The organism is Acinetobacter sp. GW821-FHT09D10, assembly GCF_059416285.1.
The window spans coordinates 1,210,520-1,430,060 of the sequence record NZ_JBWKOW010000001.1 but is presented as its reverse complement, the minus strand read 5'-3'; the positions used below and the strand labels follow the sequence as shown (position 1 = coordinate 1,430,060).

Genomic DNA, 219,541 nt, shown 5'->3' with positions numbered 1-219,541 from the left:
ACCCAGGTCTACGTTTTGCGATCCGTGAAGGTGGTCGTACTGTAGGTGCTGGTGTTGTTGCGAAAGTAACTGCATAATCACTTTCAGTGAAAAAAAGCGCTCTTTTTAGAGCGCTTTTTTTATATTTAATTGTCTAACAATCACTATAAAAGCTGGCCTTAACTGATATTTCAATGTCCTTATTTACACTTAATCCTTTTTATTAAATTTGTATGATAAGAATCAAGAAAACGAACAATAAAGTTTGAGTAACTTGGGTTACTTATTAAGGAGCTTTGGGTATGAATGCTAAAGTGAATATTACTAATCGTGCAGGGGCGAGCTTTCCTGTACGTCGTATGAACTTTGACTTTAATGATGTACCAGAATATTGGATGAATGGTTCTGCTGGATTAACACACTTTATGACAGCACTGTCAGCCTTGTTTCCGGCTGGTGAAAAGTTCTTTATTGATAGTGTACGAGCAGTACGTTATCACCCCTCTATCAAAGATGATGAAGCGCTTCAGAAAGAGATTAGTGCTTTCATTGGGCAAGAAGCAATGCATACCCAAGAGCATGTGAATTTTAATGCCTCCGCTCAAAAGTTTGGTCACGACGTTGAGGTGTTAGAGAAGTTTACTGATACAGCGATTCAAACAGCAATTCAAGCTTTTGTAAAAATTGTCAAACCTTTCGGTATGACCAAAGATATGGTTGACCTGACTGCTACAACAGCACTTGAACATTTTACCGCTACGATTGCTTCACAGCTATTAGTCAATAAGCATATTCAAGAGTTGATGACAGATGAAACCATGTCAACGATGTGGTATTGGCATGCTATCGAAGAAAATGAGCATAAAGCCGTAGCTTTTGATGTGTACGAAGGTGTATTTGGTAAAGGTGTAAAAGCTTATGCATTACGTACGAGTTCTCTAGTATTTGCGATGACTTTGATTTTCTTGATTCAGTCTTCTTTTGTACTTCGTCTATTAAAGCAAGATAAAAAATTGAATCTAGGTGAACTATCAGTAATTTATAAATACGCATATAGCCCATCGAAAGGTATTATTACCGGCATGGCTAAAGAAATGCTAGCTTATTTTAAGCCTGGTTTTCATCCAAATGATTTGGATACAGTAGGTCTATTGAAAACATGGAAAGCAAAATTAGGTTTGTAATCTAAATCTATGTTGATTTGAAAGGGCTCATTAGTAGCCCTTTTTCTTTTTAAGTACTAACAATAACGATTAGCAGATCTATGCACCTTTATGGGGTGCTTAATGACCTCATCTGATATTTCTCTGTCCTCATCTGCACTTAATTGGCACATTGAAAGACGTATGATTATAAATATTAAGAAAATAAATAAAGTTATATGTGAATTAGCTATTCACTTAAAAGGAGTCTGAGATGAATGCTAAAGTAAATATTTCCAATCGTGCTGGTGCTAGTTTCCCTGTTCGTCGTATGGACTTTGAATTTGCTCAGGTCCCTCGTTATTGGGCAAATTATGATGCAGGATTAACCCATTTTATGACAGCATTATCGGCCCTTTTTCCCGAAGGTGAACAGTTCTTTGTAAATAGCACGCGTGCTGTGCGAAATGACCCAAAACTTGCCGATCCGGATCTTCAAAAAGAAATTAGCGCCTTTATTGGTCAAGAAGCAATGCATTCAAAAGAACATCTTGCTTTTAATGCTTCAGCGCAAGCTTACGGATATGATGTTCGTCATATGGAAAAGCAGACAGGTACTGTCATTAAGATGGGTACAGCTGTTATGACCAAATTAATGAAACCTTTTGGTTATACCAAAGAAATGATTGATCTGACCGGAACGTGTGCTTTAGAGCATTTCACATCTACCATTGCAGCTGAACTTTTACAAAATCCCGAAATTCAAGCGATGTTCCAAGATGACACGATGTATCATTTGTGGATGTGGCATGCCGTAGAAGAAAATGAGCATAAAGCTGTCGCATTTGATGTGTATACAAGTATGTATGGACAAGGACCAAAAGCTTATTTTATGCGTTCAACGGCTTTAATCATTGCAATGGCATTAATTTTTGCAACGCAGACACATTTTACTGCCAAGTTATTAAAAACTGATGGAAAATTAACATTGAAAGATACTAAATACATGCTTAAGTTCATGTATGGACGTAAAGGTTTTATGACCCGCCAGATTCCAGAGTTACTTGATTTCTTAAGACCAAAATTTCATCCAAATGATTCTGACACTACAGCATTGCTGGCAACTTGGCGTGAAAAGTTAGGTCTCTAAAAAGAACGATAAAAAAGGACAATTTAATTGTCCTTTTTTTTGCTCGTTTTTTCTTGTGAAGTTTTTATAATACGCATTCCTTTAAAACTCTGATTGTGTTGGAACTCATGATTCGTACTATGCAAAACACTGATATTGATATTGTTGTACAAATCGAAAAATCAGTGCAAACACATCCATGGTCAAGACAGCAATTTGTAGAATCTTTGAATTCCTACCAATGTACAGTCATTGAGTCACAAAATAGAGTAGTTGGGTTTTGTATTTTACAGCCAGTGCTAGATGAAGCGAATCTATTACTCATGGCAGTTGATTCTAAAATGCAAGGACAAGGTCTCGGGTATGAGTTATTAAATGCATCAATTGATCAGTTAAAAAATCAGCCAGTACAAATATTTTTAGAAGTTCGTGAAAGTAATAAAGCAGCTATTGCTCTGTATGAGAAAACAGGTTTTCACCAAATAGATCTACGTCGTAATTACTATCCTACCCAAGAAGGTGGGCGTGAAAATGCTGTAATTATGGTAAAAACCTGTACCGATGATTTTGCATCGTTATTTTAGAACTCCTGTCTAGTTGCTGACCTAACAAAAAGACAGGATTAAAATCATTTAATAATTAAATTATTCCATTCAGAAGGTAGCGTTGTCATTAGAGATGTACCTAACTGTTGAATTTCTTCTGGTGATAAGGATCTGTTTAAACGGCGCCATTGTCCATCTAGTAAAAGTTCTAGAGGAGTATATTGCGATTTATAATTCATTTTGGCTGAGTGGGGCACCCAATAGCCTAAATAAAGATATTCTAAACCAAGCGATTTAACATATTCGATTTGGTTAAGAATAGAGTACACACCAAGTGATCTACGATGCTCATCTGGGTCAAAGAAAGTATAAACCGCAGACAGTCCATCATCCATTAAATCGCAGGTAGACACACTGATTAAACGGTTATCTTTCCAAAGCTCAAGAAAAAAGCTATCTGTACAACTATGTACTAAAAACTTTTCAAACTGATCTAAGCTAGGAGGAAACATATCTCCATCAGCATGGCGTTCATTAATATAGCGTTCATATAAATCATAATGAATCTGAGCAGCTTGCTGAGTTGGCAAAACAGTCATGGTCAGATCTTGATTTCTTTTCCACGCTTTTTTCTGCATGCTGTTCATTTGGAAATCGGCAACTGGAACACGGCAAGATAAGCATTGTCTGCATAAATGGCATTCAGGGCGATAAACGAAGTCACCACTACGGCGAAATCCTAAACGAGAAAGTTCTGAAAGAGTGACCACATCAATCCGATGAATAGGGTCTAAAAACACCATGCGCGCCGATTTATTTTCTAGGTAGCTGCAATCATGAGGTGGAGTAATATAATACTGCAGATCATTTAAAAGGGACTTCGGGTGATATGATTTCATGATTGGTCCCTCCTGTTATCATTCCATTAATTTTGCATCTAATGCTATTGTTTTACTTGAAAATACACGTTCTTGATACTTTTTCCAATTGATAGAGGGGTGAATAATTACATCTTGTAACGATTTTAAGTAGTCTTGACGAGAAAGTGTACAAGCTCCCAAGCTAATTAAGTGACTATTTACAAGTTGACAGTCTACCCAAGGTAGGTGATTTTCTTGTCCAATCAGCATTAATGTATAAAAAGCCATTTTTGAAACATCAGTTTCATTACTAAACATTGACTCACCGAAGCATCCTTTGCCAATCGTAATGCCGTACAAACCTCCAACAAGTTTATCTTGTTCCCAAACCTCCACACTATATCCATAGCCAGCTTTAAACATCTCACAGTAGCCCTGAATAATATCTTCGCTAATCCATGTTTCATCTGCATAAGTTCTTGGTAGAGAACATGAGCGAATAACTTCTTCAAAGGCATGATTAACCGTAATCGCATAGTCATATTTTTTCATATTTCTAAGTAGTGACTTGCTTGGCTTATAATTTTGAGGATAGATGACACAACGAGGTTCGGGACTCCACCAACAAATTGGCTCATCTTCATTGAACCACGGAAATAATCCATGGGTGTACGCTTCATAGAGAGTAGAAGGGGAGAGATCAGCACCAATACAAATTAAACCATGACCATCCGGATCAGATTCAATGGGGTCAGGGAAAATGAATTGAGAAAGTGGAAGTTTCTGCATAGAAGATAAAATGAAATAGAATGATTCAAAATTAACGTAACTGAGCTTCATTGACAATTTTTATTGTTCATCTTTAGCATGAATAAACGAATAGAAAAGGTTTGCTTAATGCTAAAACTTATTGCAGAAGATTTTATTGATATTAAAAAAATTGATTTTGTTTTGCCACTTTATCAAGAACTCGTTGAAAAAACGAGATGTGAAGAAGGATGTATTGCCTACGATTTATATCATGATATAAAAAATTTAGGACATTTTGTTTTTATTGAAGAATGGGTAGATCGAGCTGCATTAGATCGACATGTCCAGTCTGAACACTTTCAACGGTTAGTTCCTCAGATTGACCAATATCAGACGAGGTCGGGACGTTTTACGCATTTGGAGCATTTTGAAAATATGATGAAATAAAACACTATTAAAAAAGACATTCAATAGAGCATTGAATGTCTTTTGTGTTAATTGAATTAACCGAGATTATCTAGATATTTTTCAGCATCAAGTGCCGCCATACAACCTGACCCAGCAGAAGTAATGGCTTGACGATAAATACTGTCAGCTACGTCACCAGCAGCAAAAACACCAGCTACAGAAGTTGCTGTTGCATTACCTGAAGTGCCGCTTTGCACTTGAATATAGCCATCACGTAAGTTTAATTGACCATCAAACATTGCAGTGTTCGGTTTATGACCGATTGCAACGAATAGACCGTGAACCTCTACGTCTTGCTTAGATTCATCTTGAGTTGATTTAAGGCGAACACTTGTTACGCCAGTATTGTCACCCAATACTTCTTCAACTTCATGATTCCAGATGATGCTGATTTTGCCTTCTTTTTCTTTGGCAAATAAATGATCTTGCAAAATCTTTTCAGAGCGTAAACTATCACGGCGGTGTACTAGCGTTACATGTGCAGCAATATTTGATAAATAAAGCGCCTCTTCAACTGCAGTGTTACCACCACCTACAACCATCACTTTTTGATTTTTGTAGAAGAAACCATCACATGTTGCACAGGCACTTACGCCTTGGCCCATAAATTTCTGTTCAGACTCTAGACCAAGGTACTGAGCCGTAGCACCAGTTGCAATAATCAAAGCGTCACATGTGTACTCTTCCATATCACCTTTAAGAACAAAAGGACGTACATTTAAGTCCACTTCGTTAATATGGTCATAGACGAGTTCTGTACCAAAGCGTTCAGCATGTGCTTGCATACGATCCATTAATGCAGGACCTGTTAAACCTTCAGGATCGCCCGGCCAGTTGTCAACTTCGGTTGTTGTTGTAAGTTGGCCACCTAGTTGTAAACCTGCAATTAAAGTAGGTTTAAGGTTGGCACGTGCCGCATAGACAGCTGCACTATAACCAGCAGGACCAGAACCGAGAATAATTAACCGAGAATGACGAGCACTCATTGAGGGTATCCTTATTAATTTCGAGAATTTTGAAAATTATACGTGAATTTGTCGATCAATAGCGTGAAATCAATGTGGATAATATTGATCAGGTCAATCGAATTAAGTTATATAACAATATAGAAGTGGCTCATGTTAACAACAACTGTAAAGAATCATGCACCTTTTTTGTAAGAACAGGTGCATAATATAAAGTTCATTCGTTGAAGATCTAAGAGTAGTTCTTCACATCTCTAAACCAATAATTAAATGGGTTACAGGACAGTATATGACTGCGGTGTCGAGTGTTTATGCACAGCGCTTATTGATGACATTATTCTTGGTTTCTTTTGGCATTTATATGTTTCTGGCAACAGTAACATATACACCATTTGACCCGGGCTGGATGCATATTTCCAGTGATACTCAGCAAGTATCCAATGCAAGTGGTATTGCTGGTGCATGGATTGCAGATTTGCTGTTTGGTTTTTTAGGATGGGCAAGTTTGCTTATTCCAATTTTCCTTTTCATTGAAGCAATTCAGGTGTGGTGGCCGCGTAGTTTTTTAAACCGCCCATTTCGTTATGCTGCACAATTCTTTTTAATTCTGGTTGTGTCTAGCCTACTTTATTTACACTGGAATGTGCCTGCTGATACTTTAGATAATGCAGCTGGGGGAATTATTGGTTACGAGTTAGGTCAGAGCTTATCTCAATTGCTAACAATTTACGGTGCGACCTTATTTTTACTGGTTTTCGGAGTGGTCTTGTTTACTCTTGCATTTGGGGTGCAATGGAGTAAAACATGGATTACGCTTAAAGCTACACCAAGTTATTTACAAGATTTATTTTATAAAAACGTATCACCGAACGAATCGGATTATGATTTAACAACTCAGCCTGCTAATAAAGCAGCCGCGGTTAAAGTTGCAGAAAATGCAGAGACAAATGCTTCAAATGAGAAAGTAGCATCAGTCCAATCTGAAAGTACTCAACCACAATCTGCGGCAACACGACATGATGCGGTTGCTGAGCGTCTATTTGCCGATGTGTTAGCAAAAGAGCAGAGCCGACCTGAACCTGTAGTTGATACACCCGTTGTAAATACTCAAAACTTTGAGAATACGCTTGAGCAAGCCCATAAGCTTGAAAAAGACAGCCAACGTTTAGTTGCTACTGGTGAGGTATGGCGGGCTTTACAACGTGATGATGCGAGCCATAAGCAAGAAATTGATGCACTTTTGAGAGCAGCTGATGATTCAACAGAACAAGCTCCTGCTCATGAGCAATTCCAGCAAACAATTTCTCAAGTTCATCAAACTCAACCTACACCTAAACAAGACTTACATGGTCTTGATTGGAATGATGATGAGATTTTTGATGAATTACTTGCTGCGGTTCCAAACAGCAAAACTGCAACAGATGTGCATACACCATTTGTTCAAGAGCAACATGTAGATGCAGAACCTACTTCGCAATCGGTGAATATTGCGAAAGAAACTTCTTCACCTTTATCGAATGTAAATCAGTCACCTAAAAATTTAGCAAACGAACAAGTTTTTGAAGACTTTGATGATTTATTAATAGATGAAGATATTGCGCCAGTAGAACCTGTAAGAGCAAGCAGTTATGCTCAGTCTTCAGCATTTGTAAAAGCTCCTATTCAAACGACTATTCAGGCCGATAAACTTTCAAAAGAAGAGTTTATTGAGGCATGGCAAGAAACTGCTGGGAAACCTCAGGAAAATCCTGATATTGATGAAGATGATTTCGATTTAGATGCGCCATTAACAGATGCAGCTGGTCGACCAATGTCTCGTGCAATGCAGGTTGCCAAGAAGCGTTTGGATTTACCAACTTTGCCAGGTCTTGATCTACTTGATAAAGTTGATCCTAATAAGAAAGTTAACTTCACTGAAGAGCAGCTTTCGCGCTTATCTGAATTACTTGAAATTAAGTTACAAGAATTTAATGTTAAGGCTCAAGTGGTTGAGGCTCAGCCAGGGCCAGTCGTAACCCGTTTTGAGTTAGATTTGGCACCGGGTGTTAAAGCATCTAAGGTAACGAATATCTCACGTGACTTAGCGCGTTCAATGTCGATGGCTTCTGTGCGTGTGGTAGAGGTTATTCCGGGTAAACCATATATTGGTATTGAAGTGCCAAACAGTGCCCGTGAAATGGTACGTTTGATTGAGCTATTGGAAACGCCAACCTATCGAGACCCAAGTGCATTAATCAGTATGGCAATGGGTAAAGATATTTCAGGTAATCCTGTATTAACTGATTTAGCGAAAGCACCGCACATGTTAGTTGCTGGTACAACAGGTTCGGGTAAATCGGTTGCGGTAAACTCGATGATTTTATCGATGTTGCTTAAATATACACCTGATCAGTTGCGCTTGATTTTAATCGATCCAAAACAGCTAGAACTTGCAAACTATAATGATATTCCACATTTATTAACTCCAGTCGTTACTGACATGAAAGATGCAGTAAGCGCGTTGAACTGGTGTGTGAATGAGATGGAGCGTCGCTATAAGCTAATGTCATTTCTTAAAATTCGTAAATTAAGTGACTACAACCGTAAAGTTGAAGAAGCAATTGCGAATGGGGAAGATCTAATTGATCCAACTTGGAAACCAAGTGACTCGGCAACTCAAGAACGTGCGCCTCGTTTAACACCGTTACCATCTATTGTGATTGTGGCAGATGAGTTCGCCGACATGATTATGCAGGTCGGTAAAAAAGCAGAAGAAATGATTACGCGTTTAGCGCAAAAATCTCGTGCTGCTGGTATTCACCTATTGCTTGCAACTCAACGTCCGTCTGTTGATGTGATCACGGGTTTGATTAAAGCCAATATTCCAACGCGTGTAGCATTACGTGTAAACAGTAAAATCGACTCGCGTACAATCTTGGATGCAGGTGGTGCCGAAGATCTGTTAGGCCATGGTGATATGCTGTTCTTGGGGCCTGGTAAAATCGAACCTGAGCGTGTGCATGGTGCATTCATTAGTGATGATGAAGTAAACCGCATTTGTGATGCTTGGCGTGAACGTGGTGAACCGGATTATGTCGACGAAATCTTGACTCCATTTGATGAAGAACAAACTTCACGTGGTTTTGAAGAGGGTGAGGGTGGTTCTGACCGTGATGCACTTTATGACCAATGTGTGTCATTTGTTTTAGAAACACGTAAAGCTTCTACTTCATCGCTACAGCGTAAGTTTAGCCTTGGTTATAACCGTGCTGCTCGTATCATTGACCAAATGGAAGAGAACGGCATTGTGAGCGCAATGGGCCCTAATGGTAAGCGAGATATATTGGTTTAATATGAAATAGCTAAAAAGCCTCTTCGGAGGCTTTTTTATGATTTAAATAAAAATAAACATTTCCATAAAATGACTTAAAGATTTTAACGTGTAGTAAAAAATGCTAATGTATTTTTCCTAAATAAATAACAATGAATTAAATCTGGAGGAAAACATGTTACTCGCTCTGATTACTTTAGCTTTTATCCATTTTTGTGCACTTATTACTCCAGGGCCTGATTTTTTCCTTGTATCTCAAACAGCGATTAGTCGATCACGTAAGGACGCTATGTTAGTGGTTGCTGGCATAACAGCAGGTGTTATGTTTTGGGCTTGTTTGGCACTGATGGGATTAAATCTTATTTTTGAGAAAATGGCTTGGTTAAAGCAAGGTTTACTCATTGCTGGTGGCTTATATCTATGTTGGCTGGGCTATCAGATGTTACGTTCAGCATTTTCAAAAAATCAGCAAGAAGATGTTGTTGCTGTCGAGCTACCCAAAGCACCTTACTTATTTTTTATTAAAGGTCTTATAACGAATCTATCAAATCCTAAAGCTGTTATTTATTTTGGTAGTGTTTTCTCTTTATTTTTAGCCAACCCTCAACTTGATCAGGTTCATTGGTTACTGTTTATTATTGTCACGGTTGAAACGATTTTATGGTTCTGCTTTGTGACTTTTATTTTTTCGTTACCAAGTTTTAGATCAGCTTATCGTAATTTTTCAAAATGGATTGATGGTATTTCAGGTGGCATTTTTACTGTGTTTGGTATTTTCCTGATTGGCAATCGATAAATTTAGGTAAGAAAAAAGCCTCTTTAAGAGGCTTTTTAAATTACTAAATTTTAATATTTTAAAATATTAATAAGTTAAATTTTAGATCACTTAGGTAGGATTCATATAATAAAACTGATAAGAATCAGCAGCCACATGATAGAACCTATAATAATTAAAATGATTTGAGGTGTATTGAATTTTTCTTGCTCAATCGTTGTTTCTATTTGTTTTTGTGCATAGTTCAACGCTTTAAAGGCTGGAATTAAAAATATAATGCTGCAGAGAGAGATAAGCCAGTAAGGATCAGGTAGGCGAACCAGTAAAGATGTAATGAGATATCCTAGATACATCCAACCTGAAGAGAAGTCATGAGGATATTCTTGTTCTTTTGAATAGGTTTTTATTCGATTAAATAGTGAATATAAAAAGAATATAGAAAAAATTGCACGAGCAGCGGGCATAATATTTAACTTATCTTTGATTAGAAAAAATCGCCATGTTTTAAACATCCACCAAATTTGGTATAGACCAAAGGAAATTAAGGATAGAAAGATAAATTTATTAGCGCTAATAATTTTTAAATTTTCTATATGATTTGATTGGATGGATTGTGTTTGTTTTAAATTAATATGTTCTGGGTTCATAAATTTATATTTAGAATAAAACGGTGTTGATGACTTTAAGATTATTTGTAATAAATGTAAATAATTTAGGTAATTGAATAAACCACATAATCTATCTCTTAAATTTTACTAAGATAGATTATGCAGCCTTATTCAAATAGAAAAGCTAGGCAAACTTTGCTAGAACTTCTAAAAAGGGTGCCGATTGACGTGGAAATTTGGCAATCACATCATGGATGCGTTGGCCTTCAGGGTCTTTGGCATTAATATCGCGTCCGTCCGCAATAAATTGAGTCAAAAGACGTTCATAGTCTGTTGGACGCATATGTTTGAATGCATGGTAGAGCACATGAAAATCTGCGTTCACACCCGCTGGCGGAAGTTGGTTGAGGTAGGCAAAAACACGCTCATCGGACCATTCTTCATTGAAAGTTGCTGGCTGTGATAATGCCATGACAATCTCCTCAGTTTTAAAAAAGGCAAAATAACTTGCGTTATTTTGCCTTGATTCTGTTTTATTGAATAGTCAGAAATAGAATTATCGTTCTTCAGGTAAATTGATATTCATTTCTAACATTTCGATATTTGCTTCAGAGCGAACCTGCATTTGGATATGCTGTTCACCTACACCACTTACATAACGACTGACCACTTGCATGATTTCTTTCTTCATCTGATCAATCTTGTCTTGGCTTAAACGGCGGCCTAAACCTTGTTCAGAAGCAACAATAACTTTCAAACGATCTTTTGCAGTTTGAGCACTTGATGGCTTTTCGTCACTGCTAAATAATTTACTCCAGAATCCTGCCATAACTACGCTCCAAATAGTCGTGCTAACCAGCCTTTAGGTTGAGCTGTGATGTGTCGATAAGGACGGTCTTCGCCAAGAAAGCGTGCAACCAAATCATCATAACCCTGACCAGCTTTAGTTTCTGAATATAGAATTACTGGTTTACCCTCGTTTGATGCTTGTAATACACTTGGACATTCTGGAATAACACCTAATGTCGGTACGCGTAGAATATCTTTAGAAATATCATCAATTGTTAGCATTTCCTGACGGTCAGCACGTTCAGGGTTAAAACGAGTAATACATAAATGTTTACGTATACGTCCTTCGTTCTGTTCAACTTTTTTGGTTTTGCTATCTAACATACCAATAATGCGGTCAGAGTCACGTACTGAAGAGATTTCAGGGTTTGTTACAATGATTGCTTCATCTGCATGATACATGGCTAAAATCGCACCACGCTCAATACCCGCAGGTGAGTCACAAATAACGTAATCAAATTCTTGAGATAGCTCATCAATAACACGAGCAACACCTTCGTCGCTCAACGCATCTTTATCACGTGTTTGTGAAGCCGGTAAAATATAAAGGTTTTCGATATCTTTATCACGAATAAGGGCTTGCTGCAGACGTGCTTCGTTGTTAATAACATTGACAAAATCATAAACAACACGACGCTCACAACCCATAATCAAATCAAGGTTACGTAAGCCTACATCAAAATCAATCACAACAGTTTTATGACCACGAAGGGCTAAACCTGTTGCAAAAGATGCGCTCGTTGTAGTTTTACCTACACCACCTTTGCCTGATGTTACGACAACAATTTTGGCCACCGAATCCACTCCTATTATGGTCATACACCCTTAAAAGGGCTGTTTTTTGGTGATTTACTTAATAAACTAAAGTTCAATCGCTTCAAATTCAAGCTCTTGCTTTTCATTTAAATATATATGTACTGGCTTTTTTACCACATGTTTAGGGATATCATCTGCGACACAATACGTTCCGGCAATGGAAACGAGCTCAGCCTCTAAAGATTGGCAAAAAATGCGTGCAGCTGCGTGCCCGCCCGCACCAGCAATGACTCTACCACGAACTGTGCCATAAATATGTATATTTCCTGATGCAATAACTTCAGAACCACTATTCATGCCAGCTTTCAAAATAATATCGCCGTTATCTTGTACGAGGGATTGGCCTGTACGCAAAATTTCATCATGATAAGAGGTAATATGGGCAACTGCTATCTTGTTTAGTGGTTTTTTTGTTTCTGCTGAAGACGAGGCAGGAGCGGTAGTCGGTTTTTCTACAATCGCCACTTGTTCGGTTGTGGCTTTAATACGCTGTAATGGTTGATCTGCCGGCAAAACAGGGAATTGAATAGCGCGAGCTTCATCTCCTAAAATACCATCGATTACCGCCATAGGTTGCAAACCTAAGCTCACCAGAAGTTGAATTAATGCAATTAATTCTTGCTCAACTGTACTGTCAATAATTACTAAAGTTCCATGATAGGAACCTTCATTTAATATATTTGATAATTGCTGGCGGATCACATCATGATCATTGGTATCGAAGGTTATCCTGCTAAAGTTAACCATTCTGCCGGTAATCCGTATATCAGCCATAAGTCTTCCTTCAAGGCGTTAAACGAGCTGTAATAGCGTTAAGTTTATTGTAAATAGGGCAAATGCTAGAACAATTTGTACCAATTCTCTAGCAAGATTCATAAAAAATTAAGTAAATGCTTATTCTTTGATTCGATCATACTCCGCAAGCGTTTGTTGCCATTGTTTGACCTTGACTTGTTTTCGTACAGACTCGAGTGTCTCGAACACGACAGATTCAACCAATTGCTCAAGCTGACGATTATTAATATTTATTTCACTCACTTTTTCAGAAATTAATTGATAAGTCGGATTTGGGTGCGCCGATGAACCCTCAATTAAAGGTTCAATTAAACCTGCACTAATATTTTCACCTAATCTTTGCCCGATACTTTGAATTTGTTGTTCAATGCGACCGCCAACTAAAGGAATTAAGCGTAATAACTGGGTTAGCTCAGGTGTATCGATAATAGCTTGATCTACAATTTTCCCAACGCCTTTTGTAATTGCTGGCTTTTGTTCTTTTAAAGCAGTTGCTAAAGACTCTTGTAATAATGCTGTTAGGGTGACAGTAAATTGCTCACGATGATGATTTACCAAGTCGTGAATAATTTGTTTATGGCTAGAACTGGTTTCAAGTTCATATCTAATACCATCAATTACGGTAATAACAACACGATCGGACAGCTCTTCCATCACTACGCGATAGTAAAACAAACCTGTCTTTCTCCAGCTTGGTGGAACAACCGGATAACCCAATTCATGTAAGCGATAAGCAATAATCCCAGCTCGAAACAAACGTAAAAAACGAAGCTGAGGAATAATGGCTAAAATTTCATACCAGTGAATAAAAGGGAAAAAGAACCAACGTTTATGATGATTATAAATAATCGCAATGCCCCAGCGGACAAGTAACTCAACAATTAAAAAACCAATAAACCAAGCTTCTGATGTGATTACCCACGGGTGTAGGGAATTACGGTAAAAGCTCAGTACTTGGGGTAAATGAATGTGTTCGAAGAACCACGCCCCAATACTGCTCATTAAAAAGAAATTTGCAGCCAAACAAAACAGGTTAAAAATGATAATGAACACCATAAAGATGTCATAGATTAAAAACAGCCTAAATGAAAGACTATTTGGATCTACATGGTGATATTTCGTTTTTTTCCCAGAACTGTTTTGCATAATAACGGGTGCTTTCTTAAATTTTCGTAGAAGTATATTGAGATTTCATTTGCTCAATAAGTTGATCTTTTTCGGTCCAAATTTCATGTACCCATTGTTGGAAACGTTCACGGTAAACCGTGTCGTCTTCATAGTTTCCACCAAGAACCCAATCTGGAATTTCAATTTTACGCAAATTTACCGCAATTTTTGAAACATCACCTAGCCAGAAATCACTATATCCAGGTACGCCATTTGGGTAGACAATCGTCATATCAACCAAGGCATCAATTTTGTCACCCAAGATATTTAATGCAAGTGCTAAACCACCCGCTTTGGGTTTAAGCAAATGCTTGTGTGGTGATTTTTGCTGGTCATGTTTTTCTTGAGTAAAACGAGTACCTTCTAAATAATTCAATAATGTAAAGGGCTGACTCAAAAGCTGCTCGCAGGCTTTACGTGCTTCCATCATGTCACGGTCTTTGAGCTCAGGATTCTTTGCAACCTGTTCTTTGGTGTGACGCTTCATCATCGGGAAGCCTAAAATTTTAAATGCTTGCCCAACAAAAGGAATAAAGATGAGTTCCCATTTGGTAAAAAAGCGGGTGAGTGGCATGCGGGTTAAACCAAAATATTGGTTTACCGTTGTATCTACCCAACTTTGGTGATTACAAGTCATGAGATAGCGACCTTGCATATTTAGGTCAAGTCCCTCATCAATCGTAATGTCCCATTTTAGATTTGGTAAGACATGATCAATCAACCAATTATTAACACCTAACCAGCTATTTGTAATTTGGATATTGGTTTCATCTATTTTCGATGATTTTTTTAATAGCTTGGTCAGACCTAATGCCAAAACAGGTGGACCATGAAAAAACGTACTTCCTGTAATGACTGTACCTACAGTGAGTCCACGTGTAATTTTTTTTAGCGCAGATTGCTTATTGGGTGCAGTTGACATATGAATGACCCCGAATGTCTAAAATCCATAGAAAAGTTGTTTAACTATAACTATCGTAATATGAAATACAACGACATCTTAGACAACAATGAAGAAATTGTGATGAGCTAGCATCTGAAAGTGCATCAAAATATTACAAAAAAGTAACTAAAGTGTTTATTATTAACAAAATATCAATGTTTTATACTTCGTTTTTGTTTCATTATTCATCCAGACAACAAAACACACAAAGTGAGGAGGCATGCAATGCGTGCATTAGTTATTTCAACAGTGGTAGGGGCAGCAGTAGTACTATCTGGTTGTCAAACAACTGGTAATAATCTTGGTGGCGTTGAATACGATAAAGCCGCATTAGGTACTTTAATTGGAGCAGCAGCTGGCTACGGTATTTCTAAGTCAAATGCAAACTCAAGCCGTCAAAATAACCGTGCTGCAGCAATCGGTGCAGTTCTTGGTGCCGCTGGTGGTGTATACCTTGACCAGAAAGAGAAAAAATTACGTCAACAAATGGCAGGTACTGGCGTAGACGTTGGCCGTAATCCAGATGGTTCTGTTCAATTGATTATGCCTGGTAGCATTACTTTTGATACAAACAAATCAAACATCAAGCCAAACTTCTATTCAACTTTAGACAAAGTAGCTCAAACATTGGCTGAAGATAACAAGAGCGCGATTTTAGTCACTGGTTATACTGATAACACTGGTAATGACTCTATCAACATTCCGTTATCTCAATCACGTGCACAATCAGTTAAAAACTATTTAGCTGGTAAAGGCCTTTCATCTAGCCGTATCGATGCACAAGGTTATGGTTCTTCTAACCCGATCGCAGATAACTCAACTGCATCTGGCCGTGAACAAAACCGCCGTGTAGAAATCAGCATTTATGCAAAACAATAAGATTTAATTTATTGTGTTAAAAACCACCCTCGGGTGGTTTTTTTATGGACTCTGAATAATAAATAACCACGACAAACTGCGGCGCATAAATTGCATTATTAGACATCATTTATACATATCCGTAGATTTACTATTGGGATTCTAAAACAGAGATGACTATAATCATGCTCGAAAAATTAAGAGGTAATACGCGATGTCATCTGCCAGTCAATTGAACAACAAGCAAGAAGAAGCCATGAAATATACTCAGGGCCCTTTATTGGTGCTTGCTGGTGCTGGTTCAGGTAAAACATCGGTAATTACTCGTAAAATTGCCTATTTGGTGCAGCATTGCCGTATTCCAGCGCATCGTATAACCGCGATGACCTTCACGAACAAAGCTGCACGTGAAATGAAAGAGCGTGTGACCAAGCTTTTGTCACGTGAAGAATCAAAAGGTCTATCTGTCTCCACCTTCCATACTTTTGGTTTAAACCTTTTACGTTTAGAACTTAAAAATTTACCTTTAAAAGCTAATTTTTCGATTTTAGATGCAGATGACTGTAAGCGTATTTTGATGGATCTGATGCACCGCGACAATTTGTCAGGTGCGGAGAGTAAAGAATTAATTGCCAAGGCAATGAAGAAAATTTCAGATTGGAAAAATGATCTGATCGTGCCAGAGCAAGCACATTCAACTTGTGAAACACCTGAAGATGTACAGTTTGCGCATCTTTACCAACTGTATGAACGTAATTTACGTGCTTACAACGCTGTTGATTTTGATGACTTGATTGTTATGCCAACACGCTTATTGCAAGAAAATGCAGAAGTACGTGATAAATGGCAAAACCGTGTTCGCTATTTATTGGTCGATGAATATCAAGATACCAACACAGCCCAGTATATTTTGGTCAAACTCTTAGTTGGGGTGATGGGGCAGTTCACCGCGGTAGGTGATGATGACCAGTCGATCTACGCGTGGCGTGGGGCTAAGCCTGAAAATATGGCTTTGCTTAAACAAGATTTCCCAAATTTACATATTATTAAGCTTGAACAAAATTACCGTTCGACCAGCCGTATTTTAAAAGCTGCCAACTGTGTGATTCAAAATAATCCGCATATTTTTGATAAGAAATTGTGGAGTGATAAGGGGCATGGGGAAGTCATCAGAATTATTACTTGTCGTAATGATGATGATGAAGCAGAGCGCGTGGTAAAAGACTTACTGACTCATAAGTTGATGAACGGCAAAAACTGGAAAGATTATGCGGTTTTGTATCGTGGTAACTTTCAGGCGCGTGTATTAGAAACCCAGCTTCGCCAAATGCAAATTCCGTATAAACTCTCTGGCGGTACTTCATTCTTCGCGCGTGCAGAAATTAAAGATGTAATGAGTTACTTGCGTCTTATTATTAACCCTGAAGATGATAGTGCGTTCTTACGTATTATTAATACACCTAAACGCGCCATTGGGCCGGTTACTCTTGAGAAGTTAGGTTTATTCTCACAAGAAAATAATTTGTCTTTACTTGGTGCTTCTGCTGACCAGCGTTTAAGCATGGTGCTTCCTAAAAAAGCCGAAACTCAACTTCATGAGTTTGCCGACTTTATTGCGACGTTTACTCGTGAATTGCTTGAAGATGATGAGCCTGTGCCTAAAGTTCGTCAAATGATGAATGAAGCTGGCTATATGGATTACGTTCGTGAACAGTCTGCAACACCTGCACAAGAGAAAAGTAAGCTCGATAATATAGAGAACTTATTTAACAGTATTCAAAACCTGATTAATCGCGCAGAAGATGTTGATGAAAAGAACATTGAAAGTGTAATCCGAAAACTGGTTCTACTTGATCTGTTAGAACAGCAGCAGGAAGAAGAAGATACAGATAAAGTCAACTTACTTACTTTGCATGCGGCAAAAGGTTTGGAATTCCCATATGTTTATATTATGGGACTTGAAGAAGAACTTTTACCCCATAAAAACTCAATTGCAGCAGAAACTATTGAGGAAGAACGCCGTCTGATGTACGTGGGAATTACCCGTGCACGCCAAGGTTTAACCTTGACTCTGGCGGAGCAGCGTAAAAATGGCGGGCAGATGAGACAGATGACCCCAAGCCGTTTCCTTGATGAACTCCCTCAAGATGAGTTGGAGTGGTTAGGGCGTAAAAAGAAAATTGCGGCTAATGTTGATCCTAAAGAACAGGCTCAACAATATCTGGCAAATTTAAAAGCTTTATTAAAGCGTTAATTTTTTAATTTTTAGGAAATCCCATGAAAGTTCAAGTGAAATTGCTCGATCCGCGTTTAGGTAAAGAATGGCCTTTACCTTCATATGCAACAGCAGGTTCAGCGGGTTTAGATTTACGTGCCTGCGTCGATGAAGCAATTGATATTGAACCAGGACAAACTGTTTTAGTGAAAACAGGTATGGCAATTTATATTCATGATGTAAATTTTGCTGGTTTAATTTTACCGCGTTCAGGCTTAGGCCATAAACACGGTATCGTGCTTGGCAATTTAGTTGGTTTGATTGATTCGGATTATCAAGGTGAATTGATGGTTTCAGTTTGGAACCGTGGTCAAACCACATTCCGTCTAGAACCAGGTGAGCGCCTAGCACAATACGTTTTAGTTCCAGTTGTTCAAGCTGAATTTGAACAAGTGGAAGAATTTGAAGAAACTTTACGTGGCGCTGGTGGCTTTGGTCACACAGGTAAACAATAAGTTTTTTGAAAATATTAACGAAAATCAAACGCCTGTTGAACAGGCGTTTCTTTTTACATCTTGAATGTTACACTGGATTATATTACAACACGCTTTACTCATATTCTTTTAACTTTTTTAGCAAACAAACCCTTCAAAAATTTTGAATAATCTATGTTTTTGCGATAGATCGAATTGATCTTTAAATAGAAGATACGCTATGAATGTAAGACACTCATTTCCAAAAAGTATTTTTCGTGCTTACGATATTAGAGGCAAACTTTCTTACTTGACTACGGACGTTGTTCGTTCGATTGCCTACGGATTGGCACAACAATACAAACAAGCAAAACAAACTCAATTAGTGATTGGCTATGATGCCCGTCTCACAAGTCCAGCCTATGCACACTTAATTGAAGAAATTTTAATAGAACAAGGTTTAAACGTCACCAATATTGGCTGTTGCTCCACCCCAATGATGTATTACATTGCGCGAGATTTTGGTGGCAATGGCATTATGGTGACAGCAAGCCACAACCCAAAATCGGATAATGGTATTAAGTGGATTTTAAAAGGTGAGCCGCCGTCTCCAGAAATGATTCAGCAGGTTGGCGCTGAAGCCCAAACTTATGTACCAGCTCATTCAATTTCTGTACTTGAGTTAACTCCACCTCAATTTAAAGCTGAGTTTTGCCAAAAATACCAGCAAGCCATTTTTAAAGATATTCAGTTAAAACGTCCTTTAAAAGTTGTTTTAGATGGTTTACATGGTTCTGCTGGACACTGCTCGAAATTGATATTGGAAAAAATGGGATGTGAGGTGATTGCCTTGCGAACCAATCCAAATGGAGAGTTTCCAGACCATGCACCAGATCCTTCACATGCCGCACATTTGAGTGAGTTACGAAAGGCAATTATTGAGCAAAAAGCAGATATCGGCATTGCCCTTGATGGTGATGGTGACCGTGTCGTTTTAGTAGATGAAAAAGCACAAATTCTTACCGCAGACCGATTATTATCACTTTTTGCGCAAATGTGCCTAGAACAGCACCCAGAGCAAGAAATTGTTTTTGATGTGAAATGTTCACGCATGGTTCAAGAAACGGTCGAACAACTTGGCGGAAAAGCAAAAATGATCCGCACGGGTAGTAGTTTCTTAAGAGCTTATTTATCTCAGTCGAATGGACGCGCCATTTTTGGTGGAGAATATGCAGGCCACTACGTTTTTAATGATGGACGTGGTTTTGGCTACGACGATGGTTTATATGCTGCATTACGTGTAATGGAATATTTTACACAATCTGATGCTACAACAATTTCCGAATTGTTTGCTCCTTATCCAGAAAGATGTTGTACAGAAGATACCTATATTGGTACTTATCAGTCCGATCCAAAGTATGTATTACAAGATATTGAAATTTTAAGTCATCGTTTAGGTGCTCGTATCAGTAAAATCGATGGCGTACGTCTTGATTTTGATGATGGTTTTGGCATTATTCGAGCATCAAATACTGGTGAATATTTTACAGTAAGATTTGACGCAGATAATCCTTTACGATTAAAGGAAATCCAGCAAAAATTTGTAGATATGTTGCAAGAGCACTATCCGCAAATTGCACAAGAACTTTCAGAGGCCTAAGTAAGGAGAGGCGTAATGCCCCAACATCAGCATATCGGTGTCGACAAAGCAAAAATCTTGATTGAAGCTTTGCCGTATATTCAACGTTTTACTGGTAAAACGCTGGTGGTGAAATACGGTGGCAACGCGATGACTGATCCGGAGCTAGAAAGTTCATTTGCCCGAGACATCGTTTTACTTAAAACGGTAGGATTAAATCCGATTGTTGTTCACGGTGGTGGGCCACAAGTAGACTCATTTTTAAAGCAGTTAGGCCGCGAGTCTGACCGTATTGACGGTATGCGTGTAACTGATGCTGCAACCATGGAAGTGGTTGAAATGGTATTAGGCGGTAGCGTAAATAAATCAATTGTTAATCTGATTAATAAACATGGCGGCCGTGCTATTGGTTTAACAGGTAAAGATGGTAATTTACTTCGTGCTCGTAAATTGCTTATGGAAAAGCAAGAAGAAGACGGTTCTATCAAACATATTGATTTAGGTATGGTTGGTGAAGTTACTGGTGTTAAAACAGATGTATTGGAAATGTTCACCCAAAGTGACTTTATTCCAGTTATTGCACCACTAGGTGTAGATGAAGAAGGCAATACTTATAATATTAATGCTGATTTGGTTGCAGGTAAGGTTGCAGAAGCATTAGGTGCTGAAAAATTAATCTTGCTCACAAACATTAGTGGCGTGCTGGATGAAAACAAAAATCTGTTAACTGGTCTTACTACGCAAGAAGTTGATCGTCTCATTGAAACAGGCGTGATCTATGGCGGTATGATTCCTAAAGTAGGTTGTGCGCTTGATGCTGTTAAAGGCGGTGTTGTGAGTGCGCATATTGTTGATGGTCGTGTACCACATGCAACACTACTTGAGATATTTACTGATCATGGAGTTGGAACACTGATTTCTAATCGAGCAAAAACTGCTTAATAAAACTGTTCTTCTCAATAAAAAGATCACCCTAGGTGGTCTTTTTTTATACCATTTTAAATTGGTCATTTTTTTGTCATGAGCTTTGACTAGTGTAAGGGGTGTCACTAGGAGCATTCATTATGCTGGAAAAATTTAATCAATATCGCCAAACCTGGACTTTACCTTTAAATCGTCAAAAAGCTATAAATCAGACACAATTTCGTTTTGAATGGGTTGATAATTTAAAAGAATTACAAGATGTACAGCGGTTTCGTGCACAACAATTTAGCCAACAATTTGGAATTCATTTTGAAGATAACTTAGATCAAGACATTTATGATTTTGGTTGTGAGCATGCAGTCTTACGTGAAAAGTGGACTGGTGAAATTGTAGCGTATACCCGCCTAAAATTATTTCAAGGTCATGAGATAGCACAAAGCTACAGCGCACATGAGTTTGATATTGTTCCTCAGTTATCGCACCTGCCTAATGTGTTAGAAATAGGGCGTACCTGTGTCCATCCTCGCTTTCGTAATGGTAAAGCTTTATCGATGCTGTGGTTGAACCTTGCACCGAAAGTGTTATGGTCAATGCGCGCTAAATATTTGATGGGCTGTGTCAGTATTCATTTGCAAGATAATTTGGCTAGAGCGTACTACACGCATCGCCAGATTCAGCAATTATCTGAAAGCAAAACAATTGATATTCGTTCGAAAAAAATCTATGAGCCTGAATATCCTGAGTTCAGTTTTCCACAAGATGAGCGTATGCCAAAATTGTTCCAAATGTATTTGAGCATGCAGTCAAAACTATCGAAACAGGCATTTTTTGATGAAGAATTTAACTGTCTAGATTATTTTGTATTTCTGGAAGTGAATAAAGTGGCGACTTCATTTGTCATGAATAAAATGGGGCAGCGTTAACCATATGTCCTATTTTCTAATAGCCAGCACATATTGAGATTTGCAAGCAATTTTACTCTCATGCACAATAGAGCAGATGGGGTAATTAGAAGTAGTTTAAAAGCGATATGTGCCAGCTATTAGGAATGAATTGTGCAACACCAACGGATATTACGTTTTCTTTCCGTGGTTTTTCACAACGTGCGGGAATTACCTCAGATCATAGTGATGGGTTTGGCATAGCATTTTTCGAAGACAAAGCTTGCCGACTATTTGTGGATAACCAGTCGGCAGTTGAATCTCCAATTGCTGATCTTATCCGTAATTATCCTATTAAATCGCGTAACGTGATCGCGCATATCCGTAAAGCAACTCAAGGTAAAATCACTTTAGAGAACTCTCATCCCTTTATTAGAGAGTTGTGGGGGCGTCATTGGATTTTTGCCCATAATGGTGATTTACATGATTTTAACCCACCACTAAGTGGACGTTTTACCCCTGTGGGTAATACAGACAGTGAACGTGCATTTTGTTATTTGCTTGATCAACTGGTTGAAGCTTTCGGTTATGAAGAACCGAGTCTTGATGAGATATTTGAAGTATTAGAAAAAATTTCTCCACAAATTGCTGAATACGGCACATTTAATTATTGTTTGTCGAATGGGAAGGCATTATTTAGTTACGCGATAACTAAATTACATTGGTTGGTTCGAGAATATCCATTTAATCAGGCTCATTTAATTGACTTAGATGTTGAGGTTGATTTTAGTCAGGTCACTACACCTGAAGATCGTGTGGCAGTTATAACGACAGAACCTTTAACACATAATGAAAACTGGACTGCTTATCAACCAGGTGAAATGATTTTATTTCAACATGGTAAGCCGATTAAAAAAGCAATTACTCATGTGGAAAGATTAAAACGTGAGCAGGAAAATCCAGAACTTAAGCGTATTACTCGTGCAGATCAGTATTAATATAAAGTATATTTAAAATGTATGAATAGAAATATTTATATATATTAAACATTTAACAATAAAGTATTTTGTTTGAAAAATACTTTATTGTTTTGGTTGGTTAATTTATTAAAAAACAAATAAAAACAATAACTTGATTTAAATATAATTTTTATATGATAAAGCCGACAAAATAGCTTTGTTTTTATTTATATCCTTTAAATATATCATGAGGTTTATGCAACAGTCATTGAACATCATTGGGGAGATGTATGAAAATGAAATGGGCTTCAGAATATAATACGGGTATCGAGGTTATTGATGAGCAACATAAACGAATACTTGATTATATTAATGAGATTGATGAAGTAAGAGATGATGAAGATAGACGTCGTATTAAAGATGTTTTAGACAATATTATTGACTATACACAGTCTCATTTTACTTTTGAAGAAAGTTTACAAGAAGAGGCAGATTATAAATATCGAGTTCCACATAAACGTGTTCATGACTTATTTATTAAAAAAATAGAATTATATCGTGAACGTTTTGAAATGGGACATACCATTGAAAAAGAGCTGCAAGAAATTTTAGCAAAATGGTTAATTAACCATATTCAACATGATGATGCTGATTATGTTGGAGCAGTAAAAGAAAATATGATGGGAATTATTAGAGAAAAAGAAAAGAAGAAAGGGAAAAACTGGTTTGCTCGGTTTTTCGCATAATTTAAATAACAAAACTTATAGTTTTAGTTAGCGCAGCAAACTATCGTTTCGGTAGTTTGCTTTTTTTATTGAGCAAACTTTGATTTTCAGGCATGAGACGGGCAAAATATCTATAGTCTTTTTCAAGGAATGCATAATGCAGGACATACCTATGTCACGATGGTTATCGCCCCTGATGGCGTTTTGCTTATCTTTCATCATTATGGCGACATTGGCGCCCGCTATGGGAATCCAGATTGATCGTCAAATCGATTTCTGGTTATTGTGGTTAGGCACAATGCTGTTATTGGCTCTGCCAGTTTGTTATTTGGAAATTGCCTTAGCAAAACGGTCGAAGACTACTGCTTTAAATGCTTTATCAAGTTTAACTCGTGAAGCAGATAGTTCACCAAAATGGCGTTTGGCTGGTTGGCTTGCAGTTATTTTTATTCCATTTTTAGCAGGGAATGTACTGAGTACTGCTGGCAACTTACTGGCAGCACAGCTCAATAATAGTGTTTCTGGGCAAATTGTTTTTGCTGGTCTTGCTGTTGTGGCTTTAATTTTATCTTTTATTCCGCGTCAGATTTTAATTGTGCTAATGACAGTCGGTGTAATCGCTTCTCTTGTTTTAGCTAATACAATGGGAACGACTTTACAGCCTTGGCATTGGACAAATGTTGAGTTTAAAGAATGGGGTAATGCGACAGTACTTGCACTTGTTGCGAGTGGTTTAGGCTTAGGACTTTACTGGCAAAATAGTTTGTCTGTCATTCACTCTCAAGAAGGTGCCACAAAAACTGCACTTCCAATCTGGTTAGCTCAGCTAATTGCCGTCGTCGCGTTTGGTTTCTTTTCTCTTCAAGCACAGCTTCCTGTTTTTACCTGGATTTTTACTGCGGTAATGACAACAGCTCTGTTTATTCAACTTGCTAAAGAACAGCTTGCTCAACGTCAACTGATGTACGTTTTACAATGGGTTGTCATTATTTTGGCAATTGCGGTTTGGGCTGTGCCTGAACTTCATGGCATCTTTACGCTGATTTTAATGCTTTGGGGATTACTGATTTGTTTAATCTATGCCATTTTTGCTGGTTGGATTATGAAAATTAGCCATTTGCGTAAATCGATGAATTTTAGCAATGAGTTGTTCTATAACTTGTGGCGTATTGCAGTGCGTATTGTATTACCGCTTTCAATTGTCATTGCCATGATTGCGGTAGTTGGACAAATGATCTGATGGAAAAAGCTCAGCAAGTGTGGGTTGCTTTTGCAGCCCCAGAGCAACAGTTTTTAGTTGCTATTCCATTTGAAGCTGGTATGACTGCATTACAAGCGGTTGAGGCAAGTGGTTTGCAGACACAGGTAAGTTTGCCTGAGTCATTACAACTTGGCATCTTTGGTGCAAAAGTTGAGGCACATGCGATTTTGCAAGCAGGTGATCGGGTAGAGGTCTATAGACCTTTAACTATTAACCCTAAAGATATACGCCGTAACCGCGCCGAGAAAAATCCTGTGGGACGATATATTAAAAGTAATCGCTTAAAGTAATAAGTCCCATAAATAAAACCCCTCGAAGTATTTCACTTGAGGGGTTTATTTTTATTAGAAAAAACGATTATAGTGGTGGGGCAGTTAAAATCGCTTCTTTAGAAGCAGGTAAACCTGGTTGCGATTCTGGAATAGTTTCTAAACCTTCAATTTTAGTTACTGTGCCAGTGCCATCAAAGTAAATTTTTAAATGCTGACCATGTGCTGCGGGGATTTTTGCCTTTTTAGCATATGTTCCCGGGATATAGTTGTAAATGTAGTCCCAACGTTGAGGATTGAGGGGATCAGTCACAGTTGGACTACCAAGCAAAAAACGCACTTGCTGGAAATTCATGCCGACTTGTACTTGAGAGGCCTGAGCTTTGGTCAAAGGAGTCCCTTGAGGAATATCAACCTTATATACACCAAAGATTGAACAACCAGCAAGGAGTGAAGTGACTAATAACGTCAGCACGAGTTTTTGCATTTTGCTACACTATCCCAATAAATTATGATGCATTTGATCAAAGGATAGATCATACTTCATCTAAATTCTATTGCCTATTCCAACTTGAGATTTGTTGAGAGACCTTTTTTCATGCCTATTTCCAATCAAGATTTGCGCAAAGCTGGACTTAAAGTTACCCTTCCACGAATTAAGATTTTGGAATTATTAGAAAATTCAAAGCAACATCATCTTAGTGCTGAAGATATTTACAAGACTTTGTTAGAACAAGGGGAAGATGTCGGTCTTGCGACAGTTTACCGTGTGTTAACACAATTTGAAGCTGCGGGTATCATTCAGCGCCATCATTTCGAAAATAATCATTCTGTTTTCGAAATTATGCAAGAAGATCATCATGATCATTTGGTTTGCTATAATTGCAACAAAGTTATTGAATTTACTAATGATGTTATCGAGAAGGAACAGCATGCTGTAGCAGAACAACATGGGTTTACCTTAACAGGTCACTCATTAAACCTCTACGGTTACTGTAACGAACCTGAGTGTCAGGAAGTGTTGCGCAAGAAATAATCGTTTTCACATAAAGAAAACAAATAAAAAAGGAAGGTTACGTTTAACCTTCCTTTTTTTATGAAGAAATTACTGTCGGTCGAAGGTTAAATGCTGATTTGTGCCTGCAATTTGATCAGGTCCTTCTTCGGCAAGCTTAATGGTCAAACGCAAATCGTTCGGTGAGTCGGCATGTTTTAATGCATCTTTATAGGTAATTTGGCCTGCTTTATAGAGATCAAATAATGCTTGGTCAAAGGTTTGCATACCGAGTTCACGCGAACGTTTCATTAAATCTTTAATTTCATGAATTTCGCCTTTACGAATGTAGTCTGAAATTAATGGCGAGTTAATCAAAATCTCAATGGCTGCACGACGTGAATTGCCATCTGGTGTTGGAATAAGTTGCTGCGCAATCATGGCTTTTAAGTTAAGCGATAAGTCCATGTAAAGCTGACTGTGGCGATCACTTTCAAAGAAGTGAATAATACGATCGAGCGCTTGGTTGGCGTTGTTAGCGTGCATTGTGGCCAATACAAGGTGACCTGTTTCAGCGAAGCCAATTGCGTAGTCCATGACTTCACGAGAGCGAATCTCACCAATCAAGATCACATCTGGTGCTTGTCGCAAAGTATTCTTTAAGGCAATTTCAAATGAGTCTGTATCAATGCCGACTTCACGTTGGGTAATGATGCAGCCTGCATGTTCATGAATAAACTCGATTGGGTCTTCAATGGTAATGATATGACCTTTAGTATTGTGATTGCGATAGCTGATCATTGAAGCCAGTGAAGTCGATTTACCAGTACCTGTTGCACCAACAAAAATAATGATGCCGCGTTTGGTCATTGATAAATCTTTAAGAACGGGCGGTAACTGCAAGTCATCAATGGAAGGAATTTTAGTTTCAATTCGACGTAGTACCATGCCTGGCATGTCACGCTGCTGAAAAGCGCTCACACGAAAGCGGGCTGTTTTATCACGGTTCATAATGGCAAAGTTACATTCACGAGTGTCCGCAAATTCTTTGCGCTGCTTTTCGCTCATGATGGAATGTAATAGTTGACCAATAACATCCCCTGAAAGACTATTTTTTGAAATTGGAACAATTTGCCCGTTAATTTTCATAGATGGTGCAACACCATCTGTAATAAAAAGATCGGATGATTTTTTTTCAACCATGAGGTTGAGTAGGTCATTAAAATCCATATTTATTCTCTAATTATTTTTATAGGAATGATTCAGGCTGTTTTGCAGCAGTACGTGCAGTTTGTGGGCTAATCACACCACGAGAAACTAGACCTTTTAAGCTTTGGTCGAGTGTCGTCATGCCATGATTTGCACCAGTCTGAATTGATGAATACATTTGTGCCACTTTATTTTCACGAATTAAGTTACGAATGGCAGGAATACCAATCATAATTTCATGTGCTGCGACACGTCCGCCACCATTCTTTTTAAGGAGGGTTTGCGAAATAACAGCCTGTAAAGATTCTGACAACATGGCACGAACCATGTCTTTTTCTTCGGCAGGGAATACGTCAATCACACGGTCAATGGTTTTTGCAGCAGAAGTCGTATGGAGCGTACCAAACACCAAGTGACCAGTTTCAGCCGCGGTAAGTGCTAAACGAATGGTTTCAAGGTCACGCATCTCACCGACCAAAATAATATCGGGGTCTTCACGCAGTGCCGAACGTAGTGCTTCATTAAAGCCATGCGTATCACGATGCACTTCACGCTGGTTAATCAAACATTTTTTTGACTGATGTACAAATTCGATTGGGTCTTCAACTGTTAAAATATGGTCATAACGGTTTTCGTTAATGTAGTCCATCATCGCTGCAAGCGTGGTTGATTTCCCTGAACCTGTTGGACCTGTAACTAACACAATGCCACGTGGGTAATCACAAATATCTTTAAAGATTTGACCTAAGCCTAAATCTTCCATGGTGAGTACTTTTGATGGAATGGTACGAAACACTGCGCCCGCACCGCGGTTTTGGTTAAATGCATTGACACGAAAACGCGCAACATTGGGAACTTCAAAAGAAAAGTCTGTTTCGAGCTTTTCTTCATAGTCACGGCGCTGTTTATCATTCATGATGTCGTAGACCAGACGGTGAACATCTTTGTGGTCTAAAGCTGGTAAGTTAATGCGACGGACTTCACCATCCACGCGAATCATTGGTGGCATGCCAGCAGATAAGTGTAAATCGGACGCGCCATTTTTCACAGAGAAAGCGAGTAGCTCTGTAATATCCATAATTTCCCCAAGTAAATCAAAATATGTCATTATTTTGTAGAATAATATACGGCTTTCACCGAGGCTTACCAACACCTCGCTTTAGGTGAAAAGCAAAAAAGTTTTTTGAAAATGAGAACCTTGTCAATGAATTACCTGCAAGATGCGCGACAGCACGTATTACAGCAAATCCGACGTGCCTGTGAACATGCTCAGCGTGCGCCTGAAACTGTGCAACTTTTAGCCGTATCAAAAACACATCCAAGTGAAAGTTTGCGTGAAATGTATGCAGCAGGGCAAAGAGCATTTGGCGAAAACTATTTACAGGAAGCTTTGGAAAAAATTGAAGCTTTACAAGGTTTAGAAATTGAATGGCACTTTATTGGTCATGTTCAGCGAAACAAGACTAAAAATTTGGCTGAAAAGTTTGATTGGGTACACGGTGTAGATCGTTTAATTATTGCTGAACGATTATCTAATCAAAGGCTTCAAGATCAATCTGACTTAAATATTTGTTTGCAAGTGAATATTGACGGGCAAGATAGTAAAGATGGTTGTGCACCAGATGAGGTTGCCGAGTTAGTTGCTCAAATTAGTCAATTACCCAAAATCAGACTACGCGGTTTGATGGTGATTCCAGCGCCGGACAATACTGCCGCTTTTAAAGATGCTAAGCATTTGTTTGACGAGGTGAGAGAAAAACATGCTCACCCTGAAGACTGGGATACTTTAAGCATGGGAATGTCGAGTGATTTAGAGGCTGCAATAGCCGCAGGTTCAACCATGGTCCGTGTGGGAACTGCTTTATTTGGTGCTAGAGACTATTCGCAAAAGGGTTGATGTACGCTATTTCGTACGTTCATTGCGTCCTTTTGCGGCTATGGCGGGAAGTGGTTTTCACTTATTATGAATTCATCAGGAGACAGGATGTTTCTAAGAATAACAATAAACAGTGATGAATGGATGCATACAGGTACGACAGGAGTTATACCAACGCAGATTCTAAAAAAGCCCCGACAGGATGTCGGGGCTTTTTAGTTTTAACCAATGATCTCGATGGTACTTGCGCCAGCACCAAGAGGTTTCACTTGAATTTGTACAGGAATACGCTCATGCATTTCTTGAATGTGCGAGATGAGAACAACCTGACGACCCTGATTTTGTAATTGATCTAAAGCATTCATTACCATATGCAAAGAAGATGCATCTAAGGTTCCAAAACCTTCATCAATAAACAGAGATTCAATTTTCATTGAACCTGAAGCCATATTGGCAATGGCTAAAGACAAGGCGAGGGCTGTTAAGAAGGATTCACCGCCGGATAAAGACGAAACCGAACGCATTTCTCCATCCATATCGTGGTCGATAATGGCCAGACTTAAAGATTGGTCAAGTCGTTTTAATGTATAGCGTTGAGAAAGCATAGCCAGTTGCTGGTTGGCATATTCCACTAAAATATCCAGATGATATTGCTGGGCATAGTCACGGAACTCTTTGCCTTTGGCATCGCCAATCAGACCTGAAATTTTGCTCCAGCGATGTTCTTCTTGCTGAATGTTTTGAATTTGCTGAGCGTATTGTTGCTGTTTCGCAAGGTTTTGCTGGTGCAGCTCTAACTTCAGTTTGAGCTGATCACGAACTTCCAGTTGGGCTTTAAGCTCTGCAATATTGTCTTGAATCAGGTTCAGGAGCTTTTCAAATTCAATATCTGGTTGAGTTTGTAAGTGATCAGTCAATTGCTCTTGCATAGTCTTAAGGGCAGATGAAGCTTCACTGAGTAGACGTTCTGCCTGATTAAGGCGGTTACGGATATCTTGCTCTTGTGCTGAATTAATCTGTATGAGCGCCGTAAAGTCCTGCGCCTGAAAATCAGAATGCCCGTTTAACCAGTTTTGAATTTGCGCATTAATCTGTTGTTGATGTTGCTCGGTGTGTTGATGTTGATGCTTGAGCTGATCTAGCGCCTGTTTTTGTTGCTCGAAGTGCTGTCTGGTCTGTTCAAAACGTTGTTTAGACGCATGATAAGCCGTTTGTTGATGCTGACGTTTGGCATCATGCTCCATTAACCAATCATGAGGCTTAATGTCAGAAAGGCCTGTCATTTGTTGAATAAGTAATACCGCTTTTTCATTATTTTGTTGACCCTTGAGTGTAATTTCTTTGAGATTTTGGTCGATCTCATTAATTTGTTTGGTCATTTGCTCAAGGTTAGCTGTCAGCATTTTAAGTTCTTGTTGCTGCTGTTCAAAACGCTGAGAAAGCTGTTCTTGTTGTTCAAGTTGCTTAGCACGTGCGTCGAGAATTGACCAAGTCTGCTTAGCTGTTTGGCTACTCGACTGCTGCCATGCGTGCTGCTCGGATTCAGATAGGCACTGAACAATATGCTGAACTTGCTGTTGCCATTGCTGTGCCGTATTGAGCAAGCTTTCACTACGCTGAACATGTTGAAGCAACTGGTTTTGCTGCTTAATCGCTTGGGTTAAATGCAAGTTTTCTGAGTCAAATGAACTTATTGCAGTTTGAGTTGCTTGTCTAAGCTCGCTAAGAGTTTGTAAGGTTTGTTCTGGAGGTTGAGCAAGATCAATTTGCAATTGGTTGAGACTTAATTGCTGAACAAGATCTTGCTGTAAGCTCGTCTGTTTTGCTTTAACTTGAGATAAATATTTTTGAACTTGTTCGAGCTCGGCACGACACAGGGTAAGTGTCTGCTGTTCGCTTTGCCACGCGTTAAATTTAGTTTGCTCTAGCGCTACTGCCTGTTGTTCTTGCTGTTGCTGCAAGTCGAATAAGGCCTTGGAAACTGTGCTGTCATCGATGCGGTACGGGTGATGCGTGCTGCCACAGACTAAACAAGCTTCGCCTTCTTTAAGATTGGCTCTTAACTGCTCAATATTCTCTGTATGCAATAAACGTTGCTGTTGCAAGATGTGCTGTAACTTTTCACGCTCTGTTTTTGCTGTTTGGTAGTCTTGCTCAGCTAACTGGCAAACGGTTTTAAGCTGCTGTTCTTGAGCGGAGGTTTGAGTATGTTTTTCGGTGAATTGCTGAAGCTCAGCATATAGCTCATGATAAATTTTAACTTTTTGTTGAATGAGGTCTAGCTGAGTAATTTGAGCAAGCTTTTGTTCTTTATCTTTACGCTGTTGCTCAAGTTTTACCTCAATCTGTTCAACCGTACCCACCGAAGTCGTCAGTTGTTCAAGTTCACTTTTAGCTTCCGATAGCTTTTGACGAGCAAGAGCAGGGTTTCCAAGCTGTTGTTCAATCGCTTCGTAGTTTTGAATAAATTGCCCGAGTTGATGTAAATGGGCTGAAAGGCCTTTATCTAATACAGCATATTGCCCAGTCTGAGTAAGCTGTTGTTGCAGATGTACCTGATTTTGTTGAAGCTGCTCAATCTGTTGTTGAACCGTGTTTTGCTGTTGTTGCAACGGGTTGAGTTTCTGCTCTAGAACATTTCTTTTTTCTTTACACTTTTTATATTCATCTGCAATAAATGTTCGCTCTTGAATGGACTGTCGAACCTGATTTAAAGCAGGTTGATGCTGTTGCTCAAAATCGAGCGTTTGTTTGAGCTCTTGCTCTGCTGATTGATATTGTTTTTGTCCACTTTCAAAAATTTGAACCAAATCATTAAACTTAATTTGAGCTTGCTGAATTTGCGGCTCAAGTTGTTGTAGAGTTTGTAAATTTTGAGTCTGCTGAAAGACCTGTGGGCGTATTTCAGAGAAAACTTCGAGTCGTTTTAATTGCTCACGTTCACCCGCAAGTTGCTGATGCTGGTTTTGCTGGTTTTGAAACTGTTGCTGTTTAGCTTGAACCTCAAGCTCAAGTTTGGCTTTGCGTTCAAACCATTGTTGTTGTTTATCCAACACATTTTTTTGTTGTTCTAATTTTTGATAGTTCTCTTGAGCTTGTTGATATTGTTCGGTAAATACTGTGATTTCTTCATCAGATAAAATCTCAATATGACCTAAAAACTCTTCAAGCTGTTTACGCTGTTTGGCAATATCTGCTGTTTTACGAAAAGCCAGTTCACCAATTTTGGCGAAAATACTCGAGTTTGTCAGGTACTCAAGTAGTTCACCGCGTTCACTATCTCTTGCTTTTAAAAACGCAGTGACTTCTGACTGGGCAAGTAAAACAGCACGGGTAAATTGTTCAAATGAAAGCTGGGTAATTTGTTTAACTTTTTCATCAACTGCTTTGGCTTTGTCGGCAAGCACCACACCATCGGTCAGGCATTTTAAGTGACGTTGCACGCTTTGTAATTTACCATTCGGATTTTCACGCGCACGTTTAATTTCCCAGCGTGCTAAATAGCGTTTTTGATCTTGTGCAATAAAGCAAAGTTCAGCAAAACCATGTCCCGTACCGCGGCGTAATACAGTTAAAGGCGAATTGGTGAGTAACTCTGAACCATCAACATCTTTTAATTTACCATCGCTGTCTTTAAGGCGAGGAACGCGATTAAAAAGGGCAAGGCACATGGCATCTAAAATGGTTGACTTACCTGCGCCTGTTTTCCCCACAATGGCAATTAAGCCTGCGTGAGCTAGAGGCGCACTTTCAAAATCAATAAAGTGCTCGTCAGAAAGAGATGCCAGATTTTTTATACGAATAGATAAAATTTTCATGACATGTCCTTAAGGGGTTGCATCATTTTCAAGATTTTTTTGTGCTTCTTGTACCAGACTTAGAAAATCTTTTAAGACTGCATCATCGGCACTGTAACCTTGTTTTTCCCAGATATTCTGAAACAGCTTTTCTGGGGTAGGTGGTTCAAGTGCAATTTGCTGAGCGGTATCGGTGTCCGAAGCATCTTGGCTCACATATTGACGTGAAATACGCACTAAACGGTAGCGGTCAGGCGGTAGAGCCGCTTCAAACTGCTGACGTAAATTAGGTTGTGGCGGCGTTAAACTATAATATTCAATATCGACATATTCACGGTGGTCAATATTCTCAATCACGCCGTTTGGCAATGCTTTGAGTTGTTGCAAGACCTCATTTAATTCACCACGAATACGATGTAATTGGATACAACGCGGAATTTCAACAGCCTCAAATTGCAAACGGCTGTCTGTCTCTTGAGTTGGATCAATTTTGACTTCAACCACTTGGTGCTTATAGTTAATTTCACTAAAAGAAAGTGGAATGGGCGAGCCGCTATAACGAATGTGCGGCTGACCTACTTTTTGTGGTTTATGTAAGTGCCCTAAAGCGACATAGTCGACAGCATCTTCAAATAAAGTCGTTGAAAGTGCTTCTTCATTACCAATAATAATTGGGCGTTCAGAGTCGGATGTTTCTCCACCTTGCATATGAGCATGCGACATCAAAATAAGAGCTTGGTCTGGTGTTTTACGACGCTTCGCTTCTGCAATCAGTTGTTCATGCAAATAGGCAATCGCATTTTTGCTATTGGTGGTATGTTCATTAAAGCCCGTAATTTCTGCCGAACGTAAAAAAGGTAGGGCAAGGCACCACGCCACAATTTCTTGATTTTGATTATAAATAGGCAAAAGCAGACGATCGAGATCTAGGGTTTTATCTTCGTTCCAACGAACCACGCCCACGGTTTTTGCATTGTATTTTTCTAAAAGTGGTTCGACCTGTTCAATACGGTAGCCTGAGTCATGGTTACCTGCAATCATGAGCGTTTGCATGTGCGGTGCAATCCGGTGTGCATCTGCTAAAAATTGGTAGAGTTGTTTTTGTGCTTGTGAACCCGGATTAATCACATCAAAAATATCGCCGGCAATAAGCAGAGCATGCGGTTGTTTTTCTTGAATTTGAGTAAGCAACCAACTTAAAAATTGTTGGTGTTCGTAGTGACGTGAATGATTATAAAAAAACTGCCCCAAATGCCAGTCAGAAGTATGTAGAAAATGTACGGACATAGAAACAGACATCAAGCCAAAATAAACACAGATACGTTAGCATAAATTGGCAGGAGATTTTATAAAGACATTTTAAAGTGCTCGATATTTAAGCCTACGCTGAAATCTGAATTAATTTTGTCACTTTAAACTTTGCTTTGTTACTATCAGTTCAAACAATGAACTTTGAGAACAAAATGACCATTCATAAATACGAAGTAAAAATACAGTGGGAAGGCAATACAGGTACAGGCACTTCATCTTATCGTTCATATAAGCGCGACTTTAGTATTCAACATCCACAAAAAGCCACTATTCAAGGTTCATCAGACCCTGCCTATTTAGGCGATGTGACCAGATGGAACCCAGAAGATTTATTGGTTGCATCAGCTTCAGCTTGCCATAAGCTGTGGTATTTACACCTATGCGCAGTCAATCATATTCATGTGCTGAGCTATGTCGATCATGCACTTGGATTTATGGAGGATGCGGATCCAGTTAAACGTGGTCACTTTACCCAAATTATTTTAAAGCCAGAGATTGTTTTAGAAAAAGGTGCCGATCAAGAACTTGCTGCTAAATTACATGAAGAAGCGCATCATGAATGCATGATTGCCAACTCAGTTAATTTCCCAATTACATGTGAAGCCACTTTTAGTTTTGCCGAAGAATAAATATGAAATAGCCACCGATAAAAAGGCGGTGGCTATATATTAAAAAATAAATAGAGTCGTTAAATAAGATCTTTAAGCTGCATTTTCATCAACTTGAAAAATACCAAAAACGTTGTGGTCTAAATCGACAAAGTAACCATGCCAAGCACGACCGGGAATGGCGAATTTATCCATCGCGACAATACCTCCTTGCGCTAAAATTTTTGCAGCCACTTCATCGAAATTTTCGACCTGAACCGAGCAGGTAAATGCATTGGTGCCATATTCCATTGGTGGCGTTTGGGCTGGGCGTTTTAATAGTCCACCCATGATTGAGGGTGTTTCTATACGGTAATATTCAATTGGTAAGCTTTCATCGAGTTTAAATTGCCAGCCAAACACAGCTTGATAAAACTGCGCGTCTCGGGCAGGATTTGAAGACTGGATTTCAAAATAGGCAATGTTGTTCATATTATTAAAAACATATTTTCATGGTGTAAAAAGTATACGCATAGCCTTTATGACCATGAAACAACTATTGTGTATGTAGAGCGTAAAATAAATGAAAGTGCCAGAAAATAAAAACCGACGATTCGAGTGATGAGAGAATCGTCGGTCAAAAACTTCATCAAGGGTTTCGGCTGCTAACAAAACCTAATCTGAAGGAAGAAAAGAGTCGTAATGAAAGGTCACCGATACAATTCTGCGGATGCCGTGCAAAGGAAGTATTCGGTTGCTGCGACCTTATTACCCTATATAACGTCAAGAGATTCAGATTGGTTGACAGAAAAATGAAAAAAAATTGAAAAAAATTTATAATTATTTTTTGAACCCATAAATTAGGCAAAAAGATGACCAAATTACGCTCTTACTTTCTCTGGTTTTTTGCTTTATGCATAGGACTCACCTTAATTGTAGGTGTGGTTGCAGCACTATTACCAGCGAGTGTAGGTGGTATTTTAACAGCCGTTCCATATTTAGGCGCAATGATTTTTGTCCTGTTTAAATTTTTAAAGAAAGAACGCCGTGCACCGACTCTACAAGAAAAAAAGAAATTTACTTTAGGCTTTACCCTGATTTTTTGGGGCTATAACTTGTGTGGTGTTTTATTCGGCTTATTTTTATTTGCCAGGAAAGACCCAGAGATTTTGCAGAACTTTATGCTTTACCTGAAACAGCCTCAGTTTTTAAGCATTATGCTCATTATGCTTTTAATGTTAGCGATCCCGCTTTATTTAATTACCTATTGGTTTTATGGGAAACAGGCACAGCGAATGGCAAGCAAAATGTTTAATGTGCAATAGATCACTACAAAAACGAATACGATTAGACATGAATTATTCTTATAGAATCTAATAAAGCTTGTGTCCTCGGTTTTGGAGGAAATATGAATAAGAATGTATTAATTACGGGTGCTAGTGGTTTTATCGGAACGCATTTAATTAAGTTCCTGCTGCAAAAAAATTATAACGTGATTGCTGTTACGCGGCAGGTTGGGAAGAAATCTGACCATCCTGCCTTACAGTGGGTGCAAAAGCTTGAAGATATTTCGACACGTCAAATTGATTATGTCGTGAATTTGGCGGGTGCAAATATTGGCGAAAAACGCTGGACCGAATCACGCAAAAAACAACTCATTGAAAGCCGAGTGAACACGACACGAAAGTTATATGCATGGCTAAAGCAATCTGAAATTTTTCCAGAAGTGATTGTCTCTGGCTCAGCGATTGGTTATTACGGTATAGATGATCAAGAAAAATGGGCAGAATTGTGCACCGAACAAAGTTCACCACAGCCTATTTTTATGTCTGAGCTTTGCCAAGAATGGGAGCGCGCAGCTTTAGCAGATACTCAGCAAAATACCAAAATTATTCGCTTAGGTGTGGTGTTTGGGCAGGGCGGTGGCATTTTGCCTAAAATGTTGCTTCCTATTCGACTCAATTTAGTCGGTCAAATTGGTCAAGGTCGTCAGCCAGTAGTTTGGGTACACATTGAAGATGTGTTAAACGCAATCGAGTTTATATTTAAGCATCCTCAATCAGCTCAGATTCATAATGTAGTAGCGCCAGAAAATGTGACCCAGAAGGTATTTGTTGAACAAGCTGCTGCGGTACTCAATAAGAAACCACTGTTGTCAGCACCCAGTACGGTTTTCCGCTGTTTGTTAGGGGAGCAATCGCAATTGGTCTTAAATGGTCAATACGTTAAACCCGCTGCCCTGCAAGCAGAAGGATTTAAGTTTGCTTATCCTCAGTTAAAAATGGCTTTAGAGAATGTACTCGCGTCAGGCTAAGATTTTATTTTGCAGGCGCTCTGGTGAATATGCTTTGGCATCAACTAATGTCGGTTGACCCAGCATAAGCTGACGGAGCAATTGAGCAGAGCCGGCGCCCATACATAAACCATTTCTAAAGTGACCAAAGTTTGCCCAGAGGTTGTCCATTTCAGGCATTTTGCCAATGTAGGGAACACCATTTGGTGAACTTGGTCTGAGGCCTGCCCAGCGCTGTACAATCGGAAAATCGGCCAGTTCAGGCACCATATCCAAACATGCTTCTAAAATATTGTGTTGGGTTGTTTCGTCAGTGGAAGTGTCGAAACCACGATGTGCCATGCTTGACCCACACACGATATGACCGTCCATACGTGGAATCAGATACATCACTCGATTCATGCACATGGTTGGTAGCCAGTGAGCAGGGGTTTTAAATAGCAGCATTTGACCTTGAACAGGTTCAACCGGAATTTCGAGTTGTAATTGTGAGTTCCAGTAATGGCTCCAAGCACCCGAAGTTATTACAAAATGATCTGCTGTATGTTTGCGACCATCTTCGGTTTGGAGCGCTTGTATAACATCATCCTGTTGAATCAGTTTTTTAACAGCAGAGTGTTCAAAAAACTCAACATTTGGATGCTGTTTTAAATAGCTAATCAGCGACTGTAAAACGCGTGGATTGCGAATATTAGACAGTTCAGGGAAATAAATGGCTTGTTGAAACTGATCGGAAATATGCGGGTTGACTTGCTCTAGGGCATCTCGCTGTAAATATTCACAGCGTTGCATGGGTTCTTGATGTTGATTTGCGTAGGAAAGTCCGACGTCAAAATCTTCTTCATCAAAAATCAGCATGCCTGTGTCATGAATTTCAAAATCAATCCCTGTAACAGGGGAGAGTTTTTGGTTCCATGCTTGATAAGACGCTTTACCAAACTGAGCAAGTTGGTTCACTGCATGCACATAACGCCACGGATACATCGGAGAAAGAATCCCTCCGCCAGCCCAAGAGGCTGCTTGTCCCGCTTGTTGTTGATCGAAAATGCTGACGGTACAGCCTTGTTCAACCAACTCTAGCGCAGACATTAATCCACTAATGCCCGCGCCAATGATTGCAATATGCATGCAGTGTTATCCTTTCTCTGCGAACTTAGTTCATTTCCTTGAGTTTTTCGGCAGCAGTTTCTGCAAAGTAAGTCCAGATCCCGTCTGCACCAGCACGGCGGCAGCACATGAGTGACTCTAAAATCACCGAGTCTGATAACCAGCCATTTTGAATTGCGCCCGCTAACATCGCGTATTCGCCACTCACTTGATAAATGAAGGTTGGAACACCAAAGGTATCTTTCACTTCACGTACCACATCCAGATATGGCATGCCTGGTTTTACAATGACCATGTCGGCGCCCTCTTGAATATCAAGTGCGATTTCATGTAAAGCTTCGGCACGGTTGGCAAAGTCCATCTGGTAGTTATATTTATTACCACCTTTTAGGTTGGATGCAGAGCCAACAGCATCACGGAACGGGCCATAAAAGCTAGATGCATATTTCGCAGAGTAGGCCATGATGTTGGTATAGATGTGACCATTGGCTTCTAAAGCCTGACGAATCGCGCCAATACGGCCATCCATCATGTCACTTGGTGCAACCACATCAGCACCCGCTTCGGCATGACTTAAAGCTTGTTTAATCAAGCATTCTACAGTCTCGTCATTCAGCACATAGCCAGTGTCATCAATAATACCGTCTTGACCATGAGTGGTGTATGGGTCGAGTGCACCATCGGTAATTAACACCATTTCTGGTAATTCTTTTTTAAGCAAACGGCAGGTGGTTTGGACTAAACCATCTTCATGCCATGCAGCTTCTGCAGTCAGGCTTTTATCTTCTTGAGGTGTTACAGGAAAAAGAGCCAGTTTTGATACGCCCAATTCCAGAAGTCTTTCAGCTTTTTTCAGTAATAAATCTGCCGACAAACGCTGAATGTTTGGCATACTTGGAATATCTTGGGTCTGATTTTGTCCCGGTAATACAAATACTGGATAAATCAAGTGATTGGTAGTGAGCTGTGTTTCGCTGACCATCGCACGCAACTGGTCATTTTTACGAATACGGCGCATGCGAGTGGCTGGAAATGCAGGACGATTGAACGTATAAGTCATAACAATCTCGATGTTCGGTATTACACTAGGATAGGTTGGCGGATATTCCATTACTGTCAACCGACTGCTGTATTGTAGCCCCATAATGCTGGATTTGTACAAAATTATGGGTGTTTATCATGCTTTTAAATTTAGGCAACGTATGAGTGATGAAAAGAAAAATTGGACTGGGAGCATTCATTTAGGTGCAAAAACTGACCTGAATGTAGTTCTTAAGCAATTATGTAAGGCGTTTAATAGCTCTCCTTTTTTTAAGCATAGTGGAATGATTATGCGTGTGGTGGACGGGCAGATTGAAGGCTATATCGAGATGCAACCCGACCTGATTGGCAATCTGGCATTTCAGATTTTGCATGGTGGAGTTGCTGCAACCTTGCTCGATAGCATTGGCGGTATTGTGGCAATGGAACACCTATATCGCCGTTCAACGCCGGAAACTTTAACCGAGACCATTAAGCAAGTGTCGCGTTTAGCAACGGTCGACATGCGTGTAGATTATTTAGCGCCGGGGCGTGGTAAATACTTTATTGCCCGTGCTGAAGTTCTGCGTTTAGGCCGTAAGGGCTGCACCATGCGTATGACCATGGTCAATGATGAAGGTAAAGCAATTGCTGCGGGTATTGCTTCATACGCCTATTAAGTTACCGATTTAAGTCGTTAAAAAGCGCCAAGTGCGCTTTTTTTAGTATTTGAAAAGCAGAAATTTTCACAAAAACTTTGAGATAAACATTAATTTAATTAGAACGAACGCATTAGTTATCATTTTTTATTCTCATATCATGAGGTTTTAGCGTTAAAATTAGCTCCTTTGACAATGCGGTATGTCTTGTTTATAGAAAAATAAAAACTCTATAACAAGGTGTAGTGCGAGATTGATGGCAAAGCCAACCCATCTTTAGGAACATACCATGACTGATGCACAAAGCAATGTACAAGAAACAGTGCCAACAACATCTGCCTCGGATGATAACAATCAAAACAAGCGCAAAAAATTTCTTGGTTTTTTTGCGCTGATTTTATTGATCGCCGCTATTTTATATGCAATCTGGGCATTATTTTTAAATCATTCCGTGAGTACGGATAATGCTTATGTCGGTGCAGAAACTGCTCAAATCACCTCAATGGTAAGCGGGCAGGTCGCTCAGGTTGTGGTAAAAGACACCCAAACAGTACATCGTGGTGACGTGCTGGTTCGTATTGATGACCGTGATGCCAAAATTGCATTAGCGCAAGCTGAAGCAGAACTCGCCAAAGCAAAACGCCAATACAAACAAACTGCAGCAAACAGTAGTTCTTTAAACTCTCAAGTTGTGGTTCGTGCCGACGAAATTACCAGTGCCAAAGCACAAGTTGCTCAAGCACAGGCTGACTACGACAGAGCTGCTTTAGAGCTGAATCGCCGTGCGCAACTTGCCGCGTCTGGTGCAGTGTCTAAAGAAGAACTCACTAAAGCACAAAGTGCTGTAGAAACGGCCAAAGCAGGGCTAGAGCTTGCTAAAGCAGGTTTAGCGCAAGCATCTTCAAGCCGTAAAGCTGCTGAAAGTACTTTAGCTGCGAACGAGGCTTTAATTCAGGGTGTAAATGAAGTTTCAACACCTGATGTACAAGTTGCACAAGCACATGTTGAACAAGCTCAGCTTGATTTGGAACGTACCGTAATCCGTGCGCCAGTTGATGGCGTGGTGACGCGTCGTAATATTCAAGTGGGCCAACGCGTTGCGCCGGGCACCAGCATGATGATGATTGTGCCGCTCAACGATTTATATGTAGATGCAAACTTTAAAGAAAGTCAGTTGAAAAAAGTCCGTCCGGGTCAAATCGTCACACTTACATCAGATTTATATGGTGACGACGTTGAATATCACGGCAAAGTGATGGGCTTCTCTGGTGGTACAGGCTCTGCCTTTGCCTTAATTCCGGCTCAAAACGCAACAGGTAACTGGATTAAAGTGGTTCAACGCTTACCAGTTCGTATTGCACTTGATCCGAAAGAACTTGCTGAACACCCACTGCGTGTTGGCTTGTCGATGGAAGCAAAAGTCGACCTATCTGCGAAGTAAACGCTTATGAAAACGCAAACACCTTTTGCCGAGCTGAGCGGTGGCCGTTTATTACTGGCAGCGTTTGTTATTGCCTTGTCGAACTTTATGGTCGTACTCGATACGACCATTGCCAACGTATCTGTACCGCACATTACCGGTAACCTTGCTGTTTCCAGTACACAAGGGACATGGGTCGTTACCTCGTATGCAGTTGCAGAAGCGATTTGTGTACCTTTAACGGGTTGGCTTGCGGGCCGCTTTGGAACCGTCCGAGTCTTTATTTTTGGCCTGATTGGTTTTACCATTTTTTCTTTCTTGTGCGGCCTAGCAAACTCGTTAGGCATGCTGGTGTTTTTCCGTATTGGACAAGGTCTATGCGGTGGCCCACTTATGCCACTCAGCCAAACCTTGCTGATGCGTATTTTCCCTAAAGAAAAACATGCACAGGCCATGGGCCTATGGGCGATGACTACCGTCGTTGGGCCAATTTTAGGACCAATTTTAGGTGGTTTGATTAGTGACAACCTATCTTGGCACTGGATTTTCTTTATTAACATACCGGTCGGCATTATTTGTGTTTTAGCGGCAATCCGTTTGCTCAAACCAGCCGAAACAGAAACCATTTCTTTAAGAATCGATACGGTCGGTTTAGGTCTGTTAATTTTGTGGATTGGTGCGCTACAGCTCATGCTCGACTTAGGGCATGAACGCGACTGGTTTAACAGTACGAGCATTGTGGTACTCGCTTTAACCGCCGTCATTGGCTTTGTGGTGTTCCTCATATGGGAGCTGACCGACAAGCACCCCGTCGTGGATGTGAAAGTCTTTAGGCATAGGGGCTTTGCTATTTCAGTGTTAGCTCTGTCACTCGGTTTTGGAGCGTTCTTTGGCAGTATTGTACTGATACCGCAGTGGCTGCAAATGAACCTTTCCTACACCGCCACATGGGCCGGCTATTTAACTGCAACCATGGGCTTTGGTAGTTTGACCATGTCACCGATTGTGGCAAAGCTTTCGACCAAACATGACCCACGAGCACTAGCCAGTTTCGGTTTGATTTTGCTGGGTGCTGTGACCTTAATGCGGGCATTCTGGACCACAGACGCCGACTTTATGGCATTGGCTTGGCCTCAAATCCTGCAAGGTTTTGCCGTACCGTTCTTCTTTATTCCACTGTCGAACATTGCACTGGGTTCAGTACTCCAGCAAGAAATTGCATCTGCGGCGGGCCTCATGAACTTTTTAAGAACCATGGCAGGGGCAATTGGTGCTTCAATTGCAGTCACCGTGTGGGATGACCACGCCAAAGTTGCACGTAGTGAAATGGTGTCAAACCTAAATACTGCCGAAGTTCAAAATAACCTTTTGCAAAATGGTTTTTCGGCTGACTCGACCTTAGGAATCATTTCAAACCTCGTCGATAAAGAAGCCATTACCATGTCGGCAAACCATGTGTTTTTACTATTTGCGATGGTATTTGTCTTTGCGGGGTTGGTCATTTGGCTGTGTCCAAAACCCAAAGGAGATGTCAGCGGAATGCCTTCTCACTAAACACAAAAAAGCATCTCTCCGGAGGTGCTTTTTTTAGGTCCACTAAAAAATAAACTGCATCTGCAAATGGCAGATTTTGCCTGTATTTAGCGAAATAAAGCATGCCAGAATCGGGAAAATCAGTTATAAAAGAGTGTGATACCAAGCAAGGAGGCATAAGACAGGGCACAGGATAAATCGCCCTTAAACATTCAATATTATAAAACCTTATTTTTATCAAAGATTAAAAAAACTTAATACCTGAAAACAAAGAAGCTTGCATGGCAATTGCATGGATAGGCAGGCGTATATATTGGAGTTATCACGTGAATAAAAGATATTCATTTTTGTTCAGTAGTTTATTAGCAATCGGTTTATTACAAGGATGTGGAGATGACTCCTCGTCAGATCAGCCCAAGGATGATTCAAATACAACCCCACCCAATTTAATAGTTGATAATGACCCGACCAGTTGTAGCAAACTGGCACAAGACGGTTCAAGTGTGGTGGTCGGGTCAAATCAAAATGGTGACCCAGCAGCACCGGAGGGTGCATCGGGTTATAGACTTGGTAACACGGTTAAATACGCAGATAAATATATGGTGGTGGCAAACACACCACTTGCGGTAAAAGCGGGCTGTGATGTTTTAAGAGCAGGCGGTAGCGCAGTCGATGCAGCCGTTGCGGTACAAGCGGTGTTGGGTTTAGTAGAACCTCAATCGAGCACGATTGCGGGTAGTGGTTTTATGATGTATTACGATGCCAAAACCAAAAAAGTTACGGCTTATGATGGTCGTGAAACCGCACCAGCCGCAGCCAACCCATTTTATTTAATTCGCCAAAATATGGATGACCCAAATTCACCTGCGCCTGTACCAAGTGCCCGCCGTAGTGGTCGTTCAATTGGTGTGCCGGGTGTTATGCGTTTGCTTGAACAAGCACAACAGGAACATGGCAAACTCAAGTGGAACCAGCTTTTTGGTGAAGCCATTGGTTTGGCTGACAACGGTTTCCGCATTCCGGGCCGTTTGGCAGATGCAATTGCAAGTAATGCAAACAATTTAGCGCTTGATGCAAATGCAATGGCGACCTATTTCTACCCAGATGGTTCACCACGTAAAGTCGGTGAAACTATGACCAACAAAGCCTATGCAAAAACCCTAGAAGCGCTTGCTTCACAAGGTGCAAATGCGCTGCACACGGGCCCGATTGCCCAAGCGATTGTGGCAAAAGCAGGCCAGACGTTAGGGGATGACCCAGCCCGAACTACAATTACTCCAAGCTTAATGACCTTGCAGGATTTATCGAACTATCAGGTTAAAAAACGCGACCCAATTTGTACAACGTACCGTGATCGTTACTATGTTTGTACCATGCCGCCTCCATCTTCGGGAGGGATTGCAGTTGCGCAAACCCTAGGTATTTTAGAAAACTTTGATATGTCGCTCTATCCACCTAAAAAACCTGAAAATGAAGGTGGTGTGCCCGATGTCATGGGCGTGCATTTAGTGTCTGAGGCAGAGCGTTTGGCTTATGCTGACCGTGATAAATATGTGGCAGATACTGACTTTGTCGCTTTACCAGCGCAGGGTATTGCAAGCTTTATTGATAAAAATTACTTAAAACAACGTGCAGCACTGATTAACCCGAACCTGAGTATGGGCGTTGCACCAGCGGGTAATTTCAACCCAGCTTCGGGTGTCGACACCACTGTTGAACACGGAACAACTCAGTTCACGATTGTAGATGCCTATGGCAATGTGGTTTCAATGACATCGACTGTTGAATCGAGCATGGGTTCATTCCACATGGTGGATGGTTTCTTGCTGTCGAACCAGTTAACTGATTTTAGCGCGAACCCGCTTGATAGCACTGGAGCACTGGTTGCTAACCGTGTGGAAGGTGGCAAACGCCCACGGAGTACCATGGCGCCAACTTTAGTCTTTAAAGGCACTACGCCAGATGAGTTTTATATGGCAACAGGTTCACCAGGTGGCGGTACGATCATTCAATATGTGGTTAAAACTTTGGTGGGTGCATTGGACTGGAACTTAAACGCTCAGCAAGCCACCTCGCTTGTAAACTTTGGAGCGACCAATAGTAAAAACACCAATGTAGATAGCTCGAATGTGCAGCTTTCTTTGCTTGATTTGATTGAAGGTTTAAAAGCAAAAGGGCACGGCATTTCTAACACTGCGCAAACCAGCGGTATTTCAACGATTATGAAAGTAAATATTAATAATCAAAGCAAATACGCTGGTGGGGTAGACCCACGCCGTGAAGGTATTGTGTTAGGCAATGGAGCTTTATAGTCCAAACTTAAAAAAAAGCTGTCATTTGTGGCAGCTTTTTTATGTGGCCCTTGAAAAAAACAAAAGGCTCTCCATTATGTAAATATGTTCATCAGTAGCGGACTGTTGATAAAATGCACAGTATTTTATTTTAGTTATGCTATGATGCTCATACATTCATGGGGATGTTATTGGCTTCGACGCTGGTGATGAAACTCATAGATGCATGCCGAGAGCGCATTTTCTCTCGTAAATCAAATTTGCATATTTTAGTCGCAAACGACGAAACTTACGCTCTAGCTGCCTAAGGGCAGTTTGTCCGCTTCCTAGAATACTTGTGGTTTAGGAACCCGACCGTAGCGCACGCACACAAGTCCGTATAGAGTCAAGCCTCGGGGCTTTATACCAAACTTAGAGGATCGCAACTTGTACCCTGTTCGTCGGGTCACAAGGTGTTAAAACAATAGACGATATCTAAGCATGTAGTATTCTCGAGCGTAATGCTGGCGGACGCGGGTTCAACTCCCGCCATCTCCACCAAAATTCGAAAAGGCCCCAAATTTAATTATTTGGGGCCTTTTTATTGACCAATTAAAATTAACGGTTTTACATAAGGTTTTAGTAAAAATGACAAATACAAACTTTTCTCAGGTTGCTGCTTTTATTTGGTCTGTTGCTGACCTATTACGAGGGGATTTTAAGCAGTCACAATATGGGAGAGTAATTTTACCTTTTACATTACTACGCCGTTTAGAATGTGTGTTTGAGTCTAGTAAAGCCAGTGTCTTAGAGGCAAATGAGAAAGTAAGGGTGATACCTTTACCAGAAGAAGCAAAAGAAAAAATGTTATTAAAGGCAACACAGGGCCTATCTTTTTTTAATACTTCAGAGCTCGACTTGAGTAGCCTAGGGCAAAAGAATATTCGAGCAAATCTTAGTAATTACATCCAGCACTTTTCAAAAGATGCGCGTGAAATCTTTGAACATTTTAAGTTTGATGAATTTACGGGTTTACTGGATGATGCAAACTTACTTTATAAAGTCGTTCAGAAATTTGCTTCAACCGATTTAAGTCCAGAAAATATTTCTAACCATGATATGGGCTTGGTATTTGAAGAGCTTATTCGACGTTTTGCTGAAAGTTCGAATGAAACCGCAGGGGAGCACTTTACTCCACGAGATATTGTACGACTCACCACTGGCCTCATTTTTAGCCAAGATGATGATGCCCTCAATAAAGAAGGAGTGATTCGGACCATTTATGACCCAACTGCTGGGACAGGTGGTTTCTTATCTTCGGGTACGGAATATGTTTATGAGCATAATCCTGAAGCGGTGATGCGTGTTTTTGGTCAGGAACTTAATCCAGAGTCCTATGCTATTTGTAAAGCAGATATGCTAATTAAAGGACAAGATGTCCGTAATATTAAGCTAGGAAATACATTATCTAATGATCAGCTCACTTATGAAAAGTTTGACTATATGTTGTCAAATCCGCCATTTGGTGTGGACTGGAAAAAGATCGAAGATGAGATTAAAGATGAGCATCAGCAAAAGGGCTTTAATGGCCGTTTTGGTGCTGGTTTACCCCGTGTGTCTGATGGTTCACTATTATTCCTAATGCATTTGATTAGCAAGATGCGCGATGTAGATAGCACTGGTCAAGGCAGTCGAATTGGTATCATCTTAAATGGTTCACCTTTGTTTACAGGTAGTGCAGGCAGTGGTGAAAGTGAAATCCGTCGTTATATTTTAGAAGCAGATTTGCTCGAAGCGATTATCGCTTTACCAACCGACATGTTCTATAACACAGGCATTGCAACTTATGTTTGGGTACTGAGTAATAAGAAAGAGACTGAACGTAAAGGCAAAGTGCATTTAATCAATGCCACGAACCTCAGTTCGAAAATGCGTAAGTCGCTTGGCTCGAAGCGTAATTACCTAACTGATGCAGAAATTAAGACTATTACCCAAAACTATGGCGCGTTTGAAGCGGTAGATACGCTGACTTTAGATGGTGAAAGTGAACAGCAAAAGCCATTTTCGAGCAAAATTTTTAACAGCTACGAATTTGGTTACCGTCGTGTCACCATTGAACGCCCATTACGTTTATCTGCTCAACTGTCTGATGAACGGATTGCAAGTTTACGTTTTGCACCAAAGCCATTTAATGCCGTGATGCAAAAAATTTATGACAGCTATGGCAAAGAGTGGACTGAAGTAGGTTATGGTCAGTTGAGTGATGATCAACATGTTGAAATCCGTGCATTGATCAAAGCTGAATTTAGCGAATTGAAAGAAAAAGATATTAAAACTGTACTTGAGCCAAAACTCTGGTTAGAGCAACGTGCGCTTATGCGTAAAGCGGTAGCTTTACAAGCCAAGATGGGTACTGCGCAGCATGACGATTTTAACGCCTTTGATGAGCTACTCAAACACGCTTTAAAAGACACCAGCATTAAACTTGAAGCCAAAGAGAAAAAGCAGTTCTTGGATGCGGTCACTTGGAAAAATCCTGAAGCCGAACCTGTGATGAATAAAGTCATAAAAGCGAAAGAAAATCCGCTGTATGGTCAGTTTAGTTACAAGGGCAAGGTAGTTGAGTTTGTGCAAGATGGCGATTTGCGTGATGCGGAAAATATCGCACTTGATCCAAGCCAAAGCACCACAGATTTAATCGAGTCTTACTTTAAGCGCGAAGTACAACCGCATGTGTCTGATGCATGGATCAATGCTGATAAACGTGATGCACAAGATGGCGAAATTGGCGTAGTCGGTTATGAGATTCCGTTTAACCGTCATTTTTATGTGTATGAGCCACCGCGTGAGTTAGCCGAAATTGACGCGGACTTAGATGCGGTGAGCCGTGAAATTATGGCACTGCTTCAAGAGGTGCATTCATAATGGCGAAGTATCAGAAATATGCTGAATATAAAGATTCAGGTGTCGAGTGGTTGGGGGAAATACCAAGTCATTGGAACGCTACCAAATATAAGTTCTTAGCAAAAGTTTATAATGGAGACAGTTTGTCAGTAGAAAAAAAGGAAGAGTTTTCATCAAATGATTTAAATGATAGAGCCTATATTTCTTCTAAGGATATTAATATTCGCACTTTAAAAGTTACTTATGAAAATGGATTAAGAATTCCTAAAAAAATGCCTTATAAGGTAGCTCCACAAGACTCTACATTGATTTGTATTGAAGGCGGAAGCGCGGGGCGTAAAATTGCTTATATAAATCAAGAAGTTTGTTTTGTAAATAAGTTGGCTTGTTTACATTCTTCCTTATTAAATAATAAATATATTTATTATTGTCTACAGTCATTACCTTTTAAGAGCCAGTTCAGTATTTCAATTTCAGGTTTGATTGGTGGAGTATCAATTAATCAGCTGGAAAATTTTTTTCTTGTGCTTCCTAGATATAAGGAATTACAGAAAGTTGTTAATTTCTTGGATTATGAAACCGCAAAAATTGACACTCTTATTGCCAAACAAGAAAGGTTAATTGAACTACTTAAAGAAAAACGTCAAGCGGTAATTAGTCATACGGTGACCAAAGGTTTAAACCCCAATGTAGTGATGAAGGATTCTGGTGTGGAATGGTTAGGGGAAGTACCTGAACATTGGAAAGGTCCTCAGATTGGATATCATGCAGAAGTAACAAAACTAACAGGTTTTGAGTATACTAATCTTTGGATGCCTCAAGAAGACGGTGAAATAATTGCTCTACGAGGATTTAATATTCAAGAACGTTATTTAGATTTAAATAAAACTGAAAGAATAAGTGCGAATCTTTCTAGTAAATTATTCAGATCAAAACTATTTAAAGGTGATCTAGTCTTACCTTGCACGGGTACACTAGGAAATGCAGCTTTAATAGGGAAAGATAATACTTTTCACATTAACCAAAATATTGCGAAAGTAACATTTGATAAAAAGTTTTTTTCCCCTGAATTTTGCTTATATTGGGTGACAAGCCAACCTTTTAGACAAATGATTGATTTTAATAATACTTCAGGGATGCAACCAGTTCTTTTAATTGGGGATATTCGTAAGTTACCCATTCCATTATGTTCTATTGATGAGCAACTGAAGATTGTTACTTATTTGAATAATCAAACTCGAAAAATGTGTGAATTAATTAAAAAAGCTGAATCGGCAATTCAACTCATGCGAGAACGCCGTACCGCCCTGATTTCAGCAGCCGTGACAGGCAAAATAGATGTACGCAACTGGGAAAATCCCAATAAAAATAATGAAGCGGATATGGAGTTAAGTGCATGAGATCAGATGCAACTTTAGAAACCATCTTTCAGCAAGACATCATTGCACAAATGCAAAGACATGGTTGGCAGGTGGGTTCACCACAGGGCTACAACCGTGAAAAAGCACTTTATGAGCAAGATGTTTTAGACTTTGTACAAACTACCCAAGCAAAAGAATGGCAGAAATTTAAAAACATCTTTCCCAATGATACCGAACGCCATTTTTTAGATACTGTAGTGGCGCAGCTTAAAAAAGCAGATATTAATGCGACTGATATCGAATCTCGCAGTTATGGCACATTGGGTGTGTTACGTCATGGACTGAAAACCCGTGGTACACGCTTTTCATTTTGCCAGTTTAAGCCTGAACATGGTCTAAACCCTGAACTCAATGAAATTTATAAACAGAATATTTGTCGTGTTGTACCTGAACTGGTCTATAGCCCATATGCCAACAAAGCCGAACTCGAAGCGACAGGTAAACAAGCGAAAAAATGGCGTATCGATTTAGTCTTGTTTATTAATGGTTTTCCAGTCGCAACGTTAGAACTTAAGTCAGAATTTAAACAGGCCGTGCAAAATGCCATGGCACAGTACAAAAAAACACGCCTGCCAAAAGACCCTGAAACCAATAAACCAGAACCGTTACTGACCTTTAAACGGGGCGCATTGGTACATTTTGCGGTGAGCCAGTATGAAGTCTATATGGCAACTCATCTTAATGGTGACAATACATATTTTCTGCCATTTAACAAAGGTACTAAAGAGCAAGGGGCTGGCAATGATGTACCTGACGATACAAATGAATATGCAACAGGCTATTTGTGGAATGAAGTGTTAACCCCAGATAGCTTACTGAATATTATTGGTAACTTTATTCATTTACAGATTGATGAAAAAGAGGATTGGGAAGGGAGAAAATATAAAAAAGAAAGCCTGATTTTTCCACGTTATCACCAGTGGAAAGTCGTGACGAAATTAATCGAAGACTCACTGGCAGAAGGAACGGGACAAAAATATCTGATTCAACATAGTGCAGGTTCAGGTAAATCTAATTCAATCGCATGGACCACACATCAACTATCTAGCTTATACGATGCTAACAATAAAAAGATGTTCGATTCAGTGATTGTAGTGACTGACCGAACAATTCTTGATGCTCAGCTACAAGATACGATTTATCAGTTTGAACATGCTGACGGTGTGGTCGGACGAATCAACAATAAAGAGGGTGATGGTTCCAAATCTGAGAAATTGGCAAAAGCATTGGAAATGGCGCAGTCAATTATTATTGTGACCATTCAAACTTTCCCATTTGTACTACGTGCTATTGAAAATAGTACCAGCTTAAAAGAGCGTAAATATGCTGTAATTGCCGATGAAGCACATTCTTCGCAAAGTGGTTCAACTGCACGCCAGCTAAAAGAAACTTTGATGCTTGAGGAGCGTGATGAGGATGATCAACTCTCTTCAGAAGATATGCTCGATGCGGTAATGGCATCACGTAAAGGTAGCCAGAATTTAAGTTTCTATGCCTTTACTGCAACACCAAAAGATAAAACGCTCCAGCTATTTGGACGTTTGCCAAATCCTGAACTACCACCATCCAAAACCAATAAGCCCGAAGCCTACCATGTTTATTCAATGCGCCAAGCGATTGAAGAAGGCTTTATTTTGGATGTCTTAAAAAATTATACCAACTATAAAGTGATTTATAAGCTCAAACAGAAGATTGAGGAAAAAGACGATCAGGTCGATGCCAAAAAAGCCAAGATTAAGCTCAATCAATGGGTACGACTACATGACCATAATATCTCGCAAAAAGTACGTGTGATTATTGAGCATTTTAAAAAGAATGTAATGGGCTTATTGGGTGGGCAAGCTAAAGCCATGGTCGTTACCAGTTCACGGAAAGAAGCGGTACGCTATAAGCAGGCTTTTGATAAATATGTAGCAGAACAGAAATATACCAATATCCAAGCGATGGTAGCATTTTCAGGTGAGGTTGAGTTTTCGGAAAATGATGCAGATAGTAGTCATTTAATTGGGAAAAAATTTACTGAGAGTAATATAAACCTAAACTTGAAAGGACGTGAAATGCGTAAGGCATTTGATAGTGATGACTTTCAAGTAATGATTGTGGCAAATAAGTTCCAAACAGGTTTTGATCAACCAAAACTTTGTGCGATGTACGTCGATAAAAAATTAGGTGGTGTGGAATGCGTACAAACTTTATCACGCTTAAATCGTATCTATCCTGGTAAGGCAGAGTCCGGCACATTTGTACTGGATTTCTTTAACGATCCGCAGGATATTTTGGATGCGTTCCAACCCTACTACCAAACAGCTGAACTAGCAGATGTCTCAAACCCTGATATTGTGTATGACTTAGCTAAAAAGCTTAAAGCAGCACGTATTTTCCTCATGACTGAAGTTGAGCAATTTGTTGATGCTTTCTATAGCAAAAATAAATCAAATGCTGCACTCGCCAATATCTGTAAACCTGCAATGCAACGTTGGCAGCAAAGTTATACGAAAGCAATCAATGATTATGATGTGACAAAAAATCGTTTGGAAATTACTAAGCGAACAGGCGAACCCGTTTTAATTGCTAATGCTGAAAATGAATTTGCCGAAGCGAAAAAAGCGCGTGATGCACTCGAAATCTTTAAAAAGGATTTAGGTAGTTTTACGCGCTTTTATGAGTTTATGTCACAGATTGTAGAATATAACGATAAGGAACTCGAAAAAATCAGTTTATTTGCTCGTAACTTACGACCGTTATTGCGTGAGCAAGCGGCTGATGAAGATGTGATTGATTTAAGTAATGTTGCTATGAGTCATTATCGACTCTCTAAGATTCGGCAGCAGGATATCCAACTTAAAGCCAATAGTACTGAACATAAATTAGAACCAGCTAATGATTTGGGTACGGCAAAGCCAAAAAATAAAAATGAAGAATTTTTATCAGTCATCTTGCAGCGTGTAAATGAAGTATTTATTACCGATAAGCTGACAGAGCAGGACATGATTAATTATGTATATACGGTAGCAGACAAGATGTCTGAAAACACTAAAATGATGAAGCAAATTCAAAATAATACTCGTGAACAAGCAATGTTGGGTGAGTTTGATAGTGCTTTAGATGATGCTGTTTTAGATAGTAATACTGCACATAATGAACAAACTATGCAGTTGATGAGCGATCCATCTAAAATGCGCCAGTTTGCGAATATTATTTATGATGTATTAGCGAGTAAATCTGAGCTTTAGAAGTTAATTTTTAATTTAGGCGGTTTTAGTATAGGGGAATAAATAAGCATGAGTGGGTATTTCCGAGAAGAACATTTTGAGTTATTGCGAAAGTTACAAAACCAATTAAGAAATAAAAATGATAATGCTCAAGATATAGCATATGGAACGCTAAAAGAAGCTAATAGTTTAACTAAGGTTTGGGCTGAGGAAATTATAAAAAAACAATTCCTATTAGGAGTGTTAGATTTCCGAAATAGTCCACTTGATCAAAGCAGAAAATTTAAACCTTATACATGGGCGAAAATTTATCCTGAAAAAGATTCTCCAAAAGAATTAGCTTTTACCGTTGGTATAGATGGTAATTTAGGGTTTATTCTGAAAATAGATACTGTTAATGCTAATAATAAGTTACGTAATAGATATGAAGAAATAAGAGGTGAGTTTAATAATTCACCAATAGTTTCAATGTTATCAGTAGAAGAAGGGCTTGGAAAATCTTTAGATGATTTGGTAGCATGGAGTGTGGAAGAAATTCAAAAATTTGGACTAACTTATGATGATCTGTGTAGTGAAATTGCTTTAAAAGATGGTTTAAAAAGTAATGATTTTACAGCACAAAAAGTGCTTGATTATTTGAAATCTAGATATCCAAATAATGAACAGAAAACCCAAAAGATTTTCTTATGTATAAATGAATTAGGCAAAGAGCTAGCTTTAGAAACAGGGAATCTGTCTACAAATACCATCCGCTTGTTTTTGAAAGATAAACCTCCTGAACAAGTTATTGCATTGGAACAATGTAAATTTAGAGGTATTGGCGATAGTCCTAATCATAATTTAAATACTAATACCAAATCATTAAGAGTAAATGATAGCTTTTTTCAAATTAGTCCTAGTTCATTACATCAATTACAGAAAATTTGTGATTGGTTTGATGAGTTTTCTCATATAGATCATATCCGCAGTAAATCGAATAAAATGGGATTAGGTAAAGAAATGCCAAATAAGTTAATAGCGCAAACTTTAAACCGTATTTTATTTGGCACTGCGGGTACTGGTAAAACCTTTAATACAATCAATCATGCACTTTCAATTATTGAAGGTAAGTCACTAGAAGAATTGAAAGATGAAAAGCGTGAGAAATTAAAAGAAAAATTTGATGAATATAAAGATCAAGGTCGAATTAAATTTGTGACATTCCATCAAAGCTTTAGTTATGAAGACTTTGTTGAAGGCATTCGAGCAGAAACTGATGATCAAGGGAATTTAACTTACAATGTGAAATCAGGTGTATTTAAAGATATCTGTGAAAAAGCAACAGGGGTTTCTCAGCAAGCAGAATCTATAGATGAAATAGTAGAAAAATTCCTTGATGAAATTACCGAAACTCCATTAGAACTTTATACTCAACAAAATAAAAAGTTTAAAGTTAGTTATGTTGGTAGTGGTGTGACTCTACAATGCCAACCATTAGCTTCAGAAACGAATGCGACCTATTATGCAAATATAAGTAAAATTAAAAGTTTACTTTCAGGTGAGCAAATTGAGAATGCTTATAATCGAAGCTATATAAAAGCAGTCGCTGAGTTTTTAAAACCTAAAGTAAAACCAGTCCAAATCAATAAAAATGATCAGAATCACGTTTTGATTATTGATGAAATTAACCGTGGTAATATTTCTCGAATTTTTGGTGAACTTATTACTTTGATTGAGGATTCAAAACGTGCTGGAGCTAGTGAAGAGTTATCAGTTGTTTTGCCATACTCGAAGAGAGAATTTACAGTACCAAATAACCTCTACATTATCGGTACGATGAATTCTTCTGACCGCTCATTAACAGGTTTAGATATCGCATTACGTCGTCGTTTTACTTTTATTGAAATGCCGCCAAAGCCAGAAGAAATTAAAGATGAAAATGGTGTCTTGATAGAGATTCATGGTCAAGATCAAAACGGTGATGATGCTTCTGTAATAGTTGCAGAATTACTGAAAGTGATGAATCAACGAATTGAGGTGCTTTTAGATCGTGATCATTGCATTGGTCATGCCAACTTTATGAGTTTGTGTGAACAGCCAACTCTTGAAAATTTAGCTCAAATTTTTAAACAAAAAATCATTCCACAACTCCAAGAGTACTTTTTTGATGATTGGGCAAAGATTAATTTAGTTTTAAATGGTAATGGAATGCTTAAGCCGAAGCGTGTAGAAACATCAGCAATATTCCCAAATGTGGATTCTGAGGAATTAGGGTACTTTGAAGATAAGAAAATTTGGAAATTGGTGCCGACTTCATTTAACTCTATTGAAAGTTTCAAAAAGATTATTCAGTACTAATAGGGGCGAAAATGTCTGATCTGATAACTGTCAGAGAATATGCATACATTAGCGTTGCACATACTGGATGTCCCGAATCAACGATAGACCATGCTTATATTTCTGAATCTGCTTTTGATCATTTATGTGAACTTTCGGCTTCATTTTCTAAACATGGTGCAAAAGTATTTGAATTAGCTGGACGTAGAAAGCTCAGACTAGATCAATATGTTGGAGTTATTGAAACCAAGTGTGGTACGCGTATTGAAATATTGCCTAAGCATGTTGATATCAATCTTAATGAATCCAATGAAACTGCGATTGAAAAAGAACGTGAGCTCTTAAAAAAGATGCTCAAAGTATCTTTACATTTACCATATCGTGATGCTGGGGAGGCTAGCCTAAGTCGTTTTAAACAACCTATACATGAGTGGATCATAGATCAGTTTCTTTGTAATTTTGAAAAACTAATTCAACGCGGTTTACGCTTTGATTATCATCGTGTGCAAGAAGAGCAAAAGTACTTGAGAGGGCAATTACAGCATGTGAAACATATGCGACAATCCCCACCAAGAAAGCATATTTTCCCGATTGAGCATGACATCTATGAAGTTGATCGCCCTGAGAATAGGTTGATTAAAACAGCATTAGATGTCGTTTGTAAAAAAACACGAAGTGCTAAAAATTGGAAACTTGCTCAAGAGCTTCGCTTAATGACTGGGGAAATTCCAAAGAGTCAAAATATAGTTCAAGATTTCAAGCAGTGGCAGTCAGGGCGTTTACTCGCACTATATGCAGATATAAAACCATGGACTGAGTTGATTTTAAGTGAATATATGCCTGTATCTACTCAAGGTGGTTGGCGTGGGATGAGCTTACTATTTCCTATGGAAAAACTTTTTGAGCATTATGTTGCTTATCATTTATGTCTAGAATTAAACGATTGGGAAGTAAGAACACAGGTATCAAGTCAGCATATTTGTCTTTATGAGAATAGGCCAATTTTTAGATTAAGACCTGATATCCAAATTCAACATAAGAAAACTAGAAAAAAAATTATTTTAGATACTAAATGGAAATTATTAGATCAAAATGATCAAACTCGCCGTTTTGGATTGAAAGATAGTGATGTACAACAGATGTTTGCCTATAGCTATTATTATTTAGATCATGCAAGTGAAGTGATTTTAGTTTACCCAATGCAAGAACGGAAATTCTCAGAGGAACTATCCTTCAGTTTTAATCTAAAAGATACACCAGCATCATTGAGAGTTATCCCTTTTGATTTGGATAAGGGCTATCAATGGAATAAATTATTTTCTATTTTAACCTAAGCTTAGTTTATCAAATAGGAGGAGAAGTTTTAGATACTTATGAATATTTAGTTTTTCTTAATAATCGACTTGCTTTATGCTGTGGTATGAACTTTGTGAAATATATTTTATAAATGATATAAGTCTTAAATATGAAAAAAATTATCCATCTATAAAAAGAAGTAAAGAAACTTATTGTTATATTAAAATAATAAATGGATGGTAATATATTAATTTTAATCAATACTATCTAAATTGGAGGGAGTATGTCTGTAAAGGTTGATAACATTGCTACTAAGGTTTTAAAAGTTAATCTTGAGGATAATGAAGTTTCATTTGCGATCAAAGCTGATATTACTAATTTTAAAGATAGTGAATATTCCGATGAAGATGTCACTGTTGAAATACAAGGCGTTGATGCTGATGGATTCGAAATAATTTCAATTTATTTGTCTGGAAAGGTTTCATTTAACACTACTAAAACGCTTACCGATCGTGAAGACTATCAAGATAAAGATGAATTTGATCAAGTTGTTAGATGGCAGTATACAAATTAATTTGAAGTTAAAAATAACGTTGGCATGGACTGTGTTAACGTTATACTCTTTTAAGTAATAATTTATTCTCAAAAAAGCTCTTATTATTTAATCAATATAAATTTAATTTCTAAAATATTAAAAACATTTTTATTCTTTGGCTATAATATCTTCAAATCAAAATTCAGAAAGACCAATGATGAACTGTGAAAGTGAATTGAACAATATTGCTAAAAACAAACTGGTTCAGTTGTTAGATTATGTATCTCATCAAGCTAAAGATACACAAAAGATCCAGTATGAAATTAATGGCAATAGATTTTATTCTCATGAATTAAAACAGTTACGTGGTTTGAAAGTACTAAATGACGGCGATTGGTGGCTCCAAATTGAACGATTGCAGCTTTCGGCTATGCCTATTCCCTCTGAATTGTTAACTTCCCACCTTTTAGTTGATATCGAAGCAGAGCCAACTCTTAATTTTTATAATATAAACAAAATACTATTACTTAAAAAAGTTCATCAATTCCCATTGCCATATCACCTTGTGGCACATGATTTAGTTGGTAAAATTGAAATAATTTATAAGCTATTCAAGGAATTTGAAGACTATAAAAATACTTGGAAACAATGGAAACAAGACAATGATGAAATTAAAAAATCTATTCTTGTTTATGACAAATTATTCTCATGGAATACCGCGATTAACTTAGGTGGTACAGCCGATAGTGAAGAAATTGTTGCAGGCTTTGGTTTAGTTGATTGGGTACTTCCAACTACTCATAAATCTTACTCATATCCATTAATTACTATTCCATTAGAAATGGAAATAGAAAAAAACGGATTGATACGTGTAGGCGCTAAAGATACACAAGCTAATATAGAAATGGATGCCATCTTGTTAGAAGATGATTTGCCTACCTCAGGAAAGGTGAAATTAGCTTTAAAAGAAAATTTAAATAATGGGCGCTCATTGCAACTATTTGCAAGTGAGACTTACTCTGATCTAGTTGAAGCTTTTACTACAAATATATACTCAAAAGGAATAGTTGTTGAGCCGGAAAATAGAGCCATACCTTCTAAGAATTTAGCAGTTAACTTAACATCCGTATTGTTTAGTCGTCCTAAAAGGAATTCTATTTTAAGTGATGATATTGAATTATTAAAAACTAAACTCAGTGATCCTTCAGTAGCAATTCCTGAACAACCTTTATCATTAGTAACAGAGTTAAATAATGATACGATTGAAAAAGAGATTTACAGTTTTAGGGGACGTTCTGGCGTAGAAGGATTTGGATCAAAAGTTGAAGAACTTTATTTCCCTCTTCCTTACAATAAAGAGCAAATCACTATTGTTCAAAATTTGCTAACAAGTAGTGGTGTTGTAGTACAAGGTCCTCCAGGCACAGGTAAAACACATAGCATTGCTAATATTATTTGTCACTATTTGGCTAATGGTAAAAAGGTACTAGTAACGGCACAACAATCCCATGTTCTAAAAACAGTACATGAAAAAATTCCTGATGAGTTAAAACCTTTAGTGGTTAGTCGAATAGGTTCAAGTAAAGAAAGTAAAAATCAGCTTGAATCTTCTATCGATTTAATTGTGCAAAAAATTACCCAAATGAATGTTTCAGAAGTACGGAAAACAATTGAAGCTCTAAAACAACAAATAGATCAAAATCATCATGAAATGGCTCTGATTGATAGAGAAATATATAACTTTGCTGAGAAGCATTATCAGAATATTGAAGTAGATGGTAATAAAAAATTACCTATGGATATCGTACAGAAGGTATTAGAGAGTAGAAGATCCTACTCATGGTTTACAGATCAATTAACTCTGGAGGAAAAAGATAGATTTCCTTTTTCTCAAATTGAACTGATTCAATTGAGAGATTCAAGAAAGAAAATAGGTAAAGACTTAATATATATAAATTATGGTCCTCTACCTGCTCCTGAAAAGTTGTTAGATTCGACCAGTTTAAAAAAACTAAATGAATCTTTAAAAGAGAAAGATACGATTGAAGAGTTTTTAAAACAAAACGACCAACATCGTTTTAAGGATAATATTTCTGAAACAGAAATTAATGCTTTGAAAGATTGGTTAAGAATTTATTTGGAAGATCTCAACCTCATTTTGGATCATGCAGAAGCATGGCTATTGAGTTATTTTAAGAAAATAAATTTTGAAGATAAGGGTATGGAGTTAGATATCTATACAAACCTTATCAAAGAAGTTCAACCTTTATTGGAATACCGAAAAACTCTATTAATAGACCCTATAGAGTTAAAGTTCGAAATACAGCCAAACTCTAAAGAATACGAAGCTGTTCAACGCGCTGTTGAGACAGGAAAGCCATTTAGTTGGTATCATTTTGGAACTTCTGAATTACAAAACTTGTTTAAGTCAGTTAAAGTTTCTGGAAAATATCCTGATACATCAGAGGAATGGAAAAAAGTTAAGGATTATGTTGATAGAAAGCAGACCCTTAATATTTTTATGAGCAAATGGAATAGTATTGCAGCTCAATTAGACATTCCTTTAATTGAATTAAATAATCGGGGTATAGATGAAATATTAAAAGAATTTACGCATCTTATTAATAGAACTCAAAAATGCTTAGATCTGAAACACAAGTACTTAGATATATTTAATACTAACTATCTAAAAGTTTTTAATAGGGCTAAAACTTTTGATTTTTATGGATTATCTAAAAATATTGATAACTTGATACAGTTGTTGGATCAGAAACTAATAATATTTAATTTAGAGATTTATCAAGTACAGTTGTCTGATCAAATTCTCTATCTAACAGAGTTCGATAATAAAATATCGATTCATTTAAAAAGTCTTATATCACAGATTGATACAGGTTCATTAAGTGAAAATGAACTCAAAAATTATGCAGATCTATTAAAGCAATTGGTACATTTAAAAGATCTAGGTGAAGATTTTGATCGGCTTAAATCTGCGAGTATTAAACTTAGTCAAACAAATGCTGTGATCCTTAGTAAAGATATTCTAGAAGTTCCTTATGTTGAAGAAATAGAGGACCCTGTATTACGTAATACATTGATTGAGGCTTGGGAGTGGAAGCGTCTTGAGAATTATGTAATTGCAATTAGCAATACAAGTCGAATTGAAAATTTTTACACACGTCGTCGTATTTACGAGAAGAATCTATCTCAAAATTATGCACAATTGTCAGCAAATAGAACATGGTTAGCGCTAAAGGAAAATGCTTCAGATAAGATATTAGTTGCATTACAGCGTTATAAAATTGCTGTTCAGCACTATGGCAAAGGAACTGGTAAGAATGCTCCACGATACAGAAAAGATGCACAAGTGGCTTTGAAAGAGGCAACAGCAGCTATCCCTTGTTGGGTTATGTCACATCTTCAGGTATCAGAGTCTATGCCCGCTGAATTGGGACTTTTCGATTTAGTTATTGTAGATGAGGCATCACAGTCATCAATTGACGTATTACCCGTTTTAATGCGCGCTAAAAAGTTATTAGTTGTAGGAGATAATAAGCAAGTTTCTCCAAGCAATGTAGGTCTTGCAAGTGCTCAAATTGATGTACTGCGTAATCGTTATCTACATGGCCAGCCACATGCTGCATATTTAACACCAGATATGTCATTGTACGATATGGCTTCTTCGATTTATGAGTCAAGTGTAATGCTACTTGAGCATTTTCGTTGTCACCCTGCAATCATTAGCTATAGTAATAAAAACTTTTATGATAACCGTATTAAGCCAATGCGATTATCAAAGAAGTCTGAGCAATTGAGCCCAGCTCTTGTTGCAATTTATACGCCACAAGGATGTAGAGAGACTAAGAATAGTAAACATATTAATCGGATAGAAGCGAAAGCAATTATTGAAGAGATGAAGCTGATTCTGAAAGATGAAAGATATGTTAACCGATCAATTGGTGTCATTTCTTTATTAGGACCAGCACAAGCTGAATTTATTCAATTAGAAGCCTTGAATGAGTTTGGTGCAGGTGTTCTTACGCAAGTACAGTTTGCATGTGGAGATGCATCAGCATTTCAAGGTGCAGAAAGAGATATTATTTTCTTATCTATGGTAGCCGATCCTGAGAATTGTCATGCTTTAAGTCGATCTGATCATGAACAGAGATTTAATGTTGCTGCGAGCCGTGCACGTGAACGTATGTATCTTGTACATTCTGTAAGTCGTGATCATATATCTCCAAAAGATTTAAGATTAAATTTACTTAACCATTTTTATGATGTGCAAGAAGATCAAAAAGTATCACTTGAAGAAAAATTAGAGTTATGTGAATCGGAGTTTGAAAAATCTGTATTTAATGTATTGCATGAAATGGGATACACCGTTACTCCTCAAGTTAAAGTTGGTAGCTATCGAATCGATTTGGTCGTTGAATCTGATGGTGATCAGCGTTTAGCTGTTGAATGTGATGGGGATAGCTATCATGGACCAGAACAATGGCATGATGATATGACTCGTCAACGGGCATTAGAACGAGCAGGTTGGACGTTCTGGAGATGTTTTGCATCGAGTTGGTCAATTGAGTGTGAGAACATGGTTACTTCATTAAAGGAAAAGCTCGATTCAATGGGTATAAAACCTACACATGGAATGAGTAGTTTGATTCAGGATGTTGAGTATAAAGTTTGGCTAGATTCAGAATTAGAATGTACCACTATGATTGATACTCAGGAAAATGAGTTAGTAGTGGAATAAGTTTTTCAAAGTATTATTCAATAAAAGTGGTTCATCAAAGTAACCACTTTCTTTTTATTTATTTTTCTTTACCCAAAGCATTATATAACAGGGATAAGTGTACTAAAGAGAGAATATTATTAAACAATATGTGAAAACATACTCTGAAATTTGGGGAAATTTCAAACGATGATTACTCCGCTGGGGAGCGGTTTAAGAAAAAAGTAATCATCGATTCTTAAATAATTTATAAGTTTTGGTTAGATCAAATGAACAACTTAATAACGAGATTTTTAAGTAATTTGGGGCAGTGGCATGAAACAGCACTCACAACGACTAAAGCCATTATTGCTATAGGTGTATTATGCTTAGTCGCATATTTAGTGACGATTAGCTATATACCTTCGGAAATTAGCTTTGGTGATACGCTCATTTTTCTACTGATTTTTGTAGCATGTTCTATTATTTATGCGGGGCTAAGCACGATTTTGTTTTTCTTTGGTATTTCCTTAGTTCCAGTGACATATATCATCTTTAGTGTGGTTGATAAGTATTTACCATCCCATATCAGAATTGGACAAAAACTGCCATTTCCAAAGATTAGCATTACCACATTGGCTGCATCCCTTTATCTGTTATATGTTATTCATAGTTTGTTTTTATTGCATTGGAAAATCAATCTTTACATAGGTATTACCGTATTTTTTATTGCCTTTACTTATTATCCTTTTTATATCAACCGACAGAAGATTAAAGAATTCCGTATAAAGTTTGAGAATTTACAAGATATTATTGATGATCCTGATGCAAGTGACCATCTTAAAACATTTGCAATAAAGAAATTCAAGAGATTAGAAACGCATATTAATGATAGCTTACAAGTCGCCATTGTTTTGATTTTGATACCACTTACCCCCATGTTTTTTATTGAAGAGGTTGGTAACACGTTTCTAAACTATGCCATGCAAAAAACTGGTGTAAGAGTAGAAAAAGCGACTTTATACATCAAAGAACCTTATGCAAATTTAATTGAATTGCCAAAAACGATTCCTAAAGAACTGAGTCCGTATAAAACCTTTATTTTTAAAGATGTTAAAGTGTTATTTCAAGGCATTGGTAAAAGCACTTTAGTTTCTTATAAGGTAAAGGATATGGAAAAGCAGTTAGTAATTCCTAATGAATATATTACTGTAGAGCGAAGCAAGAAAATTGAAGAGTAATTAAATTATAAAAAATAAGAAATAGTTAGAGTTATGAAAGCAAGGATGTAAACAATTGCTATTGTTGTTCTAGCCATAGCGTTTGCATCACTACTTTTTTCCGTAAGTGGGGGAAAAAGTGGTAATGCTGCATTTTTTAAAATAAAGAATATTAAGGCGTACCCTGCAAGAAGTGAAAATACATATTCGAATCCCAACTTCCCCTTAAAGTAAGCAATTAAAGCCATTATTAACATGAATAGGGCTAAGCTCATTAAAAGATATCTCTTAGAGGGGGAGTCTTTTATAAAGAAATCTTCTATTGACATAGGAATGGCTCGCTTTGAAATATTAAATTTTAGATGAGTAATTTTTTTAGAATCAAATGATTAATTTTTTGAGCATTCTTTCTATGTAAAAATAATAGACTAAATTTTTTGATTAACATAGATACTTCAAGACAATTGGTACGAACTAATTCTTAGAAAAGGACGTAATGCAATCATTCCCCCCCAAGGCCCCCGTGCCACAACAGAACTTTAATTTTTTGCGCTGATTTAAAGTCATCCACCATTGCGACACAGAGATAAGGGAGCTAAGCCAAACGCTTAGCCCATGTCTTCTTTATCGCACCGCCGCATCACACTAAAAAAAGTAGGGGCAAAGTCCTGTGGGAGAGCAGGACTTTGCAAACTGACATGTTCTAGACGTTGCATGAGCTTAGGCGAATATACTTGTTCAAGCCGTTGGTAAATACAGTCGCAACTGGCTTGGGTGTGCCCACCAGACAGGCAAATTTCTTCAAAATCCTGCTGAGTGTGAATGTCGCAACCAGAAACACCGTAATCGCCTATTAAAAGGCTTAAAGCCAAAATAGGTTTATAAAGTTTCATATTATTCTCGTGATAATTTTCACTAAGTTATTAATAAAAAATAAGCCGCTTATATTTAAGGTATTAAAATCATTTTAAAAGGGAATAGTTAACCCATCTGTAATACAGAAAAATAAAATGATTAAAATTTTAAAATAAAATTATTTATAAATTTAAAATGTTTTAGGTGAGAGAAAGCCTAAATTTTAAATAAATAAAATTACGAGAGAGGATAGGGGATGAATATAAAAAATGTCATGGCCAACTCCTTAAAGTTTATGGAGTCCTACCACCAACAATCACTGCGAATTAATTTATGGTGGTAGAACGAAAGGGGGTTAGCAGACTGGGATCCAAGGAACCAGCACGCGCAAGCGCGTCCCCCTCCCGTCCTACCGCAAAGAAAAGGGACGCAAGGGTCTAACGACTTATAGTTGAACTATAACCCGCCATGGATCTACGGTCTGCTAAAACCGACTGGCAATGTAGGCCAGCGAGACCATAATAATCATAAGTTTTTAACAGGTCAATTCAATTTAAATAAAATATTATAAAAATTTTAAATATAAATTTATATTTTAATTAAACTCAAGAGTTAATCTATTTAAAGCCATAAATTAATAAATATAATAAAGCTAAACTAAACGTTTAGCTTGAACTTAAAATGTATAACGGTAATTAATAAATACACGATGCTGGTCCCAATCTTTACGAGTCATGCCATTTATTTTTTCACCTAAGTTTGCATTTTCAAACTTTGACTCATAATGCAAAAATGAATAACGCACATCTAAGTTTTTCACCCACGGCAAGGCATAACTCACTGTAAAGTCAAAGTAACGCTCTTTACCCCCAATATCACTGCTAATGTTACTTTGGTGAGCACCAAAGCCATAAATATACTTCGCCTCGGTTTTTAAACCTTTCACGTAGTCTTTCCAGTTATATTTCAGCCGAAGGGCAACGGCGGTTTCATCGTTATTGGTAAAATCAGGGCCAATGGTCGCAGAGGTCGGAAACGGGTTGGTGCCGTGATCTTGCGTTAAAACCGAGTTGCGGGCGGAATGCACGGCAAAGTTATCTTCAATCCAAAACCCATCAAACTTTGAAACGGCAATGCCACCTTCGAGATTATTCTTGGCTACATTTACATCGACAAAATAACCATTGCCACGGTTGTTAATGTCTTGGCCTTTTACACAGTCCAACTCGGTTTCGGCACCACACTTAAACAGCTTGCCATCATCACGCGAGAAAAAAGCACCTGTGTTAAAAGTCCACACTAAGCCATGAAAGGGCAATTTATATTGAGCAATCGCCCCGTACTTTTTTAAATAATCTTTGCTATTTAAATATTCGGCATTCACGCTCCAGTTTTTGTACTGATATTTGGCTCCAAGCAAACCCACATAATCAATTCGCTCGTCATTCTCAGTCACCAGTTTTTCAAAACTGTCCATGCTGCGCGGTTTCCAGCGATCATAGTAAGCAATGTAAGTCTGTAGTTGGTCATTTAGTTGAAACTGACCACTCGCACCCGAAAAGGTGTCGGGCACCGCGCGGTTATTGGTGCTTTTAAGTAAAAGAGAATCTTGCAATTGGCGACCTAATTTAATTTCGCCTTTGTCGCCGAGTTTTGCCTTGACGTAGAGCTGTCCTAAAGTTGCAAAATTTTGATCGAGCTTGCCATTATTTTCGACTTCTAAAAGCTGGGCACTAGGCTTGCCAGAGTCAAATAACTTGGTGACTGCATAGAGTGAGCCATCCACCCCAAGCCAGTCCCACAGGTACGGTGACTGATAATTTAACTCAAGCCCTAAGGCACTTTGTTCATATTCACTCGACGAAGGCGAAGGGTTGGCAAGCGTGGGGTGGGCAGTGCCTTCATCGTTCCAGTAACGGGTGTTAAGTTTTAATTCTAACTTGCCAAATTCTTGAGGAAGCTCTGCATAAGCGTTGCTCACGCTGCCTAAACCAATACAGCCCCATAGCAAATATTTATTCATTTTAAATTCCTTTTTTAAGCATGAATAAGCCCTTTGACTAACGCTGAGGTTAGGCAAGCTTTTTATGAAATGGATGAATTAAGGAGAGAGTTTTTCGAGCACTTGGCCTTTGGTTTCAATGGCAAAGAAGAAGGTCACTAGGCCACCAATGAGCGCCACAACTGCCAGCACACTAAACACATATTGAATGCCGTAGCCACCAACTACCAGACCAACCATAACAGGGCCAATTGCAGAGCCGGCACGGAGCCAAGCGGTACTAAAACCAATGCCCATCGCACGTAGGCGAGTTGGGTAAAGTTCGGCAGCGTAAAGGTATAAAGAGAATGAAATGGTCTGCAAAATGGCATAGCTCAGTGTTGCTAAAATCACAACTTCCATCGCCGATTTTGCGCCTAAAATCGATAGGCTCATGAGTGGAATGATGGCCAAGAAAAACGCTGCACTGTACCAAGGACGGCGGCCGACTTTATCAATCATTAACGCACAGATAATAGAGGCAATCACACCCACACCCGAGGTAATCCAGCCATAACCTAAACTGGTTTGAAGCGATAGACCAAAATGTTGTTTGTAGAGAGATGGCAGCCAAGTCACCATGGCATTATTAATCATATAGACGCAGAACCACATGCCCCACAGGGTAAAGGTACGTTTGCGGTAAATGCCTTGGAACAGCTCACGCCAGTCGGTTTTTGCCATACCTTGCGGGTTAATGTCTTTAACCACAGGTTCAGGCAAAGTTTTACCGCTTTTAATCGCACCGTCTTCAAAGCTTTTGACAACTTTATCGGCTTCTTTAAAGCGGCCTTTTGAAGCAAGCCAGCGTGGTGACTCAGGCAAGAAAAACCGTAAAGGAATCACCAGTAACGATGGAACTAGACCCACAATAAACATGACTTTCCAGCCGTAAATTGGCATCAGGAAAAATGCTGCCATGCCTGCAAACATAAGGCCGAGTGGGAATAAAACTTCATAGAGCAAGAAAAACTTACCGCGCTTTTCCGCACCAATAAACTCGTTAATATAGGCACTCGCAACAGGCACTTCGCCCCCTGTTCCTATGCCTTGTAAGAAACGGAAAATTAACAGTGACATTCCGCTCCACGCAAACAGACAAGAAATGTCCATTGCCACAAACAGTAAAATGGTAAAAGACAAGACTTTTAAACGACCGACTTTTTCGGCAAGAGAACCAAAAAAGATGGCACCGACCAGTTGACCGACATAGCCCGCGGCAATGATCGCACCGACATAGGCTGGAGTAAGATGCCATTCGGTAATGAGTTGGGGTAAAGCAAAGGCAATCGCAAGAACAGTATAGGCGTCAAAAAAGGTCGCTATACCAATGGTAATTCGCATAAATTGCAAACGTCCGGTCACAGGAAGCCGTTCGAGTCTTGCAATAATTTCCGCATTTTTTTGATGATGACTAATTGGTTCTACATCCGCTAGATTTGTCATCTCTATCTCCTTATCACTACATTCCTCGTAGTTTTGTTGTTCTATTTCGCACTACCTGTTCACTACAGTTTGCATGCTTTTTATTATTATTTTTAAGTGACATGCCCGATGTTTGGCCTCAGGCAGCGTACAGTAAAAAAAGGCTAGCGTACATGCTAGCCCGAATAGAATTTAAGCAACGGCTTGGGTTAAATCGACCTTGCCAATTCCGGCTTGACGCATCGCATCATGAATTTCTTGCTCAGCACCTTCTGCTAGTGGAAGCAATGGCGAACGCACAGTGGCATGGTCCAAAATTCCGCGAGCAACCAATGCATGTTTAAGTGCTACCGTGCCTTCCATGTGTGAACCACGGTGATAGACATTACGAGTCACTGGTAAAAGTTGGTCGTGAAGTGCACGAGCTTTGGCGTAATCTTTGGCTTTACCTGCCTTAATCATTTCAATTAAAAGCTCAGGGGCAATGTTGCCATAACCAACCAAAGCACCGTCTACATCAAACATGGTGTGAAGCAAATATTCATCGTGGCACGTCAAAATTTGTAAGTCTGGACGTTCACGGCGAATAATCGGAATTTCGACATCCCAGCGACGCATGTTACGCACACCATTTTTCATGGCAAACACGCCTGGTTGTGCAGAAATATCGAGTAGAGTTTCTAGGTCGTAAGTGGCTTTCGTTGCATCTGGATATTGGAATAAAATAGATGGCAAACCACTTTCTTCATAAATCGCTTTATAGCGGTCTTGTGGTGCGCCTTTTTGATAGCCAAAACGCAACCAGCCATGTGAAGGGTAAATTAAACCTGCCGAAGCACCTGCGCTGACTGCACGTTTTGCTTCTTCTGCTGCAACTGAAGTACCTTCGAGCGTAATCCCTGCAATTACCGGAATTTTGTCATCTACCGATTTAACAAAGCTTTCGATGACCTGCATTTGTTCTTTTTGTGACAAGAATGTTCCTTCACCTGCATGTCCAAGAACAACCAAGCCTTTCACACCATCAATACTGCCTAACCATGAACCTAAACGTTGAATTGCATCATGGTCTACTTGTCCGTCACGGGTAAAAGGAGTCACAGGTGCAGGGGTTAATCCACGTAAATCTAAACTCATAATCGTACTTCCTATACAGTGTAATTAAATATTCTCTGGTTCTTAATCTGATTTAAATCGTGTTGTAGAGAACATGATTGGAGTATAGAAATAGGCGAGCTATGTAGGAATTACCAATTCTTGAATTTCAGTTATACTGAAAATGTATAGCTCAAAAGTGCTAGTTTACGATTTAGGAAGAATCGATGAATTATGATTTATGGAAAATATTTTTAGACGCGGTGGAACTCGGTAGCTTAAGCAAAGTTGCGATGCTGCATAACACCAATCAACCACAAATTAGTCGGCAAATGAACGAGCTTGAAGCGCAATGTGGTGGTCGTTTGTTTAACCGAACTGGACGCGGTGTAGAGCTTACCGATTTAGGCCAGCATTTACTTCCTAAAATTCGTTCATGGCTGAACGTGACCGGCCAACTTAATAATGAAATTTTGCACTCGACTGATACACCGATTGGTACGGTTCGTATTGCCAGTTTGCCGTCTACTGCACATCCGTTGTTATCGACTTTGTACAAAGTCCTTCAACAAAAATATCCCTTAATTAAACTGTCGGTGCGTGAAGGGCAAGGCGTGCATTTAGAAAAATGGCTTGAAGATGGCAGTGTCGATTTAGCCATTCTCTATCGGTTTAACCCAACGCCTAAACAGGGTGATGTCTATCTTACCGAAGCCGATACTTACTTGATCGGTTGTGAAGGAGATGTGCTCACTCAGGCAAATGAAGTCGACTTTACAGCAATAAATCAGTTACCGCTGGTCACGTTTTGCAGGCCAAGTAACTGGCGAAACTTTTTAGACCACATGGCTTATGAAAATGGGGTAGAGCTGAATATTGTGTTTGAAGCTGACTCGATTAGTTTACAGACTCATTTGGTTGCCGAATCTGGCATTTATACTATGCTTGGGCCGCAAGCTTTAAAAAAGGCCAGCCAATACACCTCAATTCAAGCAGCAAAAATTATGAGTCCCGAACTGAAGCGTTATATTTCTTTGTCTATTTCTAAACATGGTTATTTAACGCCTGCTTGTAAGGCGGTAATGGAAGAAATTAAAAATTTGGCTCATTTGCTTTAAGGGAAGTGCAACAAAGTAAGGCGGCAATTAATTCAATTTATTAAACAGTGATTTAAGTTTTACTTGAATTATTGCTTGACTTGTTTAAATGATAATTATTATCATTTGTGAGTTCCTTGTTTTGAGTCCAATTGCTGTGAACAAAACTTCTTTGCTTGTAGATCAGTTATATAGAAGTCACCAAAGCTGGCTTCACCAATGGTTGAGACAAAAATTAGGTAATACTGATCAGGCCGCAGATCTGGTTCAGGACACATTTATTAAACTGCTACAAACGCGAGACGAGCTATTTGGCATTAAGGAACCGCGTGCCTATTTAACGTCGATTGCTAAAAACCTGCTCATTGACCAAGTGCGCCGTAAACGCATTGAACAGGCCTATTTAGATGGCTTGAGTCAAATGGAATATATGCTTGAAGCGGTGGCTTCACCCGAAGACCAAATGCAAATTATTCAAGCAATTAACCAGCTTTGTAAAGCACTCGAAGGGGTTTCTGAAAAAGCACAGCAAGCTTTTATTTTGCATTACCTCGAAGGCTATACCCATAAAGAAATTGCGGCACAATTAAATGTGTCGACCAAAATGATTCAAAAATATTTGGCGAGCTGTTTAATTCAGTGCTACCAAAACCGACAAGACATGGACGCTTGCATTTAAATGGCCATGGATAAAAGCAAACATCACCAGCTGGTTGAAGAAGCCGCGCACTGGATTGTTCAACTGAGTTCGGATGATGAAAGCTCACGAAAAACCGCCAAACAAAAATTTGAAGAGTGGAAAAAAACCAGTGAGCAACATCGCCAAGTGGCTGCCGATATTGAGCAATGTATCGGTTCAATTCAAAAACTTTCCCAAACCAGCGGACATAAAAAAGTCACTAAGGTTGCACTTAAAGCTGGCCTAAGCTCAGGTAAAGCCTATAAACATTTGCGGGCAGGAACAGCTTTTGCTGTCGTGTTTGTTGCCATGAGTGGGGCATTATTTTATTTAACCGATACTACAGTGGCCTATGTTACGGCCGATATTCAAGGACAATCGGGGCAGTGGACCACGCAAACCTTGCCAGACGGTTCACGTTTAATTTTACGTGGTAAAAGCGCAGTCAATCTTGATTTTAAAACCAACCAGCGAGTGGTCGAGTTGGTGCAAGGTCAAATTTATGTCGATGTTGCCAAAGATAAGACCAAACCCTTTTTGGTCAAAACCAGTCATGGACAAATTCAGGCACTCGGCACAGCTTTTAGCGTTAGTTATGACCCTTCGGCAACCGAACTCAACATGTTGCACTCAAAGGTAAAAGTAGAAGCGACGCAGGTTAAAACGACCCAATTGCATGCCACTCGTCAGGCCATTGTTGAAGCAGGGCAAGCCATTAAAATGGACCAAAACGGCGTGCAAAAACTGCCTGCACTGAATGTTTATAACGAACAACAAAAATGGCAAAAGCATCAGCTTATGGTAGAAAACCTGCCGCTGAATCAGGTGTTACAAGAACTAGACTGTAACTACAAAGGCAAAATTATTTTTAAGGATGCGGCGCTGCAACATGTGCGGGTCAATGCTGTGTTGCCTTTAGACCAAACCACAGAATCGCTTAAGCTTTTGGCTACGGTTTTTCCAGACCTGAAAATTAAGCAAATCACCCCGTTTGTGGTCATGGTTTCTTTAAAATAATAAAAAATTAAATTTATTTTCAATTTTAGGTTCCACTTTTTTGAAAGTCGTTCGTCATAGTAAGTAGAAGCAATAAATATGGATCATTTTAATTAGTTGTATTGAATGATTCTTATTACGATTTACTGGGGCGGGCAAATGAAAAAAGCGGGAACGGGGCAAAAGTGGAATCGATCGATTTTTCGATTTTCAACACTGGCGTTTGCCATACATGCTGTGTCGATGGGTGGGCTTGTTGCGCTGCCTATGCAGCAGGCCTATGCACAAACAGCCGAAGTTAAAAGCTATAACATTCCTGCGGGCCGTCTTGCTAACGTACTGAATCAGTTTGCCGAACAATCGGGTACTTCAATTGCAATGGATGCCCAGCAACTCCAAGGGTTGCATAGCCTAGGTTTAAAAGGCAATTTTGCTGTCGAGCAAGGTTTTGAGCAGCTTTTAAAATCAACTGAATTTAATGCTGTAAAAGTTGGGCAGGGCTACACACTCAGCAAAAAATCTACGCCTCGGGTCACTTCATCTAAAGTTCAGGCCGCTAGCCTGCCGCCAAGTAGTGCCGTAATTGAAGAAGATGCATCGGTACGACTCACGCCAATTGTAGTGTACGGCAAAGAAGACCGTGACACAGAAGGCTATAACAAAGTTTATGACGCAAACCGCTCTTCGGTCTATGCGGGTAAAGACTATGTCGAACGCTTTAAAGGAACCAACCCTGCCGATGTTTTACAAGGCATGGTGGGAGTCTATAGCGGCGATGCCCGCAATAGTGGGGCACTCGACCCAAGTGTACGTGGTGTGCAGGGTGTTGGCCGTGTGCCTTTAACCATTGATGGCACTGAACAGTCAATTGCCGTATGGCGTGGTTACAACGGGGTAAACAACCGAAACTATATTGACCCCAATCTCATTGCTGGTATTGAAGTCATTAAAGGTCCGTCTTTAGAGCGCAATACCACGACTTCTGTTGGCGGTGGTGTGGTGGTCAAAACGCTAGAGGCCGATGACATTGTTCGTCCGGGTAAATCTTTTGGTGCAGAGTTAAAGGTAGAAGGCTCAACCAACTCAATCGATCCGTCTTTGCCAGACATGAGCAAAGTGGGTCAAAACTACGATGACACAACGCCTTGGATCGACATGAACGGGGCCAAATATGACCCCGATATTTATAAAAAGAACCGTACCAGAAGTGACAACTCTAATTTTTCGGGCGATGACTTGGCGGGCCGACTGGCAATTGCCACCAAGCAAGATAAATTCGATTTACTGGCAGTTTATGCGGTACGTGAGCGCGGTAACTATTTTTCGGGGACACATGGCGCGGGCTACTATAAACGAGCGACGCCAGACAGTAGCCTCGACTTTATTCCTTACTTTGCCTATGCCTATCAACCAGGCGATGAAGTTCCCAACACTTCAAGTCATATGGAGTCGTGGTTATTAAAAGGGACCTATCGCCCAACCGATCACCAGACTCTTAAACTGACTTACCGAGATACCAAAAATATTTTTGGTGAAATTATGCCGTCTCGGATTGTGTGGGGCATTACGCCTGACTTGGGTGTTCCGCAGTGGCCTTTAAGCAATATTCACTCTAAAGCCTATAGCCTCGAATATAAATTTAAGCCTGAGAATAATCGCTGGATTGATTTCTATGCCAACATTTGGCAAACCGACACCGAAAGCCAGACATACACACGTGGTGGATGGCCAACCACAATCGACTTTCGAGATAACACTATTATTAACACGGCGATAAGCCATTCTGACAATACGCGTAAAGGCATTACGGTCAGTAATAAAACCCGTTTGTTAGACCAGCTTGATTTGACGCTCGGTGGAAGTTTCTTAAAAGAAAAACTGACGTCTGACGATGTGTATGGTGAATTTGGCCCAAGTTATTCGCTCTATCAGGCATTACCACGGGCAGGGCGCCGTGAGGAAAAAACCTTCGACTTTAACTTTAATTATAGACCGCTGTCTTGGTTAAGTTTTGATGCGGGCATGCGTTATCGCTCGTATTGGGCTGTTGATGACTTTTTAAATAAGTCTTTGCAGAGCGAGATTGACCCGAATTTAAATCCGCTATTTACCAAAAAAAGTAGGCTTAAAGAATATACCTTTGAATATCAGACCATGCCCGAGAGTTACACCTCAACTCAGCAGCGTTTAATCAATGTTTTAAAACAGCGCTATGCCACAAAAAATCCTGAATGGGATGGGCAGCTCGATACCGTGCCTGCATCAGAGAGCACTTTGTACAACATGATCTGGTCACAGAAAAATACGCTGAGCTGGAAAGCTGATGCCAACGGGCAATTGTCGCTTGCCGATAATCCTTTAAACCAGCTCAATGCCTCTGGACAAAAGTACGTCGTAACTGGCGGGAACTTTATGTCAGTGGTCGACCAAGTTCCGGTTGAGTCTGCCGACAAAGTTAAAGATAGCGGCTGGGCACCGCAGTTAGGTGCCTCAATTCATCTCACGCCAAACAGCAGAATCTATGCACGCTATGCGGAGGAATATCGCTTACCAAGTTTGTTTGAAAGCACCGTCGGTTTTTCTGCCATGTTGCCATATCAAGCAATCAAACCTGAACATGCTTTTAACTACGAAGTGGGTTATGTCTATGACATGCGTGACTGGTTCAGCACAGCACGTAATGCTGACATTAAACTCGCCTATTACTACAACAAAACCAAAAATGTGATTGAGCGTGACCAAAACCTTATTTTTACCAATATGGATGAACAGAAACTGTCAGGTCTAGAGCTACAAAGCCGTTTTGATAATGGTGGTTTCTTCACAGACTTAAGCGTGGCCTATAACTTAAAAAATGAAGTGTGTGACACCAATAGTGCCATTAACAAAATGATTTTAGGCGGCACGGTTCAAACCGAGCAGGGTCTTGAGTTCCGTGAACCGTATCAGCGCTGTGTTGATGACGGTTTCCCAAATGGTTATTTAGTGACAATGGCCACACCTGAACTGAGTTTTCACGGTTTGCTTGGCGCCCGCTTTTTTGATGAAAAGTTAGAGCTCGGTGCACGTGCAACATTCTATAAAGCTTATGAAAGTCCGCTACGCAAAAACAATGATGCTAGCGTCAATAAAGGCTATTACCTCAATGTGCCTTTGGCTTGGGACGACACATGGATTTTTGATGCCTATGCACGTTATCAGGTCGATGACTACAACACGGTTGAGTTTGTCGGCAGTAATCTTTCTAACCAGTTTTATATCGATCCTTTAACCCGTAGCGCCATGGCCGCACCCGGCCGAACGATGAAAATTAGTTGGACCACCAAATTTTAAACAGAATTTGATTCCCTCACACATACATAAAAGGGGAGTCAGGTAACAGTAAATAATAATGATGAATGATTATTATTTACAAAAAGTCCGAGTAGGTTTGCAGCTGGGCCTACTCAATAAACTAAAAAATAGCGAAATCGTTATTTTAAATTAAACAATAACTTAGTTCTAAAAAGATGGAGTAACAACAAATGAAAATCTCTCAATTGTTCTTGGGTCTAGTTGCTTGTTCAACTGCATTTGCTTATGCAGGGATTGATGGTATTTCGAGTAATGAAAGTAACATCAAAATCGGTGCTGCTGCCAATGCAAGCCATCCGGGTGGTGTAGCAGCGGTATCGGTTCAAGCTGCGGGTGCGCCATATAACGCTTTTACAGGTTTTAGTTCGTTAAAAGGTTTGGCTCAGGCTTTCGCTGCTCAGGGAACGAGTAACACCAATGTAACGGTTGGCAGCAAAACCTTTAATATTTCGCATATTCCAGTGTCTGCAATGCCACCTTCACACAGTGCATTAGGTAATTTTAACTTTGGTCAGGTCGGTACGCAGGAAGTCTATTTTGGTGAATGGTGGAAAGCGGGCGACACGTCGGCAAGCGCGAGCCATACCGTTTACTACGCGGGTGATAACACCAATACCACTGTTCCAACCGCGGGTACTGCAACCTATACCGTTGCAGGAATTAACGGCTCTGGAAGCAATCTGTTAAGTGGTACGTTCACGGCAAATTATGGCGCGGGCACACTCCAAGGGACGCTTACAGGAACAGGTACGGCTGTTTCATCATTAAGTCTAGATGGTGTGGCATTTAACCCGGGTACTGCTGCATTTGCAGGTTTGGCAACGGCTAACGGTACGGCTGGTGTCGACAACTCTGGTGTGGTTCAAGGTCAATTCTTCGGTGCAAATGCTTCGGCTTTAGCGGGTATTGCCCAGTTTGATAACGTGTCTTACAACACTGCATTTGGCGGTGCTAAAAATTAATGAATGCAAAAGGAATCTACACACGTAGGTTCCTTTTGTTTTTTTGGATTTTGCTTGGTTGCTTCAGGTTTATTGTTTTATGAAACGAATGCTTTTGTGTTGTCTGACTTTGTTGAGTTGTCCATTTTTATATGCCGACGAAGACACACAGCTTCGTCTTAATCAAAGTTTGGACCAAACGCTTTTACAAGAACAGCGCCAGTTTCACGAACAGGGAACCATTCGTAGTACCGAGCAATTACCAAAACTTCAAATTAATGGACAAGAATATAGTGTTGAACAAAACCAGAATGATCTTGCCAAGGCGTTATATTTGGCAGTCATGCAAAAACAGTGGCTCAAAGCCACGGTTTATTTAGAGCATTATAAGAAATATGTTGGCTACGATCGGGCTTTAACCGACTTTGCCGAAGGGGCAGTTGCACGTTCTCAGGGTCAACTGAAATTGGCTGAACAAAAATTTCAAAGCAGCCTAAAACAACAACCTCATAATTTAATTTGTGAACTTGAGTTAGCGCGCGTGCTGTTTGAACAACAGAAGAATAAGGAAGCAGCACGCCTTTTTATTTCCATTCAAGACAAACTTAAACAAAGTGACCCTGCGGTAATCCCGTCTGGAGTTTTAACAACAGTGAATACTTTTGTTCAGGCACTAAAAAAACGAGACTCTTGGCAAGGCTCGGTTTCAGCTGGCTACACCTATGTTAGTAATTTAAATAGTTCATCTGAACAGAGCAAAACATGGACGCTTTATGGCAAAGATAGTAATGGTAATATTATCCCAATTGAGCAAGTCACCCGTGGAACTCCAAAAGCCGAATCGGCAACGGGTTTAGATTACGAAGCCAGTCTGATTAAACGCTATGCGATAGAGGGTCATCATGGCGTGGCTTTACGTGCGTTGGCTTTTGGACAGTCCTATAACGACCACGCGGCATTTAATGAATCTACTATTAACATTAATGCAGGCTATAGCTACTTTGACTTAAAAAATCAAATTGGGGTGAGTCCGCTTTTTGAACATAAACGTTATGGCAATGATGGTCTTTACAATGCGTGGGGTGCACGTGCTGAGTGGATGCATTTTATCTCGGCCGATAAAGCCTTTAAGCTAGAAGCTGAGAGTAAAGATTTAAATTATCAGAAATATAAAACCCTAGATGGGGTAGAAAGCTCAGCTTTTGCTACTTTCTGGAAGATTTTTCCAGACCAGTGGACTTTTTTTGGTGGTTTAGATGTGCTCGACCATTCGACCCAAGAAAAATATATGGCTGCATACCAGCAGCAAGGTGTGCGGTTGGGCTTAAGCAAATCTTGGAGCACAGGATTTAACACCACTTTGTTAAGTTCTTACCGTTGGCGTCAGTTTGATAAATATGCAGAAACTTTCTTGGCCCGCCGCCATGATTTTGAGCAGAACTATACCTTTGTTGTACAAATGCCGCGCTTTGAGTTTTATGGCATGACCCCAAATTTAACCTATCGCTATAACCATAATAAAAGCAATGTCGATTGGCTCTATTCCTACGATAAACACAACATTAGCCTCAAGCTTGAGCATCGTTTTTAGGGAATAAGCCATGAAATCAAAATCTTTATTCCCTACATACAAACCGATGGTTAAGTTGCCTTTACTACAAGGTCCGAAGCATTTTTATAAGTGCTTAACCGTAGCTGTTGTGATTGGTTTGCATTTGCTTGTTGTCTGGATGCTGAGCCATTTAATTGAACCCTATACTTTTGCGACATCACCAAAAGTAGATGCCTTAAAAGTAAGTTTTGTGTCGCTGGCACCTGCTAAAAAGCCATCACCTGACCAGACTGAAAGTAAGCTTATCGAAAAAAGTTTAGCGCCGAAATCTACGTTAAATAGTTCGGTATCTTATGCACCCGATCAGCTCAAAAACTCACCTACAAATGTTCAAACATTAGCGTCAAAAACTGCCTCTAAAGAGGTGATGCAAAATAATTTAAGTGATAAACAGCAAGCACAATCAAAAACGAGTTTAAACAATTTAGCTTCGTCTCAAGCAGCGCAGCCTACAGAAAGGCGAGCGGCTCATACAGATACACAACTCAGTTCGACTGACCTTGAACAACCGCAAAGAGAGCACTTGCTAGAAAACACCAGCAGCACAACCAAAAGCGGTGGCGTCAAAACATCTGCAACGCAGCAAGAATATTCCAAAGCACCTAGCACTCAAGTTGAATACGATGACGTTGTTCAGGTGAGTAGTGTGGACGTGCTGAGTTTTGGCGGGCTTGACTATGACGACCGCGAGTTAAAACAACAAAATCGTTTGGTTGAGGTGCGTATTCGCATTAATGAAAAAGGGCAGCCGATTGACATTCAATTACGTCAAAGCTCGGGCATTGCCAGCCTTGATGAACGGGTCATGCAAGCTGCACGTAAATCCAGATTTAAACTCCACAAAATTAACGGTCGCGCCGTGACCATTGTTGTGGATTTTCCAGTCCAACTCAAACTCAATCGGGGCCGTTAACCGATGAGCGATATCCATTTGCAGGAGAAAGATGATGAACTCATCTACAGAACAAATCATGAGTAACAGCTTGTCTTTACGTTTGAAACAAGAAACCGCTGCTGAACATGAACGTATGCATCAATTAATGTCGCAAGCAAAGGTGTTTTCAAGTAAAGAAAAATACGCACAATTTACGTTGTCTCAATATTACTTTCAGCGCGAAATTGAACATCTTTTTGAAAAAGAGGGTGTAGCAGAACTGATTCCGGACCTTGATATTCGTGGCCGCTCAAAACAAGCACTTGCCGATTTAAATGATTTAGGTATTCAACCCAATGGACAGCAATTACAGAGTGAAAACGTACAGCTACCCGAAGCTTTAGGCTGGATTTATGTATCTGAAGGTTCAACCTTAGGAGCAGCATTTTTATTTAAAGAGGCCCAAAAACATTTAGGGTTTTCTGAAACGTTTGCTGCGCGTAATTTGGCTGCCTATCCCGAAGGGCGCGCTAAAGTCTGGAAACGTTTTGTGCAAGCACTCGACGAAACAGGTTTCGACCGGACCCAGCAAGATCGTGTTGTACAAGGTGCTTTAGATGCCTTTGGATATTTTGGTCAGGCGCTTGATCAGCTTGATGAATTGAAATAATAAAAAGTGGATAAGGCTACCCGGTATGAACAAACTCAATCAAGTAGATGTGATCGTAAAGCATAAGCAGTCGTTAGTACCAGCTCAACCAGTCAGTAAGCTTGCCCGTTCTGTTTGGGCGCGTTGGGTGTTTATTGGTTTGGCTTGGTTGTGTATCGCGCTTGGTATATTGGGTATTTTTATTCCGGGTTTACCCACGGTTGATTTTATAATTTTGGCTGTTTTCTTTGCGGCTCGAGGCTCTGAAAAACTTCATCAATGGTTTCGAAATCATCGTTATATTGGTCCACTCATTCGCGAGTGGCAAGAACATCGCCGCATTCCTAAAAAGGCAAAATATATTTCTACAGTAAGTATGAGTTTGGCGGCTGTTCTTATGATTTGGACCATTCCACATCCGTGGTTTGTCTATCCGGCAATTTTATGTATGGCTGGGGTATTAATTTGGATGTGGTTAAAAAATTGAAGATTTAAGATTGGCACTGTTGCATAGTACGCTTCATGGTTTTCACAAAATCACGTGGTACTTCGGGGCTTTGCAAACTTAAGCTTCCAAGTTTAAGCATCAGTTTAGGGGAATATTGACGTTCTAAGCGGTGATAAATACATGTACAACTTGCACGGCTATGACCTGCTGCCATACATTTTAAATAGAAATCACGTTGAGCATTATTCTTCTGACCTGCAAAGGCAATAGATGCAAATAATAATCCGCCTAGAAAAACTGAATAATTATAAAATGACATATATCTACTCGTGATTGTTTTTTTCATTATCCATATTTTGGCATAACTTTTTCAGGTTCAAAATCAGTTGATATCAACTTGCGGCTTCATCATAGTTAGAACTGTTTTAGAGGTCAAATTGATTTGAAGATGATCACTGTTTTTATTGTCTTTAAAATAGAGAATTTTGATTGTTGCTATTTTAAAGACAGTGTTACGACATTACACACCCTATTTTTTTACATCATTTTTTGCTTTCATAAACGTTTAAGCATTATTCATTTTTAAATCATTTATATAGAAATTAATTGCTTTAAGATTTTAATTTAACAGGATATTTTTTATGCCAGATACCCCAATTAAAAAAGAGACAGAAAGTACATGGGCAATATGTCGAGATCCTGTTTTACTAACTATGGTTGGTGGGGCGATTGATACCATTAGCTTTATTGCGTTGTTTGGTTTCTTTACCGCGCATGTTACTGGAAACTTAGTGTTGGCAGGGGCGGCATGGGTTAAAGGAGGCGCGGGAATATGGATTAAGCTCGCAGCTATTCCGCTATTTATTTTGACTGTAGTGATTACCAAGCTTTTGATTGACCGTAGTCAGGTGAAGCATAAAACGCTGTCTTATTTATTTTTGTTTGAAGCTCTCTTTCTATGTGCTTTTATGGTTGCGGGGCTTTATTTTGAACCTTTTAAAAATCCAGATGCCATTACAGTCGCACTAACAGGTGGGCTGGGTTTAATTGCCTTAGCTATTCGTAATACTTCAAGCAAAACCCTCATTAAAAATATTAGCCCAAGTACCATGATGACGGGCAATACCACGCAGCTCGGTATTGATATTGCTAATTTGCTTAAAAACAATAATGCAGCCAATCGGGCAAGTTTTCTAAAAAGCGCCAGTATTGTGATTGGGTTTGTGATTGGTGCTTTCTTGGGAGCGATACTCTATGTCTATTTTGATTTTTGGAGTGTAGCGCCGTTTATCTTACCAATTTTGTATTTCTCTTATTTAGCTTCACAGCAAAAGTTCAACCAAGCTTGATTAGAAAAAATAACAAAAAAGCCTGAATTAAAATGAGTTCAGGCTTTTTTTCGCAATAAAGGAAAATGGAAGCTGAGCTAAAATTGTTCGTTCATCGCTTTACAGGCATAATGACCTGATGGGGAATACATTCGATTAAGGAATGCAGAATGACAAAGTCTTACCATTATTCAATGATAACAATAATGGCTTTGCTCAGTGGCTGTCAGGTCATTAATTTAAAAGAAAGTAATTTAAGTAATGCTTTAAAAAGTAAGAATGAAAGTATTCTGACTGACGGCACCTTAAGTCATCAAACTCAAAACTTGCTGTATTTAGTTAAAAAAAATGAAAAATCTTGTCTGCAAAATTTTGATGATTGTTTAAATAAAATTCAAAGCCTGTCTGAAAATAGCAGCCGAGAAGAACGCTATGCTGCGCTGAGTGAAATATACTTAGCCAAGGCTTTAGGTGTTGGGCGTAGCAGCCAGTGTAATGCCATCAATAAAAGTAATAGTTGCATTGAGCAAGAGTTAGCTTTGTTCGATAAAAGCTTGCGCTATAGTTACGTTTATTTATTTGACTCTGAAGAGTCGCCGTTCGATCGAGTGTTTGATCATCGCCAAAATCAGGTGCGTATTTTTTATAACGTCGCTTTGTCAAAATTGATGACGACTTATTTTAATCATTTAAATACGCATCGTTTTCCACCTCTGCTGAAAGCAGATGGGCATGAGTACCACGTCAATTTTGACCATGCTGTAGATGTACAAAAAATTGAAGTCGATACCTTTCGCTCCAGCTATAACATGAACTTTTCTGGTTTTAATACCGTTAACCGGAAGGATGGCTTAGGGGCAGAATTTATTGTTGGGCGTAAAGAAAATGATGTAAATCATGGTTTCATTTTAGATCCTGATGCTTTTTATGCTCATCAGAATAATCCTAATATTCACTTACCACGCTTCTTTCCCGTTACGGCTATTGCTTACCCTAAACAAAAGGCCACAGCCGATCAGGTGATTGCTGGAGCAGAGTTAGAAATTGCGATGTTCGATCCATATCGACAAAGTCGTGTAAAAGTTGAAGGTGTGGACTATCCGCTCACTGCAAACTATTCGGCGCCTTATGGACTTTGGCTATCGAAATATAATTTAGGTGCAGCAGGCTATTGGTCTTTGATTAATAAAGAATCCAATTTAATCATGCCGCATTTATATATGCTGGAACCCTTTAACCCGAATAAGAAAATCATTGTGTTTGTTCATGGCTTGGCGAGTAGCCCAGAGGCTTGGGTGAGTCTAACCAATGACATTATGGGCGATGCCGAATTAAGGAATAATTATCAAGTTTGGCAAGTGTTTTATTCTACCAATATGCCCATTTTTGAAAGTCGTTTTCAGATTTATTCATTGCTGAATCAAGCTTTTCAAAACATTGCTAAAGACAGCTATGCTGCGCACGATGCAGTGTTGGTTGGGCATAGTATGGGCGGAGTGATTAGCCGTTTATTAGTAAGCGATGCCGATGTTTCAGGGCAAGCCATGCAAAAAATGAATGAAGCACAGTTAAATCGTTTAAAAGAAAACCCAGTGATTCAAGAGCGTTTTCAGTTCAAAGCTTTGCCTTATTTTAAGCGAGTTGTTTTTGTTTCGGCGCCGCATCATGGTACAGATTACGCTGACCGATGGTTTACCCAAATTGCCCGCCGTGTTATTCGTTTGCCCGCCGATTTCTTTATTGCGGTCGAAATGAGAGATGAAAAAAATACGAAACTCAGAAAAGGTTTAATTGAAAATGGAGCGAGTAATTTAAGTCGTTCTTCCAACTTTATGCAGCTTACGCAAGCCATTCAACCATCGTCTAACGTGGTCTATCACTCGATTATGGGCAATATTAATGGGACGACTGATAAGTTAAAAAGCAGTGATGGTATTGTGCCGTATCAAAGTTCACATTTAGGTGGTGAGCAATCGGAACTGATTATTAAAGGTGGGCATTCTATTCAAACCAGCCCAGAAGCGATTTTAGAATTACGCCGTATTTTACGGTTGCATCTTAAGCAGTCACAGCCTTCAAAATAGAATTTTTGTTTTTAGACAACCACTGCTGAAATGGGGCAGCAGTGGTTGAAATGATTAATTAAGCTGATTTTGTTTGAGCGATTTTTTATGCTCAAAGTAGCTGATTGAAAAAATAACCAAACCGACTAAATACAAGACTACAGACAGGAGTAATAAATCTAATCCTGCTGCATAGAGTAACCAAAGCGCATAAATGGAAGCGACACTTGCAATGGCAATATGCGGTGTGCGTTTATGGCGAATGGATTCTTTAAGATAAAAAGCCGACACCAGAAAATAAGGCAGCAAAATCATTACCGATGAAATCAATAAAAGCTGGGTATAGTTTTTATTGAAAAAATACACGGCAATCAATGCGCCTTGCACGACCAGAGTGGTAAGCCAAAGCGATGAAATCGGCACATTGTTCTGATTATTCTTTAAAAATAATTTCGGGAATGCGCCATTTTTTGCGGCTAAATATGGAATTTCAGTTGCAAATAAAGTCCAGCTTAAATAAGACGAAGAAACTGAAATAATAAGCCCGATGGTAATAACAATAGTGCCCGGCAAACCGATGAGCTGCTGTAAAATGGTCGCCATTGATGGGTTATGCATGCCTGCAAGCGCTTCACGGCTTACTACGCCATAGGCCAAAACTGTGACCATCACATAAAAACTTAACGCAAGTAACACACCCAAAATGGTGGCTTTACCAATGTCATAACGGTTTTTTGCACGCGATGATAAAACCACAGCACCTTCAATACCGGTAAATACCCAAAGGGTAATTAGCATCAAGTCTTTCACTTGCTGCCAAAGTGGAACTTTTAAAGAGAAGTCATTTAAGTTGAGTTTGAATAAATCAAACTTAAAGGCAATAAAGGTAAAGAAGATGAAAACCACCATTGGAATGATTTTGGCGATGGTCGCCAGTAAATTCACAATTGCCGCTTCTTTAATGCCTCGACTCACCAACCAGTGTACCAGCCATACAAAAATGCTTGAGCCAATCAGTGAATAGAGCGTATTACCTTCACCAAAAATAATATGGTCTTTGCTGTCGGTAAACATGCCAACACCCGAAAAGGCAATCACGACATAACCGACAATACCAATGGTGGTACATAACCAATAGCCCCAAGCAGAGCAAAACCCAATCAGGTCACCAAAACCTTCACGCGCATAGTTATAAATACCACCGTCTAGATCTGGTCGTTGGCGAGTTAAATGTAATAGCGTGAGGGCTAAGAAAATAATGCCGACTCCGGTAATGAGCCATGCAACAAGAAGGGCAGAGCCGTTGGCAACCTGAGCCATATTTTGGGGTAGGCTAAATACGCCTGACCCCACCATAGAACTAAAGACCAGCGCTGTAAGAGACAATAATCCAATTTTGGCAGCAGACATGGTATTTATTCTTTAAAAAATTGAGAAAGTTCAGCAATGTGTTCTGGACCAATACCACAGCAACCGCCCACTAAACTTGCACCTGCTTGCTGCCACTGTTTGGCAAAGCCAAGATAAGCAGGAGCATCTAAGTCTTTACGAACTTCATCAAGCCCATCGTTGGCAGTTGCGCTGCTATCTTGAGGTGGAAATGCATTGGCATAGGCACCAATTTTTACAGACTCTGGAATGAGTCCTTTAATTTCATTGATGGCTTGCAAGATCACTTCAGGCTGGCAGCAGTTAAACAACACTGCTTTTGCATTTGACTGTTTTATAAAATCAGCCACTTGTTGCATGTTTTCGCCTGAACGGAGTAGGGCTTGCTCTTGTTTAATTTCGTCTTGAAGCGTAAACGACACCCAATAGTCCTTACCATCTTTTGGTAATAAGGCATGCACTGTTTCGACTTCTTTTAAGCACGATTGAGTTTCTGCTAACCAGAAATCTACCTCTGGTGCCAATGTATTAATGATGGGTTCAGCAAGGTCTTTAGCCTGCTCAGCTTGAAAAAGGTCTGCACGGTAAGAACCAAATAAAGGAGGTAAGCAGCCTGCAATTTTGACATTTTTGCCGCTTTCTTTAACTGCATTTTTTGCCTGTTCGATCGCAACTTGAATTAAACGAATGCCGTCAGTTTCAAAGCGTTCTTGTCCAATGTGAAAGGGTACAACAGCATAGTTATTGGTAGTAATGACTTCTGAACCAGCGTTGATAAAATCCAGATGTACTTCTTTAACTGTTTCAGGCGCTTCAATGAGTGCAAGCGCAGACCATTCTGGTTGACGAAATGGAGCACCACGACGAGCCAATTCACGGCCTAAACCGCCATCTAAAATTTTCATAAATTACAACATAAAGGGAGAAAAAATATTTAAGTAATCTAGCGTGTAGAGGGGGTGTATTCAATCGCTAATATGCTCGATATATTTCTAAATAAATTAGATTGTTATGAATATTTTTTCTTAAAAGGAATTCTGTATATGATGTTCAGTTTTACTGATGAACTTCATGTGAAAAAGAAGACTTATTTATATACAGCTATAGACTAAAAAACAAGCTTAAAGTGCGCCATATTGTTGCCAATTTTCCCCAGTGTGCTGAGTTTTATAATAGGCTTTAAGTTGCTCAAGCTGCATAAAATGTATGCCAGACCAAATCAATAAGCTGATTAATATTAAAGCTTTATATAGGCTTCGAATGTTTTTTAAGTGAGTGAACGCCAATGACACAAAAAACAGAGCAGGTAAAAATATAAAGAATTGAATAGGAGAGAAAAATAAATGAGCCGTGCTGAAATATAGCGCTCCAGCACTAATTAGCAGATTTAAAACAGAACATAGCTTTTGATATTTACCGAGCTTAAATGCATAAGCATTGATGGCAAGTAACACGGCTGAGCTGATATAAATCGCCGTACCGCCAATCATCCACATATAAAAACCGCTTAACAAAAGATAAGCCAGTAGCAAGATAAGCACGAGCTTAAAACAAAATGAAAAGAGGCGGGATGATGAGTTTAAAGGCGTCATAGCTAATCTAAATATCTCAACTGAGGTCTTAAAAAACAAAAGGACGAATCGAAATTCATCCTTTTGGAATTTTACTTATACATCATCAAACTTAGTTTGCTTTTGCAACAGGGGCAGCAGCAGTTTCATCGTTTGCGGCTTTGAACGGAGATGTATAGTTCAAGCCAAGTGTAGAACTTGTGTACTGACGAACTTTGTCGAGTAATACAGGATCTTTGCTTAGGTCTTGTTTATAAGAAACAACAATTTCATGAAGCTTCTGATTCCATTTACCTTCAGTTTGCTCAGGGAAAGCTTTTTCAAGCAAGTTAAGCATGATGTACGGAGAAGTCGAAGCACCCGGAGACGCACCTAACAATGCAGTTACAGCACCATCTTTAGACGCAAAGATTTCTGTACCGAATTGAAGTGTAGCTGGTTTACCCGGTTCTTTTTTGATGATCTGAACACGTTGACCACCTTGGCTTAAACGCCAGTCTTCAGCTTTCGCATCTGGGTAGTACTTACGAAGTTCATTTAGACGGTCTTCATCTGACATCATCACTTGGCTAACCAAGTATTTAACAAGATCAAGATTTTCCAAACCAACAGTGGTCATTGGTAAAACGTTGTTTTTGTTGGTTGATGCAAGTAAATCAAGCTGAGAACCGTTTTTCAGGAACTTGTTTGAATACGTAGCAAATGGTCCAAACAATACATATTTTTTACCGTCGATATAACGCGTATCAATATGTGGCACAGACATTGGAGGCGCACCAAGTTCAGCACGGCCATAAACTTTTGCTGTGTGTTCTGCAGTAATTTTTGGGTTGTCCGTAATTAAGAACTCACCACCGACAGGGAAGCCAGCATATTGTTTCGCTTCTGGTAAACCAGTAAGTTGCAATAATTTAACTGCTGCACCACCTGCACCAATAAATACAAAACGCGTTTTAACGTGATCTACTTTACCAGTTTTCAAATTTTTGAAAGACACAGTCCAAGTTTTGTCATCATTTTGGCTGATGCCAGTCACTTCGGTTGAAGTCTGTAATTTGAAATTAGGGTTTTGGTCTAAACGATTCACTAATTGTTTAGTGATAGAACCATAGTTTACGTCAGAGCCAACATCCATACGGGTCGCTGCAACTTTTTGACTAGGGTCACGATCGTTCATCACTAAAGGCGCCCATTGTTTAATAACAGCTGGGTCTTCAGTAAATTTCATACCTTTGAACAACGGGCTTTGAATCATTGCAGCATAACGTTTTTCTAAGAATTGAACGTTATCGCCCCAAACGAAAGCAATGTGCGGAACTGGGTTAATGAATGATTTAGGTTCAGCTAAAACGCCTTGTTTTACCTGATATGACCAAAACTGTTTAGCAACTTCAAATTGAGAAGCAACTTTTTCAGCTTTGACAATTTCCATCTTACCGTTTTTCTCTTCGGTATAGTTCATTTCCATAAAGCCAGAGTGGCCTGTTCCGGCATTGTTAAAGCCGTTTGAACTTTCTTGAGCAACTTGGTCAAGACGTTCATACATACGAATTTGCCAGTTTGGTTCAAGCTCAGTGAAATAAGTACCGAGAGTGGCACTCATGATGCCGCCGCCAACAAGAACAGCATCAACAACTGGCTCATCTTTTGCAGTTTGAACTTGCTTTGACGTCGTCGGTCTAAACAAGAAAATAATACCTGCAATTAAAATAAGAATGATTAATACCAGAAGGTATTTCAAAAACTTTTTCATGTAAGGGGGACCTTAAAATAAGTTATTTGAGTCACTTAAGGTGTGAGGAAACCTAGACAGCGTATCCAGACAAAATGGATATAAATGCGAAGTAAATTCTCAAAATCAGAGAACTTATAAAAAAATAAAATTACTTGGGATTATCGCAAACACTCTATATTTTAGACTAATTTTGCATTGACAAGACAATTTTTATAATAAATGGGGTTCATCAAAATCATAAATATGATTTATATTTGATCAAATTAGGCTTTAATAAGATAATTTTCAATTATTTTTTTAATTTAACTATTTGAAAAATAGTTAATAAATTTTATTTGATTAAAGTTGAATCATTTGAAGAATATACGTATATAAAGATAGATGATTTTTTGTTTCATGCCATATTGATGTAAAACAGCTTTTTTGAATAGTTTATTTTCTGTCATACATCGTTCTTATTAATGATTGGATTATAAATATTAAATTAAGGGTATATTTCTGCATAAGAAATATACCCTTTAAGATTTTATGAGGCTACATAGAAAGGTGCAGTTGAACGTGGTAATGCTTCACGTCCACGAATTTGATCTGCAATTTTCTCGGCAATCATAATGGTGGTTGCATTTAAGTTACCGGTAATAATAAGCGGCATGATCGAGGCATCAACCACACGTAAGCTTTGCATACCATGGACTCGGCCTTGACCATCCACGACAGCCATTTCATCTTCACCCATCTTACAGCTACAAGACGGATGATAAGCCGTTTCTGCATGGTTACGAACAAAGTCATCAAGCTCTGCATCGGTTTGCAAATGTTTGCCCGGACTAATTTCTTCACCACGATATGGATCAAGAGCAGGTTGCTGCATGATTTCTCGGGTGATACGAATCGCATCACGGAACTCACGCCAGTCTTGTTCACTAGACATGTAGTTAAACAAGATACTTGGATGCTCAAACGGATCTTTTGATTTAAGTCTAATACGGCCACGTGAAGGTGAGCGCATTGAACCAACGTGTGCCTGAAAACCATGCTCTTTCACTGCATTACTACCATTGTAGTTAATAGCAACTGGCAAGAAATGGTACTGAATGTTTGGCCATTTGAACTCATCTGAACTACGGATAAATCCGCCTGCTTCAAACTGGTTACTTGCGCCAATACCTGTACCGTTAAATAACCACTCTGCACCAATCGCAGGTTGGTTATACCATTTCAAGGCAGGGTATAAAGAAACGGGTTGCTTACATTTATATTGTAGGTACATTTCCAAGTGGTCTTGCAGGTTTTCACCTACACCTGGCAAATCATGAACGACATCAATGTCCATTGATTTTAAGAAGGTACTTTCACCCACACCAGAGCGCTGTAAAATTTGTGGAGAAGCAATTGCACCTGCACACAGTAAGACTTCGCGTTTAACTAAGGCGCGTTGCAAATTGTTTTGGTCAGCCCCGATAATGTACTCAACACCCACGGCTTGTTTTTGATTAAACAAGATTTTATTGGTCGTTGCATGAGTCAAAATAGTGAGGTTAGGACGGCCTTTTGCCATATCCAGATAACCACGTGCGGTACTTGAACGGCGACCTTTAGGCGTTACCGTACGGTCCATTGGACCAAAACCTTCTTGCTGGTAACCATTTAAGTCATCGGTACGCGGGTAACCTGCTTGTACGCCAGCTTCAACCATGGCATGGAACAAGACATTGTTGCCATTTTTAGGTGTAGCAACTGACACAGGGCCATTGCCACCATGGTAGTCATTTTCACCAATATCACGGGTTTCGGCTTTTTTGTAGTAAGGCAAACAGTCGGCATAAGACCAGTTTTCAAGGCCTTTATGAGTTGCCCATTGCTCTAGATCCATTGCGTTACCGCGGATATAGCACATACCATTAATTAAAGATGAGCCACCTAAACCTTTACCACGACCACATTCCATGCGACGGTTGTTCATGTGCGGTTCAGGGTCGGTTAAATAAGCCCAGTTATAGCGACGACCTTGAAGAGGGTAGGCCAAAGCTGCCGGCATTTGGGTACGAAAATCCAAACGATAATCTGGTCCACCAGCTTCTAATAATAAAACGGTGGTATCTTTGTCTTCAGTAAGACGTGCAGCAAGTACATTTCCGGCAGATCCTGCGCCAATGATAATGTAATCATATTCTTTAATATTCATAACTATCCTTTTTTTACTAACAGTTTGCCTGAGCAATCTATAAAGATTGCTCTGCATATGTGGTTTAGGTTGAAGTGTTTAAGGCAATTGATGCATTAAAAAATGCTTTGATAATCGCCAAGTTCAACTTGAATAGATTTGATACGGGTATAGTGTCCCAGCGTGGTTAGGCCATTTTCACGGCCCACGCCAGATTGCTTGTAGCCACCCACTGGCATCTCGGCAGGCGATTCGCCCCAAGTGTTAATCCAGCAAATACCAGCTTCAATTTGGTGAATAATGCGATGAGCGCGGCTAATGTCTTGAGTGACCACGCCGGCAGCTAAACCAAAGGTGGTGTCGTTAGCACGACGAATCACTTCTTCTTCAGTCTCATAGCTTAAGATGCTCATGACTGGTCCAAAAATTTCTTCTTGAACAATTGCCATCTGGTCATTGCAGTCGCTAAATACCGTCGGTAGTACATAAGCGCCTTTAGCAAGGTCACCTTCTGTTGCACGTCCACCACCAATTAAGACTTTAGCGCCTTGTTGTTTGCCTGACTCAATGAAAGACAGAACTTTTTCCATATGAGGGAAGCTGGTGAGTGGCCCGAAGTTGGTTTCTTTAGCCATTGGGTCACCAATGCGAATACGTTTTACACGTTCTACAACGGCTTTTTCAAAATCGGCTAAAAGAGATTTCGGCACAAAAACACGCGTACCATTGGTACAAACTTGGCCTGAACTAAAGAAGTTCGCCATGACAGCAATATCAGCTGCACGGTTAAGGTCAGCATCTTCACAAATAATCAGTGGCGATTTACCACCAAGTTCCATGGTGACTTCTTTAAGCGTAGAGCCAGCAGCGCTTGCCATGACTTTTTTGCCAGTTTCAACGCCACCTGTAAATGAGATTTTCTCAATTACTGGATGTTCAGTTAACCACTGACCAATTTCACGGCCTGGCCCTTGAACTACGTTAAATACGCCGTCTGGTAAGCCAGCTTCTGTATAGATTTCTGCAAGTTTGAATGCAGTAAGAGGGGTCGTTTCGCTAGGTTTGAAAATCATGGCATTGCCGGCTGCAAGGGCAGGGGCAGATTTCCATAAAGCAATTTGAATTGGATAGTTCCAGGCACCAATACCTGCAACCACGCCTAAAGGTTCACGGCGTGTATAAAAGAAACTTGATTCGCGAAGCGGAACTTGTTCACCCTGAATGGCAGTTGCAAGTCCTGCATAATATTCGAGTACATCTGCACCAGTCACAATGTCGACGGTAGATGTTTCGCTGTAGGCTTTACCAGTGTCGAGTGTTTCAAGACGGGCAAGTTCATCATTACGGTCACGCAAAATGTCGACTGCGCGACGTAAAATACGAGAGCGTTCCATGGCCGTCATGGCAGCCCAGATTTTTTGTCCTTGTTGTGCACTTTGTACAGCAGCTTCAATATCTTGTTCAGATGCTTGCTGAAGAGTTGCGATCGTCTCGCCGTTGGCAGGGTTAATACTATTAAATGTTTTACCACTGGTTGCTTTAACGTAGCGTCCATGGATATACAATTGTTGAACTTGTACATCACTCATTTTGTCTCTCCTGCAAAGGCTTGTTCGCAAATTGAACTTGCGTTTGTACATAATCGTAAGCAATGGAACGAGCAAGGTTGCTGTCAAATTCGTTATGACGGCTTAAACTGCCTCGTAACCATAATCCATCAATCAATGCTGCCAACCCTCTAGCGGCAACACTGGCCTGTTGCTCATTCATTAACTTGAGAAAATAAAATTTCAAGTTGGAGTACAGGCGTTGATCATTAATCTTTTGCAAGCGGCTTAAGTCTGGTACATGCATACTCGCTGACCAAAAGTCTAACCAGACCCGCATTGCTTTTTCATTCACCTGACTAATGTCAAAGTTAGAGTCGATAATCGCCTTAATCTGGCTCTCTGGATGCGAATCTGCTTCTGCTCTGTACTGTTCGGTTTTATGACGCAGAACATTCAGCATTTCTTGCATACAGGTATTGATCAACCCTTGTTTGTCGCCAAAGTAATGGCTGACAATACCGGTCGACAACTCGGCTTTTTTTGCAATTTGTGCAATGGTGGTATTCGATAACCCCACTTCATAAATTACGTCGAGTGCAGCGTTCATAATTTCTTCACGTCGCACGTGCTCTGGTTTTACTCTGCGTTTTGTCATGTTTTTCCACATCAGCACTTTTAGTGGTGCTTTAAATTCAGCATGTTAACTTGCAGAGCATCATAGCACTTTTTTTATCATACTTGTTATTGATTGAACGTTCAATCAATAACAAGTATGATATGTAAAAATCAATGAATTTTTGAAGATTGTCTCTAGGAATAAAGAGGTAAAATCAAAGATTCTTAAGGATAGGATGATGCGCATAAGTACATTACTTATCACGTTATTTTGAGAAAATACACCGATTGCAAGGAGCAATAAGATGGTGTTGAAAAGTGATAGATATTCTTCAGACCATATTCGGTTAAATCGTTTTGTATTTTGGAGTTCGGCCATCAGTATTGGCATTTTTGGCCTACTTTTTGTGCTGTTTCCAGAAAAAAGTCAGTTTTGGTTGACCTATATACAAGAGCAAGTAAATCACTTTTTCGGGTGGTATTACATGCTGGTGATTGTGCTTTGTCTAGGTTTTGTGGCTTGGCTCGCTTTTTCAAAAGTAGGGCAGATTCCTTTAGGAAAAGACGACGACAAACCCGAGTTTACTTATCTGGCATGGACTTCAATGCTGTTCTCGGCAGGTATTGGTATTGCGTTACTTTATTATGGCGTTGCCGAACCTGTTGATCACTTCTTGAGGCCACCAGAAGGTGAGGCTGGAACCATTCAAGCTGCACGAAATGCCATGACCTATAGCTTTTTGCATTGGGGGATTCATGGCTGGGTACTCTATGCATTGCTTGGAGTCACTCTAGGTTATTTCGCTTTTAGACAAGACCTGCCCTTAGCATTACGTTCAGCGCTTTATCCAATTTTTGGAGAGCGTGTTCATGGCTTGGTGGGAGATTTTGTTGATGGTTTTGGAATTTTAGCAACGGTTATTTCCTTGGTGACCAATTTAGGAATTGGTGCTTTAGTACTCGTATCTGGTATTTGCTATTTACTCCCTCAAATTCCTGATAACTCTGTGACCTTAATTACTGCCGTTTTGGTCATGATGTTTGTTGCCACGATTACGACAGTGGTCGGCATCGAAAAAGGTCTGGCATGGTTATCTCGTATTAATTTACGTCTGCTCTATGCCTTACTTTTATTTGTATTTTTAACAGGTCCTACAAATCATTTATTAAATGGCCTTGTGCAAAATACGGGTGATTATCTAAGCAATTTTATTGGTAAAAGCTTTGATATGTATTTATACAACCAGAAGGCAAGTGGTTGGTTAGGTTCGTGGACAGTATTTTATTGGGCATGGTGGATTGCTTGGGCACCTTTTGTAGGGATGTTTATTGCCCGTATTTCAAAAGGACGTACGATTCGGGAAGTTATTCTGGGTGTATGTCTGATTCCACTCGGCTTTACGCTGGCTTGGATCTCGGTTTTTGGAAATACGGCAATTTACTTTATCTTGAACCAAAAACAGAAAGTTTTGGGTGATATGGTCTTAACTGATCCAGCATTATCTTTATTTAAGCTACTCGAATATCTGCCATTTAATCCTTATGTTGCTGGCATTGTTGTTGTAATTTGTTTCGTTTTATTTTTGACACCAGTTGGCTCTGGTACACTAATGATCGCTAATCTGTCCTCAAAAGGGGGCACCAATGATAGTGATTCACCGATCTGGTTACGCGTCTTTTGGTCTGTGGTAATTACCATTGTAAGTATTGGCTTGTTACTGGCCGGTAGTTTTAACTCCATGCAAAGTGCTGTGGTGTTATGTGGTTTACCATTTTCAGTCATTATTTTGCTCTATATGTTTGGTTTGGCCAAAGCGTTAAAGCAAGATGATTTTGACCCTCAATTAGTGAAAAAACAGTTAGCTGTTTCAAAAGACATTTCGGTCCCATCGAATGGTGACCAGAATAAAGTGACTGAGGTTTTATAACCTCAACCGATCACATCTATATATTATTTTTTTGCGTTTAAAGTCGTCTTTTCATTGTTTTGAATAGTGAAAAGACGAAATTAAATATTTTGTTTTTATTTTTTATTCCTTGAGGATTGTATGGCAACAGATAATCCAAGAGCAGTTGATGATTTAACATTATCTAAATCTAAAAAAGACCCGCTCAACCGTGTGGTTTTTTATTTTTCAGCTGTACTTATTTTAATTTTTTCTCTCGTCACGTTTTTGTTCAACGATTTTTCAAACCGAATCATGAACACCGTACTTCAGTGGGTAACCTCAACCTTTGGTTGGTATTACCTGCTTGCCGCAACACTTTACATGGCGTTTGTGATTTTTATTGCCTGTTCAAGATATGGCAATATTAAGCTAGGACCTAAGCATTCAAAACCTGAGTTTAGTTTACTGAGTTGGTCTGCCATGCTGTTTTCGGCCGGTATCGGTATCGATTTAATGTTCTTCTCGGTCGCTGAGCCTTTATCTCATTATATGCAACCACCAGTAGGTGCAGCTCAGACTTATGAAGCTGCACGTCAAAGTATGGTCTGGACATTGTTTCACTATGGTTTAACTGGTTGGTGTATGTATGCCTTGATTGGCATGTCATTGGGATATTTTAGCTATCGTTACAATCTGCCGCTTACTATTCGCTCTGCACTCTACCCAATTTTTGGTCAAAGAATTAACGGTGTAATTGGGCATAGCGTTGATACAGCTGCCGTTATCGGGACAATTTTTGGTATTGCAACGACCTGCGGGATTGGGGTGGTACAGCTAAATTATGGGCTACATGTGTTATTGGGGTTACCAGAGAATATCTGGATGCAGTTTGCCCTGATTGCCATCGCAGTTGGTATTAGTATTATTTCGGTGACATCAGGCGTTAATAAAGGCTTGCGGATTTTATCTGAAATCAATATTTATGTTTCGATCGGCCTCTTACTGTTTATCTTGTTCTTGGGAAATACTGAGTTTTTACTCAATGCCCTTGTTCAAAATGTTGGTGATTATTTAAGCCGTTTTCCATCTTTGGCTTTACAAAGTTTTGCGTTTGAACAACCTAAAGAGTGGATGAGTAGCTGGACCTTGTTCTTCTGGGCATGGTGGATTGCGTGGTCTCCATTTGTAGGACTTTTTCTGGCGCGTATCTCAAGAGGGCGTACCATTCGTGAGTTTGTGTCTGGTACTTTAATTATCCCGCTTTTATTTACGATCACGTGGCTATCTATTTTTGGTAATAGTGCGTTGCACAGCGTTATTTTTGAAGGGAACCAAACCTTAGCTGCTACTGTGTTGGCGAATCCGGCTCATGGTTTTTATGATTTGTTAGCACAATATCCGGGCTTTACGTTTATTGCTTCAATTGCCACCGTAACAGGGCTTTTGTTCTATGTGACTTCTGCCGATTCGGGAGCGCTGGTTTTAGGGAACTTCACCACCAAGTTAACGCATATTGATAATGATGCTCCTCGTTGGTTGAGTGTGTTCTGGGCAATTGCAATTGGTTTACTTACGCTAGCGATGCTGATGACCAACGGGATTACCGCTTTGCAAAACGCAACCATCATTATGGGATTGCCGTTTAGTTTTGTGATGTTCCTTGTCATGGCCGGACTTTATAAGTCCTTAAGGCTTGAAGATTACAGGCAGGCCAGCCGCAGCATGAATGCAGCTCCAGTGGTCGGTAACGTTGATATTCTGAATTGGAAACAGCGTTTAACCCGAGTGATGCATCATCCGGGAACCACTGAAACTCTGCGCATGTTAGACACTGTCTGCCGACCAGCTGTTCAGGCCGTTGCTGATGAACTTATTAAGCAGGGAATGAATGTGGACGTGCAGCAAACGTTACTCGAAGATGAAGACACGCTTTATCATCTGGACTTCACTATTCATTTGGAAGAAGAACAAAACTTCGTTTACCAGATCTGGCCTGTACGCTATAGCGCACCGAATTTCAGTCAACGTGTGAAACGGGGTAAACAGTTCTATTACCGACTTGAAACCTATCTTTATGATGGCTCTCAAGATAACGACCTAGTGGGTTACGGTAAGGAACAGGTTATTAATGACATTTTAGATAAATATGAAAGACATATGACGTTCTTACATATTAATCGTATTAGCCCAGGGAACCGACCTTTGTTCCCAGATCCACAAGCTTAAGAGGACAATGCATGGCTTCTCCTTATCTACATTCTTTTGCTTTATTTTTCTCTTTGCTCAATCCATTTTTAATGAGCATTTATATGATTGGCCTAATCCGCCATTCAGAAACAAAGGTGTTTAATAAAGCACTGATTCAGGGAAGCTTGATTGCTTTTGTTGTGTTCATGCTATTTGCATGGGGCGGCGAAACAATTTTTAGTAAATATCTGAATGTACGTTTTGAAGCCTTCCAGATTTTTGGAGGCCTTATCTTTTTGGTCATTGGCTATCGCTATGTTTTTCAGGGTGCCGATACGATTGGTGAAATGCGTGGAGCGCCAGAACATCTGGCTGGCACCATTGCAATGCCATTTATGATTGGCCCCGGAACTATTAGTGCCGCTGTGGTTACAGGCATTGAAATGTCAATTGGTGAGGCAGCCCTAGTGATTGCCTTCACCTTGTTTTTAACCTGTAGTATTTTGATTTTGATGAAATTTTCACATGATCATTTACGCTATAAACATGCCAAGCATATTGACCGTTATTTCGACATTGTGGGACGTTTATCTGCTTTATTAATCGGAACGATCGCCATTGATATGATTATTAATGGTGTGACAGGCGTTATTACTAAAGTATAGAGAGTGATCTGTAAGACCCTGCTATGCCATTAAGCGTGGAATAAAATGGCATAGCATGTTCTATAAAACTTTAAAATAAATGATGCAGCTATAAAAAATAACTTTAAAAATAATGCTTTTAAAAATTAGATTTTAAAAAACAATCAGAGATATTAAAAAATACAATGCCATGTTGTGGATTTAATCATGTTTTTTTTGTGAATTATCAACCATAATGTTGACTGAGCTTGTTTTAAGACACAGAGTTGAGCTATGCCTACATTAGATGAAATAACCACAGCAACTGATGATCAGTCTGAATTGACGATGTCAGTTTTGATGACGCCTGATATGGCAAATTTTTCAGGTAATGTTCATGGTGGTACGATTCTAAAACTACTAGACCAAGTCGCTTACGCTTGTGCAAGTCGTTATTCGGGTGGCTACGTGGTGACTTTATCTGTAGATAAGGTGAATTTTAAAGAACCTATTTATGTGGGTGAGCTGGTAACCTTCTTGGCAAGTGTTAACCATGTAGGCCGTACTTCAATGGAAGTGGGAATACGTGTTGAAGCCCAAAATATCCAGAAGCGTACAGTGCGCCATACCAATAGCTGTTATTTCACTATGGTTGCTGTTGATGAACAGAGCAAGCCATGTGAAGTGCCTCAATTAAATCTAAATACTGAGTGGAAGCGTTGCCGCTTTGAAGCAGCTGAGCACCGTAAAGTTTTACGTCTACAAGAAAATCATAACCCATCTTGTAGCATGTATAAAAAATCTTCTTAAAAAAAAGGATCGAACCGCAGCATGGTTCGATCCTTTTCTTCTTTACTGAAATTCAGCATCCATTTTTCATTTCAGTAAAATTATCTCTGAGCTTGGAGGAGAGTGCTGAGAGAATTAATGAGTTGCAGGAGCAGCTTCAGAAGCAGAACCTACAGCATCAGATGCAGCATTTGCTGTGTTTGCTTGTTCTTGAGTTGAAACAACAACTTTCTCTTCACCAGCAGTGCTGTGTGCTTGTTCATGTTTAGAAGCAGCGAAAGTTGAAGCAGCAGTTAAAGCTAAAGTTGTTGCAAGTAGAGTCTTAGCTAATTTCATTTTATGGCATCCTTAAATTCATTAAAAAAGTAAATCAAACCTAATCGTTCATACCTACATGAAACGTGTATGGCTGAATGACTAAGCTAGGACACATGCTAAGCCGAGGTTGGAATTACATCAATTAACTTAACAATCTATTACGCCTATCTTAACAATATGAAATATACGGGCCGTTTATGTGCGGAATCTGTAAAGTTAACTGGCTTAAATACACCTTAAAATGTGTAAAAATATTTCTTCTTGAATGAAAAAAAACCAATTGTGTTACGTAAACCTAACACTCTGGCATGAATTGTGAATGCGTATAAATAGAATATTCCGTTTGAATTGTGATTATCTAAAGTTAATTTAGATTTTAAGTGAGATATAAGTCTCATTTTAGGTTTATTAAGTAAAAATTAAAAAATCATCGGCCAAGTTTAAAAATCATTTACATGACAAAAAAGAGTGATATACCTAAAATGTTTTAGACCGTTTTAGTTTGAGTAACTTGTGAAATTTATTGCCCAAAAAACTGTTCCTACCCATATTATTTCCGGTTTTTTAGGGGCGGGAAAAACCACGTTATTGCAGCATTTATTAAGTCAGAAGCCTAAAGATGAGGTCTGGGCTGTATTAATGAATGAGTTTGGGCAGATTGGAGTAGACCAACAACTCTTACCTCAAGATGAAGGATATGCAGTCAAAGAATTATTAGGTGGTTGCTTATGTTGTAGCAGTCAATTGCCTATGCATATTGCTTTAGCTCGTCTATTGAGTGAACAAAAGCCAAATAGACTCTTTATTGAGCCGACTGGACTTGGGCATCCTTCACAGTTATTTGACCAACTGACTGAACCGCATTGGCAAAGTAGTTTAGCCATGCGAGCATTAATTACTGTTGTAGATGGTAGCCGTTTGCATGATACAAACTGGGTAAAGCAAAACCTTTATGAAGATCAGTTAAAAGCTGCCCAAATTGTGGTGGTGTCACATACAGATGTGATGACTTTTGAAGATGATCAGGCACTTGAGTTATTAAAAGAAGAGTATCAGCCTTATCAACAAGAGTGGATTAAAACTGAACATGGTCAGTTAGCGTTAAATAAAATTGATGTGGCCGCTCGTTTAACCGAGCGCTCTATTCAACCTTTACTTAAACTTCAAAAACAAATGACTGAAACTGAGGTCGTAAAAGAAATTCAGCAGTTACCTTATCATTATGTCGAGTCAGCACAAGGTTATATTGTCGCGGGTTGGAAATTGCCTAAACGCTGGAAATTTGAGTTTTATGCTTTGCTCGATGTGTTATGTGCACAAAAAGACTGGCTGCGAATTAAGGGAATTTTTAATACGGATCAAGGTTGGAAAACCTTTAACTTTAATCCTCAGCAATTTAATTATAAGTCTGGCGAAGAGGGAATTGATAACCGGATTGAAATGATTAGCCAACAAGAACATGATTGGTTGGCATTTGAAACTGATTTGTTGAATTGCCGAATTGAAGACTAGAGAACACTAAACCAAAGATGATTCAATGTTCTCTAAAACGGATTTAAGGTTTGGTATTTAGCACGGCTTTAGCTTGAGCATGGTCAATATCTTTTTCCCAATGGGCAATCACTACAGCAGCAACACAGTTACCGATTAAGTTGGTGCAGGCACGAATAATGCCAATGAACCAGTCGACTGAAAGTAGAAGTACTAGGCCAATCGCAGGGAGGCTTGGAATCACTGAAAGCGTGGCTGCAAGAATAACTAAAGCTGAGCCGGGAATCCCGTGTGCACCTTTAGAGGTAATGAGTGAAACCAGCAAGATAGCCAGCAAGTCATGCGTAGATAAATCAATATTGCAGGCTTGTGCAATAAAAATAACAGCTAAAGTTAAGTAAATTGAAAATCCATCTAGGTTAAAAGAATAACCAGTTGGGATAACCAGTCCTACAGTTGAATCTTTAATTCCCAGATTTCTGAGTTTTTTCATAATTTGGGGAAGAACAGAGTCAGAAGATGCCGTACCCAAAACAATGGCTAAATCATCTTTAAAATAAGCCACAAATTTGAAGATATTGAGGCCTGTGAGTTTTAAAATTGAACCTAAAACAATAACGACAAATAAAATGCAGGTTGCATAAAACAGTAAAACTAAATAACCCAATTGTAGAAGTGAATCTAAACCAAATTTAGCAGTGGTATATGCCACTGAACCAAAAACACCAATTGGAGCTAAACGAATAATCAGTCCCATAATTTTAAAGAAGACTTCAGAAAAAGCTTCCAAAGCCTGACGTACCAGCTCTGCCAAATGTTTAGGAATTAAAAGTAGTGCTACACCAAATAAAATAGCGATTAATAAAACTTGTAAAATATCGCCGTTTGCAAAAGCAGCCGTGAAGGTTTTTGGAATAATATTGAGCAGAAATTCCGAACCTGTGTGCATTTCATGTGCACGTTCGGTATAGGTACTTAAATCTTTTGCATCCAAATGAGTAATATCGATGTTCATGCCAACGCCTGGCTTGAATACATAGGCAACCACAATGCCTAAAACTAAAGCAATACTGGTGACCACTTCAAAATACAGAATGGTTTTTGCACCGACTTTGCCCATTTTTTTGATGTCATTTGCACCATAAATACCGAGCACAACCACGCAGAACACAATTGGTGCAATCAGCATCTTAATTAAAGAAATAAAACCATCACCCAATGGCTTTAAAGATAGGGAGAAATCATGAAAACCAGCTCCAACTGCAACACCAAGAAAGAGAGCACAAAGAACCTGTAAAAATAAACTACGCTTGAGCTTTTGCCACATAAGTCATCAATTTTAGAAAGAGGAGAATATCTCTTCTAAGCAAAAAGCCAGCCAACTCTAAAATAAGTGGAGCGTTTTGGAAGAATATGCAAATTTCGCCATCTGGATGTTTTGCATTACTCAGTTTTTTTATAATTTTTAGCTAAAATCGAGTATCCTTAGCGCCAAATTTTGGAACATATTAATCATGGCGCTTAAAGCAACAATTTATAAGGCAGACTTGAATATTGCCAATATGGATGACCATATTTATGGTGATTACCAGCTGACGCTTGCCTTACATCCTTCTGAAACTTTAGAACGGTTAATGGTTCGTTTGATGGCCTTTGCCCGTTTTGCAAGTGATGAGCTTGAGTTTACCAAAGACCTTTTTGAAACTGATGAACCAGCGTTATGGCAAAAAGATTTAACGGGTCAGTTAGAAACATGGATTGAAGTGGGCTTACCTTCGGAAGATAAAGTTAAAAAAGCGAGTGCACGTTGTAAAACAGTTGCGATTGTTGTGTATGGCACACAAGTCGAAGAGTGGTGGAAGAGAAATAGCAAAATTAAAACGTTAAGTAACGTTCAGGTTTGGCAAATCGCACCTGCAAGCACAGCTGAGCTAGAACAACTCTGTGAACGTACCATGCAGCTACAGTTAAATGTGATGGATACAGAGTGGACTCTTTTAGGTGAAAAGGGTCAGGCAAATGTGGTGTGGACACAGTTACAGTAAAATAGAAAAGCGCAACAAATTCTACAGATTCAATTGGTACACTAAGCACCAGTTGCTATTTAAAGATTCTGTTTAAAGGGTAAACCATGTCAAATGAATTAGAAATTATCGATTTAAAAGTAGGTGAAGGTAAAGAAGCGGTTAAAGGCGCTTTGATTACGACTCACTATACAGGTTGGTTAGAAGACGGTACTAAATTCGACTCTTCAATTGACCGCGGTAATTATTTTGAATGCGTGATTGGAACAGGTCGTGTCATTAAAGGCTGGGACCAAGGCATTATGGGAATGAAAGTTGGTGGTAAACGTAAATTAATCGTGCCTGCTCATTTAGCTTACGGTGAGCGTAAAATGGGTAAGATTATTCCAGCTAATTCTAATTTAATTTTTGAAATAGAATTATTTGATGTCAAAACTCGTGACTAGTGAAAAACTTAAAGCCCTTTAGGGGGCTTTCTTGTTTATATGAGCTTTAAATATAAATACATTCATAATTTATATTTTAGCTTTTTGAATATTTAAGCTTATTTTCAGATTATTTGATTATAAATGCTGACTGAAAAACTGTTCATTTGTGGGCAGGATGATATTAAGACCAAATCTCAGAAAGTTTGTGTCTTAACATCAACTTTCACATAAATAATCTATATTGTTATTGAGACGCTATTTCATGATTATCCGCTTTGCATCTCCTTTGTTGAATCTTACGCTTGGATTGGCCCTTACTGGCATGTCTGGTATGGCATTGGCTAAACCACAAAAAATTGATGCTTCAACACTTACGGTCATTGGCTATCATGAAATTACTGATACAAAAAATGCAATGATTCCTGAGTATGCGGTCACTACTCAACAATTTACACAGCACGTTGAATGGTTGCAAAAGAATGGTTTCCATTTTATTACCGTTGATCAATTAATTCGTGCGCATCAAGGTAAATATCAACTGCCGACTAAGCCAGTATTATTGACCGTAGATGATGGTTATCAGTCTTTTTATCAAAATGCATATCCTGTTATTAAAGCAAAAAAGATTCCGGTTGTTTTGGCTGTAGTCGGTTCATGGTTAGAGCCAAAAGCTGGCCAAAAAGTTGACTTCTCTGGCGAGGAAATCTCTCGCGATAAGATCTTGAGCTGGAATGAGCTTAAAGAGATGCAAGACAGCGGTTTAGTCGAAATCGCGAATCATAGCTATCATTTGCATCGTGGTATTACAGGAAACCCGCAAGGCAACTCTGAACCTGCTGCGACCACACGTTTTTATGATGTTAAAACACAAACATATGAGAACGATGCACAATATCAGGCACGAATCTATAACGACCTGAAAAAGAATAATGACTTATTAAAAGCGCATGGCTTACGTTCACCACGTATTATGGTGTGGCCATATGGTCGCTATAATATGCAGACTGTTCAAATTGCAAATAAACTTGGCATGCCAGTGACCATTACGCTTGATGATGGGGCAGACCATGCAAAACAATCTCTACAAAATATGAGCCGTATTTTGGTAGAAGGCGGAATGACAACTGATGATTTGGCTCAAGAAATTAAAAACCGTGAATTAAATTTAACGGATAATAATCGTCCGCAAAAAATCATGCATATTGATCTGGACTATATTTATGATCCAGACCCGAAACAACAAGAGCGTAATTTAGGGCACTTGTTAGATCGAATTAATGGCATGGGTGTAAATACAGTTTATTTACAGGCATTTTCAGATCCAGATGCGAATGGTTCTGCTGATATGGTTTATTTCCCAAACCGTCATATTCCAATGCGTGCAGACTTGTTTAACCGTGTTGCATGGCAAATTCAAACGCGCACATCTGTAAGCCGTATTTACGCATGGATGCCTTTATTGGCGTGGGAACTACCAAAAACTGATCCTGTTTCTAAGGACTTGGTGGTGACTCAGCAGGAAAAAGCAGGTGAACACCTTAACATGGGGTATATCCGTTTAAGTCCATTCTCAGCCGATGCACGTCAAACGATTCGTGAAATTTATCAGGATTTGGCAAAATCAACGCCATTTAATGGCCTCTTGTTCCATGATGACGTGACATTATCTGATTATGAAGATGCAAGCCCTGATGCTTTAAAAGCCTATGCGAAACAAGGTTTGCCAACAGATTTAGCAAAAATCCGTGAAAACGATCAAGACTTACAGAAATGGACTGCATATAAGACAAAATATCTAGATGATTTTGCAATGCAGCTCGTTGATGACGTGCGACAATATGAACCGTTCTTGGTGACTGCACGCAATTTATATGCTCAAGTTGCTTTAAAACCATATGCGGAAAATTGGTACTCTCAATCTCTTGAAGAGTCATTAAAGCGTTATGATTTTACAGCTATTATGGCAATGCCTTATATGGAACAGGTCGATAATGCTGATCAATTCTATAAAGATATGGTTGATCGGGTAAAACAATACCCGAATGGCATCAAGAAAACTGTTTTTGAATTACAGGCAACCGACTGGCGTAAAAACGAAAAGGTACCTTCAACTGAAATGGCAGCAACAATTCATTCTCTTTATCAGCAAGGTGTAATGCATGTTGGATATTACCCTGATGACCCAATTAAAGATCATCCGGATGTTGACGTAATGCATAAAGCATTTGCTGAAAAATCATCTCGTCTTGTGCCGTAGTCGGGGCTGAAACATGACAATCTTTGCTGCAATATGGTCGCATGCCTTAAAATTCGTTTTTTATTATCCATTATTCATGTCGTATTTATGGATGATGGGTGCGATCATTTTCTATTGGAGAGAACGTCAGGCTCCGCCTTACGATCAACCAGCTCCATTAGAAAGTTATCCAAAAGTTGCTGTATTAGTTCCTTGTTTTAATGAAGGGGATAATGCAGAAGAAACTATTAGCCATGCTTTAAAACTGGACTATCCTCACTTTGAAGTCATCGCGATTAATGATGGTAGCTCAGATAATACAGGCGAAGTACTCGACCGTTTAGCTGAACAACATGAAAAACTTCGAGTTGTTCATTTGGCTCAAAACCAAGGTAAAGCCATGGGATTGCAAGCCGGAAGCTTAATGACCGATGCCGAGTTTTTAATTGGTATTGATGGTGATGCTTTACTTGATCCACATGCAGCAAAGTGGATGATTCGTCATTTTCTTGAAAATCCGACTGTTGCTGCGGTGACTGGAAACCCGCGTATCCGCACTCGCTCAACTTTATTAGGGCGTATTCAGGTCGGTGAGTTTTCTTCGATTGTCGGCATGATTAAACGTGCACAACGTACCTTTGGTCGCTTGTTTACTGTATCAGGTGTAATTACGGCTTTTCGTAAAAGCGCCGTTCACCAAGTCGACTATTGGTCACCAAATATGTTGACTGAAGATATCGATATTACTTGGAAGTTACAACGCGCAGGTTGGGATATTGAGTTTGAACCGAATGCTTTGGTCTGGATTTTAATGCCTGAAACCTTAAATGGGTTATGGAAACAACGTTTACGTTGGGCAATGGGTGGCGCACAAGTATTAATTAAAAATATTGATGTATTCACCAAGCCAAAATTGAATTTTTTATGGCCTTTAATGTTTGAGCTTTGCTTAACATTAGTCTGGTCATATTTAATGCTAGCGATGGCTATATTATGGTTGGCCCATTTTATTTTACCAGTACCAGCACTAGCCGTTGTGAGCTCTCCATTTTTACCGTATGGTAGCGGTATTTTATTGGGGGCAACCTGTCTAATTCAGTTTGCTTTAAGCAAATGGATGGATAGTCGTTATGAACCAAACCTAGGAAAAAATTATTTCTGGATGATTTGGTACCCATTAGTCTTTTGGTTAATTACGATTTCAGCAACCATTGTGGCATTTCCAAGAGTCTTACGACGTGGAGATGAGAAACGAGCACGTTGGGTGAGCCCGGATCGGGGCATTCGCTAGATGAAATGCAAAAGTCATGAAATTTTAAAGATCGTGCTGTATTGATGTCTGGGGAAAAACCACAGCACTCCGTTAGGTAAAGAGAGAAATGAAGACAGATTCGTTGATTATTGATTTACGCCGTCAATTACCATGGCATAAACGCTATGCTTCTACAACAAGCACAGCCATGATGTGGGCGGTCTGGTTGTTGTTGTGGCGTCCGTTCGTGTTTGTATGGCTATTGGTTGAACTACAAAAAACTCATTTGGTACACCGTTTATTTAGTGCCTTTGGTGTAGGAATTGAACATGGCCTTACAGCATTAATTGCTTGCGCAATTTGTTTATTGTTGTGGAGCCATGTGCTACCGGAGCGTCGTGTCGGTGGTAGTGCGCTTAAAATGAAACAGACTGATGATTATGCACGCTATTTTGATTTACCTGAACATGAAATTGAGCAGGGACGTAGCCAAAAAATTACAGTCGTTCACCACGATGAACTAGGTAAAATCGTTAAAGTTGAATAAGACTTATTAATCAAATAAAGCCCACTTGAAGTGGGCTTTATTTTTTATGAATTGATAAATCCAAGAATACGTTGTTTGACTTGATTGATATAAAACTCATCATGGGTGACACGGTACATCAAGATCGCACCTTCATAATCAGCAATACTTTGTTTTGCTAAAATCTCTGCTTGATCTTGAGCAATGCACTTTGCAAAAATAGACTGAATTGCAAGTTGCCAGTCCTGAAAAATGCTGCGTATTTTGGCTAAAATTTTAGGTGAACCATATGCTGCTTCCATAGAAATCACACCTATCAGACAGCCGTTCACACCTTGGGTAAAAAACCGAACAGCACGTTCATGCATTTTCTCAAAACGTTCAATCGCAGAGAAGTCGGAATTTGCTGTGCTTTCAAATAAAGAATGAATTAAATACTGATGAGTGCCATTCAACACCTCAAGCAATAGTGCTTCTTTGTTTGGATAATAGTAATAAAAAGAGGCTTTGGTTAGACCACAAGCCTTTGCCAGCATGTCCATACTGGTGCCTGCGTAACCATAGGTTTTAAACTGCAAAGCACAGTGCTTGAGCAATTCTTCTTTCGCAAGTTTTTGCGGTCTCATCTTAAATTATCCAAAACATAAATCAGGCTTGTAGCAAATCATCAAAAGTAGTGCAGATTTTACTCCAGATCTGTTCAGCACCTTTTTTAAAGTAGCCCATGTGCCCAATTGTTTTCATAGAAACATCTTGAGGTTGAGGGCTAATGTAGGTGACAGGGGCTTGTCGATAATGTTGCATAAATGCACGGCAAGAAGCTGGCAAAGCCCAGTCATCATCAAGTGCCGATACTGCATAAATTGGTGTTTTGACAGAAGCATATTGTTCAATTAAATGTTGCTGTTCTGGGTCAGCAAAAAAATACTTAGGATTTTTACACCACTTTCGCCATTGTTTATAAACATTGAGAGGTAAGTCAGAACCCATATTAAATTTGCTCCAAGGCAAATAACCTGTCACAGCAACGATAGGTGGAAACACAATATTCCAGACCACTTGAACTTTAAAACGTTCTTTAAGCGGCATATAGCCGTGCCAGCCAGCCCCAGTGCCAAACGTGTAGCAGGCCAATAATTTATCATGATTAGGTAATAGCCCTAATGCGTGACCGCCGTAAGAGTGACCCACCATTAAAAGAGGTACGGGTTCTTGTGATAAATATTGAATGGCACCTGCTAAGTCATATTGTCCCCAGTCTAAATAAGACATATCGAATCCTTTTAAAGATTTTGGACTTGATTTCCCCACACCTCGATAGTCAAACGTGAATACTTGATAACCATATTGCGTCATATATTCAGCAAAGCGACGGTAAAATTCATGTGGTACACCAGTAGCTCCAGCAACGACAATATTGGCTTTAGCTGCTGTCGTCGTAAAGTAGCGAGTGCCCTTGAGTTGATAGCCATCTAAAGCTGAAAATTGTACATTTTGGCTAAGCTGTTCGTTCGTTTGAGTTGCTAATTGCATTGCTTTTCTCTTTATTTTTCTTGCTTCATTAAGCCTTATTTACCTTTAAAAACTGGAGGTCTTTTTTGCAACATGGCAAAAACTCCTTCTTGTACATCTTCAGTTTTTAGTAGCGGATGGAGATGGCTCTGTAACTGGCTAAATGCAACTTGATAACCTTCATTGATGGCTTCACGTGCAGAGGCAAGGGTGGCTTTCACCGCTAGAGGAGCCGCTTGAGCGATATGTTCAGCGATTTCTATTGCACGGTTGAGCTCCGTACCTTCAGGGCAAATTTCTGTAATCAGGTTCATATCAAAGGCGGCTTTTGCATCAAAAGGGTCACCTGTGAGTAAATAGCGCATGGCTTTGGCCCAACCCGCGGCTTGAGTAAAACGTGCTGTTGCCCCACCAAAAGGTAAGATGCCGCGTTGGACTTCCATTTGGGCAAATTGCGTATTTTCACTTGCTAAAGCAATGTCTGCGTTCAGAAAGAGTTCAATACCAGCGGTATAACAATAGCCTTGTACCGCAACAATTAAAGGTTTACTCAGTTTTCGACCCACAGTGCCCCAAGGGTTTACTTCTTCATCACTAAAATCAAAAACACCTGTAGCAAGCTTAGGTTGTAACTCTACGAGATCTAAACCAGCCGTAAAATGGTCGCCATGAGCAAATATTACTGCACAGCGCAGCTCATCATTATTTTCATATTCGGTGAGTGCTAATGATAAATCTTTAATGAGGTGGCTATCAAAGGCATTACGTTTTGCTGCCCGATCTAGACCAATTAAAAAAATATGTCCGCGAGTTTCACGGCTTACTTTTCCTTCTTGATTTGACATGTCGTGATGTCCTTTATTTGTCTTTAATAAGTTTTTAAACGACCGTTTAAAAAGTGTCAAATACAATTTATAGACTACTTCGTAAACAAAAATAGAAGGGAGAATTAAAATAAAACTAAACTTTTATTCTTAAGATCAATATAAATATGAGGGTGCAGGATAACCTGATGAGTGGCCTCAATCAGGTTATAAAATATTATGTTGGACGACGTGAATACATCAATAGCCCTAGGCATAACAGGGTTAAACCTAAAATAAGATGTGAGCTGAGCTGTTCATGGTTGAACCATGTCCCCCAAAATGTAGCTAAAACTGGAGTAATAATGGTAATGAGCAACACAGTGGTCGGTTGTAAGACTTTAATGAGTTGATAATAGAAAATCATGGCAAGCACAGATGAAAAGACTGCACTGTAGAGCACCGCTATTGAAATTTTAAGGCTTGGGAATTCAGTTGGAAGATGTGACCAAAAGAAAGGCAGCAGGCATATATAACCGACCCATGAAACAAGAGTAGCACCTGTCATTTGTGTAATTGGCGGAATATGCGCACCAACAGATTTTACGGCAAAAGTCGACAATACATAAAACAGCATCGCAATCAGCTCTAACATGATACCGATGCGGTTGAGCTGAAAACCTGATGAAGATAGACCTAATGTAAAGCTCATCCCGACAAGCGCGATACCGAGCCCAAGCCACTGCCATGCTGAAAAACGTTCACGCCCTAATAAAAAAGAGCTGATAAGTCCGGACACTAACGGAGAAGTGCCGTAAATAATTGAAATAATGGCAGAGGGGACTTTATCTGCACCCATGTAGCAAAAGGCCATAGAACCAAATAAACCAATGGCTCCGGCACAATAACTTAAAACAGCTTTTTTACTAAAGATAAGTTTTAAACGAAAAAATCGTAGACAGAGCAAAGCAATAGGAATTGCCAAACTGAATCGAATAAATAATCCCCATGCCCAGTGAATTTCTTGTACTGTCCACACGGCCGCGAGTGGAGTAAGTGACCAAATAATGACGACAGCAATAAATTGGCCGGCTGTAGTGAGGCGAGTAGAAGGTGAAGATAATGCTACAGCCGGCTGAATCTGCGGGGTAGAAATACTCTGTTGTTCAAATAACGGCTTCATAGAAAGCTCCAAAAAGTTTATTTTGTGTTTTAAAAGGGCATAAAAAAAGCCGCGTTTATGGCGGCTTGTTATGAAAATCAGGGGGTATATTACAAATGGAATATCTTGATTTTCTCATCCGAAGCGCCAAATTGTCCAAAATAAGGACGTCGCCAATCGGCCATAGAGACATTGACCTCTAAGGCATAGAATTGATGAACCAGACATAGATGGGCTTTAGATAAAAACATGATAAGTATATTAAAATATAGATGATATTTTTATAACACAGAAATAGAAAAGTACAAATTATATTCAAGCATGAACCACTGATTTTTTGATTTCAAATTAGCAGTTTGCTTAACCTGATATTTTTCTCATAATACCCCGTCGAATTGATCTTAATAAGAAGCTGTTCTTATGTCATCTTTAGAAATTTTTGCAGTCTTGATTAGCCTAATTGGAGTTGGATTAACTGTAATTCGTAATATGTGGTGTTGGCTGTTTAATTTCTTTGCCTTTGTTTTATATGCTTATTTGTTCTATGAATTTAAGCTTTATGGTGAAACGATTTTGCAGTTCTTTTTCATGGTCGTAAATTTTTATGGTTTTTACTACTGGTTCAAGGGAAAGCAGCAAGATCACGACATTCGTATTGAACCGATTGCAGTTCAAAAAGCAATTTTTCAAATGATTATTGCGGCGGTAGGGGGATTAATTTTTGGATTAGTTCTTAAAAACTTTACCGATGCAGCGGTGCCAATGCTCGATTCGCAGTTAGCAGCATTTAGTTTACTGGCAACGTACTGGACCAGTCGTAAGCATATTGCCACATGGGTACTTTGGGTGTTCGTTGATATTATTTATGTAGGCATGTTTATCTATAAAGATTTATTTTTAACAGCCGCTTTGTATGCAGCCTTTGTTCTCATGGCAGCTTATGGCTGGTATCAATGGGAAAAGGTTAAAAAGAAACAGAATTTATCTTCTGAGCCGATTTAGTTTGGAGAATGGTCATGTTGTTGAGCTTAGATGGTTATAAACAGCAACAGTTTGATCAAATTGCCGAAAAAATAATGGCAGAGCCAGAAAAATATTGTGAATTTAATTCAGTCTCAGATTTTTATAATGCTGAATGGCTCAAGGATTTTCCACAAGGAACTCGGGTTTCTGCTACAGGGTTAGATGATGGCGCTGAAGAGTTTTATGCCGTTGTACAATTTAAACAGCAGTATTTAAAGTTTGATATTAAAGAAAACCATTCGACAGTTATTTTTCAAGATATGAATGGGAACGTATTTAAGCGTAATTTTTAATTTACGAAATGAAATACAAAAAAAAGCGACTTAAGGTCGCTTTTTTTAATAAATAAATTTTGAAATTTTGTTTGCTGTTTCAACGACTAGGCTTGCGATATCTTCTTTAAACGTTCTTTCATCATAGGTTGTAATTGGGCAACTCACAGAGATAACCGCCACCATTTTGCCATTTGACTGTTTAAAGATAGGTGCCGCGCAGGCTGCCATATCATGATTATAGTGACCCCAGCTCACCATCGTTTTTTGTGTTTTTACATAAACTAATCTTTGTAATAAGGTTTTTAAATTGGTTGGAGTCAGTTCAGAAAAACTATCCCAATCATCAAAGTTACGGTAACGCTGACGTACTTCAGTTTCAGGTAAATCAGACAATAGCATTTGACCAATCACGGTTGCGTGTGCTGGCCAACGTGTGCCTAAGCTAATGTTGCTCGTGAAGGTTCCCATCGACTGAATATTATTTACAAAGACAATGTGCGTACCTTCTAAAATAGAAAGATGCACAGCAAGTTTGGTTTGGTCCCGTAGTTCTTTCATTAAAGGCGTCGATAAATCGAGCAATGAAAGTTTAGATAAACTGTTAAAACCTAATTCCATTATTTTTGAATCAAGTGCATAAGTTTTTTGAGAAGCCTTTCTTAAATAGCCACAAGATTCGAGTGTATAGATTAGACGAAATGCACTAGAACGATTCACTTCTAAAATTTCAGCGATTTCTGTAATCGTCATTTCTTGTGCTTGTTGGTTAAATGCTTGCAAGATGGCTAAACCCCGAACAAGGCCGGGTACTAAATATCGATCATCATTTTTTGTTGTTTCTGATTCTTGCGAATCTTCTTCAATTGTTAGGCTCATTCGTGTCATTTTCCTATAAATAAAACAAGGTTCAATTTGGGGCATGCTGCTTTATTTTAGAACTATTGTAATTGTTAAAAATGCATAAAACAATTTTTATATTTAAAACTTTGTTTCCTGGTTGAAACGTAACAAAATATTTAAAATTTATTAAACCAATGAATTATCTATTTATTTTTACTTTGACAAAAAATGATCAAGGGTATTATGCTTAGCCTATGTTTTGAAAATCAAATTATGTTTTGTATATAAAACAAAATGAGGACGCAAGGTATGAGTTGGATCTCAATTTGTCAGCAGGGTGACGTTAGCGAAGATGAGCCGAAAGCCATCGAAATTGAAGGGAAGAAAATTGGCGTATTTTTCGTCGATGAAAATTACTTTGCGATTGAAAATGTTTGCCCTCATGCATATGCCTTATTAACCGAAGGATTTATCGAAGATCAAACTGTTGAATGTCCATTGCACGAAGCAATTTTTGACATTCAGACAGGTGAGCTAAAAAGTGGACCCGGGTGTAGAAACCTATGTACGTACCCAGTTCGTGTTGAAGGACAAGATATTCAAATTCAACTCTAGTCCTCTCATGTACAAGGAAGCAGAACAATGAAGACATTTAATGAAAAGTTGGCAAGCTGGATTCATGCAACGCCGGCAACCGAAGCAGGTATCAACAATATTCAAATTCCTGGTCAATCTGAATTGTTGGTTTGGCAAACACGTTATAAAGAACCAACCGTCTACGAACAAGACTTTGTAAAGAACTTGATTCAGGCATTTTCTGCGGGCGCAACAGCATTAGATGACGTTGTTTCTGCACTTAATCAGCAGGGTTTCCGCTGTGAATCTGGTGATGAATGGACTTCTGCGAGCTTTACAGAAGAAATGCAACGTTTAGGTTATTAATTCAAGGAAGAATAAAATGAACGCAATCGTATCAGCTTCACAAAGCGCTGAAGAATATTTAGAACTCGGTTTACGTGATCAATGGCATCCGGTTTTAGCAAGTTGGGAAGTGGCTGCCAATCCGGTCGGAATTACTCGTTTGGGTGAAAATATTGTGGTTTGGCGTGATGCCGAAGGTCAGGTACACGCACTTGAAGACCGCTGTCCGCACCGTGGTGCTCGTCTTTCATTAGGCTGGAACTTAGGTGATCGAGTTGCTTGTTGGTATCACGGTGTTGAAGTTCGTGCTGATGGTGTGGTTGCAGATGTACCAGCCGTTCACGAATGTCTAATGACCGGAACCAAATGCTTAAAAAGCTATCCAGTGAGTGAACAGCATGGCGCAATTTTTATTTGGTTTGGTATCGACGCAAATGAACAGCCAAAACCGCTTGAGTTCCCAGAACAACTTGCAAGCGAAGAGTGGAGTGCGTTCCTTTGCCAAGCCGACTGGAAAGTAAACCATCAATATGCGATTGATAATGTAATGGACCCAATGCACGGGACCTATTTGCACTGTACTTCACACTCTATGGCAGACGGTGAACGTACAGCAGAGATGAAGCACCGTACTACAGATAATGGCTTTGTTTTTGAAAAAGAAGGCCAAACGGGTGTGAACTTCGACTGGGTTGAATATGGTTCGACAGGTGCAAGTTGGTTACGTCTTTCAATTCCGTACCGTAAACAATTTGGTCCGGGTGGCGAATTTTGGATTGTAGGTTATGCAACGCCAATTGATGCCAAAAATACCCGCGTATTTTTCTGGCGCTGCCGTAAGGTAAGTGGCTGGCAACGTAATGTATGGCGTTTCTTGTATCGCAATCACTTAGAACAGTTGCATTGGGATGTGTTGGAACAAGACCGCATTATTTTAGAAAACCTTGCACCAAATGCGCGTGAAAGAGAATTCTTATATCAACACGATGTGGGTCTTGCACGTTTACGCCGTTTAATGAAGAAAGAAGCTGAAAAGCAATTAAAGAAAATTGCTGCACTAAATGCATCAAACCGTATCGAGATGCAGGAAGAAGCTCATGGCTAATGTAGCGTTGCTGCAAGGCAAAAAAGTTTTAGTGACTGGTGCTGCACGTGGTTTAGGGCGAGATTTCGCCCAAGCGATTGCTGAAGCTGGTGCTGAGGTTGTAATGGCAGATATTTTGTCTGAGCTAATTCAGCAAGAAGCACAAGAGTTACAGAAACAAGGACTTCATGTTCATGCGGTCACCGTTGACCTTGCCGATGCGACCTCGATTGAAAATGCGGTAGCAAAAAGTGTTGAGCTGTTAAAAGGGCTAGATGGCCTTGTGAACTGTGCGGCGCTTGCAACCAATGTCGGTGGAAAAAATATGATTGATTATGATCCTGAACTTTGGGATCGGGTCATGAATATTAATGTAAAAGGCACATGGCTGATCAGTAAGGCATGCGTTCCACACTTAAAGCAGTCGACTGCGGGCAAGATTGTGAATGTTGCATCAGATACTGCTTTATGGGGTGCACCGAACCTGATGGCTTATGTGGCAAGTAAAGGTGCAATTTTTGCCATGACACGTTCAATGGCAAGAGAGTTGGGGCAGTTCAATATCTGCGTCAACACATTGTCTCCAGGTCTGACTTTGGTTGAAGCAACCGAATATGTACCGCAGGAACGTCACGATTTATATGTCAACGGAAGAGCGATTCAGCGTCAGCAACTTCCACAAGATTTAAATGGAACAGCATTGTATCTACTGTCGGATTTGTCCTCTTTTGTGACAGGTCAAAATATTCCGGTCAATGGCGGTTTTGTCTTTAACTAAGGAGTAGTCAAATGATTACAGGGATCGAGATTTTAAAGTTTGGAGTTGAAGATAGAGCCGCTTCAAACAAGTTTTTAGCAGATTTTGGTTTAAACCAAAGTGCTTCTGATATTGAAGGCACCGATTTATATCAGACTCAAAACGGTAGCAAGATTTATCTATTTAATTGTGATGATGACCGTTTGCCACCTGCGATTGAGCAAGGTTCAACTTTACGCGAAGTCACGTGGGGTGTTGATAATGTTCAAGACCTTGAAGACTTGGCAGGCCGTCTAGCTGATGTAAATGGTTTTAAGCGTTCTGAAAATACAGTTCAGTGCCTTGACCCAAATGGCATGACTATTCGTTTTGAACAAAGTTTTGTGAAAGATGTTCAAGAACTTAAAACGGAAGGCATTAACCAATACGGCAATATTCAACGTGTGAATGCGGCAAGTCCGGTCTATGAAAAGGGTCAACCTGTTGCGATTGGGCACGTTGTGTTCTTTACACCAGATTTAGCAGCAACTGAAAATTTCTATATTGAAAAAGTAGGCTTTCATTTGTCTGATGCCTACAAAAATCGCGGTGCATTCTTACGTTGCCGCGGTAAAGGTTATCACCATGATTTATTCTTACTCAGTGTTCCAAATAAACCTGCTGGCCTAAATCATGTTGCTTTTGTCGTACGTGATATCCATGAGGTGATTGGGGGCGGTTTAAATATGAATCGTTCGGAGTGGTCAACCTTTATTGGACCGGGACGTCACCCAATTTCTTCAGCTTATTTCTGGTACGTCAACTCACCATTGGGTGGTGCATTTGAATATTACACCAACGATGATTATTTGACAGAAGAATGGCAGCCACGTGTAGAAGAACATCGTCTAGAGCTTTTCACCGAGTGGGCGATTGAGGGTGGTCTTGATGATACAACCCGCCGTCAGGTGAAGCCTGTTTAACAGGTATTGCTTTACAAGGAAGATGGCTATGGAAAAGATCGTAATTGTAGGTGCCGGACAGGCAGCGGGTTGGGCAGTAAGTACCTTACGTCAAAATGGGTATGTGGGCGAAATTCACGTGGTTTCAAATGAAGATCAAGTGTTTTATGAGCGTCCGCCACTGTCTAAGCAAGTACTTTCAAAAGAAGCAACTTATGAGAGTTTGAATCTGTTCTCTCCTGAACAGGTTCAAGAGTTCAACGTTCAATGGCACAAACCGGAAATTGCGACAAAAGTCGACCGTGAACAAAAACAGGTTCATTTAGAAAGTGGTCAGGTTTTGCCGTATGACAAGTTACTGATTGCAACTGGAAGCCGTGCTCGTGTACCAGTCAATACATGGCAGTTCATTCCAAATGTTGTGACCTTACGTAATGTGCATGACTGTGAACGCTTGGCCGAAATTTTAAAGCATGCAAAGAATGTCGCTGTGATTGGCGGTGGCTGGATTGGTCTTGAAATTGCGGCAACTGCGCGTAAACAAGGTAAAGACGTTCATATTTTTGAATATGGTGACCGTTTATGTGCAAGGAGCGTGGGTCCGGAAGTTTCTGCATTTTTAAAAAATATGCATGAAACCCAAGGCACAAAAATTCATTTAGACAGCAAGAGCCTTCACTTGGTTGAAGCGCCTCATCAGAAAGTTGAAGTGGTGAATCATCCACAAAATAGTCAGTTGTTTGACTGTGTGGTGGTCGGCGCAGGTGCTGAGATTGCTAAAGAGTTAGGTGTACATGCTGGCCTCGATGTGAAAGATGGCATTGTGGTGAACTGCTTTGGACAAACTTCAGATCAACACATTTATGCCGCAGGCGATGTCGCGATTCATCCGGGTTTGGGCTATTGCATTCAGTCTTGGGCAAATGCACAAAATCAGGCAATTGCCGCAGCGAAGTCGATGCTCGGTATTGAAACTGAATATACCGATATTCCTTGGCTCTGGTCTGATCAATACCACTTTAATATCCAGATATTAGGTACGTATCAACCTGAAAAAACGAAAGAGTTAGTGATTCGCCAAGGTGGTGAAGATCAGGTGAGTTATTTATATCTGGACCATGAAAATCGTTTGCTGAACATGATTGCCATTAATGATTCTAAACTGGTCAAACTGGCAAAACGTTGGATGCAAGCCAACACTGTTTTAGATCCAAAACTGTTAGCAGATTCTGAATTTAATGTCATGAAGTTAAAACCGTAAACATTAAATCTGGTTCTCATTACCAAATCGAAGGAATGACACATGAGTAATGAAGAAAAAAGTGGATTAAAGCATTGGGTACCTGCTTTTGTCCTTATGGTGTGTGTGGTACTGGCATTTTTTGACAAGATTAGTATTGCGGTTTTATTTTCAGATCCTCATTTCCAAAGTGCAATGGGAATTGCTGAAAATAAGGCCAAGCTGGGATGGCTCATGACAAGTTTCTTACTTGCTTATGGTTTTTCATCAGTTTTTCTAAGCTTTTTGGGCGACATTTTTAACCCGAAGAAAATGCTGTTTTGGAGTGTAACTTCATGGGGTTTACTCATGTTTTGCATGGGGTTCACCACAAGTTATTCAGGCATGTTGATTTTACGTGTGCTGTTAGGTTTGGCAGAAGGTCCGTTGTTTGCCTTGGCTTATACCATTGTAAAGCAGACTTATACAGACCGTCAGCAAGCCCGTGCTTCAACCATGTTCTTACTTGGAACACCGATTGGTGCATTCCTTGGGTTCCCAATCACGGCAAATGTTTTAGCACACCATGACTGGCATACCACTTTTTTTGTGATGGCTGGGTTAACGCTAATCGCTATTTTCAGCATTGTTTTCGGTTTGCGTAATTTGCAACTCAAGAAAACCGTCGAAATTGAGGGCGAGAGCAAGCGTACCAATTTCAAAGGCCATATTGCCAATACCAAAATACTTTTGAGCAATAGAGCGTTCTGGCTGGTTTGTCTCTTCAACATTGCATTGATGACTTATTTGTGGGGCTTAAACAGTTGGGTTCCTTCTTACTTAATGCAAGACAAAGGCTTCAACCTCAAAGAATTTGGGATGTATTCAAGCTTTCCATTCATTGCCATGTTAATTGGCGAAATCATCGGTGCATTTTTATCTGACAAGTTAGGTCGCCGTGCAATTCAAGTATTTAGCGGTTTATTACTCGCAGGCATTTTCATGTATGTGATGGTCATCATGACCGAGCCATTATTGATTATTGCAGCGATGTCTTTAAGTGCGATGGCTTGGGGTTTCGGAGTGGCCGCTGTATTTGCTCTTCTTGCAAAAGTAACGACCTCAAATGTAGGGGCGACTGCGGGCGGAATATTTAACGGTTTGGGTAATTTTGCAAGTGCAATTGCACCTGTACTTATCGGTTACATCGTGATGCAAACACATAGTTTTAATTTAGGAATTACCTTCTTGGCTGCTGTCGCTGTCATCGGGTCATTTTTCTTGGTTCCTTTATTAAAACGTTATTAATTCACTGTATAGGAGTTTAAAAAATGACTACACAACAATTCGAATCGTGGGCACAACCAGAAAATTCTTCTTTAGAAGATTGGTTAAACACGCGTATTGCTCGCTTTGAAACTCGTAAATATGACTTTGATGCTTTGAAGTTCCAAGCCGATTACGACCCGAAATATCGCCGTGCTCAAATGCGTTATATGGGTACAGGCGCAACAGGTGTTGCAAATGACGGTAACACTGTACCAGCAGAAAACTTTACGTTTTCGACCATGGTGTTGCCACCACAGTGTGAAGGTCCTTTACACATTCACCACGATGTTGAAGAAGTTTTCTTTATGCTCCGCGGTGAAATTGACTTGTTCATTGAACACAACGGCGAAAAATTCGAAACCCGTTTAAAAGAGCGTGACCTGATTTCAATTCCACCGGGAATCTACCGTGGTCTATTTAACCCAGGTCAAGAAGATGCCTTGATGTGCGTAATGTTAGGAACAGGTAAACCAACCATTCCAAACTATCCACCAGAGCACCCATTGTCTCAAATCAAACGTTAATCGTTTGATGATGTGAGTTAAGGGAAAGGAATAAAAATGATGACACTCATTGAAAAGTTAGCAGAATTTCCGGTTAAAACGGTGACTGTGCAAGGCCAGCAACAAGCATATCGAGAAGCCGGTCAGGGCGAATACCTCGTGCTGTTACATGGCATTAGTTCAGGTTCTGCTTCTTGGGTGAACCAACTTGAAGTGCTGTCTCATCATTTTCATGTCATTGCCTGGGACGCACCGGGCTATGGCAAATCAGATGAACTTTTAACTGATCAGCCGAATGCTACCGACTATGCAAAGCGTTTGGCAGCGCTGTTTGAAGTTTTAAAAATTGAAAAAGCAATTGTTGTTGGCCACTCATTAGGTGCCTTACAGGCGAGTGCATTTGCTGCACTTTACCCAGAGAGAGTAGAGCATTTGGTGATCGCCAATTTGGCTCAAGGCTATCAACGTCAAGATGAACAAACACAAATTCAGGTTTTTGAAAAAAGACCAAAAATGTTGAAAGAGTTAGGCGCTAAAGGTATGGCAGAAAGCCGTGGGCCTCATTTGATTTATAAACAAGAACCACAAGCCTTGGCTTTAGTTTCAGAGGTGATGCAACAGTTGACCCTACAGGGATTCACACATGCATCGTACTTACTCGCATATGACGAAATACGTAATTATTTAACAGATTTACAAGTCCCATGCACAGTGATTGCAGGGCAGCAAGATCAAATCACTCCTGCGTTAGGTATACAAGAGCTTGCTCAGGAATTGCAGTTGGAACAGCACTACATCATCCAAGATGCAGGACATCTAAGTTATGTCGACCAACCGCAAGCATTTAACCAAATTATGTTGACGATTCAGGAACAATCGTAAGAGAGATTAAGGATTATGAGCTTCCAAGTTGAAGGAAAAGTTGCAGTTGTTACGGGTGGCTCCTCTGGGATTGGGCTGGCTGCTGTTGAAATACTGGTTGCAGAGGGTGCAAAAGTAGCTTGGTGTGGTCGCGATGAAGAGCGTTTGAATACTTCAAAACTCTATATTTTAGAGAAATATCCGCATGCCAATATTTTCACCAAAGCATGTAATGTGTTGAAAAAAGAAGAAGTTCAACAATTTGCCAAAGACGTAAAACTCAATTTGGGCAATGTTGATATGCTCATTAACAATGCTGGACAAGGCCGCGTTTCAAATTTTGAAAATACGCAAGATGAAGACTGGATGAAAGAAATTGAACTGAAGTATTTCAGTGTTTTACATCCGGTTCGGGCTTTTCTTGAAGATTTAAAACACTCTGCAAATGCATCGATTACCAATGTGAACTCGTTACTGGCATTACAACCAGAGCCACACATGATTGCCACTTCATCAGCACGAGCTGCGTTGTTGAATCTGACACATTCTTTGGCCCACGAGTTTACTCAGTATGGTGTTCGTGTGAACTCGATTTTACTCGGAATGGTCGAATCCGCGCAGTGGAAACGCCGTTATGAAACTCGCTCAGACTTAAACCAGTCATGGGAAGAATGGACAGGCAATATTGCTAAAAACCGCGGAATTCCAATGCAGCGTTTAGGCCGTCCTGAAGAACCAGCCCGTGCTTTAGTTTTCTTGGCATCTCCATTGGCATCGTACACCACAGGTGCGGCACTCGATGTCTCAGGTGGTTTTAATAAACATTTATAAATATCAGGTGCTGTCATGAAAAAGTTGATGATGATTGGTTTTGGCGCAATGGCAGCAGAAGTGCATGCACACTTGCCTCAAGATTTGCAACTGAAATGGATTGTCGTGCCGTCTCGTAGCGTTGAAAAAGTTCAATCACAAGTGTCTTCAGAGATTCAGGTGATCTCAGATATTGAGCAATGTGATGGTGCGCCAGATTATGTCATTGAGGTGGCAGGTCAAGCAGCTGTGAAAGAACATGCTCAAAAGGTTCTGGCTAAAGGTTGGACTATAGGTCTGATTTCAGTTGGAACTTTGGCTGATAGTGATTTTCTGATTCAGCTCAAACAAACAGCTGAAGAAAATAATGCCCATCTGCATTTACTCGCAGGTGCCATTGCTGGCATTGACGGTATTTCAGCAGCCAAAGAAGGGGGCTTGCAAAAAGTCACTTACAAAGGCTGTAAAAGCCCAAAAAGCTGGAAAGGGAGTTACGCAGAACAATTGGTCGATTTAGACCATGTGACTGAAGCTACGGTCTTTTTTACCGGAACTGCTCGTGAAGCTGCGATGAAATTTCCAGCAAATGCCAACGTCGCTGCAACGATTGCACTTGCTGGACTTGGAATGGATGAAACCATGGTCGAGTTAACCGTTGATCCAACAATCAACAAAAACAAACACACCATCGTGGCAGAAGGTGGCTTTGGGCAAATGACCATTGAATTGGTTGGTGTGCCGTTAGCAAGTAACCCGAAAACATCAACTTTGGCTGCGCTTAGCGTGATTCGTGCTTGTCGCAACAGTGTAGAAGCAATACAGATTTAAGAAGGATTTGATCATGGCAAAGGAAATTTATATTGCAGGTGAATGGCGTTTGGGCCGCGGTGCGGTCATCCAAAGCCTGTTTCCGGCAGATCAGTCTGTCAATGCAGAAATTTCGACTGCAACGCTTGAAGATGTGAATGAAGCGATTGAAAAGGCAGATCAAGCTTGGCGTCAACCCAACTGGAGAAACAGCTTGCCGCATGAGCGTGCACGTATTCTTTACAAAGTTGCAGACATTATCGAAGCGCGTGTCGATGAATTGGCAAAATTACAAACACGCGATAACGGTAAGCCTTTGACCGAGACTCGTGGTTTGGTGATGAGCGCTGCGGCGACTGCACGTTATGTTGCAGCGGCGTGTGAAACACTGAATGATGAGTTAACCACTCAACGTGCTCCAGACTTTATGACCATGAGCGTGCATGAACCTGTAGGTGTTGTGGCAGCAATTACACCTTGGAACTCTCCAATTGCGAGTGAAGTTCAAAAGCTTGCTCCAGCTTTAGCCGCCGGAAATGCAGTGGTGTTAAAACCAGCAGAAGCAACTTCGTTGATTGCTTTAGAACTTGCCAAAATTTTTGAAGAAGCAGGTTTACCTAAAGGCTTACTCAGTGTGTTGGTTGGTCGGGGTTCAGTGATTGGTGATGCAATTGCTCAACATCCGTTGGTTCGTAAAATCTCTTTTACGGGTGGAACAACCACGGGCCGTCATTTAGCTCATATTGCAGCGGAGAAACTCATTACCACTTCGCTTGAGTTAGGTGGTAAGTCACCAACAATCGTTCTGCCAGATGCTGATGTGGAACTCGCTGCCAAAGGCGTAGCGTACGGTATTTTTAGTTCGGCAGGTCAAGCGTGTATCGCAGGTTCTCGCTTATTTATTCATAGCAGTCTTTACGATCAGTTTTTAACGCGTCTGGTTGAAATTACCAAAGGCTTACGTGTGGGCCATCCGGAACAGGCTGGTGTGCATTTAGGACCACTTGTAAATGATAAACATTTGCAGTCGGTTGATCGCTATGTGCAACTTGCTAAAAGCGAAGGTGGTCAGGTTCTGATTGGTGGCGAAGCATTAACCACTGGTGACTATGCCAAAGGAAGCTATTACTTACCCACCATCATTACGGGTTTAAATAATAGTGCCCAAACCTGTCAGGAAGAAATTTTTGGTCCTGTTTTAGTCGTCATGAAATATGACAACGAGCAAGATTTAATTGCCCAAGCCAATGACAGTTGTTTTGGCCTTGCAGCGGGCATCTGGACTGAAAGCTACCGTAAAGCTTGGCGTATTGCCCGTGTGTTAGAAGTGGGAACAGTGTGGATTAATACCTACAAAAAGTTCTCGATTAGTGCGCCGTTTGGTGGCTTTAAAGACAGTGGTATTGGGCGCGAAAAAGGCCGTTTGGGCATTTTATCGTATATGCAGCAAAAGAGTATTTATATGGGGCTGAATGAACAGCCTAACCCTTGGTGCGAATAATAGATTCAAGGATTGAAAAACAAATTTTGAGGAACAGACATGACTGAACGTGTAAATGTAGGCGAAGCAATCGCAAGAGTTTTAGAAGCGCACCAAGTTGACAGTATTTATGGTGTTATTTCCATCCACAATTTACCTATTGCCGATGCAGTAGGGCGCCGTGAAAAAATGCGTTTTGTTGCTGCTCGTGGTGAAGCGGGCGCAGTAACCATGGCAGATGCACATTCACGCTTTAAAGGCTTGGGTGTAGCGTTGACCAGTACAGGGGCTGGCGCTGGTAATGCGGTGGGTTCACTGATTGAAGCAATGAATGCGGGTAGTCCTGTATTGCATTTAACAGGTCAAGTTGAGCGTGAATATCTCGACCGTGATGCAAGTTTCATCCACGAAACCAAAGACCAACTTACGTTTTTACGTGCGTCAAGCAAAGCAGCATTTCGTATTACCAGTCCCGACAATGCAGTGGGCGTAATTCGTGAAGCCATCCGTGTGGCAACCACTGTTCCAATGGGGCCGGTAAGTGTTGAGTTGCCAATTGATGTACAAGCGGCAGAAATTGATTTGCCACTTAACCTTGGGCCAGTTAAAGCATTGCAATTGCCACAAGCGGATCAAGCTGAAATTGATCTTCTTGTGAGTGAAATCAAAAAAGCAAAACGCCCAATTTTCTGGATTGGTGGTGGAACTTTAAATAGTGTTGCTGAAGTTAAAGCAATTGCAGATTTAGGTATTCCAGTTGTGTCATCTACACATGGTCGCGGTGTATTGGCAGATGATCATCCACGTAGTTTAGGTGCATTCCACAACTCGGCAGCGGTTGAGCAGTTATTAAAAGATGCTGACTTAATGGTTGTATTGGGTTCTCGTTTACGTAGTAATGAAACCAAAACCTATTCGGTTGAGTTCCCTGAAAACATTATTCAGGTTGATGCTAACCCAATGGCTCAACAACGTAATTACAAAATTCGCAACTTCATTTGTGGTGATGCCAAAGATGTCTTAACACGTGTGTTGGAACAGCTTCAAGGTACTTCAAAAGTTGATGACGATTATGATGCTGCTGTAGTTGCTGCAAAACAAGCTGCAATTGATGCACTGCGTAAGCAAATCGACCAATACGCTTTAATTTGTGATCACTTGCGTGCAGCTTTACCTCAAGACGGCATTTTTGTACGTGACATCACCATGTCAGGTAGCACATGGGGCAGTCGCTTATTCCCTGTACAAGCGCCAAACCAAAACATTCACTCACTCGCGGGTGCAATTGGTTTAGGTCTTGCAACTGCAATCGGTGCTTCGGTTGCTAACCCTGACAAAAAAGTGATTGGTTTGGTCGGCGATGGCGGTTTAATGCTTGGCATTGGCGAGATTGCAACCATGGTGCAAGAAAACACTAACATGGTCTTAATGATTATGAATGACGGTGGTTATGGTGTAATGCGTGGCATTCAAAATAATTACTTTGGTGGTCGTCAGTATTTCAATGAATTGCATACACCAGACTACAAACTTCTTGGCGAATCTATGGGTGTGAAGAGCTGGAAAGTCGGTAGTGCAGATGAGTTTAAAACTGTCATTCAAGAGGCGGTTGCATTTGAAGGACCAACGGTAATTGAGCTCGATATGAACTCGATTGGACCATTAAACTTTGCGGGTCCACCGCAAAAGAAACTGTATTAACCAGTTTGGATGGTTTAGTACATATGCGATGGGAGCTGCTAAGCCATCCTTTTTTTAGATATATTTTTTTATCTAAAAAATAATAAAAACGAAGTTTTACAGGTAAAACAAGTAAAGTTCCAGCAGGATGCTGGAACTCAATCAAGGATGTAGAGATGAAAAAGACTTCATTGATCATGGCATTCATTGCACCACTCGCTATGGGGATGAGTGCAAGTGCGTTTGCAAAAGACTCATTACTTGAATGGAAAAGTGATGATGGAACTGACTCATTAAAGTTAGGTGGGGTGGTTCGGTTAAATCAGCGTTATGAAGATTGGGAAGGGCCAAACCGTGGTTTTGGTAAGCTCTATTTTGATATTTTCAGGGTAGATCTAAAAGGTAAGTTTGATGATGCATACATCAATGCCAGCTATTTGTTTCAAGACCAACAGAAAACCTCGATTGAAAAAGCATATGTTGGCTATAACCTTGATGCCAACAACAGCATTGAAGCAGGTCTGGTCTATAAGCCATTTACCATTTATCCATATCCGCAAAATGGCTGGACTTATCACATTCCATTCTTTTTAGGTTATGGCAACAATATTGCACCGGGGCTTAACTGGAATTATCACGATAAAGATTGGGATGTAAAACTTGGTTATTACCCGCAAATGCTAGAGACTAATTTGCGTTATTCGCCTGAAAGTGCAACTTACGATGATTTAGCAGGAAATGCTTTTCCATCTCAAAAAGCCTATCAAAATGAAAAGCGTAATCAGTTTAATACCCGTATTGTGCGCAAGTTAGAAACAGATTTTGGTAAACAAGAGATTGGTGTGTCTGGTGCGATTGCCCAGTTACATAATAAAGTCACCGATAAAGATGGCAAGTATTATGCGGTTGGTTTGCATACCGACAACAACTACAAGCGCTTTAACTTACAAAGTTCAGTCATTCACTATCAATACGATGCTAAAAATCCGGACGGTGTAAATAGTGATATGACTTTAATGGGCAATAACGGCTTTACACCTGCCTATTTCATCGCTTCGGAAGGAACGATTGCCAGTTTAAACCTTGCCTACACTTTACCTGTGACCAATATGGGCAAGCTAAAAGCTGTTAAGTTTTATAATGACTATAGCTATCTCGATAAAAAACGTGATGATTGGTCAGATTCACAAATGAACACTACAGGCATGATGTTTATTGCTTCACCATTTATGGTTTGGGCAGATTACACGTGGGGTAAAAACTCAAATATTATTGGTGGAGCGACCAACTCAACAGGGTATACCTCTGCCACTTCGCCAAACAGTGATAAATGGCTATATCGAATTAACTTTAATATTGGGTTTACTTTCTAAAGTGAACTGCCATAAAAAAACCACGCAATGGGCGTGGTTTTTTATTTCATAAGTTAAAGCTTTTAATATCTATTTTTTTCAAACTTATTCCAAAATACAAATGCAGTCACAAAAGCCAAAATGGTGAGCGCAAAAATATAATACATCGCGCCGATATCACTATATTGACTAAGCCAATGGACTAAAGGCAATGTCATACCGCCAACAATTGCATAAGATAAATTATAAGAAAATGAAATGCCCGAGAAGCGAACGGGTGCAGGGAACATTTTAACCATGCTGCTCGACACCATACCAACAGTACCTGAGCAAAGACCTAACAACATATATAAGCCAAAAATGGTTGAATGTGCGGCGTGGCCTAAACTGTTATAAAAAACTGCTGCTGTGAGTGCCACGGCAAGCGCACCTACCATCATCACTTTGCCACAGCCAAAACGGTCAGCAAAATAACCAGCCAAAATACAACCCACCATTTGCATGACAATGGCTGCACTTTGCATTTCAAAAGTCTGAGCACGCTCAAAACCAAACGAACCAATCAATAAATTTGGCATGGCTAAAATCACCACCACCACGCAGCCTGTTAAAAACCACGTAAATAACATGCCAATAGCAACGGCTGTTTTATGGGTCGTTAATACTTGTTTAACCGGCATTTCTTTTGAGATCTCTTTACGTGCCTGCATGGCTTTAAACACAGGTGTTTCTTTTAAATACGTCCTTAAATAAAGTGCGACTAGACCAAAAATACCACCTGCAATAAAAGGAATACGCCATGCCCAGTCATGGATTTGTCCCTCACTAAAATTCAGTGAAATCCATAGTGACATGAGCGCACCTAGTAAAATTCCTAAAGACAGTCCTGCAGTTAATAAACCATTTGCTAGTCCAATTTTTCTTTCGGGAACGTGTTCCGACACAAATGTCCACGCGGCAGGAATTTCACCTCCAATCGCAATACCTTGTACCACACGCATGAGCAATAAAAGTAGCGGTGCCAAATAACCAATATTTTCAAAAGTGGGCAATATCCCGATAAACAGAGTAGGCAGAGCCATCAGCAAAATAGAAAGCGAAAATAGTTTTTTGCGCCCAACTAGATCGCCAAAATGGGCCATCACAACTCCACCTAACGGCCTAAAAAAGTAACCTGCTGCAAAAATACCGTAAGTATTGAGCATGGCCCAAAAAGGGCTAAGCGTGCTGGGGAAAAAGAGGTCAGAAATGATTTTGGCGTAAAACACATAAATCACAAAATCGTAAAACTCTAAAGCGCCACCGAGTGAAGAAAGGGCGAGGGTTCGTTTATCTTCTTTATTCAGATAGTTCGCATCCTGCAACGTTAAGTCCTGATCCATTTTTTTACTTAATTGTTGTAATCGAAGCTTGGATATTAATGGAAAAGTGAAGTAAAAGTAAATGGAGGAAATTTGTGCTATAGATGACTATAGATTGGGCTAACCAAGAAAAGACAAAATGGTTTAAAACTAAAAACGCTTTAGATTAAACAAAAACAGATGTAGGAATGGCTTTTCTTTTGAGCCGTTCAGCGACACAATAAAACCAGTAATAACTAGTTTAATAAGAGATTCAAGGGATGAGTGTAGTTTTACCTGTAGCTAAGCGCGGTGAAGACATTTTAAAACTGATTGCTGCACCTGTCTCATCTAGTGAGCTGAACAGTGATTGGCTTTATGGGCTTGCAGCCGCCATGCATGCCACTATGCTTGAACGCAATGGTGTAGGAATTGCTGCACCTCAAGTCTATATCTCTAAACGAGTCATTATTGTGGCATCTCGACCAAACCCACGCTATCCCGACGCACCTGAAATGGATGCGGTGGTGATGGTGAATCCTGAAATTTTAGAGTTTTCGAGTGAAACCCTCCTAGGTGAAGAAGGCTGCTTAAGCGTGCCAGATGAACGTGGACAAGTCGAACGCGCAGAAATGGTAAAGGTTAAATATTCAACACTTCAGGGTGAAGTCGTTGAAACGATTTTTCACGGTTTTCCTGCTCGTATTGTTCAACATGAAGTCGATCATTTAAATGGAGTGTTATTTGTAGAAAGAATAATCTAATCTTCTGTTTAAAGTTTTGAAAAACGTATAATGAGCTTGAAATAAAGAAGTCAACGGAATTACAATACTTATATCGTGATTTTTAATTCATTCAAAAAGTATAATTTTAATATTATCAGCAGGTTGTGCTGAAAAATTGCTCTAAAGCGTAAATCTCCTCATTTAAGGTTACGGACCATGAAAACCCCTCTCCCAGATTATTTGGCAAATGTGATAGAAGCCTGTGAGGTAGATAATAGCGGGCATCTAGCTGACTATATTCCAGAGTTGGCAAATGCAAATCCAGACCGATTGGCTTTGGCAATGTCTACGGTAGATGGTGAAATTTATTCGATCGGTGATGATGATACTGAATTCACCATACAGTCAATTTCTAAACCTTTTGTATATGCTTATGTTTTACAACAGCTTGGCATTGATGCGGTACTCGCTAAAGTAGGGGTGGAGCCTTCAGGGGAAGCTTTCAATGAAATTTCATTGGGTAAAGATGGTCGTCCGAAAAACCCGATGATCAACTCTGGCGCAATTACGACACATTCTTTAATTCAAGTTAAACATGGTCTACATAGTGCAGAAATTCTACGCCGTTTTATGAGCGAGCTTGCTGGTCGCGAATTAAGTTTTGATGAGTCTGTCTATGATTCGGAAGTCAAAACTGCCTATCGTAATCTTTCGATCGGTTATATGTTGCGAACTGTAGGGATTTTGGAAACTGACCCTGTCGATATTGTGAATGGTTACATTCGTCAATGTGCAATCATGGTTACAGTTAAAGATCTGGTACGTATGGGCAGTGTGCTTGCCAATGGTGGGGTTGACCCTAAAACCGGAAAGCGTCTGTTGAACCGATCTGTAGTGAGACAAGTACTCAGTGTCATGATGAGTTGTGGTATGTATGATGCCGCAGGTGACTGGCTTTCAACTGTAGGTATTCCAGCTAAAAGTGGTGTAGCAGGCGGTATATTAGGAGTACTGCCGGGTCAGGTCAGTATTGCTGCTTTTTCTCCTCGCTTAGATGAACATGGTCATAGTGTTCGAGGAATCGATATTTTAGAGCGGTTGTCCCGTGATATGGGATTACATCTCATGGAAGGTACACCTTCTGCACAAACCATTGTACAAAGCCACTATCGCACAGGAAAAGATGCATCATTAAGTGTGTATGTGCTTCGGGGTGTATTGAAATTTACTGAAGCTGAAATGTTGTTGCGTATTTTACAAGACGAGACGACGGACCAAAGCACAATCGTGATTGATTTGACCCAGATTTCACTTATCCATGAGGTGGGTAAGCGTATGTTCTTAGAAGGTGTAGATCGTCTGATTGATGATGGTCATACACTCGTTTTGGTTGATCCTGAACAGCGATTAGATCATGCGAGAACCGGCAAAGATCGAGAACTTCATGTCTATCATGATTTCGATGATTTGCTCGAAAAGCATGACCTACCTGCAAAAAAAAAGACTTATAACGACATTGCCGCACTTCTAAATTGCTGAGGTGTTTTTCCGAGATGTCGTTTAAACATCGCACTGAATGCACTGGGGTTGGTATACCCCAGTGACTCGGAAATTTGAGCAATAGATTCACCATTCGCGATTTTACTCAAGGCAAGTGCGATATGCATTTGCTGTACCCATGCTCGATAAGACAACCCAGTTTCTTTTTGGAACATACGCATTAAAGTTCTCGAGCTCGCACCAATATCATCGGCCCAATCTGTTAAATCTTTTGAGTGATTAGGCGCGTGTAATAACGCTTGGCAAATTTTTAATAATCGTTTGTCTTTTGGCCACGGAATTTGGATAGGCAGCAAATTGGCCCGATGAATTTCTTCAAAAATCAAAATTTGTAAAGAACGGGAAAGCTCTTGAGAGGTGACAATATTTGGAGTCTCCTCTTGTTCAATTTCATTCAAACGAATCAAAAGCTCATGCAACAGGTTGCTCACTCGAATAATAAAGCAATCTTGCCCCATTAAAGCGGCTGCATTTACTTCAACCAATGCTGTATTTAACTTAACGTGACTGAGTGAAATGACACTATGTTCGACATGGGCAGGAATCCATAACGCACACATGGGCGGCACAATCCAGACATTATTTGGTGTAAACACCTGAATGTTTCCTGTTGATGCATATAAAAACTGAGCGCGGGTATGCGTATGAGTCGGCGTGATTTCTCGGTAGGCATGCTCGGAAGATAGCCCAATCACAAGTTCAGACAAATCAGACTGAATAAGAGAATCGGACATAATCTATCCTAAAAATTGTCACTTATACGATGATTATTGGAAGATAACTTTATAAGCGACAATTTACAATAAGCACCTTACTTAAAATATTGGAGTTTTTCAGGTATGACGTCTTCAATACAATTGAAAGATGGTATTGCCAATACCGTTGCAAATGATCAGCCTCAAGGAATGATTATTAAAATTGTAGGTGCTGTGGCGGTTGCACATTTACTGAATGATTTGATTCAAGCCGTGTTACCAGCCATCTATCCAATGCTCAAAGCAAACTTTTCACTGAGTTTTGCTCAAGTTGGCCTGATTTCGTTTGTATACCAAATTACAGGTTCACTGCTACAGCCTTGGATTGGACTTTATACCGATAAACATCCAAAACCTTATCTTCTACCACTCGGAATGGTCGTCACATTCTGCGGTATTATCTTGTTGGCATTTTCACCAAGCTTTACTGTGTTGTTATGTGCATCTGCACTTATTGGTGTAGGTTCTGCAACTTTTCATCCTGAAGCTTCACGTGTGGCTCGAATGGCATCGGGTGGTCGTTTTGGTACGGCTCAATCGACTTTTCAGGTGGGTGGAAACACAGGTACTGCCATTGGTCCATTGTTAGCAGCTTTACTTATCGTACCGTTTGGACAGCATGCAGTTGCAGGTTTAGTGATATTTGCACTTTTAGCCATTTGGGTTTTATTTGGTGTAAGCCGCTGGACGATTGGTCATGCAAAAAATCAGGTAGTTACACGTGCAAACCAAGCACAGAGTAAATTACATGGTCGTAAGCTCATTATTGCCTTGAGCACCATTAGTGTGTTGATGTTCGCTAAATTTACCTACATTGCCAGCATTAGCAACTACTTCACTTTTTACTTAATTCAAAAGTTCCATATCAGTATCCAGACCGCTCAGTTGCATTTGTTTGCATTTTTGGCAGCTGTTGCTTTAGGTACATTTGCAGGTGGTCCAATTGGTGACAAGATTGGTCGTAAAGCTGTTATCTGGGTTTCATTTGTGGGTATGGCGCCGTTTGCATTAATGATGCCGTATGCAAACTTGTTTTGGACAACAGTCTTATCGATTATTACTGGTTTGGTGTTGTCGTCTGCTTTTGCTGCAATGGTGGTTTATGCACAAGAAGCTGTTCCGGGCCGTGTGGGGATGATTGCTGGCTTAATGTTTGGTCTTATGTTTGGGGTAAGTGGTATTGCCGCAGCGGGGTTAGGGCATTTGGCCGATGTTAACGGCATTGAATGGGTATTTGGATTGTGTTCATTATTACCATTACTTGGGTTTGCAACCGCATTTTTACCGAACACAAAGGTTAAATAAATGAAAAGACTCTCAGTCATATTCAGCTGAGAGTCTTTTTTAGATAAATATGATTCCAGTTAAAAAGATTATTTTTGAATACCAAACTTAAATACGGTGACACTGTTATACGTTTGATTTGGGTTCAAACGTGTAGAAGGGAAAGTTGGTTGATTGGGGCTGTCTGGAAAATGTTGTGTCTCTAATGCTAGAGCATCTGCTTGTCGATAAAGTACACCGTTTGCACCAGCAATATTTCCTAGTAAATGATTCGCCGTATACATTTGAACGCTTGGCTCAGTGGTTAAAACCTGCATTGTTCGTTTAGATTTTGGATCAACAACATGAGCAGCAAGATTTAATTTCCCTTGAGACTTTTGATTAAGCACCCAAGTTTGGTCATAGCCATATCCATAAGCCAATTGCTGATTATTCGCTCGAATATCTTTTACAATTGCTTTAGGAGTCCGAAAATCAAAAGGTGTACCTACAACTGAAGCAATTTCACCTGTGGGTAACGAATTTTGATCGGTTACCAATATACGGTCTGCATTGAGTTGTACCACATGATCTAGTACGCCATAAGGGTTGTTTCCAGCGCCTGACAAGTTGAAATAACTGTGATTGGTGAGATTGACTACGGTCGGTTGATCAGTTTTGGCCTTATATTCAATCTGGAATTCATTTTGATCTGAAAGACTGTATATCACCTCCACATCTAATTTCCCGGGAAAACCTTGATCACCATTTGGACTGGTTAACTTAAGAGAAGCTTTGACGGTTTCACCTTTAGAAACTAGGGGCTTAACTTGCCAAACACGCTTATCAAAACCAGGATTACCGCTATGTAATGAATTCGGTCCATTATTTTTTTCGAGGTTATACGTTTTGCCTTCTAAGCTAAATTTAGCATTGCCAATACGGTTCGCATAACGACCAATTAATCCGCCAAAATGAATGCCTTCCTTGGTATCAGTGACTTCATAGCCTTTTAGATCATCGAAGCCCAAAACGATATTATTTTGTTTACCTTGTGTATCGGGAGTCAAAATCTGTGTAATTACGCCACCAAAACTAATAAAAGATACAGAGACTCCTTTGTTATTGCTCATGGTGTATAGATCAACCTTTTGACCATCTTGAGTCGTTCCGTATGGTTTTACATTTAATGTGGCTGCATTCGCAATTTGTGCAAAGCTATATATCGTAAAACTTAAAATTACTAATTTTTTCATGTTTATACTCTATTTTGTAATGGTTGAATCTTGATGAATATAAGATTGATTTTTCATCTTTTTAAAGAGGTTTTTTATTATATATTGTGTTAATGATGATTAGCCTTGTTAATTCTAAGTATTGAACAAATTGACACCATTTAAGGTTATAAACAAATTAACTTTATTATCAAAATTCAACAGTAAGCTATTTTATGACTTATTCTGACTCGGCTTTAAAATTTTCACTCGGTCTTAATGGCCTATCATTTGACATAGACAACGAACATATTCGACTTGAACAGGGCTTGAGTTTTATTAATTCAAAAAGCATTAGCCATGGTGTGATTGATGAGCTTGCTATTGAAAAGATGATTTATTTTATTGAAGAAATCATAGAATCTCAGCCCTTAAGAAATCTAAATATAAGTGGCGTAGCTGTTACTGCTGATACAGCCATGACACAACTCAGTGAGTTATTTTTTAGTGCTCAAAAGCAAATCAGCCGTGTTGAGCTTGAGCATGGATTCAATGATTTTATTGAGCGTTTGAGCTACTACACAAACCAAGTGTCTCCAGATCAGCTTTATGTTTTTACCTACTTTGTATTTGTTCGAGAAATGATGCATCACTTAAGAGTTGAGCAAATTCAAATCATTTAAGAAGTTACTTTCCAAAACCAATCCCAGTCCGTGTATTGCAACCTCAAGTGACATGTAAGAGCGGTCAGAACTCAAAGTATAGGAAAATTGGAAGGGTTGAATATTTTTTAATTGAATTTACAAGTGATAGCTTTTATAAGTAATGATAATATCTCTTGAACTTTGAAAAACAAAAAATAATATGAGGATTTTATGAATTATAAACTAATCAAAATAGGTTTATTAAGTACCATTCTTTTAATTGGTTGTGGGGAGGATTCCCAAAGAGAAGAAAATCAATATGAAAAAAATATATTTAGAGTAGAAGCTGAAGGTTTTAATGATAAAATTAACTTGAATGTAAAAGAAGGCGATTATAGTTCAATTGCTCAAGGTAATAGTTCTGATGTAACTCTTTATTTTAATAACTATGAGAAATTAGATTTTCCTGTCTATGGTGAATTAAAGCTTTTATCTGAAAATAAAAAAGCTAGTTTTTCAGCAATTTCTTGGTTGAATAAATATAAAAATATTAGTCTTTTGTTTTGTATAGATTATGTAGAGTGTGCGAATAATACAGAATATAGTTTTGATGAGTTTAATCGAGAACTTAATGTTAGATTTAAAAATAATTTTAATAAACTATTTCAAAACTATTTGGAAGGATCGGGGTGGGAAAAAACTATACCCGCAACGATTACAGGTGATTTAGAATTAAAAATACCCTCTAACTGGCTAGCTTTTAAAAAAGATAGATTTCCAAAAAAAGATGGGATAGGTAATCTTAAAGTAGATAGTCAAATATATAATTTATCTGAGATGAATTCAGATGTTACTTTCTATCAAGATGATAATAGTAAATATATTGGTAGTGTGGATTATCTTAATTTTAAAAGAGGTGATGATGTCGTTAATATTGAAATATATAAAGGAATTGATAATAGTCAATCATTCAAAGATATAAGATTGAAGATATATAATTATAATAAAAATAATGAATCAGTTTTTTTATTCAATGATGTAATTCCTGCTTCATTTGTATCATGGAAGGAGGATGGGGAAATATTATCTATTAATATAGAAAAATTAAGTTTAGTTAATCAAGAAAATACTAAATCTAAGGTGTTAGATTTGAAATTTTATATTCCTAGAAATACTTCAAATGTTAAAATCAACAATGAAAATTTTTTTGCGCTAAGGCAGAGTTATGGTTTTGCTTATGTGATTAATGATCAGAAAAAATATTCTATTACTTTAATAGGGCAAGCAGGAGATTATCCACTAGAAATAATTCAGGAATTTAATGGTAATATTACGATTGAAACTATCAAAGAAAATGAAAAAATAGTTTGTGGGGATCGTTATAAACCTTGTTTAGGTTTGTCAATGGATAATGACAAAAAAACTTTTATATTTAATAATGTTAAATTAGATAAAGATATTTTAAATGGAAGAATTTATATTCCAGGAGTCATAGATTAAATGCTATAAAAAATCCCCTCAATTGAGGGGATTTTTACTGCTTAACATTAAGCAATCGAATCATCTAAATTCGGACCTAACCAGCGTTTTGCCTCATCAAGTGTCCAACCTTTACGTTTTGCATAATCTTCAAGTTGATCTTGAGAGATTTTGCCCACGTTAAAGTATTCACTTTGAGGGTGCGAATAGTAGAAACCACTTACCGAAGATGGTGGCATCATTGCAAAGTGCTCAGTCAGTTTAGTACCGATTTTGTCTGTAGAACCTAACCAGTCAAACAACACCGCTTTTTCAGAGTGCTCTGGACACGCTGGGTAACCCGGCGCAGGGCGAATACCGACATATTTCTCTTTAATCAGTTCTTCATTGCTGAGTGTTTCATCTGCTTTATAACCCCAGAACTCTTTACGAATGCGTTCATGCAAATGTTCGGCAAAGGCCTCAGCAAAACGGTCTGCCAATGACTGAACTAAAATTGCAGAGTAGTCATCACCTTTAGCTTTGTACTCGTTTGCCAATTCTTCTGCACCAAAAATCGATACAGTGAATCCACCTAAGTAGTCCTGTTGCTCACGATCAGTACGAATGTAATCTGCCAAAGACAAGTTTGGTTTACCTGTTACTTTGTCTGATTGCTGACGTAAATGTTCAAATGTATGCGTAACATTTTGACCAGCTTCATCAAATACGCTGACGGTGTCGGCGTCAGTACGCTGAGCAGGGAACATACCAAATACAGCACGTGCATCAAAAAGGTTGTTGTCGATAATATCTTTCAACATTGCTTGAGCTTGGTTGTACAAATCTGTTGCAGCTTCGCCAACCACTTCATCTTCTAAAATTTTCGGGAACTTACCTGCCAAGCTCCAAGAAATGAAGAATGGTGTCCAGTCAAAATATTCAACCAATGTTTCAAGCGGGTAGTTTGTTAAAACTTGAGTTCCCAAAAGGTTTGGTTTTGCTGGAACGTAGCTTTCATCAATTTTAAAACCGTTTTTAACAGACTCTGCATAAGTCAGTTTTGCTGCTTTTGGTTGTTTGTTGGCTAAGCGTTCACGAATTTTGACATATTCAGCACGGTGCTCTTCAATGAATTTCCCACGCATTTCTTTTGAAAGTAGGGTAGTTGCAACACCTACGGCACGTGAAGCATCTGCAACATAAATCACAGCATCATTTTGGTACTGAGGATCAATCTTAACTGCTGTGTGTGCTTTTGAAGTTGTTGCACCACCAATCAATAAAGGAATGTCAAAGCCTTTACGCTGCATTTCTTTAGCTACAAAAACCATTTCATCTAAAGACGGAGTAATCAGACCTGACAACCCGATGATGTCACATTTTTCATCAATCGCAGTTTGCAAGATTTTCTCGCAAGGTACCATCACGCCAAGGTCAACAATGTCGTAACCATTACAACCGAGTACAACACCCACAATATTTTTACCAATATCGTGTACGTCGCCCTTAACAGTTGCCATCAGGACTTTACCTTTAGATTGACTACCTGTTTTTTCAGCTTCAATGTACGGGTTGAGCCAAGCCACAGCTTGCTTCATGACACGTGCAGATTTAACAACCTGTGGTAAGAACATTTTGCCTGAACCGAACAAGTCACCGACCACGTTCATACCGTCCATCAAAGCGCCTTCAATTACATCTAAAGGACGTTTAGCTTTTAGGCGAGCTTCTTCGGTGTCTTCATCAATGTATGTGGTAATACCTTTGACTAATGCATATTCAAGGCGTTTTTCTACAGGCTCATTACGCCATTCAAGGTTTTCGGCTTCACGTTGTGCTCCGCTATGACCACGGTATTTTTCAGCGACTTCAAGCAGTTTCTCTGTGGCGTTTTGACCAGACTCACCTTGGTTCTGGTTTAAAACAACATCTTCAACTGCATCTTTGAGTTCTTTAGGAATATCATCATAAATTGCCATTTGTCCGGCATTTACAATCCCCATGGTCATACCTTGTTTGATGGCATGGTACAAGAACACAGAGTGAATCGCCTCACGAACAGGCTCATTTCCACGGAATGAGAACGATACGTTCGATACACCACCAGAAATCATGGCGTGAGGTAAGTTCTGTTTAATCCAACCTGTGGCTTCAATAAAATCGACGCCATAGTTATTGTGTTCTTCAATCCCTGTTGCTACTGCAAACACGTTCGGGTCAAAAATAATATCTTCAGCAGGGAAGCCAACATCGTTAACCAAAACGTCATAAGAACGTTTACAGATTTCGCGTTTACGTGCAGCAGTGTCTGCCTGACCTGTTTCATCAAAGGCCATCACAATAATCGCAGCACCATATTGACGACAGAGGCGAGCTTTTTCGACAAACTCGTCATAACCTTCTTTTAAGGAAATCGAGTTAACAACAGGTTTACCTTGTACACATTTTAAGCCAGCTTCAATGATTTCCCATTTTGATGAGTCAATCATGATTGGCACACGTGAAATATCTGGCTCAGATGCCACAAGGTTTAAGAAATGCACCATCGCATTTTGCGAATCGAGCATCCCTTCATCCATGTTAATGTCAATAATCTGGGCACCAGCTTCTACTTGCTGCTGTGCAACTTCTAAAGCTTCGGTAAAGTTTTCTTCACGAATTAAGCGTAGGAATTTTTTTGAACCGGTAACGTTAGTACGTTCACCCACGTTAACGAACAATGAGTCATCATAAATATTAAAAGGTTCTAAACCACTCAAACGACAAGCAGGCTTAGTTTCAGGAATTTGACGAGGTGCAATGTCTTTTACTGCATTATAAATGGCACGAATATGGTCTGGTGTTGTACCACAGCAACCACCTGTAATGTTAATGAGGCCACTTTCTGCAAATTCTTTTAAGAAGGCAGCAGTTTGCTCAGGCGTTTCGTCATATTCACCAAAAGCGTTTGGTAAGCCAGCATTTGGATGGGCAGAAATGAAAGTATCAGCAACATCAGACACAGTTTTAACGTGAGGACGCATGGCATCTGCACCAAGGGCACAGTTGAAACCAATTGAAAGCAAGTCGCCATGACGTACAGAGTTCCAGAACGCTTCAGCAGTTTGACCTGTTAAGGTACGACCAGATGCATCGGTAATGGTCCCTGAAATCATGAGTGGTAATTCATGACCAATTTGCTTAAAGACTTCTTTCACCGCAAAAATTGCAGCTTTACAGTTTAATGTATCAAAAACGGTTTCAATCAGAATGATATCTGCACCACCTTCAATCAGCGCATGAGTTGCCTCAATATAGTTTTCTTTTAGCGCATCAAAGGTAATGTTACGAAAGGCAGGATCATTTACATTGGGTGAAATTGAACAGGTACGCGATGTTGGGCCGAGTACACCCGCTACAAAACGAGGTTTATCTGGAGTCGAATACTTTTCACAGGCTGCTTTGGCTAAACGGGCTGCTTCACGGTTAATTTCGGGAACAAGGTCTTCCATGTGGTAATCAGACATAGAAACACGTGTGCCGTTAAAGCTGTTGGTTTCGATAATGTCTGCACCAGCATCAAGGTAAGCTTCATGAATGCCTTGAATGATTTCTGGCTGTGTCAAAACTAAAAGGTCATTGTTACCTTTTAAGTCATGTGCCCAATCGGCAAAACGCTCACCACGGTAGTCGGCTTCTTCCAATTTATGGCGCTGGATCATCGTTCCCATTGCACCATCAATAATCAGAATGCGTTTAGCAAGAAGCGCTTTTAGGGTGGCAAGCGTAGACATAGAAAACCCCGATCTTTTATATGAATTTAAAAATGCGGCGCTATTGTAACAGAATAGCAGCACAATTGATGATCTATGACGACCCACCATTCACCGTAAATTAGTCGTAAAAAAAAAGTGTTTTCGAACAAAAAGAGGGCATTTTTTCATCAAAAATTCATAAAATGATCATGATATTGAAATATTTCATCTCCAATATTCGGTTTTATGACAATTGAGCTGTTTAAAAAAACGTCATATAGGTAATTTTTTAGATATTTTTGCTTTAAAAATAGTCATAAATAAGGAAGATATAAATTGATTTAAATTATTGTATTTTAATAAAAAAATAAAATGGATCGAGGAAAGGTGCATCAAATGAGGTCAAAATATGAAAAATTGACTTCATCAGGCGCCGCTTTGTCATATAATTGTCATAATTTAATTTAAGAATACAGAGGATTTTTCTATCCTCTTACCGTCTGCATGAATTCTAATCTACCCCCTGTTTCGGATTCAAAACTTGCGGCAAACCTGCAAGTCAAATCGACGAATGTACATGTCCCGACACCTAAGTTCTTTATGCCGGTGTTTCTGACAATTATTGTTGCAACACTTATTTATATTGGATTTCAGGTGAGTGCTGATTTAGCGCATGTACCGCCTTTGAGTCTTTATTCGGTTATTCTTTTATCTACCGCACTCTTGATTGCTTTAGGCTTTGAGTTTGTAAATGGCTTCCATGATACTGCAAATGCAGTAGCGACAGTGATTTACACCAATGCTTTACCTGCACCGGTTGCAGTCATGTGGGCAGGTTTTTGTAATTTTCTTGGGGTAATGGTTGCAAGCGGCGCAGTCGCTTACGGCATTATTGCATTGTTGCCTGTTGAACTGATTATGAACATGGGTAGCGGTGCAGGTTTCGCAATGGTTTTTGCGCTTCTTATTGCTGCGATTCTCTGGAACTTAGGTACTTGGTTCTTGGGTATTCCTGCTTCTAGCTCTCATACTTTGATTGGTTCAATCTTGGGTGTGGGCATTATGAACCATCTATTGAGTGCATCGACTGGCGTAACGACCAGTGGTGTTGATATGGATCAGGTGATTAAAGTCGGTAAGGCCTTATTATTTTCACCTTTAATTGGTTTTGCTTTTGCAGCGATTGTATTCTTGTTGGTTAAAACTATTTTTAAACGCCAATTAGAATTATTCCAACCACCAGAAGGTAATAAACCACCACCAGCAATCATTCGTGCAATTTTAATCTTTACCTGTACAGGTGTAAGTTTTGCACATGGTTCTAATGACGGTCAAAAAGGTATGGGTCTGATCATGCTGATTTTGGTTGGTCTGGTGCCATTGGCTTATTCATTAAATAAAAACCTTGATACACAACAAGTTCAATCATTCCATCAGCTTTCTTCTCAAACTGCCGTACTTTTGAATCAAAATCAGCCAGAATTAACCGATGAAAAAGCACGTGTTATTTTGACTAAATATATTCAGACTAAACAGCAAACTCCGGAAGTAGTGCCTGCATTGGCAAGTATGACTGATCATTTGGGTGAGCGAGTTTCTAGCTATAGCAACTTAAAAGACATTCCAGAAGCTGCAATTAGTGAAATTCGTAATGACATGTATTTAAGTACAACGACATTTAAGCGTTTGGATAAAGCAGATGCTTTACCAAAAATGGATCAGTCACAAGAAAAACTCGTGAAAGAATACCGTAGTAGCTTAGATTCATTCTTACAATACATTCCAACTTGGGTGAAAGTAGCAGTTGCTTTGGCACTTGGCTTAGGCACCATGGTCGGCTGGAAACGTATTGTTGTGACTGTAGGTGAACGTATTGGTAAGCATCACATGACTTATGGTCAGGGGATGTCTGCTGAGCTTGTCGCAATGAGTACAATTGCAGCTGCCGACGGTTTAGGTATGCCTGTTTCAACAACACACGTTTTAAACAGTGCTGTTGCAGGTACCATGGTAGCGAATAGATCAGGCTTAAACTTCAATACAGTTAAAACGATTTTATCTGCATGGGTATTTACACTCCCTGCAACAATCTGTTTGTCAGGCGGTTTGTACTGGTTATTCTTGCAGTTTGTATAAAAGCATTAAAAAATTAAAGCCACTGTTCACAGTGGCTTTTTTATTTGTTTCTTTTTAACGTTCAGTCTATTTTCATGTACATTCAATTATAAATTAATGAGTCCTTATAAAGCCTCAAGTAACTTCAGAGGCTAGGCTTGAAACTTTGATATCAGGATAGATTATGGATGTGGTTCAAATAGATCAGCTAAAACAACAATTTCCACTTATTGAGACACTGCAAGCCTATCAAGAAACATTTTGGTTTACACCTCATTGCTATCCTTTAAATGAAGCTTTAGAAAAAGTTGGTCTCACCGCAGAGGACGTAAGTGAAGCAGAAGCCCGATTAGAGCGTTTCGCACCTTATTTGGCAAAAGTGTTTCCTGAAACTCAAGCACAACATGGAAAAATTGAATCAGATATCGTTGAAATTACTCATATGCAACAAGCACTTTCTACAACAGAGCAAGTGCAACTGAGTGGAGCATTCTGGCTGAAAAAAGATAGCCATTTACCTATTTCTGGTTCAATTAAAGCACGTGGAGGTATTTATGAAGTCTTGGCTCACGCCGAAAAGTTGGCAATTGAGGCCGGACTTCTCAAGTTGGAAGACGATTACAGTAAGTTAGATCAAGAGTCATTTAGGGCATTCTTTTCTAAGTATCAAATTGCAGTAGGCTCAACAGGAAATTTAGGGCTTTCGATTGGTATTATGAGCGCCAAACTGGGTTTTAGAGTCACAGTCCATATGTCTGCTGATGCGAGACAGTGGAAAAAAGACAAACTGCGTTCATTGGGCGTTAATGTTGTGGAATATGCCAGTGACTATGGCGTAGCTGTTGAAGAGGGAAGAAAAGCAGCAGAGCAAGATCCACATTGCTTTTTTATTGATGATGAAAACTCAAAAACATTATTTTTAGGTTATGCAGTTGCAGGAATACGCTTAAAACAGCAATTTGAGCAAAAACAAATTAAAGTTGATGCTGAACACCCATTATTTGTTTATTTGCCGTGTGGCGTTGGTGGTGGCCCTGGTGGGGTAAGTTTTGGACTAAAACTGGCTTTTGGTGAGCATGTACATTGTATCTTTGCAGAACCCACCCATTCGCCATGTATGTTACTCGGTGTCCACACAGGTTTGCATGATCAGATTTCAGTGAATGACATTGGCCTCGATAATGTAACTACCGCAGATGGGCTCGCAGTAGGCCGTGCTTCAGGTTTTGTGGGACGTGCTATGCAGCAGTTAATTGATGGCTATTACACCATTGATGATGAGCGTTTGTATGAGCTCATTGCGCTTTTAAATCAAACTGAAAATATTCAGCTTGAGCCTTCTGCGGTGGCAGGAATGATGGGGCCATATTATGTCCAGACGAGTCCTGATTATTTGGCTTTACATCAACTATCAACTGAGCAGTTACAGCAGGCAACTCATGTGATATGGGCGACAGGAGGCGGTATGGTGCCGCCTGATGAAATGCAAAAATATCTATCACACTTTCAAAATAAATAGATAAACACAGAAAAAAGCCCAATTCTAGAATTGGGCTTCAATCAAATTATTTTTTAGATGATTTTCCAAAAGGTAGTTTTTCGGTTGCAAAGCCATAGATTGCAGCAAAAGGCAGGGCAGTTCTTGCTAAATAAGCAACACGCCACAATCCGCCGTGGTTGGCACCTTCCATCATGAGCTCAAGCGGATGGTCCAGCTCCGTTTCAGGATTTGCCACAGAAGACTCATTTCTTAAGTCATGAATCCAGATTGCAGCCATAATTGCATTGGTAGTTTCAGGGCTAAATGCTTCTACATCAAAAAGCTCTGCACCATTAAAAGCTGCTTTTAACAATGGATTTTTAGTCACAGAGTGAGTCGTTGTTGATGGTGCAATATTAATGCTGACGTGTTGTCCCTGATGGCGGGCCAAAATAGCACGCCATTGTTGAATGCGTTTCGCCAAAGCATAGTTTGGTCCTTGTTCAACAACTAGACAGTCGGCAATGCCATAAGTTTTTCCATTTTCACAATCAACTAAGTCTTGATATGGCGCTTGAAAAAAACGTTTTAAGGAAAGTGTTGAAACACCTTTTACTGCCATTTTTTGTAGTTTTGTACGTGATTTAAACTTTTGTTGAGCAGCTTTGGCGACTTCTTTAGGAACAGCATAAACATCGGTTGGCGTACACATAAACATAAGGCTCGTATCAGACTTATGCTCGCTCACAAATTGCATGATGCTGTCCATTGCCATGGAAACACGAACATGCTTTTCGCCATCTAAATAAGCTATTGCAGCCAAATCTAACTTTTGCGGAAACTGGACTAACCACTGTGCAATTTCTGGTAATTGAGTCAATAAATTTGCACCCAATTTATCCTTTAACTCAGAAACTTTTACTGAAGAATCAACTGGTTCAACACTCGGTGCAATGAGGGTTGCGTTTCCTTGTTGAATCGTATCTAAAATCTTGCCCCAGACACGCGGGTTTGGTAAGTCGACAGCAACAATATTCGCTTTCCATTTGGCTAACCAAGGTAGAGGTCCTGCTTCTGAAGCTGCACCAAACAGCACCATAGTACGATCAGATAAATCAAACCATTCTGGGTGAGCAATAGCTTCACGTAGAGCTTTTGCATGGCTTGGTTCAATAATACCAGCCTCTTCCCAACGTTGAATCTGGTCCAGTAAGCTTTGCCCGCTTAGTTTTTGTCCTTTGTAAGGAACATACCATTCAGGTGCTGCATCACTTTCACCTTTAAGTTTTACTGTATGAAGTGGCGTAGATGAAGCAATATTAACCGCATCTTTTAAAAGGTAGTGTTTACTATCACGATAATAGTCAAAAATATGGTGAGCTTTATGCAAACCTTGCTTCGCAATAGTAATGGGGTGCTTGCTATTAGAAATTCCTTGTTTAACAAGTGCTTTAAAATATATTGGGTAATTTTTTCGCCAGTTTTTTTCATTCAACACTTGTTGTGCGGTTTTATTATCTACAACAGATAAAGCCTCTGACAAAATTTCTTGGCCAGTAAGAGATGTGCTTTGTTTTTTTGTTGAGGCGTGTACTGGAAATTGTAGACCTTCGACTTGACTTGTGCTGGACATAAAATATCTCGTTATACGACTGGGTTAATATACAGATGTATACATTATCTATGCCAATGAAAGGAAACGAGTGGCAATAACTGACAAAATAATATTGATTATTTATGTGATGAAACATGGAAGAGAAAATTATTATGATAAATTCATCTCATTTTGGTCTTAATTTTTTTCACAATTTTAGAACATTTTTATAGACTTACGTTACATAAATGATTATTTTGTATTAAGCAAATACATCAGTTTTAGCCTGAAGGTAAAATGTTCAAAATGTATCAATAATACAGATACAGAAATGATTAAAAACTAGACTTTTTTATTAAAAGATAAGAAAAGTCAGACGGAATAAGAAAGAATTGGGGTGAAACTAGATAGAAGACAACATAAGATTGTCTTTTAAAAATCTTGGGGATATGGTGATTTTTTTACACCATAATTTTCTAGTTTCATCCCATCTATTTTTGGGTTGGAACCCTCCATTTTTGTGCTCACTTTATCACTTGATTAAACCTTATTTGTTTAAAGTAACTTCAAAATTACTTTAAAAAGGGTATCTCTAACAACGTCCTTTTTTCGCTTGTCCTGGTGGGCAAAAGTCTCCCGGATGGTTGTGGTAAGGTGAATCTGGATCAATCACAATACTGCCTTCAGGTGTATGAACTGCACAGGCTGATAATGACATTGTGAAAATTGCTGCTGCACAGAGAAGTAATGTTTTCATCTTGTTCTCACTTTTTTATCATTCTCCATTTTACTATAGAAAAATTTTGATTATTTTTCGATCTACTTTTGGTTAAGAATATATTTAATAATTCTGATTTAAAGAAACTAATCAGACCTTAAAATCGTTCGGAAGCCCACATGGGTTGCAGCTAAATCAAAGTCTTGCGGATAGCGGCTACTGCTACGATAACGTGAACAATAATTTTGTGCGCAAAGAAAAGATCCGCCTTTAATTACATATTGTGTACTGGTGATTTGTTGTTGTTGTCTTAAATCAGAATAATTTCCCATATGCTGGTCATGAGCACCTTGATATGGAGATGATGTCCATTCCCATACATTTCCAATCATATCAAATAGTTTGAAATGATTTGGTGCAAAGCATCCAACGGGCGCAACATCTTTAAAGTGATCTTGATTCAGGTTTTGAAAAGGGAATTCACCTTGCCAGTAATTTGCTTGTGGATGTTGGTGTTCATCGGTAGGGGCTTGATGTAATGGTGTATCAGTTTGCGAATTCGCTTTAGCTGCATATTCCCATTCTAGTTCTGTGGGTAAATCACGTCCTAACCAAACTGCATAATGTTCAGCATCGTTTTTACTCACATATCGCACAGGTTCATTAGAATTAGCTACGGCACCATTACTGCCGTTTGGAGTTTTCCATGTATAGCCCGATTTTAGTTGCCACCATTGCTGTGGGTGTTGAGGGGCAGGTGAAAAAACAGCAGCCTGCTTTTGTTTTTCGGCATCGGTGATATAACCCGTTGCTTTTACGAAACTAGCAAACTGAGCAACGCTGACTTCTGTCTGATCAATCCAGAATCCTTTGACTTCCCGTTGCTTTTTTCCAAAATTAAGTTCATCGGGATAGGCTTTTTCAGAACCAAAATTAAAATGCCCATCAGCAATCAGCACCATTCCAGCTGTAGGTTGTTTTAGCCAACCTTGAGGTAGTCCTGTGTAGTTTTTACATTTCTCAATAGAACCCAAGTCAGCTAAAGAGGTGTGCTGCTGAGACGATGGTGTGGGTTCAGAAACTTGTGAAGATTGACTACAGCCTGTCATAAAAGACAGGCTGATGGTCGTTACTAAAAATGGTTTCAATCTCATTTGGCGTTATATTCCTGCACACCATTTTTTTCAGTATATTTTTGATAGACCGATAACAATTCTTGGACTTTAGCTGGATAAATCTGAGCAACGTTCTGTCTTTCCCCTCGATCTGCTTTAATGTTGTATAGCTCCCAAGTTCCTGTACCTAGCTCAGGACGGCCTTGAAGTGCAATTTTCCACTCGCCTTGTTTTGCATATTTACTGCCATGTAGCTCATCGGCAAAACTAAAATTTTCGGGGCGAATCGTAGTTGTTTTATTTTCAAGTAAAGGTTTCCATGAAATCCCTGATGGTGTGTTAATGGTACGACCATTGTATTGGCCTTGAGGTACTGGAATATGAGCATATTCTAGTAAAGTTGGGAAAACATCGAGTACTGATGCAAAGCTATGATTCGTTTCTTCTGCTTTTTTCTGATTAGGTAATTTAACAATTGCAGGGGCTGTCGTTGCACCTTCACCAGCTGTATCCTTCCACAAATGGAAAGGTGCAGCACTAACCTCAGCCCAACGTGGTCCAATATAGTGATACGAAGTCGGTGTACCTACATTTGCTATAGAGTTATCAAAGCCAGATTCACTGCCGTATCCTCCACGTACAAAACCTTCTGCACCATTGTCGGAAACAAAGAAAATTAAGGTATTTTCATAAAGATTATTTTGTTTGAGATATTGAATAATGCGGCCCACATTGGCATCGAGATTTTCTACCATACCTGCATAGATTTCCATTTTACGGGCTTCTAGTGCTTTTTGTTCAGCAGTTAATTCATTCCATTTTCCATATTTTTGTGGAGCATTTTGAGTGGCAATCGGTTCGGCTGCTTCAAAGTTTGCGGGGATAATACCAAGCTGTTTTTGGCGTGCGATACGCGCATTACGAATTGCATCGTAACCAACATCGTAAACTCCGCGATATTTTTCACGGTATTCCGCAGGTGCTTGAATTGGCCAGTGAGGTGCAGTGTAGGCAGCATAAGCAAAGAACGGTTTGCCGCTATTTTTGCCGGAGTCTAAATAGCTAAGTAATTTATCGGTAAAATAATTTGTCGAGAAAAAGTCATCAGGCAAAGCTGAAACAGGAATAATTTGCCCATCTTCTGTATAGGTCGAATTTCGCTTAAATGCACTTGGCGCTTGCTTAAAGTGGTGATCTAGGCCTTGTAACAAGGTAAATGAATGGTCAAAACCTTTGGCATGGGCATTCGTTTCAGGGGTTAGCCCTAAATGCCATTTACCGCTGATATAAGTACGATAGCCATTATCTTTCAGCACTTGTGCGATGGATAGCGAACGCTCATTCAAATAGCCCTCATAGCCGGGCTGGCCCTTTAAATGTTCGGGCGTGAGTTCAGCCATTGCACCAATACCAGCTAAATGGTGATCAGTACCTGAAATCAGTTGAGAACGTGTTGGGGAACAGGTCGGGGCGGTATGATAGTCAGTTAAAAGGCGACCTTCCTGAGCTAGGCTATCAATATTGGGTGTACGAATTTCGCCACCGAAGGCTCCTAAATCTGAATAGCCTAAGTCATCAGCCATAATAAATAAGATATTCGGTTGCTTAGGCGTGGTTATTACATTTTCTTGATTATCGTTGTCATTACAGCCAGCCAAAGATAAGCTAAATAAAGCAATGGAAAGGCTAGATAAAATTGCTTTGTACTTCATTGTATCATCTGAATTATTAAAAGAATTGGCATGAGTTTAATCAGATGGTTTTTGCAATCAAAACAAGGAAAAGATCAAAGAAAATCAGAAAAAAGACTGAGAATTTATGGTGATAAATAAATGAGAAAAAAAGAAAAGCCCATTACGGGCTTTTTTTGAATGCTTGACTTAGAACGGAATACGAGTCAGTTGATCTAAGAAATGTGGAATCACTTTCGGTTCGATCAAAATGGTTACAAGGACCCCGTAAGCCGCACCCCATAAATGAGCACTATGGTTGATATGGCTATTACCACGTTTACCAGCCCAAATGCTGTACGCTACATATAAAACAGCAAAAATAATGGCTGGTACTGGAATGAAGAATACAAAAATCAGCTTCCATGGTTGAAATAGAATATAAGCAAATAAAACAGCTGAAACCGCACCAGAGGCGCCGAGGCTCGCCCAGTTTGTATCATGTCTATGTTGTAAATAGCTCGGTAAAATCGCAAAGATTAAACCGCCTAAATAGAACAACACAAATCCCATGTCATAAAAATATTGGCGATAAAAACTTTCAATAATGCTGCCAAAGAAGAACAGGGTAATCATGTTAAAAAGTAGATGTGTACCATCTGCATGGATAAAGCCATGAGTAATGAAACGATCAAATTGCCCACGTTGCATTGCAGGGGGCCAAAAAATCAAACGATTCATTACGTTTTGATTGCTAAAAGCAAGTAAGGAGACAATGACCGTAATAATAATAAGGGTAATGGTATGGTTAAACGGCAGATGCAACATAAGAAATATTTAAAAAATGATCAATATTGAGCCCAATAATGCCATTAAAAACTTCAGTTGAAACCCTGTTGTGTATAAATCCGACAAATTTAGTTGATTTTTTTTAAATCTACCTCATCTTCGGTTAATATAAAGGCATCAGCTTGAGGAATATTGTTATGTCGACTGAGAACACCAACACTGCTGTTGCAGAAGAAATTCCAAACCTTTTGATTACACCATCTGCACAAGAGTATTTGCACGATTTATTGACGAAGCAAAATACTCCGGGAATTGGCGTTCGAGTTTTTGTTGAACATCCGGGTACGCCACGTGCAGAATGCTGTATGGCATATAGTGCACCAGAAGAAGTAATCCCAACGGATTATAAACAGGACTATCCAGATTTCCCTGCATATATTGATGCGCCATCTATTCCTTATCTTTTAGATGCCGTAATTGATTACAATAAGGACCGTTTCGGTGGGCAGTTAACTTTCCGCGCGCCAAACTCTAAAGTTCCACGTGTTGGTCCAGATGCATCAATTGAAGAGCGTATTACTTACATTCTTCAAGCAGAAATTAACCCGGGTCTTGCAGGCCATGGCGGGAATTGTAGCTTGGTAGAAGTACAAGATAATCCAGAACATGGTTTAACTGCTGTATTGAAATTTGGTGGTGGTTGCCAAGGATGTTCTGCAATTGACGTTACCTTGAAACAAGGTGTAGAAACGACGTTAAGAGAGCATATTCCAGAGCTTCAACGTGTGGTTGACCAAACTGACCATACACAAGCTGAAGGTGCTTATTTCAAATAATTAAATTATTTGAAAAGTGAAATAAAAAAGCCTCGAAATGAGGTTTTTTTATTATTCAATATAAATAATGATAATTATTATCAATATCATTTGTAATTTTATTTAGATTTGTTACAATGCGGAACTTAAAATGAGAGATGTTTAATAAATCAATATATTGGGAATACTTATGTCAAAGCGTATTATCCAGTCAGTGCTTTCTGTTTCAGTACTGGCAAGTATGATGTCTATGGCTTATGCTGCAAAAAATGAGCAAGAACAAGCTGAACCAGCATTAGAAAAGCCTGCTGAACCTGTGAAATTGGAAACAATTTTTGTAACAGCTGAAGAGCAAGTAAAGCAATCGCTCGGTGTATCAGTGATCACCCAAGAAGATTTAGAAAAACTTCCAGTTCGTAATGATATTTCAGATTATGTACGCCGTATGCCTGGTGTAAATTTAACTGGAAACAGTGCAACAGGGCAGCGTGGTAATAATAGACAAATCGACATTCGTGGAATGGGGCCTGAAAATACACTCATTTTAGTTGATGGAAAACCTGTTAATTCTCGTAATTCAGTTCGCTATGGCTGGAAAGGGGAACGTGATACACGTGGTGATTCAAACTGGGTTCCAGCAGAAGCAATCGAATCGATTGAAGTTTTACGTGGACCCGCCGCAGCTCGATATGGTTCGGGTGCAGCAGGTGGTGTAGTCAACATCATCACTAAAAAAGTGACGAATGAAACCCATGGTTCGGTAGAGCTCTATACTTCACAACCTGAAGACTCTAAAGAAGGTTCATCAAATCGAGTTGGCTTTAACTTGAGTGGGCCACTGATTAAAGATGTTTTGTCATATCGTTTATATGGTAATTACAATAAAACAGAAGCTGACGACGTCGATATTAATAAATCAATAGGCAGTACGGCAGCTGGGCGTGAAGGCGTTAAAAATAAAGATATTTCAGGACGTTTAGCTTGGCAAGCCACAGATCAACAAACCGTCTTATTTGATGTTTCATCTAGCAAGCAAGGGAATATTTATTCTGGTGATTCTCAGTTAAATGCAAATGCTGAAGCAGATGCGATTCTTTCTGAACTTATTGGTAAAGAAACCAATACGATGTACCGTGATAGCTATGCTTTAACACATGAAGGTGATTGGTCTTGGGGTAAAAGTAAGTTAGTTGCTCAATATGATAAGACTCATAATAAACGTTTGCCTGAAGGCCTTGCGGGAAGTGTAGAAGGAAAAATTAATAACCTTGATGATAAAGCGACTTCAAGATTAGAAACTCTTCGGTTAAATGGTGAAGCCAATATTCCTTTTGAATATTATGTACCACACGTATTAACACTCGGTACTGAGTGGGTTGAAGACAGATTTAAAGATAATATTTCGACAAATCAGGGTACAGACAGCAGCGGTTCAGGTTATGGCGATCAATTAGCTAAAGGCAATCGCAGTAAAATGGAATCACGTATTGCTTCTGCATATATCGAAGATAACTTGAAACTCACAGACAGCACCGATGCCGTGTTAGGTTTACGTTTCGACGACCATAGCAAATCTGGCTCTAACTGGAGCCCAAGCTTAAACGTTACTCAAAGACTCAATGATTATTTCACGCTAAAAGGTGGGATAGCAAAAGCTTATAAAGCACCAAACATGTATCAAAATGCCGAAGGGTACTTACTCAGTACAAATGGCAATGGTTGTCCTGCTAATATTGAATCGCGTTGTTTATTACAAGGTAATGGCGATTTAAAACCTGAAACTTCGGTAAACAAAGAGTTAGGCATTCAGTTCCAAAAAGATATTGTGAATGCGAGCTTAACGTGGTTCCGCAATGACTATAAAGATAAGATTGTGGCAGGAACGAATGTTGTTGGCACTGTAGATGGCTCAAGTACCAATGCCAATACAGGAGCTGTAACCAACACGAAGTGGAATATCTTACGTTGGGAAAATACGCCTAAAGCATTAATTCAAGGTTTTGAAGGAAGCTTAGGGTTAGACTTTGGCGATATTCGTTGGACCAACAACTTTACCTATATGATGGACTCGAAAGATAAGCAAACGGGGAATCCATTATCTTTAGTTCCTAACTATACAATTAACTCAATTTTTGATTACGACATTACAGATCAATTAGATGTGAATTTTGTATTTACTCAATATGGTCGTCAAAAATCGCGTCAATTTGCCGAAAATAGAATCGAATCTGGCATTGGTTCAGGTGGAACAAATTCTGCGATTAAGCCAAGCACTGTAAAAAGCTATAGTACTGCTGGAATTAATGTCGGTTATAAAATTTCAGACAATATTAGTACGCGTGTTGGTGTAAGTAACTTGTTTGATAAACAAATTTTAAGAGACAGTAATTCGATTAGCCAAACTTACAATGAGCCAGGTCGAGCTTATTACGCTTCTTTAAAATATTCATTCTAATCCATAGTAATAACAAAGGCGCTTTAAGCGCCTTTGTTATTTAAAATCTCTAATGCTTTTTCAGAATAATAAAACTTTTCTAAGTACACACGAGCACGTCGTCTTAAATGCCCTGTTGTAACTAATTGCTGTAATGCTGGCACAAGTAACTGAGTCAGTTCATGTTGAATTAAGCTTTCATCAATATTCAGGTCACGAAGTAACAAGTCAAAATTACGTTCCTGATTACGTACATACCATGTGTAAATACCATCATGTACTTGTTGTTTCAAATAAGAAGTTTGGCGAATGTGATCCCAAATCTGATGTCCTAAACCCACAGTTTTTGATAAATCTTGAACTTCTACATAATTTTTCAAAACTGAAAGTGGCATGGTTTTAACTTTATGCCAAATATTTGCCTGAAAATGGTAGAGCTTATCATTGTCAAAATGTTGGTTTAAAACACGCTCACTCATTTGAGTGAGTTTTAAAATATTCTTTTGCAAATAATGATGAATCGTGTCATCCAGATTTGAGTCGGTTACGGTTTCTAGAACCGATTTACCCATCTTCATAAAACGACCTACACCCGGCACCCGTTTTGACATCGACTCATCTAAATAGTCATGCATCGTTTGTTGAATCAGCTGTGTTAGAAGTGCTGAAAATGCAGGATTATTCACAATCGTTTTAATTAGCTTCTTACGATGCTGATCTTTACTTGCAACGTATTGCGCAATTCCATCAATTGTTAAAACAGGAATAACATCTTCAATTGTTGTACTGTCATTGGCAGGATGAATCAGTGCAAAACGGATATGTTCTGCAATTTGTTCAAGTAGGGAATCAGAAGCAGGGGTGTCTAAAATCTGCTTTTGAATCAGCTGCTGAATTTGTTCGAAAGTCCAGAGGTGTTGTAGTTGCCGACTGCCCAACCAATGATAAAATTGCTCAAATTCTTGTTGGATAACATGGGGCTGAGCAAATTCCTCATCTAAAAAATCAAGATGAGCTTCAATGAGTTTTTCTATAAGCGGTTGGGTAGACATAAGGTCTCACAAGTCCGAAGTTTTATTTAAGGTGTAGTCGTTCTTAAAGACTGATTTGTTTCTACTTTAAGTAAAAACGGTACATATTGTTGAATAACCAGTTGCTCAGCTTCCAAAATTGGCATATGACCAACATTTTCTAAAATAACAGGAGGTTGGGCATTCTTTAAAAGTCGTTTTAATTCACTTGCGACTTCGACATTAATAATCTTATCTTGCTTACCCCATAAAATCAGTGTCGGTGCATCTATTGTTTTTGTGAGAACTGCAAATGAGTCTGGCGTATAGACTTTATTGAGAGCAATAAGCTGATCAACCAGTTTCTGCGTTTGAGGTGCCTGATTAATCATGAGCTTTTCTTGAGCTTCTAAAAATTCTTTTGGAATAAAAGGTGGGGTATACATGGTTTGCTTTAACAAATAGTTAAAGTCCCCCTTTTTAGACACTAAAAGTTGTTTTAGGTAAGCAGGATCTTTTAGGTAAATTGTATTGGCTGAAAGGAAAATACCGCCACTATCAACTAAGAATAGGCTTTTGGTTTCAAATGGATATTGTCCAGCATAGAGTAGGGCAATCGAACCGCCAAGTGAGTGGCCAGCAATATGAATAGGGCCTTTTAAATTTGCAGCTTCAACGAAACGACGTAATTTTTCGGCAAGATTAGGCACTGAATAATCAAAGTCTTGTGTAACTAAGGTTTCACCACTTCCCGGTAAGTCAGGAATAATGACATGGTAATTTGTTGTGAGATAACGAGCGACACGGTTCCAGTTATCACGGCTACCTCCTAATCCATGGATGAGTAACAATGTAGGTTTAGTGGTAGAACCACCTTCACTATATGACCAAGTTATATCACCAACTTTTAAACTTTTACTTTGTAAGCCTGCCCAGCTTCGTTCTTGCTGCAAAATATTTTGAAAGCTTATATCAATCGTATCGGCAGCTTGTGTCTGAGAAATACTCATTATTGTTGTAAGGCTGCATGCTAAGGTAAGTGCTGCAACGGTTTTTTTTAGAACAGTTTTTTTTGATGCGGACAGCGTTGTCATAAGATTTCATCCTTGATGCATAAGCGAGTTTGAAAATTATTGAAAAACTTTGCCAATGAGTCATTTGCTAAATGATTAAAAGGAGGAAAATTATAGTCAATCCATTTGCTAAAGTATGTCTATTTTTTAACTAAACAGCAGCGAATGTGCAGTAAATTCTCCATTCAAATAAAGGACGTATTTTTAAAATTTTTCATGGAAAAGGATTTAATTTTTTGTCAGTGACATTCAAATTTTGACACATTAAAATGATTTCCAACCTTGAAAAAACAATGGAAATATAAAATGCCTACTGCGCAAGAAGTTTTAGATCGTCTGAAAGCTGGTAATCAACGATTTGTAAATGGAAATACTTCCCTTGCAAAAACCTTATCTCATCATGAACGCGCTGAAATGGCAAAGGATCAAAATCCGTTTGCGATTGTATTAGGTTGCTCAGATTCTCGTGTTCCAGCAGAAATGGTATTTGACCAAGGTCTTGGTGACTTATTCGTAATTCGTGTTGCTGGTAATGTTGTAGCACCTTCACAAGTCGGTAGTGTTGAGTTCGCAGCAGAACGCTATGACTGTCCGGTTGTAGTTGTATTAGGACATAGCCATTGTGGCGCAATTCAAGCGACAATTGATACGTTAATGAACCCTGATCAACCGCCATCAGCTAACTTGATGTCGATTGTGAACCGTGTTCGTCCATCAGTTGAAATTTTAATGCAAACTGACTTAAAAAATGATTTGAAAAAATTATCATGCCATGCAGTACGTTCAAATGTTTTTGCTTCGGTAAATCAATTACGTCATGGTTCAAGTGTCCTTGAAAGCTTGATCGCAAAAGGTGAGTTGATTGTCGTTGGTGCAGAGTATTCACTAGAAACTGGTGAAGTTACTTTTTTTGATTTCTGATCATAATAAAAATATTTAAAACTAAAAGGTGCCTATAGGGCACCTTTTATGTATGGAAAAGCTAAATTAAGTAGTTTTGATTGTGCTTGTGCATTTGGGTGAATCAAATCATTTTGCATCAGCTGTTTTTGACCAGCAACGCCATCTAGAAAGAACGGAAGTAATTTCACCTGATATTTTTGGCTTACAACTTTATAATTATTTTCAAAAGCTTTGCTATATGCACCCCCATAATTTGGCGGAATTTTCATACCAAAAATAACAACTTTGGCTTTTTGTTTTTGGCTTAATTGAATGAGCTGATCCAGATTTTTTTGAATCATTTGAGGTGGTTGCCCACGCAAGCCGTCATTTCCGCCTAATTCAATCACGACTACATTTGGCTTATAGGTCTGCAATAATTTAGGTAATCGTGCCAAAGCTCCGCTTGTTGTTTCACCACTAACACTTGCATTGACCACTTTGTGTTGTTTGGGATACTGTTGGTCTAAACGTTTTTGCAGTAATTGTACCCAACCTTGTTTGGGATCAATTCCGTAACCGGCACTGATACTATCTCCTAAAATTAAAATAGTTTTCGCCGATACAAGCATGGGCAGCATACTTAATGAGATGAGCATGATGCTTTTAGAACCAATCAAAAAAGATTTATACATTTGTACTTCGACCCTGATTCTGAATACATAGGACTTTTCATATCATGCCACAACCCATCATTGCTGCCCATCAAGTTACACAAACTATTCAGATCAACCAAAATCAGTTTACGATTTTAAAAGATATCGATTTAGAGATTTTTGAAGGGGAACAGGTAGCAATTACGGGACGTTCCGGTTCAGGTAAATCAACCTTACTCGGAATTTTGGCGACTTTAGATCAACCGTCTGAAGGAGAAGTGTGGCTATGTGGTCAGGCAGTACATGAGTTAACCGAAGAACAACGCGCTCAAATTAGAATGCAGCATATTGGTTTCGTATTTCAGTCTTTTCAGCTTTTGCCTCAGTTGAGCGCACTTGAAAATGTCATGTTGCCCTTAAGGCTGCGTAAAGATTTCGATTATAAAACCGCAGAGAAAAAGGCGTTAGATTGGTTGCATCGAGTGGGACTTGGCCGTCAGGTGGAGCAAACTCCTAAAGTTTTATCTGGCGGAGAACAGCAACGTGTGGCGATTGCGAGGGCGCTAATTGCAGAACCACAAATTATTTTTGCAGATGAACCGACCGGAAACCTAGATGGTCAAACAGCTCAAGAAATTGAAAATCTACTTTTTGATTTAAATCGAGAGTTAGGGACAACCCTTATTTTGGTTACACACGATCGTAACTTAGCAAGTCTTTGTCAGCGCCATGTTGAGTTAGATGATGGCCGATTAAAGACAGTACAGGGCGGTTAAATGATGCGTAATCTTCTAAAACCACTTTTACTACAAAGTTTCCGCACGGGTGGCCTGTATCTACTCATTATTGCCTTATCACTTGCAATTAGTGCCACAACCGCTCTTAAATTTAGTAATGACCAAGTTAAAAATGCTGTCAGTTTACAAGCTTCTCAAATGTTGGGTGCTGATTTAGTTCTGTCAAATAATGAGCCCATAGAGCAGTCATGGAAAAAAAGAGCAGAGCAGCTTGGTTTCAAGCAAACCAATGTCACTATGTTTAGTTCTATGGCCCATACACAAGATCAGTTTGTTATGGTCAATGTGAAAGCAATAGAGCCTTTATTTCCACTAAGAGGCCAGCTTGAAATTGAGCCAACTACGCAAGGGATTCAGTCTGGTGAGGTGTGGTTAAGCCAAAGGGCGGCAGATTTATTAAAAGTAAAACTTGGTGATCCTGTTTCTATTGCGGATGGTACATTTCGTTTTAGCGGAGTGATTGTTCGTGATTCTAACCAAGAGTTAGGATTCTCTGGCTTTTCTCCCACGGTTATTATCCATCAAGCTGATATTGCTAAAACTCATGCAATTCAGACAGGGAGCAGAATTGACTATCGTTTATTAATGGCGGGTAAACCCGAACAGGTACAGACTTTTGCTAAGCAGTTTAAACAACAGCATCAAACTACTAAAGATCTAGACGAAACAGCGGGTTTACGGTTACGCGATGCCAGTGAGTCGAATAGCAGATTATTACGTCCCCTTGAAAACCTTGATACCTTTTTACAATTGGCCAATATTTTAACGATTTTATTGTGTGGTATTGCCATCGCTTTAACGAGTCAAAGATATGTTCAACAAAACCAAGATCACATTGCGCTCATCCGGTGTTTAGGGGGAAGTAAATTCCAAATTTTATTGGCATATATTGGATTACTTTGTGTTGTTAGCGCGATTTCGATTGTTATAGGAAGTTTATTGGGGCTGATATTGGGCTATGGCCTGCTTCAACTCATGTTGCAATTGGTTCCTCAATTGGAATTAAATTTTTCGGTAATACCACTTTTGCTTGGGCCTTTACCAATCGCCATTTTTACAAGTGTAATTGTTTTGCTGGGGTTTATCTTGCCAAGCATTTGGGAGCTTTTAAATACCCCACCAATTCGAGTTATTCGTGAACAAGCAAAATCTCGAAAATCATTATTTTTTATGTTTTTTGCTGGCATTACTAGCTTGATCGTTTTTAGTTTGGTGTTGAGTGAAAACTTGATGCTCAGCATTATGGTTTTGGCTGCGATTATCGTTCTTTGTATTTTGCTTTACACCGCTGTCTGGTTATTGCTTCGTAGCCTAAAAAAGATGAAAAATCGTTTGTCTTTTTATATTCGCTCTCCATCCCAAAGCGCATTACAGATTACTGCTCTGGCTTTAGGATTAAGCCTTATTACAGTGTTAAGTGTATTAAGAACTGATTTATTAGAGCGTTGGCAGCAACAATTGCCAGAAGGAACGCCTAATCAGTTTGTTTATGGTTTGCCTCCATTTGATTTAAAAGCTTTTGAACAACAGTTGAAACAAAATGGTTGGCAGAGCACACCTTTATATCCCAATATCCGTGGCCGATTGCTAGCAAAAAATGAAGTACCTTTTTCTGAAGAAGCCATAAAACAAAATAATTCTTTACGTCGTGAGTTAAATTTAACTCAGTCTAATCAATTACCGAATGACAATGCCATTACAAAAGGTCAAGCTCAGTTTAGCGGTGTAGGGCAAGTTTCTGTTGAAAACAAAACGGCTGAAAGCCTTGGTATTCAAATTGGAGATAAGCTTACCTTTAGTTTGCCGGAAGGCAATTTACAGGCCAAAGTTGTTAATTTTCGAAGTGTAGAATGGGAAAGTTTTAGTCCTAACTTTTTCTTTATTTTTTCACCGAAAACTTTAGATGAAAATGCTGGAAGCTATTTAGGCAGCTTTTATGTACCTAAGCAAGACCAATCCAAAATGATCAATATCATTCAGCAATTTTCGAATACGGTATTTATTGATGTCGATCGTATTCTGGATGAAGTAAAGCGTTTAATGAATGTTTTAGTGAAAATTGTGACCGTGCTGGCGGCTTTAGTGGGTTTCTCTGGGGTTTTAGTACTTATCGCATGCTTAAACTTATTAATGGATGAGCGACGCCGTGAAGTTGCTTTATTACGTTCATTTGGATTGTCTAAAAATAAAATGAAGCAAATGCTCAGTCTTGAAGTTGGGTTTTTAGGATTGTTAGCAGGCATAGTTGCCTGCTGTTTTGCAGAAGTGATTAGTGCTATTGCAAGTTATAAAATGAATATGGCACTACAGTGGCATGTTGAAATATGGTTGATTTTACCAATTGGCATGATGCTGGTTTGTGCCCTGATAGGCCGTTATCGACTAGGGTATCTTTGTAACTTACCACCTTTACAAAGCTTAAGAGAACTAAACCAGCTGTAGCTTAAGGAATAATGTCAGGATTCTGGATGATGATTTCATGCCATAACGGAAGTAAAGGTGAGTTGAGTTGTACACAGTACATATAAAAACCACCTGTAATTACAACTGCTCCTAATAAGCTTAGAAGTTTGAGCGTATTTTTAAATTTGCTGACATAACTTAAGTACCACATCAGCGCAAGAAATGCTCCAATAATAATGCCGCCACTATGCGCGGCATTATTAATTCCCGTTGCGACAAAACCAAAAATAAGGTTGATTGCCATAATCATTAATAATGCTTTTTTATCGAGTATGTAGGCTTGATGAGGTAGCGGTGGAAATAAAGAAAGCACTGTTAACGCAGCACCTAATCCCATCACAGCACCCGAAGCACCTGCACTGACATGGGGAAGTAAGCTCTGGTCAAAATGTTGCAGCAATTCATGTCCATCTTGAATCGTCATATAACTACTTAAAAGGCTACCGAATAAGCCAGCGAGTAAGTACATTCCAATAAAATAGAAGCGACCAAATAGTGACTCAGCAACATTACCGAAAATATACAAGGCCCACATGTTAAGCATGAGATGAACTAAACCAAAATGAAAAAACATGCTGGTAAATAAACGTTCGGGCTGTCCAGAAAAAGTAAGTGGTGTAAAATCTGCACCCCAATGAATGGCATCTTTCATGGCTGGGTCACTAATATCGACGCCTGATACAATTTGCCAGACAAACAAACCTACATTGATTGCGATGAGTAGGGCGGTCAGCCACCAATTTTGTACATTGAGTTTACGATTAATGTGCGGAGGCTGATATTGAGTCATGCTATGCTTTTGTTATATATGAACATGCTTTACAGCTTAACATGAAAAAAGTTGAATACAGGAGATCAGGACGAACATGAAAGCTTTTATTGTTCGCGTGTTGTTAATTTTTATTGGGGCGATTCTCCTTATTCAACTTTGGATTTTTTCGAGTTTGGTCTGGTGGCGGACACATGAAGTGGATACCACCATGTTCATGCGAATTGATTATTGGTCTGATACCTCTGAGCCAATCATCCATAAGTGGCTTGACTATGATGATATTAGTGACAATTTCAAACATGCGATTTTAGCGGGCGAAGATGCAAAATTTATTCATCATCATGGCTTTGACTGGCAGGGTATTCGTTTTGCCCTTGAGCGAAATAATGAAAAGGGTGAAGTTGTTGCGGGTGGTTCTACTGTGTCTCAACAGCTTGCAAAGAACTTGTTTTTATACAACAAACGTTCATTTATTCGTAAAGGCCAAGAAACAGTCGCGACTTGGATGATGGAGCGCATGTGGTCAAAACGCCGAATTCTTGAGGTGTATATGAACTCGGTTGAATTCGGCAAAAATCTGTATGGTATTGAAGCAGCCGCTCAACATTATTATGGTAAAAGTGCTAAAAGCCTAACGCGTGAACAAGCTGCTTTCTTAGCCGCATTATTGCCTGATCCGAAATATTATCAAGATCACCGCAACGATCATAAACTACAATATAGAAAACGCGTTATTTTACGTTATATGAATAGCACCCAGATTCCTGAATAATGCTGTTTTAAAGATGTGTTAATTTTTTAGTTTTTACCAAATTGTCATATTTTTGCAGCATACTAGTTTATAGAGATTTGGCTGGATAGAGAATTGAGTTAGACATGAATACAGCGATTACACCAACAACGACCCCAATAGAATATAGTTATAATGACCGTTATATCAATCGTGAATTGTCTATTCTTGACTTCCATTTGCGTGTATTGGAACAAGCGGTAGACCCTTTACATCCATTACTTGAGCGAATGAATTTCTTGCTCATTTTTTCACGCAACCTTGATGAATTCTTTGAAATTCGTGTTGCTGGGGTGATGGAGCAATTTTCTCTAGGTAATGAAAGTCGTAGCCCTGATGGTCTTACGCCAAGACAGGTCTTACAAAAAATCTCTGAAACTGCTCATGCTGCGATTGAGCGTCAATATCGTATTTTAAATGAGGAAATCTTACCAAAGCTACGTGAAGAAGATATTTGCTTCTTACGTCGTGGTGAGTTAACTCCAGCCCAATCTGCTTGGGTAAAAAAATATTTTCAGGAACAAGTTGCACCTGTACTAACACCAATTAGCTTAGATCCAGCACATCCATTTCCTCGCCTTGTGAATAAAAGCCTGAACTTCATTATTACACTTGAAGGTAAAGATGCTTTTGGTCGTCAAATTGATTTGGCTGTTGTACCTGCACCACGTTCATTGCCTCGCGTTGTACGACTACCAGATGAATTAACAGGTGGTAAAGAACATCATGTAATGTTATCGGCAATTATTCATGAGCATGTGTCTGATTTATTCCCAGGAATGACAGCAACTGGATGTTACCAATTCCGCGTTACACGTAATGCAGACTTGGCATTGAATGAAGATGTTGAAGACTTAGCTAAAGCATTAAAAGGTGAATTAAGTTCTCGACGTTTTGGTCGTGCCGTTCGCTTGGAAGTGACCCATAACTGTCCACAGCATATTTATGAGTATTTACTTGAAGAGTTCGATTTAACCGATGAGCAATTATATAAAGTTGATGGTCCAGTAAACTTAGCTCGTCTGGTTTCAAACTTTAAACGTCCTCATTTGCGTTATGACTCGCATACGCCAGTTGTGCCTAAAGTATTTAAAAAGACCGAGAGTATTTTCTCGGCAATGCAAAAACAGGATATTTTACTGCATCATCCGTTTGAATCTTTTGCGCCAGTTATTCAATTGCTACGTGAATCTGCGCGTGATCCGCAAGTATTAGCCATTAAGCAAACGCTATATCGTAGTGGTGCTGATTCTGAAATTGTGCAAATTTTGGCTGAAGCGGCTCGTAATGGAAAAGAAGTTATTGCAGTTATTGAATTACGTGCTCGCTTTGATGAAGAATCCAACATTGAAGTAGCGAATGTTTTACAAGAGGCTGGGGCAGTCGTTGTTTATGGCATAGTCGGTTATAAAACCCACGCCAAAATGATTATGGTGGTGCGCCGTGAAAATAATAAACTGGTACGTTACGTTCATTTAGGAACAGGTAACTATCACGCTGCCAATGCCCGAATTTATACGGATTATGGTCTCATGACCACAGACAAAGATCTGTGTGAAGATGTACATCGTATATTCCAAGAATTGACCGGTATGGGCAAAATGGCGAAATTGAAAAAGCTATTACATGCACCATTTACCTTACATGCTCAGCTCATTAACTTTATTGATGAAGAAATTGCCAATGCTAAAGCAGGCCGTAAAGCTCAAATCATTGTTAAAGTAAATGCGTTAACCGAAGTTCAGCTAATCAATAAATTGTACGAAGCTTCTCAGGCGGGTGTTCAGATTGACCTGATTATCCGTTCGATTTGTTGTTTACGTCCGGGTTTGCCTAACTTATCAGAGAATATTCGAGTGCGTTCAATTGTAGGACGTTTCCTTGAGCATACGCGCGTTTATTACTTTAGTAATAATGGTGATGCACGTATTTACTGTTCAAGTGCAGACTGGATGGACCGTAATTTATTTAATCGTGTTGAAGCATGTTTCCCAGTTGAAGACCCTGCGTTGAAAAAACGTATTTATCAACAAGGTTTGGTGAACTACTTACAAGATAATCAGCAGGCATGGCTGTTACAAGGTGATGGTACTTGGATTCGTGCTGAGCCAGCAGAGGGTGAAAAGTTGCATAATGCTCAAAGGGCTTTATTGGAAATCATTAAATAATGAACTCTTAAGATTAAATGAAAGCCGACATTTTGTCGGCTTTTTTAATTAACTGAAATTCAAAGTAATTTAGTTAGTTTTTCTAAATGGTTGCTGGATAAACGATAATAATTTGAAGCACTGCAATATGTTTTGAAAATATGTGATTTTTTACATAAAACATTGAATTTTAAAAATATACAAATCACAAGAAATCTACTTTAATACGCCGCATTAAATATACTTAACTTTGGTAAATGAATAAGATGCAATGCTTTATTAGAAGTTTACTTATTAAAATACTTTTGGGGATAATACCAGTGACCGCCTATGCAGATCAGAAGTGTTATGGGGATATCATCGTATTTCAAAGATTTGATGATCAAGCGATGTATCCTTATTTTGTAAATCCTTCTAATGATAAAGCGAAAAAAAGTGGGGAAAAAAATAAAACAATAGTCATCCAAAAAAGAAAACCAAAACAAGATGAGTTTTTAGCCCAAAAGAAAATTGAAGATGTTCACACAAAGAAAGTAGAAGAAAAGAAAAATTTTGACAATAAAAAGCAGCTTGATGCAGCGATCGCTAAAGAAATTTTGGAAAATGGTGAAAAGAAATGGATGGTACAAGTTGCATTGGCAGCTAATCAAAATAAGGCAAGTACAGTTCAGTCGCAGTTAGAAGCGAAAGGGTACAAGGTTGTAACCAGTGCAACGACTAAAGGAATACGAGTTATGGTAGACCCTGCAAATGACTATGCCATCGCACAAATTATTAGAGAAAAAATTATCGCTGATAATAGTTTGAATATGCCATCTGCTTGGGTATTTAAGTGGGCATCCTTGACACCTCAATAAAATAAAAAGGAGTCCGAAGACTCCTTTTTTTATTCATGTATTCTTGTCGTGATTTTCTGCATAATTTGTAGTAATACATCGAACTCACTTTGCAATGGTGTACTTTTACGAGTTACTAGCGCTAAAGTACGGCTCGGTGCATCTTCAATTGGTTTTGCAGTAATCTGATCATTAAACTTGATCATACTATTTTCAATTGCAATTTCTGGTAAAAGCGTAAAGCCTAAATCAGAAGAAACCATTTCAACTAACGTTGGTAAAGAGCTTGCTTTTAAACGGTTGTCGTTTTTACGCTCACCGATAGGGCAAGCACTCAAAACGTGGTCACGTAAACAGTGGCCTTCCTCAAGCAAGATTAGTCTTGATAAATCAAGATCATCTAGAGAGTTTGCTTGAAGAGCATTCGTATCTTGTTTACTACAGACAAGGTACAAATTTTCTTTCGAAATTTCAGCGACTTTTAGACCTCTGGTGTCAAACGGTAGAGCAAGAACGATCATGTCTAGATTACCGTGTTCTAGACGCTCTACAATTTTTTCACTTTGTGCTTCATGCAAATGTAGCTGAATTTTAGGTAGCTGCTGATGCACTTCATTAAGTAAGCGTGTCAGGATAAAAGGTGCAATGGTTGGAATAACACCCAAATGTAAATCACCCGTTAACGGCTCACTCATTTCACGGCTCAAACGCATTAAATCTTGAGCATCTGCTAGTAGTACACGGGCACGAGCAACGACTTGTTCACCTAAAGGTGTTAAACGCACATTCTGACGATCACGTTCTACCAGAACGCCACCTAATAACCGTTCAAGCTCCATGATGCCGCCTGATAACGTCGATTGAGTGACAAAAGAGCGGCGTGCTGCTTCAGTAAAATGCAAAGTTTCCGACAACGTAACTAAATATGATAGCTGTCTTAGTGAGGGTAATGCAGCCATAGTGTCCTAGTCTGATGATTTAAAATGATGCGCAAATAAACCGCTAAGCTGTGGAATAAAATGTGCAGGGATATCATGCCCCATTCCATCAATTAATTCAAACTTAGCACCGGAAATTGCTTTTGCTACAGCCTTACCGTGGCTAGGGGGAAGTAAGCGATCGCGAGAGCCATGTAAGACTAAAGCGGGTTGCTTAATTTCACGGTCCAGTTGTAGTAAGGAGCCTGTACATAATATTGCTAAAAACTGCTGAAGTACACCAGCAGGATAGTAGCTACGTTGATAAAGCTTACGCGCAGTTTGTATTGCTTCAATCTGGTTGATATAACCAGGTGAACCAATCAATTGAAATAGTTTTAAACTATGATTAACAATACCTTCTTCGTCACGTGACTCGGGTTTGCCAATTAAACTCAAAAGTTGTTTCGGAAAAGGTGGTGGTAAAAAAGGCTGGTTATTGCTTGTAAACATGAGCCCTAATTTTTCAACCTTTTCTGGATATTTTGCTGCAAGAATTTGAGCAATCATCCCACCCATTGATGCACCAATCACATGCGCTTTGTTCACGCCTAAACGATCAATGAGCATAGATACATCGTCTGCCATATCATGCAGAGTATAAGGTGCACCCTGATTAGTTAGCCCCAGTGCAAAGCGGCCCATTAATTTGACAGTATTTAACCGTTTACCTTCATGACGTACTTTTGAAGAAAGGCCAATATCACGGTTATCAAAACGAATAACACGAAATCCTTGATCAATCAGCGATTTACAGAAGAAATCTGGCCAAAAAAGCATTTGGGCACCAAGACCCATAATCAGCAAAATGGTTGGATGTTCTGGTTTTCCACCTACTTCTACATGTAACTCAATTCCATTGCCTAAGTTGACTTTGGTTTCTTGCATGAAAGATGTGTACGGTGAAATGTTAAACTGTAAGGCGCTATTCATGTTATTCATTCCTTAAAGGAATACTCTCCAAGTGAGTATTCCTGATACAAACCTTATGCTTGGGCTGGAATAAGATCTGGAACAAGCTTTGTCAAAGTTAAGCGTTGTTTACCTGCGGTTGCACCTAGCAATACAAAACCACGCAATGTTCCTTCATTGTCAATTGCTTTGGCAAGCATACCATCGTCGAATTCTTCTGTTTCCCAGTTCACTTCCGCATCAACCGGAGCTGGCAAAACTGTAAGTGGAGCAGCTGGCGTTTTTACTGCAACTGGCATTGCAGGGTAATGAACGGTAGTTTGTTGTCCACTGAGTGTTTTTGCGAGGGCACGAGCTTGTTGCATAATCGGCATTACATATGGAAGTAAAGTACCATTTACCTCTGCACAATCCCCAATTGCATAGATGTCTGCTTGATTTGTTTCCAGTAAACCATTGGTAATAATTCCACGGCTTGTTTGAATATCTGCACTTTGAGCAAGTGAAATATTTGGCTGTAGGCCAATTGCAGAAAGAACAATGTCCGCAATCAGTGTTTGTCCGTTTGCGAGTGTTATAGCATAATCTTCGCCATTATTAATTTTGCTAACTTTTTCAACAGTTGTTCCGAGTGCAAATTTTACTCCAGCTTCCTCAAGATTTTGTTGGAAAGCAGAAGCAATATGTGATGGAAGTAAACGACCTAATGGTTGCGGTGCTAAATCAATGACAGTGATGTCATATTCACTATGAAGTAAGTCGTTGGCAAATTCACAACCAATTAAACCTGCACCCAAAATAACAACACGTTTATCTTTACGCTGAGCTAGATTTTCACGAAAAGCGCGGTAATCAATGAGTGAGTTCACAACATGAATGTCATCGCTACCATCACCTGCAATTGCAAGGCGAATTGGGTTAGCACCCACGGCTAAAATCAATTTTGAATAGGGTTGTTGTGAAGTTACACCATCTTTTTCAAGAACAAGCTCATGACGTTCAGCTAAAATTTCTTTCACAAAAGTAAAAGGCTCAATACGCATATTGAGTTGAGTACCCATTTTTGTCGCATCGCCTAAAGGAATTTGTTCAGGTGCTTTTTTACCTGCAAATGCATTTGATAATGTTGGCTTTGCATAGTTCACTGCATCATCCGCACAAATCATCACAAGTTCTTGCTCTGGGCTAAGCTTACGGAACTCACGTGCTAAGGTATAACCCGCCATGCCTGATCCGATAATGACGATAGGATGCATTTTTTTCTCCAGAGTTAGAATTATTTATTTAATACGGTGATTAGTAATATTCGTAAAAAAGACCATGTCAATCATGGCCTTTTACTTTACGCTCTTAGATTTCGATCATTTCGAAGTCAGCTTTTGAAACGCCGCAATCAGGGCAAGTCCAGTCATCTGGAATATCTTCCCATTTTGTTCCAGCTGCAATGCCGTCTTGTGGCCAACCTTCCGCTTCGTCATAAATCCATCCACAAACGATACATTGATATTTTTTCATGAGACTCTCCGCACTGATAAGTTTGCTCAAAGCTGCCTTTCAGTAAAACTATTCCATCTATTAATAATGTAACTACGATCCGGTCAATAATAACCAATGTGCCTTTGATCGGATATCAAATTTTTACGCAGTTCTACATTCAAAGTAAAGTAAATAACGGAGTTTAATCATTCGTAAGCAAAGATGAATGGCAGGTTAGGACAAATAAGTGGTTATTTAGGCAAAACTTCGCCATAAACTAATAATAACTAATGCATTCTTACAGTTAATTTTAGACTTAATTTTATTGATGAAAATATCTTGAAATAAAGAGCATCTCATAATTTAAAAGATTCATCTCATACGAAAGCTAAATAACAACAAACTATGATGCGACAGAATGTCATTATTAAAACCCAAAATTAAAATTTGCTGTCATTAAGACGGTATAAATCAGGGAAGTGAAATATGGAAAATTTAGTATATGAAGTAGAAATTGAGGCACCTATAGAAAAAGTATGGGACATACTTTGGAATAGCGAGACATATAACGCATGGACGAAATTCTTTGCGCCGGATTCCTCCATGCGTACCGATTGGCAAATAGGTGGTAAAACTTATTTTCTTGACGGCGAAGGAAATGGGATGGTTTCAACGATTGAACAAATGCAAAAACCGGAAATATTAATTTTTAAACATTTAGGAATGATTAAGGAGGGTAAGGAAGATTTAGAAAGTGAAGAGGTTAAAGGGTGGAGTGGTTCCTTAGAAAAATATTTTTTAATCCAAAAAGATAATATAACCACTCTAAAAGTTGAATTGGCCACCTTACCTGAATATATGGGCATGTTGAAAAGTGGCTTTGTTCAAGGTTTTGAGGTGGTAAAAAAAATGGCAGAAGCAAAATAGAGCTTCGTTTATTTACGTATAAAACCGTTTTTTCAAAAATCAAACTATATAAATCTAAGCCAAATATTTTTTATAAATTTTCATAATGAGATCATTAAGTCGTGAAGGATAGGCCAAACGATGATGCCCACCTTCAAAAGTTTCAATCTTCATATAAGGGGCAAGTTTTTCTTGAACCTGATACATATCAAGTTGCTCATCTCCTAACTCTAAATAAGCCATTTTAGGGTTAGAGAGAGTGAGTTCATCTTCAGAAAGTTGAGGATAGTCAGTCCGAAAGTTAGGTGTAAGACTTGGATTCGCCACAATAACAGCTAATTTATGTTGAGCAGCAGTTTTTAGCGCCCAATAGCCTCCAATGCTATGTCCTACCAATAAATCTGGTTTGATCGTCTGAATAACCTGATGGTAAAAGTACTCAACAGATGCATAACTTAAATTACGATAATCGACGTCAATACAAAATTTTTCAGGATGTAAAATGGCATGGAACTTTGTCGACTCACGAGAAGAATCCAAGCCATGTAAAAATAGAATTTTCATTATTTGCTACACAATCTCATTGATAAAATAAAAGGCAAATAGGGCCTTTTGAATATCGAGGTTATTTGGATTTTTTATATTTTACTAAATGCTTTAAAAAATGATCTTAGCGATTGGTCTAAGTCATTTTGCCTTTAAAAAGTAGTGTTCGGTTCTATAAAATTGTCTTTTTTCATTTTTGTTTGCTTGAAATCATTCGAAAAACTCCCGCAATCTGTTAAGATATAGCCCTTAATTTTTACTTAATCGAGGCAGAGATGACGCAACAAAACGCTCAATCGACTTCTGAACCAACTATTTCCGAAAACGATTTAATTGCACAGCGTCATGCCAAATTAAAGCAAATCCAAGATGTGGCGAAGGAAACTGGAAAGAGTCCTTGGCCGAATACGTTTAAGCGTGAACATTACGCTGCTGATCTACAAGAACAATTTAAAGATCAGTCGAAAGAACAAATTGAAAGCTCTGAGCATGTCTATGTAAAAATTGCTGGTCGTGTCATGTTAAACCGTGGTTCTTTCATGGTTATTCAAGATATGACAGGCCGTATTCAGTTATATGTTGACCGTAAAGGTTTACCAAAAGATATTCTTGAGACCATTAAAGGTTTAGATCTTGGTGACATTATTGCTGCTGAAGGTTATATCGGACGCTCAGGAAAAGGTGATTTATATGTTCACCTTGAAGGTTTTGAGCTTTTAACGAAATCGCTTCGCCCGTTACCAGATAAATTCCATGGTTTAAATGACACAGAAGTTAAGTATCGTAAACGTTACCTTGACTTAATTGTGAATGAAGAAACACGTAAAACTTTTGAAATCCGCGCTAAAGTTGTTGCAGGTATTCGAGCATTTTTAAACAATGAACGTTTCATGGAAGTTGAAACGCCAATGATGCATGTGATTCCGGGCGGTGCGTCTGCACGTCCGTTTGAAACACATCACAATGCTTTGGATATGCCATTATTCTTGCGTATTGCACCTGAGCTTTACTTAAAGCGTTTAGTTGTTGGTGGTTTTGAACGTGTGTTTGAAATTAACCGTAACTTCCGTAATGAAGGTGTTTCAACACGTCATAATCCTGAATTTACGATGATCGAGTTTTATCAAGCTTACGCTGATTATAAAGATTTGATGGCATTAACTGAAAATATGATTGAAAAGTTGGCCTTGGATATTTTAGGTACAACTGATGTGCCTTACCAAGGTGAAGTGTTTAGCTTCAAAGGGCCGTTCAAGAAAATCTCTATGTTTGATGCGATTTTAGAGAATAACCCACAATTTACGCCTGAAAATGTTGGTGACCGTGAGTTTCTTGCTCAATTTATTCGTGAAGAATTAAAAGAACAAGTTAAGCCTGGTTTTGGTTTAGGTAAGCTTCAAACTATCGTATTTGAAGAAACAGTTGAAACTAAACTTCGTCAGCCAACATTTATTACTGAATATCCAGCTGAAACATCTCCGCTGGCTCGTCGTAATGATGACAATCCACATGTTACTGATCGTTTTGAGTTTTTCATCGGTGGTCGTGAATTGGCAAATGGTTTCAGCGAGTTAAACGATCCAATTGATCAGGCTGAGCGTTTCCAAGCCCAAGTTGCAGAGAAAGATGCTGGTGATGATGAAGCAATGCATTACGATGCAGAGTTTGTTGAAGCGCTTGAATATGGTTTACCACCTACAGCGGGTGAAGGTATCGGTATTGACCGTTTGGTCATGTTATTTGCCGATGCACCGAGTATTCGTGATGTAATTTTATTCCCGCATATGCGTCGTAAAGAAGGTTAATCTTCTTTACGCAAAAAAGGCAGTATTTATACTGCCTTTTTTTATTACTTTTATATCTCAAAAACTTACCTATCTACACTAATCTTAAGATAGCGTTAAAAAATGTAATTGCACAGTTTAACAATTGCAAAGTTGTGATAAAAAATTTAAGGTGTTGCTCATAAATAACTTTGAGAATTGGCTGGCATGTTTCTAAGAAAAACACTTTCGATTGCAATATTGGCAACTGCTTCATCCGCTATTTTTGCACAAGGTTTAGTGCTAAATAATGAGGACTTACGTACAGACTTAAATTGGTTGAATCAACAAGGTGTTATCAAGATTAGCACCTCAACTTGGCCATTAAGTGGTGATGAAATCCAGAGAGCACTCTCTCAAGCACAAGTGACGCATCCAGCTCAACAAAAAGTTATTAATTCAGTTCTTGATGCATTAAAAGCAGATAACAATACGGTTAAAGTGGGCGCTTTTGCTGAAACTGATAGCAAAAATATTCCACAAGCATTCGGTGATAATCAAAAAGCTCAATATCAAGGTTCTTTAGAGTTTAATGCAGGTGGTGAAAACTGGGATGCAAAAATCCGAGTAAATGCAGAAAAAGACCCACAAATTGATAATGGGCAAGATGTGAATGTTGAAGGTTCATATGTTGCAGGTAAACTTTGGAATCAGTGGGTAGTTGCTGGTCAAATTCCAACATGGTGGGGGCCTGGACATGATGGAAGCTTAATTCGTGGGGATGCTAGTCGTCCAGTTTATGGTGTAACCGCACAACGTGCTGTACAAAATGCTTTTGAGACAAAATGGTTATCTTGGATTGGGCCTTGGCAATATCAAGCATTTGCTGGTCAATTAGATGATTATAAAGCAATTCCAGATGCTAAATTATTAGGTCTACGCATAACTGCACAGCCATTACCATATTTAGAGTTAGGCGCTTCACGTACGATTCAGTGGGGTGGAGATGGTCGCTCAGAAAGCTTTAGTTCTTTATGGGATGCAATTAAGGGTAATGATAATGTCTATGGAGATACTGAAAATCCATCGAATCAGTTAGCTGGCTTCGATGGTCGTTTATCATTGCAACCTTTGTTGAATATTCCAGCGAGTATTTATGGTCAATATGTGGGAGAGGACGAAGCCGGTTATTTACCATCGAAGAAAATGTATTTAGCTGGTGTTGACTATTCTTCTAATTATAACAATATGCCATATCAATTATATGCTGAATGGGCCGATACACGTACTAATGGTGATGTAAAGAGTATTTCTTATATACATTCGGTTTATAAAGATGGCTATTATCAACATGGTTTCCCATTAGGTCACGCGATGGGTGGTGATGGGCAAATGTATTCAGTGGGTGGTGATATCCGCTTTGATGTCATGAACCGTTTAAGTGGTCGTGCTATGGTGGTTAAGGTTAACCAATCTAGCTTGGCCATTAATAAAGCATTCCCTAAAGATGATGAAATTAAAGCGCTTGATTTAACTTGGACGCATTACCTTAAACCTGATCTTCCATTAAAAATTAATGGCTGGGTAAGTGACTCGGATCTAGAAGGTAATGACGCGGGCGCATCTATTGGTATTGAAATTCCATTAGAACGTAAAATGTTCGGTTTCTAAGAGTAGATCATGTTTTAGAAAAGAGAAGCTACTAATGCTTCTCTTTTTTATGGTTTTTAGAGAAATCTAAAGAGTAGATCATGATTTGCTTAAGTTGGCGGCACAAGCTACGATTGCAAAGTTGTGCAAGTGAATCAGCATATTATATGTATATGATGAAATCGAATATCAATATGAAAAAACAAGCAAAAGGAATCGGTTTTAAATCACTATAATGCATAACTAATGCTATAAGCCATATAAAGGCTTGTGGTTGGATTATTTATCACGAAAAATTGGAGTTGTTATGGCACTCGTTCCTCCACATGGTCTTCTACGTGGTGGTTTAATACCACTTCTAGATTTTATGGGCAAAATGGATAGAGAAGGACGTGTTCATGACTGAATCAAGACTCACACATCTCAAGCAACTTGAAGCTGAAAGCATTCATATTATCCGTGAAGTTGCTGCTGAATTTGAAAATCCGGTAATGCTTTACTCAATTGGTAAAGACTCTGCGGTAATGCTTCATCTTGCGTTAAAAGCGTTTTACCCAGCTAAACTTCCATTCCCATTATTACATGTAGATACTGGGTGGAAATTTAAAGAGATGATTTCATTTCGCGATAACATGGCAAAAACGCATGGCTTTGATTTAATCGTTCATCAAAACAAAGAAGGTCGCGAAGCTGGAATCAATCCATTTGATCACGGTAGCTCAAAATACACAGATATTATGAAAACCCAAGCTTTGAAACAGGCTTTGGATAAATATCAATTTGATGCTGCTTTTGGTGGCGCACGCCGTGATGAAGAAAAATCACGTGCGAAAGAGCGTGTTTATTCATTCCGTGATAGTAAGCATCGTTGGGATCCGAAAAACCAGCGTCCTGAACTTTGGAATCTTTACAATGGTAAAGTGAACAAAGGTGAAAGTATTCGTGTATTCCCTTTATCTAACTGGACTGAGTTGGATATCTGGCAATATATCTATTTAGAAAATATTCAAATCGTTCCTCTTTATTTCTCTGCTGTTCGTCCAGTAGTAGAGCGTAGCGGTACGTTAATCATGGTTGATGATGAGCGTATGCGTTTAAAAGAAGGTGAAGTTCCACAGATGAAGTCTGTACGTTTCCGTACGCTTGGCTGTTATCCATTAACTGGTGCAGTTGAGTCTGAAGCGGATACGTTACCTGAAATTATCCAAGAGATGCTTTTAGCCACTAGTTCTGAGCGTCAAGGTCGTATGATTGACCATGATGAAGCGGGCTCAATGGAAAAGAAAAAGCAAGAAGGCTATTTCTAAGACAATTTCTAAATTTGTGGAGTTTGAGCAATGTCTCATCAATCAGAATTAATCAGTCAAGATATCTTGGCCTATTTGAAGCAACATGAACAAAAAGACCTTCTGCGTTTTTTGACTTGCGGTAACGTGGATGATGGTAAAAGTACTTTAATTGGACGTTTACTCTACGACTCAAAATTGATTTATGAAGATCAATTGCAAGCCGTAACGCGTGATAGTAAAAAAGTAGGAACTACAGGTGATGCACCAGATTTGGCATTACTTGTAGATGGTTTACAAGCTGAGCGTGAGCAGGGTATTACCATTGATGTGGCTTACCGCTATTTCTCGACAGAAAAGCGTAAGTTTATTATTGCTGACACACCTGGGCATGAACAATATACCCGTAACATGGCAACAGGTGCATCAACCGCTGATCTTGCAATTATTTTGATTGATGCGCGTTATGGTGTGCAAACACAAACACGTCGTCATACTTTTATTGCAAGTTTACTTGGTATTAAAAATATCGTTGTTGCCATTAATAAAATGGATTTAGTTGAGTTCTCTGAAGAGCGTTTTAACGAAATTCAGGTTGAATATGATGCTTTCGTAAACCAATTAGGTGATCGTCGTCCAGCCAATATTCAGTTTGTACCGATTTCTGCTTTAAATGGCGATAACGTGGTAAATGCTTCTGAGCATACAGCTTGGTACAAGGGTCAAACCTTGATGAGCATTCTTGAATCTGTGGAAATTAGTCGCGAATCAAACAAACACGAATTCCGTTTCCCTGTTCAATATGTGAACCGTCCAAACCTAGATTTCCGTGGTTTTGCTGGTACTGTTGCTTTAGGTGAAATCAACGTTGGCGATGAGATTGTTGCATTACCATCAGGTAAGCGTTCAACAGTTAAAGAAATCGTTACTTTTGATGGAAACCTTGAGCAGGCTGTAGCAGGTCAAGCTGTAACATTAACGTTGAATGATGAAATTGATATTAGCCGTGGTAACGTTTTGGTACGTGCTGGCGAGCAACCATTAATTTCACGTAGTGTTCGTGCTTCAGTGGTGTGGATGAATGAACATCCGCTCGTGAAAGGTAAGTTGTACAACGTTAAAATTGGTACACAGACTGTTCCTGCCAAAGTGACTAATATTCACTATCGTGTGAATGTGAATACGCTTGAGCATACTCAGGTTGAAGAGCTTGAGTTAAATGCAATTGCGGACGTTGTTGTTGAGTTTGATGCGCCAGTCGTATTTGACCAGTATCAAGATTCACGATACACAGGTTCATTTATTTTCATTGACCGTTTAAGCAATGTAACGGTTGGTGCGGGTATGGTTGAGTCTGCGGTAGAGTGGACTGCGCATAGTAATCCTGTTACTGCTGAAGACCGTGCTGCACGTTTAGGCCAAAAGCCAGCAGCAGTTCAAGTTTCTGCAAAAGCACTCGAGCAAGCTCAAGTCATCGAAAGTTCGTTAATTCAGCAAGGCGTAGTTGCTATTGCTAAAGTTGATTTAACGGAAGAACAAGTTGCTTTGCTCCGTCAAACTGGCGTAACTGTTTTGACTACTGTAGCTGAAGGTACTGATACTAGCATTACTACTGAAAATGTAGATGAGTTGGTTGAACAAATTATTGCATTAGTCCGTCTTTAATAGGCTGAATTGATTTTGAAAAAACCCGCGTAAGCGGGTTTTTTATTGGATTTAGAAAATACTTTGAGTTTTTAAAGTTAAATATTCTCTTAAATCTTTAGGATAGCTCTGAATCATCTTTAAAAATATATCTCGATCGCCTTGATATAAGGCGCGTGTTGCTTCTTCGTAATTTGGCATATTACCCAACATGGCAGACATAAAACGGTCGATGGCTTGTTTAGCGAGCATAATATTACCTTCAGAATTTGGGTTATTTAACTCTTTATCAATTAACTTACGAATTACTGCTGATGCACTCGCACTTTGTTGATCTAACCAATCCCAATGTTTTTTCTGTAAGGTGATTTCACGAGAAATTACTCCGAGTTTAGGTCGTCCAACTTTTTTAATTTCTTCCGGTTCAGCATAACGTTGTTGAAATTCTTGTTCTGAACTAGAAAGATCAAGATCAATTTGTTGACCTGTTTGATCGTTAAAAATCAGAATATTTTCCGTTGTTTTAGGAATATCTTTGAGTTTTTTTGCAAGTTCAACTAGGGAGCCACTCGCAATAAGCGTGCTTCCAGTGAAAGCAGTATAGGTGATTTTAGTATTCATTTTAGCCGTATATTTTTATCTGGGTAAAATAATATTATCAGGGTAAAATTAATTTGGCAAATAATTAAAATTATAACCAAAGAATTATTTGATTTTATGAGTGTAGTCTATGAAGTTAGGACTATAAAAATAGTCAAGTTAATAGGCTATTTAAAATTTTACTCTGCTTTAGCAGCGCTTTTATGAGAGAATATGCCTTTAGTTGTATGTATAAGGACTCCTATGTTTGAGCAATCTCCTGAATCTTTAAGCGATATCGAAATTTTAGACATTTTACAGTCTATGAAAAAAGATAAGCTGGATACGGAAGCAAATGAGATTATCCGTAATGGGGGGAAAGCTGGGCGTCAAGAAGCACATAAACAGGCTTTAGTTGCATTGAATGCAAACTTTGAAGAAAAGTTTGTAGAAGCTGCTACGCTGGCATTAGGCTTGAATTCAGGTCAGGCGAAAAAGATTCGTTATAAAAAAGACCGTATCCGTATTTTTAAAGCACGTGGTATTGATTATTTAGCTATTGATGGTGCAGAAACCGCTCAGGTTTTAGCTCAAGTTGCTCAAGCGATTAGTCGTGAAGATGCGATCGTGACTGAAGGTCTACACAATATTTTTCCATTTTGGAAAGAAGGTTGGCCAATGGTTCAGTTTGATAATGCTTATAAAATTTTAGAAGAAGACATTACATTGCATTTTCAGATTGTGTTAGATCACTTAATTGAATATGTACAGAAATAAAAAAAGCCCCGATTGGGGCTTTTTTTATTGCATATGAATAATTAAAGCGTGCTAAAGAGTGGGAAAACACCAATCACTAAAGCAGTACCCATTAATACCAGACAAGTTATGAATGCCCACTTTAAAGTGAACTTTTGATGGTCGGCAAAATCGACTTTAGCAAGACCACATAACAAATAGGTAGATGGAACAAGTGGTGAAAGTAAGTGTACAGGTTGGCCTACAATTGAAGCACGAGCAATCGCTTCTGCACTAATACCATAATGTGAAGCAGCTTCAGCAAGAATTGGTAAAACACCATAGAAGAAAGCATCATTTGACATAAAGAATGTCAACGGCATACTCACTAAAGCAGTGATTGGTGCAAGATATGGACCCATGCTTGGAGGAATCATTGCGACGAACTCTTTAGACATCGCCTCAACCATACCTGTACCAGATAAAATTCCTGTGAAAATACCTGCTGCAAAAATTAAGCCCACAACAGCTAAGACACTATCTGCATGCATTGCAATGCGCTTTTTCTGCATATCAACATCTGGGTAGTTAATGAGCATTGCGATACAGAACGCTATCATGAACAACACAGACATAGGCAAAATACCTTTGATCAAAGCAATCATAAGAAGGATGGTAAGTACCATATTTACTTTGCGTAAATGTGGACGAGTCGCTTCAGGATCTTTCGATACAGTAATATTGTCGCCATGGTGAGTTTCAAGCTCAATAACGCCTAAACGTTTTTGCTCGTAACGACCATATAAGTATGCCAAGAAGAATAACCAACCAATACTAATGACCATAGGGATAATCATTGGTACGAAAATGTGGCTTGGGTCAATTTGCAGGGCGCTTGCAGCACGAGCTGTAGGGCCACCCCATGGTGTTAGGTTCATTACACCGCTACATAACAGCATAAGTGCAGTCATGATGAGCGTATTCATTCCTAAGCGTTGATAAAGTGGCAGCATTGCAGCCACACAAATCATATATGTTGTTGAGCCGTCACCGTCTAAAGAAACCATTGTGGTTAAAAACACGGTTCCCATTGTGATTTTTAAAGGATCACCTTTAACCTTTTTCAAAATCCATTTAACCGGTGGATCGAAAAGACCTGCATCGATCATTAAGGCAAAATATAAAATTGCAAATAAAAGCATTACGCCAGTTGGCGCTAATTTTTTGATGCCTTCAAGCATCATCTCACTGAGACCTTTGAGTTCAATGTGACTCAAACTTTCAAAGTAGTGACCTAGGCCCCAGGCAATAAGAGAAAAAATAAATGGGATGAGAATTAAAGCAATAATAGGGCTTAAACGTTTGGACATGATTAAGTACATGAAGCACAAAATCATGCCAACACCAAGTAATGTCAGCATACAATCAATCCTTTGCCTATAGTTTTACTGAACAAGTTTATTCAAAACTCTGACCTTGGTTATTCTTATTAATTTTTATTAAAAAGACAAATAATATATTTAGTTTATTTGGTTAATATATATTCAGTTGGAGAGGTATATTCAGGCGAAATACTGAACATATATAATAGGGTTATAGTAAGCATATAATAAATGTAAGTCATTATAATTCAGTATAAAGGTTTTATAAAAATAAAAATTATATGATATTTTTTTAAATTATATATGATTTGATGGGTGAAATGAGAAGAAGAACCATTTAAAGACTTGCTTTGAGCTAAGTTACATAAGTTTGATGGCAATGTAAATGGGGACCTAATCGCTTCATGTTGATTGAGATATGTAGATTATTCTATTATTTTTCAGTGTTTAAGATTTAATGTAAGTGATAATTTAAATAATATTATTTTTAGATTAAAAGAGCAAATTGAATTTATGAATCTAAAATAATTATTACATATATTTGAAAAATTTATTTAGATTAAAAAATACCCCACATAAAATTGTGAGGTATTTAAATTAATATAAATCAGTTTTCATCAATTGATGAATGTACTTCGCTTTGTTCTAAAATTCGAGTTACAAGAAGTTGGTCAATTTTAAAATGATCGACATCGACTACTTCAAACTTGTATCCACCGAATTCGACAAAATCTGCTGGACGTGGAATTTTGCGTAGGCGGTACATCATGAAGCCTGCTAGTGTTTCATAATTTTCTTCATCAGGCATTTCATCAATTTCAAGTGCGTGTCTTAGGTCATCAATTGGTGTGCTGCCATCAATTAACCACGAGTTATTATCACGCTTAATGATTTGTTGATCTTCCTCAATTGGGGTTACCCAGTCGCCCATAACCGTAATCATAATATCGCTTAAAGTAATGACCCCCACAACAAGCGCATATTCATTTATAACAACCGCAAACTTTTCTTTTGTAGAGCGGAAGCGGTCAAGTAATTCCGAGAGGGTTAGGGTGTCCGGAATCATCAGGACAGTACGAATGGTTGTTTCATTCAATTGCGTTGGAGATTGATTGTTTAGAATACGAACAAGAAAGTCTTTGGCGTCGACGTAACCAATGACCTGATCAATATTTTCATTACATACCAAAAATTTTGAATAAGGATACTCTGCTAATTTTTGACGAATGCTATCTTCATGTTCATTTAAGGTGAAATAAACAACATTTTCACGTGTTGTCATGCTGGAAGGTACGTTGCGTTCTTCTAATTCAAAAACATTCTCGATAAAGTGATGTTCTTGTTTTTGCAGTACGCCTGCTTGAGCACCCGCATCCATTACAGCTGAAATATCATCAAAAGTAATGTTGTCTTCTCGCGTTGTATTCACTTTAAATAAACGGAATAGCAGGTTGGCAATTGCGTTAATTCCCCAAGCTAAAGGTTTACAAACCTTAATAAAAACCTGAATTGGATTAATAACACTAATTGCAATTTTTTCGGGTGCAATCATAGCCAAACGTTTTGGCATAAGATCGGCAAATAAAATAAAGAGTGATGTCACTAAAGTAAAGGATAGGGCAAAACCAATCGTTTGTGTCCAAGGACCTGCGTAGAAACGGTCAACTAAAGTCACGAAATAAGGACGAAAAGCAGCTTCACCCAAAATACCGCCTAAAATCGCAACTGCATTCAGGCCAATTTGAGAGGCTGCAAAAAAGTCAGCAGATTGTTCTTGTAAATCTAGTACTTGTTGAGCGCGTTCTTCACCAGCTTCGGCTAGAATTTTTAGCTTAACTTTTCTGGCACCAGCGAGTGCAATTTCAGTTAAAGATAAAAAGCCTGCTCCGATGATAAGCAGTACGATGATAATGATATTTTGAAAGAGACTCACAAATCACCTGAGATTCATCATTATTATGACTATGTTTTAACATAAAAAAGCGCTGAGGTAATCAGATTGATTGCTCAGCGCCTGAAATCGACAATTAAATTAAAATTTATTTAATAGTGAGAAAATTGTGAATTATTGGTTAGAAATTCACGGTTTTCCTCTTCAATCATTTGACGAGCAACAAATAAGATAAGTTGGCGCAACCAGCGATGAGCAGGGTGATGATGTAACAATGGGCACCAAGCCATTTTAAGTTCGAACTCTGGAATATAAAAAGGAGGATCCTTTATAACCAGTTTAGGGTTTTGTGTTTGTAGACGTGCCATCCGTGTTGGTAAAGTGGCAATAAGGTCTACGTTTTGAGCAAGTAAAGCTGGCATTTGGTAGTGGCGAGTAAATACAGAAATTTTACGACGTTGACCAATACGTTCTAATGCCTGATCAATCCAGCCTAAACCACCTTGTTTATCAGGGTTTACGCCAAAACCGACCCCCATACCTGTTTTAGAAACCCAGATATGTTGTGCATCTAAATAGCTTTTTAAATTTAAATGAGTTACAGCAGGGTGTTTGTCGTTAAGAATACAACTGAAACTATCACGCCAAACTAAAACCTGATGGAAACTTTGTGGTATTTCATTAAATCTATTAATTGCGAGATCAACTTTACCTTGTTCCATGTCTCTATAGGACACATCACTTGGTGTAAGAAAATCAAGAACAACGTTTGGAGCTTCAGAGCGGAGCGCTTTAACAAGACGAGGAACTAAAGTTGCCTCGGCATAGTCCGATGTCATAATGCGGAAAACACGATTACTTGTATAAGGGCGGAATTCGGTACGGGGTTCCAAAATCATGGAGAGATCAGCAAGCGCATCGCGAATACGAGGTTGTAATTCAAGAGCACGTTCTGTTGGAGTCATCCCTTCAGAAGAACGGATAAGAAGAGGGTCATTAAATAAATTACGTAAGCGACGTAAAATATTACTCATTGCAGGCTGAGTTACCCCAAGCTGTTCGGCCGCGCGCGTAACATTTTTTTCACGAAGAAGTACATCAAGATATATTAATAGATTAAGATCTACTCGCTCCAGATTCATAAAAAAAATACCGAAAATAAAACCCTGAAATTGTTTCAAATTATGCCATATCTAATAACTATTGTGTGAAAAAATGATGAGAAAAACGACATTTTTTGTAGGAATTAAGTAGGGGTGAAAAGTGCTTCAAAGGCTCGATTTTATTGTCTTTGCTACATTTTTAAGTATGAAGGTGACAAATAGAATATATTTATATATAACTTATTACTTTCTAGCATGGAAGTTGACTTTTTACATTGGCAAAAATAGCCTAATTTACAATTGACTTTTAAGGTTAAAAATGGGTGGAAAAACTTCAAAAATTGTATAAAAATAAGACTTACTAAGTTTTTAGAATAAAACTCTATACTCCTTTAGAATAATTTTATTTTTATAAACAAAGTGTTAATGTTTTTGGTTTTATCTATAATATCGATTTATCGGTATATTTTTTAAATAAATACTGAAGATTAATAAAGGATATTGGATTAATTGATTGGCTAAGTCTAAGCTGTGTTCATGAAGAAGCAGCTGGTGTCATAAGAAATTTAAGTACATGACTCTAGGCTTCAATCGATGAAATCCTAAAATGAATACAGGACAATATCATGACTACATATCAAACAGCGATTGATGCAATCCGCGAACTAAAAGCAAAATTCGGTAGCACTTGGCGCGATATTAGCCCAGAAGATGCTGCACGTATGCAAATGCAAAACCAATTCAAAACTGGTTTAGACATTGCTAAATATACAGCTGCGATTATGCGTCGTGATATGGCTGCTTATGATGCTGACTCTAGCAAATACACTCAATCATTAGGTTGCTGGCACGGTTTTATTGCGCAACAAAAAATGATTGCGAACAAAAAATACTTCGGTACTACTGAGCGTCGCTATATCTACCTTTCTGGTTGGATGGTTGCTGCTCTTCGTTCAGAATTTGGTCCACTTCCTGACCAATCTATGCACGAAAAAACTTCAGTACCTGCGTTGATCGAAGAAATCTACACTTTCTTACGTCAAGCTGATGCAAAAGAATTAAACGATTTATTCCGTGCGCTTAAAAAAGCAAACGAAGCTGGTGATACTGCTAAAGCTGCTGAAATCACTGCTCAAATCGACGGTTTCCAAACTCACATTGTGCCAATTATTGCTGACATCGATGCTGGTTTCGGTAACGAAGAAGCGACTTACTTGCTTGCTCGTAAAATGATTGAAGCTGGTGCATGTGCGCTTCAAATCGAAAACCAAGTATCTGATGCTAAACAATGTGGTCACCAAGCTGGTAAAGTAACTGTTCCACATGAAGATTTCATCTCTAAAATCCATGCATTACGTTATGCATTCTTAGAAATGGGTCTTGATGACGGTATCATCGTTGCGCGTACTGACTCTGAAGGCGCTGACTTGACTCAAAAAATCCCAGTGGTTAAAGAGCCAGGTGACATTGCTTCTCAATACATCGGTTTCTTAGACACTGTTGAAATTGACATTGCTGATGCTCAAGAAGACGAAATCTTGATCAAACGTGATGGTAAATTACACCGTCCTAAGCGTTTACCTTCTGGTTTATATCAGTTCCGTGCTGACACACAAATTGACCGTGTTGTACTTGACTGTGTATCTAGCCTTCAAAATGGTGCTGACCTTCTTTGGATCGAAACTGCGACTCCAAACGTAGAAGAAATCGCTCACATGGTTAACCGTGTTAAAGAAGTTGTTCCAAATGCGAAGCTTGTCTATAACAACAGCCCATCATTCAACTGGACTTTAAACTTCCGTCAACAAGCTTACGATCGTTGGGTTGCTGAAGGTAAAGACGTTTCTGCTTACGACCGTGCTAAATTAATGAGCGCTGAGTATGATGCTACTGAATTAGCTGCTGATGCAGACGCTAAGATCCGTACATTCCAAGCAGATGCTTCTCGTGAAGCGGGTGTGTTCCATCACTTGATCACACTTCCTACTTACCACACTGCTGCTCTTTCTACACATGAGCTTGCACAAGGTTACTTCGGTTCTGAAGGTATGTTGGCTTATGTTGCTGGCGTACAACGTAAAGAAATCCGTGGTGGTATCGCTTGTGTGAAACACCAAGCAATGGCGGGTTCTGACATCGGTGATGATCACAAAGAAATCTTCTCTGGTGACAATGCACTTAAAGCGCATGACGATGCTAAAAACACAATGAACCAATTCGCTGCACACTAAGAATTGATTTCAAAAAAACCCGCTCAAATGAGCGGGTTTTTTTATCATTAATATATAATTATTTTTTCAATACATAGTGTTCAGCTAAAGAACCTTCAACTTTCTTACCATCCATATCTAAAGCAGTTGCCGTATTTTCACCAATGAAGAATTTACGATTTTGTCCTTTGTCTTCTAAGGTAATTACAGAAGTATTATCTTTGTCAAAAGTAAACGTACCATGTGTTTCAAATGGATTTTTATCACCTTTGCCAAGATAAGTTTCAGTCAATTCATAAGTTTTATCATCTTTTAACTCTAACTCAGTTTTAATGCCTTCACAGTCTGCACATGGAAGAGTGCCTTTATATGTACCGTCCCAATCTAGTGAGTTTTCAGCTGTATGAGCGGTATCTACTGCATTGTTATTTGATTCAGTAGTTTGTGCAGGAGCAGAGGCTTGTTGTGTTGTATCGGCTTTATTTTCGTTTTTGCTACAAGCAACAAGAAGGGCACTTACAAGTGCAACTGATAATAATGTTTTTTTCATGATGATCTAAACCTCGGAAAATAAATAAAAAAGCAATAAATAGGCTATAAAATATGAGAGCTTAATAAAAGTTTAAGTATGTAATTTAATTTTAACAAAAGGTAAAGTGAGTAAATTTTGAATAATTATTAAAACAAAAATAAAAAGGAGGTATTCACTAAAACGATTTAATGAATACCTTATAAATTACGGTTGTGCTGAAACTCCACCTAAGGAGTCACATGCTGATTTATAGAGTTGGTATTGTTGCTTTAAAACCTCATCCAGCGGCATGTCGAATAATTCTTCACCATTTTTGTAGCTCTCTACGTATGAAGTTGCTTTTTCTTTGCTTACCGCTAAAGATTGCTGGTAGTAAGAATTAATCGAGCTTGTTGCAAGCTGGCTTGTCTCAACATTTTTACATTCGAAATTGTGCAGGATCTTTTCTGCACGTTTGACCTCACTAGATTGGCCAAAAATACACCCAGTTAAAAAGACAAGTGGGGTTAACACGAAAAAAAGTTTCATGGAGAGCAAGTATGGAAGCAACGGTGGGCGCTATTGTATAAACAATTCCATAAGTTACTGTGGTTTTATGTTAGACATTGATGATTTTTTAACTCATTAAAATCGAAAAATTGTATCTAATTTTATCAGTCTGCTTATTTTCATATTTGGTGCGTATTTTGCTTATAAGTTTCAGCACTTATTTTGAACATATGAACCAGAATGAATCAGGCACAACCGTTTCCAAAAAACTCTTCAGCACCATTTTGGTATGCACAACTCGAGCTCGGTTTTTGTTTTGAAAATTCACGCACCATAATGAGTCATCGAAAACATCATGGCCCTGTTAGGGTGCAAAAAATGCTCTGGCCTGAAAGAACAGGTGTGTGTCATGCGATTATTGTACATCCACCAGCAGGAATTGCAGGAGGAGATCATCTTACTTTTGAAATTGAAACCAAAGATCAAGCCCATGCGGTAGTGACTACTCCTGGAGCGGGGAAATGGTACAAAACCAATGGGAAACAAGCTTTTCAGCATATTCATTTGCATGTGAAAGATCAGTCCATTTTAGAGTGGGTTCCACAAGAAACGATGCTTTTTGATGGGGCTTTAGCGCATTCAGAAACTCATATTCATCTTGATAATGCTGCAAGTTTTATTGGATGGGATATGTTGGTACTTGGACGACAGGCACGTGCTGAGCGCTTTGTTCAAGGGAGTTATTACAACCAGTTTAAATTGTGGCGCGAAAATAAATTGTTGGTTGCAGATACATTGTATTTTGAAGGAGAAGATCGTTGGCTTAGTTCATGTTTGGGTATGAATAATCAAGCCGTAATGGGAAGCTTTTGGGCAGTCGCTCCCGAGAAGTATCGCTCAGCTTTTTATTTAGAACAGCAGTTAGAACTCATTCGAGAATTAATGATGCGCATGCAAGCACCTGTCACATTAACCTTATTGGATGATGTGGTTTCGGCCCGTTTTTTGGGAAATGATGTCCGTCATTGTCATGATGCTTTTGCAGCTATACGGGCTAAATTACGTCGATATTGGTTTGGTTTAGAAGAAGAATTTCCAAGAATATGGAAAACCTAAGTTACGTTAAATTGCGTATTTAAAAAACGATTAAAACAAGTATGCTGTTTTTGAGCACGTATTTTGCTTGAAGAATATAAATGAAATTTAGGAAAGAGATATGGAACTCAATCCAACAGAAAAAGATAAATTACTGATTTTTACAGCAGGACTGGTTGCTGAGCGCCGTAAAGCTCGGGGCTTGAAACTGAATTATCCTGAAGCTATTGCTTTTATTTCAGCAGCTTTACTTGAAGGTGCACGGGACGGTATGACAGTCAGTGATTTAATGCATTACGGTACAACCTTATTAAAGCGCGAAGATGTGATGGATGGTGTGCCAGAAATGATTGCTGAGGTTCAGGTCGAGGCAACTTTTCCAGATGGCTCGAAATTAGTCACAGTCCATCAGCCAATCGTATAAAAGGAACGCTTATGATCCCCGGCGAAATCATTACTCCAGATGCTGATATTGAACTGAATGTTGGACGGCAAACTTTAAAAGTTGTAGTGGCTAATATTGGTGATCGACCTATTCAAGTGGGTTCTCATTTTCATTTTTATGAAGCAAATGATGCACTACAGTTTGATCGTGAAATGGCCAAAGGTTTTCGATTGAATATTGCAGCTGGTACAGCAATTCGCTTTGAACCGGGACAAACTCGAGAAGTGGAGCTCGTTGCTTTAGCGGGTAAGCGAGAAGTATATGGTTTCGCAGGCCGCGTCATGGGCAAGTTGGATTAGACATAACAATGATAATGAAAGAGATGAGTATTAAGTTATGAAAATGTCACGTCGTGCATATGCTGAGATGTTTGGTCCAACAGTGGGTGATCGTATTCGTTTGGCGGATACAGAGCTCTTTATTGAAGTTGAGCAAGATTTAACGACATATGGTGAAGAAGTTAAATTTGGTGGCGGAAAAGTCATTCGTGACGGGATGGGGCAGTCACAGCTTTTGGCCAATGAAGTCGCTGATACTGTCATTACCAATGCTTTAATTGTGGATTGGTGGGGAATTGTTAAAGCTGATGTGGGCTTAAAGAATGGTCGCATTTGGAAAATAGGAAAAGCTGGAAACCCCGATATTCAACCAGACATTACGATTCCTTTAGGAGCTGCAACAGAGGTTATTGCGGGTGAGGGACAAATTTTAACAGCAGGTGGTATTGATACTCACATTCACTGGATTTGTCCTCAACAAGTTGAAACTGCACTTATGTCCGGTACAACCACTATGGTTGGTGGAGGCACAGGACCAGCAGCAGGAACCTCTGCAACTACCGTGACTCCGGGACCTTGGCACATTGCTACCATGTTACAGGCGATTGATGATTTGCCTATGAATATTGGTCTGTTAGGTAAAGGGAATTTGAGTTTACCTGACCCGATTCGAGAGCAAATTAAAGCTGGAGTAATTGGGTTGAAGCTGCATGAAGACTGGGGTTCAACACCAGCAGCCATTGATAACTGCTTGAGCGTTGCCGATGAGTACGATGTACAGGTGGCGATTCATACAGATACTTTAAATGAAAGTGGTTTTTTGGAAGAGACTTTAGCTGCATTTAAAAATCGTACAATTCATACGTACCATACCGAAGGTGCGGGCGGTGGACATGCACCCGATATTTTAAAAGCAATTGGGCAAAGTAATGTGTTGCCGTCTTCTACTAATCCAACACGACCTTATACCATCAATACCATTGATGAGCATTTAGATATGCTGATGGTTTGCCACCATTTAGACCCAGCAATTGCTGAAGATATCGCTTTTGCAGAAAGTCGTATTCGCCGTGAAACGATTGCAGCCGAAGATATTCTGCAAGACTTAGGCGCAATTGCCATGATGTCATCGGACTCTCAGGCAATGGGGCGTGTGGGGGAAGTGATTTTACGTACTTGGCAAACTGCCCACAAAATGAAAATTCAACGCGGTCCTTTAGAGGGTGATAATGAGTTTCATGATAATAATCGGGTTAAACGTTACATTGCTAAATATACGATTAACCCAGCAATTACACATGGTTTAAGTCATGAAGTTGGTTCGGTTGAAGTCGGAAAACTTGCTGATTTGGTGTTGTGGAAACCTGCATTTTTTGGGGTGAAGCCATCTATGATTATTAAAGGTGGCATGATTGCAGCAGCACCGATGGGTGACATTAACGCTTCAATTCCGACACCTCAACCAGTGCATTACCGTCCAATGTTTGGTGCCTATCCACGTGGTGTGCACAACACTTGTATTACCTTTTTATCTCAAGCAGCGATTGATGAAAAAGTTGCTGAGAGATTAGACCTTAAAAAGTTAATTAGCCCATGTAAAAACACGCGTGAAATTAGCAAAGCTGATATGAAACACAACACATATTGTCCTGTCATGCATGTACATCCCGAGACTTACGAGGTGAGAGCGGATGGTGAATTATTAACATGTGAACCTGCTGAAGTATTGCCAATGGCTCAGCGTTATTTCTTGTTTTGATGAGTTTTATAGAGGTAATTTACCTCATTACTTTATATATGAATGAAATAAATAAGGAGAGAGAAGCTAAATGAAAATCTATACTCAACGCCTTGAACACATTTCTTCTGATCAGACATTTGAAACGGTTGAACTGACTTTTGATACCCGCCAAAAATCACGGTTTCGAGCGGCTTTAGCGAGTGGCGTAGATATTGGTGCCGATTTACCACGTACTGGTATTTTGCGTAGTGGTTCATATATTGCAACTCAACAAGGTGATGTACTACGTGTTGATGCTAAACCTGAACGTTTGATGCAAGTGATTGCTGCAACCGATTTTGATTTGCTTAAAGCTGCCTATCATCTAGGTAATCGACATGTGCCATTAATGCTTACACCTACTGCTTTATATTTTGAGCCTGATCATGTACTTGCAGAAATGGTAGAGGGCTTAGGTCTGAAAGTGACAGAGATTGATCATCCGTTTGAACCTGAAAGCGGTGCCTATGCACAGCATAGTCATGATCATCGCTTAAGCCCAATCAAAGCTTTGCACCATGTCCATTCATAACGCGGCGCAATTACTTCAATTACTGACACTGTCTTCTACGGCATTGCCAGTCGGAGCATATTGTTATTCACAAGGTGTAGAAACAGCCATTGATATTGGCTTAATACACGATGAAATATCGGCAATTGCTTATTTCGAAGAAGTGCTTGAAATGCTGTTAATACGGTTTGAACTGCCAGTACTGAAACGTCTCATGCAACATCATGATGACCAAGATCAGTTTTTGGTTTGGGCAAATTTATATAGAGCAAGCCGAGAAAGTAAAGAGCTTTTAGCGGAATCTCAGCAGCTGGCATTTTCTTTAAATGCATGGATTAGAGATGTTTTAAAAAAAACTGTTGAGGTTAAAAAGCAGTTTGGTTTTGTACCTGTCTATGCACAGCTCTGTGGTCGACTTGAGCTTAAAGACGTTGATGTGCTCACAGCTTATACCTTTACCGTTTTAGAAAATCAGGTTCTGGCTGCGGTAAAAACCGTACCGTTAGGGCAAATGGCTGGACAAAGAATTTTATGGCATTTACATGGTTTGGTACCACAGGCGATAGAAAAAGCCTTAAAACTTAATGATGAGCAATTGAGCAGTGCTTTGCCTCGTTATGCCATGCTGAGCATGAAACACGAAACACAATATTCACGGTTATTCAGATCTTAAGTTTATGAAAAAAGGATAAAAATCATGACAGAACGTAGTCCATTACGAGTTGGAATTGGCGGACCAGTAGGTTCAGGCAAAACTGCGCTTACACTTAATTTATGTTTAGCTTTGCGTAATAAATACAACATGGCTGTGGTAACGAACGATATTTATACCAAAGAAGATTCAAACTTTTTAACTCGTAACGAAGCAATGTCGCCAGATCGTATTGTGGGTGTAGAAACAGGTGGTTGCCCACACACAGCAATTCGCGAAGATGCTTCAATTAATTTGGCTGCCATTGATGATTTATGTGAAAAGTTTGAAGGCTTGGAGCTCATTATCATTGAAAGCGGTGGTGATAATTTAGCAGCAACATTTAGCCCAGAACTTTCTGATTTAACGTTATATGTAATTGATGTAGCCGGTGGCGAAAAAATTCCACGTAAAGGTGGGCCGGGCATTACCAAATCAGACTTACTCATTATTAATAAAACTGATCTTGCGCCAATGGTAGGTGCAAATCTTGATGTGATGGACCAAGACGCGAAACGCATGCGCGGTGAAAAACCATTCTTATTTTCAAATATGAAAACACAAGACGGTCTTGAAGAAATCATTCAATTTATCGAGAAACAAGGGCTGTTTAAAGCTTAAGGAGAGATAATGGACTTCATGAAAAAATGGGGCATAGGGCTCCTTAGCATGTTACCTACACTTGTAATGGCACACCCGGGACATGACCATGAACATTCGGGTTTTATGGCAGGTTTTATTCATCCATTTAGTGGTTTAGATCATTTAGTGATGGCCTTAGCTTTCGGTGTTTTACTCTGGTCAGCAGCTAAGCAATGGAAAGTTGCAGGTGTAATGACTTTGAGTGTTACCCTTATTGTAGGTTTTTTAATCGGTGCTCAAGGTTTAGTGCCTGTAAATGTTGCTGAATATGGGATTGTTGCTTCTTTGATTGTTACAGCAATTGCACTGTGGACAAAATCAAATCGTGTTTTACCTATCGCTGCGGCATTACTTGCAAGCTTTCATGGTATAGCGCATGGTGTTGAGTTAGCACAGGCAGGCCATGTCGTTGCATTAGTAACAGGTATGGTTGCGGCTATGGCTTTAATTTATTGTGGTGGATTGGCATTAGGTGCTGCACTTACACGATATGTGCCTTATGGCAAAAAAATTGTAGGTGCTTGTGCGGCAGTTGTTGCAGTGATTGGTTTAAGTTAATTAAAACCTTGCAAAAAAAGGTAGCTTTAAGCTACCTTTTTGGATTTGCAAAATAAAATGTGTGTGCATAAAAATATTTATACTGTTTTTACAGCAATTATTATCTTTTATAGTGGATATGTTCAGGCCTATGATTTTTTTCAACCAGAAAGTGATTCTACTTTCCTAGATTCAGACCAGTTGTTAGACCAATCAGATTTAAACTTGGAACAAAGGCGGTTAGCCATTGAGCATGATGATGAAGTTAATAACTATAATGTGCTCAAAAATGAATTTTATTCAAATGAGCGTTGGGTGATTTATAATTATACAGCCTATGATACGGGACAACTTCAGAACAAAAACATCAATGGTTTAACGAATCATATTAATATTCAAGACTTATCCATTTCAGTTGGATATGGAATTAATTATAGTGTTAATCCAAGACTGAAAATTGGTTATGAATATATTTCGAGTTTTCCTTATGATCGAGGTCAACTCATACGATTTTTTACGATCTATTTATTTTGAAATACAAAATGAGAATAATCTAATTCAAATAAATAGATCAGGTAAATTAATTCATCATAAAAATGCTACATGATTAAATTTTCTGATAAAGCCCTGCGTGTACTGTACCAGCTTTCGTTGTTTTAACTTGTTGCCATGTTGAAGGAAGGTGAAGCTGAGATAAATCTCGGTCAGCTTCAACGTAAATATATCCATTTTTTTTAATATGTGGTTCTGCCAAGTTCGAGAGTTCTTGCCATAAATCTAGACTATAAGGCGGATCTAAAAACACCACATCGAACTGTTCTTTTAAACGGGGTAAAGCTTGTTGAGCAGTTGCATTGATTAAATGACAGTTTTGGGCTTTTAATAGCTCAACATTATCTTTTAAAAATCGTGCCTGAGTCTTGTCTGGTTCAATCATATAAACTGATGCAGCGCCACGTGACAATGCTTCAAAACCTAATGCACCAGAGCCTGTGCACACATCAAGGACATGTGCATTTTGAATATCCCACATGAGCCAGTTAAATAGAGTCTCGCGTACACGGTCTGGCGTTGGACGTAATCCATCGATACTGGCAAATGGAAGTACTCTTCGTTTCCATTCGCCACCAATAATGCGTAATTGATTTTTCATTAATCATCAACCTCATTCGTTGCAGAAGGAATTGGTGCAGCTGGGGTTGAAGCTGCTGCTACTGGAGCAGAATTTGGATTTTCACCACCGCTTGAGAGTTCACCTGGTTTAATTCCTGCAGTCATCAGTCCGCCATTAACTTGATGGTTTGCTGGTCGAATCGGGTTTTTCTTACGAGTTAATAACCAATAATCAAAAATAGGTTTTGCAAGTTGGGCAGCAGAACCACCATGACGACCATTTTCCCAAATTACGGCAATTGCAATTTCTGGTTTGTCCGCTGGTGCAAAGCCAACGAATAAACCATGGTCAAGTTGACGTTCGCTCAGGGCTGATTCATTGTAACGTTTACCCTGTGCAATACTTTTAACCTGCGCAGTTCCTGTCTTTCCTGCAATTTGATATAGAGATGTACGAATGCCTCGGCCAGTACCTGATTGAATTACATCAACCATGGCATCGCGCATTTGAATCCAGTCTTCATCCGTTCCATTGAAGTTGATTTTTCCATCAGGCGCATTACGCACGGTAAATGGTTTTGAACCATGAGTTGCACGTAAAACGTGAGGGGTGACATGAGAACCACGATTGGCTGTAATTGCAGTTGCCATAGCAAGCTGTAATGGGGTAGCTGTAAAAGCACCTTGACCAATACTCACAGAAATAGTTTCACCTTTCATCCATTTCGCTTTGCGAGTACGCATTTTCCATTCAGGATTTGGATAAAGACCTTCGCTTTCACTTGGTAAGTCGACACCTGTTTTTTGACCGAAACCAAATTGACGCATCCATTGGTTCATTTGATCAATACCCATTTGATGGGCAAGAATATAAAAATAGGTGTCACATGACATAATGATGGCTTTATGCATGTTTACGATGCCATGACCAGATTTTTTCCAGTCGCGGAATTTATGCGAATCACCGGGTAAGTGAAAATAACCTGGGTCAGAAATTGCTGTTGACCAGTTTACAATACCGTAGTGTAAACCACCCATTGCTTCCATTGGTTTAATGGTGGAACCTGGTGGATATGCACCTTGTACAGCACGGTTATAAAGCGGTTGATCTAAACTATCACGTAAAGAACTATAATCTTTATGGTTAATACCAGTCACAAATAAATTAGGGTTGAAACTTGGACTAGATACTAAGGCCAGAATTTCGCCAGTACGGGGGTCGATTGCGACAATCGCACCACGACGGCCTGCGAGCTGTTGAGACGCAACGACTTGTAAACCATAATCTAAAGATAAATAGAGGTCATTCCCGCGAGTAGGGTCTTTGCGGCCTAAATGGCGCAATATGTTACTGTGGGCATCTGCTTCAACAGATTCATACCCTGGTGTTCCGTGTAGCAAATCTTCATAGCTTTTCTCAACGCCAATTTTTCCAATCAGGTTGGTTCCAGCATATAAATCTTTATCAATGCTTTTTAATTCTTTATCGTTAATACGCCCTACATAACCAATCACATGAGCAAATAACTCACCATGTGGGTAATAACGGGTCATTTGTGTTTCGATTCTTACGCCGGGAAACTTATATTTAGCTTCACTGAACTTGGCAATATTGGCTTCGGTTAGATTAAGTTTAATTGCGACACGTTCAGTTTTTCGAGCAGTTTTTATACGACTTTTGAAGCGATCAATATCTTCTTGTGTAAGATCTAAAATAGGCTGTAGCTGCTCAACAACATGGTCGGCATCTTCTACATCTGTTTTACTTAAAGTTGCTGTAAAAACAGGATAATTATCTGCTAATAAGACACCATTTCGGTCATAGATATAACCACGAGCAGGTGGAAGTGGCTGCAAGCGAATTCGGTTTTTGTCAGATGCTGTAGAGAATTCGTCGTAGTGAAAAATTTGTAGATAAGCGTATCGGCTAATTAATACTAATAAGCAAATGATAACCAGACCTACGGCAAAAAAGATTCGTCCCCGATAAATGCGCTTTTCTTGCTGGATATCTTTTAAAGGAAAGTGCTGCTTCATAAGGATCGACTTAATGACATAGGGTAGAAAAATAGCTGCTTATTCTAACGCAAGAGAGCTTAAAATATTGCATAATTTTCAAAGTTTCATTGCCTTTTAATAAGATACGTTTTGACTTTGCAGACAACAAAATTGTAGATACTTGTATATAAGAAGCAAAATAATTCTGTTAAAGTCTCTCATTCAATAGAATAGGGTTGTTCTCACCATACGATTAGGGAAAATGGAGAAAATAATGAGAAAAATTTATCCCTTACTTGCAGTTTTGACGGTAAGTAGTTGGGCTCATGCTCAAGACTATTCGTTTCTTCCAGAAGCAAAATTAGCAGGACATACGGCATCTACGTGGAATGTGGGTGCAGGTTTTACACAAAAATTATTACATCTAAACGGCGAATGGGTAAACCCTTATGGTATTGCCTATGCAAAAGTTGGCGCGTTTTTGAATGGTGACAAAACTGCTGGTGGCCAAGTTGGGTTTCGATATCCTTATTATCTTACCGGCACAGATAAAAATGGTTACTATATCGGTTTTTATGCTGGGCATCTCGATAGTAAAGAGGTCGATGGTGATTATAAATCCCGTTTAGGCGCTGGTGTCGATTTGGCCTATGTATTGTTGAATTCAGAAAGAATTAGTACTTTTAGTGTGGGTATTGGTGCGGCTGAAAAGTTGACTGACCAAAATGGAAATGTTGCCGCGGATACTAAACCACAAATTCAATTTTCTTATTCTCTAAGTTTTGGTTTATAAAAAAGCAGTTTATTGTTAACTCGCCATAAGCAGAGCACAAATAAATACGAGAGTCTTACATGTTAGAGTACGTCAGCGGATTGTGGCAGACCTTTTTACACAGACCTGATTTTTGGGCCGTTTTAAGTATTATTCCAGTGACTGCCTTTGTTACATGGGCACACGTGTGGATGGCTTTAAAAATGGTGTTTTACCCAATTAAATTTTGGGGTTTCCACTTAGGTCCACTACCAGTAGGTTGGCAAGGTATTGTGCCACGTAAGGCTGGACGTATCTCGGGTATTATTACCGATAATACTTTATCTAAATTAGGTTCATTGCGTGAATTTTTAGAAGCAATGGATCCTGAAGATATGGCACGCATTATTGGTGAGCAGGTTGGGTTTGAACTTGAACATCTGATTGATGAAGTCATGATCGATCGTAATGCTGTACTTTGGGAAAACTTACCTTATTCAATTAAACGCCGTATTTATGCTCAGGCGCATAAACAATTACCAGGTGTATTAAGAGAATTAGTGACTGAGCTGACCATGAATGTCGAGTCACTGGTTAATATGCGTGAAATGGTGGTGAGCCAAATGGAAGGTGACCGCCGTTTGATGGTACGCATGTTCTTAAAGGTTGGTCAAAAAGAAATCAACTTTATTTGGCATATTAGCGCTTTAATTGGAATGTTCTTTGGTATTTTCCAAATGATTGTTTGGTTTGTCGTACCTTGGCATTGGACAGTACCTTTTTGGGCTGCGATTTGGGGTTTTTTAACGAATTGGATTGCAATCTGGATGGTGTTTAACCCTCTTGAGCCACATTATATTCGTTACCCACAGATTTTTAGATTAACAAAAGATCGTAAGTTCCCTTGGATTGTACCAGTTCTTCGAATTGGCACTTATAATGTCCAAGGTGCTTTTATGAAGCGTCAAGAAGAAGTTTCTGATGTATTTTCAAGCGTAGTAACTGAAGATCTGATTACGTTAAAATCGATTATGACCGAAATGATGTACGGGCCGCGTAAAGATAAAACCCGCCGCATTGTGAAGCGTCATATTAACGAAATTATGGAAACACCGTTAGTTCGTACATCTTTACAGCTTTCTTTAGGGCCAAGAGAGTACGCAAGGTTAAAGACGGACTTGATTGATCGTTCAATTGAAATTACGATGGGACCCGTATGTGACCCAGCGCTGAACGCAAGCCGGGCACAGAAGATTTTTCAAATGTTTAAAGAGCGTATTCGCGAACTGACACCAAAAGAGTTTCAGAATTTATTGCGTCCTGCATTTCAGGAGGATGAGTGGATTCTTATTGTACTAGGTGGGGTAACCGGATTTATTGCTGGTACAATACATTTGTTTGTGGCTTTCTTATAATTCGACGTCGGGCAGGATCTATTGAAGATTAATGAGACTTTTTCTGCCAGGCTTCACATTCATTGTTTTAAATGAGGATGTTTTTTATGCGCATTATCTTACTCGGACCACCTGGGGCAGGCAAAGGGACTCAGGCTCAGTTGATCTGTAAGCGCTACAATGTCCCACAAATTTCAACCGGTGATATGCTCCGTGCTGCAATTCGTGAAGGTACTGAATTAGGTCTAAAAGCTAAAAGTGTAATGGAATCTGGTGGTTTGGTTTCAGATGAACTTATTATCGGTTTAGTAAAAGAACGTATTGCTCAACCTGACTGTGCAAATGGCTGCATTTTCGATGGTTTCCCACGTACTATTCCACAAGCTGAAGCTTTGGAAAAAGAAGGGATTAGCATTGATCACGTGATTGAAATTGATGTTCCTGATGAAGAAATCGTACAACGTCTTTCTGGTCGCCGTCAGCATCCAGCTTCTGGCCGTGTTTATCATACAGTTTACAACCCACCTAAAGTGGAAGGTAAAGATGATGAAACTGGTGAAGATCTTGTTCAACGTCCAGATGACCAAGAAGAAACGATCCGTAAACGCTTAGCTTCTTATCATACAGAAACTGAGCAATTGGTTGGTTTCTATCAAAGCCGTGCTGCATCTGGTGAGAATGCGCCGACTTATGACAAGCTTAATGGTTTACGTACAATTGAAGATGTACAAACAGACTTATTTAATATTTTAGATAAATAATTAAAATATTATTTGTGACAAGGAGCTCTCATCATGAGGGCTCTTTTCTTTCATTCAGTGCAGGAGAACAATATGAAAATCATATTGATTTTGGTGGTATTGCTAAGTCTGGCACTCGTCATATTTTTGGGTTATCAGAGCTATAAAATGCTTAGGCAGGTACAAAAACAAGCAAAAGAAGAGCGTAATCAGAACAAGCGTCTAAAGTAAGTTTGATTGGGTATGTTACCTATACCCAACCATATTTTTAAGCTTCAATATTTTTAATAGTAATTTGTTTTTGCGCGCCAAATTCAAAACGGTCGGGCCAGTTGCAAACATCTGCAACCACACATTCAGCACATTTAGGTTTACGGGCTATACAGCAATAACGGCCATGCAATATGAGCCAGTGATGTGAATCTAAAATAAATTCTTTAGGAATGACCTTAATTAAGCGGTGTTCAACTTCAAGCACATTTTTACCCACGGCTAAGCCAGTTCGATTTCCCACTCGGAAAATATGTGTATCGACGGCCATAGTCGGTTGTCCGAAAGCTGTATTTAAAACAACATTTGCAGTTTTACGACCCACACCTGGCAAGGCCTCTAAGTCTTTCCTGTTACTTGGAACTTCGCCGTTAAATTGCTCCATTAAAATCTTACAGGTTTTAATGACATTTTCGGCTTTGGCATTGTAAAGACCAATTGTTTTAATATATTCCTTTAAACCATCTACGCCCAAGTTATAGATTTTCTCAGCGGTGTTGGCCACAGGGTAAAGCTTATCAGTTGCCTTATTCACACTCACGTCGGTAGCTTGAGCTGACAACATAACAGCTATAAGTAACTCAAAAGAAGATGAATAGTTTAACTCGGTTTGAGGTGACGGTCGTTGTTCGCGAAGGCGTTCAAAGAATATTTGAATCTGCTTTTTCGTCATATTTTTGACAGCCATTCAGACCTCCTGTAGTTGCATAAGTTGCTGTTGTAGTTCTTCAAGTTGAAGACGCTTTTTAGCATCTTCACGCACACCTAGCTGTTTTTCCAATTTCTTAATTTGGGTGCGGATTTTGGCTAACTCAATCGTAGTTTTTGCATCAGTTAACACAGCTTCTTTAGGTTTCTCGATGAGCTCAATTGAAGGTAGTTCATCAAGTACCTGAGAGAACTGAGCAAACAGTTGAGTGTCAATTTCAGCGCGTACCACAGGACCTTTACGGTGACTGCGACGCTTTTCTTCACGTTGAATATGTGAATAGTAGCGTTGCCTTAAATCATTTTGTTCTGCGGCACGCTGTTGTTCATTTGGTAAGGCTTGTGTGTCTTCGACCAGATCAATGCAATCTACTGGACAAGGTGGAATGCATAACTCACAACCCGTACATAAGTCGGTCAAGATGGTATGCATGAGCTTACCACTGCCAATGATAGCATCTACTGGACAAGCACTAATACATTTGGTGCAGCCAATACATTCGTCTTCACGAATAATCGCTTTCATTCGCTGTGGGCGACCATCTGTTTGTACAGGCCATACGCTACTTTCAGCAATTAATCGAGAGCGATTGAGTAGATTTGCCAGTGCATCGGCTACAGGTTGTCCACCTGGAACACATTTATTTGCTTCTTCACCTTCAGCAATCGACTTTGCGTAGGGTAGACATCCATCACGATGTCCACATAGACCACATTGTGTTTGTGGTAATAACGCATCAATCTCGCGTATGAGAGAAATAGATGAATTCATAGTGGGCAAATAGCTTGGTTAAAACGATGCGATAATGAAGAAAAACCTAAGTAAGGTCAATGGATTTTAACGAATTTATCGGGTTTTTAATTGACCTAAAATGTAGCTAATGTTGCACAATAATAGATCAATAAAAGTGAAGAGTTAAATTACTATTTCTTATTTTTGAGTAGTTTTTCTAAAAATAAGTTTTTGATAATTAAGATGAATAAAATAATTTAAAATAACTATTGTTAAAATTGATGGAAAGGGATTTAATATTTTGCTGCTAAATGATGCATTTAATAATGTATTGCACCAATTTAATTCATGACTATGCTGAGGACCGTGCATTGAAATACAACAATCTGAATGAATTCCTGAATTACGTGCAAGCGCGTGATCCGCATCAACCTGAATTTTTGCAAGCTGTCGAAGAAGTAATGATGAGTTTGTGGCCATTTATTGAAAAAAATCCAGAATATGCGGAACAGGGATTGTTAGAACGCCTTGTTGAACCGGAGCGAGTTATTCAATTTCGTGTTTCATGGATGAATGATCAAGGTCAGACTCAAGTTAACAGAGCTTTCCGTGTTCAATACAATTCAGCAATTGGTCCATTCAAAGGGGGAATGCGTTTCCACCCATCGGTCAATCTATCAATTTTAAAATTTTTAGGTTTTGAGCAGACTTTTAAAAACTCACTTACCACTTTACCTATGGGTGGTGGGAAAGGTGGTTCAGATTTCGATCCGAAGGGTAAATCTGATGCTGAAATTATGCGATTCTGTCAGGCATTAATGATTGAGCTTTATCGTCATTTGGGTCCGAATACTGATATTCCTGCGGGGGATATTGGGGTGGGTGCACGTGAAGTCGGTTATATGGCAGGCATGATGAAAAAGCTGAGTAACGATACCGCTTGTGTCTTTACCGGTAAGGGAATTTCATTTGGTGGTAGCTTAATGCGTCCTGAAGCTACTGGTTATGGTACGGTTTATTTTGCAGAAGAAATGCTAAAAGCGCGTGGCCAGTCTTTCGTTGGCAAAACAGTCTCTGTTTCTGGTTCGGGTAATGTTGCGCAATACGCGGCAGAGAAGGCCATGTTCTTAGGGGCAAAAGTTGTTACTTTGTCTGACTCTAACGGAACTGTTTATGTAAAAAATGGTTTTACAGATGAATTACTTGATGAAGTGATGAATCTTAAAAACGTTAAGCGTGGCCGTATTTCCGAGTTTGCTTCTAAACATGGTTTTGAGTATTTTGAAGGGAAAACCCCTTGGCATATTCCTGTAGACATTGCTTTGCCATGTGCGACGCAAAATGAATTAACAGGTGAAGACGCTAAAACGCTTATTTCTAACGGCGTAATTTGTGTGGCTGAAGGCGCTAATATGCCATCTACACTTGAGGCAGTTGAACACTTCATCGACGCTAAAATTTTGTATGCACCAGGAAAAGCATCTAATGCTGGTGGTGTCGCAACGTCTGGTTTAGAAATGTCTCAAAACGCAATTCGTTTAAGCTGGACACATGCTGAGGTTGATGAGCGTCTACATGCAATTATGAAAGACATTCATGCCAATTGTGTAAGATACGGTACAAAAGAAGACGGTACTGTTAACTATGTTGATGGCGCCAATATTGCAGGCTTTGTAAAAGTAGCTGATGCAATGCTTGCTCAAGGTATTTTCTAAGAATAGAAATAAAAAAATCCGATGCCTGAGCATCGGATTTTTTTAATCTAAAAACTTATTTTTTAGGTTTTTTAACTAACTCTTGCTCTACAACCATATCTAACACATCTGCTAGGCTAGATTGGTCTGCTGCTGGATTTTTCACTTCAAAACGTTTTACACGTAAAATTACGCGTTGGTCTGGATTGTGTTCAAAACCTTCAATTTGACCATAATATAATGACCAGTTTTTGTCAGCGTAAGTTTTAACACCTTTGTCATCATATTTAATTTCACGAACTTGCATACATGTTTGTGGTGCTACACCAGTACATGATTTAGTTTGTGGAGCAACTTCTAGGAAAACAGTTTTCCCTTCAGATTGATATTTTGCTTCAGGTGTCATTTTACCAGTAAAGGTATATTTTTGACCTTGCGCATCAACAACAGTCAATGTTGGTTGATCAACGTTTGTTGTATTAAGCTCAAATGGAATTGCACGCTTTTGGAAGAGGTTGCTAGAAAATTGTTCCTGTTTCATTAAAGCAGGTTCACAAGCCATCATAGTTGACATCACGTCAGCCGTTACAATCGTATTGTTTTCAACTTTCCAAGTTGTTCCTTGACGGTTACAACCTGTTGCGATAGATAAACGGTCATTGCTAAAGTTAAGAACGATTGGTTTTTTTGTATTTTCAGGCTGATAAGACCAAGAATAATCTGTTAAAGCTTGAGTATTAACTGCTTTTTGACCTTGGAAAATGTGCTTTTGACCAGTTTTATCTGTCACGCTTAAAATCACCTGACCATTATTGTTGCTAATTTCGATTGGTAATTTCGCTTCATTAAAGATGCTAGTAGAAAGTTGCTCTTGTTTCATTAAATCGTCTTGGCAAGCCATCATAGTTGAAACAAGGTTAGAAGTAACAAGCTGGTTACCTTCAACTTTCCAAGTACCGCCTTGGCCATTACAACCCGTATTAATTGCTAATTTACCATCTGCATTAAAGTTAAGGATAAGTGGTTTAGAAGCTTTTACATTTTGATAAGTCCAAGCATATTCACCTAAAGTGGCTGCAAGGTTTTGTTGTTGCTCAGATACAATCGGAGCAGGAGTATTTGTAACTGTTTGACACGCCATCAAAGAAAAAGGTAATAACGCAAGAATTAAATATTTAATTTTCATTTAAAAACTTCAAGTAAAAAAACAACAGCAATAAGCTTAAAACATTCTTAAAAAAAGAAAATGTAAACATTTGATTGTTTCGGTTTTTAAAATGTATAAGTTTGTAAGTTATTCTATTTTTCAACAAAAATAATGGTATACCCCGAAAAACGGGGTATTTGCTAATAATTAATCAAAACGATAGATATCCATACCTAGTGAGCCCATTGTGAAGCTGCTATGAACAATCGTAAAACGATTGCCTGTACCCATAGCAAAGAACAAAGGCGCAAAATGTTCAAGGGTAGGGTGATTACGTTTTATATAAGGCAATGATTGCCATTCCAGCACGCCATCATAATCTTGATGTGTAAGTTTATTAACAACAGCATTTCTAAAACCTGAAGCCCATTCAGGAACTTTAGAGTTGTCTCCTTGCCAAGATAACTCTGCAAGATTATGGGTAATGCTGCCTGAACCAATGAGTAGAACTTGTTTGTCACGTAAAGGTGCGAGAGTTTGCCCTATACGATAAATTTCTTGTGCGCTTAAATTGGTTGGCAAAGAAATCTCAACGACAGGAATGTCAGCGTCAGGATACATATGCAATAGAGGCATCCATACGCCATGGTCGCGAGGACGGGTGCTATTGGCATGAGCAACAAAATGAGCATCTGCCAGTAGTTTTAAGATTTCTTCGGCAAGCTCTGGCTGCCCAGGTGCACTGTAGCGAATTTCATATAGCTCTTTAGGAAAGCCGCGGAAGTCATGCCATGTTTCGGGACGCGTCGAAATACACACTTCAAGTGCTTTACTCTCCCAATGCGCAGACATCACAATGATTGCCTTTGGTGTAGGAAGATTTGCACCTAAACGGTGTAGAGCAGGTCCTACTTGTTCCGGGTCAAGTGCAAGCATGGGTGAACCATGTGAAATAAACAGTCCAGGAAGGGTTTGTAGTTCCATTGCATTACACCTGAGTTGAAAAGCAGAATAATAGTCATTATGCCAAAATCAGGACATGTTAAAAGTATCCTGATTTCAACGGATTGTTCCTAAAATGAAACGGTTGTTGTTTTTATGCACGGTGATAGGGATGATTATGATTAATAGTCATCGCTCGATATAGTTGCTCAATTAATAAAACACGTACCAAAGGATGTGGCATTGTTAGTTTTGAGAGTGACCAATGCCATGCCGCAGCTTTGCGTACCTGATCCGATAAACCATCTGGGCCACCAATCGCGAGTACTACATCATTACCTTCAAGCATCCACTGTTTCATGGTGTCAGCTAATTTTTCTGTACTAAGTTCTCGACCACCAACTTCTAGGGCAATTAAAGTTTCATTTGGTTTTAACGCATTTAGAATACTTTCGCCTTCAATTTGGCAATACTTTAAAATATCTGCTTCTGAATCATTCTTACCACGTTTGGCCATAGGAAGTTCAATGACTTGGGTTTGCACAAAAGGTTGGATACGTTTGAAATAATCTTCAAAACCAGTGAGAACCCAAGCAGGCATTTTTTGACCAATGGTCAGAATACGAATTTTCATATTATCTATTCATTCAAAGCAGCTTGCGCATTATACCTGAGGAAAAGATAAGTTCGTGGTAGTAAATAGGCATAAAAAACGCAGTCCAAAAAACGATGTTGGACTGCGATCAAATGATCATCTGTCTGGAGTTCAGATGATCATAGAGAATAAAAACAAGGCTATCTATAAAAGAATAGATAACGAAGAGCACTCAATTTAATTAAATACTCTTAATACCTATTATGAGGATGGTTGGATATTTTTCAATCAAATTGTGTAACAAAAAAAAGAGAGCCGAAGCTCTCTTTTTTTCATATTTAGATTAATGACGTGCTGCTTTTGAACCTTCCACCGGTTTTACAATTGGTGTTTTAGGTAAAGGCTTTGGCATTGAAACTAATGCTAAAGGCAAGATGTCATCAATACTTTTCACAGCTTTGATTTCCAAACCTTCTTTAACATTCGCTGGAATTTCTGCCAAATCACGAACATTATCTTGTGGAATAAATACAAGTTTGATTCCACCGCGGTGTGCTGCAAGAAGTTTTTCTTTTAAGCCACCAATACGCATTGCACGACCACCTAAACTTGTTTCACCAGTCATTGCGATATCTGGACGAATCGCAATACCTGTAAATGCTGATACAAGGGCAGTTGTTAATGCTAAACCAGCAGATGGACCATCTTTTGGTGTTGCACCTTCTGGTAAGTGAACGTGTACATCAGTTTCTTCAAAACGAGAAGCCTCAATACCTAGCTCATCGGCACGCGTACGTACTAAAGTCATTGCTGTGGTAATAGACTCTTTCATGACATCACCGAGTGAACCAGTGGTAATGAATTTACCTTTACCTTTGACAGCTGCAACTTCAATGGTAAGCAACTCACCACCTACAGATGTCCAAGCTAGACCATTTACGCGGCCTACTTGCGCTTCATCTTCTGCAATACCAAAGTCAAACTTGTGTGGACCTAAGTATTCTGGAAGATTGGCAGAGGTAATATCAAGCTGTAAGTTTTTAGACTTTTTACTTACGGCTTCTTTTACCACTTTACGCGCAATTTTAGACACTTCACGTTCTAAACTACGAACACCAGCTTCACGTGTGTAGCGTTGAACAATGTCACGAATCGCTTCTTCATGAATTGTTAACTCTTTTACACGTAGACCATTGTTCTTAATTGCTTTTGGAACAAGGTAACGTTCAGCAATATTCACTTTTTCATCTTCGGTATAACCCGGTAGACGAATAACTTCCATACGGTCAAGCAATGCTTCTGGAATGTTCATGCTGTTTGCAGTACAGATGAACATCACTTCAGATAGGTCAAGATCAAGATCTAAATAGTGATCGTTGAACTTACTGTTTTGTGATGGATCTAATACTTCAAGCAATGCAGAAGCTGGATCACCACGGTAGTCTTGTGCCATCTTGTCAATTTCGTCGAGTAAGAACAATGGGTTCTTCACACCAACTTTTGTTAAAGACTGCACGATTTTACCTGGCATCGCACCAATATAAGTACGACGGTGACCACGAATCTCAGCTTCGTCACGTACGCCACCAAGCGCCATACGAACAAACTCACGACCTGTTGCTTTCGCGACTGACTCACCAAGTGAAGTTTTACCTACACCAGGAGGGCCTACTAAACATAAGATCGGACCTTTGAGTTTTTTAACACGAGACTGAACAGCCAAGTATTCAACAATACGATCTTTAACGTCATCTAAGCCGTAGTGATCTGTATCAAGAATCTCTTGAGCTTTCGCAAGGTTAATACTCACTTTGCTCGCTTTATTCCACGGCGTATCTAAAATTACTTCTAGATAGTTACGTACAACAGCCGCTTCACTAGATGCTGGTTGCATTGCTTTAAGCTTACGGAACTCAGCTTCAGCTTTTTTACGTACGTGTTCAGGTAAATCAGCTTCAGCAAGACGTTTTTCTATTTCAGCAACGTCATCTTCAGCGCCGCCATTCATGTCAGAAAGTTCACGTTGAATGACTTTCATTTTTTCATTTAGAAAGTATTCACGTTGGTTTTTTTCCATTTGGCGTTTTACGCTGTCATGCAAAGTTTGTTCAATTTGCTGTTCTGCAGATTGATTAACCAAGTAGCTCATAAGCTCTTGCAAATGTGCTTCAAACTCATCGTGCTCTAAAAACTTCTGTTTAATTTCAATATTTAGAGGCACACGTGTTGCCACGAAGAACATAAGCTGTAGCAAGTCTTCAATTTTATTAGCAGCTGCAACTAGTTCACGTGCATTACGTAATTTTGCTTCAGCATATTGAGCAAACAAGGTACGTAACTCTTGTAAACGAGTTTCTTGAGTAGCTTTATCTACGTTAATTGTCATTGGACTTAAGCTATGTTCAGCAGTCAAATGGCTATCTTCATCGATAATTTTTTCAAGTTTAGAGCGCTGTAACCCTTCAATCAGTACTTTGATGCAGTTTTCATCATTTTCATGATTTACGACCTGAACAATCTTAGCGACAGTTCCGTACTGATAAAGGTTATCGTGATCAATATCTTCTGTAAGCGAATCTTTTTGCGCAACTACAAATACTAAATTGTCACTGTTACGAGCCACATCAACTGCATTGATCGATTTTTCACGACCCACGAATAACGCAATTTGCATGTGTGGATAGACCACTACATCACGTAACGCTAAAAGTGGTAATACACTTGGAACCTGAGGCTCTAAGTCAGTTTTTTCATTCATAATAAGTTCAGACATGGGCACTCCTAATGAGTGACAACGAGGTTGCCATGTTTTTATAGTGATGTGTATTTTGAAAATTACAAGGGCCTTTCAATAGAAAATGTGGAAAAAATGACTAATTTAGTCAACTTTTTTTAAAAATATTATGAATCAATGAATTAATTCTTAAGAAGAATAAAATTTTGTAGCAAGGATAAGTAATTTAGCTTAATAATTATGAAATATTCATATAACAAAAAAACCATTTGGATGGAAAGTAACCAGTTTCTTATGCCATTTATAAGCAATGTATTGTTAACAATAATGCAAAACTTATTCGATATTGAACATTAAATAGGCGTGTTAATATAAGTTGGTAAAGCGGTCTGTCACTTAAAAGTAACCATCCTTAGGATGGTTACTTTTATGATTTTAGAGGCATGAAAAGTAAAGGATGATTTTAAGCTGTTGAATTTAAATTGTTTTTATATAAAGATTATCTTTTAAAATAATAAATATGTTGAGGCGTGAGTAAAGCATCTAAGGGTTGATCCCAACTTTGACGTTTTAAAGTATGCTTAATAAATTGAAATTGATGGGCCACACCTAAACGATAAGGCTTATGTTTTGCACTTGCCAATGTACGGTCATAATAGCCACCTCCCATACCAATACGCGTACCGTATTGATCACAAGCTAAAAGTGGCATTAACAGTAAATCAAGTTTAGATACATGTTTTCCTCTTGTTGCCATAGGTTCTTTCATACCCAATGGATGATGAGAAAAACGTCGATTTAAATATTGGTTTCTAGATATCTTTACCCAAACTAAACGTTGATTAATAGAGCAAATCATAGGTAAATAAACTTGTTTATTTTTTTGAAAACATAACTTTATGAGAAGGTCTGTATGAACCTCTCCAAAGGCATGTAAATATAAACCAATTTTTTTTGATGAATGAAAAATAGCAAGCGTATTTAAATGATGGAGAACATTAAGCTGAGCTTGTTTTTGCTCCAATGGGGTTAAAGAGCGTCTTTTAGATCTTAAATTTTTTCTAATAAAACTAAGTTCATTCATGTGTAAATCTAACAAAGATTTGAGATCAGTCGAGCAAAATTATACCTATTTTTTATAGCTTTATGAAAATAGAAGAGTAATTAGAAAATAACTTTAAATTTATTTGATGCGAGGTATCTTCTTTAGCGATAAAAATTTCTATTTCTTTACGTATTACCAGTATTTATTTACATTTAATCAGATAAGAATATTTAAAAAGATGAATGCGAAATTGTTAAGCCTATGAAGTTAAAAATTTTAACCATTACAATAAGCACCGTATTACTACTGGGTGGGTGCACAAAACAAACAGAACCTGAAGCTGCTGAAGTTGACTATAAAGCCCAATTTGAAGAATCTGACCGTAAAATTGGTGAGTTTTTAGATCAACTAGATAATCCGAATACACCGCAAGAGGTTAAAGTCAAAATCTTGTGTCATGACTATCCAGAAGTTTATAAAACCCAATATATGCCCGCATTAATAAAAATTTCACCAAAACCTTATACCGAAGAAAAATTGTTGTCAGATTTGAAAAGTGCAACTGACTACTACAAGGATACCTTTGCGATTAGGTGTAACCAATAAATTAATTTATGTTTAAAATCTCAAAAAATCCGATAAGTGTGAATTGATTGGCATTATTGAATTGTGATAAATTTCATTTTGTCTTTATAGTTGCTAATTTAGGGGGTTCTAGATATGGAAATCTTGAAATTCTTACAGAGTTTTAATACGGTCGGTACATACTTAACAATTGCTTCAACCGTTTTAGCTGGGCTTATTGTTTATTTTTACATGATTAATCCAGCGTGATCTTTTAAAAAGAAATAGTAAGAAATCTGCTATTTCTTTTTTAATAATTAAATTCTGTTATTCATTTTAAACTATAAAAATATGGTGGGGTCATGAAGTTTACATTGTTTCTTCTTAGTTTTTTAGCGTTAGGTTGTCATGCGGACGAAAACGTAAGTGATCCCGAGATTTGTAATGTAGTGAAAAAAGTTGCTTATACTGTCATGGAGGCCCGTCAACAAAAAGTTCCATCTCAAGACTTGCAACACATAGCGAATGGTCTAGAAGATCCTAAAGCAAAACAACTTTATCAGGATTTAATTAATTCGGCTTACTCTGCCAAAGTATTCAAAACCAGTTTCTTTAAAAGAAAAGCAATAGAAGATTTTCAAACAGCTTGGTATGAACAGTGTCTTAATAGAAATAAAAAATAATATTAGATAGGGCGGAGTAGATTAATCAGCTAAGCTGTAATTTAATGTTTAAAAAGAAAATTTTAGACTGACAGGTCTGTATGAAAGACTAAATTAAAACAAATATTTTGAATTTTTCTTAAAGTTAAAACTAAATGCTCCGAAGATGCCGCTGCATGTGTCGTTACCCTGAACCCGATGAGTTCAAGGTGGAGGCGACGTATACTTGCTGGGTTTCCTACACGAAGGTAGGCATACACTCTAAATATACAGAACACATCCATAAGTTTAAGTATCGGCAGGGGAATAGACCCGCTGGCGAACATCCCAGAGACAGTTTAAGTATAACCGATCTGACCATGTTGGCAATCACCTAAACCTCTGGAACTGTAAACTTAGTTTGCGTTTGATGAAGCTTTGTACACTAACAAGCATAAAATAATTTTCAATTGTCCTAATAGTCTAAATAAAAAACGCCTTGCATCTATTATTCATAGAGCAAGGCGTTTTTATATGGATAGTTTATTAAACAATTTGTTCAACATCATCCAATATCGTTTGCAGTAAACGTTCACAGTGAGTGTATTCTTGCAAAGACTTATTAAGGCTTAGTACTTCTTGAGTCAATTGTAGAGCAACCATAATGACCAGTTTATTGTGCTCAACACGTGGAGCACTACGACGCATCTCATTAAATTTTTCATTGAGAAGTTCTGCTGCACGTTCAAGTTCATCTTTTTTATCTAAAGTAGTCGCGAGTCTAAAGGTCTGCTCAATCAGCCTAAGCTCTACCATGACTTGTTCACTCATGATTGGGTCTCCTCACCAGTTTCAGCATTAGGATGGGCAAGCTGCTGAATTTCTTGAGCATGCTGATCTTGGGCAGTACCTAAAATTCCTAAACGTTGAATAATGGCTTCAACTTTTGATTTGGCAAGCTCATTTTTTTGTAACAAACGATCACGATCTTGTTGTAAATCATGAAGCTCTTGTTGGGTTTGACGCTGGTGGGCTTGTAACTTTTCTTTTGCAACACGTAATTCATTTCGTTCGGCAAGAATTTCTTGAAAACGATTTTTTAAATCAGTCGTACTTTTTTCTAATCGGCTATAACGTTCAGCAAGTGTGTTAGCATCCTGATTCAATTGTTGAAATTGACCTTTTAACTGAGATAGTTGCTCAGTTACAGACTCAATTTCCTCTTGTTTTTTAGTGATAATACTATTTTTTTGCACAACTTGTGCGTGATGCTCTGTTTCAGCCAGTTCATTAGCTTCTGAGAGTGCCGCATGTTCACTCTCTAAATGATGTAAGCGTGTTTTTAATACGCTAATATGCGCTTGTAGCCGCTGTAATTGTTCTAACATAACGAGGTCGCACAGAATTGCAATCAAAGGTAATATATACAAAGTATAGAGATTGGATAAACGAATGCAAGACGATATTTCAGGCTGGACAGATTGGAACGCTCATTTTGAAGGAATTGAAGAAATTTCAAGCCCTAGTGAGTTACATGGTCTGTTAACAGGTATTGTTTGTGTGACAGAAGCGCCAACGCGTGAAGAATGGTCACAAATTTTAACAACCCTTAATGTGCCAGAGTTAAGTGAAGATGCTTTAGCACTTTTAACTGATGAAGCAGAAGATGTCGTTCACGCTATATCTGATGATGAATTAGATTATTTACCAATGCTTCCTGATGATGAACATACGCTTCAAGAACGTGTACAAGCATTATCAGATTGGTGTGCGGGTGTTGTATTAGGTTTTGGGTTGGCATCGGGTCATATTCGTGATGATGAACGAGAGTTGATTGAGAACCTTCAAGATATTGCAGCGGTCGAATTTGAAGACTCTGACAATGATGAGGAAGGTGAAAGCAGCTACGAAGAATTGTATGAATTTGTACGCTTAATACCTGTAAGCTTGTCTATTGGTAGAAAAAAAATCACTGTAGCTGACAGTTCTTTATTGAAAAACTTTCATGCAAAAATTAAATCTGCTGCTGTAGACACAGAACAAACTATTGTAGAAATGTTTACTCCACATCGCCCAAGCTAATTGAGGCGATGTGTTATTGGTTGTATTTTATTTTTTGACTTTAAAATTCTAAATCAAGTAGATCATTATGAAATTGCCTCAAGCTGATTTTCGACATCGTAGAGACCGTCTGGCAGAAAAAATGGGTCCAAACAGTATTGCAATTATTGCAACGCGTGAGGAAATGTACCGTAATCGTGATGCGGATTATAAATTCCGTGCCGATAGTAGTTTTTTCTATTTGACGGGCTTTGCTGAGCCTGAGGCAGTTGCTGTCATTGAAACCTTCGAGGATGAAGAATATAGCTATAGTCTTTTTTGCCGTGAACGTAATCGCGAGATGGAAATCTGGAATGGTTACCGTGCAGGTGTTGATGGTGCAATTGAAGACTATAATGCAGATGAAGCATATGCAATTGATCTGCTTGATGAAGAGATTATTGAAAAATTATTAAATAAAGAGCGTCTTTATTATCGGATTGGGCACAATGCTGAGTTTGATGCACGGGTTAGCCAGTGGATTAAAAAAACAGATGACGAGCACCGACATGAGAGTGCTCCAGCTCAAATGGTACAGCTTGACCGTGTTATTGATGAAATGCGTTTAGTTAAGTCACCACAAGAACTTGAGCTGATGCAAATTGCTGCAAAAATTAGTGCCGAGGCACATACACGTGCGATGCAAATGGTACGTCCGGGGATGATGGAATATGCACTTGAAGCTGAGCTGAATTATATTTTTGGACAAAACGGCTGTGTCCCGTCTTATAACAGTATTGTTGGTGGTGGTGCTAATGCTTGTATTTTGCACTATGTTGAAAATAATAAGCCATTAAAAGATGGTGATTTAGTCTTGATTGATGCAGCTTGTGAATATGAGTTTTATGCATCGGATATTACCCGTACTTTCCCAGTAAATGGCAAATTTAGTGCTGAACAGAAAGCCTTATATGAAGTTGTATTGGCTTCTCAATACGCAGCTATTGATGCAGTTCGTATTGGCAATTCTTACCGTGAACCTCATGAAGTTGCAGTCAAAATTTTAACTGAAGGCTTGGTTAATTTAGGTTTGCTCAAAGGTGATGTTAATCAACTCATCGAAACCGAAGCATACCGTCAGTTTTATATGCATGGCACAGGTCATTGGCTAGGTATGGATGTACATGATGTCGGGTCTTACAAAAAAGGTGAAGACTGGCGTCAATATGAAGAGGGTATGGTTGTTACAGTGGAACCAGGTTTATACATTGCGCCAGATGATGAAACTGTAGATGAAAAATGGCGTGGTATTGGTATTCGTATTGAAGATGATGTGGTCGCAACGTCGAAAGGGCCACGAGTTTTAACTGCCAATGTAGTTAAAGATATTGCAGATATTGAACATTTAATGGCGCAAGCTAAAGCATAATTAAACGTATTCGCCAAAGGAGCAAAACTCGATGCAACAACAAGTGATTATTGTAGGTGGGGGTATGGTTGGTTTGAGCCTTTCGCTCATGCTAGCGAAGGCCAATATTGCGGTAAAGCTATTAGAAGCTGTGAAATACCCAAACTATGATGATCAAAATGTTGCCCCTTACCATTCGAGTTTTGATGCACGTAATACGGCTTTATCACGTCGTAGTGTGCAAATTTATCAAAAGCTAGGGTTGTGGGATGCATTACAGCAACATGCTACTCCAATTTTACAAGTCCACATTACTGAGCAAGGCAGTTTTGGTAAAGCACGTTTAATCGCAGAACAAGAAAAAGTCGAAAGCTTTGGGCAGGTGATTGAAAATGCTTGGCTTGGTCGTGTTCTGTTAACTCAAGTGCGTCAGCAACCTTTGATTGAGCTAATTGATGGCGTACAAGTGACAGCTTTAACTCAAGATGCTGAACAAGTACATATTGAAGCTCAGCGTGGTGATGAAATCTTAAAGCTTGAGTCAAAATTATTAATTGCGGCTGATGGACGTGATTCTTTTTGTCGTCAGGCAATTGGTGTCGGTGTTGATGTTCATGATTATGATCAGGTTGCAATTGTCACTACCGTTCAGACATCGAAACCGCATGAGCATGTTGGTTTTGAGCGTTTTAGTGCATTAGGGCCTTTAGCCTTATTGCCTTTACCGGGTGAATATCGCCGTTCGGTTGTATGGCCTGTGAAAAAAGGCACCGAAAATGAATGGCTAGGCGAAGAAAATGACCAACACTTCTTAAGCGCCTTGCAACAAACCTATGGTGACCGAGCGGGTAAATTTGAAAAAACGGGTAAACGTTTTAGCTATCCACTGTCACAAGTGCTTGCACATAAACAAGCTGTTGGTCGCGTTATTTTAATGGGTAATGCAGCGCATACAATTCATCCTGTTGCAGGGCAAGGTTTTAATTTATGCCTACGTGATGCAGATGTTTTGGTGCGTTATTTAGTGAACCAGTTAAGCACTTCTGATGATCTGGGTAACCCTGATAATTTACTTGCTTATGAACAAGCTCGTTTATCAGATCAGCAGCGAGTAATTAAGTTCTGTGACACTGTCGTTCGTGGCTTTAGTAACCAAAATCCATTATTAAAATTAATTCGTAATACGGGATTAATTGCATTTGATGTCATTCCGGGTGTAAAACCATTGGTGGCTAACTATGCAATGGGGTTAAAAGCATGAGTGAAGTGTTGGATGTCGTCATTGTTGGTGGTGGATTGGTTGGTGGTTTAACTGCTTTATTACTTGCGCAAGGTGGCGTACAACCCACAGTGCTTGATGCGGCTCCTGTACTTGATGTTGAGAAAACATTAAGTGTGATGAATCCACGTGTTTTAGCGCTTAGCCAAGCGACCATTCATTTGCTTAAAACGGTAAATGTTTGGGATGATCTTGCGCGTCAAATGCCTTATACGGGCATGCAGGTCTGGAATCTTAATGGTTATGGTGAAATTAATTTTGGCCATGAGTCGATCCAAAGACCGATGCCGGAACAAGCGTTAGGTTCTATGGTTGAACCGAGTGTATTAAATGTTGCCATTCAACAAAAAATGTTGGAGCAATTAACAGATTACCGTACCCAAGTTCGTGTTACTCGTATTGAGCAGGGTGTTGGATGTTGGCATATTCAATTGGCAGATGGTACTACGCTTAAAACTAAACTGCTTATTGGTGCAGATGGCGCTAATTCATTTGTACGTGAACAGGCTTTTATTGACCTCGATGTACTGGATTACAAACAAGCAGCGATTAGCTGTGCTATTAGAACTGCAAAACCCCACCATTATGTTGCCCGTCAAATTTTCTTACCTACAGGACCTTTGGCATACTTACCTATGGCAAGTCTCGAAGAAACTGAAAACGGATACTGGCAGTCAATTGTCTGGACGCTACCAGATGATTATGCCGATGAGTATTCTGCTTTAAGTGACCCAGAGTTTATGCAGCTTTTAACTCGTGAAAGCCAGCACATGTTAGGCGAAGTATTAGAAGTTCGTTCCAGAGCACAATTTCCGCTGAAAGCTCGCGCTGCAAAACAATATGTAAAAGCAGGCTTAGCTTTGATTGGTGATGCTGCACATGTGATTCATCCACTTGCTGGACAAGGGGTAAATATTGGCTGTCTTGATGCAGCAGTACTGTGTGACGTGTTGCTTCACGATTTAAGCCGTGGTGTATGGGCACATGAACAAACTTTAATGCGCTATGAGCATCGCCGTAAAGGTCAGAATGATGCAATGATGCATAGCATGTCAGCAATTGGTTGGCTTGAAAGTAGTGAATTATTCCCAATAGTTTGGGCTCGTAATATGGGCCTTAAGCAAGTTGAGCAGATTCCGGTTTTAAAAGATAAATTTATGCAACAAGCAAATGGTTTAGGGGCTTTACAAAGTACCCGCTATAGGCATTAAAATATTTACTGGGCCTATACTCTACTAAGCGAATTAAATGCCAGTAGATATTTTTTGAACAATCATTTATATATCATTACCAATTTGGTCATAAAAGATACGGAATTGACCAAATTGGCTCTTTGCTAAATGCAAAGAGGTTGCTAAATTTCTGAGGTCTTGGGACCATAGTAATGATGCAATAAAATCATTCTGGGGAGTGTGAAATGTCAGATATCAATGATTATGAAGATGCAGAAGATTCTGCTGTAGATGAAGATGAAGCGAAAGCAGCAGAAAGCGGTGCAGCTGATGAAGAAGCAGGCAGTATGAGTGATACTGATCTTGCTGAGGCAGAAACGCTGACTGTCACTGCTAAACAGAAACAGCGCCAAGCGCTGGAAGATGAAATCGCTGCATTTTTAGCTCGGGGTGGGAGAATTACCGAAGTTCCTCCTGATGAACATAGTGACCATTAATCTTAAAAAAGCATCACATGAGTGGTGCTTTTTTATTTGTATGAATTTACCAAAACAGGTTTAAGAAGAGCTTTGCAGTTCTTTTAAAATCCCACATTCATCTACTGTTCGATTGGTAGAGCAGTGCTGTTTTAAATCAATTAAAGATTCTTTTAAAAGCAATAATCGTTCAATTTTTTCTGATACTTCATTTAAGTATTTATCTACTAAATTATCAATTTTTGTACATGCCTGTTTAGGCTGAGTTTTCATTTCTTTTAACGTTTTAATATCACTGAGTGAAATATCTAATTCACGGCAATGCTTAATAAATAATAGGTCGCCAAGTGTTTGCTCGGTGTAAACACGATAATTATTTTCTGAACGTTGGATACGATCAAGTACACCTACTTTTTCGTAATAACGGATCGTATCAATTGGAACATCCGCTTTTTTTGATAATTGACCAATAGAGAGATTCATAAGGCTTGACTCTGGAGCTACTCAAGGGTTTTTAATGACTATAAAAGAGTTTTAGAGGAAATGAAATGGCTGGATGTGGTTGTGCTTCAACATGTTCTCCTTCAAAGAAGGTGAGTCCACGATTTAGAAAAGCACTATGGATTGCACTTATCATTAATGCATTGATGTTCGTAGTGGAAATCTTGGGTGGTTACAAAGCTCAATCAGTTTCACTATGGGCAGATGCATTAGATTTTGCCGGAGATGCAGCAAACTATGCGTTATCGTTAGTTGTTCTTTCGATGAGCTTATATTGGCGTGCAACAGCAGCATTAATGAAAGGAATAACGATGACAGCTTTTGGCGTTTTTGTCATTGGAAAAGTGGTGTGGTCATATTTCCATGGTGTTCCACCTGAACCTATGGTGATGGGCGCAATTGGCGTGATGGCTTTAATTGCGAATGTTTCAGTCGCGCTTATGCTTTATGCATTCCGTGATGGAGATGCCAATATGCGTTCTGTCTGGTTATGTAGTAGAAACGATTCTATTGCCAATGTTGCTGTAATTTTAGCGGCGGTTGGGGTATTTGGAACAGGCAGCGTATTTCCCGATTTATTTGTTGCCTTTGTCATTGCCTACTTAGGTGTATCTTCTGGCTATGCTGTTATAAAGCAATCACAGCAAGAAAGAAAACAGTCAAAGCTGGTGTTGGGTTCTCAAGCATAATTTTGAGCACATAAAAAGTACCATGTTTAAATGGTACTTTTTGCTGTTTTAAATGAACTAGATGAGTAGTGATATTGCGATACTCCACATGACAATACCGATAATGAAATCTAAAATTTTCCAAGCTTTTGGATTGGTAAATAATGGCTTTAATAATCTTGCGCCATAGCCCAAACTGAAAAAGAAAATCCAAGAGGCAACAATGCTGCCCAAAGCAAAACTAACTTTGTCTTCTAGTTGGGTTGCAACTGAACCAATCAGAACGATGGTATCTAAATAGACATGTGGGTTAAGCCAAGTAAAGGCAAGACAGGTCACTAGTGCTTGAGTTAGAGTCTGTTTTTGACCGCTACCAAGCTCCATGCTTTGGGTGGCCTTAAATGCAGCGTAGAATGCTTTCGCACCGTAGACGAATAAGAACGTTGCCCCTAAATATTTAGCGACAGTAATCAAGATTGGTGATGCTGTCATGATTTCGGTAAAACCTAATACACCAAAAGCGATTAGGATCGAGTCGGAAAGCGCACAGATTAAACATAGCCAAAATACATATTGCTGTTTAAGGCCTTGTTTTAAAACAAAAGCATTTTGAGCGCCAATTGCTACAATTAGACCACTACCAATACCGAAACCTTTAAAAAATATACTAAGAGAGAACATAACAGTAAGGTGGAAAAATCAGATGTGGGAATTATCTGACTTTTTATTAAGAAATAAGTAAAATTAAGAATATTTAGGTTTGGCTAAAAAAAATTTAGGTTTGATATGTTAGATAGCAAACAATGTGAAGCCTTTCTTGCAGTAGCAGAAGTGGGAAGTTTTGATGCGGCAGGAGAGTATTTATATATTACTCCCTCGGCAGTATCCTTACGCGTGCAGGCTTTAGAAAAGTATTTAGGCCAAATTTTAATTATACGTGGGCGCCCATGTGTACTCACACAAGCTGGGCAAACGCTACTACAGCATTTACGTCATACACGATTAATGGAGCAAAACTTATTACAAGGTTTGATGGGGAAATCATCTGAATCAGAGTTCTATAAAATTGCTCTGGCTTCAAATGCAGATTCATTAGCCACTTGGCTTTTACCTAGCATTCAGCAAACGCTTTTTAAAGAAAAAATAGTATTAGAACTAAAAATTGATGATCAATCTCACACGCATACTTTATTAGAAACAGGACAAGTCAATGCCTGTATATCGGCAGAAGAGCAGGTCATGTCGGGCTGTTTAGCTCAACCACTCGGAAAAATGCGTTATAAAATGTTGGCTTCGGCTGAATTTGCTGCTGATTGGTTTAAACATGGCGTAACCCGAGAAACTTTAAGAAATGCACCAGCTGTAATTTTTAACCATAAAGACCTTATGCATTCAGAGGTATTACTGAAATATTATGGGTTGCCTTTGCAGAGCTATCCTTACAGTTTTATTCCAGCTACAGATGCCTTTGTGAAAGCGATTCAATTGGGTTTGGGATATGGCATGGTACCCGAGCTTCAGGTTCAATCTTTACTAAGCAATGGAACTTTAGTGGATGTTATACCCGAAGCTGAGCTCGACATTCCATTATATTGGCACCATTGGAAAAGGCAGTCTAAACAGTTGGATGCACTGACGGAGACTATTGTGGAGTCAGCGAAACACATATTGAGATAGTCTTTACATCTTTCTTTTTAAATGACGATTCGAAATATGCTCAATATAAAACTCTATATCTTGTTCTGAGTAACCTAAAAGCTATCCAACTCTTCGTTCAAGTTCTATACATTTTTCAAAATTAGTTTCTTTGAATAAGGTTTCAATACACATCATCAGTTCATTTAAATCTGCTAAAGCTGCATCTTTATAGATCAGTATGATTGAAAATGGTAAAGGTAGAGAGGTTTCAATATCTTTACTCAGCATAGATAAAGTACCTTGTTCTAGATGCCTTAAAAACTCGACAGGTAATAGATCGTAAAACAAAGCAATCGGTTTCTCACCTGAAAGTAATAATTCTAATTCTTGCCCTTCATGGGGGCCAAGTTTGCCAATTTGTTTAGTCATATGAATACTCTTATTCTTATATTTTATTATGCAAAATTTAGTCATGGTGATGACACAGACTATTTGTCATCACCATACTTAATTAAAAAAATTAAGATTGTGTTAACTCTAACGCACGTTGATAAGCAATTTTTTTCTTAATTCCTGTTAAATCGGCAGCAAGTTGAGATGCAGCTTTAACAGATAAGTCCTGAAGTAAACGCTTTAAAAGCTCGTCTAGTTTTTCTTGTTCTAGATCTGTTTTTGCAGCTGCACCACCCACAACGACTACAATTTCACCTTTTTCTTGGTTATGGTCATTTTCAATGAAGCTGACCAAATCTTTTAAGGTCATTTTTTTGATGGTTTCAAAGGTTTTAGTAATTTCACGTGCAAACCCTACAGGACGGTCTTCACCAAATACCTGAGCCATATCTTTAACAGACTCTAAAATACGATGAGGTGCTTCATAGAAAATTAAGGTCTGTGTTTCGTTTTTAAGTTTTTCTAATTGAGAAATACGTTGTGAAGCTCGAGATGGAAGGAAACCTTCAAAGCTAAAACGATCACTCGGTAAACCTACAGCACTTAAAGCAGCGATGGCAGCACATGCACCCGGCACAGGAACCACTCTAATACCATGCTCTTGAGCAGCACGAACTAATTTAAAGCCTGGGTCACTAATGAGCGGTGTACCTGCATCACTAATTAAAGCAACGCTATCGCCAGCAAGTAGTTTTTGAACTAATTGCTCAATTTTATTGCTTTCATTGTGGTCATGACATGCAGTAAGTTGAGTTGATATATTATAGTGTTTAAATAATTGTGCTGATTGGCGAGTATCTTCGGCAGCCACAATAGAAACTGATTTTAAAATATCAATTGCACGGAAAGTCATATCATCTAAGTGCCCGATTGGGGTGGCTACAACAAATAACTGAGCACTCATTTGGTTTTACTCCGTACAGATAAACAATTTTAATGGGGTAGTTTACCCGAAATTATGATTTGGGCGTGAACAATGTCTGCCAGCTTGAGCTTTTCGAAAATAATCTGATTTTCATTTGTTCAATTCAGATCTGATATGGCAGATGAATTTAAGAAAATAACTGACGCATAAAAATATCTAGAGCTACTTTTTAATTTGGGGGAATAAAAATGTTATTAGCACAGCAGTTGGGGAAATGGGCAGAGCAAACTGCGTTAAACCTTTTACAAGCACAAAACTATGTGTGGGTCACAAGTAATTACCATTCACGCCGTGGCGAAGTTGATTTAATCGTCAAAAGAGGGCAAGAGCTAGTTTTTGTTGAAGTAAAAGCACGCACTATAGGAAATTATGGGCAAGCTTGTGAAATGGTAACGTGGACAAAACAGAAGAAAATTATCAAAACTGCGATGCGTTTTTTACAGCGCTATCCATCTTATCAGGATTTTTATTGTCGTTTTGATGTGATTTGTTTTGATTTTCCACAGAAAATTGCAAAAACAGTACAGCATGACTTTTCAAAATTCCATTATGATCTGCAATGGATCGAAAATGCATTTACTTTGGATTAAGAGTTCATTACTCTTTTGAGCAAATTTAAGTCTGATGCTTTATGATCAAGCCAAGAAATTGATAGGAGTCTGGTGGAGTGTTAAAACGTATTGCTGTAACAATGCTTTGTGTCGCAAGTTTATCAGGTTGCGCAAGTTTTATTTCTGGTGGAACAGGCACAGCTCCAGTGGGCACAGATAGTGGTGTCCGCAGTCTAGGCCAAGTATTCATTGACTCTTCAATTAAACGTACAGCCAATATCAACATTTATAAACTTGATCAACGTTTCAAGCAGTCACGTATTAATATCGAAAGCTTCCATAGTACAGTTTTATTAACTGGCCAAGTGCCAGACCCGTACTTGAAACAATTGGCAGAAGACAATCTTAAAGCCATGAGTGATGTGAAAGCTGTACATAACTATATTACGGTGGGTAACAAAGTCAGCTACAACACCATCATGCAAGATGCAGGTGTAACAGCAAATACACGTGCTCTTTTAATGAAGGCACCTGTGGTTTCAGATAGTAAGGTTCTGGTACATACCGAAGACGGCGTACTTTATGTAATGGGACGTTTAAATACAGCTGAAATTAATGATTTAAATAGCGTCTTACAAAACGTCGGTAACGTTACCAAAATTGTTACTTTAATTGATAACGTTGATTTGGCGCCTGCACCAGCCGCAAGTACGGGTAGTGCAACAACTACACCGATTATTAATAACGTCATTGCTCAACCAACAGTTCAAACACCTGTTGCAATTGATCCTGACCAAACAGATCCTGCTTCGACTGCACAGTAATATATGAATCTGATTGAACAACTACAAAGCAAAATTGAACAGGCGCGAACTCTCTATAAAGAGTTCCGCCTGTATGATTTGGGGAGTTTTGCTTTAAACCGTTTTACGCCAAAAGATGGTTTTGAACAGGTTCCAAATATTCGTTATGGCCTAAAGCCTCGCCACCGTTTGGATGTTTACCGATCTGTTAAAAAGCTAACTCATCAACCTCTCATTGTTTTTGTGCATGGTGGGGCTTGGCAGCATGGTAATAAACGAGATTATCTTTTTATTGGTGAGACATTTGCCAAAGAAGGTTATGATGTTGCTGTTATTAACTACCAGCTAGCACCTAAAAATATTTTTCCAAGTTTTGTTGATGACCTGACTCAGGCATTGAATTATTTGCATCAAAACCAAGGGAAACTGGAAATTTCTACAGAAAATATTGTACTTATGGGGCATTCGGCAGGGGCATTTAATGTGATGTCTGCTGTTTATCACCCTGATTCAACTAAAATTGAGTGTTTAGGGAAAATTAAGGCAATAATCGGTTTAGCTGGCCCATATCATTTTGACTATAAAGGTGATCCACTGGCCGAAGATGCTTTTGATCAAAGCACCTCTTATAAAGAAGTCATGCCATATTATTTTGTTAATCAAAATAATATTAAACATTACCTTTTAATGGCTGAAAACGATCAGATTGTAAAAAAACACAATACTTTAGATATGGATCAAGCGCTTAGAGAGAAGGGTAATCACAGCCATATCGCCGTGATTCCTAAAACTGGACATATTACAATTTTGGCCAGTCTCTCTAGTTTCATTAGTCATTATTTTAGGACTAAAAGGACTATTTTACATTTTCTTGAAGAAGTGTTTTAAACGACAATATCCGTTTAAAACACAGCAGATTACCCAGCTTGGGTAATCTGCATAATCATTGAATGAGCAATACTACCTTTAAATGGAATTTCAGGTAATTGATCAATTTTGAAGAATTGTGCATCTGCAATTTCTTCTTCTTGCAGCTTAATTTCACCAGACTCATATTCTGCTCTAAACGCAACCATAAGGTTACTCGGGAAAGGCCAAGGTTGACTTGACATATATTGAACATTTTTGAGTCTTAGGCCTACTTCTTCAAAAGCTTCACGTTGTACCGCTTCTTCAAGAGTTTCACCAACTTCAACAAAACCTGCAATCAAACCATACATATTGGTTTTATTGTGGACTGACTTCGCTAGTAAGATTTCATCATCACCTCGAGTAATGACGGTAATAATGCACGGGTTTACACGAGGATATTGGTGATAGCGACAAGATGGGCACACCATTGCATATTCAGTTGGATGAACTTCTGTCGGATGTCCGCAGTGACTACAAAACTTATGATTGCGTCGCCATTCAAGTAACTGTACAGCACGGCTCGCTTGCAAAAACTGTTCTTTCGACCAACTTGTAATGAGTTGGCGAATTGGAACCAGTTGTAAGCCTTCTGGTATAGCTTCCTCAGCAAGCAAGTCACGTGCAATGACCTGCTCATCATGAGTGAAAAGTAAATCACTTGCTAACTTTTCGACTTTGGGTAGTTGAAGGTTTTGATCAACCAGTAATTGTTGATGATGGAAAATATAAGCAAGTGATAATTCAGACATTAAGCTGCCTTTTTTTGAAGTTGTTGACTACTCGACAATGCTACATTAAACATGGATTGTAGAACAGGTTGTTTATTTTTTAAATTGTCAACCAACATGTCAAGGCCTGCTAATACATTAAAAATACAGTGAATTTGGTCTGTATTAAATGGCTGGTTTTGTTCATGTTGTTGTTGAACAAATTGAGCAGTTTGGAGTAAAGCCTCTTGTTGAATTGTACTTCCGAGAAATTCGGCTGCACCCGCTAGCTCTTTTAATGAACCTGCAATTGCGTCAATATTTTGTGTCTGATCATTTGCATACAACGTAAGACTTTGGCAAATAAAATCAATTAAATTTTTTGTCTCGGTGAGTAAGGCTTGATGTGCCTCATCAAGACGATCTAAAGAAATATTTGTATTATTCACATTAAGCTGTAAACGACTAGACGTATATTGGCGTACCAAAATACCAATTGAGTTCATGGCAGACAAAATGCTGTCCATAAGCTGCTGAGCATAGTTTTCATTACTTAGTATATTGAGCTGACTTAAACTATTTGCCTGTTGAGAGAGTTCAGATGCAGCTTCATCAAGATTAAGCAGTTTAAATGTATAGGCTAATTGCAAAAGACTCGTTTGTAATTGCTGTGCTTTTTCAGTCGACATATTTTGATAGTTATATTCGATATCATTACGCACTTTGTTCATTTCGCTCAATATTAATTGGCTGACTGTGTGCATAGTGTCAAAGTCAGGCCCATAAAGATGACGGCTTAAAACGAGTAATTGAGTATCTGTAGGTATTTCTTCACCGATATGGAGTTGGTTGCGAATATGGTGAGCAACCTCATCTTCTTGAGCGATAACTATACTTAAAATATCTGCAAGTGCAGCCAAATCAGGCTTAAAAGTTTCAGGAGTTGCTAAGAACTGACCAATATAACTTTCAATATTAATGAGTACACGTAGGCGTGAATCATTTAAATGCAGGTTATCAATATGGTTAAAAGCATAATTGACGAGTTGCCAATATTGTTGGCTTGGCTGATGGTTTGCCATGCTGACCAAATAGGTACCAATAAGTTTAAAAGCTTGAAAATTATGATTAGCTTCTGTCTTGTTTAAAAATTGATGTAGAGATAGCTTATAGAGTTGATGAATAAACTGAGTTGTTTCATTAATCAATACTTCTTGTAATGGGAGTTCAAGCGCACTATTTGCAAGTAAAGGAGCAATCGCTTGTCCAGAAGATGTCAGTGGTTTATTTAAAGCTAATTCTAAATTGTTTAAGGTATTAAGAAGAAACTGAGGTACTTGTAATTCACGCAAACAGATAAACTCAATATACCGTTTTACCATGGTCGTGCCTTCACTTAGTGCAACGACATCATTGGTGTTAATT

At 39.0% G+C, this 219,541-nt stretch carries 200 protein-coding genes, 2 other RNA genes and 2 pseudogenes (1 of these 204 only partly in view); 122 read left to right on the top strand and 82 right to left on the bottom strand.

The window, feature by feature from the left end; all coding sequences use genetic code 11:
- The 4 genes from AC07M3_RS06675 to rimI all read left to right on the top strand — a co-directional run.
- A partial coding sequence (locus tag AC07M3_RS06675) for an EF-Tu C-terminal domain-related protein (protein ID WP_445585612.1) occupies window positions 1–77 on the top strand: 77 nt, incomplete at its 5' end.
- A 204-nt stretch (window positions 78–281) separates the two neighbouring features.
- Complete coding sequence (locus AC07M3_RS06670) at window positions 282–1,163, top strand: metal-dependent hydrolase (RefSeq protein ID WP_494566893.1); 882 nt, start codon at window positions 282–284, stop codon at window positions 1,161–1,163.
- A 232-nt stretch (window positions 1,164–1,395) separates the two neighbouring features.
- Window positions 1,396–2,271 carry a metal-dependent hydrolase gene (locus AC07M3_RS06665; protein ID WP_017391404.1) on the top strand — a complete coding sequence of 292 codons (876 nt, stop codon included), beginning with the start codon at window positions 1,396–1,398 and terminating at the stop codon, window positions 2,269–2,271.
- A gap of 107 nt (window positions 2,272–2,378) precedes the next feature.
- Window positions 2,379–2,834: a ribosomal protein S18-alanine N-acetyltransferase gene (gene rimI, locus AC07M3_RS06660; RefSeq protein ID WP_307011151.1), complete on the top strand. Its 456-nt coding sequence runs from the start codon at window positions 2,379–2,381 to the stop codon at window positions 2,832–2,834.
- A 44-nt stretch (window positions 2,835–2,878) separates the two neighbouring features.
- On the opposite strand, the gene AC07M3_RS06655 is transcribed toward rimI, so the two are convergent.
- Window positions 2,879–3,694 (bottom strand): arginyltransferase, encoded by an 816-nt coding sequence (locus AC07M3_RS06655; RefSeq protein WP_151827544.1) that lies wholly within the window; start codon window positions 3,692–3,694, stop codon window positions 2,879–2,881.
- Window positions 3,695–3,712: 18 nt separating this feature from the next.
- Window positions 3,713–4,444 carry a leucyl/phenylalanyl-tRNA--protein transferase gene (gene aat / locus AC07M3_RS06650; protein ID WP_307011147.1) on the bottom strand — a complete coding sequence of 244 codons (732 nt, stop codon included), beginning with the start codon at window positions 4,442–4,444 and terminating at the stop codon, window positions 3,713–3,715.
- Between the two features lie 108 nt (window positions 4,445–4,552).
- On the opposite strand from aat, the gene AC07M3_RS06645 reads away from it, so the two are divergent.
- Window positions 4,553–4,852 (top strand): putative quinol monooxygenase, encoded by a 300-nt coding sequence (locus AC07M3_RS06645; protein WP_494566892.1) that lies wholly within the window; start codon window positions 4,553–4,555, stop codon window positions 4,850–4,852.
- A gap of 56 nt (window positions 4,853–4,908) precedes the next feature.
- Here AC07M3_RS06645 and trxB read toward each other — a convergent pair whose 3' ends face one another.
- Complete coding sequence (gene trxB, locus AC07M3_RS06640) at window positions 4,909–5,859, bottom strand: thioredoxin-disulfide reductase (protein ID WP_017391408.1); 951 nt, start codon at window positions 5,857–5,859, stop codon at window positions 4,909–4,911.
- Between the two features lie 268 nt (window positions 5,860–6,127).
- On the opposite strand from trxB, the gene AC07M3_RS06635 reads away from it, so the two are divergent.
- Window positions 6,128–9,169 (top strand): DNA translocase FtsK, encoded by a 3,042-nt coding sequence (locus AC07M3_RS06635; RefSeq protein ID WP_494566891.1) that lies wholly within the window; start codon window positions 6,128–6,130, stop codon window positions 9,167–9,169.
- A gap of 154 nt (window positions 9,170–9,323) precedes the next feature.
- A complete protein-coding gene (rhtC, locus tag AC07M3_RS06630; RefSeq protein ID WP_004641642.1) occupies window positions 9,324–9,944 on the top strand; it encodes a threonine export protein RhtC in 621 nt (206 codons plus the stop codon).
- Between the two features lie 101 nt (window positions 9,945–10,045).
- On the opposite strand, the gene AC07M3_RS06625 is transcribed toward rhtC, so the two are convergent.
- The 7 genes from AC07M3_RS06625 to yihG all read right to left on the bottom strand — a co-directional run bounded on the left by AC07M3_RS06625 (window position 10,046) and on the right by yihG (window position 15,080).
- Complete coding sequence (locus AC07M3_RS06625) at window positions 10,046–10,570, bottom strand: hypothetical protein (protein ID WP_494566890.1); 525 nt, start codon at window positions 10,568–10,570, stop codon at window positions 10,046–10,048.
- 145 nt (window positions 10,571–10,715) lie between these two features.
- Window positions 10,716–11,003, bottom strand: coding sequence for a PA4642 family protein (locus AC07M3_RS06620; protein ID WP_003653274.1), 288 nt, complete (start codon window positions 11,001–11,003; stop codon window positions 10,716–10,718).
- Window positions 11,004–11,087: 84 nt separating this feature from the next.
- Window positions 11,088–11,360 (bottom strand): cell division topological specificity factor MinE, encoded by a 273-nt coding sequence (gene minE / locus AC07M3_RS06615; RefSeq protein WP_003653273.1) that lies wholly within the window; start codon window positions 11,358–11,360, stop codon window positions 11,088–11,090.
- A 2-nt stretch (window positions 11,361–11,362) separates the two neighbouring features.
- The gene (minD, locus tag AC07M3_RS06610) at window positions 11,363–12,175 is read right to left on the bottom strand and encodes a septum site-determining protein MinD (protein ID WP_004641647.1); all 813 of its coding nucleotides are present in this window, start codon (window positions 12,173–12,175) and stop codon (window positions 11,363–11,365) included.
- 66 nt (window positions 12,176–12,241) lie between these two features.
- A complete protein-coding gene (gene minC, locus AC07M3_RS06605) occupies window positions 12,242–12,970 on the bottom strand; it encodes a septum site-determining protein MinC (RefSeq protein ID WP_209734885.1) in 729 nt (242 codons plus the stop codon).
- A 120-nt stretch (window positions 12,971–13,090) separates the two neighbouring features.
- On the bottom strand, window positions 13,091–14,137 hold the full coding sequence (locus tag AC07M3_RS06600) for a preprotein translocase subunit SecA (protein WP_494566889.1): 1,047 nt from the start codon (window positions 14,135–14,137) through the stop codon (window positions 13,091–13,093).
- Between the two features lie 16 nt (window positions 14,138–14,153).
- Window positions 14,154–15,080, bottom strand: a complete 927-nt coding sequence (yihG, locus tag AC07M3_RS06595; RefSeq protein WP_494566888.1) for a 1-acylglycerol-3-phosphate O-acyltransferase, YihG family — start codon at window positions 15,078–15,080, stop codon at window positions 14,154–14,156.
- Window positions 15,081–15,326: 246 nt separating this feature from the next.
- Between yihG and AC07M3_RS06590 the strand changes: the two genes are divergently transcribed.
- From AC07M3_RS06590 to AC07M3_RS06545, 10 genes are all read left to right on the top strand, one after another.
- Entirely contained in the window at window positions 15,327–15,980 is a 654-nt protein-coding gene (locus AC07M3_RS06590; protein WP_005042643.1) for a YiaD family glycine zipper/OmpA-like lipoprotein, read from the top strand.
- A 193-nt stretch (window positions 15,981–16,173) separates the two neighbouring features.
- Window positions 16,174–18,213, top strand: coding sequence for a UvrD-helicase domain-containing protein (locus tag AC07M3_RS06585; protein ID WP_005042641.1), 2,040 nt, complete (start codon window positions 16,174–16,176; stop codon window positions 18,211–18,213).
- A 23-nt stretch (window positions 18,214–18,236) separates the two neighbouring features.
- The gene (gene dut / locus AC07M3_RS06580) at window positions 18,237–18,689 is read left to right on the top strand and encodes a dUTP diphosphatase (protein WP_003653255.1); all 453 of its coding nucleotides are present in this window, start codon (window positions 18,237–18,239) and stop codon (window positions 18,687–18,689) included.
- Between the two features lie 199 nt (window positions 18,690–18,888).
- Window positions 18,889–20,307, top strand: coding sequence for a phosphomannomutase/phosphoglucomutase (locus AC07M3_RS06575; RefSeq protein WP_494566887.1), 1,419 nt, complete (start codon window positions 18,889–18,891; stop codon window positions 20,305–20,307).
- Window positions 20,308–20,322: 15 nt separating this feature from the next.
- Window positions 20,323–21,228, top strand: a complete 906-nt coding sequence (argB, locus tag AC07M3_RS06570; RefSeq protein ID WP_003653251.1) for an acetylglutamate kinase — start codon at window positions 20,323–20,325, stop codon at window positions 21,226–21,228.
- 122 nt (window positions 21,229–21,350) lie between these two features.
- Window positions 21,351–22,133, top strand: coding sequence for a GNAT family N-acetyltransferase (locus tag AC07M3_RS06565; RefSeq protein WP_202743887.1), 783 nt, complete (start codon window positions 21,351–21,353; stop codon window positions 22,131–22,133).
- Between the two features lie 107 nt (window positions 22,134–22,240).
- Complete coding sequence (locus AC07M3_RS06560) at window positions 22,241–23,089, top strand: class II glutamine amidotransferase (protein WP_003653249.1); 849 nt, start codon at window positions 22,241–22,243, stop codon at window positions 23,087–23,089.
- 251 nt (window positions 23,090–23,340) lie between these two features.
- Window positions 23,341–23,796, top strand: a complete 456-nt coding sequence (locus AC07M3_RS06555) for a bacteriohemerythrin (RefSeq protein ID WP_092707714.1) — start codon at window positions 23,341–23,343, stop codon at window positions 23,794–23,796.
- Window positions 23,797–23,947: 151 nt separating this feature from the next.
- Window positions 23,948–25,015 carry a hypothetical protein gene (locus tag AC07M3_RS06550; RefSeq protein ID WP_494566886.1) on the top strand — a complete coding sequence of 356 codons (1,068 nt, stop codon included), beginning with the start codon at window positions 23,948–23,950 and terminating at the stop codon, window positions 25,013–25,015.
- Window positions 25,015–25,326, top strand: coding sequence for an RnfH family protein (locus AC07M3_RS06545; protein WP_307011124.1), 312 nt, complete (start codon window positions 25,015–25,017; stop codon window positions 25,324–25,326). The genes AC07M3_RS06550 and AC07M3_RS06545 overlap by 1 nt, the downstream gene beginning before the upstream one ends.
- Before the next feature lie 67 nt (window positions 25,327–25,393).
- Here AC07M3_RS06545 and AC07M3_RS06540 read toward each other — a convergent pair whose 3' ends face one another.
- The gene (locus tag AC07M3_RS06540) at window positions 25,394–25,792 is read right to left on the bottom strand and encodes an outer membrane protein assembly factor BamE (protein WP_003653245.1); all 399 of its coding nucleotides are present in this window, start codon (window positions 25,790–25,792) and stop codon (window positions 25,394–25,396) included.
- A gap of 111 nt (window positions 25,793–25,903) precedes the next feature.
- On the opposite strand from AC07M3_RS06540, the gene fur reads away from it, so the two are divergent.
- Window positions 25,904–26,341 (top strand): ferric iron uptake transcriptional regulator, encoded by a 438-nt coding sequence (fur, locus tag AC07M3_RS06535; RefSeq protein ID WP_003653242.1) that lies wholly within the window; start codon window positions 25,904–25,906, stop codon window positions 26,339–26,341.
- A 69-nt stretch (window positions 26,342–26,410) separates the two neighbouring features.
- Here the strand turns inward: fur and AC07M3_RS06530 are convergent, their stop codons facing one another.
- Both AC07M3_RS06530 and AC07M3_RS06525 read right to left on the bottom strand, forming a co-directional pair.
- Window positions 26,411–27,529, bottom strand: coding sequence for a PilT/PilU family type 4a pilus ATPase (locus AC07M3_RS06530; protein WP_004641663.1), 1,119 nt, complete (start codon window positions 27,527–27,529; stop codon window positions 26,411–26,413).
- 19 nt (window positions 27,530–27,548) lie between these two features.
- A complete protein-coding gene (locus tag AC07M3_RS06525; protein WP_003653239.1) occupies window positions 27,549–28,586 on the bottom strand; it encodes a type IV pilus twitching motility protein PilT in 1,038 nt (345 codons plus the stop codon).
- 126 nt (window positions 28,587–28,712) lie between these two features.
- Here AC07M3_RS06525 and AC07M3_RS06520 point away from each other — a divergent pair, with 126 nt between their 5' ends.
- On the top strand, window positions 28,713–29,405 hold the full coding sequence (locus AC07M3_RS06520; RefSeq protein WP_494566885.1) for a YggS family pyridoxal phosphate-dependent enzyme: 693 nt from the start codon (window positions 28,713–28,715) through the stop codon (window positions 29,403–29,405).
- Window positions 29,406–29,605: 200 nt separating this feature from the next.
- Here AC07M3_RS06520 and AC07M3_RS06515 read toward each other — a convergent pair whose 3' ends face one another.
- Both AC07M3_RS06515 and AC07M3_RS06510 read right to left on the bottom strand, forming a co-directional pair.
- Window positions 29,606–33,202: an AAA family ATPase gene (locus tag AC07M3_RS06515; RefSeq protein WP_494566884.1), complete on the bottom strand. Its 3,597-nt coding sequence runs from the start codon at window positions 33,200–33,202 to the stop codon at window positions 29,606–29,608.
- Between the two features lie 9 nt (window positions 33,203–33,211).
- Window positions 33,212–34,480: an exonuclease SbcCD subunit D gene (locus AC07M3_RS06510; RefSeq protein WP_494566883.1), complete on the bottom strand. Its 1,269-nt coding sequence runs from the start codon at window positions 34,478–34,480 to the stop codon at window positions 33,212–33,214.
- A 164-nt stretch (window positions 34,481–34,644) separates the two neighbouring features.
- Here AC07M3_RS06510 and AC07M3_RS06505 point away from each other — a divergent pair, with 164 nt between their 5' ends.
- The gene (locus AC07M3_RS06505; protein ID WP_307011112.1) at window positions 34,645–35,121 is read left to right on the top strand and encodes an OsmC family protein; all 477 of its coding nucleotides are present in this window, start codon (window positions 34,645–34,647) and stop codon (window positions 35,119–35,121) included.
- A 72-nt stretch (window positions 35,122–35,193) separates the two neighbouring features.
- Here the strand turns inward: AC07M3_RS06505 and AC07M3_RS06500 are convergent, their stop codons facing one another.
- Window positions 35,194–35,571 (bottom strand): VOC family protein, encoded by a 378-nt coding sequence (locus AC07M3_RS06500; protein ID WP_001059437.1) that lies wholly within the window; start codon window positions 35,569–35,571, stop codon window positions 35,194–35,196.
- Window positions 35,572–35,951: 380 nt separating this feature from the next.
- Here AC07M3_RS06500 and AC07M3_RS06495 point away from each other — a divergent pair, with 380 nt between their 5' ends.
- Together AC07M3_RS06495 and AC07M3_RS06490 are read left to right on the top strand one after the other, a co-directional pair.
- Complete coding sequence (locus AC07M3_RS06495) at window positions 35,952–36,404, top strand: ABZJ_00895 family protein (RefSeq protein ID WP_133746642.1); 453 nt, start codon at window positions 35,952–35,954, stop codon at window positions 36,402–36,404.
- A gap of 83 nt (window positions 36,405–36,487) precedes the next feature.
- Window positions 36,488–37,393, top strand: coding sequence for a TIGR01777 family oxidoreductase (locus AC07M3_RS06490; protein ID WP_494566882.1), 906 nt, complete (start codon window positions 36,488–36,490; stop codon window positions 37,391–37,393).
- Here AC07M3_RS06490 and AC07M3_RS06485 read toward each other — a convergent pair.
- A complete protein-coding gene (locus tag AC07M3_RS06485; protein ID WP_494566881.1) occupies window positions 37,385–38,500 on the bottom strand; it encodes an NAD(P)/FAD-dependent oxidoreductase in 1,116 nt (371 codons plus the stop codon). The genes AC07M3_RS06490 and AC07M3_RS06485 overlap by 9 nt on opposite strands.
- 25 nt (window positions 38,501–38,525) lie before the next feature.
- On the bottom strand, window positions 38,526–39,539 hold the full coding sequence (hemB, locus tag AC07M3_RS06480) for a porphobilinogen synthase (protein WP_005042595.1): 1,014 nt from the start codon (window positions 39,537–39,539) through the stop codon (window positions 38,526–38,528).
- Between the two features lie 142 nt (window positions 39,540–39,681).
- Here hemB and AC07M3_RS06475 point away from each other — a divergent pair, with 142 nt between their 5' ends.
- The 13 genes from AC07M3_RS06475 (at window position 39,682) to AC07M3_RS06415 (ending at window position 63,020) form a co-directional block, all read left to right on the top strand.
- Complete coding sequence (locus AC07M3_RS06475) at window positions 39,682–40,179, top strand: thioesterase family protein (protein WP_004641674.1); 498 nt, start codon at window positions 39,682–39,684, stop codon at window positions 40,177–40,179.
- Window positions 40,180–40,447: 268 nt separating this feature from the next.
- Window positions 40,448–41,599, top strand: coding sequence for an EmrA/EmrK family multidrug efflux transporter periplasmic adaptor subunit (locus AC07M3_RS06470; protein ID WP_133746639.1), 1,152 nt, complete (start codon window positions 40,448–40,450; stop codon window positions 41,597–41,599).
- 6 nt (window positions 41,600–41,605) lie between these two features.
- Complete coding sequence (locus AC07M3_RS06465) at window positions 41,606–43,132, top strand: DHA2 family efflux MFS transporter permease subunit (RefSeq protein WP_231761765.1); 1,527 nt, start codon at window positions 41,606–41,608, stop codon at window positions 43,130–43,132.
- Window positions 43,133–43,437: 305 nt separating this feature from the next.
- Window positions 43,438–45,423 (top strand): gamma-glutamyltransferase, encoded by a 1,986-nt coding sequence (ggt, locus tag AC07M3_RS06460; protein ID WP_494566880.1) that lies wholly within the window; start codon window positions 43,438–43,440, stop codon window positions 45,421–45,423.
- 160 nt (window positions 45,424–45,583) lie between these two features.
- Window positions 45,584–45,942, top strand: a transfer-messenger RNA (tmRNA) gene (gene ssrA / locus AC07M3_RS06455).
- Between the two features lie 87 nt (window positions 45,943–46,029).
- Window positions 46,030–48,306: a type I restriction-modification system subunit M gene (locus tag AC07M3_RS06450; RefSeq protein WP_494566879.1), complete on the top strand. Its 2,277-nt coding sequence runs from the start codon at window positions 46,030–46,032 to the stop codon at window positions 48,304–48,306.
- Entirely contained in the window at window positions 48,306–49,685 is a 1,380-nt protein-coding gene (locus tag AC07M3_RS06445) for a restriction endonuclease subunit S (protein WP_494566878.1), read from the top strand. The genes AC07M3_RS06450 and AC07M3_RS06445 overlap by 1 nt, the downstream gene beginning before the upstream one ends.
- On the top strand, window positions 49,682–52,939 hold the full coding sequence (locus AC07M3_RS06440; RefSeq protein WP_494566877.1) for a type I restriction endonuclease subunit R: 3,258 nt from the start codon (window positions 49,682–49,684) through the stop codon (window positions 52,937–52,939). Before AC07M3_RS06445 ends, AC07M3_RS06440 begins: the two co-directional genes overlap by 4 nt.
- 48 nt (window positions 52,940–52,987) lie before the next feature.
- Window positions 52,988–55,255: an McrB family protein gene (locus tag AC07M3_RS06435; RefSeq protein WP_494566876.1), complete on the top strand. Its 2,268-nt coding sequence runs from the start codon at window positions 52,988–52,990 to the stop codon at window positions 55,253–55,255.
- 11 nt (window positions 55,256–55,266) lie between these two features.
- The gene (locus AC07M3_RS06430) at window positions 55,267–56,568 is read left to right on the top strand and encodes an McrC family protein (RefSeq protein ID WP_494566875.1); all 1,302 of its coding nucleotides are present in this window, start codon (window positions 55,267–55,269) and stop codon (window positions 56,566–56,568) included.
- Between the two features lie 245 nt (window positions 56,569–56,813).
- A complete protein-coding gene (locus AC07M3_RS06425) occupies window positions 56,814–57,104 on the top strand; it encodes a hypothetical protein (RefSeq protein WP_174742054.1) in 291 nt (96 codons plus the stop codon).
- Window positions 57,105–57,279: 175 nt separating this feature from the next.
- Window positions 57,280–61,821, top strand: a complete 4,542-nt coding sequence (locus AC07M3_RS06420) for a PDDEXK-like endonuclease domain-containing protein (protein WP_494566874.1) — start codon at window positions 57,280–57,282, stop codon at window positions 61,819–61,821.
- A 248-nt stretch (window positions 61,822–62,069) separates the two neighbouring features.
- Window positions 62,070–63,020, top strand: coding sequence for a hypothetical protein (locus tag AC07M3_RS06415; protein WP_494566873.1), 951 nt, complete (start codon window positions 62,070–62,072; stop codon window positions 63,018–63,020).
- A gap of 5 nt (window positions 63,021–63,025) precedes the next feature.
- Here AC07M3_RS06415 and AC07M3_RS06410 read toward each other — a convergent pair whose 3' ends face one another.
- From AC07M3_RS06410 to AC07M3_RS06390, 5 genes are all read right to left on the bottom strand, one after another.
- Complete coding sequence (locus AC07M3_RS06410; protein WP_494566872.1) at window positions 63,026–63,328, bottom strand: hypothetical protein; 303 nt, start codon at window positions 63,326–63,328, stop codon at window positions 63,026–63,028.
- A 279-nt stretch (window positions 63,329–63,607) separates the two neighbouring features.
- Entirely contained in the window at window positions 63,608–63,892 is a 285-nt protein-coding gene (locus AC07M3_RS06405) for a hypothetical protein (RefSeq protein WP_100290335.1), read from the bottom strand.
- A gap of 638 nt (window positions 63,893–64,530) precedes the next feature.
- On the bottom strand, window positions 64,531–65,877 hold the full coding sequence (locus tag AC07M3_RS06400; protein WP_494566871.1) for an OprD family outer membrane porin: 1,347 nt from the start codon (window positions 65,875–65,877) through the stop codon (window positions 64,531–64,533).
- Between the two features lie 78 nt (window positions 65,878–65,955).
- On the bottom strand, window positions 65,956–67,341 hold the full coding sequence (locus tag AC07M3_RS06395) for an MFS transporter (RefSeq protein WP_494566870.1): 1,386 nt from the start codon (window positions 67,339–67,341) through the stop codon (window positions 65,956–65,958).
- 171 nt (window positions 67,342–67,512) lie between these two features.
- Window positions 67,513–68,457 carry a dihydrodipicolinate synthase family protein gene (locus AC07M3_RS06390; protein WP_375037052.1) on the bottom strand — a complete coding sequence of 315 codons (945 nt, stop codon included), beginning with the start codon at window positions 68,455–68,457 and terminating at the stop codon, window positions 67,513–67,515.
- 185 nt (window positions 68,458–68,642) lie between these two features.
- On the opposite strand from AC07M3_RS06390, the gene AC07M3_RS06385 reads away from it, so the two are divergent.
- From AC07M3_RS06385 to AC07M3_RS06345, 9 genes are all read left to right on the top strand, one after another.
- The gene (locus AC07M3_RS06385; protein WP_494566869.1) at window positions 68,643–69,533 is read left to right on the top strand and encodes a LysR family transcriptional regulator; all 891 of its coding nucleotides are present in this window, start codon (window positions 68,643–68,645) and stop codon (window positions 69,531–69,533) included.
- A 136-nt stretch (window positions 69,534–69,669) separates the two neighbouring features.
- A complete protein-coding gene (locus AC07M3_RS06380) occupies window positions 69,670–70,191 on the top strand; it encodes a sigma-70 family RNA polymerase sigma factor (RefSeq protein ID WP_092707765.1) in 522 nt (173 codons plus the stop codon).
- Window positions 70,192–71,208 (top strand): FecR family protein, encoded by a 1,017-nt coding sequence (locus AC07M3_RS06375; RefSeq protein WP_494566868.1) that lies wholly within the window; start codon window positions 70,192–70,194, stop codon window positions 71,206–71,208.
- 138 nt (window positions 71,209–71,346) lie between these two features.
- Window positions 71,347–74,520, top strand: a complete 3,174-nt coding sequence (gene hphR, locus AC07M3_RS06370; protein ID WP_494566920.1) for a hemophilin receptor HphR — start codon at window positions 71,347–71,349, stop codon at window positions 74,518–74,520.
- A 191-nt stretch (window positions 74,521–74,711) separates the two neighbouring features.
- A complete protein-coding gene (locus AC07M3_RS06365) occupies window positions 74,712–75,503 on the top strand; it encodes a Slam-dependent surface lipoprotein (protein ID WP_199990270.1) in 792 nt (263 codons plus the stop codon).
- Between the two features lie 79 nt (window positions 75,504–75,582).
- Window positions 75,583–77,073, top strand: coding sequence for a hemophilin secretion modulator (hsmA, locus tag AC07M3_RS06360; RefSeq protein WP_494566867.1), 1,491 nt, complete (start codon window positions 75,583–75,585; stop codon window positions 77,071–77,073).
- Window positions 77,074–77,083: 10 nt separating this feature from the next.
- A complete protein-coding gene (locus tag AC07M3_RS06355; RefSeq protein ID WP_494566866.1) occupies window positions 77,084–78,007 on the top strand; it encodes an energy transducer TonB in 924 nt (307 codons plus the stop codon).
- 31 nt (window positions 78,008–78,038) lie between these two features.
- Entirely contained in the window at window positions 78,039–78,638 is a 600-nt protein-coding gene (locus AC07M3_RS06350) for a biliverdin-producing heme oxygenase (RefSeq protein WP_494566865.1), read from the top strand.
- Window positions 78,639–78,663: 25 nt separating this feature from the next.
- Window positions 78,664–79,104, top strand: a complete 441-nt coding sequence (locus AC07M3_RS06345) for a YbaN family protein (RefSeq protein ID WP_494566864.1) — start codon at window positions 78,664–78,666, stop codon at window positions 79,102–79,104.
- 4 nt (window positions 79,105–79,108) lie between these two features.
- Here the strand turns inward: AC07M3_RS06345 and AC07M3_RS06340 are convergent, their stop codons facing one another.
- The gene (locus tag AC07M3_RS06340) at window positions 79,109–79,384 is read right to left on the bottom strand and encodes a hypothetical protein (RefSeq protein ID WP_017391749.1); all 276 of its coding nucleotides are present in this window, start codon (window positions 79,382–79,384) and stop codon (window positions 79,109–79,111) included.
- Between the two features lie 322 nt (window positions 79,385–79,706).
- On the opposite strand from AC07M3_RS06340, the gene AC07M3_RS06335 reads away from it, so the two are divergent.
- Window positions 79,707–80,414: a YoaK family protein gene (locus AC07M3_RS06335; RefSeq protein WP_494566863.1), complete on the top strand. Its 708-nt coding sequence runs from the start codon at window positions 79,707–79,709 to the stop codon at window positions 80,412–80,414.
- Between the two features lie 149 nt (window positions 80,415–80,563).
- Entirely contained in the window at window positions 80,564–82,477 is a 1,914-nt protein-coding gene (locus tag AC07M3_RS06330) for an alpha/beta hydrolase (RefSeq protein WP_494566862.1), read from the top strand.
- A 54-nt stretch (window positions 82,478–82,531) separates the two neighbouring features.
- On the opposite strand, the gene AC07M3_RS06325 is transcribed toward AC07M3_RS06330, so the two are convergent.
- The 7 genes from AC07M3_RS06325 to betI all read right to left on the bottom strand — a co-directional run bounded on the left by AC07M3_RS06325 (window position 82,532) and on the right by betI (window position 91,520).
- Window positions 82,532–83,866, bottom strand: coding sequence for a basic amino acid/polyamine antiporter (locus tag AC07M3_RS06325; RefSeq protein WP_004641701.1), 1,335 nt, complete (start codon window positions 83,864–83,866; stop codon window positions 82,532–82,534).
- Between the two features lie 5 nt (window positions 83,867–83,871).
- On the bottom strand, window positions 83,872–84,750 hold the full coding sequence (locus AC07M3_RS06320) for a homocysteine S-methyltransferase family protein (protein ID WP_494566861.1): 879 nt from the start codon (window positions 84,748–84,750) through the stop codon (window positions 83,872–83,874).
- Between the two features lie 216 nt (window positions 84,751–84,966).
- A complete protein-coding gene (locus AC07M3_RS06315) occupies window positions 84,967–85,437 on the bottom strand; it encodes a hypothetical protein (RefSeq protein ID WP_494566860.1) in 471 nt (156 codons plus the stop codon).
- A gap of 91 nt (window positions 85,438–85,528) precedes the next feature.
- Complete coding sequence (gene mqo, locus AC07M3_RS06310; protein WP_494566859.1) at window positions 85,529–87,169, bottom strand: malate dehydrogenase (quinone); 1,641 nt, start codon at window positions 87,167–87,169, stop codon at window positions 85,529–85,531.
- Window positions 87,170–87,677: 508 nt separating this feature from the next.
- A complete protein-coding gene (betA, locus tag AC07M3_RS06305) occupies window positions 87,678–89,336 on the bottom strand; it encodes a choline dehydrogenase (RefSeq protein ID WP_004641705.1) in 1,659 nt (552 codons plus the stop codon).
- A 95-nt stretch (window positions 89,337–89,431) separates the two neighbouring features.
- Window positions 89,432–90,904, bottom strand: a complete 1,473-nt coding sequence (betB, locus tag AC07M3_RS06300; RefSeq protein WP_494566858.1) for a betaine-aldehyde dehydrogenase — start codon at window positions 90,902–90,904, stop codon at window positions 89,432–89,434.
- On the bottom strand, window positions 90,897–91,520 hold the full coding sequence (betI, locus tag AC07M3_RS06295) for a transcriptional regulator BetI (RefSeq protein ID WP_003653164.1): 624 nt from the start codon (window positions 91,518–91,520) through the stop codon (window positions 90,897–90,899). Before betI ends, betB begins: the two co-directional genes overlap by 8 nt.
- 265 nt (window positions 91,521–91,785) lie before the next feature.
- On the opposite strand from betI, the gene AC07M3_RS06290 reads away from it, so the two are divergent.
- The 4 genes from AC07M3_RS06290 to AC07M3_RS06275 all read left to right on the top strand — a co-directional run bounded on the left by AC07M3_RS06290 (window position 91,786) and on the right by AC07M3_RS06275 (window position 96,989).
- A complete protein-coding gene (locus tag AC07M3_RS06290) occupies window positions 91,786–93,408 on the top strand; it encodes a BCCT family transporter (RefSeq protein WP_016138978.1) in 1,623 nt (540 codons plus the stop codon).
- Window positions 93,409–93,528: 120 nt separating this feature from the next.
- A complete protein-coding gene (locus AC07M3_RS06285) occupies window positions 93,529–95,595 on the top strand; it encodes a choline transporter (RefSeq protein WP_005048485.1) in 2,067 nt (688 codons plus the stop codon).
- 11 nt (window positions 95,596–95,606) lie between these two features.
- Window positions 95,607–96,221 (top strand): MarC family protein, encoded by a 615-nt coding sequence (locus AC07M3_RS06280; protein WP_003653161.1) that lies wholly within the window; start codon window positions 95,607–95,609, stop codon window positions 96,219–96,221.
- Between the two features lie 252 nt (window positions 96,222–96,473).
- Window positions 96,474–96,989, top strand: a complete 516-nt coding sequence (locus tag AC07M3_RS06275; protein WP_003653152.1) for an acyl-CoA thioesterase — start codon at window positions 96,474–96,476, stop codon at window positions 96,987–96,989.
- Between the two features lie 114 nt (window positions 96,990–97,103).
- Here the strand turns inward: AC07M3_RS06275 and AC07M3_RS06270 are convergent, their stop codons facing one another.
- Entirely contained in the window at window positions 97,104–97,304 is a 201-nt protein-coding gene (locus AC07M3_RS06270) for a hypothetical protein (RefSeq protein ID WP_494566857.1), read from the bottom strand.
- A gap of 495 nt (window positions 97,305–97,799) precedes the next feature.
- Here AC07M3_RS06270 and AC07M3_RS06265 point away from each other — a divergent pair, with 495 nt between their 5' ends.
- The gene (locus AC07M3_RS06265; protein ID WP_494566856.1) at window positions 97,800–98,798 is read left to right on the top strand and encodes a CobW family GTP-binding protein; all 999 of its coding nucleotides are present in this window, start codon (window positions 97,800–97,802) and stop codon (window positions 98,796–98,798) included.
- Window positions 98,799–98,841: 43 nt separating this feature from the next.
- On the opposite strand, the gene dctA is transcribed toward AC07M3_RS06265, so the two are convergent.
- Entirely contained in the window at window positions 98,842–100,104 is a 1,263-nt protein-coding gene (dctA, locus tag AC07M3_RS06260; protein WP_494566855.1) for a C4-dicarboxylate transporter DctA, read from the bottom strand.
- A 187-nt stretch (window positions 100,105–100,291) separates the two neighbouring features.
- On the opposite strand from dctA, the gene AC07M3_RS06255 reads away from it, so the two are divergent.
- From AC07M3_RS06255 to pgaD, 5 genes are all read left to right on the top strand, one after another.
- The gene (locus AC07M3_RS06255) at window positions 100,292–100,822 is read left to right on the top strand and encodes a YaeQ family protein (protein ID WP_494566854.1); all 531 of its coding nucleotides are present in this window, start codon (window positions 100,292–100,294) and stop codon (window positions 100,820–100,822) included.
- 86 nt (window positions 100,823–100,908) lie between these two features.
- A complete protein-coding gene (locus AC07M3_RS06250) occupies window positions 100,909–101,247 on the top strand; it encodes an FKBP-type peptidyl-prolyl cis-trans isomerase (protein WP_002117532.1) in 339 nt (112 codons plus the stop codon).
- A 244-nt stretch (window positions 101,248–101,491) separates the two neighbouring features.
- Window positions 101,492–103,486 carry a poly-beta-1,6-N-acetyl-D-glucosamine N-deacetylase PgaB gene (gene pgaB, locus AC07M3_RS06245; RefSeq protein ID WP_494566853.1) on the top strand — a complete coding sequence of 665 codons (1,995 nt, stop codon included), beginning with the start codon at window positions 101,492–101,494 and terminating at the stop codon, window positions 103,484–103,486.
- A gap of 13 nt (window positions 103,487–103,499) precedes the next feature.
- A complete protein-coding gene (gene pgaC / locus AC07M3_RS06240; RefSeq protein ID WP_494566852.1) occupies window positions 103,500–104,756 on the top strand; it encodes a poly-beta-1,6-N-acetyl-D-glucosamine synthase in 1,257 nt (418 codons plus the stop codon).
- 88 nt (window positions 104,757–104,844) lie between these two features.
- Window positions 104,845–105,264, top strand: coding sequence for a poly-beta-1,6-N-acetyl-D-glucosamine biosynthesis protein PgaD (gene pgaD / locus AC07M3_RS06235; RefSeq protein ID WP_199990255.1), 420 nt, complete (start codon window positions 104,845–104,847; stop codon window positions 105,262–105,264).
- 44 nt (window positions 105,265–105,308) lie between these two features.
- On the opposite strand, the gene AC07M3_RS06230 is transcribed toward pgaD, so the two are convergent.
- From AC07M3_RS06230 to AC07M3_RS06215, 4 genes are all read right to left on the bottom strand, one after another.
- Window positions 105,309–105,869: a TetR/AcrR family transcriptional regulator gene (locus AC07M3_RS06230; RefSeq protein ID WP_494566851.1), complete on the bottom strand. Its 561-nt coding sequence runs from the start codon at window positions 105,867–105,869 to the stop codon at window positions 105,309–105,311.
- 22 nt (window positions 105,870–105,891) lie between these two features.
- Window positions 105,892–106,776 (bottom strand): alpha/beta hydrolase family protein, encoded by an 885-nt coding sequence (locus AC07M3_RS06225; protein ID WP_494566850.1) that lies wholly within the window; start codon window positions 106,774–106,776, stop codon window positions 105,892–105,894.
- A 35-nt stretch (window positions 106,777–106,811) separates the two neighbouring features.
- A complete protein-coding gene (locus AC07M3_RS06220; RefSeq protein WP_494566849.1) occupies window positions 106,812–107,600 on the bottom strand; it encodes a crotonase/enoyl-CoA hydratase family protein in 789 nt (262 codons plus the stop codon).
- 196 nt (window positions 107,601–107,796) lie between these two features.
- Window positions 107,797–108,741 (bottom strand): DMT family transporter, encoded by a 945-nt coding sequence (locus AC07M3_RS06215; protein WP_494566848.1) that lies wholly within the window; start codon window positions 108,739–108,741, stop codon window positions 107,797–107,799.
- A 399-nt stretch (window positions 108,742–109,140) separates the two neighbouring features.
- On the opposite strand from AC07M3_RS06215, the gene pnuC reads away from it, so the two are divergent.
- Together pnuC and AC07M3_RS06205 are read left to right on the top strand one after the other, a co-directional pair.
- On the top strand, window positions 109,141–109,722 hold the full coding sequence (gene pnuC, locus AC07M3_RS06210) for a nicotinamide riboside transporter PnuC (protein WP_494566847.1): 582 nt from the start codon (window positions 109,141–109,143) through the stop codon (window positions 109,720–109,722).
- Window positions 109,723–109,736: 14 nt separating this feature from the next.
- Complete coding sequence (locus AC07M3_RS06205; RefSeq protein ID WP_494566846.1) at window positions 109,737–110,036, top strand: hypothetical protein; 300 nt, start codon at window positions 109,737–109,739, stop codon at window positions 110,034–110,036.
- A gap of 45 nt (window positions 110,037–110,081) precedes the next feature.
- Here AC07M3_RS06205 and AC07M3_RS06200 read toward each other — a convergent pair whose 3' ends face one another.
- Window positions 110,082–110,894 (bottom strand): IclR family transcriptional regulator, encoded by an 813-nt coding sequence (locus AC07M3_RS06200; RefSeq protein WP_199990249.1) that lies wholly within the window; start codon window positions 110,892–110,894, stop codon window positions 110,082–110,084.
- A 273-nt stretch (window positions 110,895–111,167) separates the two neighbouring features.
- Here AC07M3_RS06200 and AC07M3_RS06195 point away from each other — a divergent pair, with 273 nt between their 5' ends.
- The 14 genes from AC07M3_RS06195 (at window position 111,168) to AC07M3_RS06130 (ending at window position 124,623) form a co-directional block, all read left to right on the top strand.
- The gene (locus AC07M3_RS06195; protein ID WP_003653126.1) at window positions 111,168–111,473 is read left to right on the top strand and encodes a non-heme iron oxygenase ferredoxin subunit; all 306 of its coding nucleotides are present in this window, start codon (window positions 111,168–111,170) and stop codon (window positions 111,471–111,473) included.
- A gap of 27 nt (window positions 111,474–111,500) precedes the next feature.
- Window positions 111,501–111,800: a recombinase-like helix-turn-helix domain-containing protein gene (locus AC07M3_RS06190; protein WP_092707629.1), complete on the top strand. Its 300-nt coding sequence runs from the start codon at window positions 111,501–111,503 to the stop codon at window positions 111,798–111,800.
- A 16-nt stretch (window positions 111,801–111,816) separates the two neighbouring features.
- A complete protein-coding gene (locus tag AC07M3_RS06185) occupies window positions 111,817–112,884 on the top strand; it encodes a Rieske 2Fe-2S domain-containing protein (protein WP_494566845.1) in 1,068 nt (355 codons plus the stop codon).
- Window positions 112,877–113,641 (top strand): SDR family oxidoreductase, encoded by a 765-nt coding sequence (locus tag AC07M3_RS06180; RefSeq protein WP_494566844.1) that lies wholly within the window; start codon window positions 112,877–112,879, stop codon window positions 113,639–113,641. Before AC07M3_RS06185 ends, AC07M3_RS06180 begins: the two co-directional genes overlap by 8 nt.
- 11 nt (window positions 113,642–113,652) lie before the next feature.
- On the top strand, window positions 113,653–114,582 hold the full coding sequence (locus AC07M3_RS06175) for a VOC family protein (protein ID WP_494566843.1): 930 nt from the start codon (window positions 113,653–113,655) through the stop codon (window positions 114,580–114,582).
- 28 nt (window positions 114,583–114,610) lie between these two features.
- A complete protein-coding gene (locus AC07M3_RS06170; RefSeq protein ID WP_494566842.1) occupies window positions 114,611–115,822 on the top strand; it encodes an NAD(P)/FAD-dependent oxidoreductase in 1,212 nt (403 codons plus the stop codon).
- 42 nt (window positions 115,823–115,864) lie between these two features.
- Window positions 115,865–117,088, top strand: coding sequence for an MFS transporter (locus AC07M3_RS06165; RefSeq protein WP_494566841.1), 1,224 nt, complete (start codon window positions 115,865–115,867; stop codon window positions 117,086–117,088).
- A 23-nt stretch (window positions 117,089–117,111) separates the two neighbouring features.
- Window positions 117,112–117,633 (top strand): cupin domain-containing protein, encoded by a 522-nt coding sequence (locus AC07M3_RS06160; protein ID WP_017391724.1) that lies wholly within the window; start codon window positions 117,112–117,114, stop codon window positions 117,631–117,633.
- Between the two features lie 36 nt (window positions 117,634–117,669).
- The gene (locus AC07M3_RS06155; protein WP_427962646.1) at window positions 117,670–118,494 is read left to right on the top strand and encodes an alpha/beta fold hydrolase; all 825 of its coding nucleotides are present in this window, start codon (window positions 117,670–117,672) and stop codon (window positions 118,492–118,494) included.
- 15 nt (window positions 118,495–118,509) lie between these two features.
- A complete protein-coding gene (locus AC07M3_RS06150; RefSeq protein WP_347018748.1) occupies window positions 118,510–119,304 on the top strand; it encodes an SDR family oxidoreductase in 795 nt (264 codons plus the stop codon).
- Window positions 119,305–119,319: 15 nt separating this feature from the next.
- A complete protein-coding gene (locus AC07M3_RS06145) occupies window positions 119,320–120,111 on the top strand; it encodes an aspartate dehydrogenase (protein WP_003653106.1) in 792 nt (263 codons plus the stop codon).
- A gap of 13 nt (window positions 120,112–120,124) precedes the next feature.
- Entirely contained in the window at window positions 120,125–121,591 is a 1,467-nt protein-coding gene (locus AC07M3_RS06140) for an aldehyde dehydrogenase (RefSeq protein WP_494566840.1), read from the top strand.
- A gap of 39 nt (window positions 121,592–121,630) precedes the next feature.
- Window positions 121,631–123,271 carry a thiamine pyrophosphate-binding protein gene (locus AC07M3_RS06135; RefSeq protein WP_494566839.1) on the top strand — a complete coding sequence of 547 codons (1,641 nt, stop codon included), beginning with the start codon at window positions 121,631–121,633 and terminating at the stop codon, window positions 123,269–123,271.
- A 155-nt stretch (window positions 123,272–123,426) separates the two neighbouring features.
- Window positions 123,427–124,623, top strand: coding sequence for a putative porin (locus AC07M3_RS06130; RefSeq protein ID WP_494566838.1), 1,197 nt, complete (start codon window positions 123,427–123,429; stop codon window positions 124,621–124,623).
- Between the two features lie 62 nt (window positions 124,624–124,685).
- Here the strand turns inward: AC07M3_RS06130 and AC07M3_RS06125 are convergent, their stop codons facing one another.
- The gene (locus tag AC07M3_RS06125; RefSeq protein WP_494566837.1) at window positions 124,686–125,984 is read right to left on the bottom strand and encodes an MFS transporter; all 1,299 of its coding nucleotides are present in this window, start codon (window positions 125,982–125,984) and stop codon (window positions 124,686–124,688) included.
- A gap of 239 nt (window positions 125,985–126,223) precedes the next feature.
- Between AC07M3_RS06125 and def the strand changes: the two genes are divergently transcribed.
- Entirely contained in the window at window positions 126,224–126,706 is a 483-nt protein-coding gene (def, locus tag AC07M3_RS06120) for a peptide deformylase (protein WP_017391717.1), read from the top strand.
- Between the two features lie 177 nt (window positions 126,707–126,883).
- On the top strand, window positions 126,884–128,206 hold the full coding sequence (locus AC07M3_RS06115; RefSeq protein ID WP_494566836.1) for a glutaminase: 1,323 nt from the start codon (window positions 126,884–126,886) through the stop codon (window positions 128,204–128,206).
- Here AC07M3_RS06115 and AC07M3_RS06110 read toward each other — a convergent pair.
- A complete protein-coding gene (locus tag AC07M3_RS06110; RefSeq protein ID WP_494566835.1) occupies window positions 128,173–128,961 on the bottom strand; it encodes an AraC family transcriptional regulator in 789 nt (262 codons plus the stop codon). The genes AC07M3_RS06115 and AC07M3_RS06110 overlap by 34 nt on opposite strands.
- Window positions 128,962–129,066: 105 nt before the next feature.
- On the opposite strand from AC07M3_RS06110, the gene AC07M3_RS06105 reads away from it, so the two are divergent.
- Window positions 129,067–130,287 (top strand): MFS transporter, encoded by a 1,221-nt coding sequence (locus AC07M3_RS06105; protein ID WP_017391715.1) that lies wholly within the window; start codon window positions 129,067–129,069, stop codon window positions 130,285–130,287.
- 68 nt (window positions 130,288–130,355) lie between these two features.
- On the opposite strand, the gene AC07M3_RS06100 is transcribed toward AC07M3_RS06105, so the two are convergent.
- Window positions 130,356–131,501 carry an aldose epimerase family protein gene (locus AC07M3_RS06100; RefSeq protein ID WP_494566834.1) on the bottom strand — a complete coding sequence of 382 codons (1,146 nt, stop codon included), beginning with the start codon at window positions 131,499–131,501 and terminating at the stop codon, window positions 130,356–130,358.
- Between the two features lie 194 nt (window positions 131,502–131,695).
- On the opposite strand from AC07M3_RS06100, the gene AC07M3_RS06095 reads away from it, so the two are divergent.
- Window positions 131,696–132,142 (top strand): hypothetical protein, encoded by a 447-nt coding sequence (locus AC07M3_RS06095; protein WP_494566833.1) that lies wholly within the window; start codon window positions 131,696–131,698, stop codon window positions 132,140–132,142.
- Here AC07M3_RS06095 and AC07M3_RS06090 read toward each other — a convergent pair.
- Window positions 132,116–132,232: pseudogene (locus AC07M3_RS06090) on the bottom strand (LysR substrate-binding domain-containing protein); the annotation flags it as partial. The gene AC07M3_RS06095 and the pseudogene AC07M3_RS06090 sit on opposite strands and share 27 nt — an antisense overlap.
- Window positions 132,233–132,334: 102 nt before the next feature.
- On the opposite strand from AC07M3_RS06090, the gene AC07M3_RS06085 reads away from it, so the two are divergent.
- Window positions 132,335–133,603 (top strand): hypothetical protein, encoded by a 1,269-nt coding sequence (locus AC07M3_RS06085; protein WP_494566832.1) that lies wholly within the window; start codon window positions 132,335–132,337, stop codon window positions 133,601–133,603.
- Between the two features lie 47 nt (window positions 133,604–133,650).
- Here AC07M3_RS06085 and metH read toward each other — a convergent pair whose 3' ends face one another.
- Window positions 133,651–137,337: a methionine synthase gene (gene metH / locus AC07M3_RS06080; RefSeq protein WP_494566831.1), complete on the bottom strand. Its 3,687-nt coding sequence runs from the start codon at window positions 137,335–137,337 to the stop codon at window positions 133,651–133,653.
- A gap of 465 nt (window positions 137,338–137,802) precedes the next feature.
- Here metH and AC07M3_RS06075 point away from each other — a divergent pair, with 465 nt between their 5' ends.
- Window positions 137,803–139,434, top strand: a complete 1,632-nt coding sequence (locus AC07M3_RS06075; RefSeq protein WP_017391706.1) for an inorganic phosphate transporter — start codon at window positions 137,803–137,805, stop codon at window positions 139,432–139,434.
- A gap of 163 nt (window positions 139,435–139,597) precedes the next feature.
- A complete protein-coding gene (dsdA, locus tag AC07M3_RS06070; RefSeq protein WP_494566830.1) occupies window positions 139,598–140,932 on the top strand; it encodes a D-serine ammonia-lyase in 1,335 nt (444 codons plus the stop codon).
- A 46-nt stretch (window positions 140,933–140,978) separates the two neighbouring features.
- On the opposite strand, the gene AC07M3_RS06065 is transcribed toward dsdA, so the two are convergent.
- From AC07M3_RS06065 to AC07M3_RS06045, 5 genes are all read right to left on the bottom strand, one after another.
- The gene (locus AC07M3_RS06065) at window positions 140,979–142,526 is read right to left on the bottom strand and encodes a hypothetical protein (RefSeq protein WP_092707598.1); all 1,548 of its coding nucleotides are present in this window, start codon (window positions 142,524–142,526) and stop codon (window positions 140,979–140,981) included.
- 553 nt (window positions 142,527–143,079) lie between these two features.
- Window positions 143,080–143,244, bottom strand: coding sequence for a hypothetical protein (locus AC07M3_RS06060; RefSeq protein ID WP_004793999.1), 165 nt, complete (start codon window positions 143,242–143,244; stop codon window positions 143,080–143,082).
- 107 nt (window positions 143,245–143,351) lie between these two features.
- A complete protein-coding gene (locus AC07M3_RS06055) occupies window positions 143,352–144,359 on the bottom strand; it encodes an SUMF1/EgtB/PvdO family nonheme iron enzyme (protein WP_494566829.1) in 1,008 nt (335 codons plus the stop codon).
- Window positions 144,356–146,032: an arylsulfatase gene (locus AC07M3_RS06050; RefSeq protein ID WP_494566828.1), complete on the bottom strand. Its 1,677-nt coding sequence runs from the start codon at window positions 146,030–146,032 to the stop codon at window positions 144,356–144,358. Before AC07M3_RS06050 ends, AC07M3_RS06055 begins: the two co-directional genes overlap by 4 nt.
- A 168-nt stretch (window positions 146,033–146,200) precedes the next feature.
- The gene (locus AC07M3_RS06045) at window positions 146,201–146,818 is read right to left on the bottom strand and encodes a rhomboid family intramembrane serine protease (RefSeq protein ID WP_209734821.1); all 618 of its coding nucleotides are present in this window, start codon (window positions 146,816–146,818) and stop codon (window positions 146,201–146,203) included.
- A 158-nt stretch (window positions 146,819–146,976) separates the two neighbouring features.
- Between AC07M3_RS06045 and nfuA the strand changes: the two genes are divergently transcribed.
- Window positions 146,977–147,615, top strand: a complete 639-nt coding sequence (gene nfuA / locus AC07M3_RS06040; RefSeq protein WP_003653074.1) for a Fe-S biogenesis protein NfuA — start codon at window positions 146,977–146,979, stop codon at window positions 147,613–147,615.
- 169 nt (window positions 147,616–147,784) lie between these two features.
- Window positions 147,785–150,049, top strand: a complete 2,265-nt coding sequence (locus AC07M3_RS06035; protein ID WP_494566827.1) for a TonB-dependent siderophore receptor — start codon at window positions 147,785–147,787, stop codon at window positions 150,047–150,049.
- Window positions 150,050–150,072: 23 nt separating this feature from the next.
- Here AC07M3_RS06035 and AC07M3_RS06030 read toward each other — a convergent pair whose 3' ends face one another.
- Both AC07M3_RS06030 and AC07M3_RS06025 read right to left on the bottom strand, forming a co-directional pair.
- The gene (locus AC07M3_RS06030; protein WP_494566826.1) at window positions 150,073–151,080 is read right to left on the bottom strand and encodes a hypothetical protein; all 1,008 of its coding nucleotides are present in this window, start codon (window positions 151,078–151,080) and stop codon (window positions 150,073–150,075) included.
- Between the two features lie 26 nt (window positions 151,081–151,106).
- On the bottom strand, window positions 151,107–152,132 hold the full coding sequence (locus AC07M3_RS06025) for an alpha/beta fold hydrolase (protein WP_494566825.1): 1,026 nt from the start codon (window positions 152,130–152,132) through the stop codon (window positions 151,107–151,109).
- A gap of 285 nt (window positions 152,133–152,417) precedes the next feature.
- Between AC07M3_RS06025 and AC07M3_RS06020 the strand changes: the two genes are divergently transcribed.
- Window positions 152,418–153,032 (top strand): carbonic anhydrase, encoded by a 615-nt coding sequence (locus tag AC07M3_RS06020; RefSeq protein ID WP_017388743.1) that lies wholly within the window; start codon window positions 152,418–152,420, stop codon window positions 153,030–153,032.
- A gap of 32 nt (window positions 153,033–153,064) precedes the next feature.
- Here AC07M3_RS06020 and AC07M3_RS06015 read toward each other — a convergent pair whose 3' ends face one another.
- The gene (locus tag AC07M3_RS06015; RefSeq protein ID WP_494566824.1) at window positions 153,065–153,688 is read right to left on the bottom strand and encodes an arylesterase; all 624 of its coding nucleotides are present in this window, start codon (window positions 153,686–153,688) and stop codon (window positions 153,065–153,067) included.
- Window positions 153,689–153,732: 44 nt separating this feature from the next.
- On the opposite strand from AC07M3_RS06015, the gene AC07M3_RS06010 reads away from it, so the two are divergent.
- Window positions 153,733–154,425 carry an ABC transporter ATP-binding protein gene (locus AC07M3_RS06010; RefSeq protein WP_045434585.1) on the top strand — a complete coding sequence of 231 codons (693 nt, stop codon included), beginning with the start codon at window positions 153,733–153,735 and terminating at the stop codon, window positions 154,423–154,425.
- Between the two features lie 3 nt (window positions 154,426–154,428).
- Entirely contained in the window at window positions 154,429–156,888 is a 2,460-nt protein-coding gene (locus AC07M3_RS06005; RefSeq protein ID WP_494566919.1) for an ABC transporter permease, read from the top strand.
- 1 nt (window position 156,889) lies between these two features.
- Here the strand turns inward: AC07M3_RS06005 and AC07M3_RS06000 are convergent, their stop codons facing one another.
- Window positions 156,890–157,699 (bottom strand): rhomboid family intramembrane serine protease, encoded by an 810-nt coding sequence (locus AC07M3_RS06000; RefSeq protein ID WP_494566823.1) that lies wholly within the window; start codon window positions 157,697–157,699, stop codon window positions 156,890–156,892.
- A 76-nt stretch (window positions 157,700–157,775) separates the two neighbouring features.
- Here AC07M3_RS06000 and mtgA point away from each other — a divergent pair, with 76 nt between their 5' ends.
- Together mtgA and ppk1 are read left to right on the top strand one after the other, a co-directional pair.
- Window positions 157,776–158,453 carry a monofunctional biosynthetic peptidoglycan transglycosylase gene (mtgA, locus tag AC07M3_RS05995; protein WP_199990223.1) on the top strand — a complete coding sequence of 226 codons (678 nt, stop codon included), beginning with the start codon at window positions 157,776–157,778 and terminating at the stop codon, window positions 158,451–158,453.
- Window positions 158,454–158,557: 104 nt separating this feature from the next.
- Window positions 158,558–160,639, top strand: a complete 2,082-nt coding sequence (gene ppk1 / locus AC07M3_RS05990) for a polyphosphate kinase 1 (RefSeq protein WP_133746573.1) — start codon at window positions 158,558–158,560, stop codon at window positions 160,637–160,639.
- A gap of 59 nt (window positions 160,640–160,698) precedes the next feature.
- On the opposite strand, the gene AC07M3_RS05985 is transcribed toward ppk1, so the two are convergent.
- Complete coding sequence (locus AC07M3_RS05985) at window positions 160,699–160,827, bottom strand: hypothetical protein (RefSeq protein ID WP_081399186.1); 129 nt, start codon at window positions 160,825–160,827, stop codon at window positions 160,699–160,701.
- A 57-nt stretch (window positions 160,828–160,884) separates the two neighbouring features.
- Here AC07M3_RS05985 and AC07M3_RS05980 point away from each other — a divergent pair, with 57 nt between their 5' ends.
- Window positions 160,885–161,475: an SPOR domain-containing protein gene (locus AC07M3_RS05980; RefSeq protein ID WP_213031143.1), complete on the top strand. Its 591-nt coding sequence runs from the start codon at window positions 160,885–160,887 to the stop codon at window positions 161,473–161,475.
- Window positions 161,476–161,504: 29 nt separating this feature from the next.
- Here the strand turns inward: AC07M3_RS05980 and oxyR are convergent, their stop codons facing one another.
- The 4 genes from oxyR to rubA form a co-directional block, all read right to left on the bottom strand.
- Complete coding sequence (gene oxyR / locus AC07M3_RS05975) at window positions 161,505–162,413, bottom strand: LysR family transcriptional regulator OxyR (protein ID WP_003653052.1); 909 nt, start codon at window positions 162,411–162,413, stop codon at window positions 161,505–161,507.
- 6 nt (window positions 162,414–162,419) lie between these two features.
- Window positions 162,420–163,364: an esterase EstB gene (gene estB, locus AC07M3_RS05970; protein WP_005042235.1), complete on the bottom strand. Its 945-nt coding sequence runs from the start codon at window positions 163,362–163,364 to the stop codon at window positions 162,420–162,422.
- Window positions 163,365–163,417: 53 nt separating this feature from the next.
- Window positions 163,418–164,599 carry a rubredoxin reductase RubB gene (gene rubB, locus AC07M3_RS05965; protein WP_494566822.1) on the bottom strand — a complete coding sequence of 394 codons (1,182 nt, stop codon included), beginning with the start codon at window positions 164,597–164,599 and terminating at the stop codon, window positions 163,418–163,420.
- Window positions 164,600–164,693: 94 nt separating this feature from the next.
- Window positions 164,694–164,858, bottom strand: coding sequence for a rubredoxin RubA (rubA, locus tag AC07M3_RS05960; RefSeq protein ID WP_000760495.1), 165 nt, complete (start codon window positions 164,856–164,858; stop codon window positions 164,694–164,696).
- 447 nt (window positions 164,859–165,305) lie between these two features.
- Here rubA and AC07M3_RS05955 point away from each other — a divergent pair, with 447 nt between their 5' ends.
- Window positions 165,306–165,746 carry an SRPBCC family protein gene (locus tag AC07M3_RS05955; protein ID WP_494566821.1) on the top strand — a complete coding sequence of 147 codons (441 nt, stop codon included), beginning with the start codon at window positions 165,306–165,308 and terminating at the stop codon, window positions 165,744–165,746.
- Between the two features lie 54 nt (window positions 165,747–165,800).
- Here AC07M3_RS05955 and AC07M3_RS05950 read toward each other — a convergent pair whose 3' ends face one another.
- Window positions 165,801–166,289 (bottom strand): YqiA/YcfP family alpha/beta fold hydrolase, encoded by a 489-nt coding sequence (locus AC07M3_RS05950; RefSeq protein WP_494566820.1) that lies wholly within the window; start codon window positions 166,287–166,289, stop codon window positions 165,801–165,803.
- 257 nt (window positions 166,290–166,546) lie between these two features.
- On the opposite strand from AC07M3_RS05950, the gene lysS reads away from it, so the two are divergent.
- The 5 genes from lysS to cysN all read left to right on the top strand — a co-directional run bounded on the left by lysS (window position 166,547) and on the right by cysN (window position 172,635).
- Window positions 166,547–168,076 carry a lysine--tRNA ligase gene (gene lysS, locus AC07M3_RS05945; protein ID WP_494566819.1) on the top strand — a complete coding sequence of 510 codons (1,530 nt, stop codon included), beginning with the start codon at window positions 166,547–166,549 and terminating at the stop codon, window positions 168,074–168,076.
- A 186-nt stretch (window positions 168,077–168,262) separates the two neighbouring features.
- Window positions 168,263–169,705 (top strand): capsule assembly Wzi family protein, encoded by a 1,443-nt coding sequence (locus tag AC07M3_RS05940; protein ID WP_494566818.1) that lies wholly within the window; start codon window positions 168,263–168,265, stop codon window positions 169,703–169,705.
- A gap of 253 nt (window positions 169,706–169,958) precedes the next feature.
- Window positions 169,959–170,090 (top strand): hypothetical protein, encoded by a 132-nt coding sequence (locus tag AC07M3_RS05935; RefSeq protein ID WP_080026499.1) that lies wholly within the window; start codon window positions 169,959–169,961, stop codon window positions 170,088–170,090.
- Complete coding sequence (gene cysD / locus AC07M3_RS05930; RefSeq protein ID WP_004641806.1) at window positions 170,083–170,991, top strand: sulfate adenylyltransferase subunit CysD; 909 nt, start codon at window positions 170,083–170,085, stop codon at window positions 170,989–170,991. Before AC07M3_RS05935 ends, cysD begins: the two co-directional genes overlap by 8 nt.
- A 30-nt stretch (window positions 170,992–171,021) precedes the next feature.
- Complete coding sequence (gene cysN, locus AC07M3_RS05925) at window positions 171,022–172,635, top strand: sulfate adenylyltransferase subunit CysN (RefSeq protein ID WP_133746567.1); 1,614 nt, start codon at window positions 171,022–171,024, stop codon at window positions 172,633–172,635.
- A 51-nt stretch (window positions 172,636–172,686) separates the two neighbouring features.
- On the opposite strand, the gene AC07M3_RS05920 is transcribed toward cysN, so the two are convergent.
- A complete protein-coding gene (locus tag AC07M3_RS05920) occupies window positions 172,687–173,235 on the bottom strand; it encodes a DUF2239 family protein (RefSeq protein ID WP_494566817.1) in 549 nt (182 codons plus the stop codon).
- Window positions 173,236–173,457: 222 nt separating this feature from the next.
- Here AC07M3_RS05920 and AC07M3_RS05915 point away from each other — a divergent pair, with 222 nt between their 5' ends.
- Window positions 173,458–173,970, top strand: a complete 513-nt coding sequence (locus AC07M3_RS05915; RefSeq protein WP_133746566.1) for a hypothetical protein — start codon at window positions 173,458–173,460, stop codon at window positions 173,968–173,970.
- 41 nt (window positions 173,971–174,011) lie between these two features.
- Here AC07M3_RS05915 and AC07M3_RS05910 read toward each other — a convergent pair whose 3' ends face one another.
- The 3 genes from AC07M3_RS05910 to AC07M3_RS05900 form a co-directional block, all read right to left on the bottom strand.
- A complete protein-coding gene (locus AC07M3_RS05910) occupies window positions 174,012–175,349 on the bottom strand; it encodes a CitMHS family transporter (protein ID WP_005042217.1) in 1,338 nt (445 codons plus the stop codon).
- A 568-nt stretch (window positions 175,350–175,917) separates the two neighbouring features.
- Window positions 175,918–177,243, bottom strand: a complete 1,326-nt coding sequence (gene paeA, locus AC07M3_RS05905) for a polyamine export protein PaeA (protein WP_017391686.1) — start codon at window positions 177,241–177,243, stop codon at window positions 175,918–175,920.
- Window positions 177,244–177,353: 110 nt separating this feature from the next.
- Window positions 177,354–178,343: a LysR family transcriptional regulator gene (locus AC07M3_RS05900; protein WP_003653025.1), complete on the bottom strand. Its 990-nt coding sequence runs from the start codon at window positions 178,341–178,343 to the stop codon at window positions 177,354–177,356.
- A 587-nt stretch (window positions 178,344–178,930) separates the two neighbouring features.
- Here AC07M3_RS05900 and AC07M3_RS05895 point away from each other — a divergent pair.
- Complete coding sequence (locus AC07M3_RS05895) at window positions 178,931–180,535, top strand: isocitrate lyase (protein WP_003653024.1); 1,605 nt, start codon at window positions 178,931–178,933, stop codon at window positions 180,533–180,535.
- A gap of 58 nt (window positions 180,536–180,593) precedes the next feature.
- On the opposite strand, the gene AC07M3_RS05890 is transcribed toward AC07M3_RS05895, so the two are convergent.
- On the bottom strand, window positions 180,594–181,064 hold the full coding sequence (locus AC07M3_RS05890) for a copper resistance protein NlpE (RefSeq protein ID WP_494566816.1): 471 nt from the start codon (window positions 181,062–181,064) through the stop codon (window positions 180,594–180,596).
- A 186-nt stretch (window positions 181,065–181,250) separates the two neighbouring features.
- Entirely contained in the window at window positions 181,251–181,574 is a 324-nt protein-coding gene (locus AC07M3_RS05885) for a hypothetical protein (RefSeq protein WP_005042208.1), read from the bottom strand.
- Window positions 181,575–181,775: 201 nt separating this feature from the next.
- Between AC07M3_RS05885 and AC07M3_RS05880 the strand changes: the two genes are divergently transcribed.
- The 9 genes from AC07M3_RS05880 to AC07M3_RS05840 all read left to right on the top strand — a co-directional run bounded on the left by AC07M3_RS05880 (window position 181,776) and on the right by AC07M3_RS05840 (window position 188,048).
- Window positions 181,776–182,651, top strand: coding sequence for an urease accessory protein UreD (locus AC07M3_RS05880; RefSeq protein ID WP_494566815.1), 876 nt, complete (start codon window positions 181,776–181,778; stop codon window positions 182,649–182,651).
- A gap of 100 nt (window positions 182,652–182,751) precedes the next feature.
- A complete protein-coding gene (gene ureA / locus AC07M3_RS05875) occupies window positions 182,752–183,054 on the top strand; it encodes an urease subunit gamma (RefSeq protein ID WP_002117495.1) in 303 nt (100 codons plus the stop codon).
- Between the two features lie 11 nt (window positions 183,055–183,065).
- Window positions 183,066–183,374, top strand: a complete 309-nt coding sequence (locus tag AC07M3_RS05870; protein WP_003653016.1) for an urease subunit beta — start codon at window positions 183,066–183,068, stop codon at window positions 183,372–183,374.
- A gap of 37 nt (window positions 183,375–183,411) precedes the next feature.
- Complete coding sequence (gene ureC / locus AC07M3_RS05865) at window positions 183,412–185,112, top strand: urease subunit alpha (protein WP_494566814.1); 1,701 nt, start codon at window positions 183,412–183,414, stop codon at window positions 185,110–185,112.
- Window positions 185,113–185,182: 70 nt separating this feature from the next.
- Window positions 185,183–185,665 carry an urease accessory protein UreE gene (gene ureE, locus AC07M3_RS05860; protein WP_494566813.1) on the top strand — a complete coding sequence of 161 codons (483 nt, stop codon included), beginning with the start codon at window positions 185,183–185,185 and terminating at the stop codon, window positions 185,663–185,665.
- Complete coding sequence (locus AC07M3_RS05855; RefSeq protein ID WP_494566812.1) at window positions 185,652–186,317, top strand: urease accessory protein UreF; 666 nt, start codon at window positions 185,652–185,654, stop codon at window positions 186,315–186,317. Before ureE ends, AC07M3_RS05855 begins: the two co-directional genes overlap by 14 nt.
- Window positions 186,318–186,341: 24 nt before the next feature.
- On the top strand, window positions 186,342–186,956 hold the full coding sequence (gene ureG / locus AC07M3_RS05850) for an urease accessory protein UreG (protein ID WP_002117800.1): 615 nt from the start codon (window positions 186,342–186,344) through the stop codon (window positions 186,954–186,956).
- Between the two features lie 9 nt (window positions 186,957–186,965).
- Window positions 186,966–187,535 carry a HupE/UreJ family protein gene (locus AC07M3_RS05845; RefSeq protein ID WP_494566811.1) on the top strand — a complete coding sequence of 190 codons (570 nt, stop codon included), beginning with the start codon at window positions 186,966–186,968 and terminating at the stop codon, window positions 187,533–187,535.
- 57 nt (window positions 187,536–187,592) lie between these two features.
- A complete protein-coding gene (locus tag AC07M3_RS05840) occupies window positions 187,593–188,048 on the top strand; it encodes a hypothetical protein (RefSeq protein WP_494566918.1) in 456 nt (151 codons plus the stop codon).
- Window positions 188,049–188,121: 73 nt separating this feature from the next.
- Here the strand turns inward: AC07M3_RS05840 and rsmD are convergent, their stop codons facing one another.
- Both rsmD and mrdA read right to left on the bottom strand, forming a co-directional pair.
- On the bottom strand, window positions 188,122–188,667 hold the full coding sequence (gene rsmD, locus AC07M3_RS05835; protein WP_003653003.1) for a 16S rRNA (guanine(966)-N(2))-methyltransferase RsmD: 546 nt from the start codon (window positions 188,665–188,667) through the stop codon (window positions 188,122–188,124).
- Entirely contained in the window at window positions 188,667–190,664 is a 1,998-nt protein-coding gene (mrdA, locus tag AC07M3_RS05830) for a penicillin-binding protein 2 (RefSeq protein WP_494566810.1), read from the bottom strand. Before mrdA ends, rsmD begins: the two co-directional genes overlap by 1 nt.
- Before the next feature lie 235 nt (window positions 190,665–190,899).
- On the opposite strand from mrdA, the gene AC07M3_RS05825 reads away from it, so the two are divergent.
- The 4 genes from AC07M3_RS05825 to AC07M3_RS05810 all read left to right on the top strand — a co-directional run bounded on the left by AC07M3_RS05825 (window position 190,900) and on the right by AC07M3_RS05810 (window position 193,741).
- Entirely contained in the window at window positions 190,900–191,418 is a 519-nt protein-coding gene (locus AC07M3_RS05825) for a hypothetical protein (protein WP_005042185.1), read from the top strand.
- A gap of 59 nt (window positions 191,419–191,477) precedes the next feature.
- Entirely contained in the window at window positions 191,478–192,791 is a 1,314-nt protein-coding gene (locus AC07M3_RS05820; RefSeq protein ID WP_003652996.1) for a DUF445 domain-containing protein, read from the top strand.
- Window positions 192,792–192,877: 86 nt separating this feature from the next.
- The gene (gene adk / locus AC07M3_RS05815) at window positions 192,878–193,531 is read left to right on the top strand and encodes an adenylate kinase (protein WP_003652994.1); all 654 of its coding nucleotides are present in this window, start codon (window positions 192,878–192,880) and stop codon (window positions 193,529–193,531) included.
- A gap of 72 nt (window positions 193,532–193,603) precedes the next feature.
- The gene (locus tag AC07M3_RS05810; protein WP_003652992.1) at window positions 193,604–193,741 is read left to right on the top strand and encodes a hypothetical protein; all 138 of its coding nucleotides are present in this window, start codon (window positions 193,604–193,606) and stop codon (window positions 193,739–193,741) included.
- 37 nt (window positions 193,742–193,778) lie between these two features.
- On the opposite strand, the gene nth is transcribed toward AC07M3_RS05810, so the two are convergent.
- Both nth and AC07M3_RS05800 read right to left on the bottom strand, forming a co-directional pair.
- Window positions 193,779–194,468, bottom strand: a complete 690-nt coding sequence (gene nth / locus AC07M3_RS05805) for an endonuclease III (RefSeq protein WP_199990210.1) — start codon at window positions 194,466–194,468, stop codon at window positions 193,779–193,781.
- Window positions 194,469–195,260 (bottom strand): RnfABCDGE type electron transport complex subunit B, encoded by a 792-nt coding sequence (locus AC07M3_RS05800; protein WP_494566809.1) that lies wholly within the window; start codon window positions 195,258–195,260, stop codon window positions 194,469–194,471.
- Between the two features lie 272 nt (window positions 195,261–195,532).
- Here AC07M3_RS05800 and gdhA point away from each other — a divergent pair, with 272 nt between their 5' ends.
- Window positions 195,533–196,936, top strand: a complete 1,404-nt coding sequence (gdhA, locus tag AC07M3_RS05795) for an NADP-specific glutamate dehydrogenase (RefSeq protein ID WP_199990208.1) — start codon at window positions 195,533–195,535, stop codon at window positions 196,934–196,936.
- 55 nt (window positions 196,937–196,991) lie between these two features.
- Here the strand turns inward: gdhA and AC07M3_RS05790 are convergent, their stop codons facing one another.
- The 5 genes from AC07M3_RS05790 to AC07M3_RS05770 all read right to left on the bottom strand — a co-directional run bounded on the left by AC07M3_RS05790 (window position 196,992) and on the right by AC07M3_RS05770 (window position 203,417).
- Window positions 196,992–198,101: an META domain-containing protein gene (locus AC07M3_RS05790; protein WP_494566808.1), complete on the bottom strand. Its 1,110-nt coding sequence runs from the start codon at window positions 198,099–198,101 to the stop codon at window positions 196,992–196,994.
- A gap of 168 nt (window positions 198,102–198,269) precedes the next feature.
- Complete coding sequence (locus AC07M3_RS05785) at window positions 198,270–199,046, bottom strand: DODA-type extradiol aromatic ring-opening family dioxygenase (RefSeq protein WP_092707537.1); 777 nt, start codon at window positions 199,044–199,046, stop codon at window positions 198,270–198,272.
- Between the two features lie 112 nt (window positions 199,047–199,158).
- Entirely contained in the window at window positions 199,159–199,638 is a 480-nt protein-coding gene (rlmH, locus tag AC07M3_RS05780; protein ID WP_003652981.1) for a 23S rRNA (pseudouridine(1915)-N(3))-methyltransferase RlmH, read from the bottom strand.
- Window positions 199,639–199,942: 304 nt separating this feature from the next.
- A complete protein-coding gene (lon, locus tag AC07M3_RS05775) occupies window positions 199,943–202,372 on the bottom strand; it encodes an endopeptidase La (RefSeq protein ID WP_198496274.1) in 2,430 nt (809 codons plus the stop codon).
- Between the two features lie 460 nt (window positions 202,373–202,832).
- Window positions 202,833–203,417, bottom strand: coding sequence for a 5-formyltetrahydrofolate cyclo-ligase (locus AC07M3_RS05770; protein WP_494566807.1), 585 nt, complete (start codon window positions 203,415–203,417; stop codon window positions 202,833–202,835).
- Window positions 203,418–203,639: 222 nt separating this feature from the next.
- Between AC07M3_RS05770 and AC07M3_RS05765 the strand changes: the two genes are divergently transcribed.
- The 3 genes from AC07M3_RS05765 (at window position 203,640) to AC07M3_RS05755 (ending at window position 204,625) form a co-directional block, all read left to right on the top strand.
- Window positions 203,640–203,984 carry a hypothetical protein gene (locus AC07M3_RS05765; RefSeq protein WP_494566806.1) on the top strand — a complete coding sequence of 115 codons (345 nt, stop codon included), beginning with the start codon at window positions 203,640–203,642 and terminating at the stop codon, window positions 203,982–203,984.
- A gap of 114 nt (window positions 203,985–204,098) precedes the next feature.
- Window positions 204,099–204,212 (top strand): hypothetical protein, encoded by a 114-nt coding sequence (locus tag AC07M3_RS05760; protein WP_494566805.1) that lies wholly within the window; start codon window positions 204,099–204,101, stop codon window positions 204,210–204,212.
- 92 nt (window positions 204,213–204,304) lie between these two features.
- On the top strand, window positions 204,305–204,625 hold the full coding sequence (locus tag AC07M3_RS05755; protein ID WP_494566804.1) for a hypothetical protein: 321 nt from the start codon (window positions 204,305–204,307) through the stop codon (window positions 204,623–204,625).
- A gap of 132 nt (window positions 204,626–204,757) precedes the next feature.
- Here the strand turns inward: AC07M3_RS05755 and ssrS are convergent.
- The 3 genes from ssrS to AC07M3_RS05740 all read right to left on the bottom strand — a co-directional run bounded on the left by ssrS (window position 204,758) and on the right by AC07M3_RS05740 (window position 205,971).
- Window positions 204,758–204,941, bottom strand: a non-coding RNA gene (gene ssrS / locus AC07M3_RS05750) — 6S RNA.
- Between the two features lie 188 nt (window positions 204,942–205,129).
- Window positions 205,130–205,414: a cell division protein ZapA gene (locus AC07M3_RS05745; protein WP_003652859.1), complete on the bottom strand. Its 285-nt coding sequence runs from the start codon at window positions 205,412–205,414 to the stop codon at window positions 205,130–205,132.
- On the bottom strand, window positions 205,411–205,971 hold the full coding sequence (locus AC07M3_RS05740) for a hypothetical protein (RefSeq protein WP_042898254.1): 561 nt from the start codon (window positions 205,969–205,971) through the stop codon (window positions 205,411–205,413). Before AC07M3_RS05740 ends, AC07M3_RS05745 begins: the two co-directional genes overlap by 4 nt.
- Window positions 205,972–206,035: 64 nt before the next feature.
- On the opposite strand from AC07M3_RS05740, the gene AC07M3_RS05735 reads away from it, so the two are divergent.
- From AC07M3_RS05735 to AC07M3_RS05715, 5 genes are all read left to right on the top strand, one after another.
- Entirely contained in the window at window positions 206,036–206,665 is a 630-nt protein-coding gene (locus AC07M3_RS05735; protein ID WP_005042155.1) for a UPF0149 family protein, read from the top strand.
- Between the two features lie 67 nt (window positions 206,666–206,732).
- Window positions 206,733–208,052 (top strand): Xaa-Pro aminopeptidase, encoded by a 1,320-nt coding sequence (gene pepP / locus AC07M3_RS05730; protein ID WP_494566803.1) that lies wholly within the window; start codon window positions 206,733–206,735, stop codon window positions 208,050–208,052.
- Between the two features lie 31 nt (window positions 208,053–208,083).
- Window positions 208,084–209,292 carry a 2-octaprenyl-6-methoxyphenyl hydroxylase gene (ubiH, locus tag AC07M3_RS05725; protein WP_127494157.1) on the top strand — a complete coding sequence of 403 codons (1,209 nt, stop codon included), beginning with the start codon at window positions 208,084–208,086 and terminating at the stop codon, window positions 209,290–209,292.
- Window positions 209,289–210,521: an FAD-dependent monooxygenase gene (locus tag AC07M3_RS05720; protein ID WP_494566802.1), complete on the top strand. Its 1,233-nt coding sequence runs from the start codon at window positions 209,289–209,291 to the stop codon at window positions 210,519–210,521. Before ubiH ends, AC07M3_RS05720 begins: the two co-directional genes overlap by 4 nt.
- A gap of 206 nt (window positions 210,522–210,727) precedes the next feature.
- Window positions 210,728–210,979, top strand: a complete 252-nt coding sequence (locus AC07M3_RS05715; RefSeq protein ID WP_003652849.1) for a hypothetical protein — start codon at window positions 210,728–210,730, stop codon at window positions 210,977–210,979.
- A gap of 60 nt (window positions 210,980–211,039) precedes the next feature.
- Here AC07M3_RS05715 and AC07M3_RS05710 read toward each other — a convergent pair whose 3' ends face one another.
- Entirely contained in the window at window positions 211,040–211,441 is a 402-nt protein-coding gene (locus tag AC07M3_RS05710) for a MerR family transcriptional regulator (RefSeq protein WP_375036977.1), read from the bottom strand.
- Window positions 211,442–211,506: 65 nt separating this feature from the next.
- Between AC07M3_RS05710 and AC07M3_RS05705 the strand changes: the two genes are divergently transcribed.
- The gene (locus AC07M3_RS05705) at window positions 211,507–212,148 is read left to right on the top strand and encodes a cation efflux transmembrane domain-containing protein (RefSeq protein WP_004641857.1); all 642 of its coding nucleotides are present in this window, start codon (window positions 211,507–211,509) and stop codon (window positions 212,146–212,148) included.
- Window positions 212,149–212,205: 57 nt separating this feature from the next.
- Here AC07M3_RS05705 and AC07M3_RS05700 read toward each other — a convergent pair whose 3' ends face one another.
- Window positions 212,206–212,808: a LysE/ArgO family amino acid transporter gene (locus tag AC07M3_RS05700; protein ID WP_494566801.1), complete on the bottom strand. Its 603-nt coding sequence runs from the start codon at window positions 212,806–212,808 to the stop codon at window positions 212,206–212,208.
- A gap of 105 nt (window positions 212,809–212,913) precedes the next feature.
- On the opposite strand from AC07M3_RS05700, the gene AC07M3_RS05695 reads away from it, so the two are divergent.
- Complete coding sequence (locus tag AC07M3_RS05695; protein WP_494566800.1) at window positions 212,914–213,804, top strand: LysR family transcriptional regulator ArgP; 891 nt, start codon at window positions 212,914–212,916, stop codon at window positions 213,802–213,804.
- A gap of 3 nt (window positions 213,805–213,807) precedes the next feature.
- Here AC07M3_RS05695 and AC07M3_RS05690 read toward each other — a convergent pair.
- A pseudogene (locus AC07M3_RS05690) lies at window positions 213,808–214,194 on the bottom strand (hemin receptor).
- Window positions 214,195–214,285: 91 nt separating this feature from the next.
- Entirely contained in the window at window positions 214,286–215,122 is an 837-nt protein-coding gene (gene rsmI / locus AC07M3_RS05685; protein WP_005042132.1) for a 16S rRNA (cytidine(1402)-2'-O)-methyltransferase, read from the bottom strand.
- A gap of 209 nt (window positions 215,123–215,331) precedes the next feature.
- On the opposite strand from rsmI, the gene AC07M3_RS05680 reads away from it, so the two are divergent.
- The 3 genes from AC07M3_RS05680 to AC07M3_RS05670 all read left to right on the top strand — a co-directional run bounded on the left by AC07M3_RS05680 (window position 215,332) and on the right by AC07M3_RS05670 (window position 217,385).
- On the top strand, window positions 215,332–215,733 hold the full coding sequence (locus AC07M3_RS05680; RefSeq protein ID WP_003652834.1) for a YraN family protein: 402 nt from the start codon (window positions 215,332–215,334) through the stop codon (window positions 215,731–215,733).
- A gap of 77 nt (window positions 215,734–215,810) precedes the next feature.
- Window positions 215,811–216,518, top strand: a complete 708-nt coding sequence (locus AC07M3_RS05675) for a BON domain-containing protein (RefSeq protein ID WP_003652832.1) — start codon at window positions 215,811–215,813, stop codon at window positions 216,516–216,518.
- A 3-nt stretch (window positions 216,519–216,521) separates the two neighbouring features.
- A complete protein-coding gene (locus AC07M3_RS05670; protein ID WP_092707513.1) occupies window positions 216,522–217,385 on the top strand; it encodes an alpha/beta hydrolase in 864 nt (287 codons plus the stop codon).
- A gap of 29 nt (window positions 217,386–217,414) precedes the next feature.
- On the opposite strand, the gene nudC is transcribed toward AC07M3_RS05670, so the two are convergent.
- Window positions 217,415–218,158 (bottom strand): NAD(+) diphosphatase, encoded by a 744-nt coding sequence (nudC, locus tag AC07M3_RS05665; protein ID WP_004641863.1) that lies wholly within the window; start codon window positions 218,156–218,158, stop codon window positions 217,415–217,417.
- Window positions 218,158–219,541: the 3' portion of a chemotaxis protein gene (locus AC07M3_RS05660; protein WP_494566799.1), read on the bottom strand. It continues 260 nt past the right edge of the window; the window shows 1,384 of its 1,644 coding nt (coding positions 261–1,644); the start codon falls outside the window, past its right edge; its stop codon occupies window positions 218,158–218,160. The genes nudC and AC07M3_RS05660 overlap by 1 nt, the downstream gene beginning before the upstream one ends.

Coding starts and splice junctions, on each gene's coding strand:
- AC07M3_RS06670 (WP_494566893.1), top strand. CDS start 282: ATGAATGCTAAAGTGAATATTACTAATCGTGCAGGGGCGAGCTTTCCT.
- AC07M3_RS06665 (WP_017391404.1), top strand. CDS start 1,396: ATGAATGCTAAAGTAAATATTTCCAATCGTGCTGGTGCTAGTTTCCCT.
- rimI (WP_307011151.1), top strand. CDS start 2,379: ATGATTCGTACTATGCAAAACACTGATATTGATATTGTTGTACAAATC.
- AC07M3_RS06655 (WP_151827544.1), bottom strand. CDS start 3,694: ATGAAATCATATCACCCGAAGTCCCTTTTAAATGATCTGCAGTATTAT.
- aat (WP_307011147.1), bottom strand. CDS start 4,444: ATGCAGAAACTTCCACTTTCTCAATTCATTTTCCCTGACCCCATTGAA.
- AC07M3_RS06645 (WP_494566892.1), top strand. CDS start 4,553: ATGCTAAAACTTATTGCAGAAGATTTTATTGATATTAAAAAAATTGAT.
- trxB (WP_017391408.1), bottom strand. CDS start 5,859: ATGAGTGCTCGTCATTCTCGGTTAATTATTCTCGGTTCTGGTCCTGCT.
- AC07M3_RS06635 (WP_494566891.1), top strand. CDS start 6,128: ATGACTGCGGTGTCGAGTGTTTATGCACAGCGCTTATTGATGACATTA.
- rhtC (WP_004641642.1), top strand. CDS start 9,324: ATGTTACTCGCTCTGATTACTTTAGCTTTTATCCATTTTTGTGCACTT.
- AC07M3_RS06625 (WP_494566890.1), bottom strand. CDS start 10,570: ATGAACCCAGAACATATTAATTTAAAACAAACACAATCCATCCAATCA.
- AC07M3_RS06620 (WP_003653274.1), bottom strand. CDS start 11,003: ATGGCATTATCACAGCCAGCAACTTTCAATGAAGAATGGTCCGATGAG.
- minE (WP_003653273.1), bottom strand. CDS start 11,360: ATGGCAGGATTCTGGAGTAAATTATTTAGCAGTGACGAAAAGCCATCA.
- minC (WP_209734885.1), bottom strand. CDS start 12,970: ATGGCTGATATACGGATTACCGGCAGAATGGTTAACTTTAGCAGGATA.
- AC07M3_RS06600 (WP_494566889.1), bottom strand. CDS start 14,137: ATGCAAAACAGTTCTGGGAAAAAAACGAAATATCACCATGTAGATCCA.
- yihG (WP_494566888.1), bottom strand. CDS start 15,080: ATGTCAACTGCACCCAATAAGCAATCTGCGCTAAAAAAAATTACACGT.
- AC07M3_RS06590 (WP_005042643.1), top strand. CDS start 15,327: ATGCGTGCATTAGTTATTTCAACAGTGGTAGGGGCAGCAGTAGTACTA.
- AC07M3_RS06585 (WP_005042641.1), top strand. CDS start 16,174: ATGTCATCTGCCAGTCAATTGAACAACAAGCAAGAAGAAGCCATGAAA.
- dut (WP_003653255.1), top strand. CDS start 18,237: ATGAAAGTTCAAGTGAAATTGCTCGATCCGCGTTTAGGTAAAGAATGG.
- AC07M3_RS06575 (WP_494566887.1), top strand. CDS start 18,889: ATGAATGTAAGACACTCATTTCCAAAAAGTATTTTTCGTGCTTACGAT.
- argB (WP_003653251.1), top strand. CDS start 20,323: ATGCCCCAACATCAGCATATCGGTGTCGACAAAGCAAAAATCTTGATT.
- AC07M3_RS06565 (WP_202743887.1), top strand. CDS start 21,351: ATGCTGGAAAAATTTAATCAATATCGCCAAACCTGGACTTTACCTTTA.
- AC07M3_RS06560 (WP_003653249.1), top strand. CDS start 22,241: ATGTGCCAGCTATTAGGAATGAATTGTGCAACACCAACGGATATTACG.
- AC07M3_RS06555 (WP_092707714.1), top strand. CDS start 23,341: ATGAAAATGAAATGGGCTTCAGAATATAATACGGGTATCGAGGTTATT.
- AC07M3_RS06550 (WP_494566886.1), top strand. CDS start 23,948: ATGTCACGATGGTTATCGCCCCTGATGGCGTTTTGCTTATCTTTCATC.
- AC07M3_RS06545 (WP_307011124.1), top strand. CDS start 25,015: ATGGAAAAAGCTCAGCAAGTGTGGGTTGCTTTTGCAGCCCCAGAGCAA.
- AC07M3_RS06540 (WP_003653245.1), bottom strand. CDS start 25,792: ATGCAAAAACTCGTGCTGACGTTATTAGTCACTTCACTCCTTGCTGGT.
- fur (WP_003653242.1), top strand. CDS start 25,904: ATGCCTATTTCCAATCAAGATTTGCGCAAAGCTGGACTTAAAGTTACC.
- AC07M3_RS06530 (WP_004641663.1), bottom strand. CDS start 27,529: ATGGATTTTAATGACCTACTCAACCTCATGGTTGAAAAAAAATCATCC.
- AC07M3_RS06525 (WP_003653239.1), bottom strand. CDS start 28,586: ATGGATATTACAGAGCTACTCGCTTTCTCTGTGAAAAATGGCGCGTCC.
- AC07M3_RS06520 (WP_494566885.1), top strand. CDS start 28,713: ATGAATTACCTGCAAGATGCGCGACAGCACGTATTACAGCAAATCCGA.
- AC07M3_RS06515 (WP_494566884.1), bottom strand. CDS start 33,202: ATGAAAATTTTATCTATTCGTATAAAAAATCTGGCATCTCTTTCTGAC.
- AC07M3_RS06510 (WP_494566883.1), bottom strand. CDS start 34,480: ATGTCTGTTTCTATGTCCGTACATTTTCTACATACTTCTGACTGGCAT.
- AC07M3_RS06505 (WP_307011112.1), top strand. CDS start 34,645: ATGACCATTCATAAATACGAAGTAAAAATACAGTGGGAAGGCAATACA.
- AC07M3_RS06500 (WP_001059437.1), bottom strand. CDS start 35,571: ATGAACAACATTGCCTATTTTGAAATCCAGTCTTCAAATCCTGCCCGA.
- AC07M3_RS06495 (WP_133746642.1), top strand. CDS start 35,952: ATGACCAAATTACGCTCTTACTTTCTCTGGTTTTTTGCTTTATGCATA.
- AC07M3_RS06490 (WP_494566882.1), top strand. CDS start 36,488: ATGAATAAGAATGTATTAATTACGGGTGCTAGTGGTTTTATCGGAACG.
- AC07M3_RS06485 (WP_494566881.1), bottom strand. CDS start 38,500: ATGCATATTGCAATCATTGGCGCGGGCATTAGTGGATTAATGTCTGCG.
- hemB (WP_005042595.1), bottom strand. CDS start 39,539: ATGACTTATACGTTCAATCGTCCTGCATTTCCAGCCACTCGCATGCGC.
- AC07M3_RS06475 (WP_004641674.1), top strand. CDS start 39,682: ATGAGTGATGAAAAGAAAAATTGGACTGGGAGCATTCATTTAGGTGCA.
- AC07M3_RS06470 (WP_133746639.1), top strand. CDS start 40,448: ATGACTGATGCACAAAGCAATGTACAAGAAACAGTGCCAACAACATCT.
- AC07M3_RS06465 (WP_231761765.1), top strand. CDS start 41,606: ATGAAAACGCAAACACCTTTTGCCGAGCTGAGCGGTGGCCGTTTATTA.
- AC07M3_RS06450 (WP_494566879.1), top strand. CDS start 46,030: ATGACAAATACAAACTTTTCTCAGGTTGCTGCTTTTATTTGGTCTGTT.
- AC07M3_RS06445 (WP_494566878.1), top strand. CDS start 48,306: ATGGCGAAGTATCAGAAATATGCTGAATATAAAGATTCAGGTGTCGAG.
- AC07M3_RS06440 (WP_494566877.1), top strand. CDS start 49,682: ATGAGATCAGATGCAACTTTAGAAACCATCTTTCAGCAAGACATCATT.
- AC07M3_RS06435 (WP_494566876.1), top strand. CDS start 52,988: ATGAGTGGGTATTTCCGAGAAGAACATTTTGAGTTATTGCGAAAGTTA.
- AC07M3_RS06430 (WP_494566875.1), top strand. CDS start 55,267: ATGTCTGATCTGATAACTGTCAGAGAATATGCATACATTAGCGTTGCA.
- AC07M3_RS06425 (WP_174742054.1), top strand. CDS start 56,814: ATGTCTGTAAAGGTTGATAACATTGCTACTAAGGTTTTAAAAGTTAAT.
- AC07M3_RS06420 (WP_494566874.1), top strand. CDS start 57,280: ATGATGAACTGTGAAAGTGAATTGAACAATATTGCTAAAAACAAACTG.
- AC07M3_RS06415 (WP_494566873.1), top strand. CDS start 62,070: ATGAACAACTTAATAACGAGATTTTTAAGTAATTTGGGGCAGTGGCAT.
- AC07M3_RS06410 (WP_494566872.1), bottom strand. CDS start 63,328: ATGTCAATAGAAGATTTCTTTATAAAAGACTCCCCCTCTAAGAGATAT.
- AC07M3_RS06405 (WP_100290335.1), bottom strand. CDS start 63,892: ATGAAACTTTATAAACCTATTTTGGCTTTAAGCCTTTTAATAGGCGAT.
- AC07M3_RS06400 (WP_494566871.1), bottom strand. CDS start 65,877: ATGAATAAATATTTGCTATGGGGCTGTATTGGTTTAGGCAGCGTGAGC.
- AC07M3_RS06395 (WP_494566870.1), bottom strand. CDS start 67,341: ATGACAAATCTAGCGGATGTAGAACCAATTAGTCATCATCAAAAAAAT.
- AC07M3_RS06390 (WP_375037052.1), bottom strand. CDS start 68,457: ATGAGTTTAGATTTACGTGGATTAACCCCTGCACCTGTGACTCCTTTT.
- AC07M3_RS06385 (WP_494566869.1), top strand. CDS start 68,643: ATGAATTATGATTTATGGAAAATATTTTTAGACGCGGTGGAACTCGGT.
- AC07M3_RS06375 (WP_494566868.1), top strand. CDS start 70,192: ATGGCCATGGATAAAAGCAAACATCACCAGCTGGTTGAAGAAGCCGCG.
- hphR (WP_494566920.1), top strand. CDS start 71,347: ATGAAAAAAGCGGGAACGGGGCAAAAGTGGAATCGATCGATTTTTCGA.
- AC07M3_RS06365 (WP_199990270.1), top strand. CDS start 74,712: ATGAAAATCTCTCAATTGTTCTTGGGTCTAGTTGCTTGTTCAACTGCA.
- hsmA (WP_494566867.1), top strand. CDS start 75,583: ATGAAACGAATGCTTTTGTGTTGTCTGACTTTGTTGAGTTGTCCATTT.
- AC07M3_RS06355 (WP_494566866.1), top strand. CDS start 77,084: ATGAAATCAAAATCTTTATTCCCTACATACAAACCGATGGTTAAGTTG.
- AC07M3_RS06350 (WP_494566865.1), top strand. CDS start 78,039: ATGATGAACTCATCTACAGAACAAATCATGAGTAACAGCTTGTCTTTA.
- AC07M3_RS06345 (WP_494566864.1), top strand. CDS start 78,664: ATGAACAAACTCAATCAAGTAGATGTGATCGTAAAGCATAAGCAGTCG.
- AC07M3_RS06340 (WP_017391749.1), bottom strand. CDS start 79,384: ATGTCATTTTATAATTATTCAGTTTTTCTAGGCGGATTATTATTTGCA.
- AC07M3_RS06335 (WP_494566863.1), top strand. CDS start 79,707: ATGCCAGATACCCCAATTAAAAAAGAGACAGAAAGTACATGGGCAATA.
- AC07M3_RS06330 (WP_494566862.1), top strand. CDS start 80,564: ATGACAAAGTCTTACCATTATTCAATGATAACAATAATGGCTTTGCTC.
- AC07M3_RS06325 (WP_004641701.1), bottom strand. CDS start 83,866: ATGTCTGCTGCCAAAATTGGATTATTGTCTCTTACAGCGCTGGTCTTT.
- AC07M3_RS06320 (WP_494566861.1), bottom strand. CDS start 84,750: ATGAAAATTTTAGATGGCGGTTTAGGCCGTGAATTGGCTCGTCGTGGT.
- AC07M3_RS06315 (WP_494566860.1), bottom strand. CDS start 85,437: ATGACGCCTTTAAACTCATCATCCCGCCTCTTTTCATTTTGTTTTAAG.
- mqo (WP_494566859.1), bottom strand. CDS start 87,169: ATGAAAAAGTTTTTGAAATACCTTCTGGTATTAATCATTCTTATTTTA.
- betA (WP_004641705.1), bottom strand. CDS start 89,336: ATGAATATTAAAGAATATGATTACATTATCATTGGCGCAGGATCTGCC.
- betB (WP_494566858.1), bottom strand. CDS start 90,904: ATGAGTGATGTACAAGTTCAACAATTGTATATCCATGGACGCTACGTT.
- betI (WP_003653164.1), bottom strand. CDS start 91,520: ATGACAAAACGCAGAGTAAAACCAGAGCACGTGCGACGTGAAGAAATT.
- AC07M3_RS06290 (WP_016138978.1), top strand. CDS start 91,786: ATGGTGTTGAAAAGTGATAGATATTCTTCAGACCATATTCGGTTAAAT.
- AC07M3_RS06285 (WP_005048485.1), top strand. CDS start 93,529: ATGGCAACAGATAATCCAAGAGCAGTTGATGATTTAACATTATCTAAA.
- AC07M3_RS06280 (WP_003653161.1), top strand. CDS start 95,607: ATGGCTTCTCCTTATCTACATTCTTTTGCTTTATTTTTCTCTTTGCTC.
- AC07M3_RS06275 (WP_003653152.1), top strand. CDS start 96,474: ATGCCTACATTAGATGAAATAACCACAGCAACTGATGATCAGTCTGAA.
- AC07M3_RS06270 (WP_494566857.1), bottom strand. CDS start 97,304: ATGAAATTAGCTAAGACTCTACTTGCAACAACTTTAGCTTTAACTGCT.
- dctA (WP_494566855.1), bottom strand. CDS start 100,104: ATGTGGCAAAAGCTCAAGCGTAGTTTATTTTTACAGGTTCTTTGTGCT.
- AC07M3_RS06255 (WP_494566854.1), top strand. CDS start 100,292: ATGGCGCTTAAAGCAACAATTTATAAGGCAGACTTGAATATTGCCAAT.
- AC07M3_RS06250 (WP_002117532.1), top strand. CDS start 100,909: ATGTCAAATGAATTAGAAATTATCGATTTAAAAGTAGGTGAAGGTAAA.
- pgaB (WP_494566853.1), top strand. CDS start 101,492: ATGATTATCCGCTTTGCATCTCCTTTGTTGAATCTTACGCTTGGATTG.
- pgaC (WP_494566852.1), top strand. CDS start 103,500: ATGACAATCTTTGCTGCAATATGGTCGCATGCCTTAAAATTCGTTTTT.
- pgaD (WP_199990255.1), top strand. CDS start 104,845: ATGAAGACAGATTCGTTGATTATTGATTTACGCCGTCAATTACCATGG.
- AC07M3_RS06230 (WP_494566851.1), bottom strand. CDS start 105,869: ATGAGACCGCAAAAACTTGCGAAAGAAGAATTGCTCAAGCACTGTGCT.
- AC07M3_RS06225 (WP_494566850.1), bottom strand. CDS start 106,776: ATGCAATTAGCAACTCAAACGAACGAACAGCTTAGCCAAAATGTACAA.
- AC07M3_RS06220 (WP_494566849.1), bottom strand. CDS start 107,600: ATGTCAAATCAAGAAGGAAAAGTAAGCCGTGAAACTCGCGGACATATT.
- AC07M3_RS06215 (WP_494566848.1), bottom strand. CDS start 108,741: ATGAAGCCGTTATTTGAACAACAGAGTATTTCTACCCCGCAGATTCAG.
- pnuC (WP_494566847.1), top strand. CDS start 109,141: ATGTCATCTTTAGAAATTTTTGCAGTCTTGATTAGCCTAATTGGAGTT.
- AC07M3_RS06205 (WP_494566846.1), top strand. CDS start 109,737: ATGTTGTTGAGCTTAGATGGTTATAAACAGCAACAGTTTGATCAAATT.
- AC07M3_RS06200 (WP_199990249.1), bottom strand. CDS start 110,894: ATGAGCCTAACAATTGAAGAAGATTCGCAAGAATCAGAAACAACAAAA.
- AC07M3_RS06195 (WP_003653126.1), top strand. CDS start 111,168: ATGAGTTGGATCTCAATTTGTCAGCAGGGTGACGTTAGCGAAGATGAG.
- AC07M3_RS06190 (WP_092707629.1), top strand. CDS start 111,501: ATGAAGACATTTAATGAAAAGTTGGCAAGCTGGATTCATGCAACGCCG.
- AC07M3_RS06185 (WP_494566845.1), top strand. CDS start 111,817: ATGAACGCAATCGTATCAGCTTCACAAAGCGCTGAAGAATATTTAGAA.
- AC07M3_RS06180 (WP_494566844.1), top strand. CDS start 112,877: ATGGCTAATGTAGCGTTGCTGCAAGGCAAAAAAGTTTTAGTGACTGGT.
- AC07M3_RS06175 (WP_494566843.1), top strand. CDS start 113,653: ATGATTACAGGGATCGAGATTTTAAAGTTTGGAGTTGAAGATAGAGCC.
- AC07M3_RS06170 (WP_494566842.1), top strand. CDS start 114,611: ATGGAAAAGATCGTAATTGTAGGTGCCGGACAGGCAGCGGGTTGGGCA.
- AC07M3_RS06165 (WP_494566841.1), top strand. CDS start 115,865: ATGAGTAATGAAGAAAAAAGTGGATTAAAGCATTGGGTACCTGCTTTT.
- AC07M3_RS06160 (WP_017391724.1), top strand. CDS start 117,112: ATGACTACACAACAATTCGAATCGTGGGCACAACCAGAAAATTCTTCT.
- AC07M3_RS06155 (WP_427962646.1), top strand. CDS start 117,670: ATGATGACACTCATTGAAAAGTTAGCAGAATTTCCGGTTAAAACGGTG.
- AC07M3_RS06150 (WP_347018748.1), top strand. CDS start 118,510: ATGAGCTTCCAAGTTGAAGGAAAAGTTGCAGTTGTTACGGGTGGCTCC.
- AC07M3_RS06145 (WP_003653106.1), top strand. CDS start 119,320: ATGAAAAAGTTGATGATGATTGGTTTTGGCGCAATGGCAGCAGAAGTG.
- AC07M3_RS06140 (WP_494566840.1), top strand. CDS start 120,125: ATGGCAAAGGAAATTTATATTGCAGGTGAATGGCGTTTGGGCCGCGGT.
- AC07M3_RS06135 (WP_494566839.1), top strand. CDS start 121,631: ATGACTGAACGTGTAAATGTAGGCGAAGCAATCGCAAGAGTTTTAGAA.
- AC07M3_RS06130 (WP_494566838.1), top strand. CDS start 123,427: ATGAAAAAGACTTCATTGATCATGGCATTCATTGCACCACTCGCTATG.
- AC07M3_RS06125 (WP_494566837.1), bottom strand. CDS start 125,984: ATGGATCAGGACTTAACGTTGCAGGATGCGAACTATCTGAATAAAGAA.
- def (WP_017391717.1), top strand. CDS start 126,224: ATGAGTGTAGTTTTACCTGTAGCTAAGCGCGGTGAAGACATTTTAAAA.
- AC07M3_RS06115 (WP_494566836.1), top strand. CDS start 126,884: ATGAAAACCCCTCTCCCAGATTATTTGGCAAATGTGATAGAAGCCTGT.
- AC07M3_RS06110 (WP_494566835.1), bottom strand. CDS start 128,961: ATGTCCGATTCTCTTATTCAGTCTGATTTGTCTGAACTTGTGATTGGG.
- AC07M3_RS06105 (WP_017391715.1), top strand. CDS start 129,067: ATGACGTCTTCAATACAATTGAAAGATGGTATTGCCAATACCGTTGCA.
- AC07M3_RS06100 (WP_494566834.1), bottom strand. CDS start 131,501: ATGAAAAAATTAGTAATTTTAAGTTTTACGATATATAGCTTTGCACAA.
- AC07M3_RS06095 (WP_494566833.1), top strand. CDS start 131,696: ATGACTTATTCTGACTCGGCTTTAAAATTTTCACTCGGTCTTAATGGC.
- AC07M3_RS06085 (WP_494566832.1), top strand. CDS start 132,335: ATGAATTATAAACTAATCAAAATAGGTTTATTAAGTACCATTCTTTTA.
- metH (WP_494566831.1), bottom strand. CDS start 137,337: ATGTCTACGCTTGCCACCCTAAAAGCGCTTCTTGCTAAACGCATTCTG.
- AC07M3_RS06075 (WP_017391706.1), top strand. CDS start 137,803: ATGAATTCTAATCTACCCCCTGTTTCGGATTCAAAACTTGCGGCAAAC.
- dsdA (WP_494566830.1), top strand. CDS start 139,598: ATGGATGTGGTTCAAATAGATCAGCTAAAACAACAATTTCCACTTATT.
- AC07M3_RS06065 (WP_092707598.1), bottom strand. CDS start 142,526: ATGTCCAGCACAAGTCAAGTCGAAGGTCTACAATTTCCAGTACACGCC.
- AC07M3_RS06060 (WP_004793999.1), bottom strand. CDS start 143,244: ATGAAAACATTACTTCTCTGTGCAGCAGCAATTTTCACAATGTCATTA.
- AC07M3_RS06055 (WP_494566829.1), bottom strand. CDS start 144,359: ATGAGATTGAAACCATTTTTAGTAACGACCATCAGCCTGTCTTTTATG.
- AC07M3_RS06050 (WP_494566828.1), bottom strand. CDS start 146,032: ATGAAGTACAAAGCAATTTTATCTAGCCTTTCCATTGCTTTATTTAGC.
- AC07M3_RS06045 (WP_209734821.1), bottom strand. CDS start 146,818: ATGTTGCATCTGCCGTTTAACCATACCATTACCCTTATTATTATTACG.
- nfuA (WP_003653074.1), top strand. CDS start 146,977: ATGTCGACTGAGAACACCAACACTGCTGTTGCAGAAGAAATTCCAAAC.
- AC07M3_RS06035 (WP_494566827.1), top strand. CDS start 147,785: ATGTCAAAGCGTATTATCCAGTCAGTGCTTTCTGTTTCAGTACTGGCA.
- AC07M3_RS06030 (WP_494566826.1), bottom strand. CDS start 151,080: ATGTCTACCCAACCGCTTATAGAAAAACTCATTGAAGCTCATCTTGAT.
- AC07M3_RS06025 (WP_494566825.1), bottom strand. CDS start 152,132: ATGACAACGCTGTCCGCATCAAAAAAAACTGTTCTAAAAAAAACCGTT.
- AC07M3_RS06020 (WP_017388743.1), top strand. CDS start 152,418: ATGCCTACTGCGCAAGAAGTTTTAGATCGTCTGAAAGCTGGTAATCAA.
- AC07M3_RS06015 (WP_494566824.1), bottom strand. CDS start 153,688: ATGTATAAATCTTTTTTGATTGGTTCTAAAAGCATCATGCTCATCTCA.
- AC07M3_RS06010 (WP_045434585.1), top strand. CDS start 153,733: ATGCCACAACCCATCATTGCTGCCCATCAAGTTACACAAACTATTCAG.
- AC07M3_RS06005 (WP_494566919.1), top strand. CDS start 154,429: ATGCGTAATCTTCTAAAACCACTTTTACTACAAAGTTTCCGCACGGGT.
- AC07M3_RS06000 (WP_494566823.1), bottom strand. CDS start 157,699: ATGACTCAATATCAGCCTCCGCACATTAATCGTAAACTCAATGTACAA.
- mtgA (WP_199990223.1), top strand. CDS start 157,776: ATGAAAGCTTTTATTGTTCGCGTGTTGTTAATTTTTATTGGGGCGATT.
- ppk1 (WP_133746573.1), top strand. CDS start 158,558: ATGAATACAGCGATTACACCAACAACGACCCCAATAGAATATAGTTAT.
- AC07M3_RS05980 (WP_213031143.1), top strand. CDS start 160,885: ATGCAATGCTTTATTAGAAGTTTACTTATTAAAATACTTTTGGGGATA.
- oxyR (WP_003653052.1), bottom strand. CDS start 162,413: ATGGCTGCATTACCCTCACTAAGACAGCTATCATATTTAGTTACGTTG.
- estB (WP_005042235.1), bottom strand. CDS start 163,364: ATGAATAGCGCCTTACAGTTTAACATTTCACCGTACACATCTTTCATG.
- rubB (WP_494566822.1), bottom strand. CDS start 164,599: ATGCATCCTATCGTCATTATCGGATCAGGCATGGCGGGTTATACCTTA.
- rubA (WP_000760495.1), bottom strand. CDS start 164,858: ATGAAAAAATATCAATGTATCGTTTGTGGATGGATTTATGACGAAGCG.
- AC07M3_RS05955 (WP_494566821.1), top strand. CDS start 165,306: ATGGAAAATTTAGTATATGAAGTAGAAATTGAGGCACCTATAGAAAAA.
- AC07M3_RS05950 (WP_494566820.1), bottom strand. CDS start 166,289: ATGAAAATTCTATTTTTACATGGCTTGGATTCTTCTCGTGAGTCGACA.
- lysS (WP_494566819.1), top strand. CDS start 166,547: ATGACGCAACAAAACGCTCAATCGACTTCTGAACCAACTATTTCCGAA.
- AC07M3_RS05940 (WP_494566818.1), top strand. CDS start 168,263: ATGTTTCTAAGAAAAACACTTTCGATTGCAATATTGGCAACTGCTTCA.
- cysD (WP_004641806.1), top strand. CDS start 170,083: ATGACTGAATCAAGACTCACACATCTCAAGCAACTTGAAGCTGAAAGC.
- cysN (WP_133746567.1), top strand. CDS start 171,022: ATGTCTCATCAATCAGAATTAATCAGTCAAGATATCTTGGCCTATTTG.
- AC07M3_RS05920 (WP_494566817.1), bottom strand. CDS start 173,235: ATGAATACTAAAATCACCTATACTGCTTTCACTGGAAGCACGCTTATT.
- AC07M3_RS05915 (WP_133746566.1), top strand. CDS start 173,458: ATGTTTGAGCAATCTCCTGAATCTTTAAGCGATATCGAAATTTTAGAC.
- AC07M3_RS05910 (WP_005042217.1), bottom strand. CDS start 175,349: ATGCTGACATTACTTGGTGTTGGCATGATTTTGTGCTTCATGTACTTA.
- AC07M3_RS05900 (WP_003653025.1), bottom strand. CDS start 178,343: ATGAATCTGGAGCGAGTAGATCTTAATCTATTAATATATCTTGATGTA.
- AC07M3_RS05895 (WP_003653024.1), top strand. CDS start 178,931: ATGACTACATATCAAACAGCGATTGATGCAATCCGCGAACTAAAAGCA.
- AC07M3_RS05890 (WP_494566816.1), bottom strand. CDS start 181,064: ATGAAAAAAACATTATTATCAGTTGCACTTGTAAGTGCCCTTCTTGTT.
- AC07M3_RS05885 (WP_005042208.1), bottom strand. CDS start 181,574: ATGAAACTTTTTTTCGTGTTAACCCCACTTGTCTTTTTAACTGGGTGT.
- AC07M3_RS05880 (WP_494566815.1), top strand. CDS start 181,776: ATGAATCAGGCACAACCGTTTCCAAAAAACTCTTCAGCACCATTTTGG.
- ureA (WP_002117495.1), top strand. CDS start 182,752: ATGGAACTCAATCCAACAGAAAAAGATAAATTACTGATTTTTACAGCA.
- AC07M3_RS05870 (WP_003653016.1), top strand. CDS start 183,066: ATGATCCCCGGCGAAATCATTACTCCAGATGCTGATATTGAACTGAAT.
- ureC (WP_494566814.1), top strand. CDS start 183,412: ATGAAAATGTCACGTCGTGCATATGCTGAGATGTTTGGTCCAACAGTG.
- ureE (WP_494566813.1), top strand. CDS start 185,183: ATGAAAATCTATACTCAACGCCTTGAACACATTTCTTCTGATCAGACA.
- AC07M3_RS05855 (WP_494566812.1), top strand. CDS start 185,652: ATGTCCATTCATAACGCGGCGCAATTACTTCAATTACTGACACTGTCT.
- ureG (WP_002117800.1), top strand. CDS start 186,342: ATGACAGAACGTAGTCCATTACGAGTTGGAATTGGCGGACCAGTAGGT.
- AC07M3_RS05845 (WP_494566811.1), top strand. CDS start 186,966: ATGGACTTCATGAAAAAATGGGGCATAGGGCTCCTTAGCATGTTACCT.
- AC07M3_RS05840 (WP_494566918.1), top strand. CDS start 187,593: ATGTGTGTGCATAAAAATATTTATACTGTTTTTACAGCAATTATTATC.
- rsmD (WP_003653003.1), bottom strand. CDS start 188,667: ATGAAAAATCAATTACGCATTATTGGTGGCGAATGGAAACGAAGAGTA.
- mrdA (WP_494566810.1), bottom strand. CDS start 190,664: ATGAAGCAGCACTTTCCTTTAAAAGATATCCAGCAAGAAAAGCGCATT.
- AC07M3_RS05825 (WP_005042185.1), top strand. CDS start 190,900: ATGAGAAAAATTTATCCCTTACTTGCAGTTTTGACGGTAAGTAGTTGG.
- AC07M3_RS05820 (WP_003652996.1), top strand. CDS start 191,478: ATGTTAGAGTACGTCAGCGGATTGTGGCAGACCTTTTTACACAGACCT.
- adk (WP_003652994.1), top strand. CDS start 192,878: ATGCGCATTATCTTACTCGGACCACCTGGGGCAGGCAAAGGGACTCAG.
- AC07M3_RS05810 (WP_003652992.1), top strand. CDS start 193,604: ATGAAAATCATATTGATTTTGGTGGTATTGCTAAGTCTGGCACTCGTC.
- nth (WP_199990210.1), bottom strand. CDS start 194,468: ATGGCTGTCAAAAATATGACGAAAAAGCAGATTCAAATATTCTTTGAA.
- AC07M3_RS05800 (WP_494566809.1), bottom strand. CDS start 195,260: ATGAATTCATCTATTTCTCTCATACGCGAGATTGATGCGTTATTACCA.
- gdhA (WP_199990208.1), top strand. CDS start 195,533: ATGATGCATTTAATAATGTATTGCACCAATTTAATTCATGACTATGCT.
- AC07M3_RS05790 (WP_494566808.1), bottom strand. CDS start 198,101: ATGAAAATTAAATATTTAATTCTTGCGTTATTACCTTTTTCTTTGATG.
- AC07M3_RS05785 (WP_092707537.1), bottom strand. CDS start 199,046: ATGGAACTACAAACCCTTCCTGGACTGTTTATTTCACATGGTTCACCC.
- rlmH (WP_003652981.1), bottom strand. CDS start 199,638: ATGAAAATTCGTATTCTGACCATTGGTCAAAAAATGCCTGCTTGGGTT.
- lon (WP_198496274.1), bottom strand. CDS start 202,372: ATGTCTGAACTTATTATGAATGAAAAAACTGACTTAGAGCCTCAGGTT.
- AC07M3_RS05770 (WP_494566807.1), bottom strand. CDS start 203,417: ATGAATGAACTTAGTTTTATTAGAAAAAATTTAAGATCTAAAAGACGC.
- AC07M3_RS05765 (WP_494566806.1), top strand. CDS start 203,640: ATGAAGTTAAAAATTTTAACCATTACAATAAGCACCGTATTACTACTG.
- AC07M3_RS05760 (WP_494566805.1), top strand. CDS start 204,099: ATGGAAATCTTGAAATTCTTACAGAGTTTTAATACGGTCGGTACATAC.
- AC07M3_RS05755 (WP_494566804.1), top strand. CDS start 204,305: ATGAAGTTTACATTGTTTCTTCTTAGTTTTTTAGCGTTAGGTTGTCAT.
- AC07M3_RS05745 (WP_003652859.1), bottom strand. CDS start 205,414: ATGAGTGAACAAGTCATGGTAGAGCTTAGGCTGATTGAGCAGACCTTT.
- AC07M3_RS05740 (WP_042898254.1), bottom strand. CDS start 205,971: ATGTTAGAACAATTACAGCGGCTACAAGCGCATATTAGCGTATTAAAA.
- AC07M3_RS05735 (WP_005042155.1), top strand. CDS start 206,036: ATGCAAGACGATATTTCAGGCTGGACAGATTGGAACGCTCATTTTGAA.
- pepP (WP_494566803.1), top strand. CDS start 206,733: ATGAAATTGCCTCAAGCTGATTTTCGACATCGTAGAGACCGTCTGGCA.
- ubiH (WP_127494157.1), top strand. CDS start 208,084: ATGCAACAACAAGTGATTATTGTAGGTGGGGGTATGGTTGGTTTGAGC.
- AC07M3_RS05720 (WP_494566802.1), top strand. CDS start 209,289: ATGAGTGAAGTGTTGGATGTCGTCATTGTTGGTGGTGGATTGGTTGGT.
- AC07M3_RS05715 (WP_003652849.1), top strand. CDS start 210,728: ATGTCAGATATCAATGATTATGAAGATGCAGAAGATTCTGCTGTAGAT.
- AC07M3_RS05710 (WP_375036977.1), bottom strand. CDS start 211,441: ATGAATCTCTCTATTGGTCAATTATCAAAAAAAGCGGATGTTCCAATT.
- AC07M3_RS05705 (WP_004641857.1), top strand. CDS start 211,507: ATGGCTGGATGTGGTTGTGCTTCAACATGTTCTCCTTCAAAGAAGGTG.
- AC07M3_RS05700 (WP_494566801.1), bottom strand. CDS start 212,808: ATGTTCTCTCTTAGTATATTTTTTAAAGGTTTCGGTATTGGTAGTGGT.
- AC07M3_RS05695 (WP_494566800.1), top strand. CDS start 212,914: ATGTTAGATAGCAAACAATGTGAAGCCTTTCTTGCAGTAGCAGAAGTG.
- rsmI (WP_005042132.1), bottom strand. CDS start 215,122: ATGAGTGCTCAGTTATTTGTTGTAGCCACCCCAATCGGGCACTTAGAT.
- AC07M3_RS05680 (WP_003652834.1), top strand. CDS start 215,332: ATGTTATTAGCACAGCAGTTGGGGAAATGGGCAGAGCAAACTGCGTTA.
- AC07M3_RS05670 (WP_092707513.1), top strand. CDS start 216,522: ATGAATCTGATTGAACAACTACAAAGCAAAATTGAACAGGCGCGAACT.
- nudC (WP_004641863.1), bottom strand. CDS start 218,158: ATGTCTGAATTATCACTTGCTTATATTTTCCATCATCAACAATTACTG.